Below are 230,686 nucleotides of genomic sequence, written 5' to 3' on the forward strand. Positions count from 1 at the left end.
ACACGTTTGATACTATTAGGTTGATTTTGAACGATGTTTTAATGGGCATGGCTCCCCTCTGTATCTGGAAATAGAACATGCGCTTTCAGTTTGAAGTTAGGATTATTGGTAGACTCAAAAAACTCAATCATATTCCGTAATTTTTGAACTTCCTCAGTATTTAAAAAACTTGGATAAAAGATGGTATAGATAAAACTATAGGTTCCATCATAGGAGTAAAAGGTTAGGATGTGATCATCTTTATGGGGTTTATAGATGTGTGTGGATAGCCCAGGAATATTATTATTCCATATAACGGCATAATTAATATAATCTGATGTTGGGTAGGAATAGTAAATATCCCAGGACGTATTTAACTCCGTTTTAAAATCGTAATGACCATTTACAACAAGTTCATGCGCATATGGGTTCTTAGGAACATTGTCAGTAGAAACAAAGAATATTATGTTCCCTTTTTTGTAGTGTCTAATATCTTGGTGGTCGGAGCCCTTACTTTGACCTTCGTATATGGCGTCTTTTGGTACGCGGTATTGTATACCATTTAAGTTTTCTATGCGTGAATATTGATTTAATTCATTTAGGTTTTGCACAGAAGGAAGCACATAATTAGCCAATAATTTATCTGTAGGAACTTTGTTCAGAACGGGGTTGTTATCATAATAGACAAACCCTGCGTGATATAAGGGATGACGCATGTTATAGCCCTTAAATTTAAAATTGATCGTGTCGATAGTGAGCGTTGTTTTTTTACCGTTTTCAAGGTGCGGCATCTTCATGCTATCCCAAGTGCTATAGGTAACAGTAGGATATGAAAATACAGCACCCTTTATATCCGAAATGTGTTTTGCTGGCTTGCGTTTTGCCATACCTTTAAAGAAATCACGAACGTCTTTATCGGTTAGTTTATCATAAGCTATTTTTGTGTTACGCCAGTCATAGTCTTTGTAATCAGCATAGTCAATTTCTAAATTGAGACTTCCATTATCGGTAAACACTCGATAGTCCTCAATGGTTCGACTCGGATTTTTGTAACGCCCTATATTATAATCACTTTTTATGCCCGCTACGGGGAATGAAAGCCGGATTTGGTTGTATTTGTCATGAACGGAAATGACCGTATTATGGTAATGTTGACCTCGATAGATAGAGGCAGCTTTAGCATACTCCATTTCGCTTTTGCTAATACCTTTAGCCTTGTCCGTTGCTTTTAGTGTTTCCACATAGTTTGCTACATCCTTTTCAATATCAGGATTCGTGGTTTTGTAATTTATGTAGGCATCCTTTGGAATTTTCGAATCTGCGCCAGGAATATTAACATTGATGGCGCCTACTGGTGATAAGATAGTGCTTATCATGAAAACACCTGCTAATATTGGTAGTTTGGTCATGGTAGTATCTCCCGTTTATACTCTCATATCTATTGATCTTGTGTAATCCATAGGCTAAGTTGTTAAGTATAATTATATAACTAAATGACTATATTTTTAAGTTGTATGTGGAATACAAAAAAGGCAGCCCTAAGAAGCTGCCCTTTTTGCATTGTTTATCAAAAGAAAGTGAGACGGTATTTACTACCTGTATTTATAATAACATAGGGTATGGGCATAAAATGCCACATAGTATTGATACAGATTCTTAGTTCTTTATTTTGGCTTTTATGTTACTTTGTATGCCGAATTTTTCTAAGGAATTTATCAAAATAAGTCATAATTTTGATGAAAAATTAGTATATATGAGTCGATAGTGATGGATAGCTTATATAGTGGGTTCTATTGTTGATAACTACTATAAATTGTATATTTTAGCAAAATTATGTGAATTTTAACCCCACAAAAAGGCCAAAATCTGATATAATAATAGTATAGAAATCGATGTATGAAAGGACTAAAAATTTTGAGTGTGAATTGATGTTTTTAGACTCACCTTTGGGCCTAAAATATCCGTAGTTCTTATAGTTAAATCGATGCGATCAGAACGTTGTATATAAAAAACAACTACGCAGATGCGTAGTTTTTATTATTTTGTGTTTGGTATAGGTAGTCCCATGAGTGTAGTGAAGCCCTTATTATGGCTATTAGAACCGTATATCGTATATAAAGCCTATTTGTGGGCCCTCCGCTTTATAGCACATCCAGTGACGTGGGAAGGCGAAATAGATTTGTTCTCCTTGACCTTAACGATGCTGCTCATTCTTGATGCGGTGGCGTTACCATTGGTCATTTTATATTGCCCTAGCTTAAATCCTGGTAAGCGACTTCCTAATTGGATTCATCGTTTAGGTACGCCTATCTACATCGTTCACAATTGGCTTGATGGCAAGGTTGGCGGCGGTACATCTACGCCGATTGTATGGTTACGCAGAACCTTACATTCCTTATTGTTATTCATCTATTTGTTAATCCCGCTCTACGTAGGCGGTCATCTCGTGATGGGCCTCGTAGTGGCTCTCATGTATGATGTCCTCGTGTGGGCACATGGAGGTGTATGATGGCGACTTGCGAGTGGCCTACTACGCCTTTGTATCAGGCCTACCACGATCATGAGTGGGGGCGGCCTATTCATGATGATCGGTTGCAGTTTGAACATCTCTGTCTTGAAAGTCTCCAATGTGGTCTCAGCTGGCTTACGATTTTGAATAAACGAGACATTATCCGAGGCTGCTTTGATCATTTTGATATTGATACGGTTGCTAGTTATGGTGAAAGCGACGTAGAGCGAATCTTGCAGACCGAGGGTATGCTCAAGTCTCGCCCTAAAATTGAAGCTATCATCAATAATGCTTCTGCTTTTAAAGGTATTCAAGATGAATTTGGTTCGTTTTGCAACTATATCTGGGCTTTCACAGACAATAAAACTATTATTTATGAAAGCCATCCTGATGGGCATGTTCCAGCAAAGAATGGTCTGTCTACGCGGATTAGTAAGGATCTGAAGAAGCGCGGGTTTAAGTTTGTAGGCCCCGTTACCATCTATTCCCACCTGCAAGCTAGTGGTCTCATCAACGATCACGGTAATGACTGTCCTTGTTTTAGCGAGATTAATAAGCTAGCAGATATTGTTCAATTGCCTGTAGACGCTGAGGATTAATATAGTTTTAAATGTTGAGTATTAATATAAATCTGAATGTTTGATAGTTAGCTTATTATTTTTGCCTTTTTCTAATAATTCGCATTCTTTTACCTATATGTTGTAACGTATTTGTATAATCGTTAGTTAACAATAGTTTTTATACATGATTGATGTTACAAAATTGTACTTGTGTTAAACCATACTTTAAGGTGTACACTATAGTCGATGGAAAGATAGCGTTCCATCATATGTCGGCCCGCTTTATATACAAACACATATATTCTCTCTCTCCAAAGCGGGTCTCTCATATACTTCTCTCTCAAAGCTATAAACACAACATAAAGACCTTATCCTTTACTGGATAGGGTCTTTTTGCTATATGTTTTTATCTAGGGCCATATAACGGCATAGATTGGTTGTATGCTATAGCAGATTGATTTGTTTCGATATAGTTGATATACTGATGATGAAATAAAGTATTACTTTCACAATTAAGAAAGGGAAATATATGATTGGTTTGGGCACGGCCATTAACATTGGCCTTATCATAGCCGGCAGCTTGTGCGGTCTCGCATTCGGCCGGTTTATGAAAGAAAATTTGAAACAGACGCTCATGATGGTGAGCGGTATTATTGTTCTCCTCCTCGGGATGAGCGGTGCTATGCAGTATATGCTAGTCATCGTAAACGGCACGCTGCAAACGACGGGGCCTATGCTCATGATTATTAGCATGGTGGCAGGCGCTGTAATTGGTGAGCTTATCGACCTTAACCGTTGGATTACTGTTTTTGGTGACTGGGTGAAAGCAAAAACTGGTAACACTGGTGATCCACAGTTTACGCACGCTTTTATTACAGCATCTCTTACGTTTACCGTGGGCGCCATGGGCGTACTAGGATCTATTCAAGACGGCTTGACGGGTAACTATCAAACGCTATTGTTGAAAGGTATCCTCGACGGCATCATCGTTATGGTAATGGTATCTTCTATGGGCAAGGGCGCGTTGTTCTCCTTTATTCCTGTAGGGATTACCCAATGGATTATTACAGCTATGGCACACATCGCGGCACCTCTAATGACGCCGAGTGCTATCGATAACCTGTCCTACGTGGGATCTATTCTAATCTTCTGTGTCGGTATTGACCTCATCTGGCCTGGTAAAATCCGTATTGCAAACCTATTGCCAGCCATCTTTGTGGCTATGGGGCTTACATTTTTGCTGTAAATCATACTATAAATAGCATTATAAGAAACCTATATTCTCTAAACCTTTGATATGTACCTTGTACATGAGGTGGAGGATATAGGTCTTTTTATTTTCTGAAATTATTTTGTAATAAAATAACTTATGATATTTCTCCACTCAATCAAGTTAATGACATCCCTCAATCCAATTAAGTTGATAGATATAGATCCTTACGTTCCGAAATAGGTGACCAATAGAGTCACTGCCAAAGTAGGATTTGACTGGTATTACCTAGAAATCTTTTACCAAAACTAATAGCAGAATAATTTTAATTTCCTATATGACTGTTATTCAGGTAGATATTATTGAATTATACCTGTTTAACAGGTATAATCAAAGGAGAGATTCTATGATTATCGGATTTAAGGATAAAGAAACAGAACGCATTTTTTATCGTGGATACTTATCATTAAGGAGATAAAAGTATGAAGGAACTAATCCCAGTACCTAAAATGAGTGAGGTTCTACGTGAAGAATTTATGCAACCATTGGGGCTAAGTGCATACCGTGTTGCGAAGGATATTATGGTTCCTGTATCACGAATACAAGAAATTCTTCAAGATAAACGAAAAATTACGGCAGATACAGATTTAAGATTGTGTAAATATTTTGGTATGTCTAAAGGGTTTTTCTTAAGATTGCAAATGGATTTAGATTTGCTTGAAGCAGAGGATACAGAGAGGCTTCAAGCTGATTTGAAGAATATAAGATGTATTACAAATCAATGTACTGCTGATTGATAATTTTCGATATATTTGGTACACTTAATCTATAAATAAATCGTTATAACATTATGTATTACTATAAGGAGACGCTATGTTATTCGTTGAATATCCTAAATGCACAACATGCAAAAAAGCAAAGAAATTCTTAGATGATCATAATATTAAATACACAGATCGTGATATTAAATCTGAAAACCCTACAGTAGAAGAAATCGCAGCTTGGTATCCACAATCTGGTAAAGATTTGAAAGCATTCTTTAATACTTCCGGTATGATTTATCGTGAACAACAATTGAAGGATAAATTGCCAAACCTTAGTGAAGAAGAAAAACTAGCTTTATTAGCATCCAATGGTATGCTTGTAAAACGTCCTATCTTGGTTCTTGAAGACAAAGTTCTGGTGGGCTTTAAAGAAGCAGAATGGATTGAGGCGTTGAAGCTCTAATTTCATAACTTGGGTCAAAGCCCCTATCTCTAAAAGCCTCCATAGCGAGCTAAGTCATTTTTAGAGATAGGGGCTTTTCTTTTTATATGAAATTAGCATCTTCAACTAGGGCCTATTGAAGAGTTTCCAAAGTGAGTTAAGTCGTTTTTAGGGATCTGTTTTTTCTAAAAATAATAAAGAAATAAGAGCCTTCAACTAGAGCTTTAAAGGGAGAGGTCATTTTTATGAATTCGTTTTTTTCCTATTCTATATAGGAAATGCAGTTCTTTATTATTTATCGAAAAAATTGATTTGTATATAGTTTGTATGTTTTGTATAATATTTACATTGTAGATATACCCCTATGGGTACATAAAATTTAAATTACCTTAGGTACAAAGCGTTTTAAATTACTTTAGGTACAAAGTGTTTTAAATTACTTTAGGCACAGAGAGTTTCAAATTGCTTAAGGTATAAAAAGTTTTGAATTAGTATTGTTTTTGTGTTGTGTTTCCGGAGCAAGTGAGGCCGGTTCTAGTGTATAGAGAGGTCTATATGAAGTTTTTACAGTCTTTATCGGCGCAGGTGTCGTTATTCACGCAAGGTGCTATTTTAGCATTAGGCGTTGTTTTTATTCTTTTGGATGTGATTACAGAGTCATTAAATCCTGTTATAGATTTAGCGTGGGTAACGGTTCTAGTTTGTGGTTTACCACTACTTATTAATAGTGTTCAAAGTATTTGGGAGCGTTTAGAGATCCATGCTAATTTTCTCATTGTAGTGGCCATGGTGGCGCTTATTTCCATTGGCGATTATCATACGGCGGCCTATGTGGGGCTCATCGTACAGGCTGGTTTCTTCTTGGAGCAGCTTATTACGGGTGAGTCACATTATACTGTAGATGATGATATGCTTCCTATGATGCCATCTCAACTGGTGGCATTGCGTCAAGGTATCAACAACTACTCATCGGTTATTGTTGTGGCCGTGTTGTTATTGTCTATGGGTTCCTTTGCATTGACACAGGATTTCAAACATACTGTAACCTTGTTATTGGTACTATGCCCATGTTCCTTGGAGCTTATCTTAGTGGCACTTATGATGGGATCCCTTGTGGATGACGCATCTCCTGTATCGGAGCTTTCAAAAGGAACAAAGCAGTCTCATTTAGGTCTACTTATCGTGTCTATTGTATTCCACGTAGCGATCATCTGCGTGGGCGTACTTGGTCTTATAGATCCTGTTACGGCTGTTGCATTGCACGGTTTGGCACGACTTGGTCTCGTGTATAATTTGAAAGTTTTAAATGGTTCTTTGTGTGTAGCATAGAATTTAGTACAGTATATATTTTAAGACATAATAAAATCCCCTAGTAATGATGTGTTACTAGGGGAGTTTTTAGGTTCATACAACTATTAGTTGTAGATTATTCTTTTGCTTGGGATTTGTCACCAAGTGTGAGAAGTAGGAATACGATAGCGAGGATACATGCACCAACGAGGGCTACGAAGCCGCCATCCCAACCATAAAGGTCAACCATGAGACCCATGAAGGCACCAGCACCAGCGGAACCGATGAGGTAACCAAGAAGGCCTGTAAGACCAGTAGCACCACCTGTTGCTACACGTGGTACCATGTCTGCTGCTTGAAGGCCGATCATCATAACTGGACCGTAGATGAGGAAGCCAATAGCGATAAGTGCTAAGTTATCGATAAGGATATTGCCTGCTGGGTTGAACCAGTAAACAAGGATTGCTAAGATAACGAATAGCATGAAGCAGATGGTAGCTGGAGCACGACGGCCGCGGAATACGCGGTCACTCAAATAGCCGCTTACGAGCATGCCTGGAATACCAGCCCATTCGTATAAGAAGTAAGCCCAACGGGAACCTTCTTTTGTAAAGCCTTTTACAGCAGTCAAATAGGTAGGAGCCCAGCTTACTACGCCATAACGGATGAAGTATACAAAGATATTTGCAATTGCAAGATACCATAAGTATTTGTTATGCAAAATATATTTGTAGAAGATTTCTTTGAAAGTAGTTTTGTTTTCATCTTTTACTTCAGTTGCTACTGTTTCGTGTTTATATTCCTCGATAGGTGGCAAGCCACAAGATTGAGGTGTATCTTTCAACAAGAAGAATGTAACCACAGCTAATACGATAGAAATAAGAGCAGGGAAGAAGAAAATACTATGCCATGTACCAAATAGATAGATACCTAACGTAGCGAGAGGTGCGATAATACCGCCACCAAGATTGTGGGATACGTTCCACCAAGACCACCAAGCACCGCGTTCAGAACGGGAGAACCAAGTTACCATATTTTTCGCATATGGAGGATAGCCCATACCTTGGAACCAACCATTTAAGAAGGCGAGCACGCACATGATAGGAATACTGCTTAAAACACCAGGTAAGGTGCCGAATAATAACATAACTAAAGCACTGAGCAATAGACCTACTGTGGAGAAGTATTTTGGGTTAGAGCGGTCAGACGCATTACCCATGACAAATTTACTTACGCCGTACGCTACGGATAAGAGGGTCATGACAATACCAAGATCCGCTTTAGTGTAGCCGTACTCAGCAATCATGTACGGAACAGCCAAACTAAAGTTTTGGCGGATCAAATAGAATGTAGCATAACCAATAAAAGTACCTGCAAAGACTTCTTTGCGAAGACGTTTGTAGGTGGAATCGATTTGCCCCTCTGGTAATCGATCAATATGAGGAGCTGGAGAGAAAATCGACATCATCACACATCCTTTCTACAAAATGCCATTGTAATCATACCATGTATGACCAAAAGTCGACTATATTTTATTTTTAATTATGATAAATAGTTATTTTAGTGCACCATTATGGGATTAGCGCATAGATTATAGGTCATTAAAATATCTACTATTTATTAGAGCGAACTAGCACCAAAATACATGAATGGTGTCAATAAAATAGCGCTATCTATTCCGATAGACACTCAATTAGAGTTGTGGGATAGATAGCGCTTTTGTGTTGTATATTAATTGTGAATATATTTATATACTGTACGTAAATATATTGATTTTACTAGTCGATAAGATGCTACCGTATTCATAGTATATTACATACTATAGCACGCATACTAAGATAAAATTGATTTTATAGTCTCAATTAATCAATATATGTTACAGGATAGCCTTTTGCTTCGATTTCGCGGCGGTTAAGACCGTTTGGTAAGTCTGGATAGCCAATAACAAGGCTAGCATAGACTTTTTCACCTTCTTTAAGGCCTAGTCCACGCATTTTAGCTTGGATGCGTTCGTTGTCTTGAAGGTGACGGATTTGATTTACCCAGCAGCTGCCAAGATCGAGTTCATTGCAAGCGAGCATCATGTTTTGCATTGCACAAGATACATCGGCAAAGTTGTTTGCATAGCTCGCTTGGCTTGCTAGTACGATGAGCGCCGGTGCACCATAGTTAAATACAAACTTGCCTTCAGCGGACATTTTAATGATGTTTACCATGTAAGGTAATGTATTTTCTGTAATCGGCATTTTGCCGTATTCCTCTTGAACGAGTGTTACTAGCTCTTTGAGCACATCCTGGTTTGTAATGACCATAAAATGTGTCAATTGTGTATTACCACCCGATGGGGCACGGCGGCCAGCATCGAGGACTTGATCGATAAGTTCTCGAGATAATTGATCAGCTTTAAATTTACGCGTACTATGACGTGTTTTGATACATTCTAAGGTGTTCATATAGTCCTCCTATTATCAATCAGGTTTATATAGAATTTCTTTTATTATACTATATGACATAAATCTAGAAAGAAATCATATTAAGTAAAATGAAGAGGGTGCTCATAAAATTGCTGAATTAATTGAACATTCTATTCCAGAAGAATTGGATCATGCTAAACGTCTTGAAGAAGCCATGTCCGCATGTGGTATTGAATTCTAATATAAAAAAATTTATTAATAGGTTCACAGTTTTATGGTGTGATTTCTGCCCATAAATTTTATAGATGCGCTCATTTTCTTAATAAAAAAGAAAAAATATATTAATTAATTGACAAATTTAAAAATATCTGAACAAAGTAGGTTTTTTACGTTGACTGCTTGCTGTAGAATTGTGTACAATTAATTTGTAGATTATTGTGTGCATATGGAGGTAGAATATGGGAGAAATTGGCGTACTCGAAGGTTACAAACATAAAGAAGACGTACCTGATGCAGAGTACATGAAATTAGAAAACCAATTGAGCTTCCCACTTTATGTAGTGGCGAAGGAAATTGTTAATGCATATCGCAGTCACTTAGATCCGTTGAATTTGACATATACTCAATACATCGTAATGATGGCATTGTGGCAATATGGTGATTTGTCCGTTAAAGAACTAGGCCAAGTATTGCGCCTTGATTCTGGTACATTAACACCACTTTTAAAGAAATTAGAAGCAAAAGCATTCTTAAAGCGTAAACGCAGCCGCCAAGATGAACGGGTAGTAATGGTAACCCTTACTGATACAGGTAAAGCATTACGTGATGAAGCAGTTCATATACCACGTCGCTTGTCTGAAGCTGCAGGCCCGATTTTTGACGTTGAAGAAACACGTCAAATGCGTATGTTGCTTAACAAATTGTTAGAAGCAATCGATAACGCTAATGCTAGAACAGCAGAGAAGCTTAAGCGCTAATGTAGCGTACTCTAGTAAGATCTCATATGCATACATTCTGTAATTTAATATATCTAATATTTTCATAAAATGTGATATACTATACATATAACATATTATGCTGAGGTCATGTGAGAGCATGACCTGTCGTGAGATGCCGTAAAGGCAAAAAGGAGAGCATTATGAATAAAAATTTATTAGGTGCATTTGTATTAGCCGGTACATTATTAGTTGGTGGTGTTGCTAATGCAGCAAACTGGAATGGTTTAGCTAACTATCCAGAGGTTCCAAACAGTGCAAATGGTTCTGAAACATACTTCTTTGATAAAGCATCCCAATTCAGTGGTATCGATAGTAGCCGTAACTATGTATTCGGCATCAATGTAGTGAATATGCATAACAATCAATATGGCGAAGCTACATTGTTCAAATATATTGTTCATCCAAGCTTGCATACTGTATATCGTTTCTCTCCAGATGGTCAAGCGTACCAAATCACTCCTGGTTCTAATGAATACAATATGTTCTTGGCTGCTTGGAAAGAAGTATACGGCACTGATTTCTCTTTCCCAGCTTTATAATTTGATGGCGCAAGCCGTAATAATTACATAACTATTGCTGGTGAAAGCTCCTTTGGGCTTTCACCAGTGTTGTTTATGGAGGTTTCCTATGTCTAAATCTGAATTTGCTCAAGCCTATACGGAGCGCATGTTCCCTGATATTGCAGCCCCTGCAGGTTATATCGACCCTGAGTTTGAAGTATTGTTTGATAATTTTGCATTTGATGAAGTTATTACCGAAGAGGGTCGCAATGTGCCTGCAAAGGATCGTTTCTTAGCCATCCTTGCCACATTAGTGGGTGTATCTGCTGTCGATGAATATGCGTTGATGCTACCAGCAGCACTTAATTTTGGCTTGATTCCCGATGAAGTAATAGAGCTCCTTTATCAAGCTGTGCCATATCTTGGCATCGGTCGTGTGCGTCCATTCTTTAAGGTCACAAATAAGATTTTTGACTATCGCGGGGAAACTGTTGTAGATCCGTCTCGTAGTACAATCACTAGTGAATCTCGCCTTGAAAAGGGTGTAGAGAAACAGGTTGAAATCTTTGGTGAGTCTATCCGTAATTCTTACCAAGAAGGTCCTGAAGAGACACGTCACATCAATAAGTGGCTTGCGAATATGTTTGGTGACTACTACACTCGTAAAGGTTTAAGTGTGACCCATCGTGAAATGATTACCTTCTGTTTCTTGGCGGCTCAAGGTGGCTGTGAACCTCAACTTGAGGCTCACGTAGAAGGCAACTTAAACGTAGGCAACAGTAAGCAATATTTGATTAACATCGCATCTCAATGCGTGCCGTACATCGGCTATCCACGCACCTTGAATGCCCTTCGCTGCATTCAAGACGGCTACACCGCATGGGAAGCTAAACAATAAGAATTTATGTAATACATCAACGTGTTATGTAATCTATATATGATATATAGTTCATAAACATGTTAGATAACATATAAAGGAGTTTTATGTTTGATTTAAATCCGATACAGATATTAGCTAGTATTCCTGCTATTATCATCGTTTTTTCTGTCTTTGGATATGCAGAGGCCAAAGTAGCTACCTGGTTTGGCGATCCAACACCTCGGATGGCGGGGCGCCTCACATTATCTCCTTTGGCACACCTTGATTTAATAGGTACTATCTGTATCATTCTAGTTGGATTTGGCTGGCCTAAAGGGATGGCTATTAATCCATCTTACTTTAAAGACCCACGCCGTGATATGAGCCTACTTGCTTTTGCAGGTCCTATAGCAGGCCTGATTACAGGGTTCGTATTTACTTTCATATACGTACTTTTGGGTAATTTGAATCTTATGCAGTCTCCGGGTTTACCAATGGTTATGCAATACATTATTTTGTATAGCATCGGCCTTTCCATTTTCTGCTTAATTCCATTCCCACCATTACCTGGTTTTAATATCATTTTGCCGTGGCTACCGACAGAATGGCAAATTAAATATTACCAATTAGGGATGATTAACTTGATTTTCTTTATCATCCTTATTAATACACCGATTATTTCTATGGTAATCCGTCCATTGCAACAAACAATTTTCAAAATTTACTTTGCAATCATTGGGACGATTTTATAAATATATTTGGTGAAAGCCTCTACCGTATAGGTGATAAATCTATGGTAGAGGCTTTTTTGTGTTATAAGTATGAACAAAATTATGATTATATTTATATTAAAAACTATCGATATAGTTTCTAATATATGATATACTGTGTATAGAAATCGTAAATTTTCGATATATTAATGTTACAGTGTATGGTTAGATACTATTGATATAGTAAACTAATCCACTAAACTAAATCGATATATTAAATTGATACAGTATATAGATATTCAAGTGAATAGAAGAGGAATATATATGGATTTTGAAGAAAATCAAGTGCCAGAGGCGATTCTGGACAAGCTTACAAAGGTGTGTACATGCCGTAGCATTACACGTAAAACGATTAAAGAAGCCATTTTGAATGGTGCTCATACATTTCCTGAGGTAAAAGAAGCAACTCGCGCTGGTACAGGTGCTTGTGGTGGTAAAGGCTGTGGCCCTCGCATCGTAAAGCTCTTAGCAGAAATGAAAGAGCAAGGTAAAATTTAAGGATAAGCAAAAGTTAAGCACAAGCAAAATTTAAGCACAAGCAAAATTTAAGCGTAAGTTTGACCTTAACTGATATAAAGACTATTACTTGGAATCAATACGGTATATATTCGTAGGTTTTGGGTAATAGTCTTTTTTGCGCTAACGTAGGACTAGATGTATTGGCGTTTTGGGGTTGTCTTTATTATTTGATATACTATACATAATACTTTTTAGAGATTTTGGAGGTATATATGTTTCGACGTATCGTAGCGGCTACGATGATTGGCGCATTGGCGCTTACAACGGGCTGCGGTTTACATAACCCATTTACTTCTAAGGCTGAGCCTGTAACCTATGAATCCGTGGCACAGAGCGAGCTTTCACCAGAGGAAAAGGTGGATAAATTAGTAGCTAATATGTCCGATGCAGACAAGGTGGGGCAATTGATGATGATTGGCATCCACGGCAAGACCTTGAACGATGATGCGAAGTTTATGCTCAATGAGTATCGCGTGGGCGGCATCATCTTGTTTGACCGCAATATGGAGTCCAAGGATCAAGTAAAATCGCTGATTACAGATATTAATAAAACTGGTAAAAGTGCCGGTTTAACACCATTGTTCATCGGCATCGACCAAGAAGGTGGTGCCGTAGCGCGCATGGAGGATCAACTCATCAAGGTTCCTCCTGCAGAAGAATTAGGTAAAGAACCTATTGAACAAGCGGTATCCTTGGCAAAACAATCTGGTACAGAACTTAAAGGCTTGGGATTCAACATTAACTTTGCTCCTGTAGCAGACTTGGGCTTAACCTATGGCCGTTCTTTTAGCACAAATCCTGATGATGTTGTACGTTATGCCAGCGCTGTAGGTAAGGCCTATGATGAAGCTGGTTTATGGTATTCCTATAAGCATTTCCCAGGCATTGGTAAAACAGATGTAGACTTACATGCGGATACCAGTGTTGTGCCAGTATCTAAAGAGACTTTGTTGAATGAAGATACGAAGGTATTTGTAGACCTCATTAAGCAGTCTAAACCGAATACATATGCAATTATGGTGTCCCACGCGATGTATCCTCAAATCGATTCAGAACATCCATCTAGTCTGTCTAAAGCGATTATTACTGACTGGTTGCGCAAAGATATGGGCTATAACGGCGTTGTCGTAACAGACGATATGGACATGGGCGCTCTTGCAAAACACTACACCTTCGGCGATATGGCGGTTCAATCCATTCTTGCCGGTAGCGATATCTTGCTCGTGTGCCATGAGTATGAACACATGCAAGAGGCGTATAATGGCCTTATGAAAGCTGTAAAAGATGGTCGTATCTCTAAAGAACGACTCGATGAATCTGTGAAACGGATCTTGCTTATGAAGATGAGTAAAATTTCTTAGAATTTCTTATTTTAAGGAAGGAATTTTAAGAGTATATCACGAATATAGACAGTGGAAATACTATTCATGGAAGGCGAATCTGAGTTGACACTCAAGGGAGAACTTTGTTATAGTTAATACACAGAGAAACTGTGCGAAACTTACGGGTAACGCGCAACACTCGTCGACTCAAGGGTCGGCGAGTTTTTTTGTTTGTAGGAGGGAGTTATGTCTAAGCCTTTTAAGTCTTTAGATTCCCTATTACGCTTGATGAGAAAACGGAATATTACGATTGAAAAGGGAACTGAGGGCAGTCGAGTAAAGAGAATTTTAGCTAGAGATAATTATTACTCAATAATTAATGGTTACAAAGATATTTTTTTGGATATTAACGCTACAGTTAATAGTGGAGATGACTATTATATAACGGGAACAACATTTTTTCAGATTTATGGACTATATTGTTTTGACCGTAACCTTCGAATTATTCTATTGAAGGCTCTTTTACAAGCAGAGCAAAATATTTGTACGAAAGTATCTTATCGTTTTTCCGAAGTACATACATCTGAATTCAGCCATTTAAATGTAAATAATTTTTCTAAGACTAATTTACCTAAAGCTACAGAGTTAGTATCAAAATTATCAAATGCTACACAACGTAATGCAAGACATACTATGTTTTCCCATTATTTAACGACACATCAAGATTTACCTTTATGGGTTTTAGTAACAAAGCTTACATTTGGTGAGATTACGAATTTTTATAAATTAATTACTCCTAACATACAGGAGAAAATCTTGGAAGATATACATAAGGAATATACGACTGAGTACCGGATTTCTATAACGAATCCCACTTCAACCTTAATACCTATTTTTAGCGAAATATTAGATGTTTTGGTAGGGTATAGAAATGTATGTGCACATGGAGATCGACTTTATAATCATAGGATTACAGGTTCAAAAAGGACGATAAAAAAACTAACATACTATTTTGTGTCTAATCCAAAGGGGAGTGAATCTTCTGTATATGGATTATTGATTTCTTTGAGATTATTATTGCCACGAGTGGCATATAAAAGCATTATTGATGAGATTATAAGTGAGTTATTACTTTTAAAAGAACAGTTACCAATTATACAGTTTAATCAAGTTCTTGCTAAAATGGAGTTAACGCTTCAGTGGAAACAAACCTTAGAAACACTAAAATAATAAAATATATAGTGTATACATAACACAGCTTCAAGGATTTTAATAAACCGATAGAGAATTACTTAGTATAGTTATTCTCTATCGGTTTATTTTTTATTCGTTAGGAGTGAATGTATATGGCTCAGAGAATTATGTTGAACGGTACGTCCTATTTTGGACAAGGGGCGATTCAGGAGATTGTGAACGAAATTAAGAATCGCCATTTTAAAAAGGTTCTTGTTACGTCTACACCTGATCTATTTGAGTTTAAGGTGGCTACAAAGGTAACAGATCTTCTTGATGCGGCAGGCATTGCTTACGATGTATATGATAATATTAAGCCGAATCCAACCATTGAAAACGTAACATCTGGTGTGGCTGCTTGTAAGGCGGCAGGCGCTGAAGCTATCGTTGCTGTAGGTGGGGGCAGTGCTATTGATACAAGTAAGGCCATTGCTACAATTATGACGAATCCTGAGTTCGGTGATGTACGTAGTCTTGAAGGAGTGGCGCCTACAAAACATCCATGCTTGCCGATTATCGCTGTGTCTACCACATCTGGTACGGCGGCAGAGGTTACTATTAACTACGTTATTACAGATGTTGAAAAGAACCGTAAATTCGTTTGTGTTGACCCTCATGATATTCCAATCGTAGCCATCGTGGACCCTGATATGTCCGCATCGATGCCAACTGGTCTTTGTGCGTCCACCGGTATGGATGCCCTCGTGCATGCCGTAGAAGGTTACATTACAAAAGGTGCGTGGGAACTTACTGATATGCTTCATTTGAAAGCTATTGAAATTATCGGGCGTTCCTTGCGTAGCGCCGTGGCTGGTGACTTCGCAGGTCGTGAAGCTATGTCTCTTGGTCAATATATTGCAGGTATGGGCTTCTCCAACGTAGGTCTTGGCATCGTTCACTCCATGGCGCATCCATTGAGTGCTGTGTACGACATCCCTCATGGCAAGGCGTGTGCAATGCTTTTAACAGCAGTATTGAAATTCAATGCCCCTGCAACAGGCGAAAAATATCGTGAAATCGCTCGCGTTATGGGTGTTCCTGATGTAGACGAAATGGATCAAGAAACATATCGTCAAGCAGCAATTGATGTAATCCAAAAATTAGCTGATGATGTAGGCATTCCTAAATCCCTTAGCGAAGCAGGCGTGAAACGAGAAGACATTCCATTCCTCGCTGAATCTGCTTTCAACGATGCGTGTACACCTGGTAACCCACGAGATGCATCTATGGAAGAAATCATCGCTATCTATGAATCCATATTCTAAGGAAGTAAGAGCTTGATGATATATAGTATTTTATGGCTTGAATGATTTAAGACTATAACATCATATTGATGCATGATTTGTAGGTCTAAATAATTTCCTGGTCTAAATGATGCTGAGCTCTGGCCCTAAGAACTTTACATCTTTAGTGTCTTTACATATTTCAGATGCCTCCGAATATGTAAAAAAATGTATTTATACACTTGCTTAACAAAACTAGCCATCTCGTGTTAGAGGTGGCTAGCTTTGCGTTTGTAGCGTTGTCTTCTAATTAGATAACTGATGTTGTATGTAATCATTTCTTGAAAATGATGGTTTACATAAGTATACTAAAGATATGAATACATAGTTTATGCACGAGTGTTTAAATTTTGGCTGATGCTAAGGAGGAATGGTATGAGGCTATGGAAAATTAATAAGCGCAGTTCTACCTTAGCAGATATGTCCATGAATCGTATGTTGTTAACGGAGCTCATTGCGAAGGGCGCTCTTGTGGGCATGATTGCAGGCTTTTGTGGTGCTACGTACCGTTATTTAATCCTTGAGTCAGAGCATATTCGTTGGCAGTTGATGGACGGCATTACCATGGAATGGGCCATAGGCTGGCTTATAGTAATGGTCATCTTTGCCTTTATCGTCGACAGATTGCTTGCATGGGCTCCATTATCTGGTGGTTCTGGTATTCCTCAAATCGAAGGAGAAATGCTGGGCCTCTTTGATATGAAACCGTATCGGACGCTGGCTTCTAAGATGATTGGTGGCGTATTGACTGGTTTTGCAGGCTTTTCTGTAGGCCGTGAAGGGCCAGCCGTACAAATCGGTGGCTCTGCTGGTAAAATTGTATCCTATTGGATGAATTCAGGGCTGCGTGAGCAGCGCATTTTGACCTCTGCTGGTGCAGGGGCTGGCTTAACGGCTGCCTTTAGTGCACCTGTATCGGGGGCGATGTTTGTCTTTGAAGAGGTCCATAAAAGCTTTTATCCCTATCTCGTTATTCCCACCTTTGTGGCCACATTGATTTCTAACTATATTACGGTTAGTATATTTGGCCTCGAACCAGCTCTTGGGTTTTCCGTAACCTCAGGTGTGCCTCTTGAGTACTTCCCTGTACTGCTTATGGTGGGCGTTATCATGGGGCTCTGTGGGGTGCTCTTCTGTCGCATGATCTTTGCGTTCAAGAAATTCTTTGAGTGGCTTAAATGCTCTCGGTTCTTGAAATTAGCCCTCACCTTTGTGACTGTGGCCGTCATCGGCTATGACTCGCAACTTCTCTTGGGCGGTGGCAATGATCTGGTAGGGCAGCTAGCCTTTCAATCGCATGGCGTATTGCTCTTAGGGGGAATCGTATTAGGCAAGATTTTACTTACCACCTTCTGCTATGGAAGTGGTGCGCAAGGTGGCATATTCTTGCCAATGCTCGTTATAGGGGCCTCAGCAGGTGCCTTTTGTGAAGCCGTGCTTTCATCAATCGGTATTATCTCACCTGATTTTGTACCGCAATTCGTTATTTGCGCCATGGGTGGTATGCTAGCAGCTGCGATGCGAACCCCAATTTTGGCGATTCTACTCGTTCTTGAAATGACGAATAGTTTTTCTAATATTTACGCTATCGGTATCGTTACATTGGTGGCCTATCTTGTGGCAGATCTTTTAAAAGAGCCGCCAATTTACGATTCCTTATTGCAAGCTATGAGTGGGCAAAGCAATCTAGAAGCTGTACAAACATTCTTCCAAACGAAGGTGCCTGTAGTGGCAAACTATACAGATGTACAACTACAAGACTTGGCATTGCCAGAGGGGACACTAATCGTAAGTATTCGTCGCAATGGAACATACATTGTACCCCTTGGAGATGTAAAACTCGAACCAGGTGATGAGCTACAAGTCTCTTGTGAACGAGGACGATTAAAAGCAGCGAAAGACTTTTTCCAATCGAATTTATAGCAAAGAGATATCTTCAATCTAAGTAAAGGGAGGCCTTATTATGCTGGATAACATTATAGTATTTTATATATTCTTTACCATAGTTGGCTTTTTAGCGGCTATGCTAGGCACCATCATCGGTGCCGGAGGGGGCCTTGTATTCGTTCCTCTCTTCATGTACTGGTTCCCGGAGTGGTCCCCATCTATGATTGTAGGGACATCACTCTTTTCTGTTATGTGTAATGCTATTTCTGGCTCTATTGCATATATTAAACAGAAAAAGGTTCTTATCAGTGCCGCTATTGTATTTAGTTTAGCGACTTTACCAGGTGCTATCTTAGGGGCTCAAATGTCTGGTCGGTTTTCTGGACAGGGCTTTATGTTTGCCTTTGGGTGCTTTATGCTATGCGCTTCTGGTTTGATTGGATTTAAGAACTTCAAAAAAGGAGAGCGGAAGGAAGAAAGCCTTACCCTTGATCAGTTAACGTATAGCAAACCTATCGGTATTAGCATTAGCTTTTTTGTAGGTTTTATCTCCAGTATCTTTGGTATTGGTGGTGGCCTTATCCATGTGCCTGCCTTGATTTATCTGATGGGATTCCCAACCCATATGGCTACAGCTACAAGCCAATCTATCCTTGCGGTATCTACAATGATAGGTGTTATAACGCATTTATTGGAAAATCATATCGTATTTAGTATTGCAATTCCTACTAGTATTGGTGCTATCTTTGGTGCCCAAGCAGGTGCGCGCATTGCAAAACGTCTGAAAGCAAAATCTATTCTTGCTCTTATGAGCGTTGCAGTCTTTGCACTAGCTGTACGTCTTATTCTTAAGTCTGGTATTTTGGGATAATATGGCTTCTCTGATCATCAATAGAAATTCGAATACTATACTTCTTATGTTCTAGTTAGTATGAATCGATAGATTTGATATGTTTACTATAAGCCCTCTAGTGGTTGCTCGAAAGAGTTATATCCCTAGAGGGCTTTTTATGTGAAAGTGAACGATTATTAGTAGGGAAATCTAAAAGTTATGATTAAAAGTCATACTTAAATATAAATGAGAACGATAAAATTAAAATAAATGAAAATATACAGTTTTATGCATAATTTATGTAAACTATTTCCTATAGAATTATATACACGATACATCAAGTTTTATGGGCAATTTGGCGTTCATTTATTATAGAGTTCTTTAATTACTAAGTAAACAAAATAGTTTTATTTTAATATGTGAAAAAATGAGTACATGATAATGCCACTGAGATGCACTTTCAAGTAAAGAAATAAAAAAGCCATGCATATCGAGAATTATTAGGAGACATATAATTTATGCATAATTATAGTAGTGAGAATGAGAACGGCGTATACTAAATATAAGACACTATAAGAAATATTCCTTAAGAAAGGATAGGAGGAAATATAAGTGAGTACGCTTAATAGAGATTATGAACGTTTTGCCAAGGAGGCAAAAGAGATTTGCAAAGATCGTGTCTATACTGATCATTTACGTCGTTATGCATATGGTGTTGACGCGTCCTGTTATAGCTATTTACCAAAGGTTGTTGTAAAGGCTGAGGATGAACGTGAAGTAAGACGCCTTATTCGTTTGTGCCAACAATGTGGTACACCATTTACATTCCGTGCAGCTGGTTCTTCTTTGTCTGGTCAATGTTCCAGTGAAGACGTGCTTATCGTATGTAATGATGGCTTCAAAAAAATGGAAGTTATCGACGATGGCAAGGCTTTAAAATGTGAATGTGGTGTTATCGGTTCCGATGCGAACGATTTATTGAAACCATATAACCGTAAAATCGGTCCAGATCCTGCTACACTTGCAACAGCATTAGTAGGCGGTATTTTGAACAATAACTCCTCTGGTATGTGCTGTGGTACGGCTCAAAACTCCTATAAAACAATCCGTTCCATCCGCGTTGTATTATTAGATGGTACTGTTCTTGATACATCCGACAAAAAATCTATTGAACAATTCCTTCGTGAAAAACCTCAAATGGTTGAAGATATCTTGCAATTGCGTAAAGAAATCTTGGCTGATGAAGAATTGACTCATTTGATTCATCACAAATACAAAATTAAAAATACTACAGGCTATGGCTTGAACTCCCTTGTTGATTTCGAAGATATTATCGATATCATCAATCACTTGTTCATCGGTTCTGAAGGTACATTGGGCTTCGTATCTGAAATCGTGTACAACACTGTTGAAGACGTACCTCATAAAGGTTGCGGTCTCATGTTCTTCAGCACATTGAACGATGCATCCCTTGCGGTTGTAGCCTTGGCTAATATGGGCCGTGAAAAGGTTGTTGCTGCAGAAATGATGGACTATCAGTCCTTGCGCGCCGTTCAAAGCCTTGAAAACGTACCTGAATTCGTTCGTGAGGTGCCTGAAGGTACAAGTGCAATCTTGTTCCAAACTGAAAGCTATTCCAAAGAAACTGTAGATAAAAACTTAGCTTTCATTAAAGAACAATTGAAAGATATCCCAACAGCTATCCCAAGCCTTTATTCTCAAGATCCTAAAGAATACGATTCCTGGTGGGCAATCCGTAAAGGTATCTTGCCTATCGTTGGTGGTCAACGTAGAAAAGGTACTACTGTTATTACCGAAGACGTTTGCTTCCAAATCGAAGACTTCACTAAAGGCATTGAAATGCTTACTGAATTATTCCACAAATACGATTTCGTTGATGGTGGCGTAATCTTCGGTCATGCCTTGTCTGGTAATGTTCACTTTAACATTACACCTGACTTTAATGACCCTAAAGATACTAAGAACTTTGGGGATTTGGTAAAAGAAATGTCCGAACGCGTATCTGGTTTCGGTGGTTCTTTGAAAGCAGAACATGGTACAGGCCGCATGGTAGCACCATTTGTTGAAATGGAATGGGGCAAAAAAGCGTACGAAATCAACCGTCGTATCAAAGCTATCTTTGACCCTGAACGCATCTTGAACCCAGATGTTATGATCACTGATGATCCAGATGTGTACAAGAAAAACCTTAAAGCTCAATGTGTTATCGACGATGCTTTCACAATCTGTATGGAATGTGGTTTCTGTGAAAAACATTGTCCAAGCCGTAATTTAACATTGACTCCTCGTCAACGTATTGCATTGTTGCGTGAAACTAAACGCCTTGAAAACGAAGGCAATTTCACATTGGCATCTGAACTTAGAAAAGGCTATGAATACTTCGGCGTAGACACTTGTGCTGCATGCTCCATGTGTAAAGGCCTTTGCCCACTCAGCATCGATACTGCTCAAATTGCTTTATCCATGCGCCGCATCGACCCACCTGCACCAGAATTGGCTAAGAAAATCTACGATAACTTCTCTACAACACTTCAAATGTGTCGTGCTGGCGTAAGCCTTGAAGGCATTGCAGGTTCCATCATTACTCAAAAAGCGATTTCTAAGATTACTGAAGGTTTACATGGCGTAACAGGTATTACACCATATGTTCCTAAAACAACTCCTAAAGCTAATCGCTACAAATTGAAAAACCGCATCAAACCAACTAACTTTGAAAAGGTTGTATACTTCAGTACATGTGCAAACCGTGCATTCAAACCTAACCAAGGTTATGACGATGATCGCAGCTTGCAACAAGTTGTTGAAAGCCTCTGCAACAAGGCTCATATCGATATTATCTATCCAAAACATATCGAAAACCTCTGCTGTGGCTTGAGCTTTGAAAACTACGATGACGTTCATGAACGTGCTGTTAAAGACTTGCACGATGCATTGATGAAAGCATCTCAAAATGGTAAATATCCAATCGTGATCGACCATAGCGCATGCTTCAACCACGCTTTCAAACATATGCCAGACTTAGAAATCAACGATATTTCTGAATTCTTGTGCAAATACGTAGTACCTCATCTCGACATTGAAAAATGCGATGAACGCGTAATCGTACACAAACAATGTAAGATTAAATCTTTGAATAAATCTCAATACATTGAAGACTTGGCGCGCCTCTGCACAGACCATGTATTCAATATCAAGTCTTTCGCATGCGATGGCTTTGCTGGTCAAAAAGGTTTCTTTACACCAGAACTTAACAAATCTGCCACAAAAGACCTTGCTGGTGAAATTGCTGAATACGGTGCAACACTAGGCGTAAGCTCCAGTTCCACATGTGAAATTGGCCTTGGTGAAAACGGTGGCATCCCATTCGTAGGCGTTGCATTCCTATTAGACCGTTGCTCTAAAGCAAAAAAATAAGATTACTTGAATAAGATTCTAGTATTATCTATTAGGGGTTTATTTTTCTATTAAGTATGATATACTATACGTAGGTAGTAGAGTGTATGAAATTACCTACAATATAACAAAAAAGGACGAGTGGCAGCTCGTCCTTTTTCTTATATTATTATGATATGCATCTTGGAGATATTATTTAAGAATGGAATATATAATATGAGAAGAATTTTGCCTATACTTGCATTACTTATATTTATTAGTGGTTGTGGAGTAAATCAGAATACAAATAATAGTAATACAGAAAGTAATGCTAAAAGTTCTAGTATATCCACTCAAGACAGTAGCAAAATGACTAATCTAGATAGCCCTTTGACTGTCGCTAAACAGGCTTTATCTGCCGGTGATTATGCTAAAGCTGTAGAGGAAGCAAACGCTGCTATTAAGGCAGATGCTAACAATGGAGAGGCTTATTCTATTCGTGGTTTCGCTACGGCGTTGAATGGCGACACAACTAAAGGTTTAGCAGATACTAAAAAGGCTTACGATTTAGATCCAAACAATGTAGCTAATTACTACAATATGGCCATGGTGTATAAGTTGCAAGGCCAATTAAATGAGTCTAAACAATGGTTTGAAAAGGTATTAGAAAAGGACCCTAGCAACACTTGGTCTGTATATGGTATTGCTACTATTTATGCAGACCAAGGGGATGATACTAAGGCCCTTGATTGGCTTGAAAAAGCAATTAAAATTGATCCATCTGTGAAAACCGTAGCCGCTGAACAAGACCATTTTGAACGCTTTCACAATAATACGCGATTTAAAACATTAGTAGGCTTATAGATATGGATGTAAAACAGATGATTCGCCTTGTTATAAAGGTGATAGGATTTATATATTGGTTTGTTTTTCTATACCTTGGTGGTCTAATGGTCGTAGACTGGGCAGGGTTTATGTCCCAACATAATATAGAAACACCTCTATTCCTTACATATTTAGTGTTTGTAGGTTGTTTTGTAACGCCGTATATCATGCTGTACTGGAAGAAGCTGAATCCTAATGCGAAAGCTCCATTTTGGGTGCGCCATCTCTCCGAATATATGGCGCGATTAGAAGATCGTCATAGTATATGGTTTGATATATTATATGTACTAAAATTATTGCTCTATTTTGTAATAATTCTGTGGATGCTTTGTATCATATTACTCACCTTAGCAGTTATTGCGTGGACAGTAGTCCTAATTTTGCTGAGCAATTGATGATGTAAATTTACATTGTTTTCTCCACCAATGCTTCTTGTGCATTAATTCTATTTATATAAATCATATTAGTATATAATTGAGATATATAAATTAGGTTGTATATTGATGAAAGGAGAGAATTCATCATGAAACCATTTGGTAAGCGGATTGCAATGGCTGTGGTGTGTGCGGCCACATTGACATCTCCCTTGTTGTTGAGCGGTTGTAGTATGTCTGAGCTATGGCAGGGCACTGAACAGAGTCGTAAGGAAATTGCGCAGCGGTCTGAACAGGATCAAGTACAGTTGTTTAATCAATATGTGAAAGCTGTAAGCCGATTTAATCGTATGGCTGTAATGTTCGATTATGCGAATACGCCAACTCTTAACGATTTAAAAGCGGGGCAGCATTTAACTGTATTTAATGCACCGAACTTTAAGCAATTGCAAAAAGAATTAGAAGAGGCTAAGCAAGCCGGTATCCCTTATGATGAAATGAAGGAGCCTTTAGATAAGCTGCTTTCAAAATTGAACGAAATTACACCGGTAGCAGAAGAGCTCGATGCATACTATAAATCTAAAGGGTATACCACAGATAACTATGCTAAGGAGCAACAATTAGGCCCTAAATATGTTCAATTGTATGAACAATTTGTTCCTATTTATGCTGACTTTGATAATTTAATGCATAAGATTAACACGGACCGATTGCAACAACGGTTACAACAATTGCGCGATGCAGGTAAGAAAAATGCAGCTGCCGCACAAGAGGTTTCTTTGCGACTTACTGCAGTCCTAGAAAAGCTAGATAGTGAAAAAGAACCAGATGTAAATGCTATCAATCAAGAATTGCAAGCCATTGGTGATTTAGCAAATGGTATTTCTAGCCCTAAGTATGACTCTGTTAAGACCTCTGTAAACTCTACGATTGGTGCGATCCGTACCTATATGGGATCCAAACAAGATAACGATTATAAACATATGGTTGAGGCCTATAACCGTTATATTTCCAATATGAATACAACCAATATGAATGAATTGGATCAATAAGCAAGCTAGAAGAATAGTGTGATAAATTAATAGGCATATATAAGATATAAAAAGAAAGCTGTATCGAATGAGGATATCATTTGATACAGCTTTTATGTGTTTATAGGCTAGATATAGTTACTAAAATGGTTATGAGATTGTATACAGATGGTATAAGATCTCTTGTATCTAACTACATTTTTCTGATGGTTGTAATTCGATTGGATAGGGAGAATAGCACGAGAGCTACCCAGATACAGCCAAAAGCGATGAGTTGGGCTGTGCCAAAGCTTTCACCAAAGTAGAAGATGGCCAAGAAAAAGCCCATGGTGGGAGATAGGTATTGTAAAAATCCTAGTACATTCAATGGCAAGAGTTTTGCGCCGTACGAGAAGAGGATGAGTGGAATTGATGTGGTGAGCCCTGCACCGATGAGGAGTAGGCCGGTGGATGTTACGTTCTCAAGAAAGACCCAGGAAGAGGTATCTATGGTTGCCAAATACCATAGCGCTATCGGTGTAACAAGCCACGCCTCCAAAGCAATACTCGAAAATGGATGGATGGTGAGGCGTTTCTTTACGGCTCCATATAGGCTAAATGATACAGCTAGTGCGATGGAGACAATCGGTAAGGACCCTAGTTCATAGGTCATGATTGATACACCTAGTACGGCGATGGCCATGCTCAGTTTTTGGGACCATAGCAAGGTTTCTTTGTAGATAACGATGCCGAGCAATACGTTGAGGAGAGGGTTGATATAATACCCGAGGCTAGTATCGAGAACGTGTTGGTTGGTAACAGCCCAAATATAAGTGAACCAGTTGACGCTAATAAGGGCGGCTGCCAGTAATAATAGGCCGAACTGTGAAAGATGTGTGCGCAAGTATTGAATATCGATGCGCAGTTGTTGGCGGCCCATAGCAAGGATGATGAAGATCATCCAAACACCAGACCAGATGATGCGGTGCGATAATACTGAAAAGGATGAAACTTGGTTAAGTAGTGCCCAATAAAGGGGGAGCAAACCCCAGATTAAGCAGCACAGTAATGTAGTACTGAGCCCTTTTTTGTTTATATCATTCATAATGCAACCTCCTCTTATTGATAGCATTATTATATCATGCTGATAATGTTATATGCGTTTTTGTCATTTTATATATGCGTTAGTTATAACTTAAAATTTGTTACTTATGATTAACTGTTATGTTCATTGACTTTGTGCATATTGTTACACTATATTGGACTTAGAACAACGAATATAGAGAATAGGTGTCACAAGACTTAATAGAGAAATCGGTACAAGCCGATGCGGTCCCGCCACTGTAAGGACGAGCCTGCTTTCATAGATGTCACTGGAGAAATCTGGGAAGGCGAAAGCGAGGTGATGAGCCCAAGCCAGGAGAACTGCCTATTTGATAATCACCGTTATGTACCTACGAGCGATAGGAAGGGGATTGGGGTATGCTGGTTTCAGTGTTTTTTGGTGTACCTTTCAATAAGAAACCTTACGTGTCACTTTTGGGTGGCACGTTTTTTTATTGCCCTTGAAAGTGGCTGTTAAGCATATATATCAGGCTTCATAGTTAATGAATTGATGAACACATATTTGAGGTTGATGTGATCTAAATATAGGAAAGCTCGTGTGATGTATATGTATAACAATTCGCAGGTACGGTGCGCTGTTTCTCGGTATGGTTTCGAGTTGAAAAGGAGGCACATATATGTCTGACAAAAAGACTTCAAAGGATGCTGAACGCGATCTATTAGCTCCTGTATCCTTTGATGAATTTGAGAAACCTACGTATGAACAATGGCAGGCTGAAGTTGAAAAGGCGTTAAAAGGTGGCGACTTCCACAAGAAGATGTTCACGAAAACCTATGAAGGTATCACGTTGCAGCCAATTTACACACCTGCACTGCATGCAGAAGCAATTCCAAAGGGCGTATACCCTGGGGCAGGCGAGTTCCTACGTGGTACTAAGGCAAGTGGTTATATTAAAGACTCTTGGGGTGTATCCCAATATGTAGATGACTCTTTGCCTAAGGATGCCAATCATGCAAGTTTATACGAGATTGTAAAAGGTGGCACCATTCACAACATCCGCCTAGATGAAGCAACACGCCATGATCAAGATGTGCAAGTAGGCGCATCCGTTGGCGTTGGTGGTACATCTTTGTCCACCATGGATGACTGCAAACAATTGATTGACCGCTTCAATTTGAAGGAAAATCCTTTGTACATTGAAACAGGTGCTTCTGCAGCCATCTTGCTTGGCATGTTAGCGGCTACGGTGAAAGGCGCTAAAAAACAAACATCTGATTTGAAAGGTCTCGTTGGTGCAGACCCTATCGGTGTTTGGGTGAAAGATGGTGCTTTGCACATTTCCTTAGATACAGCCTTTGATGAAATGGCACATACTGTTGTGTGGGCTAAAGAACAAGCACCAGAGCTTAAAACAGTACTCGTATCTGGCGATGTATACGCTAATGGCGGCGCTAACGATGTGCAAGAGGTTGCCTATGCATTGGCAACAGCTGTTTGCTACGTGCGTCAATTAGCACAACGGAACATCGATATTCACACCATTGCGAAAAGCATGATGTTCACATTCTCCTTAGGGGCTAATTTCTTTATGGAAATTGCTAAATTGCGTGCATTGCGCGTACTTTGGGCTCGCATCATGGAAGCATTTGGTGCTGAAGAAGCGGACCGCGCTGTTCATGTACACGGTAGAACATCTGCTTTCACAAAAACTGTATACGACCCATATGTAAACTTGTTGCGTAATACAACACAAGCATTCTCTGGCGTTGTAGGCGGTTTGAACAGCCTTGAAGTATCTCCATTCGACCAACCAATTCGCAAATCGGATGACTTCTCTCGCCGTATTGCTCGTAACATCCAAGTTATGTTGCAAACTGAATTTGAATTGCGTCAACCGGTGGATCCTGTAGGCGGTTCTTGGTACGTGGAAACATTGGCTGCTGAATTATGCGAAAAAATCTGGGCTGAGTTCCAAACTATCGAATCTAAAGGTGGCATTGTGGCGGCATTGAAAGAAGGCTACCCACAAGCTCAAGTGAAAGCCATCCTCGATGAACGCTTTAAGAACCTTGCATTCCGTAAGGACGTAGCAGTTGGTAACAATATGTATGCGAATATGACAGAAGAGTTACTTGATCCTAAACCAGAAAATCAAGAAACATTGCGTCAAAAACGAGCTGCTCAAATTGATGAGTACTTGGCAGGTGCAGAGGCTGATGCGGTTGTGAAAGCACAGGCTACTCTAGAAGCAAGTACAACAGAACCAGGTGCGTTGATTGGTCTTATTGAGCTTGGGGCATTACAAAAATTGACAATCCGCCAAATCCGTAAGGCTTTAGATGCAGGCGATATTTCTTCTGAAACAATCGAACCAATTACTGCACATCGCTGGACTGAACAGTTTGAAGCACTTCGCATGCGCACTGAAAACTATAAACAACGTATGAAAGATAATGTGAAGGTATTCTTGGCTAATATGGGCCCAATTCCTCAACACAAACCTCGTGCGGACTTCTCCACAGGCTTCTTCGAAGTAGGTGCTTTTGAAGTGATTAAAAATGACGGCCATGAAACTACGGCTGATGCTGCGAAGGCTGCTCGTGAAAGTGGTGCTGATGTTGTCGTTATCTGTTCCACAGATGATACATATCCAGAATTAGTACCGCCACTAGCGAAAGAGTTGAAAGAAACTATGCCGAATGTAACGGTTATCTTGGCAGGGGCACCGCCTAAGGACCTCGAGCCTGTATACCGTGAAGCTGGCGTAGACGACTTCATTTCCGTTCGTGCAAATTGTTACGAAATCTTGAATACATTACAAGATAAGAAAGGGATGTGAGCTCATGTTTAAAAATCCAGACTTCTCCTCTCTTGGCTTGGGAACGCAGTCACCGACATCTCGCGATGCATGGCTTGCTGAACTTCAAAAAGAAACAGGAAAAAGCTTTGAAGATTTATATAATACAACAATGGAGCAAATCCAACTAAAACCTCTCTACACAGAGATGGATTATGAAGGGATGACACACCTTGACTATATGGCTGGTGTACCTCCATTCTTGCGTGGACCTTATTCCACAATGTACGTAACTCGTCCTTGGACAGTACGTCAGTACGCTGGTTTCTCCACTGCGGAAGAATCCAATGCGTTCTATCGTCGTAACTTGGCAGCGGGCCAAAAAGGTTTGTCTATCGCCTTTGACCTTGCTACTCACCGCGGTTATGACTCCGATCATCCTCGTGTAGTAGGTGACGTTGGTAAAGCGGGTGTTGCGGTAGACTCCATCCTCGACATGGAAATTCTGTTCTCCGGTATCCCTCTTGATCAAATGTCCGTATCCATGACAATGAACGGCGCCGTATTGCCTGTTATGGCATTCTACATCCTAGCAGGTGAAGAACAGGGCGTTGATAAAAAGGTTATGGCTGGTACAATCCAAAATGATATCTTGAAAGAGTTCATGGTACGTAATACCTATATTTACCCTCCAGCTACGTCCATGCGTATTATCGGTGATATCTTTGCGTATACATCCCAGTACATGCCTAAGTTTAATAGTATCTCCATTTCTGGCTACCATATGCAAGAAGCGGGCGCTACTGCGGATATCGAATTAGGTTACACATTGGCCGATGGTCTTGAATACATCCGTACCGGTGTAAATGCAGGCCTTCACGTAGATAAATTCGCTCCACGTTTGTCCTTCTTCTGGGCAATCGGTAAAAACTACTTCATGGAAGTAGCGAAAATGCGTGCGGCTCGTATGTTGTGGGCTAAGATTATTAAGAGCTTCGGTTCTGAAAATCCAAAATCCATGGCACTTCGTACACATAGTCAAACATCTGGTTGGTCTTTAACAGAACAAGATCCATTCAATAACGTAGCTCGTACATGTATGGAAGCGATGGGTGCAGCTTTGGGCCATACTCAATCCCTACATACAAATGCGCTTGACGAAGCCATCGCGTTGCCTACGGACTTCTCTGCACGTATTGCTCGTAATACTCAGCTTTACATCCAAGACGAAACTAAAGTATGTAAAGTTATCGATCCATGGGGCGGCTCTTACTATGTAGAAGCATTGACTGATGAATTGATCCGTCGCGCTTGGGGCCATATCCAAGAAATCGAATCCCTTGGTGGTATGGCGAAAGCGATTGATACAGGTCTTCCTAAGATGCGTATCGAAGAAGCGGCAGCTCGTCGCCAAGCTCGTATCGACTCTGGCCGTGAAGCAATCATCGGTATTAATAAATATCGTCTAGATAAAGAAGATCCATTGGATATCTTAGACGTAGATAACACAGCTGTACGAGAAGCGCAAATTCGTCGTCTCGAACAATTGCGTGCTAACCGTGACGAAGATAAGGTTCAATCCTGTCTCGAAGCGATTACAAATGCTACAGAATCTGGGGAAGGCAACTTGCTTGCTCTTGCGCTTGAAGCAGCTCGTGCTCGTGCATCCTTGGGTGAAATTTCCTTTGCTGTTGAAAAGGTTTGTGGCCGTCATAAAGCAGTTATCCGCTCTATTTCTGGCGTATATTCTAGTGAATATGAAGATGACGATGTTATCAAAGAAGTACGTCAAATGGCGGATGATTTCGAAGAACTCGAAGGTCGTCGTCCTCGTATTATGATTGCGAAGATGGGCCAAGACGGTCATGACCGCGGTGCCAAAGTTATCGCTACATCCTTCGCGGATATGGGCTTTGACGTGGATATCGGACCTTTGTTCCAAACTCCAGAAGAAACAGCACAAGATGCGGTGGATAATGACGTTCACATCGTTGGCTTCAGTTCTCTTGCAGCTGGTCACAAAACATTGTTACCTCAACTTGTAGAAGAACTCAAGAAACGTGGTCGTGGAGATATTTTGGTTGCCATCGGTGGCGTAATCCCTGCTCAGGACTATGAGTTCCTACGCGAACATGGCGCAGTGGCTATCTTTGGCCCTGGTACAGTCTTGCCTGTAGCGGCTAAGAAATTGCTAGAAACATTGACTAGCCACGTTCAAGACGAAGGCAATGACTGATAATAAACGGCCTACTCCGGATGAATTGCGCAATGCACAGGACGCTACTTTTACCACTGGTGAAGGTAAGGCGCCAGAATTAGGTGTAAAAAACGCAAGCGCCGAGGGTAGTACGTATCGTCCCGACTGGGTGCCAGAAGATGCGAAAAAAGATGATACCTTTGCGTGTCACGTGATGAAAGGCGTCAAGGAAATGCACGACGGCCTCTTGTCTAGCTCCGCTCATCTGGCTCCGTCGGTACGTCCCGTACAGCGGCGAAAGAAGTTAACTGTCGCTGATTATGTACGCGGTATCGAGCAGGGGGACCGCGTTATACTTTCACGGGCTATCACATTAGTAGAAAGTAATAATAAGGAACACTTTAAATTAGCTCAACAAGTATTACAAGCTATATTGCCACGCACCGGCAAGGCGTTGCGCATCGGTATTACTGGTGTGCCTGGGGCCGGTAAAAGTACATTTATTGAAGCCTTTGGTAACATGCTCATTGAAGCTGGTTACAAGGTTGCCGTACTTGCTGTAGACCCTACAAGCCAAGTCACAAAAGGCAGTATTTTGGGTGATAAAACGCGGATGGAAACGTTGACGAAACATTCTGAAGCGTATATCCGTCCATCGCCGGCTGGTGGCACACTAGGTGGTGTAGCTCGTAAAAGTAGAGAAACGATGCTACTTTGCGAGGCTGCTGGATACGATATTATTCTCGTCGAAACTGTAGGGGTTGGGCAAAGCGAAGTTACTGTGCGCTCCATGGTAGACTTCTTTATGCTCATCGTCTTAACTGGTGCAGGGGATGAATTGCAAGGCATCAAAAAAGGCGTTATGGAACTTGCTGATGCTATTGTGGTCAATAAGGCTGATGGGGACAACCTCAAGCGTGCTCTCATCGCTCGTAGCGATTACGATCGGATGTTACATTACATTCGTCCAGCTACGGAAAAATGGAAGACCCAAGCTTACACATGTTCAGCCGTTACGAAGGATGGTCTCGACGAATTGTGGGATGTGATCCAAGAATTTGCTGAACAAGGTAAAGAAAATGGGGTATTCTTAAAACGACGTCAAGAACAATCCCTCCGTTGGGTACGTGATATGATTGACGAACATTTGCACAACCTATTCTTTAACAATGTAGTCATTCAAGGTCGTATGGGCGAAGTTGAAAATGCTGTCTTAGACGGTGAAATGAGCGAATCACAAGCCGTTGAAGAATTAATTGGAGTTTTTGACAAGTCTATTAAATGAGTAGATAGCTATATACCTATTTGATAAGATGGCATAACTTATCTATTAAGACACTCCGATTAGCTATCATACTGATTTAGATATATAAGATGTATCCATCCATAAAAGGCATAGTATCAAAACTGCTGTTGGTGAAACAAGTAGTAAGATGCTGTGCCTTTTTTATGCCTATGAATGCGTATTCATGAAATAAATTTCATATATTTATACTTGATGCTTTCATATATTTCATATATGATATATAATTTAATCATAGATTGTTACTTGTATGTGATTAAAAAGAGAGGGTCATTATGAAACCACTAGTAAAGAAAATGATAACCGTAGTATTGTGCGCATCAACTCTAACAGCACCATTATTCTTGACAGGATGTAGTGTTTCTAAGGTTGCCAATAGCGTACAACAAGGTGTTCAAAAGACATCACAAGATGACGTTAAAGTGTTTAACAACTACATTAAAGCCGTTGGCGATTTTAACAGTCATACAGTGCGCTTTGGCTATGCTATCGGTCCAAACATTCAAAAACTAAGAGAAGGGCAACATTTAACAAGCTTTATGTCACCACATTTTGATTCTTTACAAAAGAACTTACAAGCCGCTAAAGATGCTGGCGTGCCATATGATGATATGAAAGAACCTTTAGATAACGTATTGGCTGTATTAAAGGATATTGTACCAGTAGCCAGTGAATTGGATACGTACTACGAAACTAATTCATATCAAGCAGATAATTATGCTAAGGAACAACAATTAGGACCTAAATACGTTCAATTATATGATCAGTTCTATGCAGCGTATAATCAACTAGACGCAGTAATTCACAAACATAATACAGAAAACCAACAAGAACAGTTGAAAGAACTTAAAGAGTCTGGCAAGAAAAATGCAGCGGCAGCTCAAGAAGTTCATTTACGTTTAACTGCTTTATTGGATGGCTTTGAAGAGGGTAAACAAATTGATGTAAATGCAGCTAACCAAGAGTTACAAGGCATCATGGACGTATCTAATAGTATTACTAGTCCGGAATATAACAGTACTAAGAATTCATTAAATACAGCTATTGGTAGAATTCGTACATTCTTAGGTGACCAAACAAATGATCATTATAATGATATGGTTGAATCCTATAATCGCTTCATTGGCAGTATGAATCGTTTGGATATGAACAAACTTGATAAATAATATCTAATGATATATACCGTTTCGTATAATGTTAGAGAGGGTCTTAAAATGAGTAAAAAAATGTTATTACCTGTTGGCGTAGTTGTTTTAATTATAGGTATTGTGATCCTGTTATTAAATCCAGATCCAGCTACAACGAATTTGGAAATTGCAAGAAATGCTACTAATGCACGAGAGGCAGCTAAAGCAATTTCTTCTAACAATCAAACTTATGCTTGGATGTATTCTATCGGCATGTTCTGTAGTGGCTTTGGCTTGTCCTTAACAATCGGTGGCATACTTGTAAAATTCCTTAAAAAAGACTAATAAATTATACGAATGCAATGGTTATGCTATGGTTAAATCATGACGGAATTAAGGTCCGGCAAAGGTAAAATAGAAGTAGAATAAAAGCAAAATTAAAGCAAAATTAAAGGCTATACTAATATGTGTATCATGATTAGTATAGCCTTTTTTTGTCTCATACATATTTTTAGATGCCTTAAAACGTGATATAATAAAGGTTATTGGGGCCTAGAGGGTGAAGGCTTTTGGAGGTTAGTATGAGTAGCATAGCGCATTTATTTGTGGCTGGTGGATTTGTTATGTATCCGCTAGTAATTTTTTTGCTCTTTGCATTGATGATTGGCATTGAGCGTATCATTTTATATCGTAAGTTTACAAAGGACTTGCGCCGCTTTAATAAGGTGTTAGAGAAGAATCAATCTTGGGTTATGTTACCAAGTGTTCTGGAACGCGATACAGAGGAGCTTGGCGCTTTATTTGCTCGCGCTATGCGCAGTGCAAAGAACTATAATGGTTTAGAAAACCGTTTGCAAGACGTAGTATCTTACGCCGATGAGCGTTTAAAACGCGGCCTTAGCTGGCTTAGTATGATCGTAACCATGGCTCCACTATTGGGCCTATTGGGGACCGTGCTTGGCATGATTCGCGCCTTCGCAGTAGTAGGCGGCGATATTGGTGCGCCTACCATCATTACAGGTGGTGTATCTGAAGCCTTAGTGGCAACGGCTACAGGCTTGACTGTAGCGATTATCGCGCTCGGCTTTCACAGTTACTGTGCAGCAAAGGTAAATGATTCTATTACTACATTAGAGCATGAGTGCGGCAACATCCTCGATGCGTACAACGAGGAACATGATATATGAGACGACGCACATTAGGGGTTAAAAAAGAACCGACCATCATGATTATCCCTATGATCGATATCGTATTTTTCTTATTGGTATTCTTCATGGTTGGCACGCTGTACATGAATACAGAGCAGCAAATTCCGCTCAATTTACCATCTGCATCGACATCTACGGCAAAATCTATTGAACCTATTACGATTACGCTCACCACAACGCACACGCTATATATCGACAATCAGGAAATCTCTTCCGACCGATTGGCTGAAGAGGTACAATCTATCGTGAAGCAGGCACCTCGACAAGCTTTTGTCATTCGCGCATCTAAGGATGTTTACTATAGCGAGGTTATCGCCCTATTGGACATGCTCAAGGTGAATGGCGCTAAATATATTAGCGTCGCTACGGAACGGAAGTGATTCTATGTTTGAATCGCATTATTTGAAACCGTTCATCGTGTCCTTAGGTATTACGACGATACTCGTCTCTGGGATGGGTCTTTCTTTGCGGGGAATGGCAGGTACAGGTGCCGCCCATGATGCGGCGGAAATTAGCTTTAATTTGCCTGATGATGGTGAAAGCGATACAGGGGTTGAGGCTGTTGACACCGCACCGAAACCAGTGGAAAATCCTATGGAAAAACCACAGAATGTAACTCCAGAAGGCGCGACACCTAAGGCGAATTCTTTGGTGGATGAGCGCAAGCCAGAGGATGAGCGTACTAAAGAGTTAAGTGAAAGTACAGCAGCTTCTAGTGTACGCCGAGAATGGACCGTTCCAAAGGCTATTGAATCGGAAACGAGCAGCAGTGAACAAGCTGTAGTTACGCACGGAGCAGATTCTAAGGATGGAAAATCCTCCAAGAATAGTAAAGCGCCTATCGGTAAAGAGATAACATCAGATCCGAATGCAACTGGAGATGGATTGCCTGAATCTAGTGACTTATCTGTCTTATCTGATTTAGCATTGAGTTTATTGACGCCAGGACAACAAGCGCTTTTACAAAAACCAGATATTAATCCTCATGACTACTTGCGGACTGTGCAAGAACAGGGGCGAGCATCTGTCGTAACAGGCAAGGTGGTAGTACGAGTTAACTTTGATGTTAACGGTAATGTCATCGTTGGCGAACATACGCCACTGATCGTGGACGATGTACCACCAGCTGTACGAGACGAAGCGCTGCGCATCATCAAAAGCAGTGGATCCATCGTTAACCGACGGGGTGAACCTGTTTACTTAGCAGTTCCCGTTATTCTAGGACAATAAAGAGGCATATCTCATACAAATGTATGTAAGATATGCCTCTTTTCTTGTCTTTTATTTAATTGCTATTTCCTTTTACAATAGGATTGATATTGTTATAGGTTTGATTTTGACGACTATGAGATTAATCCTGGTTTGTAAGCATTGTTTTGGTAGAATTGAACACCGCAAGATATACGATGGCGCCACCGATAAATAAAGTGATTTGCATAGGTGCGCTAAATTGATCGACGCGCCATAAAGCGAAAGCGTAGAAGAACATTGTTACTAGCATGATGAGGAATGCAATGATAACGCGTACATTGGTGTTAACAGCTAAGGATGTAGTGATGCGAGATTTATTGAGTATCACGTAAATTAAGGACACGATAATATCTGCTGTAAATATAGAAAATACATAATTAAGATCGAACTCTCCAAATAGAACTACAGCCAAGCCTATAAAGCTGAGTCCAAAGAATAAGCGTAATAGTATACCTATAGTATTTGATTCGTTGCGCTGTGCACGACGCTCTTTTCGATTTAAATTTGCCATGAAAGCCTCCCCATAACGGACATAGTTAGTCTTACTACTATCATAAAGCTCAGTTATAAATAAGCTATTCTTCATAATAGGTTTAGTCTGTATGTTTATTATATATCACAATGTACAGCTATGATACACTTTAATTAATTTATTACTATATTAGTATATAGCTATATAAGCCTATAAGAACGTAAAGAGAGCGCCTATGATTCAAGTTATTCTTACCTATATCGTTAATGTCATTATTGTATTTGTCTTTTTCCCAATTTTAGAGTCTGCCGTGCAATTGGTGTACCCCTTTTCTTGGGATTGGTTTATAAAACCGTTACATTTAGCGGATAAGTTAGATGTGTATATTGTTTTGTCTATTGCGTTACCTATTATCGTGGCGATTGGATTATTTTTGCCACCTTTTAGTTGGCTAGCCCATTTGTTACAAGGTGAAAGAAAACCAAGTGCTGGAGAAGCTGAATATATTGAACCACTCTTAGAAGAATTATGTACACGTAGTGGCGTATCAAGAAATACATTGACATTGCGTATGCGCACTGATGAGGATATCAATGCTTTTGCTTCAGGAATCAATCATATTACCATTCATACAGGCGCTTTGAGTGGATTAGATAAACGACATTTGCTTGGCGTTTTGGCGCATGAATTGGGGCATTTAAGAAACCGAGACACAATTTACTTGACCATAACCTACGCTATGGACCGATTAGGACAATTAATATTAAACCTCGTTATACTTTTAAATGGAGCCTTAAATATATTGGCACTGATTCCTATTGTTAATATCGTCATTCGCATAATCCAAATAGTTCTTCTTGTTATGATTGCGGCGGTGGAGTATGTACTGCGCTTGCCGAAGTGGATTACCTACTATTTTGATAGCCGCCGTCGTGAGTATGCTGCAGATGCCTACGCCGTATCTATCGGTTTAGGGCGAGAGTTGCGAGAGGGCCTTGTTGCATTAGGCCTTGCCACTGAACAAATTGGTATGCTTGAAACTGGTGAATTATATGATCGTGAAAGTACGGGATTTTTTAGTCGGTTGTTTATTACTCATCCAAAAATGATTAAACGCATTCAGCGCATCGATGAAGGTATAGAAATATACGAACTGAAACGAAGTCTCTTGTGGGACCGAATGATAAGAAAAGCTAAATGTATCCAATAGAGCCGAATAGAGGTCTTAATCTATATAAAACAAAAATAGAAGTTTGAATATAGTGAATGCTGCATAAACACGAACAATTAGTAAATTTAATGTAATTATCATTCGGAAAAATTAGCTCCATTCATTGAATGGAGCTTTCACATATGGTACAATTATCCTATAAGAAATCTAGCTTTTATCATGCAAAGGAGACATCATGATACCACGTTATACACGAGAAGAAATGGGCCATATTTGGAGCGAACGCAATGAGTTCGACACAATGTTATTGGTAGAAACATTGGCATCCGAGGCGCAAGCTGAGTTGGGAGTTATCCCTAAAGAAGCGGCTAAAGCCATTCGTGAAAAGGGCAATTTCGACGTTGAACGCATTCATGAAATCGAAAAGGAAACAAACCACGATATTATTTCCTTCGTAACAGCAGTAGGTGAATACGTAGGTCCTGAAGCGGCTAAATACATTCATCTTGGCCTTACATCTACTGACGTTAAAGATACAGCGCTTGGCTACATGATGAAACAAGCATGCGACATCTTGATTGAAGACTTGAAACGTTTGCACGAAGTATTGCGTCGTCGCGCAGCTGAGTTTAAATATACACCTATGATCGGTCGTACTCACGGTATTCATGGTGAACCTACTACATTTGGTTTGAAATTAGCATTGTGGATGGCTGAAGTAGAACGCGACATCGAACGCATGGAGCACGCTCGTAAAAGCGTAGCTGTTGGTAAATTGTCCGGTGCTGTTGGTACTTACTCCAACATCGATCCGTTCGTAGAACAATATGTATGCGAAAAATTAGGTCTTGAACCTGTTAAAATCGCTACACAAGTCGTACAACGTGACCGTCATGCTGAATTGTTGTCTACTATCGCTGTTGTAGGCGGTACATTGGATAAAATCGCTTTGGAAATCCGTCATCTGCAACGTACTGAAGTGCGCGAAGCGGAAGAATATTTCAGCCCTAAACAAAAGGGTTCCTCTGCGATGCCTCATAAACGTAATCCTATTACATGTGAAAGAATTTGCGGTATGGCTCGCTTGCTTCGTGGTTATGCTCAATCTGCTTACGAAGACCAAGCTTTGTGGCATGAACGCGATATTTCCCATAGCTCTGTAGAACGCGTTATTTTACCAGATGCAACAATTTCGTTGAATTACATGCTTCACCTTACAATCCGTACAATTGATAAATTGTTGGTATATCCTGAAACAATGCTTAAAAACCTTAACCTTACAGGGGGCCTTGTATTTAGCCAAACAATTTTAACTCACCTTGTAGATAAAGGTGCAGTACGTGACGAAGCATACCGTTGGGTTCAAAAATACGCTATGGAACGTTGGCTTGAAGGTAAAGATTTTGCTACAGGTCTTAAATCTGATGAAAACATCAAGAAATACATGACTGCTGAAGAAATCGATGCATGCTTCGATCCACATAAATTGTTGAAACATGTAGATACAATCATGGCTCGCTTTGGCCTATAATTGTAGGGTACTTCCCACATAACATATGAAAGACTAGGGTAGGTATAGACCAACAAGCCTATGGCACATGCATTAGGTGTTGGCTATATCTACCTGTTTTTATTTATCTTAGGAGGTTATATGAAACGTATTATACGAAAGTACGGACCACCTATTTTTCATTGTATTAATGACTTTGGACAAGGATCTCTAGCGGCGCTTATACCATTTTTTATCGCTAACTTTGGCCTTAATTACTATCAATCGGCTACCATTATTTTCTGTAACACCGTGGTGGCCTCTATCGCCCAGCCTGCATTGGGCTATGTGGCCGATCGGTGGCGCGTACCTTGGTTCATTCCAGCAGGCTTTACGGTGACTCTCGTGTCTATTAGTGCTATAGCACTAGCTACGAGCTATGAAATGATTCTAGCCTTGTCACTCTTGGCCGGCGTAGGGGCAGCATTATTCCATCCTGAGGCGGCACTTCTTGTAAATCGTATGCAATCCAATGAGCTTGGTAATGCTATGGGGCGCTTTGCCGTAGGTGGCAGCGCTGGCTTTGCATTGGGTCCGCTCCTTGCTGGTGGTGTGTACGTTTTTGGTGCTCATTTCCTTTGGGTGTTCACGGCCATTGCATTGATTGGCGTGTTATTGTATGTGTATGCCTTTACAGGTTCTGCGGCTACCGATGTTGTTGGTGAAAGTAAAAGCTCTGCTAAGTCCACTAATACTGGTGCCAACGATTGGGTGAGCTTCGGCAAGTTATTCTTTGTCATTGCTTCTCGCTCCATTTTATTCTCTGTACTATCCATCTTTATCCCTATTTTGTATATTACCGTTATTAACGGCGAAGCCAGCGCCTCTAGCTTGGCGCTAACCATGTACTTTGCAATGGGCGCAGTCCTTACCTATATGGGCGGGGCTTTATCCGATAAATTAGGCTTCCTTAAAACGGTGCGCTTAGGTAATCTTATCTTCTTGCCATCTGTTTTAGTATTTATCTTTGTCCCAAATATATGGGGCTTCTTCGGTGCTATGATACCGATGGCCTTTGGCGTATTCTCACAATATGGACCGATTACCGTACTCGGTCAAAAATACCTTGCTAAAAATGCAGGCTTTGCGTCGGGGATTACACTAGGCCTTGGCATTACCTTAGGCGGCCTTGTAGCGCCATATGTAGGCCATCTAGCAGATATCTATGACGTGCAAACTGCTTTGATGACATTGATACCTGTAGGTCTTATGGGACTCCTAATGAGCCTATGGCTTAAAGAACCAAAATAGTACTTAAGCAACAGATAAAAATTAAAAAAGGAATAGTATCTAGGGCAAAATAGAATACTTTGACTAGTTAAAATGTCAATACATGGGAGGTGACTAATGGTCACCTCCCATTTCTTTACTTTAAGAGATTAGATACTTATATTGGATATAGTAAGACTTTAAATTTCTATATCTCATATCTTTACTGAATATATGTTTTAACATATAATTTAAGTAAAGATTTCTTCTAGCACTAGGAGGAATATGATGGATACGTTTTCTGTTGTTTTTTTTATGATATTGTATTTCTTTTTTGTGGGAAAACGAATTGTTTTAACAAATGGTTTTGTAAAGAAATCCATGAAAACTCCTAAGAGTGCAGTTGAATTAGCTGTTAAATATAAGAACGATTATATTGAGAGGTATACATAATATGGAAACGTTAGATCAATATTTAGAGAAACAATTAAAAAATCCGAAGTTTAAAAAAGAGTGGGATGCGTTAGATGATGAGTACCAAATCATTCAGAATATAGTTGAGGCGCGATTAGCTGCTCATATGACACAAATGCAACTGTCTGAATTAACCGGCATTACTCAGTCTGATATTAGTAAGATTGAAAATGGAAATGGTAATCCATCTTTGAAGACTTTACAGAAAATAGCTCATGCATTCGGCAAGAAACTAAAGATTGAATTTGTATAAATACTTTCACAGAGTCCGAACATTGTTGTATAATGATAATGAATTATTTAGACTTTCACATGGAGGATATAGATATGGCAACAAGTATGGTTATCGGCACTCAATGGGGCGACGAGGGTAAAGGTAAGATCGTTGACTGGATCGCGGAACGTGCGGACGTTGTTGTGCGCAGTCAAGGTGGTAATAACGCAGGTCATACTGTTGTAGTAGATGACAAAGCATTTGCACTTCGTCTGTTACCAAGTGGTATCTTGTATGATGATAAACAAAATATCGTTGGTACTGGTGTTGTTATTGACCCTAAAGTTTTGTTACAAGAAATTGAAGGCCTTGAAAAACAAGGTAAATCTGCTAAATCTCTTCAAATTTCTGACCGTGCGCATGTTATCATGCCATATCATATCGCCTTAGATAATGCAGAGGAAGCATCTAAAGGGGACGCTAAAATCGGTACTACTAAAAACGGTATCGGTCCTTGCTATGCTGATAAGATTAACCGCATCGGCATCCGTATCTGCGATTTGTATGACTTGGATACATTCAAACAAAAATTAGCATACAATGTAGAATTCAAAAACAAAATGCTTACAAAGGTTTATGATGCTGAACCTGTTAACTACGATGAAATCTTAGCGGATTACATCAAATATGCTGAAGCATTGAAACCATATGTAACAGACACTAACATCGCTGTTTTGAAAGCAGTTCAAGAGGATAAAAAGGTATTGTTCGAAGGCGCGCAAGCAACTATGCTTGACCTTGATCACGGTACATATCCATTCGTAACATCCTCTCATCCAATCGCTGGTGGTGCTTCCACAGGTGCTGGTATTGGTCCAAACTACTTGAAAAATATCTTCGGCGTAGTAAAAGCATACGCAACACGCGTTGGTGCAGGTCCATTCCCTACAGAGCTTCTTGATGAAACTGGCGATAACCTTCGCAAACTTGGTCATGAGTTCGGTACTGTAACTGGTCGTCCTCGTCGTTGCGGTTGGTTAGATCTTATGGTTGTAAAATACGCGGCAGGTCTTAACAGCCTCGATTACCTTGCAATCACTCGTTTGGATATTCTTGATACATTCAAAGAATTGAAAATCTGCGTAGGTTATAAATTGAATGGTAAAGATGTAGAAGGCTTCCCAGCTAACTTAAAAGACCTTGAAGCATGCGAAGCAGTGTACGAAACATTGCCAGGTTGGGAAACAGATATTTCTGGTATCCGTAAATACGAAGATCTTCCTGAAAATGCTCGCAAATATGTAGAACGTATTGCAGAAGTAACAGGTGTACCTTTGGGTATCGTATCCGTAGGTCCTAACCGTAATCAAACTATCGACTTGGTAAACGTATTCTAAGCTATACTAATTTGATATAATGCGAATGATTGCATTCGATAGTGTCGATGTAGCCGTATAATTGTTAAAATTTTACCGCTATGCAATCGGTTTATAGAATTATACAGATAAGGCTCCTCTAAGAGGAGCCTTTTGTAATGAAATGATTTAGAACACAAAAAAAGTATAATACATCTAATCCTTTCGGTTGCTAATGTAGTGCGGTATATCGAAGTATGCTATAAGGTTATCAGAAAACGCGTATATCGAAAATTCTATAGAAAAATATTTTATACAATTTTTATATATGCAGGATTATGTATAACTAAATAAATCTATGAGATGAAAATTTATTTAAAATATTCACAATATACAAACTATGACGTGCTTAAATTAGTTTATAATGTGGTAAAAATTACCCATCTATGTAAAATTGATATTCATAATAAATTATTAAGATACAAATATAAAGAAAAAAATAGATTTACATTAAGAAATAGTATATAATAGAGTCTAGAAAGTAGATTGACATTTTTTGATACGGATTTGAGGAGTTAAAGATATGGTTGAAGTTTCTTACGAACGTTTAGCTACGATTTTCAAGGCATTAAGCGATGAAACAAGATTACACATCATCGATATGTTGTCTTGCAATGAATTATGTGCAGCTGATATTTTAGCTAGCTTCAATTTGTCCCAATCTACGTTGAGCTACCACATGAAAATCTTAATTGATGCAGGTGTAGTTAACTCTCAACGTAATGGCTTATGGACTCGTTATTCCATTAATGAAGCTACATTTGGCGATATTTTAGAAATCATCCCTCAACTATATAAATCTAAGGATGAGTGTATTTGCGCGCAAATTAAATACTGCCGTATTTCTGAGCACGAAAAAGAAGCGTAACAATGAGACGATGGATTATGCATGTTGATATGGATGCATTTTTCGCGTCCATCGAACAATTGGATCATCCAGAATATAAAGGCCACCCCGTAATTGTGGGTGGTCTTTCTTCACGTGGCGTCGTTGCTACCTGCTCCTATGAGGCTCGTAAATTTGGCGTTCACTCCGCCATGCCCATCTCTCGTGCTAAGAAACTCTGTCCCGATGGCATCTATGTGTATCCGCGTATGGATCGTTACAAAGAGGTATCCCATCAGATTTTTTCTATTATGAAAGAATTTACGCCTCACATTGAGCCTCTATCTATCGACGAAGCCTTCCTCGAGGTTAGCGGTATGTCTACCATGTATAGTGGACCAAAAGCACTGGGCAGAGCTATTAAAGACCGAGTGTTTGAGGAAACTGGTCTTATTATCTCTGCAGGGCTAGCACCGAATAAATTCCTTGCCAAATTGGCATCCGATTTAGATAAGCCCGACGGCCTTGTGGTCATACCTTATGGCCGTGAAAAAGAGATTTTAGCTCCATTACCGATTAAACGCATTTGGGGCGTAGGTCCTCGTACAGAAAAAATCTTGAAAACAGGGGGCTTTCACTTGATGCGTCATATTCAAGCATTGCCTGATGAAAGCTGTTTAATTCCCCTCGTGGGCAACCAGGCGCGTCGCATATGGGAACTAGCGAATGGAATTGACGATAGACCTGTGGAAACCGATCGCAAAATACAATCTATCGGAGCTGAGGAGACATACGAAGAAGATTTAACTGACGGCAGTGCTATTGAACTAGAGTTTAGATACTTTGCGAACCGCTTATCAAAACGATTAAGAAAACGTAACCTGTTAGGTCACACTGTGTCCATTAAGGTTCGGTACGATGATTTTACCACCGTATCCCGCCAAAAGCGGTTAGATACACCATCAGACCATGAGCATGTGTTCTTTGAAACGGCTTTGCTCTTATGGAATAAACTGATGCAAGATAAGACCAGTAAAAAACCGAAAGGCACAAAGAAAGACATTGAAGTATTAGGAGCCACTACGAAGGTCAAATCTACAAATTTAAAATCTACTAATTTAAACTATAGTAGTTCAAACTATGGTGGTTCTAGTGAGATTGCCTTTATGGATCCACCTGGTCCTATACGACTATTAGGCCTTACTGTGAGTGGTCTCGATGAGGAAGTACCTATGCAAGATAGTCTTTTCGAATCACCTAAAAATGAGACTGAAAATAAACTAGCTGGCGTATTAGATTCATTAGAATCTAAATTTGGTGAAACGGCCGTTATGAGTGGTGCATTATGGCAGCGCTTTCACGGAGACAATGGAACGCGTAGAAAACGATCGGAACTAAAGGCCGCAGTAGATGCACAATCAACTAATGAGGATGTGGAATCTACTAAAATGGATAAGGGCCTTGACCTATATAAGAATAGTGATGTAGGCGACATTAACGAAGACATATAACTCGATACAATAGACTCATAAAGTTTATATTGAATACTTTCGCTAATATAATTGTTCATGTTACAATATGGATATAGTGTTTAGAAATTACCGCAAGAGAGGTATAGATATGAGTTTATTTCGTGTAGCCATCCATTATGGCATCAACAGCAATGGCTTCTTGTCCTATGACACAGAAGCAAAAACAGTGTCCGTAGATTTACCTGAACAAGAGTGGGCTGATAAGGTTATCGCTTACTTGAACGACGAACATGCCATCGAGCATGCTACAGGTCTTGATACATACGAACGCTTGACTGTAAAACCATTAGAATCTTTAGATAACTTAAAATTAGCTTTAACACGCATGTGGGAAGCTATCGACGTACAAGTCGACTGGAGCCGTCCAGCGTAAATAAAATGATACCCCTTTGTAACCATGTATTGGTTATGAAAGGGGTATTTTTTATAGTACCGCAAACTAAGACGAAGCCCCACCTTGCTATGTAGCTCATAGTAAGGTGGGGCTTTTGTCATGGTGAGTGTATTTAAATATTATTAATCAAATTTTTTATTTGTTAGGTCCTGATACATAAGCTTAGCGATTTCATACTGTGGATCGCCGGCTTGTAATTGGTGTGATGGTAGTTTAAATACAGCTTCAGCTCTTTCCTCTTTCTTGATATCGATACCCTTTACATCTTCGGACCGACTTATGGAAATGGTATGTGTTGTTGGATTTATGAAGTACGCATTTACATCAATGCTGAAAGCCTTGTTTTCGTCTTTTCTCATGATTACACGTAGAATCATAGCTGAAATAGCAGTAGTGCCATCTTTTTCACCTAATAGCTGTTTAGATGTGTAGTCCACATAATCTGCATAGACATAAATATCGCCAGGTTTGGCCTTGTCATAATCTTGTGTATAGGCCTCTACTAAACGCAAATCTAGTTGTCTGCCGAATGGTCTAGAGAACATTTCGCTTTGTAATACGCGTGTTTCGCTTACAGGTGGATAGGACGGTATTGGTGTTAAACCTTTTAGCATATCTGTGCGTGTTTCGTCTTTTCTTTTAGCCTGACGTTCAGCAGTGACCCTGTCTAAGCGTTTACGCTCTTTTAACATGGCTTTTTCTTGTTCTTCTTTAGTTTTGTAAGTTTTTACGGATACAACACGGTTACCAGACATAGTCACCGTTGAATAGATGGGCTTATCTTTAGTAGGTTTTCCCTTAGAAGCATCAAGCGTAGATTGCACCATAGCCGGTGTTGCGCTTTCGATAGATTTTTTTAACTCTGGAATATTAGAATAATCCATCTCAACCACTGCAGCGTCTGTGCTTTCACTTGGCTGTACTGGTGCAGCCCCGTACGTAGATGATATAGCTAATACAGCTAATAGTGAACTGGTAATAATTGATCGTTTACATACTTTCATTACATATACCTCTTTTTATAAGAACTCTCTAATACTATCAACAGCTGTATTATAGCATAGTTCTTGTGTAAATCGATTAAAATACACAGATAGCCTATAAAGCTATAGAGGACTTTCGTATACCTATGTAGAATTACATTGTGTATTGTATGTATACAGAGAGCAAATGTGGATAGGAGGCAATTATGAAACGTAGTAGTTTAGCATGGTATGTAGGGGTGGCTTGCCTTGGCGGTAGCCTTTGCGTAGGTTCTGTAGTACAGGCGGATTCTCCGATGACAGTGAAGGCAAATCCTGTAGTTCCTACAGCGATGGTAGCGCAGGTTCAATCAACTCAACCGACTAATAGTATAGTGGCTACGAATACGGTAGCTGCTAACAGTGAGCCGGCAAAAGCTGCAGTAGTACTAGATGAGCAGGCAGCACTGAAGCAAAAACAGCAGTACCAAGCCGAAACAGAAACAATGGGACTCTTATGGATGCGCACCTCTGCAGAGTACAGAGCACTAGCGTATCAAGGGTACAATGTGGCGCTAAATCTTGTTAAGATGGCTGTTACTGATCCATCTCATCAGAGAAAACCTCTTGCTATCGTTCTTGATGCGGACGAAACTGTAGTGGATAATACTAAACTGATGGGTGAAAGCGTTGCTAGTGGCAATGGTCGCTTCGATGCTCCTTGGTGGCGTCAAGCTGTGCATCAAGGTAAATCGCAAGCCATGCCAGGTGCTGTTGAGTTCCTAAATGAAGTACATAAACAAGGTGTTGAAATATTCTACGTTTCTAATCGCTATGCACCTGTTAACTATGATGCAACAGTACAAAACTTTAAGGAACTTGGCTTCCCATCCGTCGATAAAGAACATGTACTACTATTCGAAAAAGACTCTGACAAACAACCTCGCTTTGATGCGATTGCTAAAAAATATTCTGTCGTTCTATACATGGGCGATAACGCTGGTGACTTCCCGATTGGCACAAAAGGTAAGACACTAGCTGAAAGAAATGGCATCATTGATGCTCATAAAGAAGACTTTGGTACTACCTTTGTGGTATTCCCAAATCCTGCTTATGGATCTTGGGTAAGTGCATTAGCTAAAGGCTACCAAAACCTCAGTCCAGAAGAACAAAAACAAGTGAACAACCAATACCTACAACAATAAGGATGTCTTGCGTATACTTTATTAAAAACGATATAATAAAGTATACATGCGTCTATAGCTCAGTAGGATAGAGCAGCAGTTTCCTAAACTGCGTGTCACTGGTTCGATTCCGGTTAGGCGCACCAAAATAATATTTAGTTGAAATAGCCTTCATTACATTTTGTGATGAAGGCTATTTTTTTGACTATATTAAGTTTTAGTTTTATTAATCAATCAAAATATATATTTTGATTGATGCCAATACAGCATGGCGATGAGGATTTAATGAAAATAGATTAATTTTGTCGGATTAATTATTGAAATTCAAGATTTTACTATTCCCAATTAATAAAATTAATGTGTATAATATCTATAAGTATTTTTAATTTATTGTTTTGTACTTAATAAGGGGAATATTATGAACAAAATTTTTAAAGTGGTTTGGAATGCAAAAAAAGGATGTAATGTAGTTACATCTGAAAAGGCAAAAAGTACATCCCGTTTCCAAGGATCTACTAGATTAGCGGCAATGGCTATATTAGGTTTAACTGTAATCACTAGTGGTGTGAATACCGCTAGTGCAGAAGGGGCGACTACTACAGTTGGTACAATTGAAGTTAATACCTCAAATAATCTTACATATATCGGCGGTCATTTACAGCCTGGTACAAATTTAACAGCTATGGATTCAAATACATATTCAATTTCTGGTACAATTGCAAACCCTACTAGTATGGCATTTAATGGGAATACGAATACGACTGCTTATATCTACGCAAATGGTCAGTTAATTCCAGATACATCCTTTGTAGCAAATGGTACAGAGCAAGCAACATCTACTCGTAATATTACTAAAATGTGGAATGATAGTGGCACTGTTGATGGTAATGGAAACTATATTCATTCTACAAGTCCAGTTAAAAAAGCTGCTCAAATTTCTCCAGTAGAAACTAAACAAACCGTAATTTCCTCACCTGGTAAAGCGCAGAAAGGTACAATAAAGACAGAAGTCCTTGGCACCACAACTACTACGACTACGGGTAAAACTGTAACTATTAGTAAATTGTCAGACAATTTAGCATTTGCAAATATTGGAGGCCTTGCTGAAGCTGGTTCAAGTACTATGGCATCTTATGATTTAATGCTTGATGATATCACGCAAGCTGCATTGAATGAACATGCAAAAGCCATCAACACTTTAACAGAGCTTGCAGTAGATGCTCAAAATGATAAGCAAACAGCTTTTGTAGATGCTAATGGTAATAAAGTTGTAAAAACAACTGACTCTACTGGTACAACAGAGGGGTATTATTTAGAAAGTGATATCGATTCCACTACAGGTAAGGCTAAAGTTGGTGCCAGTACAGTAGCTCATACAGATATTCATGTAAGTCTATTAGATGCATCTGGATCTACGACTACTCCTACAAAATTGAGTAATATTGCTGATGGTACAGTTGCTGCTAATAGTAAAGAGGCAGTCAATGGTGGTCAATTATTTGATGTGAAAACGACAGCGGAAGCTGCCAATACTGCAGTTACTACAAAAGGGATCAAATTCGATGGTGATACAGGTACAACTATCACTCGCAAACTAGATGAAACACTAAATATTAAAGGGAATACAGCAACTAGTGCTGTATTAACAGATGGTAACATTGGTGTAGTTTCTGATGGTACAGATACACTGTTAGTTAAATTAGCTCGAAATATTGATCTTGGCACTAATGGTTCTGTTACAACTGGTAATGCTAAAATTAGCAACGCTGGTCTCACATCTAAAGATGCTGCTGGTAATACAACTGTAGTAAATGGTTCTGGTCTATCTTTCACCGATAACACTGGTGCTGCCATAGGTCCTAGCATTACAAAAGACGGTATCAATGCGGGGAATAAAACAGTTAGCAATGTAGCCACAGCCGTTAATGGTACAGATGCCGTTAATAAAGCGCAATTAGATGCGGCTATTGCAGCAATCCCTACAACGGGAGGAGCGACTACACTTAAGACTGCGGCAGATAACAGTACGACAGGAACTGTAGCATTAGGAACACAATCTCTTGCCGTTAATGGTACTGCTAACTATGTAACAACGACTGCAAATGGTAATGCCATTACCGTTGATTTAGCACAATCTATCAAAGATAAAATTAATACAGCCGCTACTGTAGCTGGCAATGGTAAAGATGGTCGAGATGGTTCTAATGGTACAGCTGGAGCATCTATTACTGGGCCAACAGGCAAAGATGGATTAAATGGTAAAGATTTAACGGATAAAACACATGCTATTCGTAATGGCGAAGCTGGTATTATCGTGTACACAAATGATGCTGGTGAGCGTTTAGTAAAAGCCAATGATGGGAACTACTACAAAGCGGCTGAGGTAAATGCAGACGGTACAACTGTAGCGGGTGCAACGGCTGTAACTAATCCAGTAGCAAGCCTAGTAAATCCAGATGGTACAACAACTGGTGCTACAACTAAATTAACTAACGTTGCTGATGGCACAGTTGCTGCTAATAGTAAAGAGGCAGTCAATGGTGGTCAATTATTTGATGTAAAAACAATAGCAGACGCTGCCAATACTACAGTTACTACAAAAGGGATCAAATTTGATGGTGATACAGGTACAACTATCACTCGCAAACTAGATGAAACACTAAATATTAAAGGGAATACAGCAACTAGTGCTGTATTAACAGATGGTAACATTGGTGTAGTTTCTTATGGTACAGATACATTATTAGTAAAATTAGCACAAAAGATTAATCTTGGTACAGCTGGTTCTGTTACAATGGGCAATACTGCCATTAGTAACGCTGGTGTAACCTCAAAAGACATTGCTGGTAATACAACAGTTGTCAATGGTTCTGGTGTATCTTTCAAAGATAGTACTGATACTGCAACGGGTCCTAGCATTACAAAAGACGGTATCAATGCGGGGAATAAAACAGTTAGCAATGTAGCCACAGCCGTTAATGGTACAGATGCCGTTAATAAAGCGCAATTAGACGCGGCTATTGCAGCCATCCCTACAACTGGAGGGGCGAGTACACTTAAGACTGCGGCAGATAACAGTACGACAGGAACTGTAGCATTAGGAACACAATCTCTTGCCGTTAATGGTACTGCTAACTATGTAACAACGACTGCAAATGGTAATGCCATTACCGTTGATTTAGCACAATCTATCAAAGATAAAATTAATACAGCCGCTACTGTAGCTGGCAATGGTAAAGATGGTCGAGATGGTTCTAATGGTACAGCTGGAGCATCTATCACTGGACCAACAGGTAAAGATGGATTAAATGGCAAAGATTTAACGGATAAAACAAATGCTATTCGTAATGGCGAAGCTGGCATTATCGTGTACACAAATGATGCTGGTGAGCGTTTAGAAAAAGCCAATGATGGCAACTACTACAAAGCAGCTGATGTAAATGCAGACGGTACAACTGTAGCGGGTGCAACGGCCGTAACTAGCCCAGTAGCCAGTCTCGTGAATCCAGATGGTACAACAACTGGTGCTACAACTAAATTAACTAACGTTGCTGATGGCACAGTTGCTGCTAATAGTAAAGAGGCAGTCAATGGTGGTCAATTATTTGATGTAAAGCAAAATATTACTAATTTGACTAATACTGTTAATAGTGGATTGACTTTTAAAGGAGATACTGGCACACAATTCAACCGTGCATTAGGTACGACTGTTAATGTAGTTGGTGGTACAACTGGTAATGGCACAACTAACAATGTTGTGGTAACTGCAAATGGTACAGATACATTAACTGTTAAATTAGCTGAAAATATTGATCTTGGCACTAATGGTTCTGTTACAACTGGTAACACTAAAATTAGCAATGCTGGTCTAACATCTAAAGATACTACTGGTAATACAACAGTTGTCAATGGCTCTGGTCTATCTTTCACTGATAATACTGGTGCTGCTACTGGTCCTAGCATTACAAAAGATGGTATCAATGCTGGTGGGAAAATCATTAGTAATGTAGCAACAGCGGTTAATGGTACCGATGCAGTTAACTTGACTCAAGTACAAAATATGATCTCTGGTATCGGTGGCGGCGCACAAAGTAAAGTTACCGAAGGTGACAATATCAAAGTTACGGAATCACCAGATACAGCTACAAATGGTAAAGTATTTAATGTTGCACTTAAAGACTCCATCTCTGTTACAAATGTAACAACTACAGATGCAGCTGGAAATACAACTGTAACTAATGGTAATGGTGTAACTATCACTGGTGCTTCTAGCCCTACAAATCCAGGTAAGACTGTATCTCTATCTGCTGATGGCTTGAATAATGGAGGTAATCAAATCCATAATGTAGCACCTGGAATATCTGCTAATGATGCAGCAACTGTAGGCCAAGTACAAGCTGCTTTGAGTGGTGTAAACAGTGCGTTTAATGGTTTGGATAGCAAAATAAATACAACTGGTGCAAATGCAGCAGCATTGGCTGGTTTGAAACCAATTCAATACGATCCATTGGAACCAACTCAAATCATGGCTGCATATGGTCATTATCATAATAAATCTGCTGTAGCAGTTGGTGTGGCTCATTTCACTGATGAAAGTACTATGCTCCATGCTGGTGTAACTCTTGACGATCAAAATAACATGTTCAATGTTGGGGTAACTAAAAAAGTAGGTTCATCCACAGCTAAAAAAGCAATTCCTGAACGTTATAAAGGTGGCCCAATTAGCTCTATATACGTAATGAATGATGAAATTACTGCATTGAAAGAAGAAAATGCAAGAATTAAACAAGAAAATGAAGAAACTAAAGCTAAATTGGCAATGGTTATGGAAAAATTAGGCTTATAATCCAATAAAATAGGGATGCGACATGTTCGCATCCCTATTTTTGTGTTTATATTTTGTTATTTAAGGTACTTATAAATCATGCTATTTAATTTATAAACAATGATATAATTAGATAAAATAGTGTATTTGTAAAAAGTAGTTATATAAAGGTATATCCTTATGAATTTTAACAATTGGATTCAAGAAAAACTTTTCGACAATTACGAAGAATGGCATATGAAGAGCCCTGATTATAATCGGAATGGTTTTAATATAGTAGGTATAGATAATACATTAAAGGCTATGCATGATGGATATTTCATGTATGTTGAATTATACCCACCTCATGCCATCGATGGATGTACTGCCATGAAAGCACGTGTAGGTAAAAAGCAGGATGCAGTAGATTTATTCTTAGATATAGATGGCAAGACCTATCGCATGGCTGATGTAAGCTATCCTGACGCAGTGAAGATGATGCGGGCTTTTGTGAAAAAACGCAGAGTACCTGATTGTAGTTCGTGTGTGGAAGTAGCGTATCTAGATATCGATCAGACGAAACCGACATTTACAGAGTTAGCAACGTTGTTGCTAGGCGATGCTAAACAAGCCAAATCATTCATGTCCAAGGCAAAGTTACATTCCATGGAAGAACTAGAAGATAGCTGGTGGAATCTCTATGAGAAGTTGCTATCTACTGGTCGTGCTGTAGAGTTATCTTTGAAAATCGAATTAGAGGATTTTCTTTATAATGTGCAGAAGTTAATCCATAATAAAAATTTATCTACTGATGAAAATTTAACTGGAGATGTATCTATTGATACATCCGCATTCGATGACAGTCAATGTATTGGGGACTGGTGCGCACATTTTAATTCCACGTGGAAAAACCATAAGTTAGTAGGTATGGACATCGGCACAGATAGTTTGGTGCTCATGGTACTTTCAAATGAGGAATTTAAAAGAGCCCAAGAACTAGCGAAAGAATTATTACATAGAATCGATGTAGCTGAACGTTTGTGATGTAACGAAAATTATAATGTAGTGGCACGATTATAATGTGGCCGTATCTATAAAAGGTCGTAATTATTAACTGTAAACAGTTTGAACTGTATAAATGTAATGAATAGGAGAGAGTCATATGAGTATTGTACATTTGCCAGAATATGAAGCAGAGTTCGAGCCGGAAGTCTTTGAAATCTATGCATTGCCGCGCAGTGATGCGAATGGGGCGAGTCCTTATTTAGAGAAGTACCATAGACCATTAGTGTCCACCGATGCTATCCTAGATACTCGAACTGGCGTGCTTGACCGTAGCGAAGGCATTTTGACGTGGATTATTGAGGGCCTTGATGATCGATGGGGTTATTCTTTTGAGCCACACGGTGTCTATAAACTGTTAGTTAAGAAAGCTAAGCCCTTAGAGGATTTAGGCTATATGCGTCCCTCTTGGAATAATCGCTATTATGTGCTCGAGGTATTAGAGGAGCACGCTAAACATAGCGAATTAGAGGCGTTGTCGGCGTATTTGAAAACCCCTAAATACCTTCATACTGACAGGGGTGAATTCCTGTTAAATCGAGAGTATCAATATTACACAGCGAGAATTGATGATTATGCATTCACTCTTGATGTGGACGAGGGTTCTGATGAAAGCTGCACTGTGGCATTGGAGGCTTTCAATAAGATTGAAAATTTCAAAGACTTTGAACAACGAATTAGCACATACATTAGTGAACATTTACTAGACCTTGCTAACGATTGGCTCGACAATGATGACCAAGATCCGATTACGGCAGAAATATTTGCCAAGCGTATTACGATGGGCGAATTGGCGTTCCGCAATGATGGTACCATAGAGGTCTATTATGACGATGACGATATTTTCTGGGGGCACTGCATCATAGCCAATATTGATGCGGATGGGAACCCTGTTAGTGCGGATATTGCAGGATAATGAACTAGTGGAGTGTGGCGAACTAGTGGGGTATCATAATGATAAAATCTGAATTAATGACATTATGGAACGTTAAAAGCTGGACTGTAGAACCGCATGGCGTTTACTTTGTAGCCCGTCAATTAGTGGCCGATGGAGTCGCAAATCACGAAGATCATACAATAGAGACTCAAGTAAAAAATCTTGTAGAGGATACAGTAAAGACTCAAGTAGAAAATGTAGAACAAGCCTTCAATAGCCTCAATATTAGCTGCTCTGGTTATACAGAGGACGAGATGCTTTCACTAACATTTTGGACACAGTTATATACTAAATTAGATGAATTAGACCGAGTGGCACAGAAAATCATCCAAAAGGAGATGTCTCCAGATGAGTCTGTGGTGCTAAAACTAACAGATATTATGTTAGATAAATCAGGTTGTTACGACGCATTTGCACTAGGTTATGATATAGGTGAATCCCCAGCAGGACATCTATATGTTTTGGTTTCTTTTGATGAAAACTTTACGGCTCAACAAGATGTGATTTATGAAACCTTATAGAGTTGTATTAAAGTGGTGACGCGGGTGTTGTAGACTATCTAAAAAAATAAGTGATACATAGGAGAGAGACGATGGAAAATCTGTATAAAGAATTAAGAAGCTTTTTTGCCAATGATATTGATCTAAATGATTTATTTGATTCCGAAGCTATCATCTGGATTGACTGGCGTGAGTACGACGAAGATGTAGTGCGCTATTTTAATGACATGATGGATGAGCCTATCGATATTAAAACGGTTAGTAATGGCAAGGCTTATGGTGACGATATTGTGTTACAAAAAGGCGATAAAGAGCTGCAGATTCCTTACGTTGATGAGCAAGATCGAGATGTGACCATCAAATATTTCAATGACTTTGTTAAGCCTGATTATGAGGTGCGTTGGTTTGCTGAAAGCCTTGGAAACGATACGCTCGGCTTTACCGTGCTTTCAGGGGCAGAATGGGCCAATTTAGACGATGAATTTGGGGCAGATACAGTTCGTTACTATTTCGAGCCAATTGATCTTGAAAGTAACATGTTTAATCTCGACATGGATGAAGTTTCTGCATTATTAGAATTACGAGAAAATAATAGATGAAATAGAGAGATGAGAGAATTAATAAGAGGGAAGAATATGGATTATTTAAAACTATTGTGTGAAGATTCTAACTTGGCAGCAGATTTTGATATGCTGTTTGATTTCTGCCTATTAGACGGGTTGGAAGAACGAGATGCTGCTGAAGGGCGATGCGCATTCTCTTTACCCGGCAAAGCTTTTGCTCGTGATGGTGCCGGTGGCGAATATCATCAATTGGAGGATGGCTCTATCGGGTATATGAGTAGCGAAGGGGAATGTGGCCGCATAGCTGAAAGTGTAGATGATTTAATTCATTTATTGGTGTATAGCATTTGCTGGCATGACTATTGTGACGCCAGTCAATATACGGATATATCTGCTCTCGAAGCCTATGCCAATGAGCGTCATGATGAAATCGCTTCTTATACAGAAATGGATGTATGGGAAACCGTTGTTCAGGCGCTAGGTATGCCTTTAGAAGTCAATGTGGCTGCTGAATTACAAAAATTCTATGACGCTGCACATCGAGGTCCTTTATATATTTGTTATTTCCATGAAGATGATGGAACCGTTACAGAATCACAAAATCTGTTTTTCTAGACGTATTGCTTAAAAGGAGAATTATATGGCTATTGATGGAGTAAAAATCATAGATAGTGATGATGGCCATGATATTTATAATTTGATTGTTGAGCGCTATAGAGATGGCACTAGTATTGATACGATTGTTTCAGAAATTTTGGCTGAAGAGCAGACTTTTTGTACTGACGAATTCTATACAGAAATTTATTGGACTGCCGTAGCCTATTCGCTGTGGAAGATAGGTCATCTGCCGCAGGATATCAAAGAGAAAGCATTAGACATAATCGCGAAGGGCGCTCATGAGTTTTGGCTAGAAATTGATAGTAAGGCGCTCAAACAACGTCAAAAGATGTTAGATACATTAGCCGTACAACTACAAAGTGAAAATCCAAAGCCTCTAAAGGTTCGTAAATCTAAAACAAAGCGAGAACCTCATTTTAAGGTGGGCGACGTATTAGCTGTTAAGTTTGAAAACGAGTATGGAGCTATTTTTGTATCTGACGTGGATCAATCACCGCGGAAAATCGAGTACCATTTGGCTTGTACGCGGCTTTTACAAAAAGAAAAACCTACAATGGAGCAGTTTTTAAATAGTAAAATCGCCTGCCGGAAAGACAATACAAATTTCGGTATCGATACCGACTGTTGGGTTAATCATAAAGACCTAGGCCTATTGCTAGACCATTTAGAAATCATTGGAACTGTTGAGCTATATCCGTGCAAGCTGTGGAAACTAGCACCAGCAGGCACGTTGGAAGATATCTATGAGGAGATTGTAGATAATCCTAGGCTAGGAAAACTGCGTTTCATAGACACCTATGAACTGGTGAAAGAGGTTATTCAGAAATAATTACGGGGTAAAGTGATAATGGAGAGGCTTAATCAGGTTGATACAAAAAATGCTATGCCTAGACAAGTGTTTACTATTGATGGCCGAAAATTTTCTAATATGAAAGGGTTTTATCAAGAAGTAGAGGCTGTATTTACAGATGATTTAGGTTGGCACATTGGAGATAATTTAGATGCTTTCAACGATGTACTCCGCGGTGGTTTTGGCCGCCATGAATATGGTGTGCCTGTCCATATTCGGTGGATTTCTTATGATAAAAGTATTAGAAATTTAGGTCAAGAAACAATGGCTGAAATCGAGGAAATCATTTTAGATACGGATAATAGTGGACATGATTGTACACTAGAGAAACTCTAAATGTAGGGTATGGTGAATAAGTTTAGATAGGTAAACTTTATTTCTTAATTTTATAGATACTTATGAACTGGTAAAAGAGGTTATTCAGAAATAATCTTCGGGAGAATGCGTTACTATAAAGGTGTAAATTTAATGGATACTGTGACGAAACAATATATAGAAACTGTGAAAGTCAGTGACATACCCTGGCATCGTTTGACCACAACTTACGGCCGTGCTACAGATTTTCCTGCTCATCTTGAGGTGTTGTGGGATATGAAGAACGTTGATGCTATTGATGTGGCAGGTGAAGAGCTGGCCCAAAACATTGAGCATCAATCGACTTTATGGCATGCTACGCCCTTTGCGTTGATTTTTCTATTACGTATTTTTAAAAAAGCCGTTGAAGAACAAGGCCATAATGAGATCGCAAGATATTTAGTAAAAGAATTAGCTGAATTATTCATCATTATTGCTGAGTGTATTAGAGATGGTCTTATGCTAGAACATGCAGATCCACTACCGAGTTTTGCGGATATGCTCAACGAAGAATATCTTTGGTCTGAAGAGTATGATGAAGACGAAGATATTCTTAGATATGAGGAAGAAGAGGTATTTCCGGATGACCTATTCTTTAGTTTTTACTACTATTCTTTAAAAGTGCTTCTATTATGTAAGCCGTTGTTAGATAAAAATAACAAATATGAGGTTACATTGTTAGAATTACTGAAAGAGATTGACCACTAATAATCTATGGAGGTTATACTCTATTAAATGTTTATAGAAATCATGGATTATTAAATATCTAGGGAGATTCTGGATTACTAGTTATCTACGGAGGGTTTAGACTATGGGATTGATTGCAAATTATAGCTGTTTAAGCGATGTAAATTTAAAAGAGCTTAAAACCATGGGATCAGAAGAAGAGGAAATTCTTGAAAGTGTTGAAGAGTGGAATGACGACGATGAGTTATTGCTTGATATCGACAAGATGTGGGATGTACTCCATTTTGTGCTAACTGGTGTGGGCACTGACCATAAAGACGATAAAAATCCTCTTAGCCAAGCGGTACTAGGCGTAATGGCTATTGAGGATATATCAGACTATGTAGCATATACAGAACATAATCATTTAGCCAATATTGTGGCAGCTCTAGATCAATTTGATATTGAAAGTGCACTCGAATCTTTTGATATGACTGCTTGCAAAGAAGCAGAACTATACCCAAATATTTGGGACTACGACGAAGAAGAGGAGGAAATCAAAGATGAGATTCTCCACGATTTCGAGCAGATGAAGGTGTTCTATAAAAAAGTGCTAGAAGCGAAGGGGCATGTGCTTGTATCAATTTGTTAGGCCCGTTATAATCTGTTGGACATGGCTCTGGTTATAGATAAACTAATTATAGGACTGACAAAGATGAGGAATTGTAAATGGCAGTGTTAACAGAAAAGCAAATTAAATATGGCTTTGACTACTATCATAAGGATGAGAAACAACTAAAATCTGTAGTTGAGGTTTCTGAATATGATGGTGAAGACAAGCTGATAATTAATTGCACACAGCTAGATGAAGACTATTCTGCTAAAGATAAAAAACGTATTTTACAGGAGTGGTATGATTTTTTAGTTGAACATCCAGATACTTTTACAGAGCTCATGTTTTGTACAAGAATGCCACAGGAGTTATTTGATGCGGTGTGTGCCCAGCGTAGACTTAAAAGGTTACATATAAAATGGGGTGTTTATCCAGATATTTTAAAACTTGAGAATTTACAAGAGCTAGAATATCTACATATTGGGTCCGGAAGAAGTGTATCAAGCTTAGAGCCTATTTCAAGATTAGTAAATTTAGTAGCGCTGTCGATTGAAAACTTTCAAAAAATTGATGATTATGCGCCATTAGCTAATCTAAAACATCTTGAAAGTCTTGCCTTAGAAGGTGATTTTGCATCGCCAAAAATTCTTAAGGTTCAATCCTTAGAATTTCTACGCCATATGAAACAGTTGCGCTTTTTTAGCTTTTTAACGGCAAAGGTGATAGATAAAGACTACTCTCCCATTTTAGAACTCAATAATTTAGAACATCTTACGTTAAAATCTTGTAAAGAGGTTAAGCAGTTGTACCCTCAATTCGTTAAACTACCAAAATTAAAATATGGCATAGTTTTAGAACGACCAGAATTATATGAGAAATAAGGCTTGAGATATAAGTCATGAGCTATAACTTATAATACATAAAAGGGAGTAATCATAATGGACAAAGCGCGTAAAAAGGAATTATTGAAAGGCTATAAAGCTAAAGAAAAACAGAATTTTAAAGATAGTTTACCTATGGACGAAGAATTATTTTGGAATCTCTTTGATTATGTAGACGAGAAATTAGAAACAAATGACGGTTGCGATCATAGTCTGACTTTCACAAGAGAGTTTTTAGAAAAACAAAAGGTAGATGTTGAAAGCGTACTAGACTGGATTATCAACGAAGGTGGCGGTTGTGATTGCGAGGTTCTCTACAATGTAGAGGAACGTTTTGAAGAGTACTGTTAATAGTATTTTTTATAGTTAATTCTATGTATTTGCAGGTGTTACCATAAAGGTATATAGTATAGGCATGTGATGGATATAGTCACATGTCTATTTTTATAAGGAGGACGCTATGCAACACGTTCAAAACCGCAGTACTACGTCCGCGTTAGTACTCACAGCCGTATTGATTGCCCTCGCAACATTGTTTACCATGTACACGAAAATCCCAGTACCTGGCATTCGCGGCTATTTCAATGTTGGAGATGTCGTTATTATGACGTCAGCTCTATTATTAGGTCGAAAATATGGCGCCTATATTGGTGCTATCGGCCCAGCGTTAGCTGATTTATTCCTCGGCTACGCAGTCTTTGTACCAATTACCTTCGTAGTGAAAGGCATTGAAGGCTATCTTGTCGGTACTGTCTATAACAATAAGACGACTACCTCTGCCTTGGTGGCAACCATTGTAGGTGGTATTATCATCGTAGCAGGCTACTTTATCGCCGAATACTTTGTATTTGATCCAGGCGTAGCCATTGCTAGCATTGTGACCAATACCATTCAAGCCGTTATGAGCGTTATTATTAGCATGATTCTCTATGCTATCTTGCGTAGACGATTGGGATAGGATTAGTGATTCACAATTCATATACAAATTATGATATAATTTGTATATGAGGAGGTGCTTTTATGGGGTTATTACGTGAAAGTATCCGGCCATCGTCGGATTTAAGAAATAAATATAATGAAATCTCTACAGTTTTGAAAACAGGGGATGAAGCTTGTATTATGACGGTAAATGGTCGTGGTGATACGGTATGTATGGGATATGAAACCTATAATAAATTGAAAGCACAGATAGAATTATTAGAGGCTATTGCCTTGGCAGAGGAAGATGAACGAAAAGGTAGAATGGGTCCTATTGAGGATACTTTTGTCAGCATAGAACAGTTGTTAGCTGAGGCGGAATAGTTATGGAAGACACTGCTTATCGTATCATTATTATGGCACAGGCCGATCAGGCATTGCATCATATTGTTCTGCATGTAAAGCAATCTTTTTCCAATGAAACTGCCAAGTCTGTTTATCAAGAGATTAAGGATAGAATTCTTTTATTAGCGGATAATCCTTATATGGGCATGATTCCAAGACATACTGTTTTACGTAATAAAAACTATCGTATGTTGATTATTAATAAAAATATTATTCTATATCGTGTCTTTGATGATAAAAACGAAGTGCGCATATATAATATATTTAGTCAACGGCAAGATTATTTACAACTTCTGCAAGGATTGTAGATGTTTAGTTGATTTGGTATAGATGAATAAAGGGAGACTCCGTTGTGAGTCTCCCTTTTGTAGTTATTTCCTTTGGAGCATTGATAGTGCTGATTTGTCGTAATAACGACAAATAGCCCTTCGTTACCAACTGGTAGCTGAAAACGAAAGGCCATTTCTGCATGTTTTATAATGTTTTGGGATGAGCCTGACGGAACCACTCGTCGACTATCTATCTATTAATTAATAGAGGGATTATCATATATAGTCAATTTGAACTAGATAAGTAAATATGACATCATTGTAAATTAATTGGAACTTGGACTGAATGGACATATTTTATTTGTTTTGTTAATATAAAACTCAATAATAATTTTATGTTGTGTGTTATGATTGGTGAAGGTTTATGGTTAGAGTTTTATATTTATTTTTATTGCTAGTTGTTTTGAGTCCTATTAATGCTTTTGCTGGTTATCAGAGGGATACGTTTGATATACAACGCTCTCTTAATGAGCAGATACATTCTCAGTTAAAGGTTCCGGCTGAAGTCCTTAGAACGAAGAATGATAAAGATTATAGTTTTACATTACTGATAAGAACGGATTCTCAAGGACGTATTACTTCTGTTGAGTTAGATCCAAATGAGAATATATCTAATGATGAGATATATTCAAAATTAGTACAGTCTGCAAAAGATACAGTTTGGAATATAGGGTATATTGATGTTAAAGAAGATCTTGTTATTTATGTTCCTTTTCATTTTATAATATCCTCTAAGGACGATGTAAATTGACAGTCTCTAGAATTCAGACTATACTATAAGTACAAAAGAGCCAGTTAACGTGTTCTAGGCGTTAGGCTCATCAAAGAATTGAGAAATTTGATAAACCTAACGTGTCTAAGTATTGCAGTACTTAGTCTTAAACGTTAGGTTTATCTTATTTTATAATCAAATAACTGATTATTTCTTAAGAATTAACACTACGAGGGTAGCGAATAAAATCATTAATGATAATGCTTCGTATACAGTCATAATGTCACCTCCCTCGAAAAGACGGAGATGAACCTAACTCACGTTAATGGCTCTTTCGTTATTAGTATATAGCGGATTTTGAATATTGAAAAATACGAATTAATTTCGTACAATTTTTACACGAATAAAGGGAGACTTTCTTAAGAGTCTCCCTTTGTTAGTTTTAAATAGACTAATATTTATTAATAGATTTTTATTACTGTCGTTCCTTGCTTATAGTATGTTTCGTTCTTCAAAGACCGATTTTACCGTGAACAGTGCGTTCAGCACGCGTGGAAATCCCGCATAGGGAATGCAGTGGGTACAGACCTCTACGATTTGCTCAGGCGCAATACCGACATTGAGTGCCGCATTGGTGTGTACTTTCAGCTGTGCCTCGCAACCGCCCAGCGTTAATAGGGATGCGAGCGTAATCAGTTCCCGTTCCTTGAAATCCAGGTTCGGGCGCGTGTAGATGTCGCCGAACAGCTCGACCAATAAATCGGCTATGGCCGGTGAAATCTCTTGAATTGTGTTATACACCTCCTCGCCGTGCAGCCCGTCAATTTGTTTCAATGTGTTCATACCGATGTTAAAACGTGTTTCTTTCATAATTATTACCTCCGTCTAGACGTATGATATATGCTCGAGTATACTTGAGGTCAAGGTGGTGAAAGTATGAAAATCGGTGAATTTTCAAAATTGGTGGGACTGTCTATTTCTACATTACGATATTATGAGGATCAAGGGTTCCTTCACATCGAGCGGCAGAACGGCATTCGCAATTACCATGCGGAGGATGTGGGGTTTGTGCAGTTTATTAAACGCTTGAAAGACATGGGAATGCCGCTTGCGAATATCAAGCGGTATGCGGATTTAAGGTATGCCGGATCTCATACGGTTCATGAAAGAATGACACTGTTACAAGACCACTATCGGTTTATTGAGGCCGAAATCAAACGATTGGAAGGCTATAAGAATAATCTAGAAGATAAGTTAGAGTTGTATGAAACTTTAATAAAGAGAAATGAGATTGATTAGGTTTTTTATTGTAGATGGTATATAGCACTTGTATCAATGTGGAGGTAGGTACCTCCTATTAATCATAATTTGACGATATATGGTATTCAACCTATAATATGAGTAGATAGCCGAGCGAGTAGAGACGTCAGGCTCATCTCAAAAAACTGAAAAAATCAGGAAATGGCCTTTTCGTTTTATCTAGCTACGAGCTGTAACGAAGGGCTATTTGCTTTTTGTAACGCAAATAAGGGCAATAAGTGAGCCGAATGAAATGAGAATTGTCAAAATATCTATGACAATTGATAAAATTTCAAAATCACTCATAGTTTCACCCCCTTCTAAAAAGAAGAGAGGCCCAACCTCGTCGGCTACACTATTATTATAATGCGAACTAATATGCGATACAATAAGCATTGATTAATAGAGATATAACTATTTTATAGAGTAGTTATAATGTTTTAGTGGAATAAAGTTTTATATGGTATAATACTTTCATTATGTAGTGAGAAAAGGAGATCTAAATGGCAAATTTACCTAACTGCCCTAAGTGCGGCGATGAGTACACATACGAAGATGGTCATATGTTTATCTGTCCTATGTGCGGACATGAATGGACAGCGGCTGATGCACAAGCTGCAGCTGAAGCAGGTATCATTCGCGATGCTAACGGCAACGAGCTAGCTGATGGCGATACAGTTGTTGTTGTAAAAGACCTCAAAGTAAAAGGTGCGGGCATCTTGAAACAAGGTACGCGCGTAAAGAATATTCGCCTCATCACTGGTGCAAGCGATGGCCATGATATCGATTGCAAAATCGATGGTTTCGGTGCAATGGCATTGAAATCTGAAATGGTTAAGAAAATCTAACTATAAAAAAATCCCTACTGATTATGCATCAGTAGGGATTTTTTCGTGGTATAATCAACGTATACTGCGTGTAGCGTGAGAGTATTTAGTCGAGAGGAAACTATGTTAAAACGTGTTGTGTTACTAGCCTTATTGGCGTCTATGATGGGAACTGTTAGTTCTTTAGCGGCTGATTTAAAGCCTACAGATAAGCGTACTTATGAATTACAGCAACAAATCTCTTATAATGTCATCATTCCTAGTGAGGCTTTCAAAACGAGTGCTGACGGTACCTTGATTGTTCCAGTAGAGATTAAGACTGATGATAAGGGGAATATTGTGGCTGTTGAAGCAGGGCCTAATAATTGGAAATTAGATCGAGAGGCTTACCCCATCTTTGAAGAGGCTGCCAAAGAGGCGGCTTGGAATACAAAGCATGTCGATACAGAGGAAGAATTGGTGATAACTATTCCAGTTAGTATTGTTATGTTATCCGGTGATAAGCCTAAGAAAAAATAAAGGAGCACTTATGGAATCTACAAAAGATTTAGAGCAATATACTTATGATCTACTGGCGGAGCGTGGTGTTACGCTAGAGGATATTGCAGAGCTCGTTTTATACGTTCAAAAACCGTATATGCCGAATTTAAAGATTGAAGAGTGCCGTGAACATGTGGCATCTGTGCTTTCAAAACGAGAGGTACACAATGCGATAATTACGGGTATTGAGCTCGACAAGTTAACGGAACAAAATAAACTGTCTCAGCCTTTGCAACGCATCGTGGCTAATGATGAAAGCCTCTATGGCATCGATGAAATTCTGGCCTTTTCCATCGTTAATCTGTATGGTTCTATTGGCTTTACGAACTATGGCTATTTAGATAAGGTAAAGCCTGGTATTATCAAAAAGCTTGATAGTGAAGAGGGCGGCCACTGTAATACCTTTCTCGATGATTTAGTAGGTGCCGTGGCGGCCGCTGCAGCAGGAAAGCTAGCTCATAATGAGCCACACCGCGTACGTCATGCGTTAGCTGAGGAAAAAGAATAAATTTCTAGTATTGATGTCATTGAGTATAAAGAGTATAACTAGTATAGTGAATAAATAATTTATTACTGGTAGGTTATATACAGGAGGAACTATGCAAAAGGTTCTAGTTGTTATTGATATGCAAAAAGATTTCGTAGATGGTGCCCTTGGCTCAGCACAGGCGCAGATGATTGTAGATAATGTGCGCCAAAAAATTGAGAACTTTGACGGGCCTATTATTTTTACGCGCGATACGCATGATACTAATTATCTTGAAAGCCAAGAGGGCAAGTTCTTGCCTGTTACACATTGCGTGAAGAATACAGAGGGCTGGCATATTGTGAAAGGTTTAATCGAAGCTGCAGAAGGGCGTCCTGTCATGAGCCCTGTATCCTTTATCGATAAGCCAAACTTTGGATCCTTTGAATTATTATCCCGTTTGGAAGGCATGAACTCGGTAAATCCTATTGAGTCTATTACGCTCGTTGGTTTATGTACTGATATTTGCGTTGTTTCTAATGCGATTATACTGAAAGCAGGTTTGCCAGAAATCCCTGTTTACGTAGATTCTAGCTGCTGTGCTGGCGTTACGGAAGAATCTCATCAAGCAGCATTAACAACAATGAAAATGTGTCAGTGTATCATTGACTAATCGAGCTTGTTGCAACTGTATTAGTTTGAAGTACAAGGGTGTATAACGTACCTTTAGTATGGATGTATTCAAATCGTATATTGATTAACTTATGTAAAGGCTATAGGTTATTCTATAGCCTTTTTACATGGGAAATCATATTGACGATTTTCTATATACAATGTACAATAAATAAAGAATGATAATTCATATCAATTAAATAAAATAAAGATGCAGGTGCATCGAAACGCTTTCACAAGAACGATACCTAGTATTTAAAATCGTTCGTGCCCTATATTTAAGGAGGACTATTATGAAACCTTTCGAACTCGCACCATTGCCATATGCTTATGATTATCTTGAGCCTGTTATCGACGCAGAAACAATGAATTTGCACCATGATAAGCACCATCAAGCGTATGTTAATAATTTGAACGCTGCTATCGCAAAATATCCTGATCTTGCTTATGGCTGTGTAGACTGCATCCTCGGCGATATCGCTAATGTGCCAGAGGACATCCGTCAAGCAGTTATCAACAACGGTGGCGGTCACAAGAACCACACTATGTTCTGGGAAATTATGACAAAACCAGATACGTCTAAATTGGAAGGCCCTTTGAAAGAGGCTATCGATGCTGAACTTGGTGGCTATGATGCCTTTGTTGAAAGCTTCTCCGCTGCAGCAGCAACACGCTTCGGCTCTGGTTGGGCATGGCTTGTGGTAAACAAAGATGGTAAACTCGAAGTGACATCTACTGCGAATCAAGACAATCCTCTGTTAGAAGGCAAAAAAGCCATTCTTTGCTTAGACGTTTGGGAACATGCATACTACTTGCACTACCAAAACCGTCGCCCGGACTATATCAAGGAATTCTTCCGCGTTATTAACTGGGACAAAGTATCTGAAAACTACGAAAAAGCCTTGAAACCACACCATCAATAAGATAGCTTTTGATATTGGTATATCTCTCAAACTAGTTGATCTCAGAAATATATAAATCTCTCATTTTACTAACTCTCTTAAAACTACGCCCCCTTTAGAGCCTTAAACCATTTATATTAGGAACATAATTTAATAGATAACGGATAGTTCATATATTCTCCGCCATACTTGACTGGGGATGTATTATCTATCCGTTATTTTTATATATAAATGTTGATATTTTTAGAAAGAACTTTCAAAAGTATAGCCATGGATACAGATTTTATAATCGATATCGTTTATCATAGGGTCATAGGTTATGTTAGATAAACCTTTCACAGTATATATTGCCTTGTATACACAGTGGTACGTATAGAGGGCTATTCACATAAGTAATAAACAATATTTTTGACACGAGGGGATCAAAATGGAAAAGAAATTAGATTTGTCCAAATCCGTATATGATTTGGTAACAGAATATCCTGAAGTAGTAGATATTATGAAAGAATTAGGGTTCAGCGAAATCACTAATAAAGTGATGTTGAACTCTGTTGGTAAAATCATGACCATCCCGAAAGGGGCTAAAATGAAGGGCGTATCCATGATCGATATCGTGAGCGCATTCATGAAAGCCGGTTTTACCTTGGAAGGTGAAATGCCAAATCTACAAGGTGATGAAGCAGCATCTGCTAAAGATGCTCCTGTAGAGACTGTGGCTACTCAAGTAGAGGAGCCTAAAGCTAGCCAAAATACAGAAACTAATGAAGAGGACACTGTTACAGATAGCGAACGTGTAGAACAATTGAAAGGTTTCTTGAAACGGTTAGGTACTGGTGAAGAGCTTGGTGCTGTTCGTGAAGATTTTGCGAGCCAATTCAAACATGTTGAGGCTAGTGAAATTATGAAAGCCGAACAAGGTCTTATGCGCGAAGGTACACCTTTAGAAGAGGTACAACAATTGTGCGACCTTCACTCTGCATTGTTCCATGGTTCTACCATTCATGAACAAATGGATGCAGAACATGCTAAGGTAGAAGCGGTTCTAGAAGCTCAAGAAAAGAGCAAGAGCGTTGTGGGTTTGGTAGAGACTGCAGGTCATCCGTTAAACCGATTAACAGAAGAAAATAAAGCGCTCGATGAGTTGATTGAGGCTATTCGTCCAAAAGTAGCAGACAAAACTGCCACTTATGATGATGTGAATACAGTGCGTCAACTATCTGTTCACTATGCTAAAAAAGGAGATTTATTATATCCAAAATTGAAAGTGGATTATGCAATTGGTGGTCCATCCATGGTTATGTGGACTGTTGATGGCGATATTCGTGACCAATTAGGTGATTTAGCAAAATCTAGCCAAAGTGTAGATGATTGGTATAGACGTTTTGATGAGCTTCTTACACGTGCTCAAGAAATGATCTACAAAGAACAAAATATCTTGTTCCCAATCTGTGCAGAAAACTTCAGCAAAGAAGATTGGTATCAAATTTACAAAGATACAGCGCAGTATGAAGACATCTTCGGTGTAAAACGCATTGCATGGCCAGAGGCTGATGCAGCATTAGCTGTACAAACTACAAAACCAAGTGGTGATAATAATGCTATCGGTTTAATTGGTGGTACTTTAACTGTAGACCAACTAGATGCTATGCTCAATACAATGCCAATGGAGGTAACCTTCGTTGACCATGAAGATATTAACCGTTACTTCAACGATGGTGAAAAGGTATTCAAACGTCCTACTACAGCAATTGGTCGTGATGTGTACTCCTGCCATCCACCAAAGGTAGAACCGATTGTACGTGGTATTATCGACTCCTTCCGTAAAGGTGACCGCGATAATGTGGCAGTATGGCTTGAAAAACAAGGTCGTCCATTCTATGTAAACTACATGGCTGTACGCGATCAAAACAATAACTATATTGGTACATTAGAACTCGTACAAGACATGCAATTTGCAAAGGAACATTTCGATAGAATTAAATAAAAACTAGTGTAATACTAGTTGTGTGATACAGTGAAACTTTGATACAAAAAGGCTGCTCTAACATTGAATGATGCTAGAGCAGCCTCTTTTATTTGGACGAAATGAATTCTCTAATATGATTAATGTATTTCCTGAATTAATGTATTTTTTGATAAGAGGTACCCATTAAGGGTGTACGTACTTGATAATATTATGGGTAGCAGTCTTAATATTTTCAAGGCTAGTAGCTAAGTTTAGGCGTACAAAGGTGGTGTAGTTTTCGCCGCCAAACCATTCGCCAAAGCTTGGTGCGATGCGGCATTTATTTTCAAATAGGTCATGCATATTTTCCGCCTTTACATAGGCATCAAAATCAATCCATGCTAAATAGGTGCCGTCCATAGGGCTGATGCGGATTTGTGGTAATGCCGTACAAAGCTCTCGGCACAGATATTCATAATTTTCACGTATAACAGCCAGTACATCTGTGAGCCATGCCTCCGCCTCTGGATGTGTGTAGGCTACAGTGATGGCCGTTTCGGCAATAACGTCGGAGTCCGTATGGTACACATGAGTTTTATAGGCATTGTATTGGCCCCTCAGTTTTTCGTTGGGAATGATAACCTCTGCGTGATGCAAGCTAGCCATATTAAACGATTTTGACAGGGAAGACATAGCAATAATGTTATCCGCATAGGCCCCATTGCTTACCGTCAAGGCAGATGTAAAGGCCGTTGGTCCCGTAATCAGGTCTTGATGGATCTCATCGCTTATGATGAGTACCTTGTGCTGCTTGCAGATCTTAAATAATTGGTCCATTTCCGCTTCACTCCATACGTGGCCTACAGGATTGTGTGGATTGCAGTGAATGAACAGTTTAACCTTATGGTTGATGATAGCAGTTTCAAAGGCTTCGTAATCTACGGTGTAGCGATTATCGTCGCTGCGTTTCATAGGAATAGCGATGATCTGGCGCTGTGCATCGCTAGCGCTCGTATTAAAGGCGCCGTACACAGGACTTAGAACGGCAATGGCATCCTTTGCTTTTGTGAAAGCCCCAATACACCACATAATGCCTGTAATGACATTTGGAGCGCTGGTGAGCCAGTCTTTAGAAAGTATACATTTGTGGCGCCGCTTATACCAATCTATGACTGCTTCAAGATACTTGGGATTTGTCATGGTATAGCCTAAAGGTTGGGCTTTTACATAGGTACAAATAGCCTCTTGTATGCACTGAGGCGGCATAAAATCCATATCTGCTACCCATAGAGGCAATAGATCTGTGCGATTAAATTTCAAATGCTGACCGTCCCATTTACGGGAGTGCGACCCACGGCGATCGATATAGTATGTTTCAGTAAAGTCTATTGTGCTCATAGTAAACCTCTATATGTGTATGTTAATGTGGTGGAAATTAATTACTCTATCTATTATCAGTATACATGCATGGATATATATGTAAATATACCCTTAAGAATGGCTGCTACAGTATCTTCTGTTTCTATGCAATCCTTGCATGAATAGGGGCTATATTGGTATACAAAAGGTGCTATATTTGCTTGACTGTTGGGACTTTCACAATTTAGAATATACTATAGAATAGTGTGTGTCTGACCAGTGACCACACGACTATCGAATGGTTACAAAAGATAAATCTTAGCAGCATGTGGCGGCATCCCTATGTGAGAGGGCTCATCGGATTGCTCAGGTACATGCAACGCTGTATAAGTATAGTACTGGATCCTTGTTAGGAGGCATGTGCCATGAGTAACGAATTAAAACCACTACATTTTGATGCGGATTATACAATGGAGGAAGCGCTCGCTGAGGCGAAACGTTGTCTGAATTGTCCAAAACCATTGTGCCGTATGGGTTGCCCTATTGAAAACGAAATCCCTCGTTTTATCCAAGCTATTGCGCACGGTAACTTTGGTTTAGCCAACGATATCTTGGCAGAACGTACAAACTTGCCATCCATTTGTGGCCGCGTATGTCCACGCGAAAACCAATGCGAAGGTAACTGTATCATGAATAAGGCGAAGAAACCGCCTATCAATATCGGTAAATTGGAACGCTTTGCTGCTGATTTTGAAAGCATCAATGAACTTCGCAAACCTAAGAAAATCAAACAAGATCTTGGTAAGGTTGCCGTTGTAGGTTCCGGTCCTGCGGGCTTATCCGTAGCTGGCGATATCGCTAAACTTGGTTATGATGTAACTGTATTTGAAGGCCAATCTGAACCAGGTGGCGTACTTTTATTCGGTATTCCTGAATTCCGTTTGTCTAAATCCGTTGTACGTCGTGAAATTGCACGTCTTGAAGGTTTAGGCGTTAAATTCGTATGTAATACATTTATCGGTCAAGATAAAACATTGGACGAACTCTTCGCTGAAGGCTTTGATTCCATCTTTATCGGTACTGGTACCCATATTCCTCAAGAAGTACGCATGGAAAATGATGAAGTTCATGGCGTATTCCAAGCTATGTACTTGTTGACTAACGTACAACTCGTAGAAAATGGTGAGCTTGATGAAGCTCAAATTCCTGTTAAAAAAGGGGACCGCGTAATCATCATTGGCGGTGGTAACGTAGCGATGGATGCGGCACGTACATGCGTACGTTTAGGCTGTGAAGCCGTAACGGTAGCGTACCGTCGTAGCCAAGAACAAATGCCAGCATTGTTGTCTGAATACGAAGAAGCACGTGCCGAAGGCGTTCAATTCCAATGGTTCGCTTCTCCAGTAGGTGTAGAAGGTAAAGACAAGGTAGAAGGCTTCAAATACGAAGTGATGGCTCTTAACGAAGATGGTGCTGGTATCCACGGTACTGGTAACTTCCAAGTTATGCCTGTAGATAAAATCATTATCGCTGCTGGTCACAAACCAAATGCACGTCTTATCGGTGAAGGTAATAACTTGAAAGTAGATGAAAAAGGCTATATCATTACATCTGAAGATCCATATGGTATGACTAATCGCGCTGGCGTCTTTGCTGGCGGTGACGTTGTACATAAACCTGCTACAGTAGTACTCGCTATGCGGGAAGCTAAAAAAGCTGTTGACGGCATGGTTAAATATATGGAAATCAAAAAAGCTCAAGAAAGTGCTAATCAATAATCTTATAGAGATAATTAAAGGGGCCATACTTAGTATAGGCCTCTTTTTACTATAAGGATTTGATTATTATATTGTTTTAATAGTGTTTTATTATTGGTTTCAGTTTACGGTCAAAGTGGAGGGTCATATATATATATATATATATGTACCTATTATGATGTAGGCTCATCCAGTGTGATATTAGAATTCAAATTTGTGTTTCCTGCATAGATAATGTATAGAAATTACGATAAATGCTTATAAAACCTAAGCTTATCGAGTACAATACCTGTATTTTTAGTCTTAATTATCTCTAGATATACTGAAATTTCACGAATTGATGAAATCGGACATAACTTAATATGCAAAGAAAAAAGCCTCGATAGAACTAATTTATACCTTAGTTTTTATGGAGGCTTTTCTGTTATCGCATTTCAACTGCTACTAGTCACGGCCTTGGGCTAGACGTATAGTAAAGGCATAACCATGTGTTGAGTGTGAAAGTAGATAGAGGTTGCTATGAATCCTATCCTATGTTGTCGTGATATACAGGTTCGACAAGAAGTTCACAAGCTAGGGGTATTAATTTTACTTTGGCGTAGACAATTGGGCATGACACAGTATCAATTGGCAGATAAATCAGGTCTAGCTCAATCTTATATAAGTGATCTTGAAAGTGGTGCTATTGATCCGCGGTGGTCCACAATTTATAGGGTTGTATCTGGATTAGGACAAATGAGCGTACAAGATTTTCTAAATGGTCCACAAACCATTAGAAGCCTAAGGATTCATTGATGATAATAATCTCCATGGTTTGCATATTACGCATCTTTTTATAGTAAATAGTTAAGGCATTACATATACGATCTGGAGAGCCGCAGTCGTAGCATTTTTCGTCCAAGGTAGCACACGGATTGAGAGAGCTCTTTTTGTTTTTCTTACTGTTAAGTGGGGCTGCTACATTTCGTGCTCGATAAATGGCGGACGCTAAGTCAGGGGTGATTTTGTTAACTCCTAATACAAAGAATACCTCTTGAGAACCAAATAGAGAGGCTGCCACACGATTGCCTGTGCCGTCGATATTCACCATCTCTCCCGTTTGTGAAAGGGCGTTTACCGAGGTGAGAAATACATCGCGTCCCATTGTGCGTAACGAAGTATCGCGAAAGCTTTCACCAGGCAGTGGACGCTGAATGTCTGTTATGTCCTCGTTGACCTCAGATAAAGCATCATGAACACCTATTTCTAATAAAGTGCGAGAATCGCCAATGGCTACACATTTGTTTTGAATGCGATTTTTTAGATACGCAATGGCTTCGGCGCCCGTTTCAAAATAATGAACTACGAATTTATTGCGCTCTAAAGCTTTGATCGTTTTCTCTATATCGATGGGGGTATCGTTGTTTTGAGGATTGATAACTGCGTTAATCGTCGTTTCTGTATTGGCCATGAGTCCTCCTGAATAGGTGTTTGTGATTAGAAGCTAATGTTTCGATTAGTAGTGTTTGCTATTTACTATTGTATCGTTTTATAGGCTTAGAGTTCAATGAAAGCTATATATCTTCCTTGGTATAAGAACAAATAGAGGTGAGGTATTATAATTTATTAGATTAATTATAGGAATAAAATCCAAATTATGTATCTATACAATAAAACTTTGGAATGAAATCCAACTTTATGGTAATATTAGTATAAAGTTGGAATGGAATCCAAGTTTTGTAGGTAGTCGATATGATGACTGACAATAACAGTAATTGGGTTCCATCTATGAGAAAGTACATAGATGAGGAGGCCCTTATGAAGTTGATTCAGCGCCATGGGTATATAGAGTTTTTACGACGGAATCGTGAACGGTCTATTATTAAAGTCGTTTCTGGCATACGTCGTTGTGGTAAATCGACATTATTTCGTCTGTTTAAGGATGAGCTACTAGCAGAGGGTGTAAAACCGGAACAGATTATATCTATAAATTTTGAGGAGTTAGAATACGAACCTTTACGAGAGTATCATGCGCTGTATCAATATATATTAAATCAAATGCAGCCTAATCAAATAAACTATATTTTTCTTGATGAGATTCAACATGTCGATCAATTTCATCGTGTTGTAGATAGCCTATTTGTAAAAGAGAACACGGATATTTATATTACAGGTTCAAATGCATATTTTATGTCTTCTGATATTGCTACACTATTGACTGGTCGATATGTAGAAATTCAGATGTTACCACTGTCCTTTGCTGAATTTTACTTTAGCAAATATGAAGAACAGCAGTACTCCTTGATTCCTGCCTATGAGGCGTATCTTCGTGAAAGCTCGTTCCCTTATACACAACAATTGGGTGGCGAAGATTTTGATATTCAAGAATATCTTCGGGGGCTCTTTAATACCTTGTTATTACATGATGTAGTAGCTCGATTAAAAATTAATGATGTCATGATTTTACAAGATATTGTGCGATATATTATGGCGAATGTGGGAAGCTTGCTTTCACCAAATAAAATAGCTAAATCTCTTGTTAGTGCTGGCCGAAAGATTGATAATAAAACGGTAGAACGATATTTACAAGGGTTACAAGATAGTTTATTACTATACAAGGTGAATCGCTATGATGTACGAGGCAAAGAATTACTACGCATTAATGCGAAATATTATAGTGTTGATGTAACCTTGAGAAATTTGATTGTTGGCAATACAAGCCGCGATACAGGTCATATATTAGAAAATATTGTTTTTCTAGAACTCATACGTCGTGGATATACTGTATATGTAGGTCAACTAGCTAAGGGTGAAATTGATTTTGTGGCAGAAAAAGCTGGTATTACTGAATATTATCAGGTTAGTGAAACTGTGCTCGATCCAAATACGTTAAATCGTGAACTGGCGCCTCTAGAGGCTATCAATGATCAATATCCTAAGTTTTTGCTTACCTTAGATGAACTCAATAAAAATGCAAATTATGACGGAATTCAACAACGAAATGTTTTAGAATGGTTGTTAGAGAGCTGTTAACTTGCTATAATAATAGTATTGATATGGCATAAAGCCAATGTTAAGGAGGCAAAAATCGTGGATTTAATTCAAAAATTAAAAGACCAAGTAAAACCATTAGGTAAAAAAATCGTGTTGCCAGAATACAAAGATGAACGTGTATTGAAAGCAACTGAAATCATTTTGAAAGAAGGTTTCGTAACACCTGTATTGGTAGGTAATCCTGCTGAAATCGCTGAAGCTGCTAAAGCTGTTGGCGTATCCATCGAAGGTGCTGAAATCATCGATCCAGCTAACTACGATCGTTACCAAGAAATGGTTGATACATTCGTAGAATTGCGCGCTAAAAAAGGTATGACTCCTGAAAAAGCTGACGCAACTATGAAAGGTGACTGCTTATTCTTCGGCGCTATGCTTGTTCGTCTTGGCGCAGTAGATGGCATGGTTGCTGGTTCTGCTTGCCCAACTGCAAACGTATTGCGCGCTGCATTACAAGTTGTAGGTACTAAACCAGGCCTTAAAACAGTATCTTCTTCCATGTTCATGTTCACAAGCAAAAAAGAATATGGCGACGACGGTATGCTCGTATTCTCCGACTGCGGCGTATTGCCTAACCCAACTAGCGAACAATTGGCTGATATCGCAGAATCCACTGTAGAAAAAGCTCGCAAAGTTGTTGGCATGGCTGATCCTCGCGTATCCATGTTGTCCTTCTCCACTAAAGGTTCCGCTTCCACTCCAGAAGTAGACAAAGTAGTAGAAGCTGTTAACATTTTGAAAGAACGCAATGTTGACTTCAAATTCGACGGCGAATTACAATTGGACGCTTCCATCGTTCCTTCCGTAGCAGAAAAGAAAGCTCCTGGCTCCAACGTAGCTGGTAAAGCTAACATCTTGATCTTCCCTGATCTTCAAGCTGCTAACATCGGTTACAAATTGGTACAACGCTTCTCCGGCGCTGACGCTCTTGGCCCATTGATTCAAGGCTTGGCTAAACCAGTTCATGACCTTTCTCGTGGCTGCTCTGCTCAAGACGTTGTAGACGTTGCTGCTATCGCTGCTGTTGAAAGCATCTAATTTCAACTAAAACTTCATTTGAAACTTTTTAATGAAATAGAAAAAGCTGATTCTTCGGAATCAGCTTTTTTGTTTTATACAGCTATTGTTTGATATCTTTTGTAAATATATCTATTGTAAATATATTTACGAAAGCATATAGTGTTTCTAAGTTAATTAAGAAGATAGATTGTCAGAAAAATATAGTAGTTGTTTAAACTTATATAGAAGGTGTATGATTAAGTTGATAATATTTGATTAATATATTTAATCAATGCTTGCGTGAATACACTTGATATGCACAAGTGTAATTGTGTTTAGAGTCGTAAAAAGGAGAGGGCTATGATTTCTGTATTCGATACAAATCCTGTTATTTTTGAAGGTTCTGATCGTACTTTAACTATTAGTTACAATGGAGTTCTCTGTAAAGATGCTAATGGTACGGTTATTACTGACATTGATTTTGAAGATGTAAATGAGCTATATCTTACAAGATATCTAAATTCAAATAGTAACTATACGATTTTGTTTAGAGACCATAATTGGAAAAATATAGAAGGCCAAGATTTAGATACGGACCGCACAGAATCTAACATTGGTCATAACATTCGTGAAACAAAAGCGATTCTTACAGCCTTTGCTCGAAATAAATTGACCGCAGATTTTCCTGCGAACTTAGATACTCTTCAATTACCATTAGACTCTTCCTTTATGGGTAAACGAGAAATTACCATTAAAAACGGTGTTATCTCAAATGGCAAGGTAGATATTCCTATTAAAGATATCCGTCGCGTAGTATGTGCATCTAATGGCACGATTAGCAAGCTTTTAGTATACAAGGAAGAAAAGCCTAGCTCTTTCCTTAAAAAGATGTTTGATTCTCCTGATATGAAAATCACTTTGAATGCCATTACGTTGCCATTATTGGAAGCCATTGTAACACGCAATACAGGTCATGGCATTGACTTCAGTCGTGGTAATGGCTTTGATCAAAAAGACTCCAACTACATCATCATTCGCTATCTTGACTCTGGATTCTTCCTTGAGAAAGACGGTACAGCACCTACAGAGTGGCAGAAAACTGCTGCTGAAGCAACGGCAAAATTTAAGTACGATGTGAAAACATTATTGGCATAACATCCGCTAATATAGAGACTTTTGTTAAGGAACTATGTAGTGAAAAAGACTGTATTACTAATACAGTAAATATGCAATAAGATATCAAAAGAACCGCTAGTTTTTACTAGCGGTTCTTTCGTGTATGGGGGATAATTTTGAATAGTAGAATTATTTGTGATAGGTACTATCAAAAGTGATAGAATTATGATAAATACTGATTAAAATTTTTTCAAAATAATTTGTACCCTAAAAAAAGATACTGTAAAATGCTTGCAATATGATAAATTTGTGATATGATTTGAACTACATTAGAAAGACATATTTCTAATCTTGAAATGGAAATAGTAGTATAGCTATACATAGTTGAGCTTAGCAATAGAGGTTTAGCCTTGTTATAACTAGCTACTTAAGCTATATAGAGAAGGAGAATTACAATGGCAGAGCAACTCGTAAATGTTCATGATTTAGTGGGCCGCTGTCCTTTTGCAACGAGTCAAAAGTTATTAGCCGGCAAATGGTCTTTGTTGATCATGCACGAATTAGCCGAAGGGCCTGTGCGTTTCCGTGAATTAGAGCGCCGCCTATACCCAATTACACAAGCAACATTAACAAGAGCCTTGCGCCAATTAGAGGATGATGGCCTTGTGCACCGTGAAGTATACGGCACCATTCCACCAAAGGTTGAATATAGCCTTACGGAAGTCGGAGCTGGATTCAAAACTGTTCTTGCATCTCTTGAAATATGGGGGAACCAATATATTGATTATATGAAAGCCGCTAGCCGCATGTAAGAAGCGGCAGCGGCATTTCTGCCCTTATTATGATATACAGATGGGGGACCATATATTTGATAAGGCTAAAAAAAGGCCTTTATATATGTCATAAATAGCCATTTGTTTATGCCATGTATTTAGAAAAATATGGTATAATAAACAATACGAATGATATAAATTCTCAATAGATGAGGAGTATTGATAATAATGTTAAATGTTACGTTTTTAGCGCATAGCGGCTTCCTCGTAGATGATGGTAAGCGTTGCTATGTGTTTGATTATTATAAAGATCCTAATAATATAGTTTGGCAATTAGCGAAACGCGGTCGTGAGCTTTGGTTCTTTGTGAGCCACACTCACGGTGATCACTTTAATCCGTCTATTATGGAGTTTGATGGTCCTCAAACTCGTTATATTTGCTATCAAGATATTCCATTAGAGGGCAAGGTAAAGAAATGTATTACCATGCGCCCTGGCCAAGATGCTACATTAGATGATGTAGGTATCCATATGTATGGTAGCACCGATGAAGGCGGTTCTTTCTACGTAAAGACAAATACGGCTGATATCGACTCTGATTCTATCTTCCATGCAGGTGACCTCAACTGGTGGCATTGGCTTGGCGATACTCCGGAGAATAATGCTGATGCAAAACGCATGGCATGGCGTGAGTTTAAGGAATTAGACGGCTTATCTGTAGACGTGGCGATGTTCCCGGTAGATAATCGTCTAGAAGACGCTATGGAGTGGGGCAGTATTGAGTTCTTGCGCCGTGTAGAGGTAAAAAAAGCCTTTATTCCTATGCATCTAAATGGCCCACTATGGACACCATCCGTGTATTTTAAAGCACTCTTTGGCTATGTTCCTGTATGGGAGCCTCAAAAAGATGGCGATGAATGCACATTCTAAATATACTTTCACAAGTTGTAGTTCGTGAAAGTTCGTGACCTATGTGGTCACTACGTTGTATGGGGAGAGTCTATATACGTAATTCAGTAAGTTAGGATCAAGTGATGATGAAAACTAAACCAGTGGCAACCACCCTGTTGGTTGTCATGGCTATTATATTTTTAATTGCATATCCACAACGGCAAGATATGTTTTGGGCATTTATCATGCACGTATCTGGAGCTGCTATGATCGGTGGATTAGCGGACTGGTATGCGGTAACGGCACTCTTTACGAAGCCTTTGGGTATTCCGTTTAAGACAGCCATCTTGCCGCGTAGCAAGGAGCGTCTTATTCAAATAGGGCGTACCATGCTCAGTGAAGAGTTGTTGCGCGTGCCTCAAATGTACTATGCCATCAAAAAAGAGCGCGTTATGGTCCGTATCATCGAATACGGCATGAGCGATGTAGGGCAAGGCCAAATGCGCGATATTTTGTATGGTGTAGGTAATCAGGTTTTGTCACATATGGACATTGAACCTATGCGTCAGGAAATCAACAAGGCCATATATAAAGGTGTCACAAATTGGAAGGCGACACCTCTCGTTATCTTGTTTGGTCGCTGCATGTTAGAGCGCCAAACAGCAAGTGTTTTCTGGCTCTACTTTAACCGTACATGTCAGCGTGTCATTGCATCTAATCAAGTATATCCGTACTTGTACCGCGTTATGCTTGACATTATGAAAACCTATACGAAGGATTCTTTCTTCCGTGAATTGGCTATTGCCTTTGGTGGCGATGGGCTTTCACCAGAACGATTGGTAGAAACGGTACAGAAAAAGGCTGTTCAATTCCTAAAGGATAACGAGTCTATAGATTCTGATTTAGGTCGTTACGTATGGGGCCAAGCCATTCGTTTCTTCAATAATTTGGAAACTAATGCAGAGTGGCAAGCTTTTATCGAAGAGCACAAAGATCAATGGATTAAAATGGTTCTCGAAGAATGGGAAGGCAAGCTCATCGACGGCGATACTGTAGACTGGAAACGCCTCATGGATATCGTTATCGATCGCTTTAATGTGCTCGGTACGGAAATCTTGTTGAACCCAGATAAGCAAGCGCCTTTTGAACGGTTCTTCTTGCTTCGTAGCATTCCGTGGTTACAAAAATTGAACCCTCTTATCGATAAGGTGGTGGGGCAGGAACTATCTCGCTATTCACCTGAGGAAATTACCCAAATCGTACGCGGCAAGATGTACTATGACCTTCAAATGGTTCGTATTAACGGCTCTCTCGTAGGGGCTATCCTAGGCGGCATCTTCTACGGCTTGACCCTTTTTGTAGAGGGGGTGCTCAAATGATTAGATATTTGAAATCCCTCACCTTGCGGCAACGCGCAAACGGTATTCTTGGTTTGACTGCTGTATTGTACTGTTTTGTTTTTGTAGGTCAATTTCTCTATGGTCATGAAAGCTGGTACCAGCCGCTTTATTGGGCTGTACAGTCTGCGCTCATCGGTAGTGTAGCGGACTGGTTTGCCGTAACAGCCTTATTCCGTAAGCCGCTCGGATTCCCGTATCATACAGCGTTAATTCCTCGAAATAAGGATCGCCTTATCAATGGTGTTATTAAGTTGGTTGAGACGAAGATGCTTACCAAGGATCGTTGCAAGGTATTGTTAAATAATGTGGAATTTGTTCCATTGTTTGAAAAATTCTTGCTATCACCGGAAGGGCAACGGGCAGCACGTCTCGTTATCCATCAAGGGTTGCATCTATTATGGAAATCTCAAACGAGTGAGGAATGGGCACAGTGGGGAGCGAAACGCATTCGTGGATTGCTTCAAAAACATTCCCTCGTACCTGTGTTAAAACACGTATTGCTCGATTTATGTGAACATAATCGCTATGAAGGCATGGTTGTACAGGTATTGAACGTAATTCAAGAACGTATCAACCATCCAGCTATGGTGACATGGCTTACAGCGGTTGTAGCAGAAGAGGCTCATAAGAAAAAGAGGAAAGGCTTCTGGTCTGATTTCCTTATCTCCATGTCTGAAGCGACTGATGTGGTAAACTACCATGAGTTGGCACAGGCTATCGTTCAAGAGGCTTATGCTATGCTTGAAAACTGGAAGCGACCAAATAGTCCTGAACGGACTGCATGGCTTCGCCAATGGGTAGATCCAATTCGCCATATAGAAGAAAACCGTGAGGTTTGTGATGCTCTCGATGAAGCGTGGGAACGTTGGATTCGTGAACAAGATTGGGAATCTGTCATTGAAAACCATTTATGCCCTTATGTAGAGGAATTGTTACTCGTAGGGGATGAAAATGGAGAAACACCAGCACAAGTTCTCGTGAATATTGCACTTGAATTGTGGACCGTATACGGTCAATCCGAAGATCTTAGAAAACGTATAGAAGATACATTGCATAATATTGGCATCTATGTCCTCGAACAGGGCTACGACCTCATTGAAACCATCATACGCCAAGTGCTCGGCGGCCTTAGCACAGAGAAGTTTATTTACTTCATCGAATCTAAGGTGGAGGACGACCTCAGCTGGATTCGTATTAATGGTGCCATCGTTGGTGCTGTAGCGGGTCTTGTTGTATGGACCTTCCTGGAATACGTTTATATGCCGCTATGGCAACAATTCATAGGCTAAACCATTCAAGATTATATACTATAAACGCTACATAATACAAAAACGCTAGCAACGAGACGATGTCTCTGTGCTAGCGTTTTGTTATATGTATGTAACCTTTAGCTTATTCTTCAATTCTATTGTATGGCAATCGAACTGTAAATGTTGTTCTTACTTGAGGTTCACTGGTGGCTGTTACTGTGCCGTGGTGCAAGCTAATAACTTTGTTTACAAAGTACAGGCCAAGGCCGATACCGTGGTTGGATTTCTTGTTCCGAGATTGCTCTGTTTGATACATTCGATCCCAAATATGCTCGAGGTTTTCAGGCTCGATACCGATGCCGTTATCTGTTACCGTGATAATCAGTTCACCACCTGCAAGCTTAGCTGAAATGTCGATAGTGGAGTTCGTAAACTTGATAGCATTGTCAACTAAGTTTGTAATGGCACGACGTAAGGATACTTCATGAGCGACGATACGGATATTAGGTTGAATGGTGGATGTGATGGAAATCCTTTTTTCTGTATTTTCTGCACAGAGCCGTGTATAGTCATGTACCATGTTCGTTAACATTAACGACACATCTACAGGCGCTAAGTTAAGGTCATGAGCATTTTCAAGGCGTGCTACATCGAGCAATTGGCTTACGAGGTTTGTCATAAACTTGGCTTGTTCCAAGATATGTGTCAGACCTTCACGTAAATCATCCTCTGTACGACCGTATTTTAATGCAAACTCACTTTCCGCTTTAATAACCGCAATCGGTGTGCGCAATTCGTGGGATACGTCAGAACTAAATTGCTTCTCCCGATTGGAGGAATCTTCAAGGCCTGAAAGCATGCGGTTAAATGTGGTGGTAAGCTCGTATATTTCATCCCGTGCTGTACGGGATGGAATATCAATACGGCGACTTAAGTCGTTATTCTTACCGATAACCTTAGCTGTTTTCGTCAAGGTTCGGACCGGCTTGAGACCTTTCTTGATGAATAGATAACCGCCTAATGATGAAATCAACAAGAATATAACATCACCTAATAATAAACTATATAAAAGGTTTTCTGTTTTTTTAGAGGCCGTTTTTACCTTTGTAACAGCGCGCAAAATACCACGATAATTTGGTTCATTAACCGGTGTATCGTAGTAGTAGAAGGTATCATCGCCAACAGCGATTTCTCCAACTTGACCCAAGGATAGGACTGTTTGATTAGGGAAACCATCTGGTAGCGCACCTTTAATGATATAGCCATCCTGGGTTGATACAAAGAAGAATGTGTTATCTTGGTACGGTTTAAATTTACGGATATCCGTAGCCATGATCATTGCTTGCTGCTGTAAGCGCTCGCGAACTTCTTTGTTATCGGATTCGTGCGTATATGCATAAATCCATGCGGATGCAACCATCAAAATGATAAGCAAGAAGATGGTATACCAAGACATGATTTTAAAAGTTAGGGGCAGCCGATTAAATAAATCGGTAGCTGCCCCAGACATGGTATCTAGATCTCGGTGAGGATCATTAGTTTTCTGTTTTGAGGACATACCCTACTCCACGAACTGTTTGAATGAGTTTTACATTCTCGTCAGTATCGATCTTTTTACGTAAATCTTTGATGTATACATCGATAAGATTAGAGTAGCTTTCATAATCGTATTCCCAAACGTGATCAAGAATTTGTTGACGGGATAATACGATGTTTTCGTTACTTGCTAAATAGTATAAGAGGTCGAATTCTTTTGCCGTCAATGTGATTGTTTCGCCGTCGCGTTTAACAGTACGTTGAGGCACATTGATAGTAAGAGGACCTACATGGATATCATTTTGTGCATGACGTGCGTTACGGCGAGCCAATGCATAGATACGAGCAGTTAACTCTTCAAGATCAAATGGTTTTACAAGGTAATCATCAGCACCAGTGTTGAGACCTGTAACTTTATCTTGTAAGGAATCTTTTGCAGTTAAAAGCAATACAGGTGTTGTATTGCCATCGTTACGCATTTGAGCAAGAGCACTAATACCATCGAGGATCGGCATCATGATATCCATAACGATAACGTCATAGCTGGATGTGTTTACATAATCAATCGCTTGTTGACCGTTGAAGCATGTATCAACCGTCATATTCTCTGCACGTAAATATTTGGCGGTAATGCCATTCAGCATTTCTTCGTCTTCTACAAGTAAAATTTTCATTCTCTGTTCTCCTTATGTATGAGTTAAAAATATAGCTCTCTAACTACATTAATATAGTCATTATATATATAAGCTTTCTTTTTGGTGAAAGCCACAACACCATATAAGGGTGACTATATATATAATATTATATAACTTATTTATCTATTATCATACCTTATACAATAGGAATGAGCAAAAGATGAATGTATATGCGAGTTTATAAGCGCCTTCTTCATGTTTTGAAAGCCAAAAGATGGGAAAAACTTGAAACTTAATGAATTCTGCTAATGAATAAAGATGAACTATATCGAAGATTGCCGTATGCGCATAGATAGACCTGATTTTACCAATTTTGGCGAGTGTGAAAGAAATCACTAAAAAAACTTGTGATAATAATTATCAGAGAGATAAATACCAATAATAGTCGTAGAAATTTAATGATTTTCGATGGTTAAATTCGAGGTGGTTTTGGTAGGAATTTAACGGATATTAATTATTATGAATGATTTCGATGTTGAATAAACACAGTATTTATAAGGCTAGTTGATGTCTTGTAAGAAATAAAAATATACAAAAATTTCGGAACCGAATTACTTTCGTAATATCCTTAACTTCTTGTATGAAATATTCATAAATCTATTTTAAATGTTCATAAGTAAACAAGAAAAACAATAAGTGAAATAGATTATCAATTAGATTAATCAAAATTAATTATGCATAATAGGGTTTAGACATGACTAAAAATGCTCTCTATAATTATAGGTAAAGAAATAGAAAAATCGCATAAGTATGAGGTTTTTCTTGAAAGAAAAATGATTAGGTTATCAAAAATTTTTATAAGTTTTTGAAATGAGATAGTCTAACAAGTTTTCTTATTAATAGGTAGTTATGAGGAGGTCATTATGGAACAGTTTGATGTTCTAGTAGTAGGTAGCGGTGGCGCTGGTCAACGCGCGGCTCTTGAAGTTGGTCGTCGCAAAGGCTTAAAAGTAGCTCTTATTACTAAAATTTTCCCAACCCGCTCTGCAACAGCGATGGCGCAAGGCGGTGTCAATGCATGTTTGAACAACGTTGCAGCTGAAGACACAATCGAAACACATACTTTCGACACAGTAAAAGGTTCTGACTATCTTGGCGACCAAGATGCAATCGAATTCTTCTGCTCTCGTTGTCCAGAAGGCGTACTTGAAATGGACCACATGGGTGCTCCATTCTCTCGTACAGAGCAAAACAAAATTGCTCAACGTAACTTCGGTGGTCAATCTTATCCACGTACTTGCTACTCTGCGGATAAAACTGGTCACATAATTTTGCACACTACTTATGAACAATGCTTGAAAGAAGGCGTACACTTCTTACAAGAATGGTACCTTTTAGATCTTGTTAAAGACGCAAATGGTCACGTTGGTGGCGCAGTTGTGTGGAACATGAAAGAAGGTCGCGTAGAACAAATTAAAGCAAAAGCAGTTATCTTGTCTACTGGTGGTGCAGGTCGTATTTTCTGGACTCGTACTACAAACCCATTCCTTTCCACAGGCGATGGTATGGCAGCAGCATTCCGCGCTGGTAATGCATTGAAAGATATGGAAATGATTCAATTCCATCCAACTGGTCTTGGTCGTACTGGTATCTTGATGTCTGAAGCGGTTCGTGGTGAAGGTGGCTACCTTCTTAACTCTGAAGGCGAACGTTTCATGAAAAAATATGCGCCTAATAAAATGGAATTGGCATCCCGTGACGTTGTAGCGAAAGCAATCGAAGATGAAATTGCTGCAGGTCGTGGTTTCGGTTCTGGTCTTAACGCATATGTAGTAGCTGACCTTCGTCACTTAGGTCCTGAAGTTATCATTGAAAAACTTCATGGTATCCGTGACTTGGCTATGACTTTCGAACATTGCGATCCATTAGTACAACCAGTACCTATTCGTCCTACATGTCACTATACAATGGGCGGTATCGACGTAGTTGATTACAAAACTTGTGCATGTGAATTGCCTGGTTTGTTCTCCTCCGGCGAAGCTTCTTGTATCTCCATCCACGGTGCTAACCGTTTAGGTGGTAACTCCTTGGCAGACGGCGTAGTATTCGGTAAAGTATCCGGTGCTGGTGCAGCTGACTATGCTGAAACACATGAACAACCTAACGTAGATGCAGAATTAGCTGCAGCTGCAAAAGCTTGGGAAGCTAAATTCACTGAAGTAACATCTCGTGAAGGCGGTCGTCCTGTAGTTGAAATCCGCGATGCATTGGCTGATGCAATGTGGAACAAAGTAGGTATCTTCCGTAATGAAGATGGTATTACTGAAGCATTAAAAGAAATCGATCAATTGATCGAAGATTACAAAACTTGTTATGTAGGTGACCCTGAACGTACTTACAACATGGCATTCGTTAACTATTGTGAAATCGGTTCCATGTTAACAGTAGCTAAAGCTATTGCTATGGGCGCTTTACACCGTCGTGAATCTCGTGGTGCTCATATCCGTGAAGACCATCCAAAACGTAATGATGAAAGATACTTAAAACACTCTTTGATCAAATTGGGTGCTAACGGCGAGTACGAATTGACTGAACGCGACGTAGTGTTCACTAAATACGAACCACAAGAAAGGAAGTACTAAGATGAGACAAATCACCTACCATATTCACCGTTACCAACAAGGTCGCGCGTTTGTACAGACTTTCAAATTTGACTATGAAGCTGACCGTACAATTCTTTGGGGCCTTCAAAAAATTAAAGATACTCAAGATCCAACTTTAACATTCTTGGCAGCTTGCCGTTCCGCAGTTTGCGGCGCTTGCTCCATTCGCGTAAATGGCGAAGCAATGCTTGGTTGCGAAGCTAAAATCGACGAATTAACAGAACGTTATGGTACTGATGAATTGACAATTGCACCTATCGGCAACTTCCGCGTTATCCGTGACTTAGTTGTTGACTGGGAAGCAAAAGTTGATCGTTTGAAAACAGTTGCTCCTTGGATCTTCCTTAAAGCAGAATTCAACGAAGGTGACAAAATCGTTCGCCAAACTCCAGCTGACTTCAAAAAATTCGTTGCTGGTACAGAATGTATCCTTTGTGGTTGCTGCGCATCTGAATGTAACAAATTGACTGCACGTCAAGATGACTTCTTAGAACCATATGTATTCACAAAAGCTAACCGTTTCGTATTGGATAGCCGTGATGATGCACCTATGGCTCACATTCAACCTGCATTCGACAACGGTCTTTGGAAATGCGTTCACTGCATGAACTGTATCTCCCGTTGTCCTAAACACTTAAAACCTGCTCAAGATATTTCCAACTTGCGTAAAGAAGCTACAAAAGCTGGTCTTACTAACAGCAAAGGCGTTCGCCATGCAGTTGCTTTCAAAGACGATCTCTACAAAACTGGTCGCTTGAAAGAAGTTTCTATGAGCTTGAAATCTGATGGTGTTGTTGATTCCGCTAAACAAGCATTCTATGCTTTACGTTTGTGGAAACACAGCAAAATCAATCCATTCGAACTTGTAGTACCTCAAAAACCTGTAAATGGTATTGATGGTGTTCGCAGACTTATGAAAGCAGCTGAGGAGGTAAGCAAATAATGAAATACGCATTTTTCCCAGGTTGCGTTCTTGAAAGCGCTGCCAAAGAAGACTACTTAGCAACAGTTGCTGTAGCTAAAAAATTAGGCATCGAGTTGGAAGAGCTTGACGGCTGGACTTGCTGCGGCGCGTCCCACGTTCAAGACATCGCTCCAGAAATTACACTTGCTACAAATGCTCGTAACATTGCATTGGCAGAAGAAAAAGGTTTGAACCTTTTAACTGTATGTAACACTTGTACTTTGATGCTTCGTGAAGCTAAAAACGAGCTTGATAAAAACGAAAAAGAAAAGAACGAAGTTAACAAAAAATTAGCTCAAATCGGTAAACAATACCGCGGTACAACTGATATCACTCATTTCTTATGGGTATTGATCCGCGATTACGGTTTGGATAAATTGAAAGCTAAAGTTGTTAAACCTTTAACTGGTTTACGTGTAGCTGAATACTATGGTTGCCATATTCTTCGTCCTCAAACTGAATTGGGCTTCGAAGATTATCAAATGCCTACATCCTTAGCAGATTTGATCTCTGCTATCGGTGCTACACCAATCGACTTCTCCCGTAAACTTGATTGCTGCGGTTTCCATGCTGTATACCCTGCACATGATTCCGTAATGCAAATGACTGGCTCCATCAACAAAGATGCAGCTACAGAAGGCGCAGATTGCGTAGTAACTCCTTGCCCACTTTGCCAAATGCAACTTGATATGTTCCAAAAAGAAGCAAAAGAAGTTGTTGGCGGTGGCAAAGATATGCCAATCTTGCACATGTCCCAATTAGTGGGTCTTGCTCTTGGCATTTCCCCTGAAGAAATGGGCATGCCTAAACGTCACTTAACTGATACTGCAGCAGTGACTAAATTCGTTGGTTAATTCGTTTGATTTAGACATGACCTCAGTTGGTCCTCGTATTGTCTTAAATCTAAACCTATTATCATAATTACCAGAAGAACCCCCTAGCTTAGGCTAGGGGGTTTTTCTTTTGTGGGTTAAAACCAAGGTGGGTTATTTGAGATTAACATGAAGAGTTTGCCGATAATACAGTGTTTATCTGTATTGGTGAAGTGAATTCTCTTTGATATGAGATGATAATTGTAGTATAATAAATACATTAATTGTATACACTTAAATGAGTAATAGCTACTATGTTATTACTCATAAATTATTTAATATTATATATTTCGAGGAATATAACAATAGAAGGGTAAATTGTTATATTAGATTTTTTTTGAAATATATGCCTGAGGGACACTAGTGTTGTAGAGTGTTATACACAGGGAGGCTATAATGAATGATATGTTATTAGAATATATTGATCGCATAATCGATGAAGAGAAAGACCATCGTGTTTTTTCTGTAGAGTTTAATGATAAAACCTATTATGTAAAACAAGATATCAGTAATCACCGCTCTAGTTGGATTAAACCAGCTCCTAGAGCTTCTTTTGATTATGAGTTTTATAAAATTTCCTTCGTAAATACTCAGTTGCCTGTAGCGCCAGTGATTGCTGGTTTCAGAGAGCATTATTTCGTTACAGAAGGGTCTGGTAAAACATTAACCTATTATAGTGAATTGCCAGCGAAACATCCTGATGATGATAGCTTACAAGATATGGTTACTCATATCTTCTATAGTTTTGGTAAAACATTGGGACAACTTCATGACTATGGTTTGTCCCATGGCCGTCCTGCCATGCGAGATATCACCTATGATCCAGATACTGATAAGGTTACTTTATTAGATTGGGAAAATGGTCGTCGTTGGCCTGAATTTACACCACAAGGTTGGGATTTACTCATCTTTGTGCATAGCTATTTGCGTGAAGATAATCTACCGATTTCTTACCTATACGCTATGATGAATGGCTATAGTTCGGCTCGTACGGCGCGCGATACGGTGTTACATGTAAAAGAAATTTTACGTAAACATGAATATCTCTTTAAATTCTGTCGCTTATTAAACCCGCTACACTTTGTAGATACTGAAGCAGCTGTAAAAGCACATGACTTTATGCTAGCCTTGAAAACTGAATAGTATTTATCTATTGAGCATAGACCTTAATAATAGTTTATGGTACTTTATAGATTTTCATTGCCCTTTATGGGCTTATGTAGACCTTTACAGTTGTTAGTTATATTTGTATAGCTAATGACTTGTAAGGGTCTTTTTCTGTATTTATGACAAGTTTATAGCGTGTATGCTCCTATATTGTTTGTTAGATTTATATAAATACTGTAAGAAGGATAGATTTAAAGTTGTTGTTCTCTGACTTTCACAATGATTACCGCAATTACTTTAGAGGGGGTTGTCGAAGGAGGACCTCAGGAATATAAGAGGGTGAAAGGAGGTGATACGATGGCTAACATTAAACGCACTAAATTGGTGTTGCGTTTTAACATCGGTACCGAAGATGCGCCGAAGTACAAAGACGTAACCTATACTCGTGTTGCAGAAGAAGCGTCCGACGATAATGTAAAAACTGTTGGTAATGCGCTGGCAGCCTTGTATGACCACAGCTTGTCCGACGTGGTCCGCGTCAATGAAGTATCCTTAGGACATTAATTGAATCTTATCTATTCTTTTTTTAGGTGATCCAAACACATCCTAAATTGCTGATTTCATACATCCTTGCATAGTCGTAAAAGGGTGTAGCAATCGCAAGTCCACACATTCCCATCCTTATTGATATGAATTGTAGATAGATATATTTAATCTAAGTGTAATTTGTGTAATTACAGAATTGCAGAAATCATCCTATTCTATCTAAATTCGAGAACTTGTTTATGAAACGTGAAAGGAGGCGCCCACATGGCGGAAAAACGCGTTGTATATCTTACATTTTCTACGGTCGGTGGTAAAAGCACATCAGTCACAATTAGTGCTCCTCGTGCTGGAATTACTTTACAAGATGCTAAAACAGCGGCTAATGCGCTAGTAGCTAACAAAGTAATCCTTGGTTCTGGTGATGCAGAACTTGCTGCATTTACTACGGCTCGTGAAGTAACAACTCAAACTACTGAATTGCAATAATCGCATACAGTTAAATGGTAAAAAGGCTTTCACCTGTGGTGAGGGCCTTTTTATTATGGTAAAATATAAGATATACCGAATAAGTATGGTAATGATGAAAATACTATGCCCAAAAATTTGTGCATAATGGACCCGTATGGGGATTAAAAAGGGGTAAAACAGTGGAATATATCATTTCATTTATGGAAACGTATGGCTATGGAGCCATGTTTATTGCAATGGTTTTGGAAAATGCTAACATTCCTATTCCTAGTGAAATCGTCTTAGGTTTTGCAGGATATCTGATTGCTCAGGGCATATTTGATTTACATACGACTATGGTTGTAGGTATTTTAGCAGGGATTGTAGGCTCTATCTTATCCTACTGGATGGGTGAGCATGGCGGACGTCCACTTCTTTTGAAATATGGCAAATACATATTCTTTAATGAACATAAATTTGAACTCGCTGAAAAGTTGTTTAATAAGTATGGTGGTGCCGCGGTGTTCTTTGGCCGTTTGTTGCCAGGTGTTCGTACATTTATTTCTTTCCCAGCTGGCATGGCTCGTTATCCAATGTGGCATTTTGTCATTTGGACTGTACTAGGCACGATTCCTTGGACAATCCTTCTTGTTTACCTGGGTAAAGTACTCGGTGAAAATTGGAAGGATCTTATCCAATACAATCATGAATTCTTGATTGTTATGATTGTTGTATTCGTTATTATAGCGGCTGTATTGGGCTTTAAATACTATCGCAATCGCCGATAAGGAGGCCCTTATGAAACTTTCACGATTAACGCCAGTCGTATTTATTGTATGGCTCGTTTTTTATCTGTTTGGCAATAATATGTTGCCTGTTACGGATCCTGTGGAATCTAACTATGCGTTAACTGCTAAGGAAATGGTTCTCTCCGGAGATTGGTTGTCACCTCAAATTTACGGTACCTATTGGTACGATAAACCAATTATGATTTATTGGCTCATTGCCCTTGGATTTAAAATCTTTGGTATTGCCGATTGGGTGGTTCGTTTACCAAGTGCTATCTTTGGCGCTTTATCTGTAGCGACTATGTATCAATCGACGCGTACTATGAGCGGCAAGTGGGCTCTCGGCTTAATTGCGGCCGGTGTTCTTGGTACATCCCTCATGTTCTGGACCGTAGCTCATGGCGTTATTACGGATATGGTGCTACTTTATACGACGATCATGGTCATGATTTATTCCTATAAGGGGATGGTGGAACAGAAACCACATGCTATGATTGTGGCCTATATCTTTGCAGCCCTCGGGGTGCTCACAAAGGGGCCTGTAGCACTCGTTTTGCCTGGTATGATTTTACTCGTTTTTGCTGGGATCAATCGTTCTTGGTCGATGGTGAAAGCTATCTTTGATTGGCGTGGCATTCTTGCCTTTTGTGTAGTCTGCTTGCCGTGGTATGTGTATATGTACAGCGTTCACGGTCAAGATTTTATCAATGGCTTCTTAGGGCTTCACAATGTAACACGGGCCACACAATCTGAACATCCTGAAGATAATGTGTGGTGGTATTATATCGCCATCTTCCTAGGTGCTTCTTTGCCGTGGACTGGTGCTGTTATTTACGGCATGATTGATGGTTTTAAACAGCGTCATACAGCCTTTATCTATAACATGACTTGGGGTGTTGGGGTCGTTTTGTTCTACACCTTAATGGCTACAAAATATCCTTTATATACATTCGTGAGCTTAGTTCCCTTTAGTGCCATCGGCGCTATGGGCGTTATGAAGATTATACGTAAAGGTAAATCTAGAGCTGTTAAATGGGTCATTATGGGACCTACCTTACTCTTATGGATTGCTTATGTAGCGGGATCATTCTTTGCTCCATGGGGCTTCTACTTCTTGCTCTATGTTGTGGCGGCTGTAGCCGTAATCCTTTTATTCCACGCATGGTATACGAAAAAAGGGTATCGTCTTGTTAGTGTCATTGTCCTAGGTACGATGGTTATTTCTTCCATTGTTGTGGTAGAAGGGTTAGAACCATTTGTAAAACAGCGTAGTAATATCGATGTAGTGCCTGTGGTAGACTCCTATGATGGGGATATCTATTACTACAACGGGTACAGTACATCCGCTGTATACTATACAGGTCATAAGATTATTAAAATCAACGGTGATGAAAGTCGCTGGGATGATCGAGATAAAATTAAAAAACGCAGTGCCGAGTGGTCAAAGAAATATCTTATGGAACAAGTTAACGAAGAGGAATTTAACAAGATAATCGCCTCTGGTAAACCTCTAATGCTCATCGTTCCAAAAGGTGAAATCAAGCACTTCCGTCAGTCTACTATCTACCCAAATGTATCTGAGTCTAGCGAAGCTGGTACAGCAGAAGTATATATACTAAATAAAAAGACACTGTTTTAAGTGAATCTTCACATACAATCTAACAATAAGTGAAAATATTAAAGCTGAAAATATTAAAGCTAGTAGCAGGTAGTATCCAATGGATACTACCTGCTTTTTTGTTTAGTGATAGAGTTCTTGTTTATAGTATTGCTAAAGCTGGAGTGCTAAATCGTTTTGTAGATATAGTAGTTCATATCTTTAGACTACTATACTTAGACTACTATATTTATTTGGATTTATTTGGTCTATATTGATGTATTTCGTACCTAAATAATAATACCTACAATATTACTGTGTTTTATTGACATAATTAATACATATTGATATAGTAGGGTATAAATAAGTTTAGAAGACAAGGTATTCTAGAACCAGACTTCATCTAGGTTTTAGAAAAGTGTGAAAAATGACATGTGTCAAAAACGCCCCTTGTTGTGAGGTAGAAAGAGGGGAAGTTATGAAGAAGACATGGTATCTAATCATCGGAGTGGTTCTCTTGGTTATTGGCTGCATAGCCTATGGTTATCATGAACACTATAAACCAAAGACGGCACAAGAATTAAAGACTGTACGCGTAGCCTATTTACCAATTACCCATGCATTACCAGTATTTGCTACAAAAGAGCTGGAAACGGCAGATGGTCCTGTTCATGTAGAGCTTGTTAAATATGGGTCTTGGCCAGAGCTTATGGATGCGTTAAATACTGGTAAGGTAGATGCCGCAGCTGTTCTTGTTGAACTTGGTGTAAAGGCTCGTGAACAAGGCATTGATGTCCGTGCTGCTGCACTTGGTCATACAGAGGGTAATATTATTATCGTTAATAAGGATATTAACTCCGTTCAAGACTTAAAAGGCAAATCCTTTGCTATCCCTCATAAACAATCTACTCAAAAAGTTCTCGTGGATTGCATGCTTGAAGAAGCGGGTCTTTCTGAAAAAGATGTACAAATCGTAGAAATGAGCCCTCCAGAAATGCCATCTGCTCTATCGGTAGGTCAAATTGCTGGGTATAGTGTAGCCGAACCATTTGGCTCTCTAGCCCTTGAAATGGGAACTGGGAAGGTCTTCGAAGATCCTGACCATCTCTGGCATGATAATATTTGCTGTGCCCTCGTGTTTAATGGTCAATTCGTCGATGAACATCATGACTTGGCAAAAGCTTTCACAAAAGCCTATCTCGATGCAGGTAAATACCTAGATGAGCATCCAGAGTCCCAAAAAGAAATTGCCTTAAAATATTTAAAGTTTAAGGATCCTATTATTGAACGTTCCTTACAAGTGATTGGGTTTAAAGATTTAGCCCTTACAGAGGACCGTTATAATGCGCTTGTGCATCATATGACACATATTGATTTAATCAAAAAAGTGCCGACCTATTCAGAGTTTGTAGATACATCATTGTTACCATAGGAGGGGGACCATGAAGAAATATACATATGTGCCAGGTTCATTTATCGCAGCTTGGCTAATTTGGGAGTTGATCGTTCGCCTCGGCGGTTTTAATGAAGCGCTATTTCCAACGCCATATAAGGTATTACTCGGATTTGGAGAACTTATAGGCGACGGTGTTCTTTTTAAAGATATTGCAGATAGTTTAGTGCGTTTCTTTATCGGTTACATCATTTCCGTTGTGGCTGGCGTATTCTTCGGCCTTATCTTGGGGTGGTATAAGGGGATTTGGAACTACATCAATCCAATCGTTCAAGTCATTCGACCAATTTCTCCTGTGGCGTGGTTGCCGTTTATCGTTCTCTTCTTCGGTATCGGTCAAGCACCAGCTATCGTTATCATCTTTATCGCAGCATTCTTCCCGGTGTTATTGTCCACCGTGTCTGCTATTCAAAATATTGACCCTGTGTACATCAAGGTAGCGCGCAACTTTGGTATTAAACAGCCAGAACTATTATTTAAAGTCGTATTACCTGCCGTATTCCCAGGCATTGCATCGGGTCTTCACATCGCCCTTGGTACGGCGTGGATCTTCCTTGTAACAGGGGAAATGGTAGGCTCTCAAACAGGCCTTGGCTTCCTCATTATCGATATGAGAAATAACTTGCGTAACGATCTCTTGATGGTAGCCATTTTGACCATCGGTTTCGTTGGGCTTTTACTCGATTGGGGCGTATCCCTCATCGAAAAATGGATTTACAAACGTTGGGGTATTGAGAAATAGGAGGTGGCCTCATGGGTTACATTTCGGTGCGCAATGCACATAAGGAATTTATGAAAGATGGGGAACCACTCACCATTCTTGAAGATATTAATCTAGACATTGAAAAGGGCGAGTTTATTTGCCTCTTAGGCCCTTCTGGTTCCGGTAAAAGTACGCTATTAAACGCTATGGCGGGCTTTGAGCTCGTTACATCTGGTTCCATTACTATCGACGGTGAAGAGGTGAAAGCGCCTCAACTCAGATATGTAACGGTATTCCAAAATTATGGCTTGTTGCCATGGCGTACGGTGGAAAGCAATATTGAGCTAGGCCTTGAAAGTAAAAAGGTGCCTAAAGAAGAGCGTCCTGCTATCATCGATAAATACGTTAAAATGGTAGGCCTTGACCACGCTCGTAATCGCTACCCAGCAGAGTTATCTGGGGGCATGCAACAACGTGTATCCATTGCCCGTGCACTAGCGGTAGATCCAGATATTATCTTTATGGACGAGCCGTTAGGCGCCCTTGATGCGTTAACACGCATCAATTTGCAAGACGAAATCTCTCGTATCTGCCGCGAAGAAGGCAAGACGGTTGTATTTGTTACCCACGATATTGAAGAAGCCGTAGTCCTTGCGGACCGCGTCGTAGTACTAGCGGCAAATCCAGGTCGTGTACAAACTATCATCCCTGTAAACATCATCGACAGAACCGATCGTACATCGCCGAACTTTGTTAATATACGTAACCATATCTTCGAACAATTCCAACTCGCAAAAGAAGACAAAATCGAGTTCTATATTTAGTTTTATATATCAGTTATATACATCTCAAAAGAAACACCCAAGAACTTTTCTGCTTGGGTGTTTTATAATAGACAAAACTCTAAAATAATGTATACTATAAGTAGCTGAAGGATTGTAAGAATTCACTGTTAGCACAAAAAAACTCCCTCAAGAACCGCGAAATACTTGAGGGAGTTTTTTATTGCTTATGGTCGTCTAAGCTAACGGGGTTAATCACCATGAAATTTCCTATCTAACCACTTGCAAATGAGATAGCTGGTCACATTTACCACGATAGGAACTAGAAGGATTATAAGAATATCTTTCACTGTTGCACCTCCTTTCTGTACCTGTTTCCCCAGAACGGAGTGGTGACATCTTGATTGTAGTACATATAACTATATATTTCTTATGCAATTCGTGTAATTATCATGTATAGTAGATATATATCGGTAATAACATATGAAATTTAAATTGGAGGCTGTATGTCTTTGTTTGAGTTAGAGAAGACCTTGTCTTTTGATGAATATATAGGGTCCTTTGATACAGAGCGCGTAGAGACGGTGCGCGGTTTTGTAGATTGGCTCGCCCAGTATTCGGGGAGTCTTGTCCATAATCCTTGGGGTGAGGTTAATCCTGATTTAGAGATTGTCACAAAGGGCTTTGATGCGGCCCGAGTGCGTCGAGATAATTTGGTCGCTTATTTATTGCCGCGCTTAGGTCGAGCTAAGGTTTTTGTGGTGGCTGAGGCTGTAGGCTATCAAGGGGGCCGCTTTACAGGTATTGCTATTACTTGTGAAAGAATGCTACTAGATAAGCATAAAACCATTCGTGCGAAGGATGTCACGACTATTCAGTTGGAACGTACTAGTTCACCTACTAGCTCTTTGTTAAAAGGAACACAGCAAAAGGATGGTTTTAATGAACCTACTGACACTGTAGTATGGAGTGCCATTGTTGAAAAGGGCATCGATCCTTATGACACATTGCTGTGGAATATATTCCCATTCCACCCACATAAGGATGGAAATCCACTGACGAATCGCACACCTACGGATAGAGAACAACAAGTAGGTTGGGAGTATACAAAACGCTTGTTAGATCTACATATAGAATTAGGTGGTGCAGATCCTCTCGTGCTCGCCGTAGGGCAAAAGTCTGCCGATACGATGGGCAAATTTGGTCTATCTGCCATTGGTTTGCGCCATCCTGCAAACGGCGGAGCTAATCTGTATCGACAAGGATTTGCTGAGGCGGTAGATACCTATTTAAAATAATAGGTGATTGAGATAATTAAAATAATAAGTAATTGAGATAGTTAAAATAATAAAAGATTGAGAGTTTTGGAGAGAAGTTTATGAAACGGTATTGTGATGCTTGCCGTCATTATTGTGATGAGGCGGCTATGTTTTGCCCTACCTGTGGGCAGTATACAGTGGCAACAGAGGTGGAGCGCATCGCACCAGAAGGTGATGTGATTTATCCTTTATCTCATTATCAGTTGAGCTATAAGGATACATTCCTCTATGTAATGGGGAAAAAGTTTATGGATACGGATGGACGCGCCTCTCGTAGAGAGTTTTTCCAATTTCTGTTGTTGTGGCATATTGCTATTGTCGGCTTGTTAGCGGTGTTTTATGGTTTAACCGCCATATTCCATACGGGGCCGTATCTAATCGGATTAGCAGGTCTTATCGTTGCTATACTCAGCTTAGTTTCCTTAATGCCTTTGGCTGCTTTATCTGTACGACGTCTTCATGATACAGGTAAAAGCAGTGCTACCTTGTTGCTGTTTCTTATTCCTTTTGTAGGGCCTTTAATCTTATTAGGTTTGTTATGTGTAAAAGGACAGCCACAGGATAATCAATATGGCAGCGCATTGCAACATATCGTCATAGATAAGCGCTTGGCATCTATTATGAAGGTATCTCCTACGAGTAGTGCTTTAACTACACGTGTTCTAGTGGGATTACTTGTTATAGTAATCTGTGTGTTTGGCGCATCTTTACGTGAGATGGGCCCAGCTAATGAAGTATTCCCTGACGGATGGCTTACAAACTCTATCGTTGGTGAAGGCAGTGCGGAAGCAGCGCGAGCTTCTGTGCAAAATTATTTTGATGCCGTAAATAACAAGGATTATGATAAGGCTTTCACCTATATTATTAGCCAAGCTAGTACAAATCCAGTGGAGAAGCAAAAATGGCTAGAGTCCATGAAACAGGCGCCAAAGGTGGATGTAGTATCCCTAGGTATTACACGGGTGAGTCGCACAGGGGATTTGAAGCGCATTGTCTTTGATGCAAACCTACAAACTACAAAGGTTGGCGCCGGTGTTGTAGAATCAACGCCGATGAAGCGCTATATTTCTGTCATTGAAGAGAATGGTGCGTGGCGTATCGAAGGGTTTTACAAAACTATGCCAGATGATGACAAATAGAATGTAATATATCTAAATAGCGTTAACATGGGGGCTACCCTCTTTTGTTAACGCTATTTTTATGTTACAATAGACATAACGTATGAAAGCGAGGCTTTCATCAAAATCGATCGGATTATATTGTAAAGATCATTAGATTGGAACGAAGAGAACGTACCCGTCGCGGCTGACATGTCTAATGATGGCAATATACTCATTTGCTATGGCAAATGGTCACAACAACACTAGGAACGGCAAAAATTGATAGCGCATTTTTGCGCCTATTTGACGAGACGCTAGTATTTTAGCGCCTTTTTCTTTGTGTGGCCTCCATAGCATAGATCAATTCAAGTGATAGGTGAGAAAAGAAACTATGTTAAATAAAATAATGAACAAAATTTTAGGAGGAACTGTGAATACAACAGATAATCAGGTTACTGCACAAGTGAAAGCAGAACCAACAGTAGCAAAACCTGCTACTCGTACAGCTGCGGCTGAAGGCGAACATAAACAGACTCGCCGCCGCACTAATACACGCCGCCCTGCTGGCGAGGGTCGTACTCGTCAACATGCAGCTGGTGAAGGTGAAGGCACAACACGCCAACGCCGTACAAATACTCGTACAAATGCAAATGGTGGTCGTACTAATACGACACGCCGTACAAATACACGTCGCAATGCTGAGCAAGGTGAAGGTCAAGAACGTACAGAACGTAAACCTCGTCAAACTCGTGCACCACGTGGTGAACGTAGTGAAAATACGCGTAATACGCGCTCTAACAATGGTCGCAATAGTCAAAACCGTAACAACAACCGTCCAAATAACCGCTCCACAAACCGCAACAATCAAGAGGCTCCTGTGGAATTAGTAGGTCGTACACCAAATGGCGCTAATAAGGGTAAATTCCAAATCATCCCTCTTGGCGGTCTTGGTGAAATCGGTAAAAACATGACCATCTTCCAATATGAGGACGAAATCATCGTTCTCGACTCTGGTCTTGCGTTCCCTAGCGAAGATATGCTTGGCGTAGATATCGTTATTCCTGATATGAGCTATATCATCGAGAATAAGGATCGCGTGAAAGCTGTCGTAATTACCCATGGTCACGAGGACCATATTGGCTCCTTGGCATACCTTATGAAAGAAATTAACTGCCCAGTATATGCAACAAATCTCGTTTGTGGTTTGATTGAAGGCAAGTTTAAAGAACATAAGGTATCTCCAAAATGTCTTCGTACTATTGCTGCAGGCGATGAAGTTCAAATTGGTCAAGTTAAGGTTGGTTTTATCCAAACAAACCACTCCATTCCTGACTCCTGCGCTGTGTACTTTGATACACCAATCGGGACTGTACTTCATACAGGTGACTTTAAAATCGACCAAACACCAGTTGATGGCCGTTTGATGGATATGCACAAATTTGCTGAGCTTGGCAATAAAGGTGTATTGGCCTTGATGTCCGACTCTACAAACGTTGAAAAACCAGGTACTACAGGTTCTGAAAGTTCCGTAGGCCCTGCTATTAAACAAGCTGTTGGAGAAGCAAAAGGCCGCGTTGTGTTAGCTACATTTGCATCTAACGTATCTCGTATCCAACAAGCTATTGATGCGGCAGTTATGTTCAACCGTAAGGTTGTCGTTATGGGGCGCAGTATGGTAAATGTTACAGAAATCGCTCAAGAACGCGGTTATTTGAACATTCCACCAAATACAATCATCGACGTAGATGTAATGCACAACTACACAGATGACCAAATTATGATCTTAACAACTGGTTCTCAAGGTGAACCGATGGCAGGCTTGTCCCGTATGGCTACAAGCAACCACCGCACTGTAGAGTTGGCACCGAATGATACAGTTATCATCTCTGCTACACCAATTCCAGGTAACGAAGGTGCTGTAGGTAGAACTATCGATAACTTGCTCCGATTAGGTTGTCACGTTGTATATGGTAAAGATCGTGGTATCCACGTATCTGGTCATGCGAGCCAAGAAGAGCTTAAAACAATGCTTAACCTTGTTCGCCCAGAATACTTCATTCCAGTTCATGGTGAGTACCGCATGTTGCGCCGCCATGGTGAACTTGGCGTTGCTATGGGCGTAGATCCTAAGAAAGTTCTTATCGGCGACAATGGTCAAATCTTTGAATTTGATAAAGATGGTGGACGTAAAGGTGGCCGTGTACAAGCTGGTGCTATCTTCGTTGATGGCCTTGGCGTTGGCGATGTAGGTAACATCGTTATCCGTGACCGTCAACAATTGGCACAAGAAGGCATGGTTATCGTTGTAATGGCGATGGATAAAGCTTCTGGTACAATCGTAGCTGGTCCAGACCTCGTATCTCGTGGCTTCGTATACGTACGCGATGCAGAAGAACTTATGATTGCTGCAGAACACCGCGTAGACCAAGTTCTTGAAGAATGCGAAATGCAACGCATTAAAGACTGGACTACGATTAAGCAAAACGTACGTGACGCGTTGGGTAAATTCTTCTACGATAAAACTCGCCGTCGTCCTATGATCTTGCCGATTATTCAAGACGTATAATCACATATAATAAACAAAAGTACCGCACCCTATGGTGTGGTACTTTTAACATTTTAAAAAGGACCTATGGAATCTACTATAAATAGCGGTGTTATCGCATTTGTCTACTACATAGGGTATTTGAAGTTACCTTTTTAAACTGTTATAATTAAAAGATACCAATTAATCTATCTTCTTATATAGAATGGAGATTTATGAAACAAACAAATACAAGAGCGATGGTAGAAACAGGATTTGTTAGTGCTATAGGTGTCATCCTTAGTGCTATTAGTGTGTATTTACCAGCTTTCGCTTTTTTATCATTTTTTGTTACACCTGCAGCCATTGGCATAATTGGAACAAAATGGGGTCGCAAGTATAGTATATCGGCAGCTGTTGTTACTACTTTCTTAGCGGTAGTTTTGTTTGGACCATGGAATGGTATACCTGTTGGCTTATTTGCTGCGGTAGGTGTAGGGGTAGGAGAAGGTAACCGTCTTTCTTTAGGGACGATTAAACGACTACTACTCCCTAGTATTGCTATGTTTGTTGCTGTATTAGTAACTTTAATGGCACAAGTATATGTATCTGGTATTACTCTATCAATGATAGATACACAGATGACTGAGCAAGCTCGTATGATTGCTGATCAAGCATTACAGACGAATCCTAATATCACACAGGAACAAGCTGATTTATTTGTGAAAAATGTAGATAAGCTTGCTACTGGTTTGAAGGATGCGTTTTTTGTAGCTGTAGCTATAGCTGCAGTATCATACAGTTATATAACTATTCAGATATCTATATGGCTAGGTAAAAGATTACGTATCTCCATACCTCGATTTTTACCAATTGAAGAATGGAAGATGCCTGTCTGGAGTGCAGGGCTATACGCTTTAGGTATTATTGGTATATATGGTACGCCGCATATCAATATGGACTCTTCCTGGGTCATAGCCATTAGTACTAATGTATTACTCCTCGGTAGTTCTATGTGTTCTATTCATGGCTTTGCAGCTTTAGCAGATTTAATGAGTAGTTACCGCATGAGTAATAAATTGAAGTGGATATTGCTTGGGGTGTATGCCTTTTTCTTTGGACAAGCATTAGCTATATTTGGTGTCATAGATATGTTTTTAGATTTACGGACACGTTACAAAGCGCGTCAATAGTAATAGAAAGGAGGCCGTTATGAAATCCTTTCAACGGAAATGGGAAGGTTTAGAAATTACCATTATTACCGTTATCGTATTATTGTTATTATTGTTGGCCTATCTAAATTGGGCCATTGCAATTCTAGCTTTAATTATCGTGGTAGCGGCGTATTTGGTTAATTATAACACCCTTCATAACCGGCGTCGTTTAGCAAGGGAACAGTTTGGGGCGATGATGAAAAACGTCACACAAGCTTCGAACTTTGCCTTACAAAACTTGCCAATGGGGATTGCTCTTGTTAATAAACAAGGTACCCTCGTATGGAATAATAGTGTCTTTGCAGACTGGGTTAAGGTAGACTGGAATAAACTTCAAAAAATGTCTGCTCTTATGCCTGGCTTCCGTATTGATAAAATCTGGGGAAAATCTGGATTTATGACGGAACAGTATGGAGATAAGTATTTCCAAATTATTTACAAATTCATTGATCCTCGTGATGCACGACCAGATATTCATAGTGAAGATGAATTGGCAGAGCATGCAGTAATGGCTCTTTACTTTAAGAATATTACAGACTTAGAAAAGGCCCGTATTAAAGCCGAAGAAAATCAGCCTGTGTGGGGCATGATTCAAATCGATAATCTCGAAGAATTGACAAAAGGTCTTAGTGACCGCGAGTATACTAGCGTTTGGACAGATATTAATAACATTATTATGGATGAAATTGATAGACAAGAAGGCTTCATTCGTAACTTCCAAGATGATATGTATACCTTTGCTATTTCTCGTGGTGCACTTCATGCGATGGAGGAAGATGGGTTTAAAATCCTTGAGAGAATCCGTAAATTGCCTTCACCCCGTCAAGTGCCTGCAACGATTTCTATCGGGATTAGCGAGAACGTAGGCTCTGTAAAAGAGGTTTCTAGTCGTGCTCGCGCCGCCTTAGATATCGCATTAGGTCGCGGTGGTGACCAAGTGTGTATTATGGATGGTGAAAGTACCCGCTTCTTCGGCGGTAATACAGCTGGTGTTGAGAAGAATACCCGTGTTCGTGCTCGTGTTGTATCGCAAGCTTTACATGAGCTTATGCTTGATTCCGATAAAATCCTTGTGATGGGTCATAAGCGTGAAGACTATGATGCGTTAGGTGGCATTGTCGGTGTTGTAGCTATTGCGCGTACCTTGGGTAAAGAACTGCGCATCGTACTTTCAAAGGAAACGAGCGCCATTGATAAAATGGTGACTGTTCTGAAAGAGGATGAGTTCTGGACAGAACATATTATTACTCCTGAAGCGGCAAAAACTTGGGTAGATGCTAATACGCTCACCATTGTATGTGATACACATCGCCAAGAAATGGTCGCAGCTCAAGAGGCTCTTGAAATTTCTGAACGACGCATCGTTATCGATCATCATCGTCGTGCAGCGGACTTCGTAGAAAACCCATTGCTTACATACTTGGAACCAACTGCATCATCTACATCTGAGCTTGTTACAGAGCTTGTACAATACGCAGGTGGTGGCGTAAAACTTTCAAAAGCAGAAGCTACAGGCATTTATGCGGGCATCGTGCTTGATACGAAGAACTTTGTGCAACAAACTGGGGCACGTACCTTTGAAGCGGCCGCATTCTTACGCCGTGCAGGGGCAGATATTGAACGCGTTAAACAATTATTTATTGAAACCTTCGATTCTGTTCAATTGCGTGCTAAAATGGTATTTGAAGCCAATCGAACTGAAGGAATTGCTATTTCTGTAGCTCCTGAAGGTTTGAAGGATATGATGGCATTAGCTGCACAAAGTGCAGACATGCTCATCAGTAATGAAGATATTGAAGCAGCCTTTGTACTGTATTCCTTGAATGACGGCGGTATCGGCGTTAGCGCTCGATCCAAAGGCAAGGTAAATGTACAAGTTGTAATGGAAGCCTTGGGTGGCGGTGGTCACAGAACCGTGGCTGGTGCCCAATTACAAGGTATGACGATAGAGGAAGCGAAGAAGGCTATCTTAGACCATGCTCTTGAAGCCCTTCATTCCGCAGAGAAAGAGGAGGAAGAACAATGAAAGTAGTATTGTTAGAAGACGTTAAAAAGGTTGGTAAAAAAGGCGAAATCGTTGAAGTTAGCGATGCATATGGCCGTAATGTATTGATCAAAAAAGGTCTTGGCCTTGAAGGTACAGCAACTAACGTAAATAATGCGAAACAAAAGCAAGAATCCATCGCTCACAATAAAGCTGTTGCCAATGACGAGGCTAAAATCTTGGCAGCTCAATTGACCAAGGTTGAAGTAACTGTAAAAGTTCGCATGGGCGAAGAAGGTCGTGTATTCGGTTCCGTTACTGCAAAAGATATTTCCGATGCAGCTAAAGCGCAATACAAAGTAGATATCGATAAAAAGAAAATCGAAATCAAAGAACCATTGAAAACATTAGGCGTACATGATGTACTCGTTCGTGTTCATCCTGAAATTACAAGTACTATCAAGGTTAATGTAGTAGCTGAATAATAGTGTTCACCATGCTCTTTGAGTATGGTGAATTCTTTTATCCTTAGTGGTTTTATAAAGGGGATTATCATGGATGTGCGCATTCCACCGCATAATTTAGATGCGGAAAAAGCCGTTTTGGGGGCTTTATTAACGAATGGATCCAACTCGGGTGCCGTTGTCGATACGGTAACGAGTATTCTAAAATCTGAAGACTTTTACCGCGATGCGCATCGTATTATTTATGATGCTATCTTAGAAATCGTGCATGCTAACAAGACGGCGGACTTTATCACTGTTGGTGAAGAGCTAGATCGTCGTAAGCGTCTCGATGCGGTAGGCGGTCTTGCATATATTACATCTTTGGCTAATGAATCGGTGTCCTATAATGTAGAGGAACATGCGAAAATCATTAGTGAGAAAGCTCAGTTGCGCCGCCTTATCGATGCAGGGAATAAAATCGTAGGCATGACGTACGCTGGCGAAGATGAGCCAACGGCTATCCTTAACAAGGCGGAACAAATGGTATTGGACGTAAGTGGTCAAACACAGTCCGAATCATCATTTGCTCCTATTGGGGAGGTTGTATTATCTAACTTAGATAAATTAAATGCATTGCAACAGCATGATGGCGCTATTACAGGCGTTCCAACAGGCTTTAAAGATGTGGACCATGTCTTTAATGGTCTACAAAAATCTGACCTTATCCTCGTAGCAGCCCGTCCTGCGATGGGTAAAACGGCTTTCACCTTGAACATCGCCCAAAACGTAACGATGCTATACGACAAGACAGTAGCCTTCTTCTCCCTAGAAATGGGCAAGGAACAGCTCGTTGGTCGTATTCTGTCCTCTGTGGCAGGTGTGAGCTCTGAAAAACTGCGCCGTGCGAACATGGACCCTACTGACTGGGAAAAGGTTATCGCTGCAGCGGATCGCATGAGTAAATCCAAGCTATTTATTGATGATACGCCGGGCCTTACCGTACAAGATATGCGATCTAAATTGCGCCGTCTTAAGGTGGAGCATGGTCTCGATCTCGTTATCGTCGATTATATTCAGTTGATGCAAGGCCGCAACTCCGGTAAGGGCAGCGAGAACCGTCAACAAGAGGTGTCTGAAATCTCTCGTAACCTCAAATTGATCGCTCGTGAGTTCAATGTGCCTCTCATCGCCTTGTCTCAATTGTCTCGTAGTGTTGAAAGCAGACCTGATAAACGGCCTGTACTGTCTGACCTTCGTGAATCTGGTTCCCTCGAACAAGATGCGGATATCGTTATCTTCTTGTACCGCGATAAATATTACGATGAAAACTCCGAAAAAGGGGACAACGCAGAAGTCCTCATTCGTAAGCACCGTAATGGTTCCGTCGGTACCGTGGAACTCCAATTCATTGGGGAATTAACCCAATTTAGAGATGTGGAATTCCGAGACATGGGGCCGGAACAATAATGAAAACTATCGGGCCGCGCCTATATTGATGGGGCCCGACTTTATTTCGACAACTTAGTTACAAAAAAGCACCACCTACCTCGTGGCTCCAAACGACACGTAAGTCGCCCCTCGATAGGTGGTGCTCTTTTTGTATTACGTTAGCAAAATAAGTCCCATCAATATATAATAGAACTAGATAGTTTTCAGTGTATTGTTGGGAAAGGAGCGCGTGATGGCTAGAGGCATGGAGTTTTTTGTATTTTACTTCTGTTGTGTGGCTCTTTGGTTAATACTTAGTGGGTTGTATTTAATTATCAAACGATTTGTATTACGTCGCAATGGAACTCCAGTAACGATTGTGTCTGTACTTCCACGAGTTATAAAGGAAATACCATTAGCTCGTGGTATGGATAAATATATTTATGGTTATGATATTAAGTATATCTTGAATGGTGAGACTCATACTGCTGAAAGTGTAGAGTTTTATATTCCTTTTGGACCAATCGGTGGACCTGTAGTTCTATTTAGTCCGACAGGTGTGCTTGCAAAAAATGGAGAAGTAAGTATAGATAATGTAAGGGTAACTATTGTGTATGGCCTTGCTTCAATTGCATTAGGACTAGTGGTATTTTTGGGGATGTTGGATTTTGTTAGATAGAAATAAATAGCTATATTTAATAATGTGTTAAACACATAGGCATCTAACATTAGATTATATATCTAGTGTTAGGTGCTTTTTATTTTTCTATAAATTTACCTTCATAATAACAAACATATGTTTGAAAATACTCTGTATTTTTGTTATACTAATCATAGAAATTCTTCTTTTTATATTTCTTGTAGAGGCTAGTTATTTAGCGGTTTGAGGAGGTGTTTGTATGGGTTCAGTTGATACGGATCGAATGTATATGTGCATTGATTTGAAGAGTTTTTACGCGTCTGTGGAGTGCGCCGATTTGGGGCTGGATCCGTTTACAACGCCTTTGGTGGTGGCCGATGGGTCTCGTGGCAAAGGGGCTATTACATTGGCCATTTCACCAGCCTTAAAAAAGCTAGGTGTTAAGAATCGTAGTCGTCTTTTTGAGATTCCTCCGCACATTGAGTATTTGACGGTGAAGCCTCATATGAAGCGGTATATGCAGGCGTCTGCTGAGATTTACGGGATTTTGCTCAAGTATGTGGCACCTGAGGATGTACATGTATACTCTATCGACGAGTATTTTATCGATATTACGCCTTACTTACCGCTCTACAAGAAAACGCCTCGAGAGCTAGCGCAGATGCTACTTGATGCGGTGTTAGAGGCGACCAAGATTTATGCCACCGTTGGGATTGGAACAAACTTATTCCTCGCCAAGGTTGCTCTCGATATCCTGGCAAAATATGCGCCTGATTTTATAGGATATCTTGATGAAAGCCTCTTTAAAGAGAAAATTTGGTATCATCAGCCCTTGACCGACATTTGGCAGATTGGTAAGGGAATAGCCAACCGCTTACATAAATATGGAGCTTATGATTTGCATGGCATCACCATGGTTCCAGAGGCCAAGTTGTACAAGGAATTTGGTGTTAATGCAGAGCTCATTATCGATCATGCTTGGGGCCGTGAGCCGTGTACGATTGCAGATATCCATGCGTATCGTCCTATTAAGCATTCTATCTCGCATAGCCAGATTTTGTTGCGTAATTATACCTATGAAGAGGCCTACGTGCCTATGCGGGAAATGGTGGAGTCCTTGGTACTAGAGCTTTTACAAATTAAAGGGGTTACGAACCATATTCATGTTCATATTGGCTATGCAGATGATATGGTGCGCTCTACTGGAGGTTCTAAAAAGCTTAAACAGTACACTGATTCATTGCAAGCATTAACGACGGCAGTAATTAAATTATATGAGCAGCATTGCCATAAAAATGAGCTCATCCGTCGTATTGGAATAAGCTTTGAGGATTTAGTAAATCGTTCCGCAATCCCTCAAGAGGAGGATTTATTTAGCGCCCTTGCGACAGATACAGAGGAAAAGGAACGGCAAGTACAAGAGGCAATGCTATCTATCAAGGAGCAGTTTGGTAAAAACGCTATTTTACGTGCCTCTAGCTTGCAAGATGAAGGGACAATGCGCTTTAGAAATACCTTGGTAGGTGGCCATAATGGGGAATAAATTAATGAAACATCGTATGTCTCGTTTGCAACGGGCGAAACAATTTATGCCCTTTGCGGCATTAAAGGGATTTGAAGTATTACTGGCAGCTGTGGCACGGCCTAAAGAGAATCGTGTAGAGCTATCGGAGGATCAAATAGAGGAATTAAACCGTACTATACAATCCTTGGTGGAAGGGGATTTTGTACGAGTGCTTTATTATACAGGTCATTGCTATACGGAATTAGTAGGGACTATCGAGGCGATAGGTAAACCTACACATAGTCTATCTATTGAGGGCGTAGCCATTGCTTTTAAAGATATAAAGGAAATTAATCTTTTTGAATAAGAATCCTTTTGAATAAGAACCTTTGAAGAGTTGATAATAATAACACTAATGTAATTGGTAAAGTAATCAAATAAAGAAACTCAGTAAAGTAAATTGTAAAGTGAAGAAAAATAGATTTGGCCTATGCTCATGTATGATGAGTATAGGCTATTTTACTATTGTTTATTATCATAGATATTTTGATAATTCTTCTTGACATACACCATATCTTCTATTAAAATAAACATATGAATAGGTATTCATATAAATGAAAATATCTGATGAAAAATGTTTAGGAACATATATAACAAAATATGAAACAAGATATGTCTAATAAGTATTAGAAAAATATTACCTATTAACTTACAATACAGGATAGAAACTTTCACTATTATCAAAGGAGATATCATGGAAGAAACATTGTTATTGAAGAATTTGAACTGTCCGAACTGCGCAGCAAAAATTGAAGATCGTATCCGTAAAATGGATGTGGTAGAGACTGCAAATTTCACACTTGCTACACATCAATTAAAATTAACCGGCTCTTGGGAAGACCGTGAAGCTCTTAAACGTGACATTCAAGACATTTGTGATGCCATCGAAGAGGGCGTAACCGTAGCAGATTATGAACGTAAATCTAAAGCGGCTATGGATGATCATGGTCCTGACCAGGATCGTGGTGGTGATGCTGTAACAATTGCAGTCATCGTAGCAGGCTTGTTATTTATGATTTATGACGTTTTGTCATCCTTTGTGCCGTCCATCGGCTTGCCAGAGTCTATCGAAACTCCAATTTACTATATTGCCTATATTCTTCTTGCGTTCCCTGTATTGCGTATCGCAGGTCGTAATATCTTAAAAGGCCAAGTGTTCGACGAGAACTTCTTGATGTCTATCGCTACATTGGGCGCTATTGCTATCGATGCATTGCCTGAAGCCGTAGGCGTTATCTTGTTCTACCGTATTGGTGAGTTCTTCGAAGAAAAAGCAACTGATCGTAGTCGTACAGAAATCATGAACGCTGTCGATATGCGTCCTCAGGAGGTGCGGGTTGTAGATACAGACTGCGGTGGTGAAATCGTAGTTATGGCTCCTGAAAAGGTTGAAGTAGGCTGGACTATCGAAGTTCGTCCTGGCGATTTAATTCCTCTAGACGGCACAGTGCTTGAAGGTGAAACACGCGTTAATACAGCACCTGTAACAGGTGAACCTGTACCTGTTCGCGCCGTACCTGGCACTCAACTTATGTCTGGTTGCATCAATGAATCTGGTCGCATTACAATGCGTGTAGATAAGGTTCTTGAAGAATCCATGGTTACTAAAATTCTTGATGCCGTGGAAAATGCAGCATCTTCTAAACCTAAAATCGACCGTTTCATTACGCGTTTTGCTCGCGTATACACACCAATCGTTGTAGCTCTTGCATTGGCTGTAGCTATCATTCCATCCCTTATTACTGGTGAATGGCATAAATGGATCTACACAGCCTTAACATTCCTCGTTATTTCTTGCCCATGTGCATTGGTGCTTAGCGTGCCACTTGCATTCTTCTCCGGTATCGGCAATGCGTCTAAACACGGTATCTTATTAAAAGGTGGTCGCGTTATCGAGGCGTTGGCTAATGTGAAAGCAGTAGCTCTTGATAAAACTGGTACTATCACATCTGGTGAGTTCAAAGTTCACAGCGTAGAAACTGTAGGCTCTCATGTAAGTTCCAGTCAATTGTTATCCATGGCGGCAGCTATCGAAGCCGTTTCTACACATCCAATCGCAACAAGCATCGTGTCTGAAGCAAAAGATCAAGGCCTTACAGTGGAACCTTCTGATTTCGTTCAAGAGTTAGCTGGTGAAGGTATGGTGGGTATGACTGATGGTCAACAAGTACTTATTGGTAACCGTCGCCTTATGGAACGCTATAATGTGCAAGGCTATCCAACAGAGGCTGCTGAATATGGCACAGAAGTTCTTGTTGCAGAAGGTAATACATACTTAGGTCGTATCATCATCGCCGATGAAGCTCGCCCAGACTCTGCTGAAGCGATTGCTAATCTTAATGGTCAAGATATTAAAACTGTTATGCTTACAGGTGATGCTGAAGCAAGTGCAAATTATATCGCTAAAGAAACTGGCGTAAGTGCTGTACGTGCTCAGTTGTTGCCTCAAGATAAATTGTCCGTTGTACAAGATATTCGCTCTGAATATGGTCCAACTATGTTCGTAGGGGATGGCATCAACGATGCTCCAGTACTTGCTGGTGCTGATGTTGGTGGCGCGATGGGTAGCGGTGCTGATGCGGCTATCGAGGCAGCAGATGTTGTGTTCATGCGTCCATCCTTGACTGCTATTGCACATATCCTTGACTTGTCCAAAGCGACATTGCGTGTAGCATGGCAAAACGTTGTATTCGCTATTGCTGTTAAAATCCTTATCATGGCGCTTGGCCTCATGGGCTATGCATCCATGTGGTGGGCAGTATTTGGTGATACTGGCGTATCCATCCTTTGTATCTTGAACTCTGTTCGTATCTTGCGCCGCAATTAGGTGAAAGCAGAGTTTATAGCTCTGTAGAGGAACGAAATAAATTACATTATCCTGATCTGAATGATTAGGGCGGATATAAATAACCTCTAGGTTAGTTACTGACTAACTTAGAGGTTATTTTATTGCGTGGATTAAACATTACGATACTTTTACTATATACATTTGTACATCATAAATAGACATAAAACTGTATATGTATGTACTAGATACACAAAACTTTCACAATTGAATTGAATAATAGCTATAAAATAGTATATAATTTATTAGATGATTACTATAAGTTCGTTGGAAGGAGGGATAGCATGATTACGGTGTATAAACATATAGAAGAAGAGTTAGTTTCCGATAGCACTGTATCAGATGCCACAAAAGGTTCTTGGGTAAATTTGGTGAACCCAGACCCCGATGAGTTATCCCTTATCAATATTTTGACGGAAATCCCAACGGACGTTTTAAAGACCGCTCTCGATATGGAAGAACGTTCTCACGTGGAGTTAGAGGATAACTACATCTTTATCGTTATTAATATTCCGGTTATCCGCGGTAACGATATGTATGATACAGTACCGCTTGGTATTTTCTTAACGCCAGACTTCTTCATTACCATCTGCTTAGAAGAATCTGAAGTGTTGTATCCATTCATTTCTAATCAGATTTCTACGTTCTATACATACAAAAAGACGCGTTTCTTGTTCCAAATCTTGTATCGCACAGCAACTATGTTCTTGCGCTACTTGCAACAAATCAATCGCCGTACTGACGATATTGAAGTCCAATTGCGTCATACTACAAAGAATAAAGACTTCTTCCAATTGTTGGAATTACAGAAATCCATGACATACTTTACATCTGCATTGCGCACGAATGGTACCGTTATGGAACGTCTATTGCGCTTGCGTGGTCATAGTTCCTATAAACATCTTCTCAAGATGTACGAAGAGGATGAGGACTTACTAGAGGACGTTATCATCGAGAATAAACAGGCCATCGAGATGGTTGAAATGTACTCTAATATCTTGATGAACATGATGAACGCCTTTACATCCATCATTTCTAATAACCTTAACTTGGTTATGAAAATGTTGGCGACCCTTACTATTGCTATGGCGGTGCCAACAATCGTATTTAGCTTGTGGGGGACAAACGTGCCATTGCCATTCCAAGAGGATCCAGAGGGATTCTATGAGGTTATAGGTGTTGCATTAGTATTCTCTATTATTGCTATCATTGGTATGTGGAAAAAAGACTTGTTCTAATCACTAAATACACATGAAAAAAGCTGGCTATGAGCCAGCTTTTTTACTTGCTTAACTATTACGTTATTGCTTATTATTGGGCCAATCTGATATAATAGTACCGTTATGGAGAGGTGTCCGAGTGGTTTAAGGAGCTGGTCTTGAAAACCAGTGACTCCGCAAGGGGCCGTGGGTTCGAATCCCACCCTCTCCGCCACCAATACATACAACTATCACGGATTACAACAAATTGCAACGAACTATAACAAACATAGTAAGAATAAAGGTTTATAATGGTGTTGTGGAATTGAAATTATAACAAATTGTAACGGATTATAACACAATTTTGCCACCATTTTGCCCCCAAAAGAATAAAATAATTTGCCCCCATTGCATGCAGTATGTAATGGGGGCATTTTTCTATTTATGACTAATAGTAGATCCAATTTTATTAATAGCGTTATTCAATTCTGATTTCATTTCATCAGTAACATGAGTATAAACGGCTAATGTAGTGCGTGGTTCATTGTGGCCAACACGTTCCATGATTGCTTTTAATGGTACATTAGCCTCTGCTAGAAATGAAATATGTGTATGTCTGAATGTGTGCGAACTAATCGGTTTGTGAAAATCAACTTTCTTTAATATTTTATTTACAAAATGCACATCAAATGGATAACCACCATCTGTTACAAAGATGTAATCAGTTTTTGCAAAACGAGGTTTCCATAATTGTTTTGATTTATTCATTGTAATAAAATGATTAATTATTTGTTTGGCTCTAGAATCTAAGGACACCTTTCTAATTGAATAGATATTTTTAGGCGATGATCTAATAGCCTCGCTTTTTAAACTACCATAAGACGATAAAGAAGCATTCACATCAATTTCGGATTTTCTCTCATCATAATCTTGAACACGCAACGCTACCATTTCGCCAAAGCGTAAACCTGTTAAGGATTGAAATTCACACAAGAGAGCAACAGTTGGATTGATAGCATCTAATTTATTAAGTAATAATTTTAGTTCTTTTTGTGTTAAGAATTTATCTCGTTGTCGTTGCACTTTCTCTACATTTAGTACAGGTTTTTGAAGTTCTAGATTATCGAAAAAAGAAATATCATGGATAAATTCCATACGACGAGCATATTTGAAAGCTTGGCGAAGTAAACTAAAGATAGCTTTCGTATAGGAGTAAGAGCGATTTAAAGCAATAGAATCCAAAGCGTTTTGTAATGTATATGTGTTTATATTTCCTATAAGGATATCTGCAGGTATAATTTCTAAAATCTTATTTTTATAGATCCTGTAATTGCGTTGAGTAGCTGGCTTCCTAAATGATTGTCTAGACTCAAGATATTTGGTAAGCAATGCATCTAAAGTCATTTCCATAGCAACATTAGTGTTAGTTGCCTTATTAATTAAAGCTTGTAATTCAATCTGTGCAGCCTTATGTGCTTGTCTGCTATTTGTTGCATATGTAACAGATACACGTTTTATCTTGCCACTATATGGGCAAGTATAACGCTCCAAAAATCTATAACGAGTTTGGCCGTCTTTTGTAGTTCGTGTTTCAACCCACATTAAAAATACCTCCTAGGCTAAAAAATGGTATAGTAAATAAGCCTTAGATGTATGTTATAATATAAATATGCGGTGTCTCTAAGGCATCAAGCCTCTATCTAGTAGTAGCTAGATAGAGGCCTTTTTTATTTTGTCTAATATTTTTATGTATAATGGACTATTAAAAAATATAGTCCAATATAATGCGATATATTGGACTATAAAAATATATAGTCTAAAAAAGATTAAAATATTAGACTTAACTATCTATAATACTTAATAATTTTGGACAAATAAATGTTCTGTTTTTAGCTTTATCTGAACTAATTAAAATATCTTGATCTACCATTTTATTCAACAGTGTAAATACAGTTTGTTTACTAGCATTGATTTCTTCAATAAGTTGTTTACTTGTAAATATAGGATGCTGGAAAATAAAGTCTAAAATTGGAATGAAGTAATATGATTTTATAGAATCGCCTAAAGATTTAAATTGCTCATATAAAGATAAAATATTTAAAGCTTTTTTTGTATTGTTATGAGATTCAGTGATTATGCCACTTAGGAAGAAATAAATCCAAGATACCCAATTATTATTTTTAGAAATATTGGCTAAATTATGAATGTATTCATCACGATTCCGTTCGAAGTAAGAACTCATATAGAATATGGGGGATGGAATAATTCCACGATAATAAAAGAATAAAGGAATTAGTAATCTGCCTATACGTCCATTCCCATCTTCAAATGGATGAATCATTTCAAATTGTGCATGAATAATAGCTGCTTGAATTAATGGATTTATCTCATCATAGTGTAAATACGTTTCTAGATTAGACATATAAGAGTCTGTTAATTGAGGGGAAACAGGTGTATAAGAAATAAAATCATAGCCACCAATATAGTTCTGTAACTTTTTAAAATCCCCTGGATGTTTAGTAGAACCACGAACATTATCTAGGAGAATAGCATGCATTTCTTTAATAATTTTTATTGTTAAGGGTTCTTTACTATCAGGATTAGACAACTGATTATATGGTGAAATTGTATCTAATGCATGTTTTAATGCAGAACGATAATTGAGGATTTCTTTTAACTCATCATCTTGAATATCAGTTTGGTTGCCAGCTTCATGATTAAGAATATCTTCAAGAGTTGCGTGTGTACCTTCTAATTTAGAGGATAATACAGCCTCTTGTGTAGTAATAGGGGATAAAAGCAAAACAGGATTAGGCGTATTCACTAAAAAGCCTTTATATTCACCTAGAGCCATATTTGCTTCTGAAGATAATTTGATTAACTCAGGAGTGAGTAAATTAAAAGTATCAAAAGGTAAACGTTGAGGTTCGTATGGTGGAGGTGCAGATCTACGTAATTCTGCAAGCCTTTCATCAGTAATATTAGACATAAAAGTTATCTCCTAAAAATAAGCAACCATAAGTAAACAGTAAATATTACAAAACATGATGATAGAAATCTATTTCATCTAATACATCATCAGTAAGTTCTTTCCGTCTTACCATATGTTCAATGAGGTTAACATGTTGGTCAACGTGGAAATCTTCATTGATGATATGTAATAATTCATGAGCAACTTCTTTCCTCATATCTTCAATAGACATATTTTTACGGATATAAATATTGTGAACACCTTCATCCTCCCCTGTAGATGTAACAGCTTTCACATTAGGAATATCACACTCAATAATATTAATAATCACACTAACAACCCCTAATAGTTTTATTTATTATGTTTTAATTTTAAAAGTTCAATATATTCAACTGCTTTTTCCATATCTTCTTTGGAAATGCCACGTGATGCGGAGAATAACATACGCATTTCTGGGCGAGTACGAAGCATTTCAGCATATTCAGCAGTTTCAGGATCTACATAATAACCTTCAGTTTGATTTGTTGGAATATTCTCATCATAACCAAGTAACCATGCAGGACTAACATTTAATGCTTTAGCAATAATATATACTTTATCTTGCTTTGGTTCGTATCGGTTATTTAACCAATCAGAAATGGAAGATTGACGGATACCAGTACGCTTTGCTAATTCAGTTTGAGTTATCTTGCGCTCTTTCATGATACTTTTTAAACGATTTATAAATTGAATACTCATGATAACTTCTCCTTTAATACTTGCTATACGACCATTATAAACGGAAAACCGTCAAAAGTAAACATATTTTTATAAATATTAAACCAAATTTAAACGGAAAACCGATAGACAAAAGAGAGAAACAAGTGTATTATTGAATTACGGAAAGCCGATAATTAAAAGGAGGTGAGAAAATGGAATTTGATTATACAAATCTAAGAGCATTTATCAAAGAACATTTTCACAATCTAAAAGGGTTTGCTCAATTTCTAGGTATTGGTACAACACAGCTGGGGCAACGTTTAGCGAATAAAGTACCATTTACTCAAAGAGAAATTGATAGAGTGGCAAACAATATGGAATGTGGAAAATTAGACATGAATAAAATTGATGCTCTTTTTTTTCAAAAGAAATAACGGAAATCTGATAATTTAGAAGAGGTGAAATCAAATGAAGAAGAGTGATCTATTAAATCTATTGAAACAAGATTTTAGACCAATGCGTATTGATGGCAGGGGGTTATTTATTGAAGAGCCACCAAGAATTGTAAAAGATATTATTGAACGAATAAAAAAAGAAGAAGGAATCACATACGCCGAAGCATATGGACTCCTTCAACTAACAAAAGAATATTTGGAATATGAAGCTAATTATTTATCTCCGATATTTGCAAAGAAAGAATCTGAATAGGTTCATTTTCTGGAATCTGTAAGAAGTCATATTTTTTATTTAGACCGATAAAAGTAACATCATACAGATTACTAGGCAATGAAATTGAACTATTAACCATAGTATTTAAAGGTAAATGACAAATAGTATTTAGTAAGCATCTAGGGTTAGAAATTAAGTAATTAATTATAAAAGGAAAAGTTGTGTTTTTAAAAGAATCTTGAACTGCAGAGTATAGCTTTTCCCAATCAACTAATTCTAATTCCTTAGATTTTAACATTGGCCTTTCTAATAAAGGTTGATAGTCAAGATAAGTTAAAGAATTACATTCAATTAATTCACCTAAAGCTTGAATTAAAAAAGAAACGTTGTAATGCTTCATTCCTTCATTAATTAGTGTAGAGATTGAATATTCAACTATCTGTAATTCTTTAATAGTAAACGTTTCGCACATTATAATCACCTCCTTTCTAAAACCAAAATCACGGAATTGAGCGATACTAGAGGATTTCGCTAATTGAAGCATTGGGTTATTAGCTACATTTTGAGCTAATGCTAATGCTCCTTGTGTTTGAGAATTAAGGTCAAAAGCTTTTGCAAATGGAGTATTTGCAGAAGATTGAATCATAGAAATAACTTTATTTGTATTTTTAAGAATTTCTAATTGTGGTTGAACCACCAAGATGTTATCGTAAAGGTTTTTTATCCTTTACATCTACTTGTTACCAAGTAGTTCAGCATATGTCATTATCCTATCAAAAACATTATACATGAATAAATGATGAAAATAAAACAAAGAGGTGAAATCAAATGAAAGATTTAAGACAACCAATGAACAGCGCTCAACTATATCAAGTGAAAGAGTCATATAAAGATCCAATTGTAATGGAAGTGATTTCCTTATTAAAACAAAAAGAAGGACTTACATATGCAGGGGCAAATGAAATCCTTCTTAGTGTTTCTACTGTATTAGAATATGAAGCTACTTATCTTTCAAAGTTACCGTTGCAGAAAGAACAGTAATAGGCTCATCTTTATCAATAAATAAAACTGGAACTTTGTGATTAGAACCTAAGAAAAGAACATTATTTAGAGTATTAGGAAGCTTTGAAAGTTGTTTTTCATCGGACTTAGTAATGAAGTCAACATGTAGAAATAGGTTCAAGAAAAAAGTTATGTCCTTGGCAAGCCAACTGATTAAGGAATTACGAATATTGTGTGTTTGTGGAAGTGGCAATAGTTTAAGTAATTCATCATATTCGATTAATTCAAGAGGAGTTAGTTCGAAACGATTTTTATAATCTGGTGGAATGATTGGGACGTATGGATTTTCAGTATAAAGCAAGGATTTACATGTAATCAATTCACCATGTAACTTACAAAGAAATTCGACTTCATAGAAGTTATCAATAGTAAGTGTTTGATAGATTGCAAATTCTAAAGCTTGTAACTCTTTAATTGTTTTAGTCATAAACTCACCTCCTTTCAAGCTAATTATAACACTAGGCAATGAGATGCGAAGGAGAGACAAATGGGAACAAATAGTGATGCATTAATAAATGAAATGCGAAAAGAGGTTAGTCAAATACGAATTATTAAATTGATTGGAGCTAAGAACCTTATTAAAGAAGTAATACATTATGATCCAAGTAAAAACTCAAAATATAAAACAATAATTAACATGATTGATGAAGCAATTGTAGATGAACTTAAAGTCCAAGAAAAGTCAATGCAAGCTTTGAGGCAATAACTTTGACAACCTCAAGAGAAGCTGAACCACTAATCTTACCAAGAGTGGTTTTAGTTTGTTTCCAAATAGAATCATCACGAATTGTATCTAAATAATCATGACCTTCGTTCGTTAATCTAGTAATGGAAATATAAGGTGCTGTTTCATCGATTATACCAATAATAAATCCTGCATCATCTAAAAGAAAAACATGATAAAGGATAAGTTCTTGGTTTTGATGAAGTTTTGCGAGGCTACTCAAAGTCAAAGATGCATCAATAGAATTAGAGTTTTCAATAGCAAATAATATATTTCGAATTAAATCTAAGTCACGTTTCATCATGAACACCTTCTTTCAAGCTAATTATAGCACTAAGAGAGGAGATAAAAGGGGGCGTATAAATGGATAGAAAAAAAGAGCCACATAATGCGGTTCAAAAAAAGTGGATTATATTTAGATATTTTAATGCTTTGAAATACAACAAAGACCAATCGCTAGAGGAAACATTACAAGACATAAGATATTGCACAAGAGTTAACCTAGGAATGTTTGTGATTGCAGTAATACTAACGATTTTAAATATTACGAGAATATAAAGGTTAATATTGCAATTATTATTGTTGTAAATATACCAATACCAGCTAACCATGCAGCAAATTTACCATATTTAGCAGATTCCTTTGAAATACGAAGACTTTCTTCTGCAAGTTGTAATGCATGATTTTCTTTTTCCAATTGATGCAAGAAATTTAAACCGGATACGGTTAGTTGAAATTCATCAGAATCATCAAAATAATAAGGTGCATAAAAATCTTTTGGTATAGTTACAAGTTTAAAGTAGGACTGTATTAGAGAGGTAGTATTAGAGATTGCAGATATACGATCAATAGAATAAAAGGGTGGTTCAACTTTCTTTTTTGGAGTGTTGAATAAATACAATTGGAGAGTTGCATCGTTTAATATGGATACTTCTGCTTTTAATTCAGCGTAAGTTTTTGAATTCCTATTAATGAATAATATTAATTTTTCTAAATTTTCATTGGTTAGATAATGAGCGTGTGAATCAAAGGAATCAAGTTCTTCTTTATAGTTTAAATACTCTTGTTCAATAGATTTTTGCGATAAATGAAAATTAGAAATCGGTAATGCTTTCATAATCCCTATATTTTTTTGAATGGCATTACTAATAGATTCGGATTTTTTTAATAAGTCATTAGTGGGTTTCATAAAAGACCTCCTTTTAAATAATTATAGCAATAAGAAAGGATTAATAAAATGGAAAGTGTTCAACCAAAATATGTTCCTATTAGCACACTAGCTAAGATATGGGGACGGAGCAAGATGTATATCTATAGAAGAATAGATATGATCCGCAATGAAGGTAGATTTAATGAAATCTGTATGCAACTAGGACCACAACAAACGCTGGTACATGTAGATAAATTTGAAGCATGGATGAAAGGGCAGCACATGAAGTGGCTAAAGGGGGCATAGAAGATGAACATTATAAATCTAATTACAACCGTGCAATGGTGCTTGGGAATATTGGGGTTAGGACTATATGGAGGAATTGAGCAAGCAGAAGGCTGGCAAATATTAATCAATATGGTTTTAACACTAACAACTGGCATCACAATTTGGATGTTAGGCAGGGTTAAGGAGGTGATAAAACATGAAAGACAAAAGAGAAAAAGCACTAGATCTACTAAAAACATATTTAATGTTTGATGATGAAGAAATGCAAGTTTTAAGGGAACACATTACATCAATCAGCGTAAGCAATAAAAGTGCAAGTTTAGACTTTACTATTCTTGCTAATGGATGCGCTATTTTTGTTAAGCGAAAGACAGGGGAATATGTATTACGCATAACAGGTAAAGGCCCAATTAAAGAAAACAAAGTATATCTTGCATTAAGGGCAAGAGAAATACTGCTTGATGCGGTGATGAATAATGAGTAGACACTGCAGCATATGTGATGAGTGCAATAAAAAAGGCCATGCCTACATACACTGTAGACAGGCCAAAGGGATTATATGTATGGAACATTGCGATGCATGCCAATATTTAGAGATTGAACAAGGTGACATGCATTGCAATTATCCTAGGCAAAAAGAAAAGGCTACTAATTAAAGTAGCCTAATCAAGCACGTAATTACGCACCAAACCTAACGTAATTATATCACACATGGGCATGAAAGACTAGAGAAAAGCTTATTTCAAGGCTTTTCTTATTAACTAGATATAACATATTAACAAATCAACCATGGGGAGTAATTACGATGAGGAAGCGTAAGAAGGTCATATCTAAAAATATGATAGAGGTACTTGATTATCACACATCAAGAACCTATAGGAAGAATGGAAAGCGTGTAAAAAAGAAAAGCATCACACCAGAAGCACAGAAAAAGCAAAATGAAAAACAAGCAGAAGCAATGCTGCGTATGTTGATTGATAATAACTTCACTACAAATGATTGTTACATCACACTCACATATAAAGAACAGCCTGCTACATGGGAAGATGCAAAGAAAGATATTCAGAATTTTATAAGAAGGCTAAAGCGAAGATATAAAAAACTGGATAAAGAATTGAAATACATTTACATAGCGGAGGGGAGAACAAGAATACATTTCCACATGATCATAAATAATGCGGAATTGTATTCAGATGAAATCAATGAATTATGGCCGCATGGTATGCATAAGCTGATGTTGTATCAAGGTAGAGCAGAAGACGCAGTGAGATTAGCAAGCTACTTTGTAAAAGAAAAAAGAAGTGCATGCTACTCAGATAAAGAAGATGCATTTAAGCGCAGGTGGAATAGTAGCAAAAACTTAGAAAAACCAAAAGTAAAAACAGAAATATTGAAGCCAAGTGAGTGGAGGGATTATATCCAACCGCCAAAAGGTTATTACGTAGAAACAGACAGTGTAGTTGAAGCTGTATCAGATGAAGGGTATCCTTACAGATTTTACAGATTAGTAAGAATTGAGGAGGTAAAACATGGAACTACTAGGAATAGGCATTGTGATAGGGGCAATGCTAGGAGTATCAATAACGGCATTATGCGTAATTAGTAAAGAATGTGAGAAATGGGAGGATGAAGTAAATGATAAACGTAAATGAAGTATTTTTGAGCGGTAACGTAGTAGCAGATGCAGAACTACGATATACAAAAACAGGAAAGCCAGTACTAACATTTAGAATGGCAACAAATAAATATGTGAATGAGCAACAGAGTACACAATATCACAACATAGTATGTTGGGTTGATGCGGAACTTTACAGTGGGTTACGTAAAGGTGATTTTGTAGCAGTAAATGGCGAATTAAGAACTAGATCCTACGAAAAAGACGGAAGTAAAAGATACATTACAGAGATTGTAGTCAAAAATCTTACATATGGCCTTAAACAAAATGAAAGCGGAGCAAGTAATTTTGAAAATGGATTTGTAGATGATGATGAAAATATTCCATTCTAGGAGGGAATATGCGAAGAGGTAGACCAAGAAAAATATGTAGCCATTCATTTGGACCAGCAAAAAGCGGTGCATTATGGGTGAAAGCATCTTGCCCTAAGGGGAAAACATCAATAAAAGTATTCAAAGGTAAAACTGCAGGTACATTACATTGGCTAAAGAAAGAAGAATGTGAAGACTGTCCTGCATATGCTCCAACAAAGATTTATAGAACATAAAAATATATGCTGAATTGATGCGGTGAGTAAATAAAATGGTTAGGTCATATAAGAAGTATTGCCTAATAGTAGGGGACAAAGTTATGAACCATGTAACAACACTATTCAATAGTAATGAGTTTGGGGAACTTAGAACAATCATTATTAAAGATGAAGTGTACTTTGTGGCCAAGAGCGTAGCAACTGCACTTGGCTATAAAGATACTGCAGATGCAATTAGAAAACATATTGATGAAGAAGATAAGCTGCGTTGGCAAATTGCCGACACAGGTCAAAACAGAGAAACATATTTAATCAATGAGTCTGGACTATATTCATTGATATTGAAATCAAAGATGCCAGGTGCGAAGAAATTTAAACGCTGGGTAACTAGCGAAGTACTTCCACAAATTAGAAAAACAGGAAGCTATGATCTACATATTCCAAAGACACTACCAGAAGCATTGAGATTATACGCAGACGAAGTAGAAGCACATAACCAATCAAAGGCTATCATTGAGCAACAGAAACAACAAATAGCGGAATATGAGCCAAAGGTTGACTATGTGGACAAAATACTAAGCAGTACAAATGCAATGACAGTAACACAGATTGCTGCAGACTATGGATTAAGTGCTAAAGCTTTAAACAAGATACTACATGATGCACACATCCAACGTAGCGTAAACGGTCAATGGATTTTGTACAGCGATTTAATGCGAAAAGGGTACACAAAGACTAAGACACACACATACATGACTACAGACGGAAGATTGGAGTGCAAAGCATCTACACGCTGGACACAAAAAGGAAGATTGATGATACACGAGTTACTAAAGAAACTGGGCATCAATGCAGTGTGTGAGGAGGTAGCATGAAGCCATTAGTATATAAAGGCCTACGAAAGAACGTGAACAGGTCAGAATGGGTAAGTAGTGATGAAATAAAGCAAAGCTACTCACAAATAAGACTATTAGCAGTAGAAAATGATACCTATGCATGGGTACCAATTGAGGACGGAACACTATGTAGAGGAAGCGAAGCAAAAGACACACTAGGACAAAGAATATACGAAAAGGACCATATTGAGTTTGATTGCAAATCAATACAAGATACACCAATGGTAGGGGAAGTATATTACAGCGTTGATAAATACCAATGGAGATGCAAGGCAATTAACCAGCAGGACACAACACAACATGATGCGGTATTAGATTTTGACTTAGCATTTGTATTAAATAATGGGAAAGTTAAAGTAATAGGCAATAGATTAGAGGGCTATGAGCATGAATGACAGATACAGAAATGTATGTAAAGCACATGATCATATTGTAAAAGGGCGCTCAAAAGAAGTTATTAAAGCGTTCATCCAACATTGGGGATATGTATTCATATCATCTGATGCATTGATGAAGGCAAGGATGCGAAGAGATGAATTAAAGGGGGAGCAAAGTATTTAATCAATGGGCAAGGAGTTATTATGAAACCACCATGCAGGGAGTGCCAATTTAGAGAAGTAGGATGCCACAGTAAATGTGAAAGTTATATTCAATGGAGAGTGCAGCTAGATAAATATAACGAGCAGAAGAATATACAGGGAGATGCCTATAAATATATTGGGGATAACGTAAGAACCATTAGGCACAGGATGAGAAAGCTAAAAGGGTATAGCTGCACTGTAAAAGATTAAGGAGCAAACATGCAAAGAAAATGTCATAGATGTGATAGGTTGTTTACACCAGATAGCCATAACACATGGTGTCCAGATTGTAGAGTAGGCAAACCAGTAGAGCCTAGAAAGACGAAGGAACAACTAGAGCAAGAACGTGAAGCAAGATTAGAGAAAGCATTTAAATACACAAGATACTGTGTGCAGTGCGGAAAGAAATTTCACACTAACAAACGAAATAAAGTACTCTGTGGGGATTGGGTGTGCGAAGATAAACAACGGAAAGGAAAATAAAGATGAGGATACTAAGCATTGGATTTGGGGATAAAAAGAAAGTAAAGTATGAGAAAGTAAATAATGCTGGTATTACTGAAACATATCAACTGGTTACAGAAGATGATTTCAGACCAGAGATATTAGAAGCATATGTAAAAGCAAGAACGCTAGTATTTGAAGTATTTAAAGTATTTAAGCTGTTTGAAGAAGAGTGGATGAAGATTAAATCCATTAACTTTAAATGGCATAAACAACTGCCTAGAGTTATCACAGAAGTTAAATATGTGCTTTTGATAACAAATAAAAAAGGTGATGAATGTACAATTAGTACTTCATGGATCAAAGTAGAAGAGAAACCGCAAGATAAATTAATTCCATTAGTTGAAGAAATTGAGATGTTTGTAAAAGGTGCAAGAGCGCAGGGTAAACTATGGGAAGAAGAATTGGCAGATGATGCGGCTGAGGGTGAAACATTTCACATCAATGATCTAGTACAAGAGGGAGAAGCGGATGATTAAAAACCAATTAATATATGTAGCTCATCCATTTGGAGGAGATAAAGCCAATAAGTATTCCATTGATACAATCATGGAAAACCTAGTAATGATAGATAAGAACAATACATATCTATCACCTCTTCACAATTTCAGCATGTTGTACTTTGATACACAATACTCAAAAGGCTTAAAAATATGTTTGGACATGTTAAATAAATGTGATGCCTTAGTATTATGTGGGGACTGGGAAACATCTAAAGGCTGCATTGGTGAATGGTCATTTGCAATAGCAAAAGGGATGCCAATATATACATGGAAAGAATGGACCGATAAATTAAAGGAACAGGGGAATAATAGCCGATGACTGGAAGGGAATATTTAAATCAGATACGTGATACTGATTTGAATATAAGGTGTAAGGAGAGAGAAATATTTAGAATAAGACAAGATATCATGAGTTTACAAGCCATTGATTATAGTAAGGATAAAGTAAGTGGAGGGCAACCAATTACTATTGCGGATAAAGTTGCAAATCTTGATGCGGTTACAGAAGAGATTATGAAAGAATGGAGTGATTTCTTGCAGGAGAGAGAGCGAGCAAGATTTATGATCAATCAAATTTGTAGCACTAAGCAAAGGATTGTTTTAGTAGATAGGTACATTAATGGATGCACCTGGGAAAAGGTTGCAGAACTAATAGATTGTTCAAGGCAGAATGTTCATAACTTACATAAAAGAGCAATTAAAAATTTCGAGGAAATTTACAAAAAGGTTGCTATTATTTGACACTCAATATATGAGATACTGTATGTGGGCATGGATGAAGAGAACACTTTCAACAAGCCTCCTAGAAAAACTACACACTATTAAGGACTACATCATACACAGGTCGCACAACACTGTATGATGCGGTCCTTTTTAGTTTATATGAGGAAATTGATGAAGCATAAAAGAATTACATCCAAAAAAACGATACAAGAAATTCGGAAGTCATATTGTGAAATATGCGGACAAAGAACAAATATAGAACCACATCATATTAATACACGTGGTAGTGGCGGTGGAGATATTAAGGAGAACTTAATACAACTCTGTACGCAATGCCATATCAATACACACAGTGGACAATATCCAACTAAAGATGATTGCTTAAATAAAGTAGCAGAGCGTGAAGGTATTACATATGATGAAGCATATGCAATTAATCGTAGAGCAATGGGATATGATGTATAAAATATAGTGGCCTAGAAAAAAGGGGATATTTTAAAAAATGGCAAAAGAGTATTCTAAAAATTTCTATAATTCATATAGGTGGAGAAGATGTGCAAAGGCATATGCAGAATCAAAGCTTTATATATGCGAAAGATGCCATGGATTAAAAAGTATCAATAAGGCAGATGGGACTAGACAACGTTGGGTAGTACATCATAAAAAGCCACTAAACCCAAACAACATTAACAATGATGCGGTTGCATATGGTTGGGATAATCTTATGTTCTTATGTATTGAATGTCACAATGCAATACATGCAGAGCTAGATGCTATGACGATACCTACTGGATTGACGAGCGGTGCAAGCCTATTAGTTAGACCGACACGTGGGATGATATTCAACGAGTTAGGTGATTTAGTAGCTGTAAATGATAATGAACATGATAATAATTAACTCCCCCCCCATATTTTTATGGTGAAAATATTTTTTTCTACACCGGGGCAGCAGTTTCGTTTAAAACACAGGTCGCACATGTGAGGGGTGTGGTTAACAAAGGAGTGATTGGAGTTGACAAATGAAGAAAAAGAAAAAATAAAAAAGAAGAGAATTGCAGAATATAACAAGATTTTCAAGGAACTTCCACAAGAAAAGAAAAAGTTAATCAGAAAATCAATTGAGCAAGCTGTACACATGGAAATGCAGTTAGATGAGCTACAAATTCAGTTAGAAAAAGTTGGATTTGTGGAAGAATACTGCAATGGAAATAATCAATTTGGTAAAAAAGAATCGACTGAATCTAAGGCATATAACACGTTGATGAAAAATTATATTGCTATCATAAAAGTACTGTTGAGCGAGTTGCCACAGACTAAAAATGAAGATGATGACGAAGAATTTAAAAAATTTATTATGGAACGTGTTAGACGATGAACCCAATAAGAGAATACTATAACCAAATTATTGATGGTGAAATAGTTGTATCTGATCGTGTTCGTAGAGTATACAAGCATTTAGTCGATAAGTTAGAAAACCCTAGTCAATACATTTATGATAAAGACAGGGCAGAAGTTGCAATTGATTTCATTGAGCTATTTTGCAAACATTCTAAAGGTAAATGGGCCGGAAAACCAGTAATCTTAGAGTTATGGCAAAAAGCTATGATTGCAGCATTATTTGGATTTGTTGATAAAGATACTAAAGCAAGAGAATATCAAGAACTTATATTGATAGTGGCACGTAAAAATGGTAAGTCCACTGTAGCGGCCGCAATAGGCCTTTTTTTATTGATTGCAGATGGTGAAATGGGCGCTGAAATATATAGTGCTGCAACAAAGAGAGACCAAGCAAAAATTATATGGGATGAAGCGGCCAAAATGATTAAAAAAAGTAAGTCGCTAAATAAAGTTTGTCATATTCGTGTAAATAGAATTTTGTGTGATGTGAATGATGGTAAGTTTGTACCGCTTGCATCAGACTCAAATAATCTTGACGGATTAAATGTTCATGGGGCCTTAATTGATGAATTACATGCTATCAAAGATAAGAATTTATATGATGTTATCGTTGATGGTATGAGCGCACGTGAACAACCACTAACTATTATTACAAGTACAGCTGGTACAGTTCGTGAAAGTATTTACGATATTAAATATGATGAGGCTTGTCAGATTGTAGATGGGTATGATGATGAACAAGGCTATAAAAACGAACGCATCTTACCAATAATTTATGAGTTGGATAGTCGCAAGGAATGGACTGATCCTAATTGCTGGACAAAAGCTAATCCGGGTTTGGGAACGATTAAGAGTGTTAGTCAATTAGCTGAAAAAGTTAAATCTGCACAAAATAATCCAATTCATGTAACCAATCTTCTTACAAAGGATTTCAATATTCGTGAAACATCATCAGAAGCATTCTTAACATTTGAACAATTAAATAATACAGCAACATTTGATATAGGAGAATTAAAGCCTAGATATGGTATAGGTGGTATAGATTTATCTGGAACTACGGACTTAACATGTGCCACATTGCTATTTATGGTGCCTAATGATCCTGTAAAATATATCAAGCAAATGTACTGGATACCAGAAGATTTATTTGAAAAACGAGTAAATGAAGATAAAGTACCATATGATGTATGGTACAAAAGAGGATTTATACGAAAATCACCGGGCAATAGAATTGATTATAGGTTAATTGTTGAATGGTTTAAAGAAAGACAAATGGAAGATGATATCTATTTATATAAATGTGGGTACGACGGATGGAGTGCAGTATATTTTGTAGAAGATATGAAATCAGAGTTTGGTCGTTCTGTAATGAACCCAGTCATTCAAGGCAAGAAAACATTGAGTGGGCCAATGAAAGCACTAGGTGCAGAATTAGAAGCAAAATTAATCAACTATGATAACAATCCTATATTGAAATGGTGTATGGCTAACGTGGAAATAGATGTAGATCGTAATGGCAATATCCAACCAACAAAATCGATTCATGCAAAGAAAAGAATTGATGGATTTGCATCAATGTTAGATGCATACGTTGAGTATGAAAGAAATCAAGAAGATTACCACAATGTAATTTAGGAAAGGAGGTGAAATGATGAACTATCGAAATATCTTTAATAAAATATTTGGATTTGGAAATACTGATAAAGCTAATTTGACTGGGGCAGAGTTCCTAGATGGATATACGAATGTATTTACCCCTTTTAGTGGAGTGCCATATACAGATACCACGTTTAGAGATTGTACAGATACGATTGCTAGACATTTAGGTAAAATGAAGCTTAAACATGTCAGACGAACAGATGCTGGAATGGTGTCAGGGTTACAATCTATCAATCATATATTAGGAACAAGACCAAATCCATTCATGACGGCAAGTGAATTTCTTGAAAAGGTTGTTGCACAGTACTTTAACTACAACAATGCTTTCATTTATATCCAGCGTGATATGAATGGTGTAATTACTGGGCTGTATCCATTAGATTTTGGCAGTGTTGAAATTAAGGTAGACACTGCAAATAATTTATATGTGAAGTTCCAGTTTATTAACGGTAAAAGCATGACTGTACTATATGATGCGGTGATTCACATTAAAAGGCATTTTAACACTCATCAATTATTTGGCGAGGATAATTCAAAGGCTTTGAAAGAAGATCTTGATTTATTACATGCCGTAAAAGCAGCAATCATTAATTCTGTCAAAAACGGAAATTCACTACGTGGGATTATCAATTTTGAAGGAACAGTTCGTGAAGATGACCAACAAGCATTGTGGAAACAATTTACGGAAAGATATGTATCAAATGCAAATGGCAGTGGTATTGCAACGCTAGATAACAAGGCTACATTTCAACAACTTACAACTACCATAAGTACATTCAACAAAGGACAAATGGACTTTGCTAGAGATATGGTGTATAAGCACTTTGGGCTTAACGAAAAAATTGTTAGTGGGGATTACACAGAGGATGAATACATAGCATTCTATGAATCTGTACTAGAGCCTATTGCTATTAAGCTAACACAGGAGTTCACAGAAAAACTGTTTACTAGCCGTGAAAAAGGACATGGGAATGAAATCATAATGGAAAGTAATCGATTATCTTACATGTCTGTTGCTAGTAGAATTAAAGTAAGTCAAGCACTATTGCCTACAGGTGCAGTTACTGTGAATGAAATCCGTGAAATCTTTGGGTATGAAGGTGTCGAAGGTGGAGATGAACGTCTTGTAAGTTTAAACTTCGCTAAGTATCAAGACCTTTCAGAATATCAAATAAATGCATCGAAAGGAGGTGATACAAATGAGGAAGAACCGAAAAATGGAACACAGAATGATGACGGTGCAGGCGATACAGAATGATACAGATGATATTCAAAAACGAACAGTAGAAGGATATGCCGCAGTTTTCAATGAAGAAACGCTAATTTGGAAATCTGATTATACTGGATATGAATATCGAGAAGTGATTTTACCAGGCGCATTTGATAATACTGATTTTAGTCAATGCGTATTGAATTACAATCATGGCGGTATGCTATTTGCTAGAACCGCTAGTGGAACATTGCAATTAACTGTTGATGAAAAAGGATTGAAATTAACAGGGGATGTAGCAGATACTTCGATTGGAAACGATGTGTATTCTTTAATTAAACGTGGTGATCTAAATAAAATGTCATTTGCCTTTATTGTTAATGGTGAAGAAGAAGAGATTGACCGAGAAAATAAAGTCTATACACGGAAAATTAAATCAGTAAAAGCGGTATATGACGTATCTATTGTAGATAACCCTGCATATAAAGGCACATCGGTTAGTGCTAGGGCAAATGGGGACTATGAGAGATATGAAGATATCGAAAAAAGAAAACGGCTAACATTATTGGCCATGACATAAAAAGTATTAGACACGCAGTAAGCGTGTTTTTTTATTACCTAAAAGGAGAGATAATATGAATCGTTTGGAACAAATTAGACAACGTAGAGCAGAATTGCGTGCAATGTTGGAAGACACTACACAAGTTAACTTGAATCTTGATGAAATTGAAACTGAGTTGCGTGCATTGGAAGCAGAAGAAACTGAACTAGAACGTAGAACAGCAATTTTGAATACTGTTCCTACTGCTACTACAGTGCCTGTACCTGTAGGAGAACAACGTGCACAAGGTGCAGAAGTATTTGATTCTGTAGAATATCGCAATGCATTCATGCAATATGTAATGAACAATACACCAATTCCTGCTGAATTACGTCAAAATGAAAATACATTAACTACAGATATTGGTGCAGTAATCCCACCTACAGTTTTGAACAAGATTGTTCAAAAAATGGAAAGTGTTGGTATGGTATTGCCATTAGTTACCAATACAAACTTTAAATCTGGTCTTGCAATTCCAACAAGCAATGTGATGCCTGTGGCTACATGGGTAGCTGAAGGAGCGGGTTCTGATCGTCAAAAAGCAACAACTGGTAATATCCAATTTGGTCACTTCAAACTACAATGCCGAGTATCTATTTCTTTAGAAACATCTGTAATGGCATTATCTGCGTTTGAAAATATGATTTCTAATAACGTATCCAAAGCAATGGTTAAAGCTATTGAGAATGCTATTATCAATGGTACTGGTAACGGTCAACCTACAGGTATTTTAAAGGATGCGGCTGCTGGTGTGAAATTAGATGTTAAAGATTTTGACTATGAAACACTTGTAAAAGCAGAAGGCGAACTACCTGTTGAATATGAAGAAGGTTCTGTTTGGGTAATGACAAAGAAAACCTTTATGAACATTGAAGGTATGACAGATAAGAATGGTCAACCAATTGCACGTGTTAATTATGGCATGGGTGGGAAACCAGAACGCTCTATTCTTGGCCGTGGCGTATTAATTGTGCCTTATCTTAAAAACATTGATGCGGCTACAACAGGTGATATTGTAGCGTTCATTTATCGATTTGAAGATTATGCATTAAATACTAACTATCAAATTGGTGTAAAAACATATGAAGATAACGAAACAGATGATATTGTTCGTAAATCTACAATGATTTGTGATGGCAAGCCTGTCGATACAAATTCTTTGGTTAAATTAGCGAAGAAAGCATAGGTGTAATTTATGTTGACGGTAGAAGATGTAAAACTTTATTTACGAATTGATGAAGATATTACAGAAGATGATATGTTTATCGATGAATCTATCTCTGCTGCTGTCACGTATATTGAGCAAATGACTGGGAAACCATATATTGACGAGCCACTATACCGTAGAGCCGTTCAATATATGGTTGCTCATTGGTACGAAAATCGTGAGGCAACTTCCTCAAAAACATTTGTTCATGATTTACCATTCACGCTAGCTCCTATAATTCGTCATATTGCACTATCTAAAAATTATCCTAAAGAGGTGACAGAGAATGCTTAATATAGACGGAATCGGAAGATTAACGAAACGAATTGAAGTATTGGCGTATCAAGATATTGAAAGCAATGGAATTACTAAGCAAAAATTAGTAAGGCTAATTCCAAATAGAATTTGGGCACGTATTGAACCATTACGTGGCAGACAATATCTGGAAATGTATAAAGAAAAAGTAGACGAATTATATAAGATTACAATCAGATACAGAAGTGGAATAACTGATGGTGTGCTAATCAGATATAAGGATGTAGTCTATAAAGTTAAAACTGTAATTGATCCATATGAAGAGCATACAAAGTTAGAATTGATGTGTCATATCTATAAACGAGGGAAATAATGGATATAAAAACTTTCATGGGGAGATTGGACTCGTACATTAAAGAGTATCCATTAGAGGCGGAAAAAGCTATGCGGAAAGAAGCGAACCGAATGAAGAAGGAATTGGTTAGCGCATCACCTGTTGGTAAAGGTAGAAAACGCAAAATTTCCAAGAGCTGGAAAATGGCAATCAATGGTAATAGTAGCAGTACGCTAGAAGCAACCTTGCGAAATACATCACCTCATTTTCATTTAGTTGAACGTGGGCATGTGATGAAAACTATGCATGGAAAAATTAAAGGATTCAAACAGGGGACATTTTTCTTTAAACGAACAGTTGAAAAGAATCGTAATGATATAAGAGAAGCTGTTGGTGGACACATGTTTAAAAAGCTGAGGAAGAAGATAAAGAATGGCTAACCGATTATCACAAGTGGCAATATGGAAAGCTGTGGCAAAGAAAATACATGAAGAATATAAATGCACGGTATATAGTGATGAGGTTTTAGAAGAGTTCACTATGCCGTGTTTTTTTGTAAAACTTTTAATGAGTTCAGAGATGCAAACAAAGAACTTCATTAAAAGAAATGTAACTATCATTGCTACATATTTTCCTAGCAATGAAGATAAGGATGAAGAACACTATTTAACAGTATTTGATAAATTTTTAATATTGTTTCAAATGGGGTTTCCTGTTGGTGATCGTTACTTACATGTGGATGATATTCAGCAAGATAGAGTAGGAGAGGAAGACGATATCTTACAAATCACAATGGATATCACATTTATGGATACAACAGGACGAATTGAAAAAATGAAAGAAGAAGGCGTCATGATGGGTGACGTCTCATTAACAGTAGAAGTGGAGGATACATAATGGCTAAATTAGGAATGCCTACGGTTGTAGTTAAATTTATTGAAGCTGGTATTGAAGCCATTCAACGATCTCAACGTGGGATTGTTGCATTGATTTTAGAAGATACAAAGCAAGTAATTGATAAACTAGCAACAAAAACCAATGGACACGAAGTATTACCAAATCCATTCTTGGTATATACAGTAGATGATATTCCAGAGGAACTATCTGATAAAAACAAGGATTACATCCTAAAAGCATTAAAAGGTAATAACAAACCACCTTTGAAAGTTGTTGTATATATGATGCAACAAGGTGGCGATAAAGCTGGTGCAGATAGATTCCAAGAACCATTAAAAGCAATGCTAACAGAACGTTTTGATTATTTAGCAATTCCGACAATTGAAACTGCTCAATTAGAGTATGTTGCAACGTGGGTGAAAACAGCACGTGAAAATAAATTCAAAAAAATTAAGGTGGTATTGCCGGGTTCTAATGCAGATTACGAAGGTGTAATTAATTTTGGTAATACTAAGGTTGTTACAGCAGATCGTGAGTATAAAGCAGCAGAATATACCGCACGCATTGCAGGTCTTGTTGCAGGCACAAATATGACACAAAGTGCTACATATGCACCATTAACAGAAGTCATTGATTGTGACCGTCATACTCAAGATGAGATGGATACAATGGTGAATGAAGGTAAATTCTTCATTTGGTATGATGGCGAAAAGTTTAAAATGAGTCGTGCCATGAACTCTTTGGTAACAACAAGCCAAGGAAAACTAGAAGGATATCAAACAATTAAAATTGTAGACATTATGGATATGATTTATGACGATATCAGAAAAACCGCACAAGATTCTTACATTGGTAAATATACAAATGATTATGAGAACAAATGTTTGTTGATTAGTGCGATTCTAGGTTATTTCAAACAATTGGAAAATGAACGATTGTTACAAAAAGATTACTCTACATGTGAAATTGATTGTGAAGCAGTTCGAACATACCAATTATCCCATGGCCTATTCACAAAAGAAGAATTAGCAAAAATGAGTGATGATGAAGTTAAAAAATTGGATACTAAGAAAATTGTATTCTTAAAAGCAAAAGTAAGACCGCTTGATGCAATGGAAGATATCCAATTACCAATTAATATTTAATAGGAGGAACACATGGAGAATTTTGCAGCGCAACAGGTAATGACAGGCTCTCATGGGCAAGTATGGTTAGATGGTTCTTTGGTATCACAAGCTACAGCCGTTAAAGCTACAATTAAATTAAGCAAAGAAGAAGTTAAAAAAGCCAAGACAATGAGTAAACAATATAAATATGTTGGTTATGAAGGAACAGGCAGTTTAACTATGAACAAAGTATCTTCTTTGATGATTAGTAAAATGGCTGAAAACCTAAAAAAAGGTAAAGCTACTGTGTGCCAATTGGTAATTCAATTAGATGATCCTGATGCTAAAGGTGTAGAAACAGTAACCTTGTATGATGTAACTTTTGATTCTCTAGACCTTGCCAATTGGAAAGTAGGCGCATTGGTAGAAGAATCTGTAGACTTTACATTTACAGAATTTGACGTGATTGATAAAGTGGAGGATTAATAGATGAGCAATATCATTGATAAGTTAATGGAAAAAGACCTAGATACATTAAAAGAGGCATCTAAAAAAGACTTAGAAATTACAAGATTGTCAGAGGTTTTTAAAGAACCGTTTACTGTAACAGTAAAGGAAATTAGTTACAAACGCATTGCAGACCTTCGTATGTTGGCTACTGAAGATGGTGTTGCTGATGAAAGTCAATTTTTACAGTATGTTGTAACTGATGGTATTGTTTCGCCTGACTTCGGGGCTAAAGAACTTTTACAAAAATTCCAAGTACCGTCAAAACAGGCTTTATTCACTAAGTTATTTAAAGCAGGCGAACTTGAGCTAATCGCTCGTGAAGTATTGGCTCTATCTGGCTATGGTGATAAAGCAATTAAAAAAGTTATCAATGACGTAAAAAACTAATATATTCCGATGGTGATGTAAATCTTGCCTATTACATGTATGTCAATCATGATGTAATGCCATCGGAATTTCACGAAATGGGGCATGGGGAACGTAGTGTTCTCCGTGCTTTTATGTTGCAAGAAATTAAGGACAGAGAGGAGGCGAATAAGAAATGAGTGAAGTAATTGATTTGGTGATGCGGTTACATGATGGTGTAACATCCGTATTATCTGGGATTAATTCACAAATGGCTACAACTGCTAATATGGCAGATAGGCAAGGTAGGAATTTGCAAAATATTGGCAGAGGTATTAGTGGAATTGGTAATGCATTGATGCCAGTATCTGCTGCTATTGTTGGTATGGGTGCCGCCTCTGTTAAAGCCTTTGTTGGGTTTGACTCTGCAGTAACTTCTGCTGGAGCAAAAGCAGGAGCAACGCATGATGAAATGCTTAAACTAAGAGATGTTGCGAAACAGCTAGGTGCAGATTTCCCTATAAGTGCTACACAAGCGGCAGAAGCTATGGATGGTTTAGCTGCAAGTGGTATGAATGCTAGTCAAATTATGAGCTCTTTACCATCAATTGTAGAAGCATCTGTTGCATCTGGGGAAAATTTGGAAACCACAGCAAGTATTGTATCAGGTGCACTAAATACATGGGGGCTACAAGAAGGAAATGTAGCAGAAAATGCTACACGAATGGCCGATGTAATTCAAATGGCTGCAAACAAATCACGATTAGACATGATTGGCTTTGGGAATGCAATTCAATATGCAGGTGCTCCAGCGGCTGCATTAGGAATCTCGGTAGAAGAGTTATCTACATCATTAGCTATCATGAGTAATAACAATATTGAGGCATCAACGAGTGGTCGTGCATTACGAATGATGTTAAGTAGATTAATAGACCCTCCAAAAGAAGCGGCAGATGCATTACAAAAGTTAGGAATTGTTACTACAGATTCACAGGGCAAATTTATTGGTCTTGGTAAAGTGTATGATCAATTACGAACTAAAATGCAAGGACTAACTGAAGCTGAAAAATTTAAATTAGCAGGTGACATTGCGGGCACAGAATCCACATCTGCATTACTTGCCGTATTGAATACTACAAAAGAAGCATACGATGATATGCGTAGTTCAATGGATTCTGCAACAGGCTCATCTAAAGCACAAGCAGATATAATGAAGAAAACATTGCTTGGGTCATTCAAGGATTTAGAAAGTAAAGTAGAGGCGTTAGCTATTAGCTTTGCTGATGTATTGCAGCCTAGGGTACAGAAGGTGGCTGACACAATCGGTAATCTAGCTAAATACTTTACTAATTTAAGTCCAGCCATTAAAAATACTGCAATTGATGTAGGCCTTAGTATTGTAGGCTTTACTGCTTTTGCAAAAATATTAGGGCCTATTACAAGTGGTATAGGTTCCTTGATGCGGACATATGCAAATATTGGGAAAGTATTAAGAGGGCAAAGCATTAATAATAAGCTGTTAGAAGTATCAGTAAAAGGGATTGCAAGAGCATTTAGTAGTATTGGTAGCGTAGCTATGAGGGTATTACCAATTATAGGTAGATTAATACCATTGGTGTTTACTGGTCCTGTAGGGATTGCGATAGGCGTAATTGCTTTATTAGGTCTAGCAATTTATAAAAACTTTGATAAGGTAAAACCAGTATTAGAAGGTATAGGACAATCCTTTATAGGCTTTGTGGGCATCATAAAAGGTGCAGTTAGCCGAATTGTTACAGCTTTACAGCCAATAGTATCGAAAGTAGCTGATGCTTTTGGAAAACTAATTAGTCAAGTGGCTACATCATTTGGTAGGATTTATCAACTAATGTCACCTTTTCTCAATATTATTTTTACTGTTGTAAGTAAGGTAGCTAAAGTATTGATTGGTGGACCGCTTGCAATAGCATTAGGGGCATTAGTAGTAGGGTTTAATGTAGCTATTGCAGGAATTACAGGGATACTTACATTTGCATTAACTGTAGTTGAAGGTGTTGTAAATGGAATTACAACTGTATTAAGTGGTATTACAGACTTTCTTGTAGGCGTATTTACAGGGAATTGGAGTATGGCATGGAATGGTATCGTTCAAATCTTTGAGGGGATTGTAATGCCAATCCAAAGTATATTTGATGGAGTTATTGCAGGTATTAAAGCATCAATTAATAGTTTGATTTCGGCGGTCAACGGCATTTCAGTAGACATTCCAGACTGGGTACCGGGTGTTGGTGGTTCACACTTTGGACCATTAAATATCCCTTTGCTATATTCTGGTACTGATAACTGGAAAGGTGGACCTGCCATGATTCATGATCGTGGGGCTGAAATAGTAAATCTACCAAGTGGCGCACAAGTAATACCTCATGCACAATCATTAAATTCTGCATATAATCAAGGGAAACGTAGTTCATCTGGTAATAGCATTAATGTAAATATAGCTAATCTTAATGTTCGTAATGATGGAAAATCTGTAGAAGAATTAACATTAGAAATTGCAGAACAAATTCATTACCAATTACAAAAACGTTCTATTAATAGAATGGAGGGAGCAGTATAATGTCATTTTTTGATGCAATTATGAGCTTCTTTGGAGGTAAAGGCATACCACAGGGATGTAAATTTACATTATCCTGTGCAGGGCAAAATATTATACTGCCAGTAACACCAGCTTCATTTAAGGTGGGGCGAACATATAACAATAGTACTTTAAATATTAATGCTATTGGTGAAATTAATATGTTAGGGAAAAGAGGCCTTCAGACATTATCATTTGAAGGCTTTTTTCCTGCACAAAAATATGAGTGGTCAGAAACAAATGAAACTAATCCTTATAATCTAGTAAGAAAAATTGATGGATTTGCTACAAGTGGTAAGCCATGTAAGATTTCAATTTCAAATACATCGATTTCTATGTACTGTACAATTGAGTCATTTAATCATGATGAGCATGATGGTACAAGTGATGTGTATTATGAGATGACACTCAAGGAATATAGATACATAAAACCAACATCAGAGATAAAAAATGATACTACAGGCTTACATAGTAGAATCGCAGAAGCTCCAGAAGAGCAAGCAATAACAGCATATCCACAAGAACATTTTATGGATACAGCTAATAAGGCAGTATCAAAAATAATGCCAATAGCAGAACAAGGCAAAAAGGCATTAAACATGTATAAGATGATGGTTAAAGCTGGTAAAAGTCCAATTGGTGCAGTTTTACAAGTATCTAAGCGGTCATTAAAAATGAATGGTAAGGAGTGGCCACTATGATTACACTAATAGAACATATTAATGAAAAGGATGAAAGAGTAGATATTACACATCTTATTTCTAAGTTCACATGGAGCGGTGATAGAGAAGAAGCTGCTAGAAAATTAGAGTTTTCATATGCCTATAATCCTAAAGATATATCATTTCCAAATTATTTAATTGATTTAGGTGATCGTATTGAAGTGACAGTAGATAATGCAAAGATATTTACTGGGCGTGTATTCTTTAGAAAAAGGAATACTAATGATAACACCTATGATATTACTTGCTACGATGGAATGATATACCTTGCAAAGTCGAAAGTAAGTTTAGTTTTTAATGCCACAAATGTAGTTGATGCTTTCAAGCGTGTATGCGCAGAAGTTGAAGTATCTGTTGGAAATTTGCCAGAAATACCTACAGTAGTAAATTTTGTAGCAGATAAAAAAACATGTACAGAAGTTTTTCAAATGTTGTTTGAAAAAACAAAGGCAGATATTCAAAAAGATTACACAGCTATATTACTAGCGGACGGAATTAATTTAGTAGAAAAAGGAACAGTCATTGAGGAGTATATAGCTAGGGATACATACGATGTGATAAGCTCATCACATTCTGAATCAATTGAGGAAATGGTAAACAGAGTAAAAACTGTTGATGCTGTAGGTAATGTGATTCGGATAGATAATGAAGATGAATTAATTAAAAAGTATGGTATATTCCAAGATATTTACAAAAATCAGCCAGAACCAAAGGAAAAGAAAGCTACTAAAAAGAAAAAGCCTAGCACTATAAGTACACCTAAGAAACCAAAGTTCCCTGTTGATAATGCGGCAAAAGCCAAAGCAAAAATCAAAGGAATTAAAATGGAATCAAGTATTTCTGCAATAGGTAATATGCAGTGCATATCTGGGTATTCTGTAGTAATTGAAGAAGAACAACTAAAAGGAGTATTCTTCATTAAATCTGATACTCATACATTTGAGAATAATACACATACAATGGAGTTGAATTTAGAGTACATTAGAGAACCAGAGGAAGGAGAGGGTGAAAGTGCCGAAGAAAAATAATGATCCTTACACAGGAATATTAGGCATCATGAGCAATGTGGGCGGAAACGCAGGCAAGCAAGCAATGCCAGGAATTGGTACGATAGTATCACCACCTCCCAATCTAGTTGTATCGTTCAATGGAATGGAATTAAACAGTAATTTTTTATGGGTTGATGAATATTGGTTACAAGGGCATTATAGAGAATCTAAAGGACATATCATTTCAGAAACACAACCAAGAGCAGGTGGTGGGGGATATGCAGAGTTTTCTAGCCATACACATGAAATTCATAATGATTACACAAAGACCAGAATTATGACTGATACATGGCATATAGGCGATAAAGTAATGTTAATTCCGATAGTAGGTGATGATGAAAGTACAGCAGAGCAGTACTTTGTATACGGAAAATGTAGGAGGTTAGACGGCAATGAGTAATCCATTTATGAAAGGGAATACACCAAGTAGCATTGACGTAAATAAAAATCTGCCACTATGCAAAGAGCTAGCTTGGGACTTTCAACGAGATACCTATCAATATGATAGAAATGGAAATCATAAATATGTGACTGGGAATGATGCAATAAAAGTATGGGTATGGAAAACATTAAGAGTAGAGCGCTACCGTTATAGAGCATATTATGATGATTATGGTATTGAGTTTGAACAATTCATTGGGAAAAAGCCTAATGATACGCCTAGCCAATATGATCTATTTGAATATGTAAAGGATGCGTTATTAGTTAATCCATACATTATAAATGTAGATGCTGTAAATGTAATTCAAGAACATAAAATAATTACACTACAAATAGAGTTACAAACAATTTATGGCCCAAATACGATAGGAGTTGAAGTATAATGCTAGAACCACAAAGTAAGCAAGATGTGCTAGGCCGGCTACTAGCAGATTTCAAAAAAATAGATAAAGAGGGATTGAGTACACATGAGGGGACATTTGTATTTGATACATTAAGCTCAAATGCAGTTGAGTTTGAAAAATCTTATGCAGAAATGCAGTTGATACTTGATGCGGCATTTCCACAAACTGCATGGGGAGAATATTTAACACGTCATGCGGAAGCTAATGGGGTATTTAGAAAGACCGCAACACAAGCTAATGTAATATTAACTATAACGGGCACAGCTAATACAGTTATACCTAAAGGAAGTTTATTTAGTACAGACAATGATGAAACATTTAGAACTGCTAAAGAGGTCAATCTAGGTGATACTGGGAGTGCTAAAGTATTGGCATTATCTGAACAACTTGGAAAATCTTTGAATGTAGGGGCAAATACAATCACAGAAATAGTTGGGGGGATATATGGTGTAAATACAGTTACTAATGAAGCGGCTGCTTATGATGGATATGATGAGGAAACTGATGCAGAACTTTTAGATAGGCTCCTATTAAAAGTTAGAAAACCTGCAACCAGTGGCAATGTATATCATTATAAACAGTGGGCTCGATTAGTTAATGGTGTCTTTTTAGTTAAAGTAATTCCATTATGGAATGGTCCGGGAACAGTTAAGGTTATTATTATCAATAATGAACGTGAAAGTGCTAGTACAGAATTAATTGAAAAAGTTAGGGCTGTAATTGCTGAAAACGCACCAATTGGGGCAACTGTTACTGTAGTAACACCAACAATATTTGATATTAATATTGAACTAATAGTGACAAAGGGTAAAGCAGATATAGAGGCTGTTAAAAAGGTATTAAATGAGGAGTTTAAAAAGCAAATTTTTAATGGCACATATGTATCTTATGCTAATATTGGTAAAGCTATTTTAGCTAATAAAGAAACAGGGATATTAGACTATCGTGATTTAAAAGTTAATAAAGGGATTACTAATATTGATATTACAAATGAACAATTACCAACAATTAAAGAGGTGATCGTGCATGAGTGATTTTATTAGATGGAAAGAGGTAGATATACTTACGTATCTGCCTCTTTTTATTGCAAAAGATTTAGAGTTTAAAGCAATGAGTGATGCGGATAGTAGAGAGCATGAACGCATTAGATTATTGTTAATTGAACTATTAAAACAAGATAATATTCAATCAGCAACTTATGCATTAGATAAATGGGAAGAGTTTGTTGGCATAACGCCTAAAAACGATAGTTTGAGTAATAGGCGAAACCGTGTAATAGCAAAGCTAAATAATAGCAATAGTAGTACAAAAGAGTTTCTTGAATCTGTAGCAAATAACTTTGTTTCCGATGAATCAACAGTAATAACTCCAAAGAACGAAAGCTATACCATGGAGCTAAAGTTTACAAAAGATATGTGTGAAGATATTAATAGCTTACAACAAGCGATTGATGAATTTAAGCCGGCACATATTGGGTATGAGGTTTGGGAAGAACAATTACTTGATCAAAAATTGATTGTTTCAGGACTTGTTGTAGCAGAAGAAGAAACACAAATTGGCATGAGTAAATTGTGGGGCGATGTTGAAATAGAACATACTCAATATTATGGAAGTGTAATTGGGTATGAAGAAGTAATTGAAATAGGAGGATAATATGGCACAATTTCCGGGACTTAGTTTAACACTACAAGGGAATAAAATGATTCTAAAATCATCTACAGGTAAAGTTGATGATAGATTGATTATTACAAAAGCAGTAATAGGCGATGGGCAATTAACAACAAATATTGAAAATTTAACATCGCTTGTTAGTCCTAAATTAGAAATTGGATTGAGTAATGTCAAAGAAGTGACAAATGGGCAAATGCAGTTACAATTCAATTTTGATAATAAAAAAGTTGAAACAGGTTTTTATTGGAGAGAAGTAGGTATCTATGGGAAAAATGGAGACAGTGGTCAAGAAAAACTCATAGGATATTCTAACGCTAGTGGATTAACCTCTTATATTCCAGATAAAACAAACGCAATTCCAATGCAGCGCTTATTAATAGCGTTAGGGGTAGGAGATAATCCTAATGTAAAAGGACTTATTGATTTATCAACGGCTATTACTAGGGAACAACTAGATGAATCTATTAAAGCTCATAATTCGGCTACAAATGCACATCAAGACGCATTTAATAAAAAGCTAGATACTACATCTAGCCAATATGCAAAATCAATTACTAAGCATAATCAAGGCTTGCAAGTAACAAAGGGTGATAATTCACAAGAAATTATTAACTTTATTACTTCTAACTACGACGATAGCGATATTAATAAAGTGCTTAACTTAGGAACTCTTAAAGGCATTTTAGGACAAGGCGCTATCGTAGCATCGAAACTGGATAGTGTTAATGGATATGTGAAATTTGTAAACGGCTTTATTATTCAATGGGGAATTACACAGTCAGACCCTGGTGCCGGTGGAGCGACATTTAATTTTCCAATTTCGTTCAAGACAACAAACTATATCGCAATAGCTAATGGCGACCAATCGGTTGTTAATCTTAGCGGAATTGCCACGTGGTCGAATGCACCAAACTATATGACGATTGACAATACTGACAGTAGATATATTGGCAAGTATCGAGTAATTGCTATGGGGGTATAAAAAATGAACCAATATGTATTCGTACTAAATGAAATGGGCGAGCGAATTACGTCCTTTGTTGATAATACAGTAACGCAAGAACAGTTGATAGCAACTGCAAAACAAGAGTGGCCGGATGCTGCTAATTTTATTTACTCCGCAGACGGCGATAACATGCTTGACGAGTTTATGCGAGGTAAATTATATGTAGACGGCAAGTTCGTAGAACCACAGCCAAAGGAACCTACTAAGGCTGAACAAATTGCCGAAATCAGAAATTACTACAACGGACGTTTTGAAACGCTAGAACAAATGGTATTAAGACGTCGATTGATTAACGGCGATATTGCTGACTTGCAAGAACAGTTTAAAAAGTTAAATCAAGAAATGGTATTAAAGATTAAGGCGGTGAAATAATGGAAGTGTTCGAAATTAAAAGTGATGTTCCTGTAATGAAGTTTTGCGAATTTTGTTATGCGACATTAAATGAAAATGGAACTTGCCCTACAGAGGGTTGCATCCATAATGATTTAATGGAATTGGACGAGGTAAACGAAAATGCTACCAGTCAAGCATAATCTATCTGGTATTAAGGGTGAGTTTATTACGCTGACTATCGGATATAACGGCACAGTAGAGGCCGAGGATTTGTTTTCATGCGTGAGAAAGTTTGCCCAAGACGAGCGGTATAGAGCTAAATTCAATATTGAAGTATCAAAGGATAATTTAACGGCCGATGAAAGCTGTAGAATTATCCTTTCTTTGGATACGAACGAACTATATGCCGGTAGGTATGCGTGGGACTTATTTATTTGGGCAGGTAGCCGTCCTATGAAATGTCTTGTTAAAGGGCAATTAACTATTCTTGAAGGTATTAGCAACAGAGGTAAATAAAATGAGCGAAAATACTATTAATATTTATATGGGTGCAGAAGATAAAGTAAACGTTAAAGATGCAACTCAAATTATTAAATTGCAAGGGCCAAAAGGCGACCCTGGTCCTAAAGGTGAAGATGGAGTACAAGGACCGAAAGGGGAGCCTTTACGTTTTGAGGATTTAACAGAAGCGCAAAAGCTTGAGTTAAAGGGCGAAAAAGGCGATAAAGGCGAACAAGGTATTCAAGGCCCAAAAGGCGAGCCTTTTAAATATTCTGATTTTACACCGGAACAGCTTAATGCACTCAAAGGCCCTAAAGGTGATACTGGGGAAAATGGAGAACCGGGCCCTAAGGGCGAGCCGTTTAAGTACACAGATTTTACTGAAGAGCAGTTAGCTGCTTTAAAAGGTGAACGAGGAGAAAAAGGAGAGACTGGTGAGCGTGGCCGTAAAGGGCCTCAAGGTGATAATGTAAACCTTGAAACAGTTAAAAAACTTAAAGATTTATTATTAGACAATAATGTGCTTGTAAAGAGTGATAGTCTTGAAGGCATTCTTCTTGAATACTTTGAAGCACAAAAAAATAGTAATACTGTTTACTTAATTGATGATGCAGGTGTTGCAGAACCGTATATCACAGTGAATGAAGGTAAAATAAATATTACATATGGAGTAACCTTGCCATTCCGAATTAATGACGGTGAAATTCAATATATGAGTATGGCAAATATATCCGTTCCTTTGCCATCTACAACAGAAAATACAACAATCAAATTCTATAGTGCACGAATGAAGTTGATGTACACAAAAGTTATAGAAGTATTATAAGAAAGGAGTGCCTATGTGGACTTGGCAGTTTGAGTTGAACGACATATTAACCACATTATCTATAGTTGCGGTCGTGGCCGGACTTGGATATAAAGTGTTGGTTATTCCGCTTCTTGAAAAACTGGACCTTCAAAGAATGCAAGACAACTTGATGTTTCAAGAAAAAATGGGCGTTCTTACTGATACGTTAAAAGACTTGAAAGATGAGATTAAGCTTTCACGTGAGCAACGCACCAAGGCATACACGGAACATATAAAATTAACATCTCGGGTCGACGGCATAGAAGCTCGTGTTGATGATATAAAGGAGGAATTACATGAACATACCACCAAAGCTCATCAATACAATTAAAAAATCATACCAATCTGTAAGGGTGGCTAATATTCACCCTACAGGTATATTCGCTACAAGGGCGCTAGTATTTATTATGCTAGTGCCTATTTTATTGGTAATAGCGCAGTATGTTATGTCATTTGTTAGCGGGTACGTATCTGACGAGGCGAACAAGCTGATTAATGTAGGGCTTAATATCATAGATCATATATTCATCCCTAGCGTATTAATGGCTGTTGTAGGTTTCTTAGGACTTTGGTTAGACAAAAATAATAATGGTATTCCTGATAAATTAGAAGAGGAGGATAAACGATGAAAGTATTTATTAATCCCGGGCATGATATTAATTTAGATAGTGGCGCAGTCAATCCTGTGTATGGTACACGTGAATGTGATGTAGCTCGTGATGCAGGCAAGATGTTGGCACGCTATTTAGAAACCGCTGGGTGTGAAGTTAAAGCACTTCAAAATGATGATTTAGGCCTTGTATGTGAAACCTCTAACGAATGGGGAGCCGATATATTTGTATCGCTTCACTGTAACGCTTTTAACACGCAAGCTAGAGGTACAGAAACCTTGTACAAGTCTTTTAATGGGCAACGATTGGCGAACGATATTCAAAGTCAAATTATCCGTAGCATTAATACAGTTGATCGTGGTATTAAAAAACGTGATGACCTTTGGGTGCTAAATGGTACAGATGCAACTGCAGTATTAGTTGAAATGGCATTCATTGATAACGAAGATGACCATGCTGTGCTAACTAATGATTTAGACACTATCGTACGTGCCATTGCTAGGGGAATTACTGACTATGCAGGAGGGGTATAATGTATGACAAAATCAAAGTATTATTTGATAACACTACTTACCGCTATATTATTATCGGTGGTATTGGGGTCCTCATCTGCCTTTGCATCGGATATATCTTCTATCAGCCAAGCGGAACCGACTATCAGCGTACCCTTAACGCAGTGGAACGAGCTCAAGAAAAACAACGAGAAAGCACTGAGCTTAATCGAAGTATCCAACGTTCCATTGAACGAGGTGCAGAACTTAGCAGTGAAGCAAAAGGAAGAATTGAACGAAGCACACAATACAATCACCAAATTAGAGAACGAATTGAACAAAGCCAAAGCGGACTTAGTGAAGCAAGAAGTTACCTTGAACGAAATGCAGAACTCTTTGACCGAATTGAAAGGACAAATCGACAACGACAAGAGAACAATCAAACGACTACGGATGCAGCGCAACCTATCTCAGATGGTAGGAGCGGGGGCAATCATTGGAGTAGTAATTCATCGATGAATGAGAGGTGATCCATACATCTCCATAGCGTGTAATGGTGGATACACGCAAATATAAATAAAAGAGCTTACTAACTTAGAAAATATCTAGGTTGGTAGGCTCTATTTTTATTTGTAAAAATCAAAATAAATACTTGCCTTTATACACGATATAGGGTATAATAAAAATGTAAGGAGGTGATAAAAGTGGACATAATAGAAAAGCTAACAAGTTTAGCGAATGCGTTAACGCCACTGGTACTGGCACTAGCAATACTGAAACTTGTTAGCAAGGAGTAGTAAAAAGCCGGCGGGTGAAAGCCCCGCCACCTTTTCAACATCATTGTAAATCAACGAGGTGAATTATGCAATATTTAGAATGGCTGATTAATATAGTAACTATTATTGTTTTGATACTAGCAATTAAACGTTTAGTTAGAGGGTGATAAAATTGAAATTTGAACTAGATGATATTATGACCACACAAGAGGCTGCAGAGCGCTGGAATGTTACTGCTGACTCATTGAAACAGAATTGTAGAGGTCGTGTAAAGAATGGATTTAAAGAAGGCGAGTTTAAGAAATCGGGTAAGAACTGGCTTGTAACAAGGCAAGGGATGGAAAGACTGTATGGTAAAGAAGCATAAATAAAGATTTGCCTTTTCATCATTTCTTCATGTATGATTAATGAAAGGATTATAAACTAATCTTAACAAAGGTTGTGATGTTAAGGAGGCAAATATTATGAAAGGAAAAGGACAACAAAGTACTATCTATGATGTTGCAAAATACATAATTGATAACTTTGGACCAATGTCAGCAATGAAGCTACAGAAGTTAGCTTTCTATTCGCAAGCAATGGCATTAGTGTGGGATGATGTTCCTATCTTTGAAGATGATTTCGAAGCATGGCCTAAAGGTCCAGTTTGTAGAAAGCTATTTCAAATGCATAAAGGTATGTTCATGATTGAGGGTTCAGAGTTTTTAGAAAGTTATGAACCAGATGTTAACAGAATATGTGATGATCATAAAGCTACTATAAATGCAGTTTGTAATAGTCTTAAAGATGTATCTGGATATGATTTAAGCCAAATGACACATTCGGAAGCACCTTGGGTAGATGCTAGAGGTGGATTACCAGCTGGTGCACATTGCGATACTATTATTACTAAAGAATCCATGGAAGAGTATTATCAAGGAAATTGGTAATATGGCAAATAAAAAAGGTAGAGAGATAATAAAGAGTTCTGAAAAACCAATCTCTAAAATACGTAATTTTGATACAGAGTTATTTAAATGGTCTTTTAAATCATATTACAGTGAACATAAATGCTGGTGTGAGTTAGGTGGGAATGATGTTATTACTAATATTATTCATAAACTAGAGGACTATTCTACACAAACATGGTCTGAAGTAAAATCTGCATCTGGTGGAAAACGTAAAAATGGTGGGAGTAATAGCCACTATATTCCAGCTATTAAATTGCCAAAAGACTATCAAGAGAAATATATCAAAGATGGATACATGAGAAATTTTGAACAAGTGTTCTCGTTACGATTAGCTAGTAAAAAGAGATTAGTTGGATATGTATCAAATGGAACGTTTTTTCCGCTATGGTATGATAAGGATCATTCCGTATTTCCAGTTAAGGATAAGAGATAATAAATAATAAAAGTTAAAGCCACTGCACAGATGATGCGGTGGCTCTTTTTATCGTGAAAGTTTAGTGGAACAAAATTGTGCCACCAAATTTTAGTAGCTGAAAATTCGGCCACTAAATTTTAGTTTAAGAAAAGTTTATTTGACTTATGCACGTGCAAAATATATTATATATGCAAGGGCATAAGTGAGGTGATAAGATGGAAAAACGAATGGGTCGCCCACCCAAGCAAACTCAATCAAGAAATAAAAGCCTAAATATTAGATTAACTGATGCGGAGTTGAATATGATTAATGGATGCGCTCAACGATTAGGTATAAGCCGAACAGATGCTATTATTAAAGGAATTGAATTGATTGAGCAAAAAAAATAAGACACAGCCACCGTGGAAAGTTACTGTGTCTTACAGGAGCGAGAACAATGTTCTCTATGAAATATTATATCATGAGTGCATTGTTCCTTTAAAGACTAAGGAGCTAAAATCATGAAACAATTAGTAGTTATTCAAAATAATCAAATCGTAGTATCTAGTAAAGATATAGCAGACCATTTTGGCAAACAACACAAAGATGTTTTAGAAAATATCCATAATATTTTGGCGGCGGAAAATTCCGCCACCAAATTTTACCAAGAAACTACATATCAAAATCGTGGGAAAGATTATAAAGAATACTTTATGAACCGTGATGGTTTTTCACTACTTGCTATGGGATTTACAGGAAAGAAAGCATTACAATGGAAGTTAAAATATATTGAAGCTTTCAACGAAATGGAAGAAACATTAAAACAAGGCTATTTAGAAGATCCTGTAAATCAAAACGAACTACATTGTAAGACATATAAAGGTGTACCTGTCATAACCATTGGTGATTTTGCAGAAATAGTAAAAAGAAATAGAACAAGTATTCTATGGCATTTAAAAGATAAAGGCTTGCCATATCAAATGTTAGAAAAGGAAGAAGTAACCGCTTATAAGCATGAAAATAATATTCCTATGCATAGTGCGGTTTCACGATTAATTGTATTCACAGAACCTACGGCATATAAACTAACTTGTATTATGTACAATAATGTAGATCCTATTAATTTAGAAATTGCTAAATACTTTAATAGGCAACCTGTAGCACCAGTTAAGTCTGTAGTGCCGATTGAAGAAAAAATAGGCATTGATTATGATTGTGTAAAAGAGTACATAGAGGAAATGGAAACAAACATATCTCTAATAAGAGGGATGGTGAAACATTTAACAGAGTTTAAACGTACAAGAGAAGAACACAAATATCAAATGAAACTAATTCGTGAAATAGGATTTAACATATTTGATGGCACAGGGGACTTAGAAAAAGTGGTTAATAGCCGTATTCAATAGAAGAAAATAACGCTTGCCCCCTTTTTGCCACCTTATATCATAGTATAAATCAAATCAATCATATTATCTTATGTTTGTGGCGGTTGACCCACCCTCTCCGCCATTTATTTTTATGAATTTTAATGACTATCAAAGAATATGAAAGAGTATATAAAGTTAGATAATACCTACATTCTTGATACTCTTAGATATTCATGAGTAGTCTATTGTTTTGATATAATTTGCCCCCTTTTTTGCCCCCCTAAAATTTTGTGGTAAAATAGAGGTGAAAGCAGTAACTATAATGTTTTCAAAATCATATAATCACTCTCTAACTCTTTAGGTTCTATCCTAAAGAGTTTTATTTATATGGATTATTAGTGATTGAATTTCATCGTTTCTTCATGTATTATTAATTTACAAAGTATAAAATAACTTAAAATATAGGTGTATGAAGGAAGAGGGTGAGTTAAGTGGTTGAGGTAACATCTAGTACTGTAAAAAAAGATATGTCTAATACCTTTACTGATACTAGTAGACATGCAAAAACTATAGCGATGTGGTTTTTACAACGTAATAAAAGAGAGCAAAAGGATAATTTCGATGTAGAGGGTATATCTAATTTAAAATTACAAAAATTATTATATTATGCATATGGTTGTTATTTGGCATCAACTAAGAAACGTTTATTTAGTGAACATCTTGAAGCGTGGCAACATGGCCCTGTAGTTCCTGAGATTTATGATATATATAAGCATTATGGTGCAGGTTCTATAAATTCTGATTCTGATTCTAAAGTTGAACTTGAAGATGAAATTACAGATGTTTTAGAGTGGGTATATAATGAGTTTGGTCAATTTACAGCATGGGCTTTAAGAAATCGAACTCATGAAGAACGTCCATGGCTTGAAACTGAACAGAGTCAAACTATTTCAGATGATTTGATTTATGAATATTTTGTAGATAAATATGTCGAAATTTAAGGCAATTAATTCAGATGTTCCTAAATACTCTACCTCTAGTCAGAGTTCGTGTGGCATTAGTTCTCCTAGAATTATAGTCTCTTTTGCTCATGTGACAGAAAACAAAGATTATAATTTTAACTATTTTAAAAACAATCGTGCCAGAGATAACTTAGATGCTCGAAAGGAACTTGATAAATTATTAGCATCTATGACTTCTAAAACTTGGCGTGAGGCTGGTGAATTGAGAAAAACTGATTTAGGTGGGTATGAAATAATTCCTTTTGATCAGTTTAAATCTATTCAAATAAAACACATGTCGGTTGCTAAAGATACTCCGATATATATTTTTCGATTTAATTCGCAACAATATAGATTATGTGGTATTAAAGAGAAAAAATGTAACGTATTACACATAATTGCATATGACTTTGATCATAGTTTATATGATCATGGTAGTTAAGTTTAAGGTCGTCACTAAATTGTGATGACCTTAATTGTTGTTATAAAAGATTTATAGTATTTTTGCTATTGTAGATATAACCTTATATGTATGTTAAGGAGAATGTTAGCTTTTGTTAACTTTTTATAGGGAGCGTTACAAGGTAACAGTCATGTAACAAGTATGTAACAGTTATGTAACTATGTTACCAGCATCTATCTTATAATAGATAACCTTAACTTTTATTAACCCTTTTTAGGGTATCTGAAATATTAGGAAATTAAGTTATTGATCTATGATGTGAGAGATAGAACAGTTAGCTTTTTATATATAGTTTTGCTTGCTCTACTGTAGGTAATTCAATAGACCTCTTTACTATTTCCTTGATTATACGGCTTGTTTTTGTTGTGCTAATGTTTGTTATTTCGTCTATATAGGCATCAATGATATATCTAATATCAGAATAGGGTAGGGCAGTTATATCTTGTAAACGCCCTTTGATATATGACCGCATCAATACAATATTAGCGAATTTGATGCCAGTATCTTCGATTTTAACAAGTTCATCAGATAAATCATGTTTCTTATTGGTATGTGTTGAAGTTCTTCCGTAGGTTGATATTTTGGCAGTAGGGTTATAATGCTTGATAATTTCTTGTAACTCTAGGTACTGGTTATTAAGTTTCTTATAGCTTGATAATACGGCTCTGATGCGGTAATTTTCACTTGCCTTAGGTGTAGTATTATGATTGATTGTGATATTGTCCGTAAAACGGAAAGTATAAGAGGGAGTTTTAGGCGTTTCTTGTCGCTCTATTTCTCTTTTTAGTACTTGTTCTTCTCTGTATGCTCTATAGTCGCTTGCGTTCATTAGTACCTGCCTTGTTATTTAATAGTGTTGTATACATAGTGGTTCCATTTTGGATACACTTTGGTTCCATATTGGATACATAATTTTATTCTTGTTATTAAAATCTTGATAGGTGGTATAGTGGTTTATCTTTGGTTGCCGTATGGTTGCCAGTTGGTTGCCATATGGTATACCAGTAGTTGTATAACAGTAGTATCTATTATACTGTTAATTAATATGAATAATACCTTTGTTTGTTCTTTATTATACATTGGCAAGTGTTAATTATCGTTTTAATGATAGATCATTGAGTAGTATTAGATATAAAAAATAGGCGAGCATTATAACTCGCCTTATTTAGTATACTCCCTCTTAATAATCTCCCTCTATATCTCTTTCTTTTTTTTTATTCTTCTCTTCTCTTTTCTAATTCTTAATTTTTTTCTTTTTCTTTTTTTACTCTATATCTAAATCTACTCTATTCTATTCTATTCTTATTCTGTAACACATTCATTACGTTTCGTAACATTTTGTTACATATCGTAACATATGGAATGAGTAGAGGTAGTGAAGATATAGATAGTTACTAGGATAAAGTGCTTTTTTGTTGCTTGTTGCGTTCCCTTGAATTTCTCATTCTTGTTTTAGCATCATCGACCCCAGTATATGTGTTGAAAGATTTTATATAGATCGTTTCCTTATCATCTATTAGTGTAATTAGATTATACTTTTCTAATACTTCGATTAATTCCGTACATTCTTCTATATCTCTATCTAAATGCAGGCTTATTTCTTCGTTTAAACTTATTCCAATACCCTCATAGCATATATAACCATTACATTTTAAAGCTAGAGTAATAAGTTTGATGTATAGTAATATGAACGTATCGCCCTTAGGTAGCTTTGATAGTCGCTTAATGCCAATATCATCAAAGAAATCATGTTTAAACTTCCACCAAAAGTATGCTTGTTTATCATCTTTGGTGAGTTCTTTTTCTTGCGTATCGTCTACTACATTATCATCATATATAGGGGGTAACCCTTTTTCTTTTCGCATTTGATTGTGTATTACTTCAAAATTACATTTTTCACCTGCTTGTATTTGTTGATTGTACTTTTTTTCTGCTTGTTCACGTATAACATCATCTTCACATAATACCGACATATAATCACCTCTATTTGTATTCACTAGAAATAAAATGTATGTTAAGATAGAGGAAAGGTAGTACTATTTGCGTAGATATAGCCTTTCCAGTTGCCTATGATATTAGCCGTATCATGGGCTTTTTTTATTTGTGTAGTCATAATTAGTGTTCCTTTGTTTCCGCCATTTCAAATACACCTCGTTCAAAGGCTTTCAAGGTTACAAGGGCAACTAATTCATATACATCTAGTAGATTGTTATTGTATTTATCAATATAGTCTCTACCCATTTCACATAGTTCATATTTAATCTTAGTGCTATCTAGTACGGCTTGCATTTGTTCGTTCATGGTATTACTCCTTATTGACTGGATCTATATAACATTTAATATCGGTAGTTTGTGTACATGTATCTTCGTTGAATGTAGTTTTAAATGTGATAACCGCATCAAGGTCGAGGTCATTAAGACCGATAACAATTTTATTTGTAGTATTTTTTTTGATTGTAATATTGTGTTTAGCTTGTTCCATTATGCTTTAAGTCCTTTCAAGTCTTGTTCTTTAAGATAGTTTGTAAACATTTGTACATCAATTAGTACGAGGTTTCTATTTAGACGAGTAATGCAACTCTTATAGTTATCATCAAGTAGTATTTTACTGATAAGCCGTGTTACTGTACTCCGACTAATGCTAAACATGGTTACAATGTCTTTAGGTTGTACCATGATAGGTTCAAAAGTTCCTGCTCGTGGAATAGAAATGTCAGTGTTCATATAATTTTTACCTTTCTTGAAAAAATAAAATTCATTTATTTAGCCTGTATGCTCGTTTTTGTATATGTCTTGATAGATTATACCTAACAAGATTTAAAAGACGATTTAGAGTGAATTAGGCTATGTAAATCAAAATTATTGAAGTGTGATATATGCAGTAATTATCTATATTTGTAGTACTTTTTAATGTGGTTATTACTGAATATCTGTGAGTATCAATGTTAGGATATATTACTAAAGCTGGTGAGGTAATTATATGATTGAAAATAAAATGCCTTAGTAACATATATCATTGTTAGTCAGTTGATAATGCTAATTTAATTTCTTGATAGCACTTGCCCTCATTTAATAGGGCTATAGTTTTATGTTCTAAATGTTCTAATTTATGAATTTCTTCCGCCGTCATATCTACTTTATGTGTAACTCTGCCGTTTGATGCGGTTTTTATGAGTAGATTGTTAAAGTTTGTAATAGCGAACCGCCTTTTATCTTCGGTTTTCTCTTTGTATATAGGGCTATTGAATACCGCATCATGTAGCATCTTTTGTAGATCTTTACTTTCCGTATGTACTACTATATCGTGAATTAAAGCGTTTTCTAGCTTTTCGATATAGCTATAAAGCCATTTTCTAAAATCTTTTGCAACTTTGGTACGAGAGATACACCCAATTTCAAATATACCTTGTTTGGTAAATAATCTAATTTCTTGATATTGCTTTTTCTCTTTCTGTGGTACTGACGTTTCGTCCGTACCATAATTACGAACAGGAAGTGAAGTTATTGTAGAATATTCATCATCTAACAGGTATGGGTTACGTTGTATTAGTTTTTCAATACCATTCTTGCTCTTATATCCAAAACCAGTAGCTAATTCATTAATAGTCATGAAAATATCTTTTCGCTTTGTACTGTAAAATGAGAAAATATTTCCGCCGTAGTGTTGTGTTGTAATTAATTCCATACGATCACCTCGATTTTATTCAAATAATTCTGTAACAGGTTTAGAGAGTGCATCGGCTATTTTGTTACAAGTACTAACTCTAACAGATTGATGTTTACATAAAATTTTATTTAATGTTGTAAAAGATACTCCTGCTCGTGTGCATAGTTCAGTTAATGTATAGCCATTTTCTAATAATGCTTTTTTAAATGCAGGCTCGATTATTGTGAATTTCACTAAAATACCCCTTTCTTGCGTTATGAAGCTTGAAAATAATAAAATAATTTCGTTTTGACTGTACAATCTATAATACGATAATACAACTTTATGAAGTTATTGTCTAGTCAAAGTGAAAAAAATCTTGAAAATTGTATAGTCAAAATGGTATTATTGCCATAAGAGGTGATTATATGATTTATTCGAAATTATCAAATTTGATGAAAAGAAAAAGGCTTACAATAACAAAATTAGCTAATGATACAGGAATAAGTAGAACAACACTAACTTCGTTGTTTCATAATACAGGTAATGGTATTCAATTCGATACATTAAATGTACTGTGTAAATACTTTAATATATCAATAAATGAGTTATTAGTCTTTGTTCCATATACTGTTGAAATAAAATTAGAAGATATTGGAGAAGATAGTTTTTTATCTAATGATGATTGTTCAGAATGTACCAATAAAGGAAGAATAGTATTTACTAATGTTGGTGGAAATGAACAAGCATCTTATTCATTTACATCATTAATTACAGTTTTAGATAAGATTGACGATGTAACTATAGAGTGTGATATAGATGAAGAGAATATATTTGCTTATCAAGAATTTATAGCACATTTTTCCAGTGAAGTTTACGATATCATTATGGAAATGATGATAGAGAGTATAGAGGAAACTATACAGAAAAAGCTATCTGATATTAATAATGACTGGCATTATTACAATTACAATACGTTCTTAAATTATTTCGATCAATGGGATAAATGGGAAATTTATAACTTCTTATTCGATAAGATGAATGGAACAAAGTAAAGCCTAAAAAAGGCGGTACTATGTGGATAGAAGAAAGACAAAGTAAAAAGGGTACACGATATAAGTATTGTGAACGCTTTGAATTACCGAATGGCGAGATACGGAAAGTATCTGTAATTTTTAATACTAATAGTAGTCATGCACGCAAGCAGGCAACAATAGAATTACAACGCAAGTACGAGCAGGCGGTAAAAGAGATTGATATCAATAAGGTAGTAACTTATTATGATGTGGCTATGTCATGGCTTGAACATACTGAACCGACTGTAAAACGATCTACACACATAAACCATACAATTTATGTAAACAAGATTTTCTCATACATTGATAAGTCGTTACCTATTGCGGACTTAACGGCGGTTACACTAGAAGATGTATTACATAAAGTCTATTATGTAGAAAACCTTTCATACTCTTATACAAGGGCTACATTTACAACGATGAAAGCCATATATAAGCACGCTAAACGGAAGAAATTAATACCTAGCCTTATTGATTTTGAAGATATTGAAATAAAGAAAAAGCCTTTTAGCCATTCAGATATAGCTAAAAAGCAAAATAAATTCCTTGATGCGGTTGAGTTGAAAGAAACACTAATGCAATTATCAAAAATTGATAGCCGTATTAGTTTATTGTTTGAGTTCGTTAGCTTAACAGGTTTACGCATTGGCGAATTGCTGGCGTTACGATATAGCGACTATGACAAAGAAAACGCTACTATAAATATAAATGGTACAATTCAGTACGATTATAAGAATAGTAGCGAGATTAAGAGGGGAACACCTAAAAATATATATTCAGTTCGTGATATATCCTTATCAGATAGGGCAGTTAGTATTCTTGATAGTATCATGTTAGAGAATAAACGGCGGTCGCTATGGTTCGAGGGATATATAGATCATGGATATATCTTTACTTCTAGCCGTGGTAACCCTTATGATATTCAATTCTTGAATAGGAGATTGAAAGGCGTACATATTGAGGGTAAACACTTAACTACTCATATCTTTAGACATACACATATAAGTATGTTAGCGGAGTTAGGCGTACCACTTAAAACAATTATGCAACGTGTAGGACATAATGACCCTAATACAACGCTTAGTATTTACACTCATGTTACTAAATCAATGCACGATGATGTGATTAATAAGCTAAACCATAGGCAAGCATAGAGGGGGAATGTGTATAATATACTCCCCCCCTAGGTATCAATTATTTTTTTAGAAAAAGTTACAAGACCGTACTGCTCACCACAATTTACATAATATTCCCTAGTAGGTCATGCATGCGAATATATATTTATATGTATTGTGCTTGTTGATGCGGTATAGGACATTTGACGGACATTTAAAAGACATTTGTCTTATGTCTTAGTATTTGCCCCCTTTTTTGCCCCCTAACAGGTAATCAGATAAACAAATCCAGTATTTATCTGTAGTAATTGCTCAATACCTACTATCTCCGCCACATTAGAAAGCCCTTTAGGTTATGCCTAGAGGGCTTTTTATTGTATGATGATAGAGTAACTAGTATATAAAAAATTTAGTAAATAAAAAGTAGGATTATTGCTGCTGTACATAAAGGTACAGGTAGTCAGACCAATAATCCTACTTTTATTTTAAGATAGGTGATATAAATTTATTTGTCAAGAATGTAGACTAAAAGCTAGGTATATATTATGTGCAATTATAGCAGATTGGTAATTGAGAAGCTGTGATGGGGATTTTAAGAATCTTTGAAGTTTGTAAAATATCCTGTATTTATAGTATGATATCTTTATATGTTATTTTTCTGTAGAAAGGAGCTCGTATGAATCGACTTAGTTTCTCACGAACTCAGATTTTAATTCTTGTTAGCGTGTGGCTAACATTTTTGATTAGCTTTGTTATGCGTTTATCTTGGGCGTCCTTGATGCCTATCGTTAATGAGGCCTTGAGTTTTACTCCTCAAATGGGTACGGCTTATTTATCCGCCTTTTATATGGGCTATGCTATCATGGTTCTACCAGGTGGTATCTTAGCGGATCGCATTGGTTATCGTTACACCATTTTGGTAAGCTTACTTGCCATGGCAGTTATTACGGCATTGATGAGTACTATAGATAATTATACCTATGGATGGGTATTACGTTTCTTATTAGGTATTGTATCTGGTCCGGTACAAGCATCTTGTTTAAGTGCTATTGGGGATTACTTCGGGCCTAATCAACGTGGTGCAGCCGTAGGCATCTTCATGTCCTGCACATCCCTTGGATTGACTACTGTAAACCTTTATGCACCATATGTGGCAACTAACTATGGTTGGCAAAATGCATTCCTTTTGACAGCAGTATTACCAATCCTTGTTTTTATTCTTAGCTACTTTACGGTTCGTAAGCCAAGTGCTGATATCTTAGCTCAACGGGAAGCAGAGGTGAGTGCTGCATCTGCTCATATAGGGGAAAAGACTTCTTTAAAGGAAAACTTGTTACATGTTCTGAAGAATCGCAACATTTGTTGTCTTGCCTTTGCAGGCTTCTTTGCAACCGGTGCTACCTGGGCGGTGGCTCAATGGTCAAACTTGTACATGGTTAAACAGCTCGGCGTTAATGCCATCTATGCAGGTCATGTAATGTCTGCCTTTGGTTTAGCCGCGCTTATTGCGAAACCGACTATCGGTATTTTGTCTGATATCTTACCGATTAAGAAGAACCATTTGGTGGCGCTTGTTATGTTCTTATTTGCACCAGCATTGATCCTCTTTGCGAGCACCACAAATCCAGATATGCTCTTTATAACAGGTCCAATTCTTGGTATTGGTGCTTTCATGCATAGTGCTTTAACAAATGCTCTCGTAATTCAATCTGCAGCACCTCATTTACGCGGTACAACTGCAGGCTTTGTAAACTTGTTTAATCAGATCGGCGTTATGTTGGCACCTATGATTTTAGGTAGCATGTTAACAGCTACAGGCAGTTATCAATCTGCATTGATGACCCTTGCCATTGCACCAGTTATCGGTGCTATTGCATTGTTCTTTGTACGTCTTAAATAATGTGAAAGCATTATACAATAGGTTCCGCTGATTGTATGGAAATAAAATATGAAACAAAAGAGACTGAATTAGCTCTCCCAAATGAACTGCACCCCAAAAATTGGACACAATTTTTGGGGTGCAGTTCATTTGGGGACAGTTCAGTCTCTTTTTATACGTTACGAGTAACTATATTTTTTGATTATGGCTTTTGCGGTGCGTGATAATCCGGTTGCGGTCTCCAATCACTCATAGGTGTATTGGGATCGGGCATGTCCTGATTTTGAATGTCGAGAATCCAATCACTAGGTCGAGGCCCTTGAGGCGGTGGTGGCGGAACGGGTCCATACATACCTAATTTAGAAGGAAATAGCCGTGGTTGATTAGATGTATAAGGAGATTCTAATTGGTTTAGCGGTTTATAGATACCTTCTGGTGGCTGAACTCCAAATAATGGCCTACCTTCTGTTGGAGCCGGTGTACTTAATGGTTTATATGGACGAGGTGGTACGTATGGGTTCTTAGATGTATAGGTAATACGCTCTAATTCCAATGCATTATGTAAAATAAATTGCCCTATTTCAGCTATAGGAGAACCCTTTGTAGCGACGTGAGCACCTGTAGATAGAACAGAACGCTGATTATTAGCAGTTCCTATAGGTGCGCCATTTACTTGGTAGAATTTCGCCGGTGTTACATGCCAATCCATAAGATAAATATCTTTAGATGTATTACCACGATGGTATGTATAATTAGTTGAATAATCAGCAATAATATTTTGCTTTTTATAGAGACTAATTGTACGAGCGTGAAGCGTACTATATGTAGGACCTGACTGTGCTAGGCTAAGTGTACTTAAGTCGATATACACAGTCTCCGAAGGGCTATTATAAGCAACTTGGTATTGAGTAGGCTTGTTCTCTAATTCATATTGTGAAATCGCACTAGCTGATTGTAATGTTGCTAATGCTAGTATTAAAAAGGGATATAGTTTTCTCATCTTTGACCTCTCTTATGTGGAATTAGTATACCATAGTCAAACATGTAATTCTATAAAAAATGCATATAAAAATCCATAGTATGTATATTGTATATAATTGTCATTTTGTTATATGATTAATGCATAGTATAGGAGGTCTAGATATGGAAATTATCTGTTTTGGCGATAGCATCACCCGCGGTTATGATGTGCCTTATGGCCAAGGTTGGGTTGAAATTTGTGATGCATCTATAGAGGGTGTACATTTTACAAATTATGGTGAAGACGGCTGCTCCGTTCAGGGCATGATTTATAACATTGAAAAATGGCTACCTACAGCTGTAGCTGATTCCACGCGTCATATCTTCTTAATGTGTGGTACTAATGATATTTTGCAAGGTCGAGATAGTACATATGTGTTCAAGACCTTGGTGAAAGCTATTGAAGTAGCGAGCACAAAGGGGAAGGTTATTATTGGTTTAGAAACACAAATCGATAGTGATATGGATGGACTCGACATTGTGGTGCGAGAGGTCAATGAACAACTGAAAGCCTATGCTAAAGAGCATGATTTGAAGGTTATAGACTTTTATACATCATTATACGAAGCAGATCAAATCGGTCAAATTGTCTTTGCCGGTGAAGTACATCCTAATGCACGAGGCTATCGTTTGATGGCTTATAAAGCGTTAGAAGTATTTACAAGATTATCGTAAAAAATAAATCTAAGAATTCAATTGGTAAGATGCATAAAAAAGCCCCGAATGAGATATCTCATTCGGGGCTTTGGTGATTTATATAGTCTTCATGTGTGAAAGTTTATAGCCTTCACGTTATAGTTAATTCGTAACGAATTATAGTTAGAATTAGCGAGTACGTGCGTTAGATACGCGAGCAGATTGTGCAATTGCGTATGCAGTACCTTTAACTAAATCGTAAGCATCAGCAGTGTTGCCAGATACTGTTACAGCTGCTACAGTGTCGTCAGTTACTGCGAACAATGCAGTTGCGTAAGGGTGTTGTGCACCGTTTGGAACAGTTACAGCACCAGATTTAACAACGATGTAACGGTTGCCGTTGTTGAATACGTCATATTGAGCAGCTTGTTTTACACCATCATAGCTTTCATTGTAAGCGAACAATGCAGCTACTTCACCGCCTGCTACTTGACCAGTTTGTTGCATGGAACGCAATTTAGCAGCTGCTACAGCTGTTGGTTGAGTCATGTTAACAGTGATGCGTAAGGAGTTGTTGTTTACAACTGCTTCAGTGATTACGTTTGTAGAGAATACATTTGCAACGCCGTCGCCAGCACGGTTGTAGGAGCTAGCAGTTTTCACTTGGTAGCCGTTAGTGTATGCAGGCAAGTCGTAAGTGTAAGATTTGCCGTTCAACAACAAGTCGAATGCGTTTAATTGGTTAGTTTTATAACGGGAAACGTATGCACTGCCGTTGCCATTAGCTGTTACAGCAGTTACAGTTTCTTGGTATACAGGTTGGTAGCTAGGTGCGATAGGATCCATGATTTGAAGACCTACAGCTGTTGTTTGAGGCGCTACGAAAATTGGATCGCCTAATTCTTTAGATACAGGCATTTGTTGAGCCATGTCACCTGCTGTGTAAGGTACCGCTGGTAATGGTTTGTAACCAGGGCGTGGTGCGCTTGTTACATAACCAGATTGGTACGCTGGTGTAGCTGCTTGAGGTGCAGCGTAAGTATATTGCTCAGCTGCAGCGCGTTCGTAAGCACGTGCATTAGCATCAACAGATGCTGCGAAAGCAGAGAAAGACATAGTTGTAGCTGCAAATACTGCGAAAGCAGCTGCTAAATGTTTTTTGTTCATAATAGTTCACTCCTAAATACATGATTTTACAAATAACACAAATACTAAAATGTATTATATATGAAATTCTGTTAATTGTAAATAAAATATAAATTTTTTTCTTAATTATAAACAAATATAATCAGATGAGTCAAATATTGTACAATTAGCTTAAATTTACCCCAGAATTAAGCACAGAATGTCATATTACTATATAATAATACTTATGTATAGTAATATATTATATCGAAAAAAATAGTTTTAGGCTATACCTAAGAACAAGAAATATATAAATAAGATGAAATTTGTGAATTATATAAATTGAGATGGTGAAAGTTTCACTAGGGAGGTCTCATGAGTATTAGCGTCTATTATGGACGAGCAGGATCAGGCAAGACACGTGCCGTATATGAACGGATACGTCAAGTCATGACCGATTGTCCAGGGGAACCCATAATCTTACTCGTTCCTGAGCCAGCTACGTATAGGGTAGAGCGAGAGCTGGCAGAATTTATGCCTGAAAAAGGCTTTACTACGGTTCGCGTCGTAGGTTTTGGCCGTTTGGGTTACCAAGTATATCAATCCATAGGGTCCAAAGGGGCCGGTCAATCAAGCTTATCTAGCTTTGGCCGGTCTATGTTGTTGCGCCTTGTTATGAAGCGGAAACAAAAGGAACTAGGCCTATTAGAACAGGCTACTAAACGTCCTGAGTTTTCTTCTGTATTGCAACAGCTCTTTTCTGAGTTTCGTGCATTCCGCGTCGGTCCTAATGACCTTGCACGTGGGGCACAGTCTGTTAAAAATAAAGTATTACAAAAGAAATTGCGCGAACTTGCCATTTGTATGGCTGCCTATGAGGAGGAAATCAGTCGTCATGGGGAGCGCGACATCGATCCAATTATGGAAATTGTTGAGGCTTTGCCCCAATCTCCTCTGATGGAAAATAGCCATGTCTTTATCGATGGTTTTCATTGGTTTACACCTACACACTACGAGTTGATTTATACCTTGTTTGATTTGGCTAAGGAAGCAGTTATTACCATCGACTTGCCAATGGATCCAAAGGCATTAAACCTAGCACGTCGAGGGGAACACCTCTTTAGCCGTCCTTTAGAAATATACGATACCTTACTGGCTCGTTATGGTTCTAGTATTAATTGGGTTGGTTTTGACGGGAAACGGGGCCCTCAAATCGTACAAGAATTAGAATCTAATTACTTTACTAGTCCTAGTAAGCAAAATTCTATTGATACTACTATTCCACTCATACGTGGTTACAACCGAGAACGAGAAGCAGATGCAGTAGCACGTCGTATTTTAGCTTATGTAGAATCTTCTCCAGAGGCTCGATACCGCGATGTGTGTATTATGCTTCGCGAGTCGGAAACTTATGGAGATACCTTAGAGAAGGTCTTCGGTCGTTATGGTATTCCGCATTTTATCGACCGTCAGCGGCCTATGAAAAATCATCCATTAGGCGAGTTGTTGACGGCACTCTTTGATATTGTGCGCCATAGTTACAGTCGAGACAGCATGTTCTTATTGCTTAAAACAGACTTGATGCCTCTTTCCCGTGAGGCCGTAGATGAATTAGAAAATTACGTACTCGAGTTTGGTATCGACCATTATAAATGGGAACGTGAAAGCTGGCCCTATTTACGAGGCTTTCATGAAGGGCAAAATGAAGAAAGTCATTCAGATGCACCGCGTAGAGCTCGTGTTAACAAAGCAAGGCAAACCATTATGGACATTCTATCCCCATGGTTTGACTTTGCCGCTCATAGCGAAGGTCATACGGGCGCTGATTGGGGGGCGCAGCTGTATGGTTTGTTAGAAACATTGCAAGTGCCTGAGCGTCTCTATGAATGGGCAAAAGATGCAGAAACGGTGGGGGATCAAGAGTCGAAAGCCAGCCATGAACAGATGTACAATGCTGTTATTTCTTTTATAGATGAAATCTCTATGGTCATGAAGGATGAAGTGTTGACCCTAGATGAGATGATGTTGCTCCTCGAAGAAGGATTGAGCGATGTAAATTATTCTATGATTCCTCCGTCCTTAGATCATGTGGTAATCACCACCATCGAACGTGGTTATAGCCAATGGTGGCCTAAGGTATTCGTCATGGGCCTCAATCAAGGCATATTCCCACAAAGCATGGGCGATGAAGGTCTTATTAAGGATAAGGAACGCCAAGAGTTAGCCGATGCAGGTATTACCCTTGCTGAAGGTGCTTTGCCGAAGGCTTTCAACGAGAATTTCCTATTATACCTAGCTATGACGCGAGCATCCGATTCCTTGACGCTGTCCTATGCAAGTTCTGGCGAAGATGGAACCGGTCTTGAGCCATCCCTCGTGGTGAAACGACTAGAATCCCTTGGTTATGTAGATAAGGCGGTAGATATTCCACTCTCCATTACACCTGATACTGAGTCGGATTATGTATGGAGACCTTTACAGAGTTTGTCCCTATTGTCTGAGCGCTGGGGCGCCCTCTTTAGTGGGCATGAGGTCAATCCATTGTGGTGGGGCCTCTATAACTGGGCTCGTGAAAGCGACACCTACCGTCCTCGTTTAGGTGAGGTGTCTCGTGGTATTCGAGATAATAATGATGTACCTGTCATTACAAAGGATTTAGTGAATGGATTGTTCCTATCTAAAGGCTATATGTCTGGTTCTGTAACGCGTCTAGAGAGATATCAGCAATGTCCGTTCAAGTTCTATGCTCAATATGGTTTAAAACTAGAACCGCGTCGGGTGCGCTCCTTTGGAGCCCCTGAAATCGGTACATTCCTTCACGCTAACTTAGAGCGTTTAGGTAATTATCTATTAGATCATAATAAACAATGGCGTGACCTTAACGAAGAGGATCAACAAAATTTGTGCCGCTCCGTAGCGGAAGAAATTTTACAAGAAAATCAGGGCGGCGAGGAAACGAGTGATGCCTACCAAAAGGCAATCGAGCAGCGTGTACAACGAACATTACATGTGACGGTAGACCGCCTTGTGGAGTGGTCGAAGCGCAGTGATTTTGATACGAAATACTTAGAGCAAGATTTTGGCCGTCAAGGAGGCTGGGATCCAATTCGGGTACCACTTGGAGAAGACCGTTATTTACGCCTCATCGGTCAAATTGACCGTATCGATGAATATACAAGGGATGGTCAAACCTATGGCATGGTTATTGACTACAAGTCGGGCGGCGCACACGTAACGGCGCAAGATGTATACTATGGCCTTAAACTGCAGCTTATGACCTATCTATTGGCGTTAGAATCTGCTTACGGTAAAACCCGAGGCGAATCTATAGCTCCCGCGGCTGTGGTGTATTCCTATGTGAAGAACCCTAAAATTCCTGCCGATGCTCCTATATCTTATGAAGATGCAGTATCTTTAGCTAAGGAAAGCGACGCGTGGAGAAATAGTGGGTACTTCTCAGACGATGTTGAGTTGTTGACGCATATTGATAATAAGTTCTTATCCTATGGTCTTAAACAAGGCCCATATGTGCCAATTGCAACGACGAAAGATCAAACCATTTCTAGGAATGATTTGCGCAAGGTTAAGAATCCAGGTGAATTTGATGTGATGTGCCGCTACACCAATCATGTAATGGCTGACATCGGCCGCCATATTGGGGACGGTCAATTCCCAATTCAACCTTACCAGTTAAATAAGAATAGACCTTGTACATACTGTGATTACAATACTGTATGCCGTTTTGACTCTAGTCGAAATCGATATAATTATTTGTCTAAACTGTCCGAAGCTGATGCGTTAGAACGGATGAAAGAGGCTCTAAACGACGGAAATAACAGTAGCGATAGAAATAATAGTAACGAAGGAGGTGAAAACCATGGGTGTTAAATGGACGCCAGAGCAGGAGTCTGCTATCATAGCTCCTAAGGACTCGTCCTTAGATAATCAAACCTTACTAGTAGCGGCTGCGGCCGGTTCAGGTAAAACGGCAGTTCTTGTAGAGCGTATTATTACGCGTCTTAAAGACATGGATAACCCGTTATCCGTTCAAGAGCTCATGGTTGTAACCTTTACGAAGGCGGCAGCTCAAGAGATGAGCGCTCGTATTGGTCTTGCTTTGGCGAAAGCCATGGAATCCACCGAGGATGCAGCCATGCAAGAGCGCCTTGAACGACAGCTTAATCTGTTGCCATCTGCTCATATTTCTACATTGCACTCATTCTGCCAATGGGTGATTCGGTCTTACTTTTACAAGCTCGATATTAACCCTACTGCTCGCATCGGTAACGAAGCAGAAATGGCATTGTTACAACAAGAGGTATTAGCTGATTTATTGACTAAATCTTACGAAGAAGGCCTTTATAATATCTATGAATTAGCGGATTTCTTCAGTGATGATAAATCGGATGCAGGCTTAACGGCGAAGATTATGTCTTTATATAACTACGCTATGTCTCTTGCTAATTCTGACGGTTGGTTACGAAAAGCCTTAGAGCCTTATAAAGAGGCCATGACTGTAAATCCCAGTGAGACCCTATGGGGCCAATATATGTGGGATCAACATGTAGCTGTTATTGACCGTATTCGCGAGCGCTTAGAACGGATGGAACAAATCTTGCTCGATCCAGTAGGGCCTCATAAATGGCAAAATATTTATGATAACCAACTAGCCGCACTAAGCATGCTTTCAGGGGCTGAAACTTGGGACGATATGGGGGGAGCTTGTAAACATACGGATACCTTTATAAAAGACCGCTTTAATAAACTTGGAGAAGAGGTTGACCCTAGTTTACAAGCAGAGTTTAAATCTTTAGGTTCCCAAAATAAAGATGACCTTAAAGCGATGCAAGCTGCTGTATTCACAGTGCCGGAAGCTACCTTACAAGAGCAGTTCAAGGCTCAATATCCAATCATCGAAGGTTTAGTAGAGCTCACGATTGCGTTCCATAAGGCGTATCGGGATATGAAACAAGAGCAAGGTATCATGGACTTTAGTGACTTGGAGCATCTATGTTTAGCTCTTCTTGTTGAGCCGGGCACAGAGGATGATCCTCAGCCGTCTGATGTAGCGAAGGAACTGCAAGATACTTTCAAGGAAATCATGGTCGACGAATACCAAGATACGAACGGCGTGCAAGAGACGATTATCAATTTGATTTCTCGCGTCGATAATCGGTTCTACGTAGGGGATGTGAAACAAGCGATTTATAGCTTCCGTATGGCGGACAGTTCTCTATTTATGGAGAAATACAATACCTACGGCGGTACTGATGCGGTAGAACGCCGTATCGACCTAGCAAAGAACTTCCGGTCTCACGAAAATATTTTGGCCGCTACGAACTTCTTCTTCTACCAAATTATGACAGAAGAGGCAGCGGAGCTCAATTATACAGAGGCGGAATCCCTTATTCCTGGCCGAATCGTTGAGGATGCACCGGAGGATTGGATTGGAGGAGACGTGGAATTGCAGCTCCTCGATGTGAGTAAGGATACCCTCAGTGCTAGTGAAAGCGACGAGGACGAAGGGGGTGACCCTGAAAACAACGAGCGTGAGCTAGATTTCATCATTCAAAAGATTAAGGAAATCCACGGTGCTAAGAAAAAGGTGCAAAATCCAGATGGTACGTTCCGTCAAATCGAATGGCGTGACTTTGCTATTTTGCGCAGATCCTTGGCTGGTTGGGGGACCCGTGCCGTAGAGGCCATGCGCCAAGCGGGTATCCCTGCGGTGGTAAACGAACGAGATGGTTACTTTGAAGCACAAGAAATTCAGCTCTTACTAGCATTGTTATCCATCATAGATAATCCGGAGCAAGACTTGCCGATGGCGGCGGTATTGCACTCTGGCCTCGTAGGGCTTGATGCAAACGAACTAGGTGCACTGCGCCTATCTGGTGAGGGTTCTCTGTGGTCTCTCATGCCAGCCTATGCTGAAGAGGCTCAAGATGAGCGTTTATTAGCTTTTATTGACCATATGGAGCGGTGGCGCACCTTGTCGCGCCGTCACGGTGTAACAGATTTGCTATGGGATATTTACGAATCTCAAGACTATGTTAACTATGTAGGTGCCATGCCGAATGGTCTCGTGCGCCGTGCGAATGTGCTTGCCTTATACGACAGAGCAAAAGGCTATGAGGCCTCTGGCTTCCGTGGACTCTTTAGATTTTTACGCTTTGTGGAAAGCTTGCGCGATAGTAACCAAGATATGCCCCTAGCTAATGTGGTAAGCGAAGCGGATAATGTAGTACGCCTCATGACCATCCACAAGAGTAAGGGCCTTGAGTTTCCTGTAGTATTCTTATCCGGGGTGCAAAAGGGATTCAACATGATGGACCTTCGTTCAGAACTCCTCATCGATAAGAATGCAGGACTTGGTCTTAAGGGATATTTCCCAGATATTCGGGTATCCTTCCCAACTATGCCGTGGTTCTATATAAAAGATGTAAAGGAAGCGGCCCTCAAAGCAGAGGAAGAACGGATTCTATACGTAGCCTTAACACGGGCACGAGATAAGCTGATTATGACAGGTCATTTTAAAGGCTTTAAAAATGCTAAAGGTAAGTTGAGTACCTTAGGTGAACTCATTAAAAATGCAGCGTCAGTAGAAGGTCAACAATTGCCGACGGATATTATCACCCAAGCCAATACGTACTTAGATTGGCTCATTATGGGCTTTACTCGTCATTTGGACGGTGGTAACCCATTGCGCGTAGCCATTGAGTACGAAGGACCGACCTATTTTGACTTACCAGATAAAAAATGTCGCATCAAGGTGGAAATTCATGATGGCTCTCTCTATGGTGACCTCGATTACAAGGCAGATATCGATGAAACTACCATCAATAAGGTATGCGAGTTGAAAGCAGTTAATGATGTAGAATTGCCACAGGAAATCGAAGACCGATTCAACTATACCTATCCGTACAGCGATGCTACGCGGCGCACGGCTAAGATTTCCGTCAGTGAATTAAAACGACGATTCCAAGAACGGGAACTTGAAGCAGGCACTATTGATACCCTAAACGAACCAATTGTAACGGTCGATACAGGGGCTAAACGAGCCGTTTCAGATGCAATCTTAGGTCAAGCCATTAAGCTAGATGTTCGTAATGCTGATGATTTAGCGAATTCTGTATTTGGTCGTAAGCCGCAAGCATTGCAGTCCGAAGAGGATGTGTTGACAGGGGCTCAATGGGGTACCTTGATGCATGAGGCGATGCAATGGCTTCCTCTTGCACAGTATACTCAAGCTTCTTTAACGAAAGAGCTTGATGCACTCGTAACGAAAGGGACTTTCACAGAGGAAGAACGAAATTTATTGAGCGATACAAGCCTCTATAAATTCTTTAGTTCTGACCTTGGGAAGCGTCTTATCAATGCGAAGCGCATCGAACGTGAATTGCCGTTCAGTATGCTTTTTGAAGGAAAACGCGTATACGATACCTTAGAGGACGGCGAAAATCTATTCCTCCAAGGTATTATCGATACTGCCTTTGAAGAAAATGGTGAGTGGGTTCTTGTAGATTACAAGACGGATCGCGTCAAATCTGGGGGAGACCTCATCAAGCGTTATAAAATACAAATGGATCTCTATAAAGAGGCATTACAGCGATTGACAGGGATGCCTGTGAAAGCATCTTATATCTATAGCTTCCGTTTGCATGATGCTATCATCATAGACTAGCCTTGTAAGTATGTGCTTAACTTAGTGCTATGCATGAGAAATATGCAGGGACTAGGTAGGTATTTCCTATAAGGTAATGAACATAAAAAAGCTCTCTATTCTTGAATAGAGAGCTTTTATGTTATAGATTGTTATATAGTTTTGTCCTGTAGATTTCTCTACAATTTATTAGATATGTGGTAGTATAGGCAAATTCAAAGCCTTTTTCTTTTTGTGTTTTGCTGGGGCAAATACTTTTAGAACCCGTGGCAATACTTCGATATCTACTGGCATGGATGGGCCTTGGTCGCCATCCATATTAGTAGGTAAATCACCGATATTAGATAATAACTCAATATGAGCCTTTTTCACAGTTAGTGTTGTTGTATAACGGGAGTTGTAGATGGCACCACTAATGATAAGTGGCAATACGCTGAGTATATCGAGGATGAAGTATTCCTTGAATATTATGATGCGCATATAACCATCATCTACAGATGCTTCCGGCATGAAGCGTTCAAAGCTAGATACTACATTGGTGAGCAATGCAAGAACGAGTGGAGATTTACAGATAAAATCGTCATTCTCTGTTTTGATGCGGTATGTGTAGTCCTTTGTTGTAAATAAGGCTTGCCCTGCGCGTAAGAAGTAGGCTAGAGGGCCCAAAATGCTTTTTTCCTTTGGGGTAACCTCTTCGATTACCTTTGGAATAACACCGGCTGCGATATTATTGCAGAAATATTTGTTGTTACAACGACCGATATCAATGGTACGTGTTTGATTGATATCAATACGTTTGATCGCCTGTGTTGGATTCTGATGAATACCAAGGGCACGAGACATATCGTTTACAGTACCAACAGGAATGAAACCAAAGGTAGATTTAAAGCCACCTTGGGCAATACCGTTAACGGTTTCATTTACGGTGCCGTCACCGCCCATGCAGAATACAGCATCGAATCCGCGTTCGCAAGCATCTTTTGCGAAACGTGTAGCATCGCCTTCACCAGTAGTGAATTTGACCTCAATCGTTTCAAACAAGGTGCTCAATTTCCATTGTAAATCGAGGGCATAGCGACGTGCCGCACCGCCACCTGATACAGGATTTATGATAACTAAACAACGGCTCATGGTACAACTTCCTTACTTTCAAAAATGAGATATAGCTATTATCTATCGTTAAATTGACAGTCTTAGATGTGAGCTCTATAATTATATTATATGCATTAAACCACATATAACATATTTATTCAAAATACAAAATATATCGTACAATATATTATACTCATTTTAGCCGTTCTTTGAAAGTACGAATGAGTTGACGGGATATAAGATTAGGAGATATTAATGGGACGACAAGATTCTAAAGATAAATACAAATTGTCCGCTGTGGACTCCATTGAAAGATTACCACTTAGTGAACAAGTTTATTTAACATTAAAAACAGCTATCTTAACAGGCGAATTGATGCCACAAGAAAAGCTTAACGAAGTAAAAATTGCAGAACAATTGCAAGTGAGTGCTACACCTGTTCGCGAAGCATTCCGTAAATTGGCTAAAGATAATCTCGTAGTTATTGTTCCTTGGAAGGGTGTTACTGTAAAGGCGGATACTCCTGAAGAGATTATTGCATTGTATCAAGTGCGTGAAGTAATGGAAGGCCTTGGTGCACGACTTTGTGCCCGTCATGCCACTGATGAACAAATTAAAGAGTTGCGTGAAATTTGTAAAGAAATGCATGAAATTGAAGAAGCTACAGAACGCGTTGAAGTAAACAGTCGTTTCCATACTATGATTGCTTATTATTCTGGTAATGAACGCGTTGTAGAATACTTAGCGAGCTTCCGTGAACGCGTTAATCGCGACATGTACATTAGCTCTTTTAATGCAGTGCGTACTCATGATTGCGACGATGAACATGATCATATCGTAGATGCTATTGAGCGTCATGATGAAGTGGCAGCAGAAACTGCTATGCGTCAGCATATTAATAATGCATTTATCTTCAAAAAAGCAAATGCTGAAGTGCAACACAAAAAACTTAATGAAGTATAATGCCTATTGTTGGCATGCTTTATGAAAGGCTCCGCCGTTGGCGGGGCTTTTTCTGTACGAGCGTTAATACTGTATTTGATTAGCTTAACTTAGCTTTGGCTTAACTTTAGTTAGCGCGCTGTTCCTCGTATGACTTAGAAATTCTAATCGTTTATAGTGTGACGTAAGATGAGCATTGCAACTTTTATAATCTATGATACGCAACCTTACAAGCTGAGCTACATCAATTTGGAATGCTTGAGCGATTTTAAATAAAATTTCTAAAGACATGCCGGATATGCCTGTGCCACACTCTAGCTTGCTCAAATAACTGCGGCTAATACCAACGTGGCGTGCTAGCTCGTGTTGGGACATATTTAGAGATATACGAATGCTGGCAATTTTATGACCTAAACACACATATTGATGTTGTAAAAATGGGTCTTCGTAGGTATTTATTCGCAGCTCAGTTAACGGTGTTGTTGCAGGTTTCATAGGGATTCCTTTCTTTTCCCTGCTCTCTAAATATAGTATACTGAGACTGTTGGTCGTTGACTAATATAGAAAACTAGATATTTATCGGTTATTTCAGATAATTACACGGATTGTGAAAATCGTAGGATACTACTGTAAGTATAGGAGGCAATATGGAAAAATACATTGCAGTTGCCATTGGTGGCGCAGTTGGTGCGTTGTGTCGCATGGCTCTTGGCGAATGGGTTATGACAAAGGTGAGTTCCTTTCCATATGGAACGGTTGTAGTAAACCTCATTGGTTGCCTTATTATTGGCCTTGTACTAGGTCTATATATGCAAAAGCCAGATTTATCGCAGTTGGCGAGATTTTTCCTCGTTGTTGGTGGACTCGGTGCATTTACAACATTTTCAACCTTTGCCTTTGAAATGTTACAACTCATGATGGCTGAGTCCTATGTACAAGCCTTATTCTATGGCTTTGTACAAGTTGTAGGGGGCTTAATCCTTTGCTGGATTGGTGTACTACTTGCGCGTATACTCGGTGCAATCTGATCTTACCGAATAAGGTGACTTGAGTTACAGCATATATAAAGCTATTTTTATATGATTAATACATAAGACTATTTAGGTCTTATTTGGAAGATATTTATAAACTAATTTGCAAGAAATTCAGAATAGGATTAGGTATATTTTGTTGTTATAACATACATTGTATAGAATTCAGCATTTAAAGTTTGAATACAGTTTTGGGTCTAATACATTACACAGAATTCTAGATTATAAAGGGAGATATTATGAAATCCATTAGAACACAAGATGCCGTAGGGCATGCATTAATACATGATTTAGTACGCATTGTCATAGGAGAGGTGAAAGATACGCCATTCCGTCGTGGCCATGTTATTACGGAAGAGGATATTCCGAAATTACTAGACCTTGGTAAAGAGCATATCTTTGTGATGGAACCTGAGGATGAAGGATTCTTGCACGAAGAGGACGTGGCACGTGCTTTGTACAATATGGCAGGTGGCGAAAATATGCACGATGGACCTATGGCGCAAGGCAAAATCGAAGCTATTGCAGACGTAGACGGTCTCTTTAAAGTTGACGTAGAGCGACTACACGCTATTAATAGCATTGGCGAGCTTACTATCGTAACGAGATTTAATAATACACCTGTGAAAGCAGGCGATAAATTAGCGGGCATGCGTTGTATTCCATTGTTATTAGAGGAACAACAAGTAGAGGATGCGAAGAAAATTGCTAATGGCAAGCCTTTACTTAATGTAAAACCATTCGTACGCAAAACAATGGGCATTGTTACTACAGGTTCCGAAGTATTTGAAGGCCGTATTAAAGATGCTTTCACCCCAATCATTGAGGAACGTTGTGCAGAATTTGGTGTAAATAAAGTAGCTCATGAAATCGTAACGGACAATACAGACGATATCGTAGCGGCTATTGATAAGGTAAAAGCAGCTGGCGCCGACATTATTTTCTGTACCGGCGGCATGAGCGTTGACCCTGACGATTTAACACCAGGGGCCATTAAACGTTATGCAGATCGCGTAGTAACATACGGATTACCTGTATTGCCAGGTTCTATGGTTTGTATTGCTTATTGTGCTGATGGTACACCGATTCTTGGCGTTCCAGGTGGCGTATTATTTAGCAAACCAACGGCATTTGATGAAATCTTGCCACGCCTCGTAGCAAACGATGAAATCACAAAAGAGGATTGTATTCGTATGGGCCATGGTGGATTCTTAGGATAATCCTTTTATGGAACATCTAAAAACTATATAAGTCTATACAAAAAGCTGGTAGATATCTACCAGCTTAAGTGGAAAAATAAGGTGAAAAATGAGTAAGATTATAATATTAGGAAATATATTTATTTTGGCATCTATAATTTCTGGTATAGCCTTATATAAACTTGAAATTCGTAAAACTGCTATTAATGAAGAGTATGAATATATAAAAAAACATAGAGTTTTTGGTAGTTTAACAAAATATTTATCTATTATTTCTCTTATAAGCTTAATATTACTAATTCTTAAAATTATAATTGATAGGGATTATAAAGTAATTGTAAATTATGGAAGTATTTGGACTATTTTTACACTGATTACACTGTGTACAGGCTATTTTCAAAAACGAGATAGCTTATATTATAGGCGTGGACTTATTGCTATATTTTCGATGTTAATGTTCATTGCTGTCTGTATATATGCGTTTAGACGGATATTATTTTAAATAGGAAATGCATATAAAATATTAAGAAAGACTAAGATTATACAAATCTAATTTGTCCTATAACCATCTAATTTTCTTGATGGTTTCACATTTTAAAGGGGTTACAATTAATGCGTTATCACCGCATTTAGTTGTAACCCCTTTTTCTATTAAAATGATTTTTTCCCTAGTGTAGGATGGCTACAACGTTTTAGTGTTAATGTGTCAATCATGTGGACTGCTTCGTCCAACGTGATATCTTCACGCTTTGTCGGTGTTTCCAGAACTGCCAATGGATGGTCAGTACCTACCTCACCAGAGGGCAAGTAAATATATTCTTGGTTAATAGTATCGCCAAAAATATAGCCCGCTTGTAAATGTTCTTTATGAATGCGACTCATGGTCTCTCCTTACATAATTTCTTTCAGTCTAAAGTCTAGATAGTCTGCAGATACTAGCTCTAATTTTGTGGAGCCAAACTCCTTTGGAATGCGCTTAAAGGATATTTGATCGTGTAAATGTCCAAAGATACATGTATCTACTTTGTATTGCTCCATAAGGTCCGTGAAACCAGAAGGGGCATTGGACTCGTTAAATGGAGGGTAGTGTAACAATAAGATTTTTGTTACTGGTATGTTGTCTATATCTATTGCTGATAGATAGGCCTTATCAGAATCTGTTGTATCAGCTTTATTAAGATTTGTTATATCAACCTTTGCTTCAGCAGTAATTTCTTCTCTTAGTATGTCTACAGCTTTATTCATTTCTAGCAATGCTGCTTCGGTACGCATCAGTTCTCTATCGTAAATGGATTGGTCTGTTTCTGGTGTGAAATGGGAGTCTCCAGGACAGAGGTAGGCCCGTGTTCCACCAAAGGCAATAATGCGAGGGCCTTCTTCTGTTTGAATGAGTTCTGCTGTACCATGGCCTTGTAAAAAGGTGATAGCATCACCCATGAGGTTTCTCATCTTGTTAGCAGAGGCCCACCAGTAGTCGTGGTTACCGCGAATCATATATTTTTTGCCGGGCATGGATGCAATTTCTTGTAAATCGCAAGCTGCTTCATCAAGGCGAAGGGCCCAACTCATGTCACCTACGAGAAAGACGATGTCATCATCTGTTACACGGGAAATCCAATCTTCTTTGATGCGGCTCCAGTGATTATCCCAGTGAGGACCAAAAATATCCATCGGCTTCGTCGGAGGATTGCCAGATAGATGGAGGTCGCCGATGGCAAATACTTTCATAAACATCCTTTCAAATATATCATCAAAATTATTTAGATACAATTTGTATATTAAACTATTTAGAGGCGTGGAAGTACGGCGCAATGTCTTGAATGATTTTTGCAGCTCGTTCCTCGTCGCAAGTTTGAGGAATTTTGTAACCCACGTAAAGTGGTGTTGTGACATAACGGGCTACTACCTTGATATAGTCGTAGCCGTCCTCAAGATTATATACAAAATAGTTATAGGACTGGCTATAATTAGCGATGCTGCGCAATACATAACGCAATACCTGTTGTAAACGCAATGCAACGGAGCGAACCGGTGCATCTGGCTTGAAGCGAATATTGTACTCAAAGAATCCAATGATAGGCTGCGTGGACAAGGTGATGCGCACATCTTGATCTTCGCGCAAGAGCCAGCCTTCCATATTTTGAGCTGTAATATCTTCGTGGTAATCGTAATCTTCAAGGCCTATGATTTGGCTGTGAGGATGACGAATGGAACCACCGGACATATAACCATGGTTCTTGAAGAACAGTACGGATTTGAACTCTTTCCGTTCTCGTGTTTCGCGCCATTTATCAAGGCCAAATTGGAGAATACGGGCTGCTTCATCAGCAGGCAAGGTGGAAAATTCGCCTTCGTCCGTTTCCGTTTCAATAATAACCGTCGGCCATGTTTTATCTAGTACAGGATATTTGTTCATGAGCCATATGATATGGCCTGATGTATCTAGAATATCCGTTAATTTTGAACGATCACAGAAGGGGCAGTGCACTTCTTCGTTCCGAATATTAACAGGCTTTGTGCGCCCTAGTGCGATGTTAAATCGTAGTGGTTTATTCATCATGTGCCTCCTTCCGTATAAGAAAATCTATACTCTTAATCATACCATAATTAGCCCATTCGTACATGAAATAATGGTATAATAATAGGGTATTATTTTAACGATTGAGGAGGCCTTATGAAACCGACGACGCTCGTATTTCCTATTGATGAACAAAATCGCATATTGCTAGGTCGTAAGAAACGTGGTTTCGGGGCTGATAAATATAATGGATTTGGTGGTAAACTCGAGGCTGGTGAAAGCTTCCGAGACTGTGCTATCCGTGAGTTGTTTGAGGAATCTGGCCTTCATGGTCTCCCAGAAGACTTAGAATGTGTGGCTGCTTTTGATTTTCAATTTCCTTTTGATGAAAGCTTAACACATGTCGGTTATGTGTATTTTTTGCGTACTTTCACAGGCAATGTAGAGGAAACAGACGAGATGGAGCCTCATTGGCTAACGGTCGATGAAATTCCCTATGAGCACATGTGGGATGGTGACCGCCAATGGTTGCCAATGCTGCTAGAAGGCAAGAAGTTAAAAGGGCCCATTGTATTTGGTCGAGATAATAGTGCGGTAGATAAGATGGATTTGACCGCTGTGGACACCGTTCTTGAAAGCGAACACTTGGCGCGCATTGATCTGTATATTAATGGATAATCTGTACCTTATTGGCTGCAACATATATGTTGTAATATGCCTATAGTCATGAACGTGGTACTAGAGTCCTAAGTTTATAATATTTTGAGGTAATATGACTGATAAAAAGAACCCTAAGTGGGTGCCACAGCTGTTGGCGTGGTATGATGTGCATAAACGGGAATTGCCGTGGCGCGATTGCGGAGACCCTTATAAGATTTGGGTGTCTGAGGTGATGAGCCAGCAGACGCGCATTGAGGCGATGAAGCCCTATTATGACAATTGGATGCGTTTATTCCCAACTTTAGAGGACCTAGCAAAGGCCTCTGAGGATGAGGTGGTTCACGCTTGGCAGGGGCTTGGTTACTATAGCCGTGCTCGTAACTTGCGCCTTGGCGTAAAGGACGTCGTGGAAAACTACGGTGGTATTGTGCCCCGTGACCGCAAGACTATGGAGTCCTTGAAGGGCGTAGGATCTTATACGGCTGGGGCCGTGCTATCCATGGCGTACAACGAACCAGAGGTAGCTGTAGACGGCAATGTGCTGCGCATTTACGCTCGTTTATATCGCATCTTTGATGATATTTTGAGCACTAAAGGTAAGAAGGCTATAACTGCTATTGTAGAGGAAACATTACCTCACGATCGACCTGGTGATTTTAACCAAGCATTGATGGATTTTGGCTCTGCTGTGTGCATTCCAAAAACTCCGCGCTGTGGGGAATGTCCTATTGTAAATATGTGCGCAGCATATCAACATAAGGATACGGACAAATTACCTGTGCGCATCAAGAAAACGAAGGTTGTAGAGGTGCCTCTATTTGTAGGCATCTTGCAATATGAAGACTACTACCTATTGCATAAACGCCCGAATCGTGGGTTGTTACGGTCCATGTGGGAATTTCCTTCGGTGGAAATGGTATCTACCTTTGACGAAGGGGAACAAGGTCTTGAAGAATTAGTTAAGGATCTAGGCTTTGAACTAGCTTTACAACCTGTATTGGTAAAAGAAATAACACATATTTTCTCTCATCGAAAATGGTTTATGAAAGCATTTCGCGGTAATTTGACGTATGCAGGAGATGCTAAAAATATAACGATCGGAGACATCCAAAAGCAATTGCCAAAAGACTGGATGCTCATCAAGCGCGACGAGTTCGCCGATTATGCTTGGGCAGGTCCTCATGGTAAATTGACGGAGATGGCAAAATAATTTGTAGGAGCAATGAATGAGAATTCTATTTAATATCATTTTTTCTGCTATCCTTGTAATAGGATTGGTAGGATTTTGGGCGCTTTTCCTCAATTTGTGGAAGCCTAAAAAGAAATGGCCTGCTTGGGTGGGTTATATAATCATTATCGGTGCGTGGTTCGCTGCCATCCGATACTATATACTCAATCAAGTGGATCTATACGGAACGATGTATTATCCGTTGATGAATCTATTCCGTACTGAAAGTTACGGTTTTCTCTTTGGCCTATTCTTGGCTATTCCTGTATTCATCGTCCTAGGTTTACTATACTGGGCGGTTAATAAAATTTGGAGCAAAACGCCAGAGGAAAATAGAACGGGCCGTCGCGCCTTCTTTAGAACCGCGGCAACAGTGGTACCGTTGGCAACAATTGGTGGTTCTAGCTATGCTGCCTATATAGGTCAACATGAGATTGAGGTTACTCATGAAAGCTTCGGTTATACGAACTTACCGCCTGGGTTAAAGGATTATAAAATCGTTCAACTCAGCGATATTCATGTAGGGCCAAGCATCGACTTAGATGATCTTGATGAAATTTTAAAGCTCGCCCTTGTAGAAAAGCCTAATCGCGTTGTTATCACTGGTGATTTAATCGATAAACTAGCTTGGTTGCCTCAAGTTTGTGAAAGACTGACAACCTTTGCAAAACAAATTCCTGATGGTGTAGATTTCATCTTAGGAAATCACGAATACCATCACGATGTAAATAAGGTATTAGACGAACTAAAACATAATACACCGATGAATATTCTTGTGAATAGCAATATTCAAATTATGGGCGGTAAACAACCTGTATATATTGCAGGTGTTGCGTATGACAATGATCGGGAAAAAGAAAAGCGTGAAGCTATGATTGATAAGGCTTTATCTGGTATTCCAGACTATGCCTTTGTTATCCTATTAGCGCATCACCCTGAATTCTTTGAAGAAGCCATTGAACGTAAAATTCCATTGACCCTCTCTGGTCATACCCACGGTGGCCAAATCGTATTCATGGGCATGCCGTTGGTACCAACAGGTACACCATATACAAAAGGTCGCTACGTAGAAGAACAAAGCGTGTGCTACGTTAATAACGGCACAGGACACTGGTTCCCAATTCGTATCAACTGCCCACGAGAAATTACAGTCATTACATTCTTTGATGGTGTAGCTTAGAAGTAAAGATGAGTTCCTTAGAATAAAAAGTGAGCTCATTAGAATAAAAAGTGAGCTTATTATAGGGATACAATCATGTATAGTAAATCTTTTATCCATAAATTTCTTATATGTATCATTCTACTTGCTCTATTTGATATATCTCTGCTCTATGATATGACAGCGGATATATATAAGGGATATCTCAAAATAGCAATACTAGTGGCAATTGGATGCCATTTAGATATATACCTAGAATTCAGTAAGCAAGAAATACTGATAATACAAGCATTTGAGAATAATACATTTAACGAGACCTATGAACTGCTAAGTACGAAACAGATGGTTTTTATCATATCTTTGATCATGTTAATGACTATAAAACTTGTGAGATATTAGAAAAACATAGGTTACAAATAAAAAGAGGCATTGTATTTTAGATACAATGCCTCTTTTTATTATATGAACTTATATAATAATTGTGATATATTAGAGTTAAAATTTTTAGTTGTGTTGCTTAAAGAAGAGAGTGTATTAATAAATGATTCCGTTGTCTATTTATAAAATCGGATTACCTGTAGGTCTTTTGGCTTATTATTTATATAGGTTGTTTAGACTCTATATTTTAAAAAGTGATATGGAGTTGAAATCCCCTAATCTATATGGTCTTTTCTTAGGTTTAGGGGTTCCAATCAGCCTCTTTCTTATAGTGCAGACATTTTTTATTCCCGATTTAGTTGATTATCTTAGTTTACTCTATGTAAATATGGGTATCTTAGTTATTGTTGAGATCATTGCAACATTTAAACTTAAATCCTCAAAAAGCTATTCTAATGCAAAGGTTTTTCGGTATTATTTATATTTCATAACAGCTATATTATTGTGGATGATATGTAATTGAATGATTGATTAGATTGAAACATTGATATTGTAGGGCTATTTTATAGGTGTAGATTAATGTATAGCAAATTTTTTATCTACAGAGTTATTATATGTACTATTCCAATTATTCTTATGGATATAGCTTTTATCTGCTCAATGATAACTGGTGGATACGAAGGAAATCTAAAAGCAGCAATACTAGCGGGGATAGTATTGCATATAATTTTATATATATTAAGTCGTAAACAAGTAAAGCTGTTAATACAAGCATTTAAGAAAAATGGATTTAAAGAGATTAATAATCTATTTAATATGAAATATGTTTTTCTAATTGTATTTTTTATGGTATTAATAGCTATAAAATTTATGAGATATTAGAGAAGTAAAAAGTGGAGTATAAAAGAGTATTTATATAGAGTTTTTTGTTTTGTGGGAGTAGTAATGTGAAAAGTGTTTTTAAGTTTTTATTTTATAGTATTATAATCGTAGCTATTTTATTTCCTATAGTTCAGATTTTATATCGTCTTTTAAATGGTATTCCAATTGATGAATTGCTAAGCTCATTACCATATGTATATCTTGGTGTAGTAATATTTTATGTTTTAGGTTTTCTTTTTATTAAGTATGTATTGAAGTCATAATTTATAAATAAAAGTTCCGATACTATATCGTATTAGGGTTTAAGACAGATGAGGTAAGATATAATGAATAACATAAGGATTCCAATATATAAAATATTAGCCATATGTTTTTTAGTGGGACTTAGTATAATTTATTTAAATTTTTATGGGATACATACCGAACTAGTAGATTCTTATAGTTTTGGTCGTTATCGAATTGTGTTTGGTGGAATGCTAGAGGATAGCACATATAAAACTAGATTGGAATTTTCTAAAATTTCTCATAAGGTGGTATTTCCATATTTATATGTAAAAGGGGAATCGGGTTATACTAGGGTTTTATTAACACCAATAGGTACAGATATTTTAAAGATACCCAATTACTCATTTTATGATACTGCTAGTATAATAGAGGATATTGATAGCATTAATAACTTAAAACGTATTTATGGTAAATCTATATCTATAAAAGATGATCTGAGCCAAATTAGTGAAGAGGATAGAATTATATTTAAATCATTATAATGAATGCGGATAGCATAAGGCATTTTTTTGATTGGAGTATATTTTATGCTTAAAATGATGCTTTTAAAGGTACATTATTATAGAATTTCATTAGTTTAAATTAAATATTGCTATAAGACATATAAAACAAAAAGGACGTAATAGTCTATTCTTCAGTAATAAGTATTATTGAAGATTTCAAGACTATTACGTCCTTTTATTTTCCGTTCATTTGAGGTATGAGAGGATGTTACAGATATGTCATAGAGATGAGAGAGATTTTATTTCATGCGAACTGCTTCAGCAAATTCGTCTTCAGTCATGAGTTTTTCTTCCAAGATGATTTCTTTGATAGAACAACCGCGTTTGTATGCTTCTTTTACAACCTTAGCACTCTTGTCGTAGCCGATATATGGTGTTAAGGATGTAGCAATCATGAGGGATTGTTCTACGAAGAAGTTGAGTTTTTCCGGCACAAATTCTACGCCGTCGATGCAGTGTGTTGTGAAAGAGTTCATAGCATCTGAGAGGAGGCGACAGCTTTCAACAAAATCATAGATCATGATAGGCATGTACACGTTCAATTGGAACGCACCGCTGCCTGCACAGAGTGTCATAGTCGTATTATGACCGAATACTTGGGCGCATACCATGGCCAAGGCTTCACATTGTGTAGGATTTACCTTGCCTGGCATGATGGAGGAGCCCGGTTCGTTTTCAGGAAGATGCCATTCGCCATAGCCGCAGCGAGGGCCAGAGCCTAAGAAACGGACGTCGTTAGCAATTTTGAATAGTGTAGTAGCTAATGTATTGAGTGCACCGTGAGCCATCATGAAAGCATCTTTAAGAGCGAGTCCTTGGAATTTGTTGTTCTTCACGCGGAATGGCGCACCTGTTACCTCTGGCAATACAGTTTCCATAACGTCTAGATAGCCTTTAGGCGTGTTTACGCCAGTACCAACAGCAGTGCCGCCGAGAGCTACATCGAGTAGGTGGTCCGCGTTTTGAAGGAGCATAGTTTTAGCAGTTTTTAAGCCGTCCACAAAGGCGCTGATTTCTTGGTCTACCATGATGAAAGTAGCATCTTGTAGGTGGGTACGACCAACTTTTTGCAAACCTTTGCCTTTTTCTTGCAATTTCTCGAAGGATGCGATAAGGCCGTCTAATGCAGGGATGACGCGTTTTGTAATTTCAAAGTATGCGCAGATATGCATTGCCGTAGGGAATGTATCATTTGTACTTTGGCCGCGGTTTACATCGTCGTTAGGATGGAGTGGGTTGCTTTCATCTAACTGTTTAGCCCGGTGAGCGATTACTTCGTTCACATTCATATTAGTTTGTGTGCCAGAACCTGTTTGGAATACAGTCAATGGGAATTCATCATTCCATTTGCCGTCCACGATTTCATCAACTACTTGAGCGATGAGTTTCGCTTTTTCCTCAGTTACTGCGCCACACTTAGCATTAGTTAAAGCACATGCTTTTTTGACAAGCGCAAGCGCTTTGATTTGTTCAATAGGAATGCGGTGGTCACCGATCTTAAAATTATTGAACGAGCGTTGCGTTTGAGGTCCGTAAATTCGTCTAGCGTCGACTTCGACTGGTCCCATTGAATCATATTCAGTTCTTGTTTCCATAATGTTTACAACCTCCTTAAAAGACATGCCGACCTTATCGTCGGTACTTTAATTATATAAAATCCTGTATATTTGTACAGAATAAAAGATAATGATTTCTATTTTCATATAGAAGGGAGTTGTATATGCGATTTGTGCATATACATCTTTTTCTTCTACCGATATATATGCGATGATTTATATTAATTTGTATACATGTTTCATATAAATCATCGCATATATATTGAAATCATCGCTTTAACACGATAAAATGGAAGTAGCTTATTATATTGTTGTAAGCTCTAGTTTCACAGAGGAGGTAAGTACTTATGAAACATGACTTTATGAGCCATGACCTTCATCTGCCGGAACTGACGGTACGTGGGATGCTACTTGGTGCATTAATTACTGTTATTTTTACAGCATCTAACGTATATCTCGGTTTGAAGGTTGGTTTGACATTCTCGTCATCCATTCCGGCAGCCATTATTTCAATGGCAATTTTACGTTTCTTCAAGGATTCTAACGTTCTTGAAAACAACATGGTACAAACACAGGCTTCCGCAGCTGGTACTTTGTCCGCAATTATCTTTATTTTGCCAGGTCTACTAATGCTTGGCTATTGGAATGGTTTCCCATTCTGGCAAACATTCTTGCTCTGCGCATGCGGTGGTTCTCTTGGCGTGTTATTCACCATTCCATTACGTCGTGCCATGGTAGTAAATAGTGATCTACCATATCCAGAAGGCCGTGCAGCAGCAGAAATATTGAAGGTTGGTTCCCACAATGGTGGCCAAGGCCCTCAATCTAGCTCCGGTATGGGAGATATCGTATCCGGTGGTCTTGTAGCTGGTATTATCAGTCTTTGTGCGAATGGCTTCAAAGTTCTTGGGGACAGCATGAGCTTCTGGCTTCCTGTAGGTAGCAAAGGTATTACTCAAATTCCATTGGGCTTCTCTACAGCGTTGTTAGGTGCTGGTTACCTTATCGGTATCGCTTCTGGTATCGCTATCCTAGTTGGTGTACTCATCGCTTGGGCTGGCTTTGTACCTTATTTCACTAATATCTTTGCTCCAGATGGCGGTGCTACTGCTAAGTTTGCAATGGCTGTTTGGAAATCTAAAGTTCGTTTCATCGGTGCTGGTGCTATCGGTATCGCAGCGATTTGGACTTTGATTACATTGATCAAACCTATCATCGAAGGTATGAAAATTTCTGTTAAATCCATGAACAGCAGTTCCGCTGAACGTGAATTGCATCGTATGGATACAGATATGAGCACAAAATCTGTTATCATCGTGTTCGGTATCATCCTTTTAGGTTTAGTTCTTACATTCTGGGACTTCGTATCTGCAGTACCTATTAGCGCGGGCTTAATGTGGACACTTGTTATTGTAGGTGTTCTCGTAGCATTGCTAATCGGCTTCTTCGTAGCTGCTGCATGTGGTTACATGGCAGGTCTTATCGGTACATCTGCATCTCCAATCTCCGGTATTGGTATCTTGGCGACTATTATTTCTTCCTTAGTGGTGTACTTCATCGCTTCTGAAAATAACTTGTTCGCTACAGAAGCAGGCGTACAATTCGCTACAGCTATGGCTATCTTCATGACATCCGTAGTTATCGCCATTGCATCTATTTCTAACGATAACTTGCAAGACTTGAAAACAGGTCAACTCGTTGGTGCTACACCTTGGCGTCAACAAATTGCGTTGTTACTTGGCTCTGTAGCTGGTGCAGTTGCAATTGCTCCTGTTCTTAACTTGCTTTACCAAGCATATGGCTTCACAGGTGCGTTACCACGTGCTGAAATGGACCCTAATGCTGCATTATCCGCTCCACAAGCAACTTTGATGACTACAATTGCTCAAGGTATCTTCAGTTCCAGCATGGATTGGGATTACATCTTGATTGGCGTTTGTGTTGGCGTAGTAGCAATCATCGTTAACTTGATTCTTAAGAGCACAACAGCTTCTTTAACATTGCCTCCATTGGCAGTTGGCATGGGTATCTACTTACCTCCAACATTGGAAGTGCCACTCATCTTAGGTTCTTTCATTAGCTATTTCGTAGGCCGTTACCTAGTGGCTCGTGCTAAAATGCGTGCTGGCGAACTCGCTGAGTACGATGTTGAACAATCTAACCGCCGTGGCGTTCTCTTCGCTTCTGGTTTGATTGTTGGTGAAAGCTTGATTGGTGTAATCATAGCTGTTATTATTGTATTGTCCGTTACAACTGGTGGTGGTGAATCTCCACTTGAATTAGTAGGCCCTGATTTTGAAAGCACAGCACAATGGTTAGGATTGCTTGCATTCATCTTCTCTGGTCTCTACCTTGTTCGTCGTGTTGTAACTCACAAATTCAATAAAGAAGAAGCTTTAGCAATGAAAGCTGAGCAAGAACAACAATAAGAGGTTAAACAATGAAATTAAAACAGTCTGTACTCATCATGATGGCTGCTGCATTGCCAGTAGTATCCTTCGCAGCAAGCGAAATTCCTGTAACTAAAGACACTACAACAGTGCAAGCAGCGCAAGCTGATACGAATAAAGTAAATCGTAACGATTTAACATACCGTATCTCTAGTACTGCTACACCGGAGCAAAACCGTGCGTTGCGCTCTGTAGCATCTAAGGTTGATCGCGATGCAGTTGAAGTAGTAGCACCTAATGCGGACCGCTATATGGACCGCAAAGAGGTGGCTGTATCTCCAGTGGAATCCACTACAGATCATCTTGATCTAGTGTTCCCAACAGTTAAATCTGTTAGTCCAATTGTAGAAAAAGCAATCAATAATACTATCAAAAAATACGTTGCTAAAGTACAAAACGACGTAGAAAAAATGAATGCCAAAGACGCTGATAAAACAAATGTAGTTATGTACTACGATGTTAAAACAGACAAAAATGGTATCTTCAGTGTATTGATTCATACGTACACAATGCGTGATCGTGATGCTAATGGCGTCAACTATGTAAAAGGCTTCACATTCAACACTACAACAGGTCGTCAATTATCCTTGTATGACCTTGGTGGTCTTAACAAAAAAGAATTAGTGAATGCTATCGAGAATAATCAAGATGTGAAGAATCAATTGGGCGGCGAAGTAAACATCGACAAAATGCCTACTGAATTCTACACAACCGATGACTATTCTGTTGTAATGGTATTGCAACAAGACGTGGATACAATGCACAGTGCAGGTACCGTATATGTACCGGTTGGTAATTTACGTGACCGCCAAAATGATGTAACAAAAAAATAATCGAACTGTGTGAATTCGATTATGTGTGTATAGTAACAGCTGTTTAATTGTGAAAGAACCGCTCCTTTGGGGCGGTTCTTTTTTTGCGTTATAGATTTAATAATAGTCTTATCATACATTTTCATGGGAATACAACAAAAAGCCGTGTAAGAACACGGCTTTTTATCATTTAGCTTATTTAATTATTTATTTGTTGTATCGTAGTAGTTTACGCGTGGAGGCAATGGGAATTGGATCGCTGCATCCGCTTTTACTGTCTCTGGTTGTGGTAATTGTACTACTACATTGTTTTTGAATTTCTTTTTGAAAGCTTTCACAGTGTCCTTTTGAACAGAGTCTGCTGTGATGATAAGAGCGCTTGTATCGTCATTAGGACGGATGGAAATGATATTACCTTTTGGCTCTTTAGCTTTGTATAAATCAAGAGCATCGGATTGATAATCTTCAAGTTGAGCTTGATTTAATTTACCTTGAGATACTACAAGAGCACTTTCAAGTTGTGGATCTTGCGTTTCAGAAATTGCATGCGCCACAGCATCAGCTTTTTTCTTATCTGTTAAAGAAGCATGTAATTTTCCACCATCCCAGAAGAGGGCACCGTCTTGACGGAATTTAGTGAAGTCATTGCCATAGCCTAATGTTTTGTCGATAATAGTAGCTGTTTTGCTTTCTACTTGTTGTTTGAACAATGTATTGTGGAAGGCAAGTGCTTGCTCTGTTTGTGTCATGCGGTATGCAATCTCAGCTGCTTCAGCACGAGTTACATATTTTTCAGGGTTGAATAATGTGCCAGGAGCGTAGTTTGTAAAGCCAAGGTATGCAAGTTCACGAACTGCGTCTTGAGCCCAAGGAGCTACGAATTTTTGGTCTCCATAAGCAATATTATCAAGTGCTGTTGGATCCTCTGTTGTGTATCCTAAGTAGTGAATGTAGTTGTCTGCTACTACAGCAAATTCTTGGCGAGACATATATTTTTCAGGTTTATATGTGTTATCGCCATAACCGCTGATGATATTTTTGCGCGCTACAGATTCGATAGCAAGAGCGGACCAACGATCAGATGTAATATCTTTAAATTTGCTAGATAAGAAGGCTGCTGTACCATCATCTGTGATGTTGTTGAAGAGAGCAGCTACTTCTTCACGAGTCATAGGTTGGTTAGGTCGGAATGTACCATCAGAATAACCTTTCATAAGATTTGCTTTTGTTACAGTACTGATAGAGTTGGCAGCCCAGAAATCGCTAGGTACATCAGAGAAGATGTGGGCACGGATTTTTTGAATATCTTGAGGCGTACCAATAGATGTATTTACAACCATAGGTGTGGCAGCTTTAGCAGCATCAAATTTAGGAGACTCTAATTTAGTTGCTTCTACGTTAGAAACATCTGTTTTTGGTGTAACTGCTTTTGTATTGACTACTGTAGACGCCTCAGCTTTTGTGGAGGCTACTGCATGAGCATGAGTTGTAGTATTAGCAGACACAAAACTGAGGCCTGTTGTAGCTAATAGTGTGCCTAAAACAAGGGCACGTAATACATAAGGGGTATTCTTGTACATAAAAATCCTTCCTAATTATGGTAAATGGCTACCGTTCTATAGCCGAAGAATATAAACTTTCACCAACAATAAAATCTATATCCATTATATAGCGAATAATAAGGCATGCATAGTGATATAAACAAAGCAGCGTAATACTAAACGTATACGCTGCCTTGGCTAGTTGAGTGAACGCCTATTAGCGTTTAACTGTCATTTTTACTTTGGAACCGAATAATTTAGACATTCCTTGTTGAGTTTCTTTAGATGCAGTTGTTACAACAGCATAAAGTTGGTTGTTTTCTACATCAGGGAATGTAGCTAGGATTGTACCAGCTTTTTCATTTTTGTTGTAATAGTTGCGGAAGTTTGCATCGATTGCATCGTATTCAGTTTGGCTGTATTGGGATGGCTCAACTACAACATAGTTGTTTACAGTGGAATCACCACGTGCAGCAAGGTTAGCTTTTACTGTGGAGATATCGCTATCTGTTTTCAATGCTACGTGCAATTGATTATCGCGCCAGTACATTACGCCGTAATCTTGGAATGCATCTTCTGTTTTATATGTTTTATTCAATTCATTGAATACTTTATCTTCTAAAGCAGCTTGTTGTTTTTGATCAAGTGCTTTTAAAGTGCTACGACGAACAGGGCGAACTGTGCGAGTAGGTTCAGTTTTTTGAGCTACTGCAGCATTTTTATTGCCTTTTACGTCTTTTTCAACTTTTTTTGCATCAGCTTTTACGGCTTTGTCAGCTTTAGCTACATCTTTTTTGGCATCTTTGCTTACTTTAGATGCATCTTTTTCTGCTGCTGTATCAGCTTTTTTTACATCTTCTTTTACAGCTGTTTCAGCTTTAGCTTCAGTTGTAGTATGTTTTTGTGTTGCAAGGCCAGCACCATTAAGCATGCGGTTCAAGATTGTTGCCGCTTGTGCTCTTGTTACAGGTTGTTTAGGGTTAAAGTTTTCTGTTGCCCCAGATGCTACAATGCCACGTTGTGCCATGTATTGAATATCTGCTAAGTAAGCAGAGGAAATGCTAGCTTCGTCTTTGAAAGTAACCTTTTCTGTTTTTACAGGTGTAGAAAGGTTTAATTTCTTAGCCAAGCTTGCTGCGGATGCTACGAATTGTTCGCGGTCCATAGTTTTGCTAGGTGTGAAAGCTGTTTTAGATGTGCCTTCCATTACGCCTGCAGCGCTTACCAATTTGATAGCAGAGCTGGACCAACGATCTGCTTCTACGTCAGAGTAGGATGTAGAAGATTCTTTTGTTACAATATCAGCTAATTCTTGTTCATTTAAGTTATGTTGTAATACTTTGCCGTAAATAGCAGCTGCTTGTTCACGAGTGATTTGAGCACCAGGTTTGAATGTGTTATCTGCGTAACCAGAAAGGTAACCAGCTTGTGTCATTGCTTGGATAGCATCGCGAGCCCAGTTATCTTTAGTGTCAGGATATACACCAGCAGGTAAGTTTTCTTTAGCTTTTACAGCTTTTTTACCTTCTACCTTTGCAGCATCTTCTTTAACATCATTTTTTACAGATGTATCAACGCGTTTTGCGTCGTTTTTTACAGAAGTGTCAACGCGTTTAGCATCGTTTTTAACGGATGTATCTACACGTTTAGCATCGCTTTTTGCGGATACATCTGCATGTTTTGCATCATGTTTTACTACTGTAGTGCCATGTTTAGCATCGTTTTTAACGGACGTATCAACGCGTTTAGCATCGTTTTTTACGGAAGTATCAACTCGTTTAGCGTCATTTTTTACAGATGCATTTACACGTTTAACATCAGTTTTAACTGCAGTATCAGTTTTTGTAGCAACATTAGATACTTCGGCTTTTGTGTGCGCCGCAGTTGTTTCGGCGTGAGCCATGCCGAATGTGGAACCGAGGGCCAATGTAATTGCCAAGGATAAAGATAATTTATTTAGTTTCATTGAAAAGGCTCCTTTCAAACTATACTTATATAAAATAAATTATAACACTTTTTAAATTTATACACTACTATAAGAAAATGTAATATATAAGGATAAAAATTACATGAATTTGAAATTCAAAGCCTATTTATATAAATATTCAATGAATTATAGTTAAATAACGATATGAGAACCATTGAAAAATACAAAATGATAAACATTCCCAAAATCTAGAGTTTAAGGGGCTTTTACGAGAATAATTTATAAATAAGTAGGGATATGTGATAAAATACAATGTTTATTATTACAAAAAGTCATAACGATATAAGAAATAAAAGGGTACATACTAATATAGCAATTCTTTGGACATTTTCTATATGATTAATTTATAATTATATCGATAAAGCTTTTGAATATTTATTTGAAAGCATAAGTAATGTTTCGGGCAGAAAATTATTGAAAAACTTTCACTAGAATTCTTGCCATAACACATACATATCAAAATTTTTTATTAGGTTAAGTACTAGAAAAGACGAGGACGATAATATGAAAATTCATCTTTTCCAACAGTGTTTGATTGACATGTTCTACCCACATGTAGGCATGGCTGGTGTAGAAGTACTTGAAAGATTAGGTTGCGAGCTCGTAGTGCCTAAGAAACAAGTATGTTGTGGCCAAATGTTCACTAACTCTGGTTACAATGATGCAGCTATGGATGCCATTAAGAATACAATCGAATGCTTCGAGAACGCTGAATATGTAGTCAGCATGTCCGGCTCTTGCGCATTTGCAATCCGCGATGAATATCATCATTTTTTGAAAGATCAACCTGAGTGGTTGGCACGTGCAGAAAAATTGAGCGGCAAAATTTATGAGTTCACTCAATTCATTACTGACGTATTAGGTGTTGAAGATGTGGGCGCTCGTTTCAACGAATCCGTTACATATCATACATCTTGCCACGTAACTCGTTTGATGGGCATTAAAGAACCTCCATTCAAACTCCTTAGAAATGTTAAAGATATCAACTTGATTGAATTACCACGTGCAGACCGTTGCTGTGGTTTCGGCGGTACATTCTCCGTTAAGAACCCTGAAATTAGTGAAGTTATGACACGCGAAAAAGCCTTGGAAATCGCTGGCACAGGTGCTAACGTTATTTCTGGTTCTGACCAAGCGTGCTTGATGAACATCGCTGGTATGCTTGACCGTCTTCATAAAGAAGGCGAAATCGATCGCCGTATCAAAGTAATGCATATTGCTGAAATCTTAAACTGCCGTTAAGGAGGAGACGACATGGCACTTATATATGACAATCGCCCCTATAAAACACGTATAAAAGAATGTTTGGCTGACGATTTCAAAGTTGCAGCTATCAAAAAAGCACAAGACGTGTTTTATGATAAACGTAATACAGTAGTTGCGGACGTTCCTGAATGGTTAGATTTCCGCGCAGAAGCAGCTAAACTTCGTGATCACGTTCTTAACAATTTGGATTACTATGTAAACCAATTCGCTGAAAACGCAGAAAAAGCTGGTTCTAAAGTTCACTTTGCATTCGACGATAAAGAAGCGACTCAAATCGCTTTAGATATCCTTCGTGAACGCGAAGCTAAAATGATCGTTAAATCCAAAACTATCTTAACTGAAGAAATTGGTTTGAACGAAGTTCTTGAAGAAGCTGGTATCGAAGTAAACGAAACTGACTTGGCTGAATTCATTTTGCAAACAGCAGTGAGCCCACCATCTCATATCGTTGTACCAGGCCTTCACTTCGAACGTAACAAAATCCGCGAAATTTTCGCTGAAAAATTAGGTTACACTGGTACTGAAAACCCTACAGAAATGACTCACTTCGTACGTGGTTATGTACGTGAGCGCTTCTTGAAAGCTGACGTAGGTGTTAATGGTTGTAACTTTGCGGTAGCGGCATCCGGTACTTGTACTATCGTTTCCAACGAAGGTAACGGTCGTATGTCTAGCTCCATTCCTAAGACTCAATTGATCTTCTTAGGTACAGAACGTATCGTTCCTGACTTCAAAGCTCTTGACGTTATGATGGAAATGTTGAACCGCTCTGCAGTAGGTGCTAAAATTTCCAACTACTTCTCCATGATGACTGGCCCTGGTCGTGCTGGTGAAGCAGACGGTCCTGAAGAAACTCATATCATCATTATTGATAACGGTCGTTCCGGTATCTTAGGTGGTACATTCCAAGAAATGTTACGTTGTATCCGTTGTGGTGCATGTATGAATATTTGTCCTGTATACCGTCACATCTCTGGTCACGGTTATGGCTCCGTATATCCAGGTCCAATGGGTGCTGTATTGACACCATTGTTCAAAGGTTACGAAGTAGCAGGCGATCTTCCATATGCGTCTACATTGTGCGGTGCATGTACAGAAAACTGTCCAGTAGCTATTCCATTGCATGAATTATTGATGGAACACCGTCATATTATGGCTGACATCGAAAAAACTCGTCCAAAAGCAGAAGAAGCAATCTTTACTGCAGCAGCTAAGATGTTCGGTAACTCCACATTATTCGACCTTGGCACAAAAGCTGGCGCTATCGGTATGAACTTGATTAGTAATAAAGAAGGCAATATGCCTACATGGACTCAAGCTGTTCCAGTTATGAACGGCTGGACTAAATCCAAAGAAATGGGTACATTGAAGTTCAAAAAATTCCGTGACTTATATGCTGAACATGAAAAGAACAAGAAGAAGGAGAAAAAATAATGGATGAAGCTAAACGTAAACAATTTATTGCACGTTTATCTCGTGCATTAGGCCGTGATCAAGAAATGTGCCCTGCATTCGTAGAGGGTTTTGATTACAGCCATGGTCCTCAAGAAACTATGTTCAAAGATTTGAATAAAGATCAAATTTTGACAATGTTTAAGGAACAATGTCAACGTGTTGGTACAAAATTCGTTGAAACTACACCTGATAAATTAGGTGAAACAATTTTGGCAGCTATTGAAGACTGGGGTAACGGTAAAGTTGTATTCCCAAGTGTTCCAGAAGTAAAAGAATATAAATTAAAAGAATTATTCGAACAAGATGCAGCTAATAATGGCGGCACTCGTACATACTTCCAATGGGATCCAGCTAAAGGCCGTGAAGAATGTATCTCCAACACTGCTAATGCAGATATCGGTATTACATTCCCATACTGCGGTATTGCTGAAACTGCTACTGTAGTACAAGCGTCTGGTGAAGAATCTGGCCGTTCTATTAGCTTGTTGCCTACTACACATATCGCTGTATTGTACACTGATACAATCAATCCACGTATGACTCAAACAATGGAACATTTGGCTGAACGTTATCACAACGATCCATCTAAATTCCCTACAAATATCTGCTTGATTTCCGGTCCATCCCGTACAGCTGATATTGAGTTGGTTACTGTAGATGGTGCTCATGGTCCTATCCAAGTAACTTACGTTTTAGTTAACAGATAATCCTACAACTAGGTACTGTTATAACTAAATAAGCTTAAAGGTGATCTTCCTATGGAAGGTCACCTTTTTATATGCGTAACTTTCTATTATGATATAGAGTATCTTGAAAAGGTAGAGGTATCGCTACATCTATGGAGATTAACATATTTATAAAACTTGCAGAATCCGCATAGAAAAACTTATATAATTTGAATTATTTTACTTGTAAATTTTTCGATATATGATATACTGAGTTCATAACCTATTATTGTGATATGAATTAGAAGAGGTGTATTATGAATATTCCATTCTTTACAGATTACCTCATGCTAAGCAATCCATTAAGTATCGGTATTATCGTAGTGTTTGTACTTGCGTTAATCGGTATTTATGCTTTGCAACGCAAGGGCACATCCTTTGGTAATCTCGTTATTATTGGTACTATTGTTGGTGCCGTACTTGGTATTGCTATTCAAATTATTGCAGGCTTCCCAGATGATCCATCTAAAGTGGTTTACATCAAGGAAAGTACAAAGTGGTTCTCCCTTGTAGGGGGCGGCTTTATTGATTTGATCCGCATGCTTGTTATTCCTATCGTATTTATTTCCATTGTACATGTTATCTTGCACATGGAAGCAGGTGCAAATCTTAAGAAATTAGTGGTTGCCATGGTTTCTACAAATCTTGGCATGGTAGCTGTTGCTGCTATCGTTGGCCTTATCTTGGGTAATGCTTTCGGCTTAGGTCAAGGCTTTGATATCGTTGAATCTGGTAAAAAGATTCGTGAAATCAAACCAATGGTTGATACATTCCGTGCATTGATTCCAAGTAACCCAATTCAAGCTGCAGCTGAAACAAATGTTATCGGCATCGTAGTATTTGCAATCATCTTGGGCAGTGTTGCTCGCTTGTTGAAGAAAACAGGCACAAATAGTATGGAAATCTTTACAAAGCTATTTGATGAGCTTCACCAATTAATTTCTTGGGTTGCAGACTTCATTATTGGTCTTATGCCATACGGCGTAGTTGCATTATTGGCATCTACATTGGCAACACGTGGTTTGCAAGCTATCTTAGATATGGGCCTATTCGTAGTATTGCTTTACGTTGGCCTTTTAATTATGTTCGTTGTTCAAGCTATCTTGATTTCTAGCTTCGGTTACAACCCAATTACATACTTCAAAAAAGCAAAAGCTCCACTCTTGTTAGCTTTCACATCCCGTTCCTCTATGGGCGTATTGCCTTTAACTGTTGAAACATTGACAAAACGTCTTGGCGTAAATGCTACAACCGCAAATACAGTAGCATCCTTCGGTACTACTGCAGGCATGCAAGGTTGTGCCGGCGTGTTCCCAGCGCTTGTTGTTGTGTACATCTCTAACGTAGCGGGTATCCCATTTGATTTGACTATGTACATTATGAGCGTTATCGTTATCGCTATCGGTTCTGTTGGTATCGCTGGTGTTCCTGGTACAGCTACAATGGCTGCATCCGTATCCCTTAGTGGTACAGGTCTTGGGGCGTACTTCACATCCATCAGCCCAATCCTTGCTATCGATCCATTGATCGACATGGGCCGTACATGCTTGAACGTATCTGGTTCTTTAACAAATGCTCTCGTAGTAGATAAAATTATGGGGACTATTGATAAAGATGCCTATAACAATCCTAATGAAGGTCGAGTTTAATAGGTAGAGTTAGGATTATCTCAACACAATAGAATTTAATAACAATGAAAGAACAGCCTTTGGGCTGTTCTTTTTTTGTACGATTAGGATTTTCCATAGCTTTAATTAAAAGTGATTATTATTACAGATTGTAAAGCATATTATTTGTAATTGATATTAAAATTGTGAGCTTGGCTACTAACATACATATGCATATATGGTATACTTACCATTACAAAGTTTTGTATTATGCTTAATAAATATAAGCCAAGAGGGTAATAATATGATTACACAAGAATTGAAAGATCGATTAATTGCAGATTATCCAAAGTTTGAAGATATGACGCACAAATTCTATAAGAAAGAAATGTCTATTGCAGACTATAAAGGCCAATCTGGTGCTTATGGTAGTTACGCTGAGCGAGGTGCTAATTCCGGTATGAGCCGTTGGCGCTTCAATGGAGGACGCATGACTCGTCAGCACATGCAGTTCTTAGCGGACTCCATTCGCAAATATAATTTACAACATGTACATTTCACTACCGGTCAATGTTTGCAAATGCATGGTCTTGATGGTGATACAATTTTAAACCTCTATAAAGAATGCTATGATCATGGTATCTATAATCGCGGTGCTGGTGGGGACAATCCAAATGTAGTGGCGAGTATTTTACGCGGTATTGATCCTCGTGAAACATTAGATATTACACCGTATGCAACGGCTATTAGCGAGTTCCTTCTAGAGCAAATGTTCTATATCAAAATTCCCCGCAAGTTTAAAATGGGCATCGACAATGGCTTTGATAGCACGCCTCATGCTACATTCAAAGACCTTGGTTTCAATTTAACGAAACATAATACCTTTGATGTATACGCTTGTGGTGGTATTGGCCCCAATCCTCGCATTGGTATTCCAGTGGCACATGATGTACAACCTGAAGATGTGTTGTACTATGTGAAAGCTATGCTTATGGTCTTTGCTAACCATGGTAATTTCAAAAACCGCGGTAAGGCTCGTACCCGCTACATGCCTGCGGAAATGGGTGGGGCTGAAGCTTTCATCAAAACCTATGAAGAAACATTAGCAATGGTGAAAGAAGTAGAGAAATTAACCATTAATCCAGCCGACTATGCCTATGAAATTACAAAAACTGGTAAGCGTGATGATTCCGTGGAAAATGATCGTATTCACCGTCAAAAACAAGAAGGTTTATACTACGTAGAATACCATCCGGCAGGTGGCGATGCTAATGTAGAACACCTATTGGCTGCTCTTGATTATGCTGTAACACTTGATCAAGTAGAAGCGCGTATTGCGCCAGACCAAGCATTGTTCTTCATCAACCTTACTGCTGATGAGGCTCGTAAAATCGCAGAGTTAACAGACGATAGTGCGGAAAATGATTTCCGTCGTTCCGTATCCTGCGTAGGCTCCACAGTATGTCAAATTGGTATGCAAGACTCCAATGGCCTATTGAAAGATATCTTCGGACACCTTGAAGAAAAAGGTGTAGATATAAGTAAACTCCCTCGTTTACACATTTCGGGCTGTCCACACTCCTGTGGTACACACCAAATCGGTGAAATTGGTTTCCACGGAGCTGTAAAATTAGTAGACAAGAAACCTACCGTAGCCTTTATCCTCGTAGACGGTGGTTCCGAACACATGGGCTCCGAAAACTTCGGTAAAATGGCAGGTAATATTGTAGCCACAAAAATCCCAGAATTCTTAGAAGCCTTGGCTAACATTCTTAATGAATCTCCAGAACCAGACTTTGGGACCTGGAGAATGACACACAAAGCGGAATACATGGAACTTATAAAAGCATTTGAGTAAATGCGTTCTCCGCTTGTGATGGGGCCCACCATATAAGCTGTAGTTAAGTCACTTGCTATGGGGCCCCGTTTCATTACGACAACTCAATTAAAAATAAAACTAGGTATTCCTTTGCTCCGTCCTTCGTAAAGTCGCTGCAGAAATACCTAGTTTTATTTTTATAACACCTGCTGTTAACTAGTCCCATAGCAAGCGACTAATCTCCTTCTGTATATTGATGCCCCCCATCACAAGCTACATCTGACATTTACTCAATCTGCTTTTTGTGGAGCGAGAGAAAGAACGCTAAGTAGTTTTGACTAAATTAGGCTTAAAACTAACCTGTGGACTAGCCTCAGGCTAGTTTCTCCCAAATGGAGGGCATGGCACCACTACTATAAAGCTTTTTTATAGGAATTAATCAGGTTATCTAGGGCTTACGTATTTAACGGTCGATATACCTATTTTGATGGGACGCCTTTATAAATATAGTTATAAAAAAGTACGAATATACTTGTGCAGCGACTTTGCGAAGGACGGAGCAAGCAAGTATATTGGTACTTTTTTTACTAGGTTGTCGAAATGTAATGGGGCCCCATCAAAATAGGTTGCTGATTTTCAAAAGAGTACGTCGCCTAGATAACCCTCGATTAATTGTGTTATAATAAATTTTATAGTAGTTTTTGGAGGATTTATCAGATGTTATTTACCGTCAATACAGAAGTCTGTACACGATGCGGCCTTTGCGTAGCTGACTGTCCGACAGGCTTGCTAGTGATGTCCGAAAATGGACCTGTAACTGGCAAAGGAGGTTGTATCTCCTGTGGGCATTGTATTTCTGTATGCCCTACACTTGCTCTTGATAGTGATATGACACCACGTAAAGAGCAAATTGATATCACAAAAGAACAAAAATTAACACCAGAGCAAGCTGAGTTATTCTTACGCAGCCGTCGCTCTATTCGTAATTATCAAAATAAACCAGTTCCTGCTGAGCTTATTCGCAAGGTATTAAACGTTGCGAGAATGGCTCCAACAGCGACAAATACACAAGGTATTTCCTATATTGTTGTTCGGGATAAACAAAAGCTGCGCCGCATTGCAGATCTTGTTCTTGAGTGGATGCATTTAGCTGCAAAAACTGTGCCCATTATGCGTCTTTATGCTCGTGCAGCACAAGCTGAAGTGGATAAAGGTAAGGAATATATCTTGCGCGATGCGCCTGCGTTAGTAGTGGCTATCGGTTCTAAAAAGGATATTCATCGTACTCACGATAGTGGTCATTCTTGCTTGTCTTATGCAGAGTTGTATGCACCAACATTAGGATTAGGTACTTGTTGGGCAGGCTTCTTTGAACATGCTGGGGAAGCAGAATACGAACCGTTGTTGGAGCTTTTAGGTGTACCTGAGGATAAAATCATTGCTGGTGGTATCTTGATGGGCTATCCAAAGGTTCGTTACCGCAATATTGTGGAACGCCAACCATTGGACGTTACATTCGACACTGAAGAATAAACGTGATTGATACTAAAGAATAAAATAAAAGCGATACTCTAAAAAAAGTTAGGGTATCGCTTTTTGGCATTATAAATAAAAGAACCGGCCTCTAATTTGATAGAGGTCGGTTCTTGTTTATTTAGTTTGCAGAGGTAATGCTACCTTTGAAAGTATCGCTGATGAATTGTTTGATTGCATCAGATTTGTAAATGTCTGCAATTTTTTTGTAAGTTTCATTGTCTTTGTCTTCACTACGTACCGCAAGTACGATGACTGTTAGTGGTTCATCTTTTGATTCGAAGAAGAAGCCTTGTTTTTCTACACTAAGGCCAGCACTTTGTACATAATTCATTGGAATAACAGCAATTGTTACATCATCTAGACTACGAGGTAATTGAGCTGCTTCTAATTCTTGAATCTTTATATTTTTCGGGTTAGATGTGATATCTGCAACAGTTGCTTTGAAGCCGACACCATCTTTTAACGTAATTAATCCAGCTTTAGCTAATAATACTAATGCACGACCACCATTAGTAGGGTCATTTGGAATAGAAACCGTAGCGCCTTCAGGTACATCTTGTACGCTATGTACACTATTACTATATAATCCCATACGCACTAAAAGGGTTTTACCGATTGCTACTAAGTTGGAACCATTTTGTTTGTTAAAGTTTTCCATAAATGGCACGTGTTGGTACGCATTCAATTGAATGTCGCCATCAGCGAGGGCTTTATCTGGTGTTACATAATCGGAGAACTCTACAACTTTAAGGTCGATACCTTGTTTTTTAGCCTCTTTTGCAACGGCTTCAGCAACTTGAGCATGAGGACCAGCAGTAGCACCGATTTTAATTTCCTTTGGTGCCTGACTAGATTGATTTGTATCTGTGCCACAGCCTGCGATGGCGAATGCTAAAACGCCAACGAGAAGAGGGGCAATAAATTTTTTTAATTTCATGTGAACATCCCTTTCTATATACATATAATGGATATATCCTATCATGTAAATGGGGTTTTGTACATAGATAAAAATATAGGGGTTGGCTATAGATTTAAACTATGGCTTTTACGATGATTGTAAAGTAGAGTTATTAAGTAATCGAAAGTAGCGTTATCTAGATATATCTAAAAAAATCGAAATATGATATAATAAAGATAAGTTTTATACAATTAAAATGGTGGAATACGAACATAATACTTAGGAGGTCTTTATGTTTAACTTTGATTTTTATAACCCTACACATATCGTATTTGGTAAAGATCGTTTAGGTGAATTAGATACATTGGTTCCAAAGGATGCAAAGGTGCTTATTACCTATGGTGGTGGCTCTGCAGTGCGCAGTGGTCTTATTGACCGCATTGTGAAAGCCCTTGGTAACCGCAAGGTAGAGCAATTCGGCGGTATTGAGCCAAACCCATCTCTTGAAACGTGTGAACGTGCGGTAGCTTTCATTAAAGAACATGGCGTAGATTTCGTTCTCGCTGTAGGCGGCGGTTCTGTAGTGGACGCTACAAAACTTATCGTTATGGGTGCTACTTATGATGGTCCTGTCATTGAAGTTATGAAAGCTGGTGTACCAGAGGTTCCAGTGGAAATGGTGCCAAATCCATTACCATTTGGTACAGTTATGACACTTCCTGCCACAGGTTCCGAAATGAACAATGGTGCCGTTATTACTTATGATGACGGTAAATTCCCAGTATTCAGTAGCTTAGTATTCCCTAAGTTCTCCATGCTCGATCCAACATTAACTTTCACATTGCCTGAAAAACAAGTTAAGAATGGTGTTATTGATACATTCGTGCATACCACAGAGCAATATTTAACATACCCTGTAGAAGGCCGTATTCAAGATCGTTTCAGTGAAGGTATCTTGAAAACTATGATTGAAATCGGTAAAGAAACGGTAGAAAATCCAGAAAACTACGATATTCGTGCTAACCATGTGTGGGCTTCTACCTTGGCATTAAACGGCTTGATTGGTGCCGGCGTGCCACAAGACTGGGCAACACATCTTATCGGTCATGAGTTAACTGCGGCGTACCATCTTGACCATGGGATTACATTAGCTATCGTATTGCCTGCATTGTTAGAAGTGAAAAAAGCAGATAAGCTTGAAAAATTGGCACAATATGCTACACGTGTATGGCATATTACAGAAGGTACAACAGAAGAAAAAGCAGATAAGGCTATCGCTAAAACGCGTGAATTCTTCGAGTCCCTTGGTGTATCTACGCATTTGAAAGACTATGGTCTAGGCGAAGAAGCAATTGATAAAATTGTGAAACAATTAGAAGATCATGGTATGACAAGACTTGGTGAAAAAGGCGATGTAACACCAGAAGTAGCTCATGAAATTTTAACGCGCGCTTTATAATACATTTGGTTAAAGCCATCAAAATTTGACACTAATTATATACAATGTATAATATAATAGCTTATATAAAAGACACCATATGGTGTCTTTTATTATTATTCAAATTAGTTTCATCGTCTAGAAGAGGACTAAGATTAGTTTTGACTATCGTTTAGACTATCGTTTACATAATATATAATGTATGATTTCGAAAGGAGAAAATCCTTTGAGTGACATAAAGCATCGAAGTGCCTTTTCTTTTGCGCTTCCTATTATGATTCCTATGGGGCTCAGCTTCTTCTTCCTTGGATTAGGGTTTGGCTTGTATGCTACCAGTCAGGGATTACATTGGTGGACCGCCCCTGTTTTGGCTAGTACAATTTTTGCAGGCTCTATGGAGTTCGTAACTATTGGGCTGCTGATGGCAGGCTTTGATCCTGTAAATGCTTTCATGCTGACCTTGTTTGTTAATGGGCGCCATTTTTTCTATGGTTTATCTGCATTACAGAGATATGTGAATATGGGGTGGAAATGGTTTCCTACCGTTGCCTGGATGTGTGACGAAAGCTTTGCAATTAATGTATCTACGAAGTTGCCCGATGATGTAGACGAAAAATGGTTCTACTTCCATGTATCGTGGCTTAATTATACCTTTTGGGTGGTGAGCACTTTTATAGGGGGCTTGTTCGGCGATTTATTAGCATCTGTAGATTTGCGTGGTATTGGCTTTGTGCTACCTGGATTATTTATTGTTATATTCCTTGAAATGTTATTTAATGCTAAAAGTAATAATATTCGAGGCTTTGGTGCTGTTGGAGCCGTTGTAGCCCTAGCTATGCTTCTGTTGACGGGAAAATCCTTATTTATGCTTGCCTCTATGGTGTGTATGCTCATAGTATGTTATATAGCGTATAAGTGGGGAGGTGTACATCTTGACTAGTTTTGAAATGGTTATGACCGTTGCTATTGTCGTAGCAGCTACATTACTTACACGTTTCTCCGCTTTTCTTATTTTCCCACCTGATAAAAAGGCACCAGATTTTGTACAGTATTTAGGTAAGGCATTGCCTGCAGCTGTTATGGGTATGCTTGTTGTATATACCTTTAAAGATACAATTGTGCTTTCTTATCCTTATGGCATTCCAGAACTTATTGCTTTATTAGTAACCGTTGGCATGCACCTATGGAAGCGAAATATGTTCATGTCTATTGGGGCAGGTACTGTAGTGTATATGATACTTATACAAGCCGTCTTTAATGTGCCTAAATAAATTGCAATAAAATAAACCACTTATATCTAACCTTTTGGGGCAGAAGTATAAGTGGTTTTCTTTTTATATTCTATTTTAGTTGTAATAATCTTTCTAGACCTGGTGCCGTGTGGTGATCTTCCAAGAAGTCTTGTTGATCTAATAACTCCATAACGTCCATGTCGATGTTAGTAAGCTTGAAGTCGAATACATCAAAGTTAGCTTCCATGTGGCTTACATTATTTGCCTTTGGCAATGGAATGATGCCGCGTTGGATGTGCCAACGTAAGATGATTTGATGTTTACTAACACCGTACTTTTCAGCCAAGCTCTTGATGATAGGGTGGTCAAATACAGGTTGGCGATCACGAGTAAATGGAGACCACGCCATACCTACTACTTGATGTTTACGCATTAATTGTAATAAGGACTGACGTTGGTTAAACGGGTGGCACTCGATTTGGTTCACCACAGGTTTTACATTACAGTGGTATAGCAAGTCGATGAGTCGATCTTCGTAGAAGTTAGAGAGACCTAGACCACGCAATACATTTTGGTCGTATAACTCCTCCATAGCGCGCCAAGAACCATAGTAGTCGCCAAGGGGTTGATGTACGAGCATGATGTCGATATAATTAGTCTCTAATTTCTTTAGAGAGCTTTCAACAGCGCGCATTGTATTATCATAGCCTGCATCGGTATGCCAAATTTTTGTAGTAATAATGATATCTGTACGGTTAACGCCAGATGCTTTGATACCTCTACCAACGGCCTCTTCGTTGCCGTAGTAAGCGGCTGTATCGAGCAAGCGGTAACCTACGCCAAGTGCATTAGCAACGGCTTGCTCTGTTTCTCCTTCGGTGCCTGTTTTATAAGTACCATAACCGATAGAGGGAATAAAGCTACCGTTATTTAATATTCTAAAGTCCATCCGTTCTTCCATAAGAACCTCCGTTATATCCATAAATTAAAGGAATTAGCTTTCATACAATTCTAATTGATTTTATGATATACTAAGGTATTGATAAAAATCAATATGACAGGAAGTGACAGAATGAAATTAAAACGAATTTATTCTGTAGTTGCTATGCTTGGTGTTGTGATGATGGCCTTGGCCATTGCTGGTTGCGGTACGAAAACTGTATCCGTTGCTGATGTAACATACAAGGATATGCCGCTACAGATCCATAATGATGCCAATGTAACAGCCCTTAACAAGGCGACGGTAACACCGACGTTGACAGGGCAGGTCGCGTATGCTGTAAAAGTAGGCGACCAAGTACAACAAGGTCAAACTTTGGCCACTGTAGATACATCGGCTTTACAGCAACAGCTAGCATCCTTACAAGGTCAGTTAGCACAAGCGCAAGCTCAGTCCTATGCGACATCCGTTACAACTACGACGGCAGCATCTGTAGATAGTGGTCAATTAGCACAAGCTCAAAAGATGCGTGAAGCGGGTATGATTACTCAAAAAGAATATGATCGCATTGTAGAGCGGTCTCAACCACAAACTACGACAGTAACAACTGGCGGTGGCGGCGGTGGCGCCAATACGGCGGCTATTGAGGCTCAAATTGCTCAAGTATCTGCACAAATGGCAGCATCTACAATCGTAGCGCCTATAGCTGGTACAGTGACTGCTATTTACAATGAAGATCGTCAAATGGCCATTGCAGATCGTCCGTTCATGATGATTCAACAATCTACACCGATGGTAGCTTCTCTTAGCATCCCTCGTGATGCGGCGATGAAATTGGGGACACCAGATGCTAAAAAGGGTATTAAGGTACTCCTCAAGGTAGGTGACCAAGAATTACCAGGTGAATTGACCTATGTAGATGTGACTCAGCCAGAAAATGTGCCAAGCGTTCTTGTGAAAGCTACTTTCAACAATGACAAAGGCCTTATCAAGGCTGGCGAGTTCTATACGCTCATCATCGAGTCAGATATAAAAGCGAAGATGCTCACTGTACCAAGCAAAGCGGTTCGCGAAAACCAAGACGGCAAATACGTATATGTATTGACTGAAAATAATACGGTTGACGTACGTGTCGTTGAGGTCGGTATGACAGAAGACGATAATGTAGCAATTATTTCAGGCCTAAACGAAGGTGATAAGGTAATTACAACCGACGGAAACTTTGAATTAGGCGAATCTGTTAAATTATAATGAACGACCATGTGGTGATAGGTACCCATGGTAAATACCTCGACCGAGGAATTTGATAGGAGGGATTATTATTTTAGAATTTAAACGTTTTGAACTAAGAGACAAACCATTAATCGACAAATATTTTGAACAACATCATTATGAAGCATCTGATAATTGCTTTACTACATTATTTATGTGGCAAGATGCGTATGGTATTCGTTGGGCTGAGGAAAACGGTGTATTGTACATCCAAGGTGGCGGTAAACGTGAACCATTCCTATTGCCTCCGTTTGCCGGTAAAGATGCAAAGTTCCTTGATGGTTTGTTACGCGCTAAAGAATGGTTTGTAGAAAATAATTTGCCATTCCTTTTCAAAGGTGTTAGCAAAGTTGTAAAAGAGCGTATGGAAGAGTTATGTCCTGGTCGTTATGAATTTACACCTGACCGCGACAACTACGAATACATTTACAAATCTGAAGATCTTATCAACTTATCTGGTAAAAAGTTCCGTCAAAAGAAAAACCATTTGAACCAATTCCGTATGCAATATTCTAATTATGAATATATGCCAATCACTGAAGATATCATTCCATTGTGCCGCGAAACAGCAGCATCTTGGGTAGAAACTCATCATGAAGAAGGTATTGAAGATGAATTGGTTGCTATCAACTTATTATTTGATAATTGGGAGACACTAGGGCTTAAAGGTGGCGCCATCAAATTGTTTGGCCGCGTTGAAGCTTTCAGTATCGGTGAATTATTGAATGATAAAATGGCGTTGATTCACATTGAAAAAGCAAATCCAGATATCCGTGGTTTGTATCAAGCAATCAATAATGAATTCATTCGTCATGAATTTAGCGAAGTAGAATTCATCAACCGTGAAGAAGACATGGGCTTGCCTGGTCTTCGCCAAGCAAAAGAATCTTACAATCCAGATCATTTTGCTGAAAAATATGACGCAGTATATGCTAATGAAGCAGATAATGCAACAGGCGGTAAATAAAAATCTGAGCTATGAAGTCGATGCGCTTCATAGCTCATTTTTGTTATAATAGAGGTGTTAGCCTATCTATTTGATTGTATATGTTGTATTATCATGGCGATACGATACGATGCAACAAATAGAAAGTGGTTTTTATACTATAACGAGGATAGACTTATGGAATATAGAATTGCAACAGCTCAAGATACGCCACATGTGGAAAATCTATGGGCGTACTGCTTTGAACCAAAGGAAGATCCATTCTTCCAATATTACTTTACAAATTGCTATGAACCAGAAAATACAATGGTTGGTCTTGAACAAGATCAATTATTGAGTACCGTTCATTTGCGTCAATATAATATCAATGTTCGTGGTGCTGTATTGCCTACAAGCTATATGGTTGGCGTAGCCACACATCCAGCGGCTCGTCGTGGTGGCGTAGGTGGTGCGTTGTTAAAGGCTTCTCTTGAAGAACTTCGCAACCGAGGTCAAGCATTGACGATTTTGATGCCTTCCAAGGCTGCATTCTACCAACAATATGGTTGGGAACTCTATGCTCATCAATGGGTGAACGCTATGTCTCTTGAGGATTTGCGCCCTATGACTGATAAATCCTTGAGCTTTGGTTTACTTAATAGCGTTGACCAATGGACATTGCTTGATCCTGTATATAAAACATATACAGCCCGTCTTTCTGGTTATGCAGAGCGCGGTGAAAAGGAATGGAAACGCTTGCTCGGCAGCTTCTTTGCGGAAGGCGTGAATATCGCTGTAGTGCGCAATGATGAAGGAAGTATTGAAGGCTATGCGGTATATCGCTTAGGTCAACCTGAAATTCCTGTTTCTGAATTAGTTTATACTACACGTCGTGCCCAACGAGCATTGTTGAACTACTTCTATAATCACCGTTCTCAAGGCACTACTATTCGTTGGAATGAGGGCCTTCACGATACATACTATCGCTTCTATCCAGATGGTAAAAGCGGACATTCCACAATGCCGTACATGATGAGCCGTATTGTGGATGTGAAAGCTGCTTTCGAATCCATTCCTGTAAACCCAGAGGCTTTGATGATGCCTATTACAATGACCTTTGGTGTGAAAGATAGCCTTTGTGAGTGGAATGAAGGGTGCTATGAAGTCCAATATGGCGGCGCATTGACACCAACTGTTAAAAAGGTGTCTGACACATTAGATGGGGACGTAGATATTACTGTTGAAGTCGGTGCTTTGAGCCAACTCTTAATGGGCACATTAACCGCTCGTGATCTTGCGTTTGAAGGTAAACTTTCAGCTAATGAGGAATGGCTAGAATTCTTCGATATTCTCTATCCTGAACAAAAAACATATATTAACGAATGGTGGTAATATGAGCTGGAAAACGTATACAGTGAAAGAACCAACAGAATTGACGGTCTCTAAATATGTAAAGGAACGCTTTTCATTATCCTCTCGAGATATTCAAATGATGTTCCGTAAGAAACGGGTGAAAGTAAATAGCCGTGTAGCCCATTCCCAGCGCTCCCTCAAAAAGGGTGATGTATTAACTTTGGAATTACCACAGGATAAGGACTATGGCGTCGATGTAGAAAAAGGTCCTATTACAGTTCTCTACGAAGATGCTCATACCTTGGTGGTTGATAAAGCTCCATTCATGCTTGTTCATCCAGCGGGACAAACTAAATCTGGTACATTGAGTAACTATGTGGCTGGGTATTATGCGAAAAAAGGTGTAGTTCACAAGGTGCGCCCTGTACATCGTCTTGACCGAGACACATCTGGTTGTATTCTCTTTGGTAAAACAAAGGAAGCTCAGCAATATTACACTGATGAATTACAAGCTGGTCGTATCGACCGTATCTACACAGGCTTAGTAGAAGGCTGTATTAACGAAGATGGCGTAGTTGATGAACCTATTGGTATTGACCCAGTATTTGATAATCGCCGTGTCATCGATGAATTTGGTCAACCGGCTCAAACGGAATATACCGTTCTTGGTCACGAAGGTGAACATACGCTATTGAAGTTTAAATTATTAACCGGTAGAACACATCAAATCCGCGTGCACATGGAACACATCGGACATCCTATCGTTGGCGACGCCATGTATGGGGCACGTAATAAACCCTATACACGTCAATGCTTACATGCGTCAGAACTCACCTTTGTACCCTATGGTAAGGACGAGCCTATAACGGTAAACTGTGAAGTAGGGGATGACTTTGGACATGAAAAGTAATAATTGCTTTTCTAATTTTCATCAATTATAATTTATATGATGATGTGGTCATAGAGCATGCCACGTAAAATAAAGAAAGCTCAATCGTTAGATGTGGTCACAGAGCGTACCACGTAAAACAAAAAAAGCTCAATTGATGATTGTGTATTCGTGTATACAAAAAACAATAGTGATAAAAACGCATAGTCTATGACTTATAGTCATAGACTATGTTTTTTTTATATTTTCAATTCACAGTGGACAGGAGTATACTATGTATAGACAAAAATTCTATAGAATTTAAAACTTAGATGAGGTTATGGACGGTCACAGCCGATAATATCACTACAGAATGGATTCTTTAGAAGTAGTTTATAGTTTATACTTTCACCAAGACCGAACGGAACGATGCCGCAGAGCTTGGATTGATCAAGTGATATGAAGGAGTGCACGTTATGGATAGGAATCAGAGCACAATCGAGCAACAACGTCTAGATCAAGCTAGACTAGAAGCTAATGGTATGTACAGCAGCCAATTTGAAAAGGATGCGTGCGGCATGGGCTTTGTCGTTAATATTAAAGGTAAAAAATCCCACGATATTATCGATGATGGCTTGCGTATTTTAGAGCGCCTTGAACACCGTGGTGGTGCTGGTGCCGATAAGGACACAGGGGATGGTGCCGGTATTTTGGTACAAATTCCTCATGAGTTCTTTAAACGCGAATGCGAAGTGCTTGGTATCAACTTGCCTGCAGCTGGTGAGTACGGCGTAGGTATGATATTTGCCCATAAATATGAAAGCCTCCGTAACGAGCAAAAACGCATTTTCGAAGAGGTTGTACGCGAAGAGGGTCAAGTTGTTCTTGGTTGGCGCGAAGTGCCAGTTGATGGTACAAAGGTTGGTAAAGAAGCAGCTGCTATTCGCCCTTGGATGATTCAAATCCTCATCGGTAAAGGCCCAGACGTAACTAATAATAAAGAATTTGAACGTAAATTATATATTATTCGTAAATTAGCAGAAAAACGCATTGTTCCATTGAGCAAGGAATTATCTAGTGATTTCTATATTGCATCCTTGTCCTCTAAAACAATCGTATATAAAGGTATGTTAACACCTGGTCAATTGCGTGACTTCTACCTTGATTTGAGTGACCTTGACTTTACATCTGCATTGGCTATGGTTCACTCCCGTTTCAGTACGAATACATTCCCAAGCTGGGCTCGGGCGCATCCTAACCGTTTCTTAGTGCATAATGGTGAAATCAACACAATCCGTGGTAACGTAAACTGGATCAATGCTCGTGAAGGTAAAGCGGAATCTCCATTATTCCCGGATATTAAAAAAGTATTCCCTGTAGTAGATGACAGCGGTTCTGACTCCGCTATGTTCGATAACACATTGGAATTCTTGCACATGACAGGTCGTTCCTTGCCTCATGCGATTATGATGATGATTCCTGAACCTTGGGAACGCAATAATCTCATGAGCCAAGAAAAACATGACTTCTATGAGTTCAATAGCTTCATGATGGAACCATGGGATGGTCCTGCCGCTATGGGCTTCACTGATGGTACTGTTATCGGTGGCGTACTTGATCGTAACGGTTTGCGTCCTGCTCGTTACTATGTAACAACTGATGATCGCGTTATCATGGCATCTGAAGTGGGTGTAGTCAATGAAAACGCTGAAAATATTCGAGCTAAAGGTCGCTTGGAACCAGGCAAAATGCTTCTCATCGATACTGAAGAACAACGTATCATTTCCGACGAAGAAATCAAACAACGCGTTGCTACTGAATTGCCATATGATGAATGGGTAAAAGAACACGTTATCCACTTGTCTGAAATTACTCAAGCTGATGAAAGCGATATTCCAAAAGTAGACGATTTGTTCCAAAAGCAACAAGCCTTTGGGTATACTCAAGAAGATCTTGTGCGTATGATCGTACCTATGGCAAAAGATGGTAAAGACCCTGTAGGTGCAATGGGTGCCGATGCTCCACTTGCTATCTTGTCTGATAAACCACAATTGTTATACAGCTACTTCAAGCAAATGTTCGCGCAAGTAACAAATCCTCCAATCGACTCCATTCGTGAGGAAATGGTTACATCTACTCGTGTTATGCTTGGTAACTCTGGTAACTTAACAGATCCTAATAAAGCTGGTACCTATGCGTTGTCCATGCGTACACCAATTCTTACAAATCAAGAATTGGCGTCCATTAAGGCTCTTGACTGCCGTCGAATGAAATCTGTTACATTGCCAATCCTCTTCGACCCAACTAAGGGTGCGGATGGCTTGCGTGATGCGTTGAATGAATTGTGCGAAAAAGCAGAAGAAGCAGCACGGACAGAGCAAAATGTATTGATTTTATCCGACCGTGGAGTCGATGAAAATCATGCGCCAATTCCAGCGTTGTTAGCTGTAGCAGCTGTTCATAATCACTTAATTAGAAAAGTATTGCGCACAGAAATTGGTCTTATCCTCGAATCTGGTGAGCCTCGCGAAGTACATCATTTCTGTACATTGATCGGTTATGGTGTAACAGCTATCAATCCTTACTTGGCTCTTGAAACTGTACGCGATTTACAAGCTCGTAAACGTCTTGGTGATATTACACCTGAACAAGCAGAAAAGAACTACATTAAAGCAGCTGTAGGCGGCATTATGAAGGTTATGTCCAAAATGGGCATCTCCACAGTTCGTTCCTATCATGGTGCACAAATCTTCGAAGCTTTGGGCTTGAATACTAACTTTATTAATAAGTTCTTCGTAAATACACCAACACGTATTGGCGGTATTGGTCTTGTAGGCGTTGCCAATGAAGCATTGGCTCGTTATGACCGTGCTTTCAAATCCGATGAATCTGTGCTTGAACCAGGTGGTTGGTATGGCCCTGTAAAAGATGGGGAAGAGCATTTGTTCAATCCTAAAACAATTGATCTTTTACAAGAATCCCTTATCAACGGTGATTACCCGAAATATAAAGAATACTCTAAAGCGATTCGCAACGATTACCATGTAACATTGCGTTCCTTGATGGAATTAAACTACCCAGTGGGCGGCGGTATTCCTATCGAAGAGGTTGAACCTGAAGAATCTATCGTAAAACGCTTTAAAGCGGGCGCTATGAGTTATGGTGCCATCAGTAAAGAGGCTCATGAAACGATTGCTATCGCTATGAACCGTCTTGGTTCCACATCTAACTCTGGTGAAGGTGGCGAAGACGTAGCTCGTTTCAAACCATTGCCAAATGGCGACAGCATGAACTCCGAAGTAAAACAAATTGCATCTGGTCGTTTCGGTGTAACTGCAAACTACCTCATTCATGCAAAAGAATTGCAAATTAAATGTGCACAAGGTGCTAAACCAGGCGAAGGTGGTCAATTACCAGGTAAAAAAGTATACCCTGAAATCGGGAAAGCTCGTCACTCCACTCCTGGTGTAGAGCTCGTATCTCCACCACCACATCATGATATTTACTCCATCGAAGACTTAGCTGAGTTGATTTACGATTTGAAATGCGTTAACAAAGATGCTCGCATTTCCGTTAAATTAACCTCTGAAGCTGGCGTAGGTACTATCGCTGCTGGTGTGGCAAAAGCAAAAGCAGACAATATTTTAATCTCTGGTTACGATGGTGGTACAGGTGCGGCAGGCCGTACATCTGTAAAACACGCTGGCGTGCCTTGGGAATTAGGCTTGTCTGAAACTCATCAAACATTGATGCTCAACAGATTGCGTGATCGCGTTAAATTGGAAGTAGACTCCAAGTTGATGACTGGTTTCGACGTAGCTGTTGCTGCTATGCTTGGTGCTGAGTTATTCGGTTTCGGTACATTGCCACTCGTCGCTGTAGGCTGTAAAATGGCTCGTGTATGTAACCTCAACACATGTCCTTATGGCGTAGCGACACAAGATGAAAAATTACGTGCTCGTTTTACAGGTAAACCTGAGTACGTAGAAAACTTGATGATCTTCATCGCTCGTGAATTGCGTGAAATCATGGCTCGCTTAGGCATACGCTCCGTAGCTGAACTAGTAGGCCGTATCGACCTTGTTCGTCAAAAATCTCAAGACGATAACTTCAAATTGTCTCGTGTTGACCTTAAACGCGTATTGTTCCACCCATACATCGATGCATCTGTAGGTCATATGCACATGATTGACCAAGATCACGAATTGGAACGCACATTGGACATGTCCAAGCTCTTGCGTATGTGCCGTCCTGCCATTGAGGACCAAAAACCAATTCGCGCTAAATTGGCTATCAACAACATTAACCGTGTTGTAGGTACCTTGGTTGGTTCTGAGGTGACACGTCGTTATGGTGAAAGCGGCTTGCCAGATAACACAATCAAGTTGAACTTTGAAGGCTCTGCAGGCCAATCCTTTGGTGCTTTCATTCCTAAAGGCATGACATTAGAACTTGAAGGTGATGCGAACGATTACCTCGGTAAAGGCTTGTCCGGTGGTACAATCACTGTATATCCGCCTAAGAAATCTATTTTCGAAGCGGACGAAAACATCCTTATCGGTAACGTTGCCTTCTATGGTGCTACATCTGGTACAGCCTACATTAACGGTGTTGCTGGTGAACGTTTCGCTGTTCGTAACAGTGGTATCACTGCTGTTGTGGAAGGCTTAGGCGACCATGGTTGTGAATACATGACTGGTGGCGAAGTACTTGTACTCGGTAAAATCGGCCGTAACTTCGCAGCAGGTATGTCCGGTGGCTATGCATACATCCTCGATTGCGATGAACGCTATGTAAATACAGGCCTCGTAGAATTACGTCCTGCTAATAATGATGACCTTAAACGCATTAAAGAATTAGTAGAACAACACGTATTGCACACTAATTCCGCTAAAGGCCGTCACATCCTTGAAAATTGGAATAACTTTGTAAATAGATTTACAAAAGTCGTACCTGTAGCATATGAAGAAATGCACGCTGCTATTGAACGCTATAAAGAACAAGGTTTATCCTTGGAAGAAGCACAATTAGCTGCATTCAAAGAAAAATATGCAAAATAATTTCTCATCTAACTGAATATCCTTTAGATAAGACATATGAAATGCCTCTATAGCTTTGACTATAGAGGCATTTTCATGTATAATATTTGTATTGCAATATTGGATCATGGCAGTTCTCGGGCCTGTGCAATGGGGGCCTGTGAATCGTGTCAGGACTGAGAGGTAGCAGCACTAAGCGGTAACCTTCATGTGCCACGGGGAACCCGGGGGCTGTCGTGATCGAATATTGCAAGGCGGCCTATGGGGCCGCTTTTTTTATGCCTAATCTAAGGTTTATGATAGCTTATTGAGGATAATAGGATGTTCTTTTGACTAGTAAACATCGACATTATTTGTAAATAAAAATATTACCTTAGAATTATGCGATAAGGTCTATAAAATGAGTAAGATTTCCGTGAATATGGTATAATAAAGTATTGTAATTTTCGGAAAAGGGGGTGTTCCAATGGCATATATTGCGTTATATCGTAAGTACCGTCCGCAGACGTTTACCGATGTGGTTGGTCAGCATCAGGTGTCTGATACATTGATGCGTGCTATCCGCGAAGATAAGGTGGCTCATGCGTATTTGTTCGCTGGTCCGCGAGGGACTGGTAAGACGAGTATGGCTAAGATTTTCGCGCGCGCTATCAATTGCGAGCATGGGCCAACGGATCATCCTTGTAACGAGTGTAGTGCTTGTAAATCTATTTTGAGTGGCCAGTCCATGGACGTTCTTGAAATCGACGCTGCATCCAATCGTGGTATTGATGAGGTGCGTGCCCTTCGTGAAAGCGTCAAATTCATGCCGGTTGAAGGCCGTAAAAAGGTGTTCATCATCGACGAAGCCCACATGCTCACAACTGAGGCGTGGAATGCGCTTTTAAAAACTATTGAAGAGCCACCGGCTCACGTTATGTTTATCTTTGCTACCACAGAGATTGAAAAGTTACCTGTTACCATCGTATCTCGCTGTCAGCGGTACACCTTTAGACGGATTACGTCTGACGATATCGCACAGCGTTTATCCTATGTAGCGGAACAAGAAGGCTTTGGCTTAGATCCTGCAGCAGCACAGCTCATCGCTGTCCATGCAGACGGCGGTTTGCGTGATGCATTGAGTATCTTAGATCAATGTGCCGGTATGGCAACAGGTACTATTACGCCGCAAGTAGTAGAAGAACTAATCGGTCTTGTTAGTAAGGAATGGATTATTCATTTCCTTAATGCGTTGCGCAACGGGGATGGTCCCAAATTGTTGTCCTATATTCACGATGCCTTAGCAGAAGGTCGTGATGCGACGCAGATTATGGAAGCCCTCATTCAGCACGTGCGGGCCTTACTAGTTGGTAAGGTCGCTCCTGATGCGGATGAGCTCAAGGTATACGATGCCTTTAAGGCTGAGTTTTTAGCTCAAGCTGAAAGCATCGATTTTAATGAGCTTAACCAGTATGTGCGCAGTGCGCAATCCATCATGAATGATGCAAAACAGGTGGATAATCCACGAACTATCATCGAAATGGGCCTTTTAGTGCTTTGTGCTAAATTAGGTTCTGTTGATGAAAGCTTAGAAGACCGTGTATATGCATTAGAGTCTTCAGAACGATCTGAACGCAACGATTTATTGAACCGCATGGCTCAATTAGAGCAACGCAGCCCAGCTGTCGCAACTGCACCTGCTTACGGTGCTAACTCCTTTGGACCGCCAGGTGGTTATGCCAATAGCTTTGTTCCTGTAGATAATGCTGCTGTACAGAATGCTTCCATGAGTAGTACTCAAAATAGTACTGTTGGTACTGTGCCGTCTCCAAGTGGAGTGGGGATGACCCCACCGCCTGCGAGTGTAGGCATGACACCTCCACCTATGGGTGCGCCTGGTAGTACACCGCCTCCTATGAATGGAGTGGGCATGGCACCGCCTCCAATGGGCGGCGGTGGGATGGCACCACCAAGTACTGGAGGCGCTCCACAACGACCTGCTAGAAATCAAGCTAAAGGTCGTGGTAAAAAAGGTATTAGTACGCAAGCTATTATTAGTGATCAAATCTTGTCGGCTCAAGAGTATCGCAATGTACAGTCCAATGTCATTAAATACTTGAAAGACAGCAATCGCAATATGACCTCTACCGTAATTGGCCAAGGTCAACTTGTATACGTAGACCAAAGCAAGGCTGTTATGGCCTTTAAAAATACATTGCACCTCAATGTAATGACCAACGAAGTAAACTTGGCAGAAGCAGCAGATGCTTTCACCTATACACTGGGCTATCCGGTACATGTAGAAATTGTTGATGCCCTCACACAGGTCTATAAAGATTATAAAAAGGCCTCTGGTAGTACGACGCAGCACCAAGTAAAAGCGCCGCAACGTCCACCAGAACCGATGGTTGATGTACAGAAAACCTCTGGTGGTCAGCCGACGCAAATGGATTTAACAAATCCATCAGCACCACAAGGCACTAATAATGTACCAGTGGGAAATAGTTCCGCAGGAGCTAATAGCGCTCAAGGTAGTAGCGCGTCACAAGCTCAACAACCTACCGCACAGGTTGGCGGTTCAACCACTGACGAACAATCTAGTAAGCCCGATTCTGCAGCAGTAGATGCGGCAAAGGCGGCGGCTTTGGCATTCTTAGCAAAGAAAACGGGCGGTGCTACTGTAAGTGCCACAACTGGTGCTGAAACGAGTGAGGTCGGAGCAGAAACATCACCATCTGGTGGAGATGTACCGATTACATCCTTTGATGGCAGTCCGTCTGTACCAGTTCCAGATGGAGAAATCCCTATTGAGTCTTTAGCAGGTTCTATTGAAGGCGATGATATTCCTGTTCATTCCTTTGATGATGTGCCTGTAGAGGATATGGAGGAAGCTTATGTATCATCCTTGGATGATATGCCACCACACCCATTAGATAGCGTCACTGTTATTAGCGATGATGGGGAAGTCTTAGAACGCCCTATGGATAGCGGTGCACATATTGAGGTGGAAGCTGTCCCAAAGTCTAATGGGGGCGAACAACAACAGGGAACCCCTTATCAAAGTGATGGACATGCAATGCTTTCACAAGCACCTATTGAAGTAGCGCCCATCGATAGCGTGACGGTAGCTCGTGAATATGCATGGGATCCAGAGCATATGACAGAAGAGGAACGAAATAATCCTCTTTTGGCAGAAACATTAGAAAAACTATCTGAAGACCACGACATCATCGTCGAGGTCATCGAAGAATAAATTTTTGAGTATACCCGTTGGTCCTAAGGGCGTAGGTGACACATATGTTAAAATCTATGTCGCATGTTAGAGTTATGGGCATAGACAGTTAGTAAGGACAAGGTCCTAAAAGGAGGAATTACAATGTTTGGTAAAGGTATGGGCAATATGGCTGGCATGATGAAAAAAGTTCAAAAAATGCAAGCAGATATGAAGAAAATGCAAGAAGAATTAAAAACTCGTACAGTAGAGGCTTCCGTTGGTGGCGGTGCTGTAACAGTTGTAATGAACGGTGAAAAAATCATCGAGTCCTTGAAATTGAACCCATCTGCAGTTGATCCTGAAGACGTGGAAATGTTAGAAGATTTAGTGATGGCTGCGGTAAACGAAGCTAGCAAAAAAGTAGACGACCTCTTGGCTCAAGAAATGGGCAAAGTAACTGGTGGTCTTAACTTGCCAACAGGTTTATTCTAAATGACAAACGCTTTAGAACGGCTCGTAGAGCAGCTGCGCCGCTTGCCGGGTATCGGCTCCAAGTCGGCTAGACGCTTGGCCTATCATTTGGTAGAAATGCCGAAGGAAGAGGTAGACCGTCTCGTGGAAACCATCGTAGAAGCGAAGGGAGCTACGCGTCACTGTTCTATTTGCTTTAACTTATCAGCTCAAGATCCTTGTGAATTCTGTAGCAATCCGAACCGCGATCAAACGACAATTATGGTCGTTGAAACATCTCGCGATGTCATTGCTATCGAGCGCAGTGGTGACTATAAGGGCTTATATCACGTATTGGAAGGTGCCTTGTCCCCTATGGAGGGCATCGGTGCTGACGATATTCGCGTAAAAGAATTGATTGCCCGCCTTCGGGATGGTGTCGTACAAGAGGTTATCCTCGCTACTGACCCAGACGTAGAAGGGGAAGCGACAGCTCTCTATTTGGCGCGCTTGTTAAGCCCAAGTGGCATTAAGGTAACGCGTATTGCCCGCGGTGTTCCTGTGGGTGGCGATATCGAATATGCTGATGAATTAACATTAGGCGGTGCCGTAGTAAACCGCCAAGAAATGAAAGGATAATATGGGAGCTTTATTAGCATCACCGATTATATCGGCGGTTGTATCCGTTGCTGTAGCCTACATTGCTTTCAAAGTAGCATTTTTCACCATTAAACGAGTGGCAATGAATGCAGTAACTGGTATTTTGACGTATTTAGTATGCGTTCATATTCTCAATATTCCTATGGATATTGGTTTGGGCGTATGGGCTTTAACAGCAATTCTAGGCCCTATTCCAATGCTCATTGCAGCCGGATGGTACGGCTTTTTAAAATAGGAGGACCTCATGCTTATCAATCGTGAACAACAACGCGTTATTGATGAAGTTGAACAGAATATCCTCTTGTTAGCGTCCGCTGGGACGGGAAAAACGAATACACTTGCTTATCGAGTGGCTCACCTCATCGAGGGCGGCTATGCGAAGGCGGAGAACATCTTGTGCTTGACCTTTACGAACAAGGCGGCAAACGAGATGAAAGACCGCATTCAATCGCTCGTAGGCAGTCCTGCAAAGGCTGTGGAGGTTAGTACATTCCACAGCTTTTGCTTTTTCGTGCTCCAACAAGAGGGGAAGCGCAATGAAACCTTGTATACGGATGTAACTATCTTTGATGAAGAGGATTGCAAGGAATTGTCTGAACCGTATCGTCCAGGTAAGTTGCGAGAAATGTCCTTTGCCAACATCATTGGCATGGTAAAAGAATATCGCTCCTTATATGGGTTCTATTCTGATGATCTCGTAGGCGATTATAAACGAACTATTGAGCGTTTACAAAAGGAACAACGTCCTGCTATTGAGCAACAGTTCTCTAGCTTTGGCAATGTTCTTTATAGTGAACTTCATGACTTCTTGAACCATGGTCACGAATGGATTGCTGCCTATGATGAAAGCTTAGCCTCCGTACATGGTCTAGATTTTACGGACCTTATCTGTGGTGTTCATCATCTATTCCAAGACCCTGTAGTTCGGGAGCGTTGGCGTAGCCGTTATAGCTATATCTCTGTTGATGAAATGCAAGACACAGGTGTACTAGAGTACAAGGTACTTGAAATGCTGTGGGAAGGTAATCACGTCCTATTATGTGGTGACTATTTTCAAACCATTTACGAATGGCGTGGGTCTGATCCATTCCGTTTGCTCAAGCAGTTTGATGCGGACTTTAAGCCGTTAAAAATCATTTTCTACGAAAACTACCGCTCTAACTGGACGCTCTTTACGATGGCTTTCAAAACATTGCAGAATATGTTCCCTGATCTGGTAGGCTCTGTATATACTGAATTGCCTCGTGCCAATAGTGAAAGAAAGGGCAAACCTGTTCTCATAAAAGGCTGTAAAAACAGCTATCTTGAGGGCAGATATATCTATGAAGCTATCTGCGCCTTGCCAAAGGATGCCAATATTGGCGTTCTCGTACGAGATAATAAAAAGGCGCAACGGCTGAGCGACTCCTTTGAACGCCTCAACAATGAAAAACCTGAAGACGAACGTCGTCACTTTATGATCATTGATGAGTTTAAATTTTTTAGACGCCAAGAAATCAAAGACGTTATGGCTTACTTTAAATTGCTTATGAACCCGAATGACTCCGTCAGCGCTAAGCGTATTATAAAACGCTATGTTGCCGGCATCGGTGACGCTCGTATTGCAGCCATTGAAAGCCCAGAGACGCGTCAAGTGGGCTTAAAATTGACGGACTTTATGGATATGCCTATCTTTGAGGCAGAGCCTTATGCGAAGCTCGTCAGTGGGTTAGAAAATCATGAGGTTGTGGTGTATGACGTAGAAAGTACCGGTACTGATACGTCACAGGATCGTATTATTCAAATTGCGGCCATCCGCATCGATGAAAATGGACAGGTCCTAGAAACATTTGAACGCTTTATCAACCCCGGCGTACCTGTGGGACAATCCGAAGAGGTACACGGCTTCTCTGATGCGTATTTACAAGAACACGGCGAAGAGCCAGTTATAGTGCTACAAGCCTTTAAGGAATTCTCCAAGAATGCCATTATTGTAGGACATAATGTAAACTACGATGTGACTATCTTTACTAATGAATTGGCACGCCATAATTTAGGTAATCTAGAATTCAAGGCTATCTACGATACACTCGATATTTACCGTCGCTTCTATCCTAATTTGCCAAACCATAAACTGGGCTTCCTAGCGTCAGAGTTTCCTATCAATCATGAGCCTACGCACAATGCGATGGACGATATCTTGGCCACTGCACAGCTTTTAATCTATGCAGTGAAAGAAAATATCGTGCCTACAACGACTGGTCGTATGGTGGCAATCAATAAATATAAAGCTGCTTTCACCAATATTGCATCCCAAATGGCAACGTTACGTAGAAAGGCCTATACGGAATTGCCAACGAAGTTATTGGCGTACATTATGAATCAAATGGGGGTTCTAGAGTACTATAAATCCCATGGGGAAGCGGCGAAGGTAGAGCATATACGGGATCTATATCGTATTATGGAAAAATTAGATGCTGCCTATGAGGGTCCGGCTGGGTTAGCTCGATTAAATCAAATCTTGCAGATGGCGGCCCTTACCGCAGGTGAGCCAGCTCAACAGGTACGAAACGAAGATCGGATTCCTATCATTACCATCCATCAAGCAAAGGGGAGCGAGTTTGACCATGTATTCCTAGCCGGCCTCAACGAAGGTACCTTCCCAAGCCCGTTTGCCATTGCAGAAGGACGTGAAGACGAAGAAAAGCGCTTATTCTATGTGGCCATAACGCGCCCTAAGCAAGAGCTGACTATTACCTTTGAACAAACGAATATACGTGGCCGAGCAGTTCAACCAAGCTCGCTACTGAACTATATGCCACGAGACAATGAGCTCGTAGAAAGGAGATACTAATGGCGAGAAAAACACACCGTCCCGATGATATTTTGTGGACCGTAACTGCCGCAGATATAGACGCTGCAGGTAGTGAAAAACAGGATATTACATTAGGTGAAGTATTAAATACAAAATATCCTCGTAAGTCTTTAGTAAAGTTATTTGAGGAAAAACTAATCCACATCAACGGCCATAAAGCGACGCCAAAGGATGTTATCTCCGAAGGTGACGAGATTTGGATTGCCATGGCGAAGGAAAAAATAGATCACGAACCAATTGAAATGAATCTACATATCTTATATGAAGATGATGATCTCCTCATTGTGGATAAACCGGCTGGTGTGACGGTAAACTCTAAAGACCAAGTATCCCTTGCCAATGGTGTGGCCTTTTACTTTAAAGAACATGGCATTAAGCGAAAGGTACGTTTCTTGAACCGCTTAGATAGAGATACGACGGGCTGTATTGTGATTGCTAAAAGTGGATTAGCCCAAAGTCTTTATCAACAGCAAATGGATGATAATACCTTTGAAAAGTGGTATATGGCTACTGTGGAAGGCATCGTAGAAGCTGATGAGGATTCCTTGGTATTATCTATGGAACGCAGTGCTGATGGGATTCATTACGAAGTAAATCCTAAAGGCAAAGAGACTCGTACAGATTATTCCGTCCTATGTAGACATCAATCACAGCCTGTGGATAAGTCTGTGAATAAGTCCAAAAATTCTGTGGATATAGCATTAAAAAATGTGGATATAGAACTACCAGATGTGGATAAAAGTGGTCAAAATGTGGACAAATCTGTGTATAACTCCCAAGAATGTGGATATACAGAGGTTTTAGTTCGTTTGTACACAGGAAAAACACATCAAATTCGTGTGGCTTTCAGCCATATAGGTCACCCTCTCGTAGGGGATACCTTATATGGCGCACAGCCAACGGGGCAGCCGTTCCAATTGCGTGCTCAAAAGGTTGTATTTACACACATGCGCACAGGCGAGCGTATTACGGTTACCGCATAATTACCTCTAATTACTTCAATAGTTATCACTAGGTAAGTATTAAAAAGTGCGTAATATGTATTACGTCTTAATAAATAGATCGTAATTTGTTAACAATGGGTCTATACTATAGATTGTGAAGTCACAATACACCAAATACTCTAATTGAGAAATGAGAATTGTTGATAACTCAGTAAAATCAATGGTTTTATAAAAATTTTTCAAAAAATATAATGACAAATGATAATCGATAAGCTATAATAGGAATGTAAATAAATTGATAGGCTTCGATTTATAGCTTAGTGAATTGAATGTAAGAGGTGTAGTTTAATATGATTTTGCAAGATAATAGTGCAGCACGTAATCGGGGGATTACGCTTGCTAGTATAAAAGGTATTATAGGTAACGTCGTTCTCGTTATTTTTAAAATGATTGTAGGCCTTGCATCTAACTCTATCGCCATCATCCTTGATGCGGTAAACAATTTAACAGACGTTTTGTCCTCTGTATTGACCATCGTTGGTACAAAATTAGCAGCTAAGGGGGCCGATAAGGAGCATCCATTTGGTCATGGTCGTATCGAATATATGACTACCATGGCCATTGCTTTCATCATCCTTGGTGCAGGCATTGGATCCCTCAAGGAATCTATTGAAAAAATTCTTCACCCTGAGGTATCTACCTTTGATGTTCCAAGCTTGGCTATTATCGCCGTTGCTATTGTGGTGAAAGTTGTAATGGGCCGTTATATCAAGGCTCAAGGTGAAAAGTATAAATCCGATGCCCTTGTAGCATCTGGTATCGATGCCCTCTTTGATGCGGTGATTACCTTTGCTACATTAGTATCTGCAGCTTTAGTATTCTTCTTTGACTTTGATATTCAAGGTTATGTAGGTGCCGCTATCTCTGTTTTAATTTTGAAAGCTGCTTATGACATTTTAAAAGAAATGTATAATCACTTGCTTGGTGTTCGTGCAGATGATAACTTAATTCGTGATATTAAAGAAACTATCGCTCAACATCCAAATGTAGGTGGTGTGTATGATTTAGTTTTGAATAGCTACGGTCCTGGTGAAACAATTGGCTCCGTACATATTACAGTGCCAGATACGATGACTATGGCTGATATTCATCCTTTGACAAAAGGTATCGCCGTTCATCTTTATAAAAAATTTGGTATTGCTATGACTGTTGGTGTATATGCTGAAAACCAACCAAGTGTGGAAGTACTTGAAATTAGACAAGCTCTTGATCAAGTTGTAAGTTTATATACTCATGTAGTACAAGTACATGCCTTTTACGTACACGAAGAAAAGAAAGTTATCTACTACGATATTATCTTTGACTTTGACGAAGAAGATCCGCATGGTACATTAGAAAAAATTAAAGCAGAAATGCAAAAACGCTGCCCTGAATATACACAATTTGCTATTGTGGATACTGACTTTAGTAACTAATAGAATAAAAAGGCTTCAACCAATAATCGACGAAAATGTTTTGACGAGAAGTGGTTGAAGCCTTTTCTTTTATTAGGTTAGAGATTTAGTTATACTATAGCTAAGAGCGAGGTGGTACTACGTTGCGATGGAATCAAATAATTAAGAATAATGGTCCTGAAAAATAAGATAGGCTTGATAATAAATAGCCTAATGCGTATAATGTATTGTATAAAATATAATTTGTTTAAGGAATCCTATCTGAGGAGAGATATAATGAAGAAATTTGCTCTTACAACGTTAGCTGTAATGGCGGCCGTTGGTGTGTTGGCGGTTCAGTCTGCAGATGCGAAAAAGGTACAACAAGATCCTAGTATGGCAATTATTGATATGCCTATGAATGATGAAATTCAGCAAGTCAATGGTGTATCTAAATCTGCAAATAAAGAAACACAACATTTATCTAATAAGTTAGCAGATGCTACAAGAGTGATGGTTAAGAAAAATTGGAAAACCATCTATATTAAAGCTGTACCTACAGGAGATAAATCAGCTGTACGATTCTATTACACAGATAAAAATGGTCAAGTATATAATGGCCAAGTCATTAGAAATACAGGCCTATCCAAAGGTAAATATATGACTGGTTCGTTGCGACAAGTTGAAGCTCTACAAGAATTAGTAAATCATTTACAACAAAATGGTCAAGAGGTACCATCCTCCATTGATCTTATCATTACCCAAGGTGGATATCGTACTAAGACGATCTTTAATTATGGCGAAGATACAAGTGATTTACCTGCTTATCAACAACAGTATGAACAACAAAACTTCCCTACTATGAAGTAAGAGAAAGGCCCGTGCATAGCACGGGCTTTTTGTGTTAGATTATGTAATCGTCAGAATCTTCTTTTTTAGGTTTTTTGTAAATTTCTTTTACACCAGCCATCTCGATAAGTTCCTCACTGAGAGCATCTTCATCATCTGTATTAAGCATGGAGTAGAAGGCCCAGAGAATAACGAACCAAATTGGTGTAAACAAGAGGGCAATTCGAGTGTCTTCGTTTAAGGCGAGAATACCTAGAATGAAAACAAAGAATGCAAGGATGATGTAATTCATCACTGGGAATAGAGGCATTTTGAATTTAGATTGTGCCGCTAATTCTGGATTTTTCTTGCGATATTTAAGGTGACAAATAACCATCATGGCCCAAATAAAGATGAAGCAGAATGTAGAGATAGATGTAATCATAACAAATACTGCTTCTGGCATTACATAGTTGAGTACAACTGTAATTAATAGTACTGCAGCAGAGAAAATGGTTGCTTGGTATGGTACACTGCTGTGTGTTAAGCGGCGCATAGAGCTTGGCGCATGACCGCGTTTAGCAAGGGCGTAAATCATACGGCCTGTACTAAAGATACCAGAGTTTGTTGCAGATGCAGCAGATGTAAGAACTACAAAGTTTACGATGCCTGCAGCGGCTGCAATACCAACTGCTGTAAATACGGCCACAAATGGGCTAGCAGATGGGTTGACGGCTGTCCAAGGATAAATGCTCATGATGATAGCCAAAGAGCCCACATAGAACAAAATAATGCGTAATGGAATGTTGTTAATCGCCATAGGGATAACCTTTTCAGGATCCTCTGTTTCACCAGCTGTTAAACCTACGAGCTCGATACCTGTGAAAGCGAAAACAACCATTTGGAATGATAAAATAAAGCCCATCGTTCCGTTCGGGAACCAGCCCCCATAATTCCACATATTACTAAAGGCGGCAACGCCTGCATCTGTAGTAAAACCTGTGACAATCATGATGATACCGATGATGATGAGGGAGATAATGGCAATTACCTTAATCAAGGCAAACCAGAACTCCATTTCACCGAAGTATTTTACGGCTGTTAAGTTCATTAATAGCAATGCCACTAAGACGACAAGGGCGGGTATCCATTGAGGTAGCCACGGTATCCAAAACTGCATATAGAGGCCTACGGCTGTTAAATCGGCCATGGCTAGTGAAAGCCAACAGAACCAGTATGTCCACCCTGTAATAAATGCTGCTCGATCACCTAAATAATCCTCGACGAAATCGATAAAGGAGTGGTGATTCAAGTTGGATAATAACAATTCGCCTAATGCTCTCATGATGAAGAAGCAGATAATACCTGTAATAAGGTAGGCGAAAATAATGGATGGACCTGCCAAGTGAATGGCACGACCGGAGCCTAAGAACAAGCCTGTACCGATGGCACCGCCGATGGCGAGCAACTGTACGTGCCGATTCTTAAGGCCCCGTTTTAACTGATGCGTATCAGACATAGTAAAGACCTCTTTTCTACAAACTATCTACAAATATAAAAAGCCATGGATGACCATAGCTCTTATAATCTATAGAATCAATAAAACTATTTTCTTATAATACAGTATCTATTACAAAAAGTCAAATGTATTTATACAGTGGACACATAGAAGAAATAGTATTATTAATATACGAATAAAAGAGAAATTATTCATTTTAAGAGAATACTTAGCCTTAAAAGATTTCTAAAATTTGCTATAATGATACATAGATTATTTTTTACGTAAAACTGTGGAGACTATTATGAGACGACAAGATCGCAAGGTTACAGATATAGATGAAATTAAGGGCATTTTAAATAGTACTCGTATCATTCACCTAGGCATGATGGATGGTGATTACCCTTACGTGGTGCCCTTACATTTTGGATATGAATTTATAGATGAGGTACTTTATATCTATGTACATGGCCATTATGAGGGGAAAAAGTTTAGTTTGATTCAAGCGAATCCACATGTATTTATTGAAATTGATGGTAGTGATGAAGCCCTCGTTTCAGGTGGAGATATACCATGTAAATATAGCTCGGTTTACTCTAGTGTGATGGGTCGTGGAGAGGCTACCTATTTAGAGGCTATTGATGAAAAGTCTCATGGCTTACAAGTATTGATGAAACATCAGACAGGTCGTGAGTTTACTTTTACGGAAGCCATGGTAAACTCTGTGGGCGTAGTTCAAATTAAAATTGTCGACTATACGGCCAAAAGACGAAGACAACTTGAACAAGATATTATTATGCCGCCATTAATTAAATAATGATACAACAATCCTATTGAACGCTATAAAGATATAGCGTTCAGTAGGATTTTTTTATATCGAATCTAAGTATTAGATACATTCGTTGATGATGCCTATGCTTTCATAAAAGGAAAGATAAAAGTTTTATGAAGTAGCTGGAGCTACAGAATAGGTTTCTTGATTCTGATATAAATAAGAAAATATATCATTATATGTGTGAAGTATATTATAAAATTTTATAAGCGGAGAGAATATGAGAAAATTAATATGTAACTCCATTTTGGCTGCTATAGCTGCTGGGTTATTATCTGTAGGAATGGCCACAGCAGAAACGGTAGATACTCCTGATGCTACAGATCAGGCTGGATCCACTAAAACACTTAAGCTCGGACATAACTTTAAAAATGTTGAGCCTAGAATGGATACCCTACAATGGCACTTTCATGATTGGCCTATAGAGAATACAAAAAAGGCGCATACTTTTAACGGAAAGCTATTAGAGGCAGCAAAGAAGCTTCCATATGAGGCTGAGGCACCTAGTTATATCCCTTATGGTTATGAAATTTATATAGTGCGGCAAGACAAAAATGATGTATTAGAGGTTGTATATTTTATAAGAAATTCCCAAACATATCGAGTTGGGAAGAGAAACTCTGGTAGTATTTTCGTTTATAGAATGGGCTATTCAGTGGAAGATGTAAAAGATGTACCGTATGTTCCTGCTGAGTATAAGGACTTTGAATGGTCTGAACAAGGTGAATCTGGCGAAGTCTTTTACACCGGGGATCCAGCAGCACAACTAATTCGCAGCATTACGTGGACAAAAGACGGTATGGCATATTCCTTATTGTTCTTAGAATCTGTGAAATCAGTTGATGCTGAATTCTATAAGGATCATGTGGGGCCTGTAAAAAAATAGATAGTTCACGTAGCAATTTATTTGGAATAAAGCGAAATGTGTGTAACCGCTCGAAGAGGAGAGAATATGAAGAAAATAATAACATCTGCTGTTTTATGTGCCGCGATGGCTACGGCAGTAAGTACCTTTGGGGTGCAGCCAGTTAGTGCTACATACCCGTTAATAGATAAAAATGGCAATACCGTTCCTGTTGAACGAGATGTAGATATAGATAATAAAAAGCTCATCGATGATAATAAAAAACTCTCTGATCGTTATCGTTGGTATGATCAAGTTGATGATTATGATTTAGTTAAAACTAATATTGAGAGTACCGCGCAGGAATTTGGCTATCCTATACAAGTTCCGTCTTATATGCCTAAAGATTATGCAGTACGTGATGTAAAGGCCAAGGACCATGACGTATTAGAAATCGTTTATACAGAAACGGGCCGTGATGGAGAATTTGGTCCGAAGCTAACCTTCTCTAATACAGATATTGTATATCGTATGGGTTGGGCTATCGATACAGTGGTAACGCCTATATTAGAAAAGACAAATTACAACGCTAAGGATGCAGTTAGCTTTACTACCCCTAATGGAATCGCTGTACATACGTTAGGTTATAGTAAAGACGCTATTCAAATTGCTTATTGGAAAAAAGATAATAAAGTTTTTATGCTCTACTTTGCTTCTTCAAGGAACCAAAGCTTTGTAAGCAAAATTGTAGACTCTGTAGGTCCTGTGAGTAACGTAGCCGTTGATGATACTCGACTACGTGGTGACCGCAATGATGAGCAACATATTGAAGAACCTGTTAAACAAAAGGTTGAAATAGATTGGCCTCCTTATGAAACGATTGGGTTGCCATTGCGTACACATACGAATTCTGTGTGGCCTATACTTACCAGCAAAACCATCGGTCTACCTAGCGGTGTAATCAATGCATCTCATAAGGTGTCCTATGACGTATCTGTACCAAGTTATTTACCGCTTGGCTATACATACTATGCTACACATTTTTATGACAATGATGTATTAGAAACTGTATATTGGAAGCAAGGTGAAGAGTATCAAGAGCGCAGCGGTCGTTGGGTAACTCATACGATGGTCTTCCGCATGAGCTACTCTATGGATACTGTATGGCCTGAAGAATATATCCCATGGGAGTACCATGACGTACAGTGGAGCGACTCCACTCCAATAGGGGAGGTTCAATATACAGGGGATGTAGATAAGGGCTTAGTACGCAGTGTTACGTGGTACAAGGATAATATGGCGTATTTCTTGTTCTTCCAAGTGCCTGTGAAAGCATCTGAAGCAGACTTTTATAGAAATCATGTAGTGCCATTAAAAGATATCGATCCAAGTCGTACAGACTTAATTGGTGTAAAAACAATTCGTTAATACTAAATAGCAATAAGAATGTATAGTACAATTTTTGATATCATAGAGCATTAGCATTTACCGAAAATAGTACATAATAAAAAGAACCTATCTCCTAGATATTTTACTAATATCTGTGGAGATAGGTTCTTTTAGTATTTGTAATTTACATACAATTAGTTCTCAGCGTATTAGTGATTATAGCAATCAAATGTTACTTTCATTAATAGCTTGATTATAAGCATACGGTAATTAGAAGAATACGTAGCGGATGATGACGAGTATCGCCAATACGTACATAATCCAGTTAACCTCTTTTGCACGACCTGCAATAATTTTGAGTAGAGGGTATGCAATAAGACCTGCAGAGATACCGTTAGCGATGCTATATGTGAACGGCATCAAAACGATAACGAGGAATGCAGGGAAGCCTTCTGTCCAATCATCGAAGTCGATATTGCGAATAGCACCTAACATGAGGGCACCGACAATGATAAGAACAGGAGATGTGGCTGCATTTGGTACCAAGGATACGATTGGAGCCAAGAACAAGCAGATTAAGAATAATATGCCTGTTGTGACAGCCGTTAAGCCTGTACGGCCACCAGCACCTACACCTGCCGCACTTTCAACAAAGGCAGTAATCGTAGAAGTACCGAGCAACGCACCAGCACTAACGCCGATAGCATCGACAGTCATAGCTTTACCAAGACCTGGGAATTTACCAGATTTAGGATCTGCAATTTTCGCCTCTGTAGCCGTACCGATCAATGTACCCATGGAGTCGAATAATTCTACAAAGGTGAAGGAGAAGATAATCGTGATTAAACCCATGTGGAGCGCACCAGGAATATCTAGTTGAAGGAATGCTGCTTTAGAGAAATCTGGTACTGCTAATACAGTAAAGTTCTCAGGCATTGTGGAAAGGCCAGTAGCGTAGGAAAGAATTGTTGTTACTGCCACACCAATCAAGAGAGAACCTTGAATTTTACGAGCCATCAATAAAGCTGTAAAGATGAGGGAGAATAGAGCTAACAATGTTTCGCCACTGTGCAAATTACCAAGCGTTAAGAGCGCTTCGGACGCAGGGGGTACTAAGTTGCCGTGTGTTTGCACAACTTGACCTAAGGAGTTTGGAGACAAACTAATGGAGATAGCCATCAAGCCGGATAATTTCAAACCGATGATAGCGATGAAGAGACCGATACCAACGGTAATGGCAACCTTCATAGAGGCTGGGATGCCTTCAACGATCATTTGGCGTATCGACGTAAGTGTTAATACGAGGAATACGAGACCTGAAATGAACACCGCACCTAATGCTGTTTGCCAGGATACGCCCATGCCGAGAACTACGGTAAAGGAGTAAAAGGCTAAGAGGCCAACCCCTGGAGCGAGGGCAATCGGATAGTTTACGAATAAACCCATAGCAATCGTTACAAGGCCACCACCTAAGGCAGTAGCGATGAGGACTGCATCTTTATCCATCCCTCCGAGACTAAGAATGTTAGGCGCCAAGAATAGGATGTACGCCATCGTGATAAACGTAGTAATACCAGCTAAAATTTCGGTTTTAACAGTTGTACCGCGTTCACTGAGTTGAAATAGTTTATCTAACATTAGATAACATCCTCCTATATGAAATTAAAAAAATATCCAAATAAAATATTTTGATATATGTATAGTGTATCATATTTCCCACCATTTTTTGTATGAATTTGTGATATACTATAAATATATTATGAAATGACTTAGAGGTTAACTTATGAAAATATCTACAAAAGGGCGTTATGCCTTACGGATATTGGCGGATATTGCAGAGCACGGGGTAGAAAAAAATGTACCAATTCGTGAGATTGCAGAACGCCAAGGATTTTCCGATAAATACTTAGAGGGGATTGTATCTCGCTTGTCCTCCGCTGGCCTCGTTAAAAGTGGACGTGGTAAATACGGTGGATATCGTTTGGTGAAATTACCTGCTGAATACAATGTATATGAAATTTTATATGCTGCAGAGGACTCCATTGCTCTCGTATCTTGCTTAGAAGACGATGTAGAGCCATGTCCGATGTTTAACGATTGCTTGACTGCTCCATTGTGGCAGTACTTGCAAGATGAATTCCGTCATGTTATGGAACGCGTATCCTTACAGGATGTAATGGATCACAAGTTTCCAACGGAATAAATGAGAGAGTCGCGTATCATATGCGACTCTTATTTATATAGAATATAAAAGTACTTTCTATATACTTTTATATATGAAAGGAGGCAACGAATGAGTACCACTACATATGACGCTCGCGGTGGCATGCGCAATGTATGGATTATTACGGCGGCCATGACAGTGCTAGCCATATGTTACACTATGATCATTCCGTTTTTGCCTATCTATCTTTTAGAATTAGGCGTTCCAAAGGCTGACGTAGCTCTTTGGTCGGGTCTCGTTTTTGGTATTACCTTTCTCATTGCAGGCATTATGGCTCCTATATGGGGCAAGATTGCCGATAATAAAGGGAAAAAACGGATGGCCTTGCGTGCTGGCTTTGCCATCGCTATCTGTTATGTATTAATTGGCTTAGTTACAGACCAATATCAATTACTCATGGGGCGTGCCCTCGTTGGTTTTGCTAATGGATTCTATCCAGCGGCAATGACTATGGTGTCCCTTAGTGTTGATGAAAAACAGGTTGGTAGAGCATTAGGTATATTTCAAACCGGTCTTATCTTAGGCAATGTCATTGGCCCGTTTTTAGGTGGCGCCGTTGAGAGTGTTGTAGGGATGCGACCTGTGTTTTATGTATCTGGTATTGCTGTATTTATTGCGACTTTGGCCGTATTATTTTTTGTGAAAGAACCCAAATTACATGCTGTGGATGCTGATGGAAAAGAACAAGCTGCTCACCATACCAAATCTACATCCTTGCGTGAGGACTTTAAAGCGGTTCAACAACAGCCTGTATTAGTACGATTACTTTGGATATTCTTCTTCATGCAATGCGCTATTATGATGTTGCAACCTATTTTGGCTCTCTATGTAGGAGATATGCAAGGCACTATGGAAGGGGCGGCTATGATCTCTGGCACCATCCTTAGTATCGGCGGCTTAGCAGGATCCTTAACGACGAACCTATGGGTCCGCCTTGGTGAACGCCGTGGTTATTTTAAGACTATCTCCTATTGTATGATGGGAAGTGGTATTGTCCTCTTACTCCAAAGCTTACCTGTAGGTATTTGGTGGTTTGGTGTGTTACAAGTCTTAATTGGTTCTTGTATTGTAGGCATTAACCCATCCTTAAGTGCAGCGGTAACCCTCAATACAGACCCAAGTTTTAGAGGCCGCATGTTTGGTATGACTACGACGGCTCAACAATTTGGGTCTATGGTTGGCCCTGTGTTTGCAAGTATTGTATCTACTTATGTTGGCATATCCTATGTATTTAGTATTACAGGCTTGTTATTGCTATATATGGCATTCCAATCTAGAAAACTATCTGCCAAGCACGAATAATACCATAAATGATTACTCCACACGATTATGTGTGGAGTTTTTATTTATAGAGATTAGATATACTCATCGGGATTGAATAATCTGACTAATTTTAATAAAGCTGAGAAAATGAGATATAACAAAAAATTATGTTAATCGTTAATCTAAGAATACATTTTTAGTGCATAATAACGGGCTTTCATACGTTTTTTGTGAATAGCAATCCAATATGGGTAGATTGATTGCTTTTACCAAAATATTGGTATATAGTTAGTTTAAGGTAAGTCATTTGTCTCACCCTGTGGGACGGAAAGGAGTTATTATGGTCCGTATCGGTCATGCTGTACTCGGCGAAAAGGGTACAAAGATATGTGTGCCTATCGTAGGCACAACAATGAAAGAAATTTTAGATGCTACTGCGGTTGCATGTAATACACCGTGTCATGTAGTGGAGCTACGCATTGACTATTACGAGCGGGCCCACTCCATTGACGCTATTATTGAATTGTTAATGCTCATCAAGCCTCAATTAAAAGGTCGTGCCTTATTATTTACATGGCGTACGAAAGGTGAAGGTGGGGAGAAATCCATTTCTTCACAAGACTACTTCACTATGTTAGAGCGTATTATTCCTACTGGATTGGTAGATGCTATCGATATTGAACTCTTCTTTGATCAAGATAGAATGCTCAAGACCATTGAATTTGCCAAGGTACATGGCATTACAATTGTCATGAGTAATCATGATTTTAATGGAACACCAAGTCATGAAGTTATTGTAAATCGTCTTCTTCAAATGAAAGAATTCTTAGCCGACGTGCCAAAGATGGCTGTTATGCCTAATACAACAGGGGATGTATTAACCCTCCTTGAAGCAACGGCTGAAGTTAAAGCCTTGTATCCATCTGACCCAATCATTACGATGGCTATGGGCCCACTCGGTGCTGTTACACGTACTGCAGGCGCTCTATTTGGTAATGCTATGACATTTGCCTCCGCTGGCAAAGCATCAGCACCAGGTCAAATTGATGTGCATGAATTAAAACGTATCCTCGATACCATCGACGTAGATGGCGTCTTCGATGAACAACAACATAAACGGGTAAAAGTGCATTAAAAAAGTCGGCGAAAGCCGACTTTTTTTATATGTTTTGTATTTCCTGTAATGTATTCATTTTTGAAGGTCGAATATAGAACACATATATATAATTATTTATAACCTTATATAGGATGAGATATTTTCTATGTGATAATTTTCTGAATTTTGTCTTACTGTTTACAATGGGATATCGTTCAGGAAATACAGTTAATGAAGATATTTTCTCATAGATTAACTCTAATTCTTTTCTGATAACAGCTTGATCTATAAGTTGTTGAACTAATGAAATTTTAAGACTTACTATGTCAGATTTAGCTGTAGGGGTCAAAATTATTGTATATCTCATTTTAACCTCCACACTTATAAATCTTTAAGGAGTTCATTAAAGACTTTTTCTGCAGATTCACCTATTCCATTTTCAGCCTGATTAAGACCTATTTCTATTCTTTTGTTGAATTCTTCTTTTGTCCATAAATCATCATTTATAGCATCAATCCATTCAGGGCGATGAATAGTCGGAGGAATATCTTTAGCAAATTGTATTTGTTTAGAAACTAGTGTAACAGTTTGTGATATAGTTAATCCCATTTCTTTCAAGATAGCTGTTGTTAGTGTCTTAACTTTAGGGTTTATACGGATATTGAGTATGCCTGTTTTATCAATTTTATCAAAGAATATTTCAACCTCATTTGTAGTTCTTGTTCCGTATAATCTAGTAGTATCTGATACCTTTAATGTTGTTTGTGGTTGCTCGTAGGTGCCGTCATTCTTGAGTGTACTTGGAGTTGGTGTTTTTTCGGTAGGAGTTGTTGGTAAAGCAATGTCAAATGGGATACGACGTTCTTTTATAATTTGACGAAATAGTGCGTCTAGCATAGAGGTGTAGGATAGGCCCTGTGCCTTTAATATGCTAGATACTTCCTGTTTTAGATCTTCGTTGATGCGGACTTGTAGGTTTACTGTTTTCATAGTATCTCTCCTAGTATTCTTTTGGCTTGTGACTGTAATTCGTTGGTCATATTATTGATTTTATATTAAAAGTTTGTTAAGCTAATTAATTCCGTTTGTAATTACATTGTAATTGCA

At 38.8% G+C, this 230,686-nt stretch carries 232 protein-coding genes, 2 tRNA genes, 1 other RNA gene and 1 riboswitch; of the genes, 191 read left to right on the forward strand and 44 right to left on the reverse strand.

The features are described 5' to 3' along the window. Positions 1-38: 38 nt before the first annotated feature. A complete protein-coding gene (locus O3607_RS03915) occupies positions 39-1,388 on the reverse strand; it encodes a hypothetical protein (protein ID WP_371443355.1) in 1,350 nt (449 codons plus the stop codon). A 656-nt stretch (positions 1,389-2,044) separates the two neighbouring features. Between O3607_RS03915 and O3607_RS03920 the strand changes: the two genes are divergently transcribed. From O3607_RS03920 to O3607_RS03945, 6 genes are all read left to right on the forward strand, one after another. Beyond that, positions 2,045-2,488, forward strand: coding sequence for a hypothetical protein (locus O3607_RS03920; RefSeq protein ID WP_060925103.1), 444 nt, complete (start codon positions 2,045-2,047; stop codon positions 2,486-2,488). After that, positions 2,485-3,087: a DNA-3-methyladenine glycosylase I gene (locus O3607_RS03925; protein WP_287511932.1), complete on the forward strand. Its 603-nt coding sequence runs from the start codon at positions 2,485-2,487 to the stop codon at positions 3,085-3,087. Before O3607_RS03920 ends, O3607_RS03925 begins: the two co-directional genes overlap by 4 nt. Positions 3,088-3,577: 490 nt before the next feature. Further along, complete coding sequence (locus O3607_RS03930) at positions 3,578-4,294, forward strand: DUF554 domain-containing protein (RefSeq protein WP_105086081.1); 717 nt, start codon at positions 3,578-3,580, stop codon at positions 4,292-4,294. A 446-nt stretch (positions 4,295-4,740) separates the two neighbouring features. Further along, a complete protein-coding gene (locus O3607_RS03935) occupies positions 4,741-5,055 on the forward strand; it encodes a HigA family addiction module antitoxin (protein ID WP_322350614.1) in 315 nt (104 codons plus the stop codon). 76 nt (positions 5,056-5,131) lie between these two features. Continuing rightward, positions 5,132-5,485, forward strand: coding sequence for a Spx/MgsR family RNA polymerase-binding regulatory protein (locus O3607_RS03940; RefSeq protein ID WP_024064214.1), 354 nt, complete (start codon positions 5,132-5,134; stop codon positions 5,483-5,485). 534 nt (positions 5,486-6,019) lie between these two features. Next, on the forward strand, positions 6,020-6,793 hold the full coding sequence (locus O3607_RS03945) for a hypothetical protein (RefSeq protein ID WP_371443356.1): 774 nt from the start codon (positions 6,020-6,022) through the stop codon (positions 6,791-6,793). A 97-nt stretch (positions 6,794-6,890) separates the two neighbouring features. Here O3607_RS03945 and pgtP read toward each other — a convergent pair whose 3' ends face one another. Further along, entirely contained in the window at positions 6,891-8,219 is a 1,329-nt protein-coding gene (pgtP, locus tag O3607_RS03950; protein WP_155087066.1) for a phosphoglycerate transporter protein PgtP, read from the reverse strand. A gap of 397 nt (positions 8,220-8,616) precedes the next feature. Next, positions 8,617-9,207: a nitroreductase family protein gene (locus O3607_RS03955; protein WP_371443357.1), complete on the reverse strand. Its 591-nt coding sequence runs from the start codon at positions 9,205-9,207 to the stop codon at positions 8,617-8,619. 419 nt (positions 9,208-9,626) lie between these two features. Between O3607_RS03955 and O3607_RS03960 the strand changes: the two genes are divergently transcribed. From O3607_RS03960 to O3607_RS04025, 14 genes are all read left to right on the forward strand, one after another. Next, positions 9,627-10,145, forward strand: a complete 519-nt coding sequence (locus O3607_RS03960; protein ID WP_371443358.1) for a MarR family winged helix-turn-helix transcriptional regulator — start codon at positions 9,627-9,629, stop codon at positions 10,143-10,145. Between the two features lie 161 nt (positions 10,146-10,306). Next, positions 10,307-10,705 carry a hypothetical protein gene (locus O3607_RS03965; protein WP_105089942.1) on the forward strand — a complete coding sequence of 133 codons (399 nt, stop codon included), beginning with the start codon at positions 10,307-10,309 and terminating at the stop codon, positions 10,703-10,705. An 88-nt stretch (positions 10,706-10,793) separates the two neighbouring features. Then, positions 10,794-11,564 (forward strand): carboxymuconolactone decarboxylase family protein, encoded by a 771-nt coding sequence (locus tag O3607_RS03970; protein WP_257846791.1) that lies wholly within the window; start codon positions 10,794-10,796, stop codon positions 11,562-11,564. A gap of 86 nt (positions 11,565-11,650) precedes the next feature. Beyond that, positions 11,651-12,277 carry a site-2 protease family protein gene (locus tag O3607_RS03975; RefSeq protein WP_024047872.1) on the forward strand — a complete coding sequence of 209 codons (627 nt, stop codon included), beginning with the start codon at positions 11,651-11,653 and terminating at the stop codon, positions 12,275-12,277. A gap of 282 nt (positions 12,278-12,559) precedes the next feature. Next, the gene (locus tag O3607_RS03980; protein ID WP_024047871.1) at positions 12,560-12,793 is read left to right on the forward strand and encodes a (2Fe-2S)-binding protein; all 234 of its coding nucleotides are present in this window, start codon (positions 12,560-12,562) and stop codon (positions 12,791-12,793) included. Between the two features lie 233 nt (positions 12,794-13,026). After that, entirely contained in the window at positions 13,027-14,175 is a 1,149-nt protein-coding gene (locus O3607_RS03985) for a glycoside hydrolase family 3 N-terminal domain-containing protein (RefSeq protein WP_371443359.1), read from the forward strand. A 207-nt stretch (positions 14,176-14,382) separates the two neighbouring features. Next, the gene (locus O3607_RS03990; RefSeq protein ID WP_060923720.1) at positions 14,383-15,366 is read left to right on the forward strand and encodes an Abi family protein; all 984 of its coding nucleotides are present in this window, start codon (positions 14,383-14,385) and stop codon (positions 15,364-15,366) included. A 116-nt stretch (positions 15,367-15,482) separates the two neighbouring features. Beyond that, on the forward strand, positions 15,483-16,634 hold the full coding sequence (gene fucO, locus O3607_RS03995) for a lactaldehyde reductase (protein WP_371443360.1): 1,152 nt from the start codon (positions 15,483-15,485) through the stop codon (positions 16,632-16,634). A gap of 393 nt (positions 16,635-17,027) precedes the next feature. Then, the gene (locus tag O3607_RS04000; protein ID WP_287511920.1) at positions 17,028-18,575 is read left to right on the forward strand and encodes a ClC family H(+)/Cl(-) exchange transporter; all 1,548 of its coding nucleotides are present in this window, start codon (positions 17,028-17,030) and stop codon (positions 18,573-18,575) included. A 40-nt stretch (positions 18,576-18,615) separates the two neighbouring features. Next, complete coding sequence (locus O3607_RS04005; RefSeq protein WP_371443361.1) at positions 18,616-19,410, forward strand: sulfite exporter TauE/SafE family protein; 795 nt, start codon at positions 18,616-18,618, stop codon at positions 19,408-19,410. Positions 19,411-19,983: 573 nt separating this feature from the next. Beyond that, on the forward strand, positions 19,984-22,806 hold the full coding sequence (locus O3607_RS04010; protein WP_371443362.1) for an FAD-binding and (Fe-S)-binding domain-containing protein: 2,823 nt from the start codon (positions 19,984-19,986) through the stop codon (positions 22,804-22,806). Between the two features lie 195 nt (positions 22,807-23,001). Continuing rightward, positions 23,002-23,628 (forward strand): tetratricopeptide repeat protein, encoded by a 627-nt coding sequence (locus O3607_RS04015; protein ID WP_371443363.1) that lies wholly within the window; start codon positions 23,002-23,004, stop codon positions 23,626-23,628. Positions 23,629-23,630: 2 nt separating this feature from the next. Then, positions 23,631-24,044: a hypothetical protein gene (locus O3607_RS04020; protein WP_024064170.1), complete on the forward strand. Its 414-nt coding sequence runs from the start codon at positions 23,631-23,633 to the stop codon at positions 24,042-24,044. A gap of 128 nt (positions 24,045-24,172) precedes the next feature. Next, positions 24,173-25,075, forward strand: a complete 903-nt coding sequence (locus tag O3607_RS04025) for a DUF3829 domain-containing protein (RefSeq protein ID WP_316109416.1) — start codon at positions 24,173-24,175, stop codon at positions 25,073-25,075. 172 nt (positions 25,076-25,247) lie between these two features. Here the strand turns inward: O3607_RS04025 and rarD are convergent, their stop codons facing one another. After that, positions 25,248-26,138, reverse strand: coding sequence for an EamA family transporter RarD (gene rarD, locus O3607_RS04030; RefSeq protein WP_316109418.1), 891 nt, complete (start codon positions 26,136-26,138; stop codon positions 25,248-25,250). Positions 26,139-26,304: 166 nt separating this feature from the next. Next, positions 26,305-26,481, forward strand: a riboswitch (cobalamin riboswitch). Positions 26,482-26,775: 294 nt separating this feature from the next. Between rarD and O3607_RS04035 the strand changes: the two genes are divergently transcribed. The 8 genes from O3607_RS04035 (at position 26,776) to O3607_RS04070 (ending at position 35,961) form a co-directional block, all read left to right on the forward strand. Further along, on the forward strand, positions 26,776-28,938 hold the full coding sequence (locus tag O3607_RS04035) for a methylmalonyl-CoA mutase family protein (RefSeq protein WP_371443364.1): 2,163 nt from the start codon (positions 26,776-26,778) through the stop codon (positions 28,936-28,938). Positions 28,939-28,942: 4 nt separating this feature from the next. After that, positions 28,943-31,132, forward strand: coding sequence for a methylmalonyl-CoA mutase (gene scpA, locus O3607_RS04040; protein WP_060923730.1), 2,190 nt, complete (start codon positions 28,943-28,945; stop codon positions 31,130-31,132). Next, on the forward strand, positions 31,125-32,378 hold the full coding sequence (gene meaB, locus O3607_RS04045; RefSeq protein WP_302857705.1) for a methylmalonyl Co-A mutase-associated GTPase MeaB: 1,254 nt from the start codon (positions 31,125-31,127) through the stop codon (positions 32,376-32,378). Before scpA ends, meaB begins: the two co-directional genes overlap by 8 nt. 293 nt (positions 32,379-32,671) lie before the next feature. Beyond that, complete coding sequence (locus O3607_RS04050) at positions 32,672-33,562, forward strand: DUF3829 domain-containing protein (RefSeq protein WP_316109426.1); 891 nt, start codon at positions 32,672-32,674, stop codon at positions 33,560-33,562. A gap of 48 nt (positions 33,563-33,610) precedes the next feature. Beyond that, a complete protein-coding gene (locus O3607_RS04055) occupies positions 33,611-33,868 on the forward strand; it encodes a hypothetical protein (protein WP_295209850.1) in 258 nt (85 codons plus the stop codon). Positions 33,869-34,104: 236 nt separating this feature from the next. Further along, positions 34,105-34,710: a MotA/TolQ/ExbB proton channel family protein gene (locus O3607_RS04060; protein WP_178885844.1), complete on the forward strand. Its 606-nt coding sequence runs from the start codon at positions 34,105-34,107 to the stop codon at positions 34,708-34,710. Beyond that, on the forward strand, positions 34,707-35,111 hold the full coding sequence (locus O3607_RS04065) for a biopolymer transporter ExbD (protein ID WP_009352440.1): 405 nt from the start codon (positions 34,707-34,709) through the stop codon (positions 35,109-35,111). Before O3607_RS04060 ends, O3607_RS04065 begins: the two co-directional genes overlap by 4 nt. Positions 35,112-35,115: 4 nt before the next feature. Beyond that, on the forward strand, positions 35,116-35,961 hold the full coding sequence (locus O3607_RS04070; RefSeq protein ID WP_213467371.1) for a hypothetical protein: 846 nt from the start codon (positions 35,116-35,118) through the stop codon (positions 35,959-35,961). A gap of 121 nt (positions 35,962-36,082) precedes the next feature. Here the strand turns inward: O3607_RS04070 and O3607_RS04075 are convergent, their stop codons facing one another. Continuing rightward, positions 36,083-36,493 (reverse strand): CAAX protease, encoded by a 411-nt coding sequence (locus O3607_RS04075; RefSeq protein WP_119209198.1) that lies wholly within the window; start codon positions 36,491-36,493, stop codon positions 36,083-36,085. Positions 36,494-36,689: 196 nt separating this feature from the next. Between O3607_RS04075 and O3607_RS04080 the strand changes: the two genes are divergently transcribed. The 3 genes from O3607_RS04080 to O3607_RS04090 all read left to right on the forward strand — a co-directional run bounded on the left by O3607_RS04080 (position 36,690) and on the right by O3607_RS04090 (position 40,425). Next, the gene (locus tag O3607_RS04080) at positions 36,690-37,664 is read left to right on the forward strand and encodes a M48 family metalloprotease (protein ID WP_371443365.1); all 975 of its coding nucleotides are present in this window, start codon (positions 36,690-36,692) and stop codon (positions 37,662-37,664) included. A 196-nt stretch (positions 37,665-37,860) separates the two neighbouring features. Continuing rightward, on the forward strand, positions 37,861-39,156 hold the full coding sequence (gene purB, locus O3607_RS04085; protein WP_060923735.1) for an adenylosuccinate lyase: 1,296 nt from the start codon (positions 37,861-37,863) through the stop codon (positions 39,154-39,156). A 120-nt stretch (positions 39,157-39,276) separates the two neighbouring features. Continuing rightward, a complete protein-coding gene (locus tag O3607_RS04090) occupies positions 39,277-40,425 on the forward strand; it encodes an MFS transporter (RefSeq protein WP_371443366.1) in 1,149 nt (382 codons plus the stop codon). Between the two features lie 209 nt (positions 40,426-40,634). Here O3607_RS04090 and O3607_RS04095 read toward each other — a convergent pair whose 3' ends face one another. Beyond that, on the reverse strand, positions 40,635-40,766 hold the full coding sequence (locus tag O3607_RS04095) for a hypothetical protein (protein WP_371443495.1): 132 nt from the start codon (positions 40,764-40,766) through the stop codon (positions 40,635-40,637). Between O3607_RS04095 and O3607_RS04100 the strand changes: the two genes are divergently transcribed. From O3607_RS04100 to O3607_RS04125, 6 genes are all read left to right on the forward strand, one after another. Continuing rightward, complete coding sequence (locus tag O3607_RS04100) at positions 40,720-40,836, forward strand: hypothetical protein (protein WP_371443490.1); 117 nt, start codon at positions 40,720-40,722, stop codon at positions 40,834-40,836. The genes O3607_RS04095 and O3607_RS04100 overlap by 47 nt on opposite strands. Before the next feature lies 1 nt (position 40,837). Beyond that, entirely contained in the window at positions 40,838-41,110 is a 273-nt protein-coding gene (locus O3607_RS04105; protein ID WP_024062668.1) for a helix-turn-helix domain-containing protein, read from the forward strand. Positions 41,111-41,184: 74 nt separating this feature from the next. Further along, positions 41,185-42,468 (forward strand): adenylosuccinate synthase, encoded by a 1,284-nt coding sequence (locus tag O3607_RS04110; protein WP_105093729.1) that lies wholly within the window; start codon positions 41,185-41,187, stop codon positions 42,466-42,468. 541 nt (positions 42,469-43,009) lie between these two features. Beyond that, positions 43,010-43,354 (forward strand): helix-turn-helix transcriptional regulator, encoded by a 345-nt coding sequence (locus O3607_RS04115; RefSeq protein WP_009352539.1) that lies wholly within the window; start codon positions 43,010-43,012, stop codon positions 43,352-43,354. A 2-nt stretch (positions 43,355-43,356) separates the two neighbouring features. Beyond that, positions 43,357-44,823, forward strand: coding sequence for a DNA polymerase IV (dinB, locus tag O3607_RS04120; RefSeq protein ID WP_371443367.1), 1,467 nt, complete (start codon positions 43,357-43,359; stop codon positions 44,821-44,823). A 109-nt stretch (positions 44,824-44,932) separates the two neighbouring features. Next, a complete protein-coding gene (locus O3607_RS04125; protein WP_105093727.1) occupies positions 44,933-45,217 on the forward strand; it encodes a hypothetical protein in 285 nt (94 codons plus the stop codon). A 143-nt stretch (positions 45,218-45,360) separates the two neighbouring features. Here the strand turns inward: O3607_RS04125 and O3607_RS04130 are convergent, their stop codons facing one another. After that, positions 45,361-46,242 (reverse strand): hypothetical protein, encoded by an 882-nt coding sequence (locus O3607_RS04130; RefSeq protein ID WP_274204346.1) that lies wholly within the window; start codon positions 46,240-46,242, stop codon positions 45,361-45,363. A 185-nt stretch (positions 46,243-46,427) separates the two neighbouring features. Between O3607_RS04130 and O3607_RS04135 the strand changes: the two genes are divergently transcribed. The 18 genes from O3607_RS04135 (at position 46,428) to O3607_RS04220 (ending at position 61,635) form a co-directional block, all read left to right on the forward strand. Further along, positions 46,428-47,405 (forward strand): 5'-nucleotidase, lipoprotein e(P4) family, encoded by a 978-nt coding sequence (locus tag O3607_RS04135; protein ID WP_371443368.1) that lies wholly within the window; start codon positions 46,428-46,430, stop codon positions 47,403-47,405. Positions 47,406-47,453: 48 nt separating this feature from the next. After that, positions 47,454-47,530 (forward strand) — tRNA-Arg (locus tag O3607_RS04140). Between the two features lie 272 nt (positions 47,531-47,802). Then, positions 47,803-52,230: an ESPR-type extended signal peptide-containing protein gene (locus O3607_RS04145; RefSeq protein WP_371443369.1), complete on the forward strand. Its 4,428-nt coding sequence runs from the start codon at positions 47,803-47,805 to the stop codon at positions 52,228-52,230. A 159-nt stretch (positions 52,231-52,389) separates the two neighbouring features. Continuing rightward, positions 52,390-53,232, forward strand: a complete 843-nt coding sequence (locus O3607_RS04150; protein WP_371443370.1) for a DUF6630 family protein — start codon at positions 52,390-52,392, stop codon at positions 53,230-53,232. Between the two features lie 118 nt (positions 53,233-53,350). Further along, positions 53,351-54,166, forward strand: coding sequence for a DUF2262 domain-containing protein (locus O3607_RS04155; protein WP_129823285.1), 816 nt, complete (start codon positions 53,351-53,353; stop codon positions 54,164-54,166). Between the two features lie 38 nt (positions 54,167-54,204). Then, positions 54,205-54,708 (forward strand): hypothetical protein, encoded by a 504-nt coding sequence (locus tag O3607_RS04160; protein ID WP_371443371.1) that lies wholly within the window; start codon positions 54,205-54,207, stop codon positions 54,706-54,708. Between the two features lie 71 nt (positions 54,709-54,779). Continuing rightward, positions 54,780-55,286: a hypothetical protein gene (locus O3607_RS04165; protein ID WP_371443372.1), complete on the forward strand. Its 507-nt coding sequence runs from the start codon at positions 54,780-54,782 to the stop codon at positions 55,284-55,286. Positions 55,287-55,322: 36 nt separating this feature from the next. Next, complete coding sequence (locus tag O3607_RS04170) at positions 55,323-55,865, forward strand: hypothetical protein (protein ID WP_371443373.1); 543 nt, start codon at positions 55,323-55,325, stop codon at positions 55,863-55,865. Between the two features lie 25 nt (positions 55,866-55,890). Beyond that, the gene (locus O3607_RS04175; protein ID WP_371443374.1) at positions 55,891-56,697 is read left to right on the forward strand and encodes a hypothetical protein; all 807 of its coding nucleotides are present in this window, start codon (positions 55,891-55,893) and stop codon (positions 56,695-56,697) included. Between the two features lie 18 nt (positions 56,698-56,715). After that, entirely contained in the window at positions 56,716-57,054 is a 339-nt protein-coding gene (locus O3607_RS04180; RefSeq protein ID WP_371443375.1) for a barstar family protein, read from the forward strand. A gap of 132 nt (positions 57,055-57,186) precedes the next feature. Beyond that, complete coding sequence (locus tag O3607_RS04185; RefSeq protein WP_371443376.1) at positions 57,187-57,780, forward strand: hypothetical protein; 594 nt, start codon at positions 57,187-57,189, stop codon at positions 57,778-57,780. A 103-nt stretch (positions 57,781-57,883) separates the two neighbouring features. After that, a complete protein-coding gene (locus O3607_RS04190) occupies positions 57,884-58,390 on the forward strand; it encodes a DUF1877 family protein (protein WP_371443377.1) in 507 nt (168 codons plus the stop codon). A 77-nt stretch (positions 58,391-58,467) separates the two neighbouring features. Next, positions 58,468-59,232, forward strand: a complete 765-nt coding sequence (locus O3607_RS04195; RefSeq protein ID WP_371443378.1) for a leucine-rich repeat domain-containing protein — start codon at positions 58,468-58,470, stop codon at positions 59,230-59,232. A 57-nt stretch (positions 59,233-59,289) separates the two neighbouring features. Continuing rightward, the gene (locus tag O3607_RS04200) at positions 59,290-59,583 is read left to right on the forward strand and encodes a DUF2695 domain-containing protein (protein ID WP_178885812.1); all 294 of its coding nucleotides are present in this window, start codon (positions 59,290-59,292) and stop codon (positions 59,581-59,583) included. 109 nt (positions 59,584-59,692) lie between these two features. Continuing rightward, a complete protein-coding gene (locus tag O3607_RS04205) occupies positions 59,693-60,190 on the forward strand; it encodes an ECF transporter S component (protein WP_316590731.1) in 498 nt (165 codons plus the stop codon). A gap of 62 nt (positions 60,191-60,252) precedes the next feature. Continuing rightward, positions 60,253-60,534 (forward strand): type II toxin-antitoxin system Phd/YefM family antitoxin, encoded by a 282-nt coding sequence (locus O3607_RS04210; protein ID WP_024066751.1) that lies wholly within the window; start codon positions 60,253-60,255, stop codon positions 60,532-60,534. A gap of 2 nt (positions 60,535-60,536) precedes the next feature. Further along, positions 60,537-60,863, forward strand: a complete 327-nt coding sequence (locus O3607_RS04215) for a type II toxin-antitoxin system RelE/ParE family toxin (protein WP_257846823.1) — start codon at positions 60,537-60,539, stop codon at positions 60,861-60,863. Between the two features lie 385 nt (positions 60,864-61,248). Beyond that, on the forward strand, positions 61,249-61,635 hold the full coding sequence (locus O3607_RS04220) for a succinylarginine dihydrolase (protein ID WP_371443379.1): 387 nt from the start codon (positions 61,249-61,251) through the stop codon (positions 61,633-61,635). A gap of 168 nt (positions 61,636-61,803) precedes the next feature. Here the strand turns inward: O3607_RS04220 and O3607_RS04225 are convergent, their stop codons facing one another. Then, positions 61,804-61,875 (reverse strand): putative holin-like toxin, encoded by a 72-nt coding sequence (locus O3607_RS04225; protein ID WP_219565824.1) that lies wholly within the window; start codon positions 61,873-61,875, stop codon positions 61,804-61,806. Positions 61,876-62,088: 213 nt separating this feature from the next. After that, positions 62,089-62,466, reverse strand: a complete 378-nt coding sequence (locus O3607_RS04230; RefSeq protein ID WP_295221874.1) for a carboxymuconolactone decarboxylase family protein — start codon at positions 62,464-62,466, stop codon at positions 62,089-62,091. A gap of 66 nt (positions 62,467-62,532) precedes the next feature. Between O3607_RS04230 and O3607_RS04235 the strand changes: the two genes are divergently transcribed. From O3607_RS04235 to O3607_RS04265, 7 genes are all read left to right on the forward strand, one after another. Continuing rightward, positions 62,533-62,895 carry a MerR family transcriptional regulator gene (locus O3607_RS04235; RefSeq protein WP_105093713.1) on the forward strand — a complete coding sequence of 121 codons (363 nt, stop codon included), beginning with the start codon at positions 62,533-62,535 and terminating at the stop codon, positions 62,893-62,895. A 503-nt stretch (positions 62,896-63,398) separates the two neighbouring features. Then, a complete protein-coding gene (locus O3607_RS04240; protein ID WP_119206923.1) occupies positions 63,399-63,743 on the forward strand; it encodes a zinc ribbon domain-containing protein YjdM in 345 nt (114 codons plus the stop codon). A gap of 102 nt (positions 63,744-63,845) precedes the next feature. Beyond that, complete coding sequence (locus O3607_RS04245) at positions 63,846-64,241, forward strand: hypothetical protein (RefSeq protein ID WP_295793048.1); 396 nt, start codon at positions 63,846-63,848, stop codon at positions 64,239-64,241. Between the two features lie 10 nt (positions 64,242-64,251). Next, complete coding sequence (locus tag O3607_RS04250; RefSeq protein ID WP_119206925.1) at positions 64,252-64,770, forward strand: phosphatidylglycerophosphatase A; 519 nt, start codon at positions 64,252-64,254, stop codon at positions 64,768-64,770. A gap of 91 nt (positions 64,771-64,861) precedes the next feature. After that, positions 64,862-65,401: a cysteine hydrolase family protein gene (locus tag O3607_RS04255; RefSeq protein WP_105093710.1), complete on the forward strand. Its 540-nt coding sequence runs from the start codon at positions 64,862-64,864 to the stop codon at positions 65,399-65,401. A gap of 292 nt (positions 65,402-65,693) precedes the next feature. After that, positions 65,694-66,323 (forward strand): superoxide dismutase, encoded by a 630-nt coding sequence (locus O3607_RS04260; protein WP_302207528.1) that lies wholly within the window; start codon positions 65,694-65,696, stop codon positions 66,321-66,323. A gap of 406 nt (positions 66,324-66,729) precedes the next feature. Next, complete coding sequence (locus O3607_RS04265; RefSeq protein ID WP_371443380.1) at positions 66,730-68,286, forward strand: DUF438 domain-containing protein; 1,557 nt, start codon at positions 66,730-66,732, stop codon at positions 68,284-68,286. A 165-nt stretch (positions 68,287-68,451) separates the two neighbouring features. Here O3607_RS04265 and O3607_RS04270 read toward each other — a convergent pair whose 3' ends face one another. After that, positions 68,452-69,645 (reverse strand): MalY/PatB family protein, encoded by a 1,194-nt coding sequence (locus tag O3607_RS04270; RefSeq protein WP_371443381.1) that lies wholly within the window; start codon positions 69,643-69,645, stop codon positions 68,452-68,454. A 386-nt stretch (positions 69,646-70,031) separates the two neighbouring features. On the opposite strand from O3607_RS04270, the gene O3607_RS04275 reads away from it, so the two are divergent. Continuing rightward, positions 70,032-71,384: an NAD(P)-dependent oxidoreductase gene (locus O3607_RS04275; RefSeq protein WP_213467350.1), complete on the forward strand. Its 1,353-nt coding sequence runs from the start codon at positions 70,032-70,034 to the stop codon at positions 71,382-71,384. A 498-nt stretch (positions 71,385-71,882) separates the two neighbouring features. Continuing rightward, positions 71,883-72,158 carry a helix-turn-helix domain-containing protein gene (locus O3607_RS04280; protein ID WP_060923759.1) on the forward strand — a complete coding sequence of 92 codons (276 nt, stop codon included), beginning with the start codon at positions 71,883-71,885 and terminating at the stop codon, positions 72,156-72,158. On the opposite strand, the gene O3607_RS04285 is transcribed toward O3607_RS04280, so the two are convergent. Further along, positions 72,136-72,813 (reverse strand): lactate utilization protein, encoded by a 678-nt coding sequence (locus tag O3607_RS04285; RefSeq protein WP_371443382.1) that lies wholly within the window; start codon positions 72,811-72,813, stop codon positions 72,136-72,138. The genes O3607_RS04280 and O3607_RS04285 overlap by 23 nt on opposite strands. Positions 72,814-73,160: 347 nt before the next feature. On the opposite strand from O3607_RS04285, the gene O3607_RS04290 reads away from it, so the two are divergent. The 7 genes from O3607_RS04290 to O3607_RS04320 all read left to right on the forward strand — a co-directional run bounded on the left by O3607_RS04290 (position 73,161) and on the right by O3607_RS04320 (position 80,861). Next, positions 73,161-74,375 carry an ATP-binding protein gene (locus O3607_RS04290; RefSeq protein WP_227283669.1) on the forward strand — a complete coding sequence of 405 codons (1,215 nt, stop codon included), beginning with the start codon at positions 73,161-73,163 and terminating at the stop codon, positions 74,373-74,375. Positions 74,376-74,432: 57 nt separating this feature from the next. Then, the gene (gene pta, locus O3607_RS04295) at positions 74,433-75,431 is read left to right on the forward strand and encodes a phosphate acetyltransferase (protein ID WP_008602113.1); all 999 of its coding nucleotides are present in this window, start codon (positions 74,433-74,435) and stop codon (positions 75,429-75,431) included. 321 nt (positions 75,432-75,752) lie between these two features. Next, positions 75,753-76,547 (forward strand): hypothetical protein, encoded by a 795-nt coding sequence (locus O3607_RS04300; RefSeq protein WP_287533565.1) that lies wholly within the window; start codon positions 75,753-75,755, stop codon positions 76,545-76,547. Positions 76,548-76,963: 416 nt separating this feature from the next. Then, positions 76,964-77,320 (forward strand): winged helix-turn-helix transcriptional regulator, encoded by a 357-nt coding sequence (locus tag O3607_RS04305; protein WP_371443002.1) that lies wholly within the window; start codon positions 76,964-76,966, stop codon positions 77,318-77,320. Positions 77,321-77,509: 189 nt separating this feature from the next. Next, on the forward strand, positions 77,510-78,211 hold the full coding sequence (locus tag O3607_RS04310; protein WP_371443383.1) for an MBL fold metallo-hydrolase: 702 nt from the start codon (positions 77,510-77,512) through the stop codon (positions 78,209-78,211). Positions 78,212-78,315: 104 nt separating this feature from the next. Further along, a complete protein-coding gene (locus O3607_RS04315; protein ID WP_371443004.1) occupies positions 78,316-79,551 on the forward strand; it encodes a DUF445 family protein in 1,236 nt (411 codons plus the stop codon). Beyond that, on the forward strand, positions 79,548-80,861 hold the full coding sequence (locus O3607_RS04320) for a DUF445 domain-containing protein (RefSeq protein WP_371443384.1): 1,314 nt from the start codon (positions 79,548-79,550) through the stop codon (positions 80,859-80,861). Before O3607_RS04315 ends, O3607_RS04320 begins: the two co-directional genes overlap by 4 nt. A gap of 103 nt (positions 80,862-80,964) precedes the next feature. On the opposite strand, the gene O3607_RS04325 is transcribed toward O3607_RS04320, so the two are convergent. Together O3607_RS04325 and O3607_RS04330 are read right to left on the reverse strand one after the other, a co-directional pair. Beyond that, the gene (locus O3607_RS04325; protein ID WP_195186232.1) at positions 80,965-82,380 is read right to left on the reverse strand and encodes an ATP-binding protein; all 1,416 of its coding nucleotides are present in this window, start codon (positions 82,378-82,380) and stop codon (positions 80,965-80,967) included. Further along, complete coding sequence (locus O3607_RS04330) at positions 82,358-83,032, reverse strand: response regulator transcription factor (RefSeq protein WP_024066445.1); 675 nt, start codon at positions 83,030-83,032, stop codon at positions 82,358-82,360. The genes O3607_RS04325 and O3607_RS04330 overlap by 23 nt, the downstream gene beginning before the upstream one ends. Positions 83,033-83,916: 884 nt before the next feature. On the opposite strand from O3607_RS04330, the gene O3607_RS04335 reads away from it, so the two are divergent. From O3607_RS04335 to O3607_RS04450, 24 genes are all read left to right on the forward strand, one after another. After that, positions 83,917-85,635 (forward strand): FAD-binding protein, encoded by a 1,719-nt coding sequence (locus O3607_RS04335; RefSeq protein WP_060923768.1) that lies wholly within the window; start codon positions 83,917-83,919, stop codon positions 85,633-85,635. Between the two features lies 1 nt (position 85,636). After that, entirely contained in the window at positions 85,637-86,599 is a 963-nt protein-coding gene (locus tag O3607_RS04340; RefSeq protein WP_005385096.1) for a succinate dehydrogenase/fumarate reductase iron-sulfur subunit, read from the forward strand. Further along, complete coding sequence (locus tag O3607_RS04345) at positions 86,599-87,474, forward strand: CoB--CoM heterodisulfide reductase iron-sulfur subunit B family protein (RefSeq protein ID WP_060923769.1); 876 nt, start codon at positions 86,599-86,601, stop codon at positions 87,472-87,474. The genes O3607_RS04340 and O3607_RS04345 overlap by 1 nt, the downstream gene beginning before the upstream one ends. A gap of 414 nt (positions 87,475-87,888) precedes the next feature. Next, complete coding sequence (locus O3607_RS04350) at positions 87,889-88,635, forward strand: hypothetical protein (RefSeq protein WP_257846840.1); 747 nt, start codon at positions 87,889-87,891, stop codon at positions 88,633-88,635. A 321-nt stretch (positions 88,636-88,956) separates the two neighbouring features. After that, positions 88,957-89,163 (forward strand): DUF1659 domain-containing protein, encoded by a 207-nt coding sequence (locus tag O3607_RS04355; protein WP_009352393.1) that lies wholly within the window; start codon positions 88,957-88,959, stop codon positions 89,161-89,163. A gap of 246 nt (positions 89,164-89,409) precedes the next feature. Next, entirely contained in the window at positions 89,410-89,631 is a 222-nt protein-coding gene (locus O3607_RS04360) for a DUF2922 domain-containing protein (RefSeq protein ID WP_009352278.1), read from the forward strand. A 161-nt stretch (positions 89,632-89,792) separates the two neighbouring features. After that, positions 89,793-90,380 (forward strand): DedA family protein, encoded by a 588-nt coding sequence (locus O3607_RS04365; protein ID WP_039968871.1) that lies wholly within the window; start codon positions 89,793-89,795, stop codon positions 90,378-90,380. Positions 90,381-90,390: 10 nt separating this feature from the next. Continuing rightward, positions 90,391-92,019, forward strand: coding sequence for a glycosyltransferase family 39 protein (locus tag O3607_RS04370; protein WP_213467340.1), 1,629 nt, complete (start codon positions 90,391-90,393; stop codon positions 92,017-92,019). A gap of 436 nt (positions 92,020-92,455) precedes the next feature. Then, a complete protein-coding gene (locus tag O3607_RS04375) occupies positions 92,456-93,409 on the forward strand; it encodes an ABC transporter substrate-binding protein (protein ID WP_295220487.1) in 954 nt (317 codons plus the stop codon). A gap of 10 nt (positions 93,410-93,419) precedes the next feature. Continuing rightward, the gene (locus O3607_RS04380; RefSeq protein WP_295825580.1) at positions 93,420-94,172 is read left to right on the forward strand and encodes an ABC transporter permease; all 753 of its coding nucleotides are present in this window, start codon (positions 93,420-93,422) and stop codon (positions 94,170-94,172) included. Positions 94,173-94,183: 11 nt separating this feature from the next. After that, positions 94,184-94,957: an ABC transporter ATP-binding protein gene (locus O3607_RS04385; protein WP_105089874.1), complete on the forward strand. Its 774-nt coding sequence runs from the start codon at positions 94,184-94,186 to the stop codon at positions 94,955-94,957. A 464-nt stretch (positions 94,958-95,421) separates the two neighbouring features. Next, entirely contained in the window at positions 95,422-96,213 is a 792-nt protein-coding gene (locus tag O3607_RS04390) for a uracil-DNA glycosylase (protein ID WP_295220491.1), read from the forward strand. Positions 96,214-96,293: 80 nt separating this feature from the next. Next, positions 96,294-97,373 carry a DUF805 domain-containing protein gene (locus tag O3607_RS04395; RefSeq protein WP_371443385.1) on the forward strand — a complete coding sequence of 360 codons (1,080 nt, stop codon included), beginning with the start codon at positions 96,294-96,296 and terminating at the stop codon, positions 97,371-97,373. Positions 97,374-97,764: 391 nt separating this feature from the next. Next, on the forward strand, positions 97,765-99,900 hold the full coding sequence (locus O3607_RS04400; RefSeq protein WP_227283661.1) for a ribonuclease J: 2,136 nt from the start codon (positions 97,765-97,767) through the stop codon (positions 99,898-99,900). Positions 99,901-100,094: 194 nt separating this feature from the next. Next, positions 100,095-101,051 (forward strand): DUF2232 domain-containing protein, encoded by a 957-nt coding sequence (locus O3607_RS04405; RefSeq protein ID WP_105093684.1) that lies wholly within the window; start codon positions 100,095-100,097, stop codon positions 101,049-101,051. A gap of 19 nt (positions 101,052-101,070) precedes the next feature. Beyond that, a complete protein-coding gene (locus O3607_RS04410; RefSeq protein ID WP_156719818.1) occupies positions 101,071-103,098 on the forward strand; it encodes a DHH family phosphoesterase in 2,028 nt (675 codons plus the stop codon). Further along, entirely contained in the window at positions 103,095-103,541 is a 447-nt protein-coding gene (rplI, locus tag O3607_RS04415; protein ID WP_004694699.1) for a 50S ribosomal protein L9, read from the forward strand. The genes O3607_RS04410 and rplI overlap by 4 nt, the downstream gene beginning before the upstream one ends. 69 nt (positions 103,542-103,610) lie before the next feature. Beyond that, positions 103,611-104,969, forward strand: a complete 1,359-nt coding sequence (gene dnaB, locus O3607_RS04420) for a replicative DNA helicase (RefSeq protein WP_039968875.1) — start codon at positions 103,611-103,613, stop codon at positions 104,967-104,969. Positions 104,970-105,183: 214 nt separating this feature from the next. Further along, positions 105,184-105,609, forward strand: a complete 426-nt coding sequence (locus O3607_RS04425; protein ID WP_371443386.1) for a hypothetical protein — start codon at positions 105,184-105,186, stop codon at positions 105,607-105,609. A 220-nt stretch (positions 105,610-105,829) separates the two neighbouring features. Continuing rightward, positions 105,830-107,113, forward strand: a complete 1,284-nt coding sequence (locus O3607_RS04430; RefSeq protein WP_105081735.1) for a DNA repair protein — start codon at positions 105,830-105,832, stop codon at positions 107,111-107,113. 4 nt (positions 107,114-107,117) lie between these two features. Next, on the forward strand, positions 107,118-107,441 hold the full coding sequence (locus O3607_RS04435) for a YolD-like family protein (protein ID WP_174683244.1): 324 nt from the start codon (positions 107,118-107,120) through the stop codon (positions 107,439-107,441). 387 nt (positions 107,442-107,828) lie between these two features. Further along, on the forward strand, positions 107,829-109,961 hold the full coding sequence (locus O3607_RS04440; RefSeq protein WP_371443387.1) for a heavy metal translocating P-type ATPase: 2,133 nt from the start codon (positions 107,829-107,831) through the stop codon (positions 109,959-109,961). 302 nt (positions 109,962-110,263) lie between these two features. Next, complete coding sequence (locus O3607_RS04445) at positions 110,264-111,217, forward strand: magnesium transporter CorA family protein (protein ID WP_129823319.1); 954 nt, start codon at positions 110,264-110,266, stop codon at positions 111,215-111,217. 107 nt (positions 111,218-111,324) lie between these two features. Next, positions 111,325-111,413: transfer RNA gene (locus O3607_RS04450), tRNA-Ser, on the forward strand. A 203-nt stretch (positions 111,414-111,616) separates the two neighbouring features. Here the strand turns inward: O3607_RS04450 and O3607_RS04455 are convergent. The 4 genes from O3607_RS04455 to O3607_RS04470 all read right to left on the reverse strand — a co-directional run bounded on the left by O3607_RS04455 (position 111,617) and on the right by O3607_RS04470 (position 114,887). Then, positions 111,617-112,780 carry a tyrosine-type recombinase/integrase gene (locus O3607_RS04455; RefSeq protein WP_371443388.1) on the reverse strand — a complete coding sequence of 388 codons (1,164 nt, stop codon included), beginning with the start codon at positions 112,778-112,780 and terminating at the stop codon, positions 111,617-111,619. 238 nt (positions 112,781-113,018) lie between these two features. After that, the gene (locus tag O3607_RS04460) at positions 113,019-114,167 is read right to left on the reverse strand and encodes a Fic family protein (protein ID WP_371443389.1); all 1,149 of its coding nucleotides are present in this window, start codon (positions 114,165-114,167) and stop codon (positions 113,019-113,021) included. A 46-nt stretch (positions 114,168-114,213) separates the two neighbouring features. Further along, positions 114,214-114,480: an ImmA/IrrE family metallo-endopeptidase gene (locus O3607_RS04465; protein WP_371443390.1), complete on the reverse strand. Its 267-nt coding sequence runs from the start codon at positions 114,478-114,480 to the stop codon at positions 114,214-114,216. A gap of 20 nt (positions 114,481-114,500) precedes the next feature. Then, positions 114,501-114,887 carry a helix-turn-helix domain-containing protein gene (locus tag O3607_RS04470; RefSeq protein WP_371443391.1) on the reverse strand — a complete coding sequence of 129 codons (387 nt, stop codon included), beginning with the start codon at positions 114,885-114,887 and terminating at the stop codon, positions 114,501-114,503. A gap of 173 nt (positions 114,888-115,060) precedes the next feature. On the opposite strand from O3607_RS04470, the gene O3607_RS04475 reads away from it, so the two are divergent. Next, the gene (locus O3607_RS04475) at positions 115,061-115,282 is read left to right on the forward strand and encodes a DUF739 domain-containing protein (RefSeq protein WP_371443392.1); all 222 of its coding nucleotides are present in this window, start codon (positions 115,061-115,063) and stop codon (positions 115,280-115,282) included. A gap of 34 nt (positions 115,283-115,316) precedes the next feature. Next, positions 115,317-115,556 carry a hypothetical protein gene (locus tag O3607_RS04480; protein ID WP_371443393.1) on the forward strand — a complete coding sequence of 80 codons (240 nt, stop codon included), beginning with the start codon at positions 115,317-115,319 and terminating at the stop codon, positions 115,554-115,556. On the opposite strand, the gene O3607_RS04485 is transcribed toward O3607_RS04480, so the two are convergent. Then, positions 115,513-116,214, reverse strand: coding sequence for a hypothetical protein (locus tag O3607_RS04485; protein WP_371443394.1), 702 nt, complete (start codon positions 116,212-116,214; stop codon positions 115,513-115,515). The genes O3607_RS04480 and O3607_RS04485 overlap by 44 nt on opposite strands. A 131-nt stretch (positions 116,215-116,345) precedes the next feature. On the opposite strand from O3607_RS04485, the gene O3607_RS04490 reads away from it, so the two are divergent. Next, positions 116,346-116,558, forward strand: coding sequence for a hypothetical protein (locus O3607_RS04490; protein WP_024064204.1), 213 nt, complete (start codon positions 116,346-116,348; stop codon positions 116,556-116,558). On the opposite strand, the gene O3607_RS04495 is transcribed toward O3607_RS04490, so the two are convergent. Then, positions 116,518-117,006, reverse strand: coding sequence for a hypothetical protein (locus O3607_RS04495; RefSeq protein ID WP_371443395.1), 489 nt, complete (start codon positions 117,004-117,006; stop codon positions 116,518-116,520). The two genes, O3607_RS04490 and O3607_RS04495, sit on opposite strands and share 41 nt — an antisense overlap. A 60-nt stretch (positions 117,007-117,066) precedes the next feature. On the opposite strand from O3607_RS04495, the gene O3607_RS04500 reads away from it, so the two are divergent. Further along, on the forward strand, positions 117,067-117,285 hold the full coding sequence (locus tag O3607_RS04500; RefSeq protein WP_371443396.1) for a hypothetical protein: 219 nt from the start codon (positions 117,067-117,069) through the stop codon (positions 117,283-117,285). On the opposite strand, the gene O3607_RS04505 is transcribed toward O3607_RS04500, so the two are convergent. Further along, a complete protein-coding gene (locus O3607_RS04505; protein WP_371443397.1) occupies positions 117,245-117,607 on the reverse strand; it encodes a DUF2513 domain-containing protein in 363 nt (120 codons plus the stop codon). The two genes, O3607_RS04500 and O3607_RS04505, sit on opposite strands and share 41 nt — an antisense overlap. 59 nt (positions 117,608-117,666) lie before the next feature. Between O3607_RS04505 and O3607_RS04510 the strand changes: the two genes are divergently transcribed. Beyond that, positions 117,667-117,861: a hypothetical protein gene (locus O3607_RS04510; protein ID WP_371443398.1), complete on the forward strand. Its 195-nt coding sequence runs from the start codon at positions 117,667-117,669 to the stop codon at positions 117,859-117,861. On the opposite strand, the gene O3607_RS04515 is transcribed toward O3607_RS04510, so the two are convergent. Continuing rightward, on the reverse strand, positions 117,848-118,492 hold the full coding sequence (locus tag O3607_RS04515; RefSeq protein ID WP_371443399.1) for a hypothetical protein: 645 nt from the start codon (positions 118,490-118,492) through the stop codon (positions 117,848-117,850). The two genes, O3607_RS04510 and O3607_RS04515, sit on opposite strands and share 14 nt — an antisense overlap. Positions 118,493-118,630: 138 nt before the next feature. Here O3607_RS04515 and O3607_RS04520 point away from each other — a divergent pair, with 138 nt between their 5' ends. The 47 genes from O3607_RS04520 to O3607_RS04750 all read left to right on the forward strand — a co-directional run bounded on the left by O3607_RS04520 (position 118,631) and on the right by O3607_RS04750 (position 149,294). Beyond that, on the forward strand, positions 118,631-118,759 hold the full coding sequence (locus O3607_RS04520) for a hypothetical protein (RefSeq protein ID WP_371443400.1): 129 nt from the start codon (positions 118,631-118,633) through the stop codon (positions 118,757-118,759). Between the two features lie 178 nt (positions 118,760-118,937). Then, positions 118,938-119,225 (forward strand): hypothetical protein, encoded by a 288-nt coding sequence (locus O3607_RS04525; protein WP_371443401.1) that lies wholly within the window; start codon positions 118,938-118,940, stop codon positions 119,223-119,225. A gap of 321 nt (positions 119,226-119,546) precedes the next feature. Next, on the forward strand, positions 119,547-120,344 hold the full coding sequence (locus tag O3607_RS04530; RefSeq protein WP_371443403.1) for a hypothetical protein: 798 nt from the start codon (positions 119,547-119,549) through the stop codon (positions 120,342-120,344). A 32-nt stretch (positions 120,345-120,376) separates the two neighbouring features. Next, positions 120,377-120,748, forward strand: a complete 372-nt coding sequence (locus O3607_RS04535; protein ID WP_371443404.1) for a single-stranded DNA-binding protein — start codon at positions 120,377-120,379, stop codon at positions 120,746-120,748. 8 nt (positions 120,749-120,756) lie between these two features. After that, positions 120,757-120,963 (forward strand): hypothetical protein, encoded by a 207-nt coding sequence (locus O3607_RS04540; protein WP_279007793.1) that lies wholly within the window; start codon positions 120,757-120,759, stop codon positions 120,961-120,963. A gap of 83 nt (positions 120,964-121,046) precedes the next feature. Continuing rightward, on the forward strand, positions 121,047-121,820 hold the full coding sequence (locus tag O3607_RS04545) for a phage antirepressor KilAC domain-containing protein (protein ID WP_371443405.1): 774 nt from the start codon (positions 121,047-121,049) through the stop codon (positions 121,818-121,820). Next, positions 121,817-122,236, forward strand: a complete 420-nt coding sequence (locus O3607_RS04550) for a hypothetical protein (RefSeq protein ID WP_371443406.1) — start codon at positions 121,817-121,819, stop codon at positions 122,234-122,236. The genes O3607_RS04545 and O3607_RS04550 overlap by 4 nt, the downstream gene beginning before the upstream one ends. Positions 122,237-122,907: 671 nt before the next feature. After that, the gene (locus O3607_RS04555; RefSeq protein ID WP_371443407.1) at positions 122,908-123,405 is read left to right on the forward strand and encodes a hypothetical protein; all 498 of its coding nucleotides are present in this window, start codon (positions 122,908-122,910) and stop codon (positions 123,403-123,405) included. Further along, the gene (locus O3607_RS04560; RefSeq protein WP_371443408.1) at positions 123,398-123,748 is read left to right on the forward strand and encodes a DUF4406 domain-containing protein; all 351 of its coding nucleotides are present in this window, start codon (positions 123,398-123,400) and stop codon (positions 123,746-123,748) included. Before O3607_RS04555 ends, O3607_RS04560 begins: the two co-directional genes overlap by 8 nt. Further along, a complete protein-coding gene (locus O3607_RS04565; protein WP_316113039.1) occupies positions 123,745-124,170 on the forward strand; it encodes a DUF1492 domain-containing protein in 426 nt (141 codons plus the stop codon). The genes O3607_RS04560 and O3607_RS04565 overlap by 4 nt, the downstream gene beginning before the upstream one ends. Before the next feature lie 153 nt (positions 124,171-124,323). Then, positions 124,324-124,617: an HNH endonuclease signature motif containing protein gene (locus O3607_RS04570; RefSeq protein WP_371443409.1), complete on the forward strand. Its 294-nt coding sequence runs from the start codon at positions 124,324-124,326 to the stop codon at positions 124,615-124,617. Between the two features lie 37 nt (positions 124,618-124,654). Continuing rightward, positions 124,655-125,050, forward strand: a complete 396-nt coding sequence (locus O3607_RS04575) for an HNH endonuclease signature motif containing protein (protein WP_371443410.1) — start codon at positions 124,655-124,657, stop codon at positions 125,048-125,050. A 114-nt stretch (positions 125,051-125,164) separates the two neighbouring features. Further along, the gene (locus O3607_RS04580; RefSeq protein ID WP_277297713.1) at positions 125,165-125,527 is read left to right on the forward strand and encodes a hypothetical protein; all 363 of its coding nucleotides are present in this window, start codon (positions 125,165-125,167) and stop codon (positions 125,525-125,527) included. Next, positions 125,524-127,185, forward strand: coding sequence for a terminase large subunit (locus tag O3607_RS04585; protein ID WP_371443411.1), 1,662 nt, complete (start codon positions 125,524-125,526; stop codon positions 127,183-127,185). The genes O3607_RS04580 and O3607_RS04585 overlap by 4 nt, the downstream gene beginning before the upstream one ends. 13 nt (positions 127,186-127,198) lie before the next feature. Then, positions 127,199-128,467: a phage portal protein gene (locus tag O3607_RS04590; RefSeq protein WP_371443412.1), complete on the forward strand. Its 1,269-nt coding sequence runs from the start codon at positions 127,199-127,201 to the stop codon at positions 128,465-128,467. Further along, on the forward strand, positions 128,409-128,999 hold the full coding sequence (locus tag O3607_RS04595) for an HK97 family phage prohead protease (protein WP_371443413.1): 591 nt from the start codon (positions 128,409-128,411) through the stop codon (positions 128,997-128,999). Before O3607_RS04590 ends, O3607_RS04595 begins: the two co-directional genes overlap by 59 nt. A 55-nt stretch (positions 129,000-129,054) precedes the next feature. Further along, the gene (locus O3607_RS04600) at positions 129,055-130,206 is read left to right on the forward strand and encodes a phage major capsid protein (protein WP_371443414.1); all 1,152 of its coding nucleotides are present in this window, start codon (positions 129,055-129,057) and stop codon (positions 130,204-130,206) included. 9 nt (positions 130,207-130,215) lie between these two features. Further along, positions 130,216-130,521 (forward strand): head-tail connector protein, encoded by a 306-nt coding sequence (locus O3607_RS04605; RefSeq protein ID WP_195186478.1) that lies wholly within the window; start codon positions 130,216-130,218, stop codon positions 130,519-130,521. Then, positions 130,514-130,855, forward strand: a complete 342-nt coding sequence (locus O3607_RS04610) for a phage head closure protein (RefSeq protein WP_279007775.1) — start codon at positions 130,514-130,516, stop codon at positions 130,853-130,855. Before O3607_RS04605 ends, O3607_RS04610 begins: the two co-directional genes overlap by 8 nt. A gap of 26 nt (positions 130,856-130,881) precedes the next feature. Then, complete coding sequence (locus O3607_RS04615; protein ID WP_371443415.1) at positions 130,882-131,256, forward strand: HK97 gp10 family phage protein; 375 nt, start codon at positions 130,882-130,884, stop codon at positions 131,254-131,256. Continuing rightward, a complete protein-coding gene (locus O3607_RS04620) occupies positions 131,249-131,713 on the forward strand; it encodes a DUF6838 family protein (protein WP_371443416.1) in 465 nt (154 codons plus the stop codon). The genes O3607_RS04615 and O3607_RS04620 overlap by 8 nt, the downstream gene beginning before the upstream one ends. Continuing rightward, on the forward strand, positions 131,713-132,858 hold the full coding sequence (locus tag O3607_RS04625) for a phage tail sheath subtilisin-like domain-containing protein (protein ID WP_371443417.1): 1,146 nt from the start codon (positions 131,713-131,715) through the stop codon (positions 132,856-132,858). The genes O3607_RS04620 and O3607_RS04625 overlap by 1 nt, the downstream gene beginning before the upstream one ends. Positions 132,859-132,870: 12 nt before the next feature. Continuing rightward, positions 132,871-133,305 (forward strand): phage tail tube protein, encoded by a 435-nt coding sequence (locus O3607_RS04630; protein ID WP_195395044.1) that lies wholly within the window; start codon positions 132,871-132,873, stop codon positions 133,303-133,305. A gap of 3 nt (positions 133,306-133,308) precedes the next feature. After that, positions 133,309-133,716, forward strand: a complete 408-nt coding sequence (locus O3607_RS04635; RefSeq protein WP_371443418.1) for a hypothetical protein — start codon at positions 133,309-133,311, stop codon at positions 133,714-133,716. A 154-nt stretch (positions 133,717-133,870) separates the two neighbouring features. Next, entirely contained in the window at positions 133,871-136,270 is a 2,400-nt protein-coding gene (locus O3607_RS04640; RefSeq protein WP_371443419.1) for a phage tail tape measure protein, read from the forward strand. Continuing rightward, the gene (locus O3607_RS04645; RefSeq protein ID WP_195186486.1) at positions 136,270-136,989 is read left to right on the forward strand and encodes a phage baseplate protein; all 720 of its coding nucleotides are present in this window, start codon (positions 136,270-136,272) and stop codon (positions 136,987-136,989) included. Before O3607_RS04640 ends, O3607_RS04645 begins: the two co-directional genes overlap by 1 nt. Further along, positions 136,986-138,038, forward strand: a complete 1,053-nt coding sequence (locus O3607_RS04650) for a hypothetical protein (RefSeq protein ID WP_195186487.1) — start codon at positions 136,986-136,988, stop codon at positions 138,036-138,038. The genes O3607_RS04645 and O3607_RS04650 overlap by 4 nt, the downstream gene beginning before the upstream one ends. Then, positions 138,022-138,459: a DUF2577 family protein gene (locus tag O3607_RS04655; RefSeq protein ID WP_371443420.1), complete on the forward strand. Its 438-nt coding sequence runs from the start codon at positions 138,022-138,024 to the stop codon at positions 138,457-138,459. The genes O3607_RS04650 and O3607_RS04655 overlap by 17 nt, the downstream gene beginning before the upstream one ends. Continuing rightward, a complete protein-coding gene (locus O3607_RS04660; protein WP_316113078.1) occupies positions 138,452-138,883 on the forward strand; it encodes a DUF2634 domain-containing protein in 432 nt (143 codons plus the stop codon). Before O3607_RS04655 ends, O3607_RS04660 begins: the two co-directional genes overlap by 8 nt. After that, on the forward strand, positions 138,883-139,938 hold the full coding sequence (locus tag O3607_RS04665; RefSeq protein ID WP_371443421.1) for a baseplate J/gp47 family protein: 1,056 nt from the start codon (positions 138,883-138,885) through the stop codon (positions 139,936-139,938). The genes O3607_RS04660 and O3607_RS04665 overlap by 1 nt, the downstream gene beginning before the upstream one ends. Beyond that, positions 139,931-140,557: a putative phage tail protein gene (locus tag O3607_RS04670; RefSeq protein WP_371443422.1), complete on the forward strand. Its 627-nt coding sequence runs from the start codon at positions 139,931-139,933 to the stop codon at positions 140,555-140,557. The genes O3607_RS04665 and O3607_RS04670 overlap by 8 nt, the downstream gene beginning before the upstream one ends. 1 nt (position 140,558) lies before the next feature. Then, positions 140,559-141,557, forward strand: a complete 999-nt coding sequence (locus tag O3607_RS04675; RefSeq protein WP_371443423.1) for a hypothetical protein — start codon at positions 140,559-140,561, stop codon at positions 141,555-141,557. Positions 141,558-141,560: 3 nt separating this feature from the next. Further along, positions 141,561-141,953 (forward strand): hypothetical protein, encoded by a 393-nt coding sequence (locus O3607_RS04680; RefSeq protein WP_371443424.1) that lies wholly within the window; start codon positions 141,561-141,563, stop codon positions 141,951-141,953. Continuing rightward, entirely contained in the window at positions 141,953-142,114 is a 162-nt protein-coding gene (locus tag O3607_RS04685) for a hypothetical protein (RefSeq protein ID WP_371443425.1), read from the forward strand. Before O3607_RS04680 ends, O3607_RS04685 begins: the two co-directional genes overlap by 1 nt. Before the next feature lie 82 nt (positions 142,115-142,196). Further along, complete coding sequence (locus O3607_RS04690) at positions 142,197-142,430, forward strand: hypothetical protein (protein ID WP_371443426.1); 234 nt, start codon at positions 142,197-142,199, stop codon at positions 142,428-142,430. Position 142,431: 1 nt separating this feature from the next. After that, on the forward strand, positions 142,432-143,241 hold the full coding sequence (locus O3607_RS04695; protein ID WP_371443427.1) for a hypothetical protein: 810 nt from the start codon (positions 142,432-142,434) through the stop codon (positions 143,239-143,241). A gap of 13 nt (positions 143,242-143,254) precedes the next feature. Continuing rightward, complete coding sequence (locus tag O3607_RS04700) at positions 143,255-143,593, forward strand: hypothetical protein (protein WP_371443428.1); 339 nt, start codon at positions 143,255-143,257, stop codon at positions 143,591-143,593. Further along, positions 143,559-143,891, forward strand: coding sequence for a hypothetical protein (locus O3607_RS04705; protein WP_371443429.1), 333 nt, complete (start codon positions 143,559-143,561; stop codon positions 143,889-143,891). Before O3607_RS04700 ends, O3607_RS04705 begins: the two co-directional genes overlap by 35 nt. Then, a complete protein-coding gene (locus O3607_RS04710) occupies positions 143,888-144,406 on the forward strand; it encodes an N-acetylmuramoyl-L-alanine amidase (protein WP_371443430.1) in 519 nt (172 codons plus the stop codon). Before O3607_RS04705 ends, O3607_RS04710 begins: the two co-directional genes overlap by 4 nt. 3 nt (positions 144,407-144,409) lie before the next feature. Further along, entirely contained in the window at positions 144,410-144,883 is a 474-nt protein-coding gene (locus tag O3607_RS04715; RefSeq protein WP_371443431.1) for a hypothetical protein, read from the forward strand. A 423-nt stretch (positions 144,884-145,306) separates the two neighbouring features. Continuing rightward, positions 145,307-145,507, forward strand: a complete 201-nt coding sequence (locus tag O3607_RS04720; RefSeq protein ID WP_371443491.1) for a helix-turn-helix domain-containing protein — start codon at positions 145,307-145,309, stop codon at positions 145,505-145,507. A gap of 97 nt (positions 145,508-145,604) precedes the next feature. After that, on the forward strand, positions 145,605-146,069 hold the full coding sequence (locus O3607_RS04725) for a Panacea domain-containing protein (protein ID WP_371443432.1): 465 nt from the start codon (positions 145,605-145,607) through the stop codon (positions 146,067-146,069). Between the two features lies 1 nt (position 146,070). Beyond that, a complete protein-coding gene (locus tag O3607_RS04730) occupies positions 146,071-146,523 on the forward strand; it encodes a hypothetical protein (protein WP_371443433.1) in 453 nt (150 codons plus the stop codon). Positions 146,524-146,720: 197 nt separating this feature from the next. Beyond that, a complete protein-coding gene (locus O3607_RS04735; RefSeq protein ID WP_302745988.1) occupies positions 146,721-146,894 on the forward strand; it encodes a hypothetical protein in 174 nt (57 codons plus the stop codon). Between the two features lie 111 nt (positions 146,895-147,005). After that, positions 147,006-147,890 (forward strand): Rha family transcriptional regulator, encoded by an 885-nt coding sequence (locus tag O3607_RS04740; protein ID WP_371443434.1) that lies wholly within the window; start codon positions 147,006-147,008, stop codon positions 147,888-147,890. Between the two features lie 452 nt (positions 147,891-148,342). Then, complete coding sequence (locus O3607_RS04745; protein WP_371443436.1) at positions 148,343-148,852, forward strand: Panacea domain-containing protein; 510 nt, start codon at positions 148,343-148,345, stop codon at positions 148,850-148,852. Beyond that, entirely contained in the window at positions 148,839-149,294 is a 456-nt protein-coding gene (locus tag O3607_RS04750) for a hypothetical protein (RefSeq protein ID WP_316687455.1), read from the forward strand. The genes O3607_RS04745 and O3607_RS04750 overlap by 14 nt, the downstream gene beginning before the upstream one ends. A gap of 295 nt (positions 149,295-149,589) precedes the next feature. Here O3607_RS04750 and O3607_RS04755 read toward each other — a convergent pair whose 3' ends face one another. The 7 genes from O3607_RS04755 to O3607_RS04785 form a co-directional block, all read right to left on the reverse strand. Continuing rightward, entirely contained in the window at positions 149,590-150,144 is a 555-nt protein-coding gene (locus O3607_RS04755; protein ID WP_371443437.1) for a hypothetical protein, read from the reverse strand. A gap of 565 nt (positions 150,145-150,709) precedes the next feature. Continuing rightward, positions 150,710-151,288 (reverse strand): phage replisome organizer N-terminal domain-containing protein, encoded by a 579-nt coding sequence (locus O3607_RS04760; protein WP_371443438.1) that lies wholly within the window; start codon positions 151,286-151,288, stop codon positions 150,710-150,712. A gap of 142 nt (positions 151,289-151,430) precedes the next feature. Further along, on the reverse strand, positions 151,431-151,616 hold the full coding sequence (locus O3607_RS04765; RefSeq protein WP_371443439.1) for a hypothetical protein: 186 nt from the start codon (positions 151,614-151,616) through the stop codon (positions 151,431-151,433). 4 nt (positions 151,617-151,620) lie between these two features. Beyond that, positions 151,621-151,797 (reverse strand): hypothetical protein, encoded by a 177-nt coding sequence (locus tag O3607_RS04770; RefSeq protein WP_371443440.1) that lies wholly within the window; start codon positions 151,795-151,797, stop codon positions 151,621-151,623. Continuing rightward, the gene (locus O3607_RS04775) at positions 151,797-152,039 is read right to left on the reverse strand and encodes a hypothetical protein (protein ID WP_024065587.1); all 243 of its coding nucleotides are present in this window, start codon (positions 152,037-152,039) and stop codon (positions 151,797-151,799) included. Before O3607_RS04775 ends, O3607_RS04770 begins: the two co-directional genes overlap by 1 nt. A gap of 295 nt (positions 152,040-152,334) precedes the next feature. After that, positions 152,335-153,000, reverse strand: a complete 666-nt coding sequence (locus O3607_RS04780) for a BRO family protein (RefSeq protein WP_371443441.1) — start codon at positions 152,998-153,000, stop codon at positions 152,335-152,337. A gap of 15 nt (positions 153,001-153,015) precedes the next feature. Next, the gene (locus O3607_RS04785) at positions 153,016-153,216 is read right to left on the reverse strand and encodes a helix-turn-helix domain-containing protein (RefSeq protein WP_371443442.1); all 201 of its coding nucleotides are present in this window, start codon (positions 153,214-153,216) and stop codon (positions 153,016-153,018) included. Positions 153,217-153,389: 173 nt separating this feature from the next. Between O3607_RS04785 and O3607_RS04790 the strand changes: the two genes are divergently transcribed. The 3 genes from O3607_RS04790 to O3607_RS04800 all read left to right on the forward strand — a co-directional run bounded on the left by O3607_RS04790 (position 153,390) and on the right by O3607_RS04800 (position 157,052). Then, positions 153,390-154,016 (forward strand): helix-turn-helix domain-containing protein, encoded by a 627-nt coding sequence (locus tag O3607_RS04790; protein WP_371443443.1) that lies wholly within the window; start codon positions 153,390-153,392, stop codon positions 154,014-154,016. A gap of 20 nt (positions 154,017-154,036) precedes the next feature. Next, entirely contained in the window at positions 154,037-155,191 is a 1,155-nt protein-coding gene (locus O3607_RS04795; RefSeq protein WP_371443444.1) for a tyrosine-type recombinase/integrase, read from the forward strand. Between the two features lie 637 nt (positions 155,192-155,828). Further along, entirely contained in the window at positions 155,829-157,052 is a 1,224-nt protein-coding gene (locus tag O3607_RS04800; RefSeq protein WP_195186201.1) for an MFS transporter, read from the forward strand. A 181-nt stretch (positions 157,053-157,233) separates the two neighbouring features. Here the strand turns inward: O3607_RS04800 and O3607_RS04805 are convergent, their stop codons facing one another. Beyond that, positions 157,234-158,031, reverse strand: a complete 798-nt coding sequence (locus O3607_RS04805; protein WP_371443445.1) for a hypothetical protein — start codon at positions 158,029-158,031, stop codon at positions 157,234-157,236. A gap of 143 nt (positions 158,032-158,174) precedes the next feature. Between O3607_RS04805 and O3607_RS04810 the strand changes: the two genes are divergently transcribed. Continuing rightward, a complete protein-coding gene (locus O3607_RS04810; protein WP_285365800.1) occupies positions 158,175-158,726 on the forward strand; it encodes a GDSL-type esterase/lipase family protein in 552 nt (183 codons plus the stop codon). 150 nt (positions 158,727-158,876) lie between these two features. Here the strand turns inward: O3607_RS04810 and O3607_RS04815 are convergent, their stop codons facing one another. Next, entirely contained in the window at positions 158,877-159,854 is a 978-nt protein-coding gene (locus O3607_RS04815) for a hypothetical protein (RefSeq protein WP_060924486.1), read from the reverse strand. Between the two features lie 333 nt (positions 159,855-160,187). On the opposite strand from O3607_RS04815, the gene O3607_RS04820 reads away from it, so the two are divergent. Further along, complete coding sequence (locus O3607_RS04820) at positions 160,188-163,700, forward strand: PD-(D/E)XK nuclease family protein (RefSeq protein WP_371443446.1); 3,513 nt, start codon at positions 160,188-160,190, stop codon at positions 163,698-163,700. Continuing rightward, the gene (addA, locus tag O3607_RS04825) at positions 163,690-167,496 is read left to right on the forward strand and encodes a helicase-exonuclease AddAB subunit AddA (protein ID WP_371443447.1); all 3,807 of its coding nucleotides are present in this window, start codon (positions 163,690-163,692) and stop codon (positions 167,494-167,496) included. Before O3607_RS04820 ends, addA begins: the two co-directional genes overlap by 11 nt. Positions 167,497-167,664: 168 nt before the next feature. Here the strand turns inward: addA and O3607_RS04830 are convergent, their stop codons facing one another. Next, entirely contained in the window at positions 167,665-168,606 is a 942-nt protein-coding gene (locus O3607_RS04830) for a diacylglycerol kinase family protein (protein WP_024064501.1), read from the reverse strand. A 216-nt stretch (positions 168,607-168,822) separates the two neighbouring features. Here O3607_RS04830 and O3607_RS04835 point away from each other — a divergent pair, with 216 nt between their 5' ends. After that, the gene (locus tag O3607_RS04835) at positions 168,823-169,530 is read left to right on the forward strand and encodes a GntR family transcriptional regulator (protein WP_371443448.1); all 708 of its coding nucleotides are present in this window, start codon (positions 168,823-168,825) and stop codon (positions 169,528-169,530) included. Between the two features lie 84 nt (positions 169,531-169,614). On the opposite strand, the gene O3607_RS04840 is transcribed toward O3607_RS04835, so the two are convergent. Further along, complete coding sequence (locus tag O3607_RS04840) at positions 169,615-170,004, reverse strand: helix-turn-helix domain-containing protein (protein ID WP_024064499.1); 390 nt, start codon at positions 170,002-170,004, stop codon at positions 169,615-169,617. 152 nt (positions 170,005-170,156) lie between these two features. Between O3607_RS04840 and crcB the strand changes: the two genes are divergently transcribed. Continuing rightward, positions 170,157-170,537: a fluoride efflux transporter CrcB gene (gene crcB, locus O3607_RS04845; protein ID WP_060924482.1), complete on the forward strand. Its 381-nt coding sequence runs from the start codon at positions 170,157-170,159 to the stop codon at positions 170,535-170,537. Between the two features lie 242 nt (positions 170,538-170,779). Continuing rightward, entirely contained in the window at positions 170,780-171,760 is a 981-nt protein-coding gene (locus O3607_RS04850) for a molybdopterin-binding protein (RefSeq protein ID WP_303884434.1), read from the forward strand. 630 nt (positions 171,761-172,390) lie between these two features. Here O3607_RS04850 and O3607_RS04855 read toward each other — a convergent pair. Genes O3607_RS04855 through O3607_RS04865 form a run of 3 tightly spaced genes read right to left on the reverse strand, consistent with a single transcriptional unit; the run spans position 172,391 to position 174,296 of the window. Beyond that, positions 172,391-172,621, reverse strand: a complete 231-nt coding sequence (locus tag O3607_RS04855; RefSeq protein WP_005385164.1) for a hypothetical protein — start codon at positions 172,619-172,621, stop codon at positions 172,391-172,393. 9 nt (positions 172,622-172,630) lie between these two features. Then, positions 172,631-173,467, reverse strand: a complete 837-nt coding sequence (locus tag O3607_RS04860) for a metallophosphoesterase (RefSeq protein WP_371443449.1) — start codon at positions 173,465-173,467, stop codon at positions 172,631-172,633. 55 nt (positions 173,468-173,522) lie between these two features. Further along, positions 173,523-174,296, reverse strand: coding sequence for a DUF4931 domain-containing protein (locus O3607_RS04865; RefSeq protein WP_371443492.1), 774 nt, complete (start codon positions 174,294-174,296; stop codon positions 173,523-173,525). A 117-nt stretch (positions 174,297-174,413) separates the two neighbouring features. On the opposite strand from O3607_RS04865, the gene O3607_RS04870 reads away from it, so the two are divergent. From O3607_RS04870 to O3607_RS04885, 4 genes are all read left to right on the forward strand, one after another. Then, a complete protein-coding gene (locus tag O3607_RS04870; protein WP_371443450.1) occupies positions 174,414-174,935 on the forward strand; it encodes an 8-oxo-dGTP diphosphatase in 522 nt (173 codons plus the stop codon). 94 nt (positions 174,936-175,029) lie between these two features. Further along, positions 175,030-176,127, forward strand: a complete 1,098-nt coding sequence (mutY, locus tag O3607_RS04875) for an A/G-specific adenine glycosylase (RefSeq protein WP_371443451.1) — start codon at positions 175,030-175,032, stop codon at positions 176,125-176,127. Between the two features lie 16 nt (positions 176,128-176,143). Next, the gene (locus O3607_RS04880) at positions 176,144-177,325 is read left to right on the forward strand and encodes a metallophosphoesterase (RefSeq protein WP_371443452.1); all 1,182 of its coding nucleotides are present in this window, start codon (positions 176,144-176,146) and stop codon (positions 177,323-177,325) included. A 1,565-nt stretch (positions 177,326-178,890) separates the two neighbouring features. Continuing rightward, complete coding sequence (locus O3607_RS04885; RefSeq protein WP_005385180.1) at positions 178,891-179,331, forward strand: hypothetical protein; 441 nt, start codon at positions 178,891-178,893, stop codon at positions 179,329-179,331. 260 nt (positions 179,332-179,591) lie between these two features. Here O3607_RS04885 and O3607_RS04890 read toward each other — a convergent pair whose 3' ends face one another. Then, positions 179,592-180,947 carry a class II fumarate hydratase gene (locus tag O3607_RS04890; RefSeq protein WP_371443453.1) on the reverse strand — a complete coding sequence of 452 codons (1,356 nt, stop codon included), beginning with the start codon at positions 180,945-180,947 and terminating at the stop codon, positions 179,592-179,594. Positions 180,948-181,255: 308 nt separating this feature from the next. On the opposite strand from O3607_RS04890, the gene O3607_RS04895 reads away from it, so the two are divergent. Next, a complete protein-coding gene (locus O3607_RS04895; protein ID WP_371443454.1) occupies positions 181,256-183,337 on the forward strand; it encodes an OPT family oligopeptide transporter in 2,082 nt (693 codons plus the stop codon). 11 nt (positions 183,338-183,348) lie between these two features. Then, a complete protein-coding gene (locus tag O3607_RS04900) occupies positions 183,349-184,191 on the forward strand; it encodes a hypothetical protein (protein WP_302857765.1) in 843 nt (280 codons plus the stop codon). Between the two features lie 182 nt (positions 184,192-184,373). Here O3607_RS04900 and O3607_RS04905 read toward each other — a convergent pair whose 3' ends face one another. Both O3607_RS04905 and O3607_RS04910 read right to left on the reverse strand, forming a co-directional pair. Further along, positions 184,374-185,750, reverse strand: a complete 1,377-nt coding sequence (locus tag O3607_RS04905; protein WP_371443455.1) for an S-layer homology domain-containing protein — start codon at positions 185,748-185,750, stop codon at positions 184,374-184,376. A gap of 178 nt (positions 185,751-185,928) precedes the next feature. Beyond that, positions 185,929-187,677: an S-layer homology domain-containing protein gene (locus tag O3607_RS04910; RefSeq protein ID WP_371443456.1), complete on the reverse strand. Its 1,749-nt coding sequence runs from the start codon at positions 187,675-187,677 to the stop codon at positions 185,929-185,931. Positions 187,678-188,202: 525 nt separating this feature from the next. Here O3607_RS04910 and O3607_RS04915 point away from each other — a divergent pair. The 6 genes from O3607_RS04915 (at position 188,203) to O3607_RS04940 (ending at position 196,103) form a co-directional block, all read left to right on the forward strand. Beyond that, positions 188,203-188,940: a (Fe-S)-binding protein gene (locus tag O3607_RS04915; RefSeq protein ID WP_105089837.1), complete on the forward strand. Its 738-nt coding sequence runs from the start codon at positions 188,203-188,205 to the stop codon at positions 188,938-188,940. A gap of 12 nt (positions 188,941-188,952) precedes the next feature. Continuing rightward, entirely contained in the window at positions 188,953-190,398 is a 1,446-nt protein-coding gene (locus tag O3607_RS04920; protein WP_105089836.1) for a LutB/LldF family L-lactate oxidation iron-sulfur protein, read from the forward strand. Then, positions 190,398-191,126 carry a lactate utilization protein C gene (locus O3607_RS04925; RefSeq protein WP_371443457.1) on the forward strand — a complete coding sequence of 243 codons (729 nt, stop codon included), beginning with the start codon at positions 190,398-190,400 and terminating at the stop codon, positions 191,124-191,126. The genes O3607_RS04920 and O3607_RS04925 overlap by 1 nt, the downstream gene beginning before the upstream one ends. A 275-nt stretch (positions 191,127-191,401) precedes the next feature. Next, positions 191,402-192,793, forward strand: a complete 1,392-nt coding sequence (locus O3607_RS04930; RefSeq protein WP_257846897.1) for a cation:dicarboxylate symporter family transporter — start codon at positions 191,402-191,404, stop codon at positions 192,791-192,793. A 262-nt stretch (positions 192,794-193,055) separates the two neighbouring features. Next, positions 193,056-194,609 (forward strand): nitrite/sulfite reductase, encoded by a 1,554-nt coding sequence (locus O3607_RS04935; RefSeq protein ID WP_371443458.1) that lies wholly within the window; start codon positions 193,056-193,058, stop codon positions 194,607-194,609. A gap of 678 nt (positions 194,610-195,287) precedes the next feature. Further along, complete coding sequence (locus tag O3607_RS04940; protein ID WP_371443459.1) at positions 195,288-196,103, forward strand: nitroreductase family protein; 816 nt, start codon at positions 195,288-195,290, stop codon at positions 196,101-196,103. 121 nt (positions 196,104-196,224) lie between these two features. On the opposite strand, the gene O3607_RS04945 is transcribed toward O3607_RS04940, so the two are convergent. Continuing rightward, positions 196,225-197,043 (reverse strand): MetQ/NlpA family ABC transporter substrate-binding protein, encoded by an 819-nt coding sequence (locus O3607_RS04945; protein ID WP_371443460.1) that lies wholly within the window; start codon positions 197,041-197,043, stop codon positions 196,225-196,227. Positions 197,044-197,296: 253 nt separating this feature from the next. Here O3607_RS04945 and O3607_RS04950 point away from each other — a divergent pair, with 253 nt between their 5' ends. The 3 genes from O3607_RS04950 (at position 197,297) to O3607_RS04960 (ending at position 199,713) form a co-directional block, all read left to right on the forward strand. Then, positions 197,297-198,463: an iron-containing alcohol dehydrogenase gene (locus O3607_RS04950; protein WP_371443461.1), complete on the forward strand. Its 1,167-nt coding sequence runs from the start codon at positions 197,297-197,299 to the stop codon at positions 198,461-198,463. Between the two features lie 253 nt (positions 198,464-198,716). After that, positions 198,717-199,382 (forward strand): AzlC family ABC transporter permease, encoded by a 666-nt coding sequence (locus O3607_RS04955; protein WP_371443493.1) that lies wholly within the window; start codon positions 198,717-198,719, stop codon positions 199,380-199,382. After that, positions 199,375-199,713: a branched-chain amino acid transporter permease gene (locus O3607_RS04960; protein ID WP_371443462.1), complete on the forward strand. Its 339-nt coding sequence runs from the start codon at positions 199,375-199,377 to the stop codon at positions 199,711-199,713. The genes O3607_RS04955 and O3607_RS04960 overlap by 8 nt, the downstream gene beginning before the upstream one ends. A gap of 70 nt (positions 199,714-199,783) precedes the next feature. On the opposite strand, the gene O3607_RS04965 is transcribed toward O3607_RS04960, so the two are convergent. After that, positions 199,784-200,635 carry an aldo/keto reductase gene (locus O3607_RS04965; RefSeq protein WP_371443463.1) on the reverse strand — a complete coding sequence of 284 codons (852 nt, stop codon included), beginning with the start codon at positions 200,633-200,635 and terminating at the stop codon, positions 199,784-199,786. A gap of 93 nt (positions 200,636-200,728) precedes the next feature. On the opposite strand from O3607_RS04965, the gene O3607_RS04970 reads away from it, so the two are divergent. The 14 genes from O3607_RS04970 (at position 200,729) to O3607_RS05035 (ending at position 220,475) form a co-directional block, all read left to right on the forward strand. Continuing rightward, the gene (locus O3607_RS04970) at positions 200,729-201,865 is read left to right on the forward strand and encodes an efflux RND transporter periplasmic adaptor subunit (protein WP_371443464.1); all 1,137 of its coding nucleotides are present in this window, start codon (positions 200,729-200,731) and stop codon (positions 201,863-201,865) included. Positions 201,866-201,917: 52 nt separating this feature from the next. Then, entirely contained in the window at positions 201,918-202,853 is a 936-nt protein-coding gene (locus O3607_RS04975) for a DUF2156 domain-containing protein (protein ID WP_060924459.1), read from the forward strand. A gap of 156 nt (positions 202,854-203,009) precedes the next feature. Next, positions 203,010-204,203: an enhanced intracellular survival protein Eis gene (gene eis / locus O3607_RS04980; protein WP_060924458.1), complete on the forward strand. Its 1,194-nt coding sequence runs from the start codon at positions 203,010-203,012 to the stop codon at positions 204,201-204,203. A 1-nt stretch (position 204,204) separates the two neighbouring features. Next, entirely contained in the window at positions 204,205-205,074 is an 870-nt protein-coding gene (locus O3607_RS04985; protein WP_129823375.1) for an RluA family pseudouridine synthase, read from the forward strand. A 434-nt stretch (positions 205,075-205,508) separates the two neighbouring features. Continuing rightward, entirely contained in the window at positions 205,509-210,092 is a 4,584-nt protein-coding gene (gene gltB / locus O3607_RS04990; RefSeq protein ID WP_371443466.1) for a glutamate synthase large subunit, read from the forward strand. Between the two features lie 113 nt (positions 210,093-210,205). Continuing rightward, positions 210,206-210,305: signal recognition particle sRNA small type (ffs, locus tag O3607_RS04995), an RNA gene on the forward strand. Positions 210,306-210,537: 232 nt separating this feature from the next. Further along, a complete protein-coding gene (gene dnaX / locus O3607_RS05000; RefSeq protein ID WP_371443467.1) occupies positions 210,538-213,303 on the forward strand; it encodes a DNA polymerase III subunit gamma/tau in 2,766 nt (921 codons plus the stop codon). A 123-nt stretch (positions 213,304-213,426) separates the two neighbouring features. Continuing rightward, complete coding sequence (locus tag O3607_RS05005; protein WP_005385221.1) at positions 213,427-213,756, forward strand: YbaB/EbfC family nucleoid-associated protein; 330 nt, start codon at positions 213,427-213,429, stop codon at positions 213,754-213,756. After that, entirely contained in the window at positions 213,757-214,353 is a 597-nt protein-coding gene (gene recR, locus O3607_RS05010; protein ID WP_004694915.1) for a recombination mediator RecR, read from the forward strand. 1 nt (position 214,354) lies between these two features. Further along, positions 214,355-214,609, forward strand: a complete 255-nt coding sequence (locus O3607_RS05015) for a hypothetical protein (RefSeq protein ID WP_005385224.1) — start codon at positions 214,355-214,357, stop codon at positions 214,607-214,609. 9 nt (positions 214,610-214,618) lie between these two features. After that, complete coding sequence (locus O3607_RS05020; protein ID WP_371443468.1) at positions 214,619-217,207, forward strand: 3'-5' exonuclease; 2,589 nt, start codon at positions 214,619-214,621, stop codon at positions 217,205-217,207. Then, on the forward strand, positions 217,207-218,211 hold the full coding sequence (locus tag O3607_RS05025) for an RluA family pseudouridine synthase (RefSeq protein ID WP_371443469.1): 1,005 nt from the start codon (positions 217,207-217,209) through the stop codon (positions 218,209-218,211). Before O3607_RS05020 ends, O3607_RS05025 begins: the two co-directional genes overlap by 1 nt. Before the next feature lie 311 nt (positions 218,212-218,522). After that, a complete protein-coding gene (locus O3607_RS05030) occupies positions 218,523-219,647 on the forward strand; it encodes a cation diffusion facilitator family transporter (RefSeq protein ID WP_129823380.1) in 1,125 nt (374 codons plus the stop codon). A 255-nt stretch (positions 219,648-219,902) separates the two neighbouring features. Beyond that, the gene (locus O3607_RS05035) at positions 219,903-220,475 is read left to right on the forward strand and encodes an immunity protein YezG family protein (protein ID WP_316109733.1); all 573 of its coding nucleotides are present in this window, start codon (positions 219,903-219,905) and stop codon (positions 220,473-220,475) included. Positions 220,476-220,509: 34 nt separating this feature from the next. Here O3607_RS05035 and O3607_RS05040 read toward each other — a convergent pair whose 3' ends face one another. Beyond that, positions 220,510-221,952, reverse strand: coding sequence for an amino acid permease (locus O3607_RS05040; RefSeq protein WP_060924449.1), 1,443 nt, complete (start codon positions 221,950-221,952; stop codon positions 220,510-220,512). Positions 221,953-222,235: 283 nt separating this feature from the next. Between O3607_RS05040 and O3607_RS05045 the strand changes: the two genes are divergently transcribed. The 3 genes from O3607_RS05045 to O3607_RS05055 all read left to right on the forward strand — a co-directional run bounded on the left by O3607_RS05045 (position 222,236) and on the right by O3607_RS05055 (position 225,035). After that, on the forward strand, positions 222,236-222,748 hold the full coding sequence (locus O3607_RS05045; RefSeq protein ID WP_371443470.1) for a pyridoxamine 5'-phosphate oxidase family protein: 513 nt from the start codon (positions 222,236-222,238) through the stop codon (positions 222,746-222,748). A gap of 235 nt (positions 222,749-222,983) precedes the next feature. Beyond that, positions 222,984-223,649 (forward strand): hypothetical protein, encoded by a 666-nt coding sequence (locus O3607_RS05050; RefSeq protein ID WP_371443471.1) that lies wholly within the window; start codon positions 222,984-222,986, stop codon positions 223,647-223,649. A 66-nt stretch (positions 223,650-223,715) separates the two neighbouring features. Continuing rightward, positions 223,716-225,035: a hypothetical protein gene (locus O3607_RS05055; protein WP_371443472.1), complete on the forward strand. Its 1,320-nt coding sequence runs from the start codon at positions 223,716-223,718 to the stop codon at positions 225,033-225,035. A 231-nt stretch (positions 225,036-225,266) separates the two neighbouring features. On the opposite strand, the gene O3607_RS05060 is transcribed toward O3607_RS05055, so the two are convergent. Beyond that, entirely contained in the window at positions 225,267-226,634 is a 1,368-nt protein-coding gene (locus tag O3607_RS05060; RefSeq protein WP_371443473.1) for an NCS2 family permease, read from the reverse strand. Positions 226,635-226,779: 145 nt separating this feature from the next. On the opposite strand from O3607_RS05060, the gene O3607_RS05065 reads away from it, so the two are divergent. The 3 genes from O3607_RS05065 (at position 226,780) to aroD (ending at position 229,618) form a co-directional block, all read left to right on the forward strand. After that, positions 226,780-227,199, forward strand: coding sequence for an Rrf2 family transcriptional regulator (locus O3607_RS05065; protein WP_024066769.1), 420 nt, complete (start codon positions 226,780-226,782; stop codon positions 227,197-227,199). A 90-nt stretch (positions 227,200-227,289) separates the two neighbouring features. Then, the gene (locus O3607_RS05070; protein WP_119208936.1) at positions 227,290-228,522 is read left to right on the forward strand and encodes an MFS transporter; all 1,233 of its coding nucleotides are present in this window, start codon (positions 227,290-227,292) and stop codon (positions 228,520-228,522) included. 301 nt (positions 228,523-228,823) lie between these two features. Beyond that, positions 228,824-229,618: a type I 3-dehydroquinate dehydratase gene (gene aroD / locus O3607_RS05075; protein ID WP_287514165.1), complete on the forward strand. Its 795-nt coding sequence runs from the start codon at positions 228,824-228,826 to the stop codon at positions 229,616-229,618. Between the two features lie 25 nt (positions 229,619-229,643). On the opposite strand, the gene O3607_RS05080 is transcribed toward aroD, so the two are convergent. Next, entirely contained in the window at positions 229,644-229,946 is a 303-nt protein-coding gene (locus O3607_RS05080; protein ID WP_298696547.1) for a type II toxin-antitoxin system RelE/ParE family toxin, read from the reverse strand. 14 nt (positions 229,947-229,960) lie between these two features. Then, positions 229,961-230,569 carry a type II toxin-antitoxin system RelB/DinJ family antitoxin gene (locus O3607_RS05085; protein ID WP_371443474.1) on the reverse strand — a complete coding sequence of 203 codons (609 nt, stop codon included), beginning with the start codon at positions 230,567-230,569 and terminating at the stop codon, positions 229,961-229,963. Positions 230,570-230,686: the final 117 nt, after the last annotated feature.

The sequence above is a fragment of the Veillonella sp. 20925_1_51 genome (assembly GCF_041431445.1).
Classification (GTDB): domain Bacteria; phylum Bacillota; class Negativicutes; order Veillonellales; family Veillonellaceae; genus Veillonella; species Veillonella nakazawae.

Excerpts from the sequence above, each read along its gene's own strand:
- O3607_RS03915 (WP_371443355.1), bottom strand. The coding sequence starts at position 1,388 with ATGACCAAACTACCAATATTAGCAGGTGTTTTCATGATAAGCACTATC.
- O3607_RS03920 (WP_060925103.1), top strand. The coding sequence starts at position 2,045 with ATGAGTGTAGTGAAGCCCTTATTATGGCTATTAGAACCGTATATCGTA.
- O3607_RS03925 (WP_287511932.1), top strand. The coding sequence starts at position 2,485 with ATGATGGCGACTTGCGAGTGGCCTACTACGCCTTTGTATCAGGCCTAC.
- O3607_RS03930 (WP_105086081.1), top strand. The coding sequence starts at position 3,578 with ATGATTGGTTTGGGCACGGCCATTAACATTGGCCTTATCATAGCCGGC.
- O3607_RS03935 (WP_322350614.1), top strand. The coding sequence starts at position 4,741 with ATGAAGGAACTAATCCCAGTACCTAAAATGAGTGAGGTTCTACGTGAA.
- O3607_RS03940 (WP_024064214.1), top strand. The coding sequence starts at position 5,132 with ATGTTATTCGTTGAATATCCTAAATGCACAACATGCAAAAAAGCAAAG.
- O3607_RS03945 (WP_371443356.1), top strand. The coding sequence starts at position 6,020 with ATGAAGTTTTTACAGTCTTTATCGGCGCAGGTGTCGTTATTCACGCAA.
- pgtP (WP_155087066.1), bottom strand. The coding sequence starts at position 8,219 with ATGTCGATTTTCTCTCCAGCTCCTCATATTGATCGATTACCAGAGGGG.
- O3607_RS03955 (WP_371443357.1), bottom strand. The coding sequence starts at position 9,207 with ATGAACACCTTAGAATGTATCAAAACACGTCATAGTACGCGTAAATTT.
- O3607_RS03960 (WP_371443358.1), top strand. The coding sequence starts at position 9,627 with ATGGGAGAAATTGGCGTACTCGAAGGTTACAAACATAAAGAAGACGTA.
- O3607_RS03965 (WP_105089942.1), top strand. The coding sequence starts at position 10,307 with ATGAATAAAAATTTATTAGGTGCATTTGTATTAGCCGGTACATTATTA.
- O3607_RS03970 (WP_257846791.1), top strand. The coding sequence starts at position 10,794 with ATGTCTAAATCTGAATTTGCTCAAGCCTATACGGAGCGCATGTTCCCT.
- O3607_RS03975 (WP_024047872.1), top strand. The coding sequence starts at position 11,651 with ATGTTTGATTTAAATCCGATACAGATATTAGCTAGTATTCCTGCTATT.
- O3607_RS03980 (WP_024047871.1), top strand. The coding sequence starts at position 12,560 with ATGGATTTTGAAGAAAATCAAGTGCCAGAGGCGATTCTGGACAAGCTT.
- O3607_RS03985 (WP_371443359.1), top strand. The coding sequence starts at position 13,027 with ATGTTTCGACGTATCGTAGCGGCTACGATGATTGGCGCATTGGCGCTT.
- O3607_RS03990 (WP_060923720.1), top strand. The coding sequence starts at position 14,383 with ATGTCTAAGCCTTTTAAGTCTTTAGATTCCCTATTACGCTTGATGAGA.
- fucO (WP_371443360.1), top strand. The coding sequence starts at position 15,483 with ATGGCTCAGAGAATTATGTTGAACGGTACGTCCTATTTTGGACAAGGG.
- O3607_RS04000 (WP_287511920.1), top strand. The coding sequence starts at position 17,028 with ATGAGGCTATGGAAAATTAATAAGCGCAGTTCTACCTTAGCAGATATG.
- O3607_RS04005 (WP_371443361.1), top strand. The coding sequence starts at position 18,616 with ATGCTGGATAACATTATAGTATTTTATATATTCTTTACCATAGTTGGC.
- O3607_RS04015 (WP_371443363.1), top strand. The coding sequence starts at position 23,002 with ATGAGAAGAATTTTGCCTATACTTGCATTACTTATATTTATTAGTGGT.
- O3607_RS04020 (WP_024064170.1), top strand. The coding sequence starts at position 23,631 with ATGGATGTAAAACAGATGATTCGCCTTGTTATAAAGGTGATAGGATTT.
- O3607_RS04025 (WP_316109416.1), top strand. The coding sequence starts at position 24,173 with ATGAAACCATTTGGTAAGCGGATTGCAATGGCTGTGGTGTGTGCGGCC.
- rarD (WP_316109418.1), bottom strand. The coding sequence starts at position 26,138 with ATGAATGATATAAACAAAAAAGGGCTCAGTACTACATTACTGTGCTGC.
- O3607_RS04035 (WP_371443364.1), top strand. The coding sequence starts at position 26,776 with ATGTCTGACAAAAAGACTTCAAAGGATGCTGAACGCGATCTATTAGCT.
- scpA (WP_060923730.1), top strand. The coding sequence starts at position 28,943 with ATGTTTAAAAATCCAGACTTCTCCTCTCTTGGCTTGGGAACGCAGTCA.
- meaB (WP_302857705.1), top strand. The coding sequence starts at position 31,125 with ATGACTGATAATAAACGGCCTACTCCGGATGAATTGCGCAATGCACAG.
- O3607_RS04050 (WP_316109426.1), top strand. The coding sequence starts at position 32,672 with ATGAAACCACTAGTAAAGAAAATGATAACCGTAGTATTGTGCGCATCA.
- O3607_RS04055 (WP_295209850.1), top strand. The coding sequence starts at position 33,611 with ATGAGTAAAAAAATGTTATTACCTGTTGGCGTAGTTGTTTTAATTATA.
- O3607_RS04060 (WP_178885844.1), top strand. The coding sequence starts at position 34,105 with ATGAGTAGCATAGCGCATTTATTTGTGGCTGGTGGATTTGTTATGTAT.
- O3607_RS04065 (WP_009352440.1), top strand. The coding sequence starts at position 34,707 with ATGAGACGACGCACATTAGGGGTTAAAAAAGAACCGACCATCATGATT.
- O3607_RS04070 (WP_213467371.1), top strand. The coding sequence starts at position 35,116 with ATGTTTGAATCGCATTATTTGAAACCGTTCATCGTGTCCTTAGGTATT.
- O3607_RS04075 (WP_119209198.1), bottom strand. The coding sequence starts at position 36,493 with ATGGCAAATTTAAATCGAAAAGAGCGTCGTGCACAGCGCAACGAATCA.
- O3607_RS04080 (WP_371443365.1), top strand. The coding sequence starts at position 36,690 with ATGATTCAAGTTATTCTTACCTATATCGTTAATGTCATTATTGTATTT.
- purB (WP_060923735.1), top strand. The coding sequence starts at position 37,861 with ATGATACCACGTTATACACGAGAAGAAATGGGCCATATTTGGAGCGAA.
- O3607_RS04090 (WP_371443366.1), top strand. The coding sequence starts at position 39,277 with ATGAAACGTATTATACGAAAGTACGGACCACCTATTTTTCATTGTATT.
- O3607_RS04095 (WP_371443495.1), bottom strand. The coding sequence starts at position 40,766 with ATGGATTTCTTTACAAAACCATTTGTTAAAACAATTCGTTTTCCCACA.
- O3607_RS04105 (WP_024062668.1), top strand. The coding sequence starts at position 40,838 with ATGGAAACGTTAGATCAATATTTAGAGAAACAATTAAAAAATCCGAAG.
- O3607_RS04110 (WP_105093729.1), top strand. The coding sequence starts at position 41,185 with ATGGCAACAAGTATGGTTATCGGCACTCAATGGGGCGACGAGGGTAAA.
- O3607_RS04115 (WP_009352539.1), top strand. The coding sequence starts at position 43,010 with ATGGTTGAAGTTTCTTACGAACGTTTAGCTACGATTTTCAAGGCATTA.
- dinB (WP_371443367.1), top strand. The coding sequence starts at position 43,357 with ATGAGACGATGGATTATGCATGTTGATATGGATGCATTTTTCGCGTCC.
- O3607_RS04125 (WP_105093727.1), top strand. The coding sequence starts at position 44,933 with ATGAGTTTATTTCGTGTAGCCATCCATTATGGCATCAACAGCAATGGC.
- O3607_RS04130 (WP_274204346.1), bottom strand. The coding sequence starts at position 46,242 with ATGAAAGTATGTAAACGATCAATTATTACCAGTTCACTATTAGCTGTA.
- O3607_RS04135 (WP_371443368.1), top strand. The coding sequence starts at position 46,428 with ATGAAACGTAGTAGTTTAGCATGGTATGTAGGGGTGGCTTGCCTTGGC.
- O3607_RS04145 (WP_371443369.1), top strand. The coding sequence starts at position 47,803 with ATGAACAAAATTTTTAAAGTGGTTTGGAATGCAAAAAAAGGATGTAAT.
- O3607_RS04150 (WP_371443370.1), top strand. The coding sequence starts at position 52,390 with ATGAATTTTAACAATTGGATTCAAGAAAAACTTTTCGACAATTACGAA.
- O3607_RS04155 (WP_129823285.1), top strand. The coding sequence starts at position 53,351 with ATGAGTATTGTACATTTGCCAGAATATGAAGCAGAGTTCGAGCCGGAA.
- O3607_RS04160 (WP_371443371.1), top strand. The coding sequence starts at position 54,205 with ATGATAAAATCTGAATTAATGACATTATGGAACGTTAAAAGCTGGACT.
- O3607_RS04165 (WP_371443372.1), top strand. The coding sequence starts at position 54,780 with ATGGAAAATCTGTATAAAGAATTAAGAAGCTTTTTTGCCAATGATATT.
- O3607_RS04170 (WP_371443373.1), top strand. The coding sequence starts at position 55,323 with ATGGATTATTTAAAACTATTGTGTGAAGATTCTAACTTGGCAGCAGAT.
- O3607_RS04175 (WP_371443374.1), top strand. The coding sequence starts at position 55,891 with ATGGCTATTGATGGAGTAAAAATCATAGATAGTGATGATGGCCATGAT.
- O3607_RS04180 (WP_371443375.1), top strand. The coding sequence starts at position 56,716 with ATGGAGAGGCTTAATCAGGTTGATACAAAAAATGCTATGCCTAGACAA.
- O3607_RS04185 (WP_371443376.1), top strand. The coding sequence starts at position 57,187 with ATGGATACTGTGACGAAACAATATATAGAAACTGTGAAAGTCAGTGAC.
- O3607_RS04190 (WP_371443377.1), top strand. The coding sequence starts at position 57,884 with ATGGGATTGATTGCAAATTATAGCTGTTTAAGCGATGTAAATTTAAAA.
- O3607_RS04195 (WP_371443378.1), top strand. The coding sequence starts at position 58,468 with ATGGCAGTGTTAACAGAAAAGCAAATTAAATATGGCTTTGACTACTAT.
- O3607_RS04200 (WP_178885812.1), top strand. The coding sequence starts at position 59,290 with ATGGACAAAGCGCGTAAAAAGGAATTATTGAAAGGCTATAAAGCTAAA.
- O3607_RS04205 (WP_316590731.1), top strand. The coding sequence starts at position 59,693 with ATGCAACACGTTCAAAACCGCAGTACTACGTCCGCGTTAGTACTCACA.
- O3607_RS04210 (WP_024066751.1), top strand. The coding sequence starts at position 60,253 with ATGGGGTTATTACGTGAAAGTATCCGGCCATCGTCGGATTTAAGAAAT.
- O3607_RS04215 (WP_257846823.1), top strand. The coding sequence starts at position 60,537 with ATGGAAGACACTGCTTATCGTATCATTATTATGGCACAGGCCGATCAG.
- O3607_RS04220 (WP_371443379.1), top strand. The coding sequence starts at position 61,249 with ATGGTTAGAGTTTTATATTTATTTTTATTGCTAGTTGTTTTGAGTCCT.
- O3607_RS04230 (WP_295221874.1), bottom strand. The coding sequence starts at position 62,466 with ATGAAAGAAACACGTTTTAACATCGGTATGAACACATTGAAACAAATT.
- O3607_RS04235 (WP_105093713.1), top strand. The coding sequence starts at position 62,533 with ATGAAAATCGGTGAATTTTCAAAATTGGTGGGACTGTCTATTTCTACA.
- O3607_RS04240 (WP_119206923.1), top strand. The coding sequence starts at position 63,399 with ATGGCAAATTTACCTAACTGCCCTAAGTGCGGCGATGAGTACACATAC.
- O3607_RS04245 (WP_295793048.1), top strand. The coding sequence starts at position 63,846 with ATGTTAAAACGTGTTGTGTTACTAGCCTTATTGGCGTCTATGATGGGA.
- O3607_RS04250 (WP_119206925.1), top strand. The coding sequence starts at position 64,252 with ATGGAATCTACAAAAGATTTAGAGCAATATACTTATGATCTACTGGCG.
- O3607_RS04255 (WP_105093710.1), top strand. The coding sequence starts at position 64,862 with ATGCAAAAGGTTCTAGTTGTTATTGATATGCAAAAAGATTTCGTAGAT.
- O3607_RS04260 (WP_302207528.1), top strand. The coding sequence starts at position 65,694 with ATGAAACCTTTCGAACTCGCACCATTGCCATATGCTTATGATTATCTT.
- O3607_RS04265 (WP_371443380.1), top strand. The coding sequence starts at position 66,730 with ATGGAAAAGAAATTAGATTTGTCCAAATCCGTATATGATTTGGTAACA.
- O3607_RS04270 (WP_371443381.1), bottom strand. The coding sequence starts at position 69,645 with ATGAGCACAATAGACTTTACTGAAACATACTATATCGATCGCCGTGGG.
- O3607_RS04275 (WP_213467350.1), top strand. The coding sequence starts at position 70,032 with ATGAGTAACGAATTAAAACCACTACATTTTGATGCGGATTATACAATG.
- O3607_RS04280 (WP_060923759.1), top strand. The coding sequence starts at position 71,883 with ATGAATCCTATCCTATGTTGTCGTGATATACAGGTTCGACAAGAAGTT.
- O3607_RS04285 (WP_371443382.1), bottom strand. The coding sequence starts at position 72,813 with ATGGCCAATACAGAAACGACGATTAACGCAGTTATCAATCCTCAAAAC.
- O3607_RS04290 (WP_227283669.1), top strand. The coding sequence starts at position 73,161 with ATGAAGTTGATTCAGCGCCATGGGTATATAGAGTTTTTACGACGGAAT.
- O3607_RS04300 (WP_287533565.1), top strand. The coding sequence starts at position 75,753 with ATGATTTCTGTATTCGATACAAATCCTGTTATTTTTGAAGGTTCTGAT.
- O3607_RS04305 (WP_371443002.1), top strand. The coding sequence starts at position 76,964 with ATGGCAGAGCAACTCGTAAATGTTCATGATTTAGTGGGCCGCTGTCCT.
- O3607_RS04310 (WP_371443383.1), top strand. The coding sequence starts at position 77,510 with ATGTTAAATGTTACGTTTTTAGCGCATAGCGGCTTCCTCGTAGATGAT.
- O3607_RS04315 (WP_371443004.1), top strand. The coding sequence starts at position 78,316 with ATGATGAAAACTAAACCAGTGGCAACCACCCTGTTGGTTGTCATGGCT.
- O3607_RS04320 (WP_371443384.1), top strand. The coding sequence starts at position 79,548 with ATGATTAGATATTTGAAATCCCTCACCTTGCGGCAACGCGCAAACGGT.
- O3607_RS04325 (WP_195186232.1), bottom strand. The coding sequence starts at position 82,380 with ATGTCCTCAAAACAGAAAACTAATGATCCTCACCGAGATCTAGATACC.
- O3607_RS04330 (WP_024066445.1), bottom strand. The coding sequence starts at position 83,032 with ATGAAAATTTTACTTGTAGAAGACGAAGAAATGCTGAATGGCATTACC.
- O3607_RS04335 (WP_060923768.1), top strand. The coding sequence starts at position 83,917 with ATGGAACAGTTTGATGTTCTAGTAGTAGGTAGCGGTGGCGCTGGTCAA.
- O3607_RS04340 (WP_005385096.1), top strand. The coding sequence starts at position 85,637 with ATGAGACAAATCACCTACCATATTCACCGTTACCAACAAGGTCGCGCG.
- O3607_RS04345 (WP_060923769.1), top strand. The coding sequence starts at position 86,599 with ATGAAATACGCATTTTTCCCAGGTTGCGTTCTTGAAAGCGCTGCCAAA.
- O3607_RS04350 (WP_257846840.1), top strand. The coding sequence starts at position 87,889 with ATGAATGATATGTTATTAGAATATATTGATCGCATAATCGATGAAGAG.
- O3607_RS04355 (WP_009352393.1), top strand. The coding sequence starts at position 88,957 with ATGGCTAACATTAAACGCACTAAATTGGTGTTGCGTTTTAACATCGGT.
- O3607_RS04360 (WP_009352278.1), top strand. The coding sequence starts at position 89,410 with ATGGCGGAAAAACGCGTTGTATATCTTACATTTTCTACGGTCGGTGGT.
- O3607_RS04370 (WP_213467340.1), top strand. The coding sequence starts at position 90,391 with ATGAAACTTTCACGATTAACGCCAGTCGTATTTATTGTATGGCTCGTT.
- O3607_RS04375 (WP_295220487.1), top strand. The coding sequence starts at position 92,456 with ATGAAGAAGACATGGTATCTAATCATCGGAGTGGTTCTCTTGGTTATT.
- O3607_RS04380 (WP_295825580.1), top strand. The coding sequence starts at position 93,420 with ATGAAGAAATATACATATGTGCCAGGTTCATTTATCGCAGCTTGGCTA.
- O3607_RS04385 (WP_105089874.1), top strand. The coding sequence starts at position 94,184 with ATGGGTTACATTTCGGTGCGCAATGCACATAAGGAATTTATGAAAGAT.
- O3607_RS04390 (WP_295220491.1), top strand. The coding sequence starts at position 95,422 with ATGTCTTTGTTTGAGTTAGAGAAGACCTTGTCTTTTGATGAATATATA.
- O3607_RS04395 (WP_371443385.1), top strand. The coding sequence starts at position 96,294 with ATGAAACGGTATTGTGATGCTTGCCGTCATTATTGTGATGAGGCGGCT.
- O3607_RS04405 (WP_105093684.1), top strand. The coding sequence starts at position 100,095 with ATGAAACAAACAAATACAAGAGCGATGGTAGAAACAGGATTTGTTAGT.
- O3607_RS04410 (WP_156719818.1), top strand. The coding sequence starts at position 101,071 with ATGAAATCCTTTCAACGGAAATGGGAAGGTTTAGAAATTACCATTATT.
- rplI (WP_004694699.1), top strand. The coding sequence starts at position 103,095 with ATGAAAGTAGTATTGTTAGAAGACGTTAAAAAGGTTGGTAAAAAAGGC.
- dnaB (WP_039968875.1), top strand. The coding sequence starts at position 103,611 with ATGGATGTGCGCATTCCACCGCATAATTTAGATGCGGAAAAAGCCGTT.
- O3607_RS04425 (WP_371443386.1), top strand. The coding sequence starts at position 105,184 with ATGGCTAGAGGCATGGAGTTTTTTGTATTTTACTTCTGTTGTGTGGCT.
- O3607_RS04430 (WP_105081735.1), top strand. The coding sequence starts at position 105,830 with ATGGGTTCAGTTGATACGGATCGAATGTATATGTGCATTGATTTGAAG.
- O3607_RS04435 (WP_174683244.1), top strand. The coding sequence starts at position 107,118 with ATGAAACATCGTATGTCTCGTTTGCAACGGGCGAAACAATTTATGCCC.
- O3607_RS04440 (WP_371443387.1), top strand. The coding sequence starts at position 107,829 with ATGGAAGAAACATTGTTATTGAAGAATTTGAACTGTCCGAACTGCGCA.
- O3607_RS04445 (WP_129823319.1), top strand. The coding sequence starts at position 110,264 with ATGATTACGGTGTATAAACATATAGAAGAAGAGTTAGTTTCCGATAGC.
- O3607_RS04455 (WP_371443388.1), bottom strand. The coding sequence starts at position 112,780 with ATGTGGGTTGAAACACGAACTACAAAAGACGGCCAAACTCGTTATAGA.
- O3607_RS04460 (WP_371443389.1), bottom strand. The coding sequence starts at position 114,167 with ATGTCTAATATTACTGATGAAAGGCTTGCAGAATTACGTAGATCTGCA.
- O3607_RS04470 (WP_371443391.1), bottom strand. The coding sequence starts at position 114,887 with ATGAGTATTCAATTTATAAATCGTTTAAAAAGTATCATGAAAGAGCGC.
- O3607_RS04475 (WP_371443392.1), top strand. The coding sequence starts at position 115,061 with ATGGAATTTGATTATACAAATCTAAGAGCATTTATCAAAGAACATTTT.
- O3607_RS04480 (WP_371443393.1), top strand. The coding sequence starts at position 115,317 with ATGAAGAAGAGTGATCTATTAAATCTATTGAAACAAGATTTTAGACCA.
- O3607_RS04490 (WP_024064204.1), top strand. The coding sequence starts at position 116,346 with ATGAAAGATTTAAGACAACCAATGAACAGCGCTCAACTATATCAAGTG.
- O3607_RS04495 (WP_371443395.1), bottom strand. The coding sequence starts at position 117,006 with ATGACTAAAACAATTAAAGAGTTACAAGCTTTAGAATTTGCAATCTAT.
- O3607_RS04500 (WP_371443396.1), top strand. The coding sequence starts at position 117,067 with ATGGGAACAAATAGTGATGCATTAATAAATGAAATGCGAAAAGAGGTT.
- O3607_RS04505 (WP_371443397.1), bottom strand. The coding sequence starts at position 117,607 with ATGATGAAACGTGACTTAGATTTAATTCGAAATATATTATTTGCTATT.
- O3607_RS04510 (WP_371443398.1), top strand. The coding sequence starts at position 117,667 with ATGGATAGAAAAAAAGAGCCACATAATGCGGTTCAAAAAAAGTGGATT.
- O3607_RS04515 (WP_371443399.1), bottom strand. The coding sequence starts at position 118,492 with ATGAAACCCACTAATGACTTATTAAAAAAATCCGAATCTATTAGTAAT.
- O3607_RS04520 (WP_371443400.1), top strand. The coding sequence starts at position 118,631 with ATGATCCGCAATGAAGGTAGATTTAATGAAATCTGTATGCAACTAGGA.
- O3607_RS04525 (WP_371443401.1), top strand. The coding sequence starts at position 118,938 with ATGAAAGACAAAAGAGAAAAAGCACTAGATCTACTAAAAACATATTTA.
- O3607_RS04530 (WP_371443403.1), top strand. The coding sequence starts at position 119,547 with ATGAGGAAGCGTAAGAAGGTCATATCTAAAAATATGATAGAGGTACTT.
- O3607_RS04535 (WP_371443404.1), top strand. The coding sequence starts at position 120,377 with ATGATAAACGTAAATGAAGTATTTTTGAGCGGTAACGTAGTAGCAGAT.
- O3607_RS04540 (WP_279007793.1), top strand. The coding sequence starts at position 120,757 with ATGCGAAGAGGTAGACCAAGAAAAATATGTAGCCATTCATTTGGACCA.
- O3607_RS04545 (WP_371443405.1), top strand. The coding sequence starts at position 121,047 with ATGAACCATGTAACAACACTATTCAATAGTAATGAGTTTGGGGAACTT.
- O3607_RS04550 (WP_371443406.1), top strand. The coding sequence starts at position 121,817 with ATGAAGCCATTAGTATATAAAGGCCTACGAAAGAACGTGAACAGGTCA.
- O3607_RS04555 (WP_371443407.1), top strand. The coding sequence starts at position 122,908 with ATGAGGATACTAAGCATTGGATTTGGGGATAAAAAGAAAGTAAAGTAT.
- O3607_RS04560 (WP_371443408.1), top strand. The coding sequence starts at position 123,398 with ATGATTAAAAACCAATTAATATATGTAGCTCATCCATTTGGAGGAGAT.
- O3607_RS04565 (WP_316113039.1), top strand. The coding sequence starts at position 123,745 with ATGACTGGAAGGGAATATTTAAATCAGATACGTGATACTGATTTGAAT.
- O3607_RS04570 (WP_371443409.1), top strand. The coding sequence starts at position 124,324 with ATGAAGCATAAAAGAATTACATCCAAAAAAACGATACAAGAAATTCGG.
- O3607_RS04575 (WP_371443410.1), top strand. The coding sequence starts at position 124,655 with ATGGCAAAAGAGTATTCTAAAAATTTCTATAATTCATATAGGTGGAGA.
- O3607_RS04585 (WP_371443411.1), top strand. The coding sequence starts at position 125,524 with ATGAACCCAATAAGAGAATACTATAACCAAATTATTGATGGTGAAATA.
- O3607_RS04590 (WP_371443412.1), top strand. The coding sequence starts at position 127,199 with ATGATGAACTATCGAAATATCTTTAATAAAATATTTGGATTTGGAAAT.
- O3607_RS04595 (WP_371443413.1), top strand. The coding sequence starts at position 128,409 with ATGAGGAAGAACCGAAAAATGGAACACAGAATGATGACGGTGCAGGCG.
- O3607_RS04600 (WP_371443414.1), top strand. The coding sequence starts at position 129,055 with ATGAATCGTTTGGAACAAATTAGACAACGTAGAGCAGAATTGCGTGCA.
- O3607_RS04605 (WP_195186478.1), top strand. The coding sequence starts at position 130,216 with ATGTTGACGGTAGAAGATGTAAAACTTTATTTACGAATTGATGAAGAT.
- O3607_RS04610 (WP_279007775.1), top strand. The coding sequence starts at position 130,514 with ATGCTTAATATAGACGGAATCGGAAGATTAACGAAACGAATTGAAGTA.
- O3607_RS04620 (WP_371443416.1), top strand. The coding sequence starts at position 131,249 with ATGGCTAACCGATTATCACAAGTGGCAATATGGAAAGCTGTGGCAAAG.
- O3607_RS04625 (WP_371443417.1), top strand. The coding sequence starts at position 131,713 with ATGGCTAAATTAGGAATGCCTACGGTTGTAGTTAAATTTATTGAAGCT.
- O3607_RS04630 (WP_195395044.1), top strand. The coding sequence starts at position 132,871 with ATGGAGAATTTTGCAGCGCAACAGGTAATGACAGGCTCTCATGGGCAA.
- O3607_RS04635 (WP_371443418.1), top strand. The coding sequence starts at position 133,309 with ATGAGCAATATCATTGATAAGTTAATGGAAAAAGACCTAGATACATTA.
- O3607_RS04640 (WP_371443419.1), top strand. The coding sequence starts at position 133,871 with ATGAGTGAAGTAATTGATTTGGTGATGCGGTTACATGATGGTGTAACA.
- O3607_RS04645 (WP_195186486.1), top strand. The coding sequence starts at position 136,270 with ATGTCATTTTTTGATGCAATTATGAGCTTCTTTGGAGGTAAAGGCATA.
- O3607_RS04650 (WP_195186487.1), top strand. The coding sequence starts at position 136,986 with ATGATTACACTAATAGAACATATTAATGAAAAGGATGAAAGAGTAGAT.
- O3607_RS04660 (WP_316113078.1), top strand. The coding sequence starts at position 138,452 with ATGAGTAATCCATTTATGAAAGGGAATACACCAAGTAGCATTGACGTA.
- O3607_RS04665 (WP_371443421.1), top strand. The coding sequence starts at position 138,883 with ATGCTAGAACCACAAAGTAAGCAAGATGTGCTAGGCCGGCTACTAGCA.
- O3607_RS04670 (WP_371443422.1), top strand. The coding sequence starts at position 139,931 with ATGAGTGATTTTATTAGATGGAAAGAGGTAGATATACTTACGTATCTG.
- O3607_RS04675 (WP_371443423.1), top strand. The coding sequence starts at position 140,559 with ATGGCACAATTTCCGGGACTTAGTTTAACACTACAAGGGAATAAAATG.
- O3607_RS04680 (WP_371443424.1), top strand. The coding sequence starts at position 141,561 with ATGAACCAATATGTATTCGTACTAAATGAAATGGGCGAGCGAATTACG.
- O3607_RS04685 (WP_371443425.1), top strand. The coding sequence starts at position 141,953 with ATGGAAGTGTTCGAAATTAAAAGTGATGTTCCTGTAATGAAGTTTTGC.
- O3607_RS04695 (WP_371443427.1), top strand. The coding sequence starts at position 142,432 with ATGAGCGAAAATACTATTAATATTTATATGGGTGCAGAAGATAAAGTA.
- O3607_RS04700 (WP_371443428.1), top strand. The coding sequence starts at position 143,255 with ATGTGGACTTGGCAGTTTGAGTTGAACGACATATTAACCACATTATCT.
- O3607_RS04705 (WP_371443429.1), top strand. The coding sequence starts at position 143,559 with ATGAACATACCACCAAAGCTCATCAATACAATTAAAAAATCATACCAA.
- O3607_RS04710 (WP_371443430.1), top strand. The coding sequence starts at position 143,888 with ATGAAAGTATTTATTAATCCCGGGCATGATATTAATTTAGATAGTGGC.
- O3607_RS04715 (WP_371443431.1), top strand. The coding sequence starts at position 144,410 with ATGACAAAATCAAAGTATTATTTGATAACACTACTTACCGCTATATTA.
- O3607_RS04725 (WP_371443432.1), top strand. The coding sequence starts at position 145,605 with ATGAAAGGAAAAGGACAACAAAGTACTATCTATGATGTTGCAAAATAC.
- O3607_RS04730 (WP_371443433.1), top strand. The coding sequence starts at position 146,071 with ATGGCAAATAAAAAAGGTAGAGAGATAATAAAGAGTTCTGAAAAACCA.
- O3607_RS04735 (WP_302745988.1), top strand. The coding sequence starts at position 146,721 with ATGGAAAAACGAATGGGTCGCCCACCCAAGCAAACTCAATCAAGAAAT.
- O3607_RS04740 (WP_371443434.1), top strand. The coding sequence starts at position 147,006 with ATGAAACAATTAGTAGTTATTCAAAATAATCAAATCGTAGTATCTAGT.
- O3607_RS04750 (WP_316687455.1), top strand. The coding sequence starts at position 148,839 with ATGTCGAAATTTAAGGCAATTAATTCAGATGTTCCTAAATACTCTACC.
- O3607_RS04755 (WP_371443437.1), bottom strand. The coding sequence starts at position 150,144 with ATGAACGCAAGCGACTATAGAGCATACAGAGAAGAACAAGTACTAAAA.
- O3607_RS04760 (WP_371443438.1), bottom strand. The coding sequence starts at position 151,288 with ATGTCGGTATTATGTGAAGATGATGTTATACGTGAACAAGCAGAAAAA.
- O3607_RS04765 (WP_371443439.1), bottom strand. The coding sequence starts at position 151,616 with ATGAACGAACAAATGCAAGCCGTACTAGATAGCACTAAGATTAAATAT.
- O3607_RS04770 (WP_371443440.1), bottom strand. The coding sequence starts at position 151,797 with ATGGAACAAGCTAAACACAATATTACAATCAAAAAAAATACTACAAAT.
- O3607_RS04775 (WP_024065587.1), bottom strand. The coding sequence starts at position 152,039 with ATGAACACTGACATTTCTATTCCACGAGCAGGAACTTTTGAACCTATC.
- O3607_RS04780 (WP_371443441.1), bottom strand. The coding sequence starts at position 153,000 with ATGGAATTAATTACAACACAACACTACGGCGGAAATATTTTCTCATTT.
- O3607_RS04790 (WP_371443443.1), top strand. The coding sequence starts at position 153,390 with ATGATTTATTCGAAATTATCAAATTTGATGAAAAGAAAAAGGCTTACA.
- O3607_RS04795 (WP_371443444.1), top strand. The coding sequence starts at position 154,037 with ATGTGGATAGAAGAAAGACAAAGTAAAAAGGGTACACGATATAAGTAT.
- O3607_RS04800 (WP_195186201.1), top strand. The coding sequence starts at position 155,829 with ATGAATCGACTTAGTTTCTCACGAACTCAGATTTTAATTCTTGTTAGC.
- O3607_RS04805 (WP_371443445.1), bottom strand. The coding sequence starts at position 158,031 with ATGAGAAAACTATATCCCTTTTTAATACTAGCATTAGCAACATTACAA.
- O3607_RS04810 (WP_285365800.1), top strand. The coding sequence starts at position 158,175 with ATGGAAATTATCTGTTTTGGCGATAGCATCACCCGCGGTTATGATGTG.
- O3607_RS04815 (WP_060924486.1), bottom strand. The coding sequence starts at position 159,854 with ATGAACAAAAAACATTTAGCAGCTGCTTTCGCAGTATTTGCAGCTACA.
- O3607_RS04820 (WP_371443446.1), top strand. The coding sequence starts at position 160,188 with ATGAGTATTAGCGTCTATTATGGACGAGCAGGATCAGGCAAGACACGT.
- addA (WP_371443447.1), top strand. The coding sequence starts at position 163,690 with ATGGGTGTTAAATGGACGCCAGAGCAGGAGTCTGCTATCATAGCTCCT.
- O3607_RS04830 (WP_024064501.1), bottom strand. The coding sequence starts at position 168,606 with ATGAGCCGTTGTTTAGTTATCATAAATCCTGTATCAGGTGGCGGTGCG.
- O3607_RS04835 (WP_371443448.1), top strand. The coding sequence starts at position 168,823 with ATGGGACGACAAGATTCTAAAGATAAATACAAATTGTCCGCTGTGGAC.
- O3607_RS04840 (WP_024064499.1), bottom strand. The coding sequence starts at position 170,004 with ATGAAACCTGCAACAACACCGTTAACTGAGCTGCGAATAAATACCTAC.
- crcB (WP_060924482.1), top strand. The coding sequence starts at position 170,157 with ATGGAAAAATACATTGCAGTTGCCATTGGTGGCGCAGTTGGTGCGTTG.
- O3607_RS04850 (WP_303884434.1), top strand. The coding sequence starts at position 170,780 with ATGAAATCCATTAGAACACAAGATGCCGTAGGGCATGCATTAATACAT.
- O3607_RS04855 (WP_005385164.1), bottom strand. The coding sequence starts at position 172,621 with ATGAGTCGCATTCATAAAGAACATTTACAAGCGGGCTATATTTTTGGC.
- O3607_RS04860 (WP_371443449.1), bottom strand. The coding sequence starts at position 173,467 with ATGAAAGTATTTGCCATCGGCGACCTCCATCTATCTGGCAATCCTCCG.
- O3607_RS04865 (WP_371443492.1), bottom strand. The coding sequence starts at position 174,296 with ATGAATAAACCACTACGATTTAACATCGCACTAGGGCGCACAAAGCCT.
- O3607_RS04870 (WP_371443450.1), top strand. The coding sequence starts at position 174,414 with ATGAAACCGACGACGCTCGTATTTCCTATTGATGAACAAAATCGCATA.
- mutY (WP_371443451.1), top strand. The coding sequence starts at position 175,030 with ATGACTGATAAAAAGAACCCTAAGTGGGTGCCACAGCTGTTGGCGTGG.
- O3607_RS04880 (WP_371443452.1), top strand. The coding sequence starts at position 176,144 with ATGAGAATTCTATTTAATATCATTTTTTCTGCTATCCTTGTAATAGGA.
- O3607_RS04885 (WP_005385180.1), top strand. The coding sequence starts at position 178,891 with ATGAATAACATAAGGATTCCAATATATAAAATATTAGCCATATGTTTT.
- O3607_RS04890 (WP_371443453.1), bottom strand. The coding sequence starts at position 180,947 with ATGGAAACAAGAACTGAATATGATTCAATGGGACCAGTCGAAGTCGAC.
- O3607_RS04895 (WP_371443454.1), top strand. The coding sequence starts at position 181,256 with ATGAAACATGACTTTATGAGCCATGACCTTCATCTGCCGGAACTGACG.
- O3607_RS04900 (WP_302857765.1), top strand. The coding sequence starts at position 183,349 with ATGAAATTAAAACAGTCTGTACTCATCATGATGGCTGCTGCATTGCCA.
- O3607_RS04905 (WP_371443455.1), bottom strand. The coding sequence starts at position 185,750 with ATGTACAAGAATACCCCTTATGTATTACGTGCCCTTGTTTTAGGCACA.
- O3607_RS04910 (WP_371443456.1), bottom strand. The coding sequence starts at position 187,677 with ATGAAACTAAATAAATTATCTTTATCCTTGGCAATTACATTGGCCCTC.
- O3607_RS04915 (WP_105089837.1), top strand. The coding sequence starts at position 188,203 with ATGAAAATTCATCTTTTCCAACAGTGTTTGATTGACATGTTCTACCCA.
- O3607_RS04920 (WP_105089836.1), top strand. The coding sequence starts at position 188,953 with ATGGCACTTATATATGACAATCGCCCCTATAAAACACGTATAAAAGAA.
- O3607_RS04925 (WP_371443457.1), top strand. The coding sequence starts at position 190,398 with ATGGATGAAGCTAAACGTAAACAATTTATTGCACGTTTATCTCGTGCA.
- O3607_RS04930 (WP_257846897.1), top strand. The coding sequence starts at position 191,402 with ATGAATATTCCATTCTTTACAGATTACCTCATGCTAAGCAATCCATTA.
- O3607_RS04935 (WP_371443458.1), top strand. The coding sequence starts at position 193,056 with ATGATTACACAAGAATTGAAAGATCGATTAATTGCAGATTATCCAAAG.
- O3607_RS04940 (WP_371443459.1), top strand. The coding sequence starts at position 195,288 with ATGTTATTTACCGTCAATACAGAAGTCTGTACACGATGCGGCCTTTGC.
- O3607_RS04945 (WP_371443460.1), bottom strand. The coding sequence starts at position 197,043 with ATGAAATTAAAAAAATTTATTGCCCCTCTTCTCGTTGGCGTTTTAGCA.
- O3607_RS04950 (WP_371443461.1), top strand. The coding sequence starts at position 197,297 with ATGTTTAACTTTGATTTTTATAACCCTACACATATCGTATTTGGTAAA.
- O3607_RS04955 (WP_371443493.1), top strand. The coding sequence starts at position 198,717 with ATGATTCCTATGGGGCTCAGCTTCTTCTTCCTTGGATTAGGGTTTGGC.
- O3607_RS04965 (WP_371443463.1), bottom strand. The coding sequence starts at position 200,635 with ATGGAAGAACGGATGGACTTTAGAATATTAAATAACGGTAGCTTTATT.
- O3607_RS04970 (WP_371443464.1), top strand. The coding sequence starts at position 200,729 with ATGACAGGAAGTGACAGAATGAAATTAAAACGAATTTATTCTGTAGTT.
- eis (WP_060924458.1), top strand. The coding sequence starts at position 203,010 with ATGGAATATAGAATTGCAACAGCTCAAGATACGCCACATGTGGAAAAT.
- O3607_RS04985 (WP_129823375.1), top strand. The coding sequence starts at position 204,205 with ATGAGCTGGAAAACGTATACAGTGAAAGAACCAACAGAATTGACGGTC.
- gltB (WP_371443466.1), top strand. The coding sequence starts at position 205,509 with ATGGATAGGAATCAGAGCACAATCGAGCAACAACGTCTAGATCAAGCT.
- dnaX (WP_371443467.1), top strand. The coding sequence starts at position 210,538 with ATGGCATATATTGCGTTATATCGTAAGTACCGTCCGCAGACGTTTACC.
- O3607_RS05005 (WP_005385221.1), top strand. The coding sequence starts at position 213,427 with ATGTTTGGTAAAGGTATGGGCAATATGGCTGGCATGATGAAAAAAGTT.
- recR (WP_004694915.1), top strand. The coding sequence starts at position 213,757 with ATGACAAACGCTTTAGAACGGCTCGTAGAGCAGCTGCGCCGCTTGCCG.
- O3607_RS05015 (WP_005385224.1), top strand. The coding sequence starts at position 214,355 with ATGGGAGCTTTATTAGCATCACCGATTATATCGGCGGTTGTATCCGTT.
- O3607_RS05020 (WP_371443468.1), top strand. The coding sequence starts at position 214,619 with ATGCTTATCAATCGTGAACAACAACGCGTTATTGATGAAGTTGAACAG.
- O3607_RS05025 (WP_371443469.1), top strand. The coding sequence starts at position 217,207 with ATGGCGAGAAAAACACACCGTCCCGATGATATTTTGTGGACCGTAACT.
- O3607_RS05030 (WP_129823380.1), top strand. The coding sequence starts at position 218,523 with ATGATTTTGCAAGATAATAGTGCAGCACGTAATCGGGGGATTACGCTT.
- O3607_RS05035 (WP_316109733.1), top strand. The coding sequence starts at position 219,903 with ATGAAGAAATTTGCTCTTACAACGTTAGCTGTAATGGCGGCCGTTGGT.
- O3607_RS05040 (WP_060924449.1), bottom strand. The coding sequence starts at position 221,952 with ATGTCTGATACGCATCAGTTAAAACGGGGCCTTAAGAATCGGCACGTA.
- O3607_RS05045 (WP_371443470.1), top strand. The coding sequence starts at position 222,236 with ATGAGACGACAAGATCGCAAGGTTACAGATATAGATGAAATTAAGGGC.
- O3607_RS05050 (WP_371443471.1), top strand. The coding sequence starts at position 222,984 with ATGAGAAAATTAATATGTAACTCCATTTTGGCTGCTATAGCTGCTGGG.
- O3607_RS05055 (WP_371443472.1), top strand. The coding sequence starts at position 223,716 with ATGAAGAAAATAATAACATCTGCTGTTTTATGTGCCGCGATGGCTACG.
- O3607_RS05060 (WP_371443473.1), bottom strand. The coding sequence starts at position 226,634 with ATGTTAGATAAACTATTTCAACTCAGTGAACGCGGTACAACTGTTAAA.
- O3607_RS05065 (WP_024066769.1), top strand. The coding sequence starts at position 226,780 with ATGAAAATATCTACAAAAGGGCGTTATGCCTTACGGATATTGGCGGAT.
- O3607_RS05070 (WP_119208936.1), top strand. The coding sequence starts at position 227,290 with ATGAGTACCACTACATATGACGCTCGCGGTGGCATGCGCAATGTATGG.
- aroD (WP_287514165.1), top strand. The coding sequence starts at position 228,824 with ATGGTCCGTATCGGTCATGCTGTACTCGGCGAAAAGGGTACAAAGATA.
- O3607_RS05080 (WP_298696547.1), bottom strand. The coding sequence starts at position 229,946 with ATGAGATATACAATAATTTTGACCCCTACAGCTAAATCTGACATAGTA.
- O3607_RS05085 (WP_371443474.1), bottom strand. The coding sequence starts at position 230,569 with ATGAAAACAGTAAACCTACAAGTCCGCATCAACGAAGATCTAAAACAG.